This window comes from Nostoc sp. JL31 (assembly GCF_017114965.1).
Classification (GTDB): Bacteria; Cyanobacteriota; Cyanobacteriia; order Cyanobacteriales; family Nostocaceae; genus Nostoc; species Nostoc punctiforme_A.
Window position 1 is genome coordinate 1 of sequence record NZ_JABXKO010000068.1, and the last position, 230,686, is coordinate 230,686.

A 230,686-nucleotide genomic window follows, 5' to 3' on the forward strand; every position below is an offset into this window, starting at 1 on the left:
CCCAGCCATACACAGATACACCCCTCTCATACGAGAAGTAGATTACCATATTTCGGTATTAGTGGGATAGGTTCGGGTATGTCTGGTGTGTACGGTGCAGCAGACGAAAACGAAAGCATTGCAACTATCCAAGCAGCTCTCGACCACGGGATTACATTACTGGATACTGGCGATTTCTATGGCAGCGGACACAATGAGATGCTAATTGGTCGGGCAATCAAGGATCGTCGAGACAAAGCACTAGTTTCGGTGAAATTCGGCGCTTTACGTACTCCCGATGGCGGATGGATTGGTATAGATACCCGCCCCGCTGCGGTGAAAAACTTTGTCGCTTATAGTCTTACCCGATTGGGAGTAGACCACATTGACATCTACCGCCCGGCTCGATTAGACCCGCAAGTTCCCATCGAAGACACCATCGGCGCGATCGCTGAACTAGTCACAGCTGGCTACATCCGACATATCGGGCTATCGGAAGTGGGAGCGGACACTATCCGCCGCGCCCACGCCATCCACCCCATCAGTGACCTACAAATCGAGTACTCCTTGATTAGCCGTAGCCCTGAGAGCGAGATTTTTCCTGTACTTAAAGAACTTGGTATTGGCGTAACTGCTTATGGTGTGCTTTCACGAGGGCTACTGAGTGGCTCTATTCCAGCCACACAGGGAGACTTCCGTGCCTACTTACCACGCTTCAGCAAAGAAAACCTTGCTCAGAATCAACGCCTAATCGATGAACTAAAGCAAATTGCCGCCGAGAAAGGAGTTCTTCCTTCGCAGTTGGCTATTGCCTGGGTACTTGCGAAAGGCAGAAATATTGTGCCGGTCATCGGCGCACGTAAGCGCACCCAACTTTCCGAATCGTTGGCGGCTCTGGATGTGAATCTATCCCCAGAAGAATTAACCCGTATTGAAGCAGCAATTCCCGCATCTGCGATCGTAGGCACTCGTTATGATGAACATCAGATGCAAATGCTGGACAGCGAACGCTAATGCTATCAACAGCGTAAGCAAAGTAGTAGAGGGTTTGTAGTGAGCAATTTGGTGCTTAGAAAATAAGGACTAAAGTCCTTACTACGAGCCTCTACTTATTTTTCAGCCAGAATCGCGTAAATTTCCCGTTTAACTTGCTCTAAAAGCTCCCGCACCCGATTTATCCGCTCCATATTGCCACTACGAGCAACCTGCACCACCGCAGCAGCTAACTCTGTGGCGGCAGTCCGCAACTCAATGAACTCTTGGGGCTTACCTGTAACAAAACTTTTGAAGGTATCCCAAGGAGTATCTGAAGGTTCTTGTTGGGCACGTTCTGCCAATAATTGTTTACCCTCATCCGTAATCGTATAAATCCGCTTGCCCCCTTCCTGTGCGCTCTTGAGATAACCTCCTTCTTCCAGCAATTGGAGTGTTGGATACACTGAGCCAGGACTGAGGCGACGGAAACCACCATAGCGAGTTTCCATCTCTTTAATCAGGTCGTAACCATGACTAGGATGCTCGGATAACAATTCCAGCAGAATGAACTTGATGTCACCCCGACGAGTCCGGTATTCATCTCCCCAACCACGACCAAACATTTCATTATCAAAGCGTTTGTCATGATGTCTACCATGATGCTTGTCATGATGGTTGCCATGTCCAAACCAAGACCTGACAAGCAATGAATCCTCTTCGCTGACTCCCGCCCATGCAGGTGCGCCAAAACGTGACCGAAAATGTCTAAACATAAGTGAATCTCAAATCAACTTTCTCTAATATACGATATATCGGAATATATCACGATATATCGGGATAGGATTTTGATGAAGATTTGTAACAAAAGCAGCTTCGACTAGCCAAGAGTCTGCGCTTGTTCGACAGAAGACTCCAACTATTGTAAAAATGCTTAATCTACGATTAAACGCCGTAGATTAAGCATTTTTGCTTAACTCTGAAGTAATAGGTGTAACAAAGAGGTCACTCCACAGACAAAACCTTGTATTTTTACATAATTAGATTTTTTCCGTGCCAACTTACTTAATACATCTGTCTTTATAGATAAAAATATGTATAAATACGAGATATTTTAGTTAATATTTGCTTGAGATCGGTACTAATTACAGATGTGAATATAAGAATTTATTGCTAATTAAAATTATTAGAACTAATTTTGTAAATTTATAAAATACTTTATTTTTTCTATAGATTGTGAACTTAATTTGGGAATAATAAGTGTGAGAAAAGTTAAAATTATACATAATTTTATAATCGCTTAACTTTTTCTACTAGCATTCGCTGCTAAATAATCTAGATTCCTTTTTTGAACCACAGTAGGGAACTAATCGGGTTCAATCGAAGCTGACTAAGTTCTCTCAAAACTCTCATTGACCCCAACAACAGTTTATTTACACTTGTTTGATTCATATATCCTGTTTAGTTAAGAATCACTTTAGGTTCAATACTATTCGGATAAGATAACCCCGCCTGGATTTAAGGGAGTGAAGAAAAAATAGTCTCCCTTTTAAAGAAAGCCAGTGTGTTGCGAACTTTCCTCAATTTATAGAAGCAGTTGTCAGCAAAGCTGACTACCAGTTTTCTATTGAAGAAAAGCTGATTAAAGATTTTTGTTTTGGTTGAAATAACAATGTTAGTAATTGACAGTGGTGAACGTGGTAGTGGCAGATAGGACGAGTGTAAAGTTCTCTCTGGATGATTTGCAGGAATTTTTGAGTGTTGCGATCAAAAAAGTGAAATCCCTCATACTTTAGTCGGCCGATGAGCTTAAATCGCGGCAATGACTTTGCTAATGGCACAATTGAATGGTGTAAGTTCGACTTGACGAGTGCCTTCATGTCCATAAGTTAAACTCACGCTCAGATAACTATCTGGCTTGTAGGGCAATCGTTCCGCCCATTCAACTGCCACAATTCCTGGTATGACTTCAACACCTTCCCAGTAACTTTCTAAATTTAGGGTTGCAACTTCTTGCGGTTCTAAGCGATATAAATCTAGATGGTAAAGAGGAAAGCGCCCTTCCGTGTACTCATTAATCAGCGTGAAAGTGGGACTGACAATGGGTTCAGCAATTCCTAAACCTTTACCAATGCCTTGAACTAAAGTAGTTTTACCAGCGCCTAAATCACCTTCTAGTAAAATTACGCTCCCCGGTGTCAGGGATTCGCCAAGAGTAATACCCAAGCGTAGCGTCGCTTCTGTATCTGCAAGAAAAATTTTCATAATTTAGGTATTGGGCATTAGTCATTACTAATTAGTCTAAACAAATGACAAATAACAAACTTTCATCTTCCTTAATTTTGAATTTTGAATTTTGAATTTTGAATTCCCCGAAGGGACTGACTTCTACCGTACCACCGCAATAACACTTGTGCTAGTTTCTGCGGATTGTGACGTACAAAACCTGTTTCATCTTCATATAAAACATTAGCTGGAACAATCCGTCGCCCTAGTTGAGTTACGGCTTCTCTATCGAGGAAAACGGGATGGGAGTTTTGTTGGGCGTAGCGGATAAGTGATTGCTCCGAAGGGGATTTTTTGTGTATTAATACAGCATCGAATAGTCGTCTTTCTCCACAAGCATCATCAATTGCTCTGATGTGATCAGCAACAGTGTAGCCTTCAGTTTCTCCGGGTTGAGTCATGATATTGCAGATATAAATACGGGGGGCATCTGATTGAGCGATCGCATCGGCAATTTCTGGTACTAATAAATTAGGAATTAGGCTTGTATAAAGGCTACCCGGGCCAATAATGATGTAATCAGCTTCTTTAATTGCCTTAATCGCTGCTGGCACTGCTGGAGGATTAGCCGGAATGCAGCCAATTTTGACAATTTTACCGCCAGCTTTGGGAATACTAGACTCCCCCTCAATACGACGACCATCGGCTAATTCTGCCCAGAGGCGAACATCACTGAGAGTTGCTGGTAGTACTTGTCCTCGCACCGCTAGGACTTTAGAACTGGCTGCAACTGCTTGTTCTAAATCTCCAGTAATATCACTCATTGCCGTTAAAAACAAATTACCAAAACTGTGACCAGTTAACCCATCTCCAGCCCGAAAACGGTATTGAAACAATTCTGTTAATAACTTTTCTTCATCAGCTAGTGCAGCCAAACAATTGCGAATATCTCCTGGTGGTAGCACTCCAAACTCTTGACGCAAACGCCCAGAAGATCCACCATCATCGGCGACAGTAACAATTGCAGTAATATTCGCGCTGTAGGTTTTCAGTCCTCTCAACAACGTAGAAAGTCCCGTACCACCACCAATTACCACGATTTTTGGGCCTCGGTACAATCGACGATGGGCCAGTAAGACATCAATGAGTTCCTCTCCGCCTTCTGCTCTTAGTACCTTGGTAATTGAACCTACGGTGCGAGTTTGTCCCCAAAGCACCAACAGCAAGCCGCCAAGCAGCACCAAAGGCCCACTAATATAGTTCGGTAAGAGGTTGGTGATGACTCCCAAGAAACCTCTAACCAACTCAATCATCCAAAAAATTGGGGTTAGCTTAATCCAAATAGCTAACCCCAAACTCGCCAGCAGTACACCCCCAACACTAATTAACAACCAACGTTTTACCGATAGTCCAGGGGATAACCATTTGAACCACTGGTTAACCCGATAGGAAGTACGAGAGCGCGACTGCTTTTGCAGGGCGTTGAGGGCTTGTCTGAGAAAACCAATTGACATACCTGATTTGGAGCAGTGCTACAAACAATAATTAACAGAAAATTTACACCGCTTGGTTTAAAAGACCAGGCGTGAAACTATTATATTTATCAATCCTATTAGACTAAGAGCAAGTCGTGAACATTGCCAGTATTTCTAGTTAAACAATACCCTGGCTTGGTAAAAGTGAATTTAATGGAAAAACGAATTTTAGGATTAGATCCAGGACTGGCAATTTTAGGATTTGGGGTAATTAGCTGCACACAAAATCTCAACAAAGTACCAGAGACTACAGTAAATATGCTGGATTTTGGAGTAATTAAAACGTCAGCAGATGTAGAAATGGGACAGCGCTTATGTACCTTGTTTGATGATTTACACACTGTGATGGAGGAATTTCAACCAGATTTAGTGGCGATCGAGAAACTATTCTTCTATCGTATGTCAAGTACTATCCTGGTTGCACAGGCGCGGGGTATAGTCATTTTAGTGTTAGGCCAGCGTCGTCTTCCTTATGTAGAGTTTACTCCGGCTCAAATTAAACAAGCTTTAACAGGCTATGGCAATGCCGATAAGTCAGAAGTGCAAGAAGCGGTGGCGCGGGAGTTGGATTTAGATGAAATTCCTAAGCCAGATGATGCTGCGGATGCTTTGGCAGTGGCTTTGACGGCTTCTTATCAACTGTAGTTACCAAACTACAAATTAGTCCATCACACAACACCTTGAAAGGGCTAGTCTTGATGATGTTGCTGAATGCGATCGCCTACGGTGGGCGGTTATGCGATCGCAAAAAGTCTTGCTAAATAATTGTAATAATATTTAATATGAGTCTAGGTTGTGTAATTTAGATTAACTATTGCAGAGAAATTCTCTCAGACTGAGTAAAATGACAAATACAACGAGGCAACTATTTTATAGATTAGTTACCCTAGAACTGGAAACTATGTTTTCAGTCCTGAGTTACTTCTGTATTTTGCCTCTGAGGCATACCAATTTAGACCACACCAAATCCTTCATTTAAGAGCTCCCACTAATCATAATGGCTGTGATTGAGAAGAAAAGAACTCGCGATCTGCCCCAAATTAACGAACGAATTCGCTTCCCGAAAATTCGGGTCATTGACACTGACGGTGCCCAACTGGGAATTATGCCCCCACTGGAAGCACTACAACTAGCAGAAGAAAAAGAGCTAGATTTGGTGCTAATCAGCGATAAAGCTGACCCGCCGGTTTGTCGGATTATGGACTACGGGAAATACAAGTTTGAGCAGGAAAAAAAGGCGCGGGAAGCCCGGAAAAAACAGCACACGGCTGATGTCAAAGAAGTTAAGATGCGCTACAAAATAGAAGAACACGACTACAACGTGCGTGTTAAGCAAGCAGAGCGCTTTTTGAAAGATGGCGATAAAGTTAAAGCGACTGTGATGTTCCGGGGTCGAGAAATTCAACACAGCGACCTAGCAGAAGATTTGCTCAAGCGAATGGCAACGGATTTGGAGCCTTTTGGTGAGCTTCAACAAGCGCCTAAAAAAGAAGGACGAAACATGATGATGCTCATCTCGCCTAAAAAATAATTCTCTAACTGTTTAATAGACCAAGTTTGAAAATCCCCTGACTTCTAGCCAGGGGATTTTTTCATCTTTTATTTGGATGCAATATGCGCTTTGGGCGCACAGTTAGCTGTGTACTCCTACGAAAGCGTTTAAATTTATCTAAAATCGATAGTCCTGAACGCTGAGTGGGAAACATAATACTCAGTTGCTCAGGACTTTTGCTATTTCCAGGGAATGGGGGACAAGGAGACAAGGAGGTATATATATTTCTTCCCCTGCCCCTTGCTCCCCTGCCTCCCCATTGCGCGGTGATACTACCAGAAAATAAAACTGCATGGAACTGAAAAATCACTGGTTGGCTGCAAATAAAGTTGCTTTACCACGACTACTACAGTGGGTGAATCTCCGGCCAGAGGAGAGCGAACGAACCCAGATAATGTTTCTTTTTTACACAATTGTATGTGTAGGATTGCGGTGGGCAGAAGACAGTACGGTGGCGCTGTTTTTGGATGAATATGGGACTCACCTGCTGCCGTGGATGTATATTGCTAGTGCGGCAATGAGTGCCGGTCTGGTTTTTTTATACTCTTGGCTGCAAAAGATTTTTCCCCTGCGTCGGGTAATTGTGGCGATCGCACCTTGCATGTTGATGCCATTAGTTTTATTAGTTATATTACGTTGGGGATATCATTTTTCCTACCTGGCAGTGATTTCGGCATTTCTGCTGCGGCTGTGGGTAGATGCACTTTATGTGGTCAATGACCTCAACACTTCCATTGTCGCCAACCAAATATTTAATATTCGGGAGATTAAACGGACTTACCCACTGGTGAGTAGTGGTCTTTTGGTAGCAGATGTAATCAGTGGCTTTAGTTTGCCTTGGCTAGTGCAATACACCACGCTGAATAAGATCATCCTCATCGCCTGTATAGTGATTTTATTAGGATCGGGGATTCTATTCTATTTAACTCATCACTATCGAGCAGCTTTTCCTGAAACCCCACAAAGACTAGTTCCTGAACAACAAGCTTCACGAGAGCGTTTCATTAAAAGTCCCCTGAAGCGGTACGTTTGGCAGTTGTTTGCTTTTGTGGGACTGTTGCAAGTTATTGGGTTGTTAATAGATTTTCAATATCTGCGCGAACTCCAATCCAATTTGAGCGACCGAGAACTTGCGAGCTTTTTGGGTCTTTTTGGTGGGATGTTGGGACTGTGTGAGTTGTTGTTGCAGTGGTTTTTTTCCAGCCGACTCATCGAACGCATGGGGGTATTTTTCACTGCGACGCTTTTACCAATTACCGTCGGCTTTTCACTCCCAGGAGTACTGGTATTACTGCATTTAATTCCAGCCATGCAATCGCAAAGCTTTTTCTGGGGTTTGATAATTGTCAAATTCTGCGATGAACTTCTGCGCTACACCTTTGTTATGAGTAGCGGCCCCATCCTGTACCAACCAATTCCAGAGGCAATTCGCAGTCGGATGCAGACTTTATCTGGTGGAACCGCCGAAGCGATCGCTACAGGTTTGACAGGAGCGCTAATTTTTGTGACTATCTTGTTTTGTGGGCGATTTGTACCCGAACCATTACAAAAATGGGTGTTGGTAGCAGAGACAATGCTGATAACTGGCACATGTTTAACAGTAGTTTGGGAATTGCGATCGCGCTATGTGGAACTGTTAGTCTTGAGTGTGGCGCGGGGTAACTTGAGTGCAACTAATGTAGGTTTACGATTTTTCAAACAGGGTGTAGTCAAAGCTTTAGCAGAAAAAGGCAGTGAGGCTGATAAACGCTCTTGTATTGAACTTTTAGCCCAAATTGACTCTCAAGGCGCGGCGGAAGTTTTAGCCCCGCTACTAATGAAGTTAACCCCAGATTTGCAGCGCCAAAGTTTGGAAGTGATGCTGATGGGAGGTGTAAATCCGGTTTATTTAGCCGCCATCCGTCCTTTATTAGAAGAATCCCAAGAAAGTAACCCTGAAGTTTTTGCCTTAGCGCTGCGCTACGTTTGGCTGGCTGAACCAAATCCTAATTTAAGCCTTTTAGAAGGATATTTACACCCCCGCCAAAACTCCCTCATCCGTGCTACCGCCGCCGCTTTAGTCTTACGCCAGGGAACGCCCATGCAAAAGGTAGCAGCTACCCAAACCATGCGCCGGATGCTGACTCATAAGCAAGAACGGGAACGGGTGAATGGAGTTAGAGCGCTGAGAGAAGCAGTTTATTTGCAGGCATTGCGAATTCATATCCCGAATTTATTACAAGATGAGTCATTACGGGTGCGCTGTGCCGTATTAGAAATGATTTCAGCAACCCATTTAGAAGAGTACTATTCAGCACTGATTGCAGCACTTTATTACAAATCAACCCGCAGTACAGCCATGTCAGCCCTAGTGCGGCTAGAAAATGAAGCTTTAGAAATGCTGTTGCGGTTGGCTACCAATATTTATAAACCAGAAGTAGTGCGGATGTATGCTTGGCGTACCATTGCTCAAGTCGGTACCCAGCAAGCATTGGAGACTTTATGGGAAAACTTGGAAATATCCTGGGGTACTACTAGAGATCATATTCTTCGCAGCTTACTAAAAATCCACAAACAACCAGGAATTAAAGGTTTAGTAGATCGATTTTATGAAAGTCGGGTGGAAAATTTAATTAAGCAGGAATTAAAATTTTTAGGTGAAATTTACGCTGCATACATTGACTTCCAAACACTAGAGCAAAAAGAAAATCATCAATCCAATCAAAGGATTGTGATTGTCTCTGAATTACTGCAACGCGCCCTTATAGAATTGGAATTGGATGTCAAAGAGCGGCTGCTACTATTACTGAAACTGCTTTACTCGCCAGAAAAGATGCAGGCAGCATCCTTTAATCTGCGATCGCTCTCAGTGGTAAACTTAGCGCGGGGGTTAGAAATCTTAGAGCATACCGTAACTTTGTCTTCAAAGTCTTTATTGCTGAATATTTTAGATAACCGACCACAGGCAGAAAAATTACAATATCTTGTCGAAGCTAAGATCGTAGAATATGAGAACATGATAGTTAGCGATCGCCTCCACAGATTGCTGATGTTGGGTAATTTCCTTTCTGACTGGTGTCTAGCTTGCTGTTTCCATTATGCTCAAGTGACACGCATCCGACTGACCAGTTCTGAGATATTAGTGAGCTTGCGTCATCCCACCGGCTTTGTCAGAGAAGCTGCGATCGCATATTTAAATATGGTTTCATATCGCGTTCTTCTGCAAATCCTCCCCCAGTTACAAAAAGATCCACATCCTTTGGTAGCTGCTCAAGTTAAGGAGTTACTCGAAAAATACCAATTCAAAAATTACAATTGATATTACCTGTAATGGAATAATGCTGTTAGGCATAAATCAAAATAATCACAAAGTTAATTTATTTGATCCTAATAAACCTAATTGCTCACAATTGCTAACACTTTCTGGTCACATTTGTTTGTAATACTCTAAACAAATCAATTACCAGCAAAAGCTTTGGGAGGCAAAATGGCTTCTGGTCAACTTCAACACGCTATTGGCATATTTCGTAATCGCAAAATTGCACTACAGGCGCTCGACGAACTGAGAAGTAGTGGCTTTTCGATGAATAAGATTTCTGTAATCACTAAAAAACCCAAGCTCAATGAGCAACTTGACAGTTCCGACACGAGTGAAAGTAGTATTGCTCCTGCTGAAGGTGCTAGGGCGGGTGGATTAGCAGGTGCTAGGGCGGGTGGATTAGCAGGTGCTAGGGCGGGAGGTTTACTTACCTTAGTTGCGGGTTTGGGTATTTTGCTTATTCCTGGTTTTGGTCCTGCGCTAGCAGCAGAGTCTGTTTTAGCCACCCTGTTAGGAAGTGGAGCTAGCGCAGCTGCTGGCGGTCTGATTGGCGCACTACGAGGTTGGTTTCTTCCTGAAGAAGCTGCCCAACTCTACAATGACCGAGTATTCCAAGGCGATTATTTAGTGACGATAGAAAGTACAGAAGACGATATCCATCAAACCGAATCTATTCTTAGACGTTGGGGTATTCAGGAATGGCGAGTTATTGACATTCCTAACAGTTGAAATCATTCCTCTGCTAACTTGTAAAGTAAGTGGAAGAGAGCATAAAGAGAATAAATGTACGTACTAATTGGTGGAGCAGGCTTAGTAGGCTTGAGTTTGGCGCAAAAACTAGTAGAACTAGGGCATACTGTTGCCGTAATTGACATTGACCCTATTGCTTGCCGCTATGCCCGCGAACAAGTGGGAGCGATGGCTTTTGAAGGCAGTGCTGTGAGTACAGAAGTCTTGTTAGAAGCAGGGATTCGCAAAGCCGGCTCCTTGGCAGCAGTTCTCAGAAGTGATGCCTTAAACTTGGCAATGGTAACTCTTGCTAAACACTACGGCGTTACCCATATTTTGAGTCGGATGCGCCACCCCGATTTTGCCGAACCGTTGCGGATAGCTGGAGCTAACCATATTATCAGTACTGTTGAACTATCAGTTTCAACAATGGTGAACGCCATTGAGTATCCGCAAGTGGAATCAATGATGCATTTCGAGCAGGGACAGATTGAGGTTCTGAAACTTTCCATCCCCAACAATTGCTATGTTGCTGGTCGTAGCGTCGCCGAAATTGCTCAAGATCCCCAATTCCCTACAGGTTCGCTAATTATTGGCTATCAATCTCATCCCCACGAAGATTTGATGATTCCTAACGGCAGTACAATACTGGAACCTCATTCAACTGTGCTGATTGTGACTAAACCAAGATGTTTACATCAAGTGATTGATTTTATTGAACAAAGATGTTGAGCGTAGTTCCTACCTAAACTGTTTATTAGGTAGGGTTAGCTACACATATAAAAATTGGTGAGTTTTGATGAAGCTGTATAGATATATTTATTTAGCGATCGCTGTTATTATTCTTGCATCTTGTGAATCAACACCCAAGTCACAACCCAATGCCATTCCAGCAACCCCATTGCAAAAAACAGTGACGCTGGATAAGAATTTTAAGATAGCCAGAGGTGAAACTTTTTATGTTCCGGTCTACTCTCATATCTATCATCACAATCGCCAAGAGATTTTTGAGTTAGCAGTTACGCTTAGTATTCGGAATACAGATTTGACCAATGCGATTATTGTTACTTCTGTGCGCTACTACAACTCAGAAGGGAAACTAGTGAAACAGTATTTAGAGCGCCCTATTCAACTTGATGCGCTAGCTTCGACAGATTTTTTTATCAATAGAAATGACACCAGTGGAGGTTTAGGCGCAAACTTCATTGTCGAGTGGGTAGCGCAAACAGAAATATCCGAACCGATAGTGGAAGCAGTCATGATTGGCACTGACTTTCAACAAGGAATTTCTTTTATCAGTCCTGGTAGGGTAATTAAAAGTCAAAATAACTATAAGCGATCGCCTTTAAAATAGAAATCTTAAAAAGCTAATTTATCATTTCCTCGTTCCCACGCTCCGCACGGGAATGCATTCATTGAGTCTCTGACTACATCTATAGCTGGAGGAGCTGGAGGCAACAAATCCTAATCAGCCAAAACTCAAAGGTTCATTCACAAAGCTCAAAGGTTCATTCACGAAGCTCAAAGGTTCATTCACGAAGCTCAAAGGTTCATCAACGAAGCTCAGAGGTTCATCAACGAAGCTCAGAGGTTCATCAACGAAGCTCAGAGGTTCATCAACAAAGCTCAAAGGTTCATTCACGAAGCTCAAAGGTTCATCAACGAAGCTCAAAGGTTCATCAACGAAGCTCAGAGGTTCATCAACGAAGCTCAGAGGTTCATCAACGAAGCTCAGAGGTTCATCAACAAAGCTCAGACTATCCCCCATGCCCAATGCCCCATGCCCAATGCCCCATATTTAATCATCTTCTAATTTCAGTAATTGTTCATCAAGAATTTGTATCCGCCCGCGCACAATTTCTTCTGAGAGAATTCGCTTCCGCATTGCCTCATTGAGCGCTCCTTTTTCTGCCAGCAGTAAACGTCGGCGAATAGCTTCAAGTTTACTACTCTTGCCACTTCTACCTTCCACCTCATCAGGGCGACGATTATATAGTTCCCGCAGTGTTTTTTCTGCACCGGCAATTCGTACCTGATAAGCTGAACGCATCTCTTCATAAACGGCTTTTGGTAATACCCCTGATTTCAACAGGCTATCTAATTCATCTTGTGCCGCCTTTCCCGTCATCAACTGAGCTTGCAACTCTTCAACCTGTTGTTGAACTTCGGAAAATTTAGATAACTTTAAGCGTTTTACCACCCAAGGCAAACTTAAACCCTGTCCCACTAACGACACCAGCACACAGCCGAAGACTATAGCTATCAGGACTTCTCGCCCTGGCATTGTTGTAGGTAAGCTCAATGCCAGAGCCATTGAGAGTGAGCCTTTGATGTTGCCTAAAAACAGTAAATGTTGCCAGCGTAGCGGAATTGGGCGGTCAATCCAACGAACCACTGCTAGCAGTGGATACACCGTAAGAACTCGCCCGATTTGATAAGCCAAAACTGCAAGTAGAATTGCAGGTAAAGTTTTCCAGAGCGTTACCAAATTTATTTCTACACCAATCAACAGAAAAATAAAGGTGTTGACGGTAAAACTGGCATATTCCCAGAAACTCAACAAGGTGATGCGACTAGAAGCAGAAGTATTCTGAGAAAGCCCTAAATTCCCGAAAATTAATCCAGCAACAACTACTGCCACAGGGCCTGATACACCGAGAAATTGCCCAACCTGAAAAGTTCCTAATGCAACTGCGACTGTTAGCAAAAGACTACTCAGAGCATCATCTAAACGGGCGAACACCGGTATACTCAAGTAGCCCAAAACTAACCCGACAACGCAGCCTCCTACAGAGATAAATAGCAGTTGTTGGATTCCCTCTACAAATGTGAGTGAGCCTGTTGAATATACTTGCACGATCAAGTTGAAGGAAACTAGGGCAGCAGCGTCATTGAATAGGGTTTCTCCTTCAACAATGGTGGAAAGCCGCGAGGGTACTGGTATATCCTTAAATACAGCAATCATGGAAACAGTATCAGTGTTGGCCAGAATTACTCCGACAAATAACGCAGGTATCCAATCCAGTCCCAGGACAAATTTCAACAGGACGGCAATAATCGCACTGGAAATCACAGCCCCGGGCCCAGCTAGTAGGGCAATTGGTTTAAAGGTGCTGCGTAGGCGGCTGACATCTGTATTAATACCAGCTTCAAAGATGAGAATTGGCAAGAAAAGATTCAAAACAAGGGTTGGATTTAAACCAATCCGACGAGACAATAACTCAGTGATGGGCAAACCTGCTAATACTAAACCCGTAACATAAGGGATTCCCAACCGCCGGGATAGCAAAGCGACTCCTGTAGCCACAACCAAGAGAATAATTGAAACTTTGACTAATTCGGTAATATCCACTATTGCGTTTTGGAGAGTTAGTTTGACTTAACTGATAGATTCTCTCTTCATTGATGCCAAATTAGCAAGTTCAGGGTGTGGGTTCAGAACGCCGAATTTCCTCCACTTGACCAACTTCAAAAATTAGCGTAAATGCTTGCCCCATCTCTTGTTTGATAAATTCTTCTAATAATTCTACTTGCCGAGGTGTGACAGGTTCTCTTGCCCGGACGCTCAAACGGACTTCTGGGGGATTTGTCAACCAATTGGTATTACTATTAAGCAATTGCAAGCGGCCAAAGGTGACAGTACGGTTCAATAATGCCCGTCTGAGACTGCTTTCTAGTTGTGCTTGTCGTACAAGTCGAGCAAAGCTGACTCCCAAGGGAATTAGTAGGATAGCTGTCAATGCCATAGTCCAAATTAGGGGTTGACGCGCCCGCGCCATTGAAGTGTAACCCGCTACTAAGAATGTCACCATACAGGAGAGGGCAATACCTAGCAAGTTGGTGAGATAAAGTAGAGTAGCCCCGAAACTGAGTGACTAATTTCCTTGTGCCAAGCCTAAGCCAATTACACAAATGGGAGGCATCAGGGCGACAGCGATCGCAGTTCCTGCTAAACTACCAGAGATTTTCGTTTCAATTTTCGCGTAGCCACTAATACCACCAGCCGCTACTGTAATTCCCAAATCTAACAACGTTGGTCTAGATCGAGCCAGTACTTCGCTACCATAACTCGGCAATCCTACCAGCAAACCCAAAGTAAAGGCGATCGCTACCGCTAATCCTGTACCCACCGCTACGGCAATAATTCCCTTGCGAAACAAAGTAATATCTGCTTGCAAAGCACCAAAAGCTAACCCACGAATCGGCAACATTAGAGGGGCAATAATCATCGCGCCAATAATCACAGCCGCACTATTAGACAATAAACCCAAAGTAGCGATCGCGCAGGAGCTAATAATTAAAATTATGTAAGCTGAGTCTAGAGTTGATTCTGCCAGCAAGTCTGTTTGTAACTGTTGGAGTTGTTCCGGCTGCGAACCCCGGCGGCGGAAATTTTTAAAGCGGTCTCGAATGTTATTACCCAAGACCTTCCTCCTAAATACTCGGTTAACTCTAATTCAAGTTTCCCATTGAACTGGTGTCATCTGAAAATAATCAGATGATGATAAATGCAAAGCTATACCAGGAATTTTCTTATGGTACTTGAATTAGCGATCGCCGAGGAAGTCATTACAAATAATCTCAAGCAGTTTTTGTTGGTACTTTCGGTGTCTTTAGATGCGGCGACACTACCGCATATATTTAACTGGTTTAGCAAAAAAATCTAAGTATAGATACAAAAAAAGCTGGGTTTTTTCGCTATCAAGCCTAAAAAACCCAGCTTTCTTTTATATCCTTACTCGAACCCGGTAACTCCCGGAATTTCAAGGACAAAATCTGCCCCATATACGGATGCAGGAGTCTGGAATCCTACCTTAACTTCGCCTTGAATCACCCGTTTGATAATTGCTACAGCCGCTAATGCCGTAAAATCGTATGCTTCTGGCCCTAAGAGCTTTGCAGTTACTTGTTGACCAGTTTCATCCTCAGCAATACCAATTACTCTAACTTGCCCTTTGGCTCGTTCTGCTGCCGTTGGCCCAGTGGGTAGAGTTTTAATTAGACTTGCTAAAGCACTTTGGAATAAAGACGAGTTAAATAACCATCCCAAATACTGGCTCAACTCCATCAGGAAGCGCACAGGATTAGGAAATACGGTATAAACCTCAATATTGGGAATACCCGTAGTTTGAAACGCAGTGATAATATCAGCACGCCAAGGGTTTGTTACTGCTGTCACCAGGCCATAACCAAAATCAACTTTACGCCTTTTCGATGCTGGGCGAGATGGGATGAGCTTACCTGCTTCTCGGACTACCCCGATATGATGTAAAGTTGGCAGTACTGTATTTGCAGTTCCCTGAGATACACCGCCCACTGTTTCATAGATTAAAATCAGTCGCGTTGCGCTCGCCAACTTCTGTTTGAGATAAGCAGCTATACAATCTGTAGGGACAACTCCAAATCCCACACCAGGGAGAAGCATTATCCCTGCACTTTTAGCCTCAGCATCTCGTGCCTGTAGCGCCTGAAATTCAGGTACTTCGCCAGCTATGTCTAAATAATGAGTTTTAGTTTGGAGGCAAGCATCAACAAGTGGCTTTGAGGTTTTGGAGAAAGGCCCAGAGCAGTTGATGACAGCAATTATATCCTCAAGAGAGCGAGCGATCGCTTGCGGAGCGTCTAAGCCAAAAACCCGAAAGTCCAAACTTAATTCATTGGCTACAGCTGCTAGTGAACTTTGATTGCGTCCAGCTAAAATTAATTCCAGTCCGTTATTTTTAGCAGATTCAGCAATGAGTTTTCCAGCATAGCCAGTTGCACCATACAATAACACCCTTGATGTCATTATTATCACCAGCTAGGAATTAATTGTTTGCAATCTGCTGCCATAACCTGACTTCCGGTGGTTCAACTAAAAATTGTCTTGATTTTTCCCCTAAAGCTTTAATATACGGCTGCTCTAGGTGTTGAGCTAAAATTTCCTGGCTGACCCAGTTTTCATGTAACAGAAACAAAGATGGGTCGTCAACAGATTGGTGCAAATCGTAATTAATACAACCTTCTTCCGTAAGAGTTAGAGCTATTACAGGTTGGAATTCCTGCTTGAAATTGTCTTCCAAACCTGGCTTCACTTTTAGTCGAGCGGTGACGGTTACTTGCTGATTTGACATTGTGATTCCTCTTTTTTACTAAAACTAATTCAAGTATTAATGCTGTTAATAATTTGCGAAGGCTTGAAGTAGTTGTAAGGTATGGGACGAGTTTGATTTCTAATGTCTATTTGCCGTTCTATTTCATGCAAATTCTGCTGGAATTGCACCACAATTTCCTGCGCCAACGGATCAGCAAACTCCTCATCATAAAAACCCAATTTATCATAGTGGTACGATGTTAAAATCTCAGTCCACATCACCTGGTCGGCAGCTTGTTTAAAGGGAGGAAGTATCTTCATGATAGTTTCCAAGTCCACACCTTTAGTTTCTGGAATTGGGTGGTAGGCTGCATAGGGCATATTGGGGACAAAAGCCATATATTCGTACTGAGAAAAATTCAAAGCAGAGTGTAGAGGAGCGCAAGTGAATACTACCACACTGATGATTTCAATCAGTTGTTCTAGAGTCTCAATCTTGGCTGGCATTCCCTTGACTTTACCACCATCTTGGGCCACTAATTCCCTGGCCCAATTTTGCAACTCATAGTCATCAATTAGATCCTGTGACGTTTTGTAATAGAGTTGCAAATATTCATACACAAACTTTTCGACGGCATTCCAGATTAATATGCCATCATCCCGGAAAGGAAAGTGCGGTAAAATTTCTGGGTCATCCGTTCGACGACTTTTTATTAACCGAGGAAAGGTAAATTTTTCAACACTCCATTCTTCATAAACTTTTGCCACAAATCCAAGAGACTCCGCCAATGAACCTGCCATAAACTCATCAACCGGGCCTCCAGGCTGTAAAAACTGAGTGCGTCCCAAATCGTTATCAAATAGCATAAAACGGAAGTGGGGTTTTAACAGTAAGGCGATGGGATGATTTTCTGCTAGTTGCCGCGCAGTTACAATTGCAAACGGAGCCATAACTGCATGAGTATAGGCGAAATGACTACCCAATTCTTGATGGTTGCCATCAGCAATTTGAACGCAGGTTTTTGCCAAAAACCAATCTAAATGGGGGTCATCTGGTGTATAAATTACACTTTTTGCACCAGAGTCATGATTAATCTGGATAGCAACAGGTACTAGAGAACCACCATTAGGACTATCATTACTTTGCCAATAAAATAGAGCTTGTGGCTTGGGAAGGTACTTTTTAACATTATCGTAGACACCACCTTGAATATCAGATAACAAAGGGTAATCTAAGAAATATAGCTTGCCTTCCTTGAGTGCTTTTTCCAAAGTAAATTCTGTACCTGCAACCTTCTGAAAATGTGCATCTGTAACAGCAAAATTATCAGGTAATACATCAATTTTTTGGATAGCTAATGGGTTCGCTCCAGAGAGTCGTTGTTCCGCAAAACAAGAGTCTGTTTTGTAATTTTTTATGACATCGGGTTTTGGTAGTAGTGACAAAAGTTCTTCATATTCTTCCAATTCATCTAATGGGTCTAAAAAGTTTCTGGCTTTGGCAGCTAGCATATTTGGTGCAAGAGTTGCCATACTTGCCAAACGTTTAGCAGTATATTCCGCCGAGAATATTTCTTTATGAGGAACTTTATCAATGACTGGTAGAGGAGCTAGATAATCGTAATTAAATCTGTACTCTTCTCGATTTTTATCTAGCCAATTTATTCGGACATTAACATCAGGATCTTTTTGTGGTAAATATGGTTTCACGATTATCTCCAATTCGGTTTTTTAGCGTTTGGTAGTAAACGAGCGGCATCAGAAAGTTGCTAAATGCTAATATGATTTAGCAAACAACTTTCATTACAGAGTTTTTAGATACTCAATTAAGGCTTTTTTATTCTCATCAGATAAATCAGTGCCATAAATATGTCCCTGATTTGAATTAGCAGTTACCTTGGTATCGTATTTAAAACCTATAGCTTTGGCTTCATCTCCCTCAGTAATAAAGCCAACTTTTTTCGGGTCGTAGACATCATATCCCCGATAGAAAACTTGAGGACGATTCTCTGGTTTTTCTAACAAATCTTGTAGAGATGGGACTGAACCATTATGTAAATATGGCGCTCTTAACCATAATCCATCTAGAGAAACAGATACATACCCATTGGTTTTGCGTAAGTTTTTAAAGTCCCAAGGGTAGCCATCACCAAAATGATTGTAAGTATCCGCTCCTTCTTGCGTCCACATATCTAATCGATGGCGGTCAGTTCCCACTTCATTCACCGGGATAACAGTACCAGTTCTTTCCCCACCAAAAGCGTGACAAGATGCACAAGTATTAGCAAAAATTTGACTTCCTTTTGCAGCCACTTGCTCATCAATAGCAAATGGATATTTAGGAGGTGGTAGTTCTTGAATAAAATCTTCTACTCGTTGTAAATCGGCTACAGGAAGTGATTTTTTGGTAGCACCGTCACCAATCGCTCCAGTTTGAACAGTTTCTGTTAGTGAAGTTTCTAACCCATCCCAATGGAGTGCAAACCCTTTGTGCATCTTTTGATTCCAAAGAGGCATCATATCAGAGTTGCCAATAGTGTTATCTTTGGGCAACTTTAAAGTATTGAATTTTACAGGATTAAAAGGATCAATTCGACCAGGCCCCCAGTTAGGACGAGAATCTGTCCAACTATAGTCTTCTTTTTGTTGCAGCAGTGCTTTCTTAGTTTGAGGAATTAGCACATAGCGATAAAGTAAATTTTCTAACCAAGAAAGGTTGTAATTATATTTGATTTCGTCAAGGATATAATCTGCTGTAAATCTGGCATCACCAGCAGTTGCACTCAAAAATCGTAAATAGCCTTGTGAATCAAACTTATTAGCAGGAGCGGCGGCTACAATTGTGGGTTTATCTTTCTCTGTTTTTCTATAGGTGGCAGTATGGCAAACAGCGCAAGTTATACCGACACGAGGGAAGCCAATGGTTTTTTTCGTAAACCCAACTGGCATTTCTTTACCCTCTTCCCATGTGATTCCCAAGGAAGTATAACCACCTGGCCCTGGTAATTTATCAGGGAATATTCGTGGTAGTACCAGCCAAATCCAATAGGGAACACCTTGCGCTTCTTCTGTGCCAATAGAACCATATTTAAAGTGTTCTTCAGGCGATTCATAATATGTGGGAACCTCTCGAAAAAGGTTGTACCATCCCACATACCCAACTACACCAGCTAAAAGGATCACAATTAAAACAATGCTTGTGATTACCCTACTTATTTTGTCTTTGAGTATTGTCATGGCACTCTTTTGCTCCTTTGCAGAAGAATCTGTTTGTAGTGCAGGAAATATACCTACACTAGACTAGGGATAAAATTAGAATAATTGCTTCATTGGAATTGCAGCGATTGCATTTTGCTACGCATTGCTAGGGTCAGAAGAATTACTTCCGCTAATCCAAAAAACAGGTCTACAAAGGCAATGGATAAAAATCCTTGATCTTGCCCAAAGAAAAGCACTGCACAAATGAAAAATGTTGAGCCAAAAGCTCTTGAAGGAAATATTGATATCCAGGCAGTTGCCTGATATCGGTACGGGTCAAGTGCCCCAGGAACATAAAATGCACTAATAATAAATAACAGCATTCCCGCAGCGCGAACCCAGATAATTGGCACTGGTATATGCATTTGAAGGAACGTCAGCATTAGTTCTGGAAAGAAGCAAGAGGGAATGACAAAAAGCATATTAACAATAATGCCAAGCCAAGTAACCCGACTAAACCATTTAGCGTAATTATTCATTTTTTCTCCTTTTAAAGCTTTTTCATGTACTCAACTAGTGCATTTTTATCTTCTGTAGGAAGATCGGTACCATATAAATGACCACTGTTACTATTTCCAGGTTTTGTGGTATCGAACTTAAAGTATTGCTTACCGTTTTCTACAGCGACATCAGATACAAAACCAACTTTTGCTCTGTCAATTACATCGTAGCCACGATAGAATTCTTTAGGTCTATTTTCTGGTGTTTCTAGTAAATCCCGTAAGGTGGGAACTGAGCCATTGTGCAAATAAGGGCCACGTAACCAAACACCATCAAGGGGCATATTTGCATAGCCATTAGTCTTACGGAAATTCTTAAAGCGCCACGGATACCCTGTATACAGAGTATTTTGGTTAGACATCGTTTTGTAGGTATATGAGTCGAGACGATGAGGGTCTGTACCAATTTCTTGAATTGGGACAACTTTGCCTGTATATGCACCACCAAAAGCGTGACAACTAGCACAATTGCTTTGAAAAAGCTGTTCTCCCTTCGCTGCGATAGTTTCGTTAACTTCGTAGGGATATTTTGGTGGTGGTAGTTCCCACAACCAATCAGCAACTCTCTGAATTCTAGGTAAATCAATTGTTGTGGGTGTGACTCCAGCGCCTAAAGCCGCACTCTTATTTCGTTCATCAACAGAAGTGTTATTACCATCCCAATGTAACTGCAATCCCTCACGGGGCTTTTGATTCCAAACTGAGGGGAAATCAGAAGTACCAATCAATTCATCCTCACGCAATTTATCCATTGGGAAATGGAATTGAATTGCTTTATAAGGATTAAAAGTATCTACTCTTCCTGGGCCCCAATCTGGTTGTTTTTCAACGAAATTAAGTCGAGATGCCTGATTAATTAGTGCATCTCTAGTTTGAGGAATTGCAATGAAGCGATAAAGTAATTTTTCAATGGGATTAAGACCACCACTGATTTTTTCAATTTCTGGCAACATTCGGTTAGCAGTAAAGCGCTCATCTACACCAACTGCTGATAAGAATTTGATATATCCCTGCAAATTAACCACATTAGCAGGCATTGTTGTGATGACTTGATGTTCGCTATTGGGGGTATTTCGCAGCGTTCCTGTATGACATACAGCACAATTCAACCCAACTCGATCGATAAAGACTCGCCGTTGCGAAAAACCTATAGGCAAATCTTTGTCAGCTTCTTTGATAAATCCCAGAGAAGTGTAACCTTTTCCAGGTAATTTATCTGGGAATAATTCTGGTAAAACTTTCCAAATCCAGTAAGGAATGCCATTGACCGGTTCGCTGCCGATTGAACCATATTTAAAATGGTTTTCAATATTAGCATAATCCACTGGGGAGTTGGACAAAATAGGCCAAAGGAAAAATACTGCTATTGCTACAATACCTACAATTACAACCCAAATCCGCTGGAAGATTCCCTTGATTGAGGTTGGGAGTAGGGTAGGGTTTGTTTGTTCAGTCATGAAACACTCCCCATATTGTCGAGATTATTTGTAAGCGAAATTGTCGATGTGATCCGCATCGCTTTTTTATCTAGATGATAAATTTGCAAACTGAGTTTCATGAAAGACTGACATTACTTCTTCCATCATCTCTTCATAACTATTGAAGCGATCCTGCTCGTAACAACCCAAGGGATTTTCAATTACATTCAGCAGACATTTATTGCAATAGGTACAGGGTTTATCTGCTAGGTCTTTACCTGCTTGAAAAGATTTAACTAGGTCATTATTAGCAATTAGGGTACGAGCCATTGTCACCCCATCACAATAGCGATCGCTAATAGCCTGACGAATATAAGAAGCTTGCTGTAAACCACCTGTACATAATACGGGAATATTAACGTGCTTTTTAATTTCTCTGGAATCTAGTAAGTTTCTGCCTTGGTTCTCTATTAGTAGCTGTTTGATTTTCGGGTCTTTTACATCATCACCACTAAATGCTTGAGGAGGCAATTGCTTTTTCACACGATTCCATAAAAAATTGAAAATTGGATGCAAAAATGCTTTACGAAATAAAATGTAGTTACGTGTGGTTTCGACGCCACTCGATAACATGGCATCATAAGTTCTAGTAATTACATCAAAATTAAAATCACCAATGGGATTGAGTGGGTGAGGAAATAAGCTACCAGTTGACACATGGACGGCATCAGCCCCAGCTTCTTCTGCCCATTTACAAACTTGGATGGAATCTTCTATGGTATTACCTGGTTTTTCCCAAAAGGTAACGGCGTTGTTATAGTCAACGGCACTAATTTTGAATTGCAGATGAAAGTCGTTGCCTACTTCTTTACGAATTGCTCTAATTACATCTAGCAAAAACCGCGCTCGATTCTCTAATGAACCACCATATTCATCTCGACGGTCGTTAATTCCAGAACTGAGAAATTGATTAAAAAGATATCCATTAGCACTGTGCAATTCCACTCCGTCCAAACCTGCTTCACGGGCACGTCTAGCACCATCGGCAAAATATTGGATTGTTTCTTTAATCTCTGTTAGTGTCATCGCTTGGCACAAAAAGCCGTGGAATGGCTCTGTTTGGCTAGTGGAACTTAAGGCTTTTTTTCCTAAGTTTTCTACACCACCAATATCTTGCTGTCGCCCCGAATGACTTAATTGCAAAATAAATTTACAGTCATATTCGTGGACTCTTTCTCCTACTTTTCGCCAAAAAGGAATACGCTCATCACAGTTAATGGTGGCGTAATTGGGCATAATTCTTCCCCGGATGGCGACTGGGACAAAGGAACTAATAATCGCTCCTACACCACCACGAGCAAACTTTTCTTCCCAGTTGATTCGGGCTTGAGTACCTGAACCATCATAGTTATCCCATCTGCCAGAAATACTAGAGCGAAATATCCGATTTTTTACTGTGAGATTACGGAATCTCAATGGCTCAAATATAATATCGTTTTCCATGTGTTTCTCTGTCTTTATCTATTGTTTCGGCAATAAAATTAGGTGTCAAAATTATTCGTAGCACTAACAGTCTCGCCAGAGAACTATTATTTCTAGCGTCTCTGGGAGGGCAATTTTTTATGTCTACAAATCTACAGTGGAGGTTTTCGGATGCGAGTGCTAAGTATTAAGTTTTTGTTACTTAGATTTACTTACCAAGTTTCAGCATGGATATTTATCCTTATTGGTTTTTACAGTTATATAAAGACTTTTGCAGTTTGTAAACCTACGGTATTTACAGAGCAATTCTTAAAAAAAAGTGACAATTCTCGTCTTTTGTGTGTTTTAAAAGGTTAAGCCAACCTTGAAAGTGGCTGCTAACAATTTGTTACAAACTTAACCAGGCACGTAGGGAACGGATATAACCATAGCAAATTGATTATTGAACACCATTGGAATTTTACAATTTTTTAAATTTTTGATTTATAAATGTATAAAAGTTTATTGATGACGTTTTACAAATTTGTGTAGTAACTTCATATATAACGAACCTCAGTTGGGTACATTCATCATCAAAATATCCCAAGACTAAATCTGGAAAATGGGAAATTGGTGATGAAGCATTAGTGTACCTCTGCAAACGTGAGGTGCAGTGGGAAAGGTTTAGGTGTTATGACCAGAGAGTTTTATGAAAAAGACAAGTCTAATTTTTAAGGGCTGTCTGCTCCTCCTATTCGCGACTATGTTTATAGTCTGCGGCTTTTATGGAACGCCTACAGCTCTAGCCGATGAGTATAGTGAAACACCTGCGCCCATAAGTAGTAAGTATTCGGATACTGGTGCATCTGAATACCCTGAGAACTGCGAGGGTATCGGTTATCTCCCAGAGTACACAAAGGAGAATTTGACAGATGCCGAGAAACGGGGTCGTTGCACTTGGTACTTATGGACTGGCGGTAATTCTAAGTACTATCGCGATTTAGCGAAGCGAACACATGGCGGTGTTGATCTGCTAAAGCTGATTGACTCGCGTATGCATGACGAGCGATTGCAACGTTATGGTGCAATTAACGATCCTGGATGTGAAAAAGCGACAGCACCAGATGAATACGGATTGCTCCTAGATAAATGTAAAGATCCGCTCTCAACTGGCGTTATTGGGTTGCGTAAGTTCCCCAACCCCAACTTCGACTCGACAAAATGGAATCCTGTTGAATATGCCAAAAACTCACAAATTGAGCCTCCATACGTAATTGGCCAGTCCTGCGCCATCTGTCACGTAGCGTTAGATCCCCTCAATCCACCCAAAGACAAGGAACATCCAAAATGGGAAAACCTGGTGGCAGCATTGGGTAATCAGTACATTAAGGAAAATAAATTATTTGCATCCAGCGTTGGAGAAAATAGTTTTGTTAAACAAGTACTCGATTCTCAAAAACCTGGAACTTCTGATACTTCTCGGATTGCCACCGATCACATCAATAATCCGAATGCGATTAATGCAATTTTTAATTTAGGCGATCGCCCCACATATCCAGAGGTAATGAACGATGGTTCAACCAAGGATGTTAATCATATTCTCAAGGATGGTGCGGACTCTACAGGAGTGGCAAATGCCTCACTACGCGTCTACGTCAACATTGGGATGTGCGGCGATTACTGGACAAGTCTTCATGAGCCTTTATTAGGCAGAACTCCCCAAAAACCTTTTGACATCGAAAAGGCGCGGAAGGAGTGTGAAGGTTGGAGACAGACAGAAGCACGTATGGCTGATGCCGAAGCATTCTTGAAAACCATCCAGCCGATGCACCTGAAAGATGCACCAGGTGGCGAACAGTTCTTGACTAAAGATGAAGAAGTTCTCAAACGTGGGAAGCTGGTTTTTGCCAGCACTTGTGCTAGTTGCCATTCCAGCAAAAAGCCACCGGCTGCGATCGCTGCTGACCCCGAACAGGCTCAAAAATGGTACGAAGAATCTGTACTCAGTAGTAATTTTCTCGACCACAACTTCTTGTCTGATGACCAACGTTATCCAGTGACACTAATTGGTACGAATGCGGCGCGATCGCTAGGGACAAATGCCGCTAAGGGGCATATTTGGGATCAGTTCTCGTCGAAGACGTTCAAAGAACTGCCATCACCAGGTACTTTGACGCTGTACAACCCCTTCGATGAGAAAAAACCCATCGAATTTAAGATACCTGATGGCGGTTTGGGTTATTACCGTACACCTTCACTAGTGAGCATTTGGGCAACAGCACCACTTCTTCACAACAATACACTAGGACTTTACAACGAAGATCCTTCAGTAAAAGGACGTATAGAAGCCTATACGGATGCGATGGAAAAGCTTCTGTGGCCTGAAAAGCGGGAGGGAATTATCAGCAGGACAGATCGAGATACTAAATTAGAGCTTCCCCCAGGAGATCCGAATCCAAGATTTAAACTTCCTGTTCCTAAAGGTACACCTGTGAATTTGCTGGCAAGCATCAATATGAGAGAGGCGATTACATCTCTCAATCTCGGCAGCCTTTTTCAAGACTTGAAACCGGAGGGTGGAATTAAGGGTAAGTTGGCACGTGTACTTTTAAGAGCCAACAAATCTCCTGACTTTGTAGAAGATGAGGGTCATTATTTTGGCTCAAATCTCCCAGATGAAGATAAGAAAGCCCTAATTGAGTTCGTGAAAACTTTCTAAGTACAGCTCCCGTGTAAAATCGTAGTGTTTTAAACGCAGAGAATTCGCTACGAATTAATAAAATGTTGTACTAAGACAACTTGTTTTGATATTCTGCACTCGTTCCCAGATTTAACCTGGGAGCGAGAAAAAATATTGATTAAATAGCAAGGATATATATGCAGTATTTACCAATCGTCTTCGTTCGTGGATATGCAGGTACACAAAAAGACGTTGAGCAAACAGTCAACGATCCCTTTTATGGATTCAATAGTGGTTCAACCCATATTCGAGTGGATGAGAAGGAAAATCCCCAGAAGTTTTTTTTCGAGAGTCCATTGCTGCGGCTAATGACCGATCATGGTTATCAACCGATTGTTGACAATCAGAATGTGAGCAATCAGATTAAAAGATTGTCCGATCAACTTCATCAAACTATTTGGATCTATCGATTTTATGATATATCTACACCTAGCTTTGGCTCCTCAAGTGTAGTTCGACAGGAAATGGAGGAAATAGCTAAGGGTTTAAGAGACTTGATCCAGAATGTCAAAGAAACGACGGGTGCTGACAAAATTTATCTGGTTGCTCACTCAATGGGTGGCCTTGTTTGTCGCAGCTTGATTCAAAAGATTTATCCAGAACAAGGCGAGCAAGCTGCCGATCACATTGACAAATTCTTTACCTACGCTACACCTCATGGCGGCATTTATTTTGAAGTAGGGAGTGGCTTGCTAGAAAATCTGAGGGACAAGTTTCAATTGAATAATTCTGATGACTTTGGCCCTCAACGGATGTATCAGTATTTAACACCTGGTATAAAGCCAACAACTGAATTACCCGATGACTTTCAGCTAGAAAAACTACAAAGCATAGAGGATGCATTTCCACCAAACCGCGTCTTTTCTTTGATCGGCACTAATGCACATGATTATGAAGAAGGTTTTGGTTTTTCACGCAAGTTTGTAGGAGTCAAAAGCGATGGTCTAGTTCAGATCGATAAAGCTTATATCGTGGGATCTCATCGTGCTTATGTTCATCGCTCTCATGGTGGACGTTATGGCATATTAAACTCCGAAGAAGGCTATCAAAACCTGCAACGATTTTTGTTTGGTGATATTCAGGTGAAACTCTCTCTGAGCAATATTGAGTTAAAAGACCTGGACAAGAATTTTTATCAACTGGAAACTAGGGTAGCTTTGCGTAGTCTTCCTATTCCTATATATGAGCAGGCGATCGCTCATTATTGCCCAATTACACAAGAGTTAACCCGAACAGATAAACCTGTTCCGCTATTTACAGCTTTCTTAATCCCAAGAAACTCAGCTAGTGATGATAATATATGTAGATATGCTCTGCGTTTAGCACTACATTCATTCACAAAACAAGAGACAAATTGGTTACGTGACAGTCATCTCGACCAAGTACCTTTGTGGTCTGACTATCTAATTACTGATGTTGCCGAATCAAATAGCAGTTATGAGGCTAAATACAGTTGGAATTCTGAAGAAAAAGAGCCAGCAATAAAGTTAAATCCGACTTCCGAATCCAGTCCAGGTATATATGTTGCGTATGTTTATTTACCTGAACGTGGGCAAAAATTCTTAGGAACAAATGCGGCAGTTCGCTTGGAAATTTCCCAATGGAAATAAATAATTGCTTGTTGTGTAGTCAGTGATTAGTTATGTTTACTTAGCAATTTTTAATTATTCTGGAGAGAGAATAATCAAGCTTAAAGAACGTTAGGTTAATAATGACTAATAACTAATGATTTATAAGAGACATGAGCGAAAAGGAATGGGAGATGCAGCCTATGTCTATATAAGGTTTCTGGATTAACACATAGTTATTTTTACGAGATGTCTATTTATTTCAAGCTGTTAATAGAGGAAAATTATGCAGAATAATCGCAAACAAACGGCTCTTATTACTGGTGCATCTGGCGGCATCGGTTATGAATTCGTGAAATTATTTGCTCAAGATGGTTACAATCTTGTGTTGGTGGCTAGAAGTCTGGAAAAGCTGAATAAAATCGCCGATGAATTTAAAAAGAAATTTGGCATTGATGTCAAAGTTATTTCCAAGGATTTATCTAACCCATCAGCCCCAGAAGAAATTTTCACGGAGCTAGAACAAGCATCGATCAATATTGATGTGTTGGTGAACAATGCCGGGTTTGCTACTTACGGATTATTTAACGAAATTGACCTGAATGCTGAAATGCAATTGCTACAGGTTAATGTTTTATGTTTGACACATTTAACCAAGTTATTTCTCAAAGGTATGGTTAAACGGGGATCTGGAAAAATATTAAACTTGGCCTCCACTGCTGCTTTTCAAGCAGGGCCACTGATGGCAGTATACTACGCTAGTAAAGCCTATGTCTTATCATTCTCAGAAGCGATCGCTAATGAGTTAGAAGGTACAGGTGTCTCGGTGACAGCGCTTTGTCCAGGGCCTACCGAATCTGGTTTTCAACAAAGAGCGGCAATGGAAGACTCAAAGTTGGTAAGCGGTCGAAAAATTATGACTGCGGAAACAGTAGCCGAAATCGGTTATCGCGGTCTATTTGAAAACAAAACTGTTGTTGTTCCTGGAATTAAAAATAAGCTACTCGCTGAATCTGTAAGATTTACTCCCAGAAAGCTAGTAACTAAACTAGTCAGAAATATGCAGGAAAGTAAGTAATAAGTAAGGTCGGCGTAAATAATTAAGGCAGGGGGAAGACGACTTGGGGACAAGGAGAATTGGGGACAAGGGGAAAGACTTGTTGCAAGTTCTCACCTCTTGCCTCCCCTGCTCCCCTGCTAATCCCCTTGTGGATGCTCATCCCACAAGGTTGTCAGTTCTCGTAAACTCTGATGATTGCCATTACCCAAAATCAGATGATCTAGTACCGGAATGCCCAAAAGCTGCGCCCCTAATAATAACTGACGTGTCAATTCTATATCTTCCTGGCTGGGTTCAAGGTTCCCAGAAGGATGGTTGTGGGCAACTATTACCCGCGTTGCGCCTTGACGAATAACTTCTCGAAAAATATCACGGGGAGAGGCTAGGGTTTCGGTTGCAGTGCCAATGGTAATTACTTGCGTACCCAATAAGCGATTCTTGACATCTAACAGCACTACTGCAAAACGTTCTTGTACCTGCCACATCAAATCTTGACTGAGGGTAGCAGCAGCAGCAAGTGGGCTATCAATCAATGTGCCATCGTTGGGCCGAGATTGAAAGGCGCGTTTACCCAATTCAATTGCTGCTAAGATACTTGTCGCCTTCGCCGGGCCAACACCAGAAATTTGCATCAACTCAGCAGGGCTAACTTCTCGCAGAACTACCAAAGGATCGCGTTGGTGTTTGGCTAATTCGCTCAAGATATATTGCCCCAAACCCACAGCAGATAGTTTTCCTGGACCTTGACCAGTGCCTAGAAGAATTGCGATTAACTCGGCTGTGGCTAAAATTTTTGCACCATGCGTCATTAATCGCTCACGCGGACGCTCATTTGTAGGTAGGTCGGCAATTCTGAGGCAATAGGTCATATTAAACTAAGAAAATAGCACCACACATAGAACTATCCTTAGTTATCCCTCGTTTGCTCTCAAAATCATCTTTATTTGAGAAAATCTTTAATTTTAGGAAATTTTCTCTATTTATGTATGTCTTACTCTCAATGGAATAAAGGCTATTAGTGGCAAGGGGTTGGATCAAACTATGATCATCGCCTTTGCTAAAGCTAGGAAAGTCTCATTCATCATAAGTGTCAATTTAACGTGAAACCCTTGTAAGGTTATCTAAAGTAAACTATGGTTACAACTGCTTATATGCTTGATTAATACAATGACTCAAAAGATTGTAATTCTGGCTGCAAATCCTAAGACCACACCTGCTCTAAGATTGGATCAGGAGATGAGAGAAATTGCTGAAGGATTACGACGCTCCAAAAACCGTGATCAGTTTGTGTTGGAAAAGCGATTAGCAGTGCGAACTGAAGATTTGCGACGTGCTTTATTGGATGAAAGACCACGTTTATTACATTTCTGTGGGCATGGAGCAGGTGAAGATGGAATCTTGCTCGAAGATGTAGTTGGTTGTCCCCATCTAGTAAAGGCAGAGCCGTTAGCCAAGTTGTTCAAGCTTTTCTCTACTCAAATAGAATGTGTAATCTTAAATGCTTGCTACTCAGAGTTTCAAGCTGAAGCAATAAGCCAGCATATCAACTATGTCATTGGTATGAAGCAGGCTATTGGTGATAAAGCTGCAATTAGCTTTGCAACTGGATTTTATGATGCTATCGGGGCGGGAAGAGTAATTGAAGATGCCTTTGAATTTGGTCAAAATGCAATTGAGTTAGATGGAATACCAGAAGAACTAACACCAGTTCTAAAAAAAAAGAGTAATATGAATCTTTTCCCTCCAAGCATTTATCAAAAATCATCAGTTGAGATAAGTCAAACAAAGTTACCAGGAAAAGAGCTAGATCAAGAATTATTCCAACGTTTTCTTGAGGAACTTCCTTCAAACGGTAGTATTCGTTTTATCAAAGAAGCTAATATGGCTGGATTCTCCTTTCAAGTTAACCGTCTTGATCAACTCCATAACTTCTCATTTAAGTGGGCAGATGCAGAACATGAGTTCATAGACCCAGTTTTAGAGTCGAAGCGAAAAGAATTGTTTAACTTGATTGAACAGTACACAATTTATGTTGCTTACAATACTTATCCAACACATAGAGTTGGGTTTAATACTGTTCCTCCTGAATGGGAGAAAGAACAACCTGAGCAGTTCTGGCGTGTGGTAGATGAATTGCATGAACTCGCTGGAAAGGTTGTTGAGGCACATCAAGAGCTTGTCCGGCTTGGAAGAACACAGCTAAGTTAAATCCTCAGCATAACAAAACAATTGTATTACTTAGTCCAAGCTTAACTGCCAGTAAGCGATCGCAAACCATTTAAACCCCTTCATTTTTGCTAATTACTGATAAATTTGCGTTGCTTTCAGCATGTGGTAGGTAATAATCAACTGAGTCAGAGCCAGAGGATAACTTTGCAGTGTTTCTCCAGTTGTACCAGCAATTTTACCCAGTTCTGGATTACTTTCGCGATCGCAAATACTTCGTAAATGGGGCATATCAGAACAAATAATATGCTCTAGCTTATTCACCTGGTCTAAGGTTGCATGACCATCAACTTCTAAGACATCTACAGGCTTACTCATATCCCTGTCTAACCCCAGGCGGATCGCTGAGTCAGAATTACCATAGCCAGGGTTAATAATCTGGGTAAAATCTGGGTGGGGAATTGTCGGACGTAGTACCAAACGTACATTTAAATGTCCATTGGTTTCATCATCTTCCCCGGTGGGTGGATAAAAACTAATGACTATATCAGACCATTGCCGCTGCGGACGAATAAATTGTGCTGAGTCTGGTTCGCGCTTTTCTAGTTCCGCTATTACCTGTTCAGCAGTGTAGCCGCGCTTTTGCGTATCCCGCTTGACTTTCCACTTAGTGCGTAGTTCTTCCGGGGGTGCTAGGTAAACTTTAACATCGTAGGAATCACGAGCAGCACGGGTAGAATAACCGAGTAATCCCTCAATAATCACGAATTTATTCGGCTTGATATACTGGGGTGCCTCGAATGTGCCGGTTTTATGGCTGTAAACTGGTTTGAGAATTGGTTGTCCTGTGCGTAGCAGCGACAGATGTTGCTGCATAATATCTAAGTGATTGCAGTCGGGATGAAGGGCAGTGATGCCAATCTCTGCACGTTGTTGGCGATCGTAACGGTGATAATCATCTGTACAAATTAGCGTGACATTTTCTGGGCCGAGTACCTGAGCGATTCCTCGCGTTAGTGTTGTTTTACCAGCCGCGCTATCGCCGACAATACCAAGAATTATTGGACGGCTCATCATAACCTCCCACAATAAAAACAAATTTAGTAATAAAATTACCTACAATAGTTTTTATTCTAGAAGGGTTTAAGCAAGTAACTCAAACAAAGACTTGGTATGCAATATCTCTACACATAAAATGTTTGTGCGATCGCTTTTTGCATAATAATTACAATCTACATGATTGTTATAGTTATCTGTAAGCATAAAATTATGGATGCAAAACTAAATATCCCCGTTGAACCTACCTCAGCCGCAGATATTCAATTTTAATACAAGCATCCATAACCACATTGAGTCCTGCATCTATAGCTTTTTGTACTGATGGTTGATGCCAGATACCCAGTTGTGTCCATACAGTTTTTGCATTGATAGAAATTGCTTCATTTACAATTTCTGGCAAGTACTCAGAACGACGAAATACGTTAACAATATCGACGGGTTCGGGTAATTCCTGGAGTGCAGGATAAGTGGGTTGACCGTCAATGTCTTTAATTAGCGGGTTGACGGCATAGACTGTATAGCCTGTCTGCCGCAAGAATTGGGCGATTTGATAACTAGTGCGATGGCGTTTATTAGAGTGACCCACAACAGCGATGGTTTTTGCTTGAATCAACACCTCACGCACGGCGTTATCATCTTCTTTAAGGTTTGGCATGATTTAAAATATCCTCAGCGATCGCTTTGCTCATCATGCTGAGTTGCATTGAAATATAATTTTGGCTTTAAAAAAATCATCCACGAGTATCAAAGACTCGTCCGCGAGTATCAAAGACTCGTCCACGAGTATAAAAGACTCATTCGCTATTCTCCATGCCCAATGCCCATGACAACTAAAACACTAGGACTCGAACAAAACCTCTATGAATATTTACTGTCAGTCTCTCTCCGAGAACCAGAAATTTTAACCCAACTGAGACAGGAAACAGCCCAGTATCCAATCGGGAGAATGCAAATTGCTCCCGAACAAGGGCAGTTTTTGGCTTTACTAGTGCAATTGTTGGGAGCTAAAAAAACTTTGGAAATTGGGGTATTTACAGGTTATAGTTCCCTGGTGGTGGCATTGGCGTTACCGAGGGACGGTAAGGTAATAGCCTGTGATATTAGTGAAGAATTTACAATGATCGCTCGGCGTTATTGGCAACAAGCAGGAGTGGCAGATAAAATTCAACTGCATATTGCCCCAGCTTTGCAGACTTTGGATTGGCTACTGGCAACAAAGGAAGCAGAAACTTTTGATTTTGCCTTCATCGATGCAGATAAGAGCAACTATGATGGCTATTATGAGCGATCGCTGCAATTAGTGCGTCCGGGGGGATTGATTGCGATCGATAATGTTCTCTGGTCAGGCAGGGTTGCCGACCCCGAAGTGCAAGATAATAGAACAAAAAGAATTCGTGCCTTTAATCAAAAACTGCATCAAGACCAGCGAGTTAGTCTTAGTGTAGTAGCGATCGCAGATGGCTTAACTCTGGCACTTAAAAAGTAATGTCTTTTAACAGCTGGCGATTAATATACAGCAGTTTTCTTTTACATAAAGTACAAAGCTACGGGTTTTGAGGCAGGAGGCAGAAATTTTTGATGTCTGCTACATGAGTCTTGCACTTTGTACTTCATCTACTTGAAAACTGCTGTATTTGCCGTTTTAACTAAATTATTGTCCTTTAGCGAAAATAGCTGTTATTGTTCGAGCATTTGGAAGAATCGGGTAAAGTAATCTGGAAAAGTCTTTGCTGTACAACCAGGATCTTTAATTACAATCCCTGGAACCTTCAAGCCAGTGACAGCAAAAGCCATCGCCATTCGATGATCGTGATAGGTTTCAATTGCCGCCGGGGTAATGGGGCCAGGTTGAATTTTCAGTCTATCTGCAAATTCTTCAACTTCAACTCCTAGCCGACGTAACTCTGTGACAACAGCTTTAATTCGGTCAGTTTCCTTATAGCGAATATGTTCCACGTTCCGAATGGTAATGGGTGAACTGGCAAAGGGCGCGATCGCTCCTAATGTTTGCACTAGATCCGATATATCATTCATATCAATGTCGATGCCTTGCAATTGCTTCGGCCCCGTCACTTCGGTGTAATCATCCGAATCCTTAATTTGGCAACCCATCTGTTCTAAAACATCCAGCCACAGAATATCACCCTGACAGGATTGTTTGGTCAAATGTTTTACCCGCACCCGTCCACCCGTGACAGCGGCGGCGGCAAAAAAGTAAGAAGCATTTGACGCATCGGGTTCTACTGTGTAATGCCGAGCTTGGTAACGTTGACCTGCTTTAATCTGAAATTGATTATCGCCGATTTGAATCACCTCCACCCCAAAATCTGCCATCAGACGACAGGTCATTTTGATGTAAGACTGAGAAACCAACGTACCCTCAACCTCAAAAATCGTATCCTGTTGAGCGTAAGGCGCAATCATCAGCAATGCCGAAAGTTGCTGACTTGTTTGGTTGGCTTTCAAGCTAAAATTTCCGCCAGCAAATTGCCGACTATAGAGGGTGTAGGGCATAAACCCGGAGTTTCCCTCAAAGTTAACAGTTGCTCCACCTGTTTGTAGCACCGTCAGCATGTCACCCATTGGTCGTTCTCGCATCCGGGAAACGCCATCTAGCCGATATTCGCCATTACCCAGTGCCACCAGCGCCGAGATAAACCGTGCTGTAGTACCTGATAAACCTACAAATAAATCTGCCTGTTTAGCTGGAATCTCGCCTCCCCTTCCTGCAATCTGAATCTGAGCTAGATTAGGGTTCAGGGTTATGGGAATACTCAGTTGCTCTAAACATTTGGCAAAATACTCGCTGTCTTCACTAAATAAGGCATTTTCTAAAATGGAGTCACCTTGCGCCAAAGCAGCGACAAGCAATGCCCGATTGGTAAGACTTTTAGAACCGGGAATTTCTACTGTGGCATCCACTGGCCGATTTAGAGCAGGAATTGCAATGGTATCCACTTTAAACCTCTACGTAGGCGGTTAGCTACAACTTTATAATATTCCCATATCTTGAGCAAAAGGGGCAGGAGAGTAGGAAGTGTGAGTTACAAGTAAAGTAGTGAGAAATGAGATTTTAAAACTTATAATTTATAACTCCCATATAACTCGCAACTCATAATTCAGCACAGATTAAACCTTAGCTATCCGCTAACAGGACTTTAGAAAGATGCAATTTATCGATCAAGCAAAAATTGAAGTTGAAGCTGGTAAGGGCGGCGATGGTATTGTCGCCTTCCGGCGAGAGAAGTACGTGCCGACTGGTGGCCCCTCCGGTGGTAATGGGGGAAGAGGTGGTTCGGTATTTTTCGTTGCCGATGAAAACTTACAAACTTTGTTGGACTTCAGATACAACCATCGCTTTCAGGCCGAAAAAGGTACTCGTGGTGGCCCAAGTAACTGCACCGGAGCAGGAGGAAAGGATTTGATCATCGAAGTTCCCTGCGGTACAACCATTTATGATGCTGAAACCGGCGAACTGCTAGGAGATTTAACTGAGCCTAAGCAGACTTTGCTGATTGCCCAAGGTGGTAAAGGCGGACTGGGAAATCAGCATTTCTTGAGTAACCGTAACCGCGCCCCAGAATATGCTCTCCCAGGATTACCAGGGGAAATAAAGCAGCTGCGCCTAGAGTTAAAACTTTTGGCAGAAGTCGGGATTATTGGCTTACCAAATGCTGGTAAATCCACTTTAATTTCATCTTTATCAGCGGCACGTCCAAAAATCGCAGACTACCCTTTTACTACCCTGATCCCAAATTTGGGTGTAGTGCGGAAACCTACTGGCGATGGTACTGTTTTCGCCGACATTCCCGGACTAATTGAGGGAGCAGCTCATGGGGCTGGGTTGGGACATGATTTCTTGCGCCACATCGAGCGCACGCGGGTGCTACTTCACTTGATTGATGCCACTAGTGATGATGTGGTTAGAGACTACAACACAATTAAGGAAGAATTACAAGCTTATGGACGGGGTTTAGCAGAACGTCCGCAAATTTTGGCGCTGAATAAAATTGATGCAGTCGATCGGGAAACTGTCGATTTGGAGGCGTTAGCCACCCAACTTAATCATCTCTCCTACGCCCCGGTTTTTGTGATTTCGGCGGTTACTCGCACCGGGTTAGACCCGATGTTACAGGAAATTTGGGGAATTCTCGACCAAATGAAGGTTCCTGAAGAAGTGGAGGTATTTAGCTAATTCGTAATTCGTAATTCGTAATTCGTAATTACTACTTATCAATTACGAATTATGCTGGCTTATCCAGGATCAGGGGAATCTTAATCACAAACTCAGTGCCTTGTCCTACCCTGAGCATCAGTAAAAAGATGCTGGTTCAGTCTAGTAAGTTAAAGCGGACTTTTCCAAACCCCCAAAAGTTTTTGAGAGATTAGTCATTAATTAAATCCCTCCTTATATAACTATTGTCACGGTTATATAAGTGGAGATTCGCTATATTTAACAGTTAACGGCTAAAAGGAGTTAAAGAGATGGAAATTAAGCCAACTGACCCATCGCTAGCACTCATGGAAATTCCCCCAGGCTATCTCAATATAATGGGTTACGTCGATCAGTCAGAAGTTAATGGTCCTGGTTGTCGTGCGGTCGTCTGGGTACAAGGTTGTCTGCGTGAGTGTCCTGGCTGCTTTAATACTAGCTCCTGGTCTTTTGAGGCTAACCAATTGATTGCTGTTGATCAGCTTGCCGAAAATATTCTCAGCAATCCCCACAACACGGGTGTAACATTCTCTGGTGGAGAACCCTTTTGGCAAGCAACGGCACTAGCGTCTTTAGCTCGGAAGGTAAAAGCTGCTGGTTTAAATGTAATGTCTTTTAGTGGGTTCACTCTTAAGCAGCTACAGTCCCAATCTGCACCGCCAGGTTCCCAAGCATTGTTAGAACAACTCGATATTTTGATTGACGGGCCTTTTGTACAATCTCTGGCAATTAATTCTCCCAATTCTCCAGTCTCTTCTAGCAATCAACGGGTTCGGGTGTTAAACCCAGCTTTCCAAGACCAGATTACTTGGGCTAGCGACCAGATAGAAATCCACATCCTCAAGGATGGTGGTCGCATTGTCACTGGCTATCAAGGTGGACTAGAACTAACGTAGGGGCACAGGGCAAATTCGCAATTCGCAATTCGCAATGACGCTCGTTCCTCTCTACGAGACGCTGCGCGAACGCAATTACGTTTTGTGTCGGGGATTTAGATTTAGGCTTCAATTCGGGCTGCTTGATAGAAGCAGGGGATTTAAACCCCAAACTTTGTTAAAACTTAAAAATTGAGCTTCTGAGGGTCAACGTTCACCTTCTGAAGGTCAACTTCCACCTTCTGAGGCTCATATTTCCACCTTCTGAAGGTCAACTTCCACCTTCTGAAGGTCAACTTCCACCTTCTGAGGCTCAATTTCCACCTTCTGAGGCTCAACTTCCACCTTCTGAGGCTCAACTTCCATCTTCTGAGCGGTAAATTTTTACTCCTCCGCTCCCTCATCGAAGAGAAGCTATCTTTAAATGCAGCTTTGTTTGGGACGGATTATATTTAAAAAAAATACATATCTAAATTTGACTAGACCATTTCAGAAAATTTTTACTGAACACCGCGTATTTTGGGCTGTTTTACTCCTTGGTACAGCACTGGTAGTAACGCTAGCGCTGTCGCTTTCTCAAGGAGCAGTACCTTTAAATATGTCGGAATTTTGGCAAGCTATTCTCCACAAAGGCGATCCGGTTAAACAGACAATTCTCTGGGATTTACGTCTCCCGCGGATTACGGCTGCGATCGTTGTCGGCGCAGCTTTGGGAATGTCAGGAGCGTTGCTGCAAGGAATGTTACGTAATAGTCTTGCCGATCCATTTATTTTGGGCATTTCAGCAGGTGCAGGACTGCTTGTAATTCTGATGATTGTGTGCCAAATATTCCCGATCGCAATTCCTTTAGCAGCATGGATGGGAGCAATGTTAACTGCTGCGATCGTTATTTTACTCGGTCGTTCGGGGTCGGGAATTTCTGTTGAGCGCTTGATTTTAGGCGGAGTAGCGGTGAGTTCTTTATTTGGTGCTGTACAAAGTACATTGCTGCTTTTAGCTGAAGATGGGCAAATTCAAATTGCGCTCAGTTTCCTGGTTGGTAGTCTTAATGGGCGGGGTTGGCAAGAAATTGCTACAACTGGCCCTTATATCATCGTTGCATTGATCGGCGGATGCTTGCTGGCGCGATCGCTAAACATACTGGCTTTGGGAGATGATTTGGCTGTGAGTTTAGGGCTTTCGTTGACGCGATCGCGCCTATTAATTGGTGGTGTCGCCACTCTATTAGCCGCAGGTGCAGTCAGCATCAGTGGCTTGGTTGGATTTGTCGGTCTTGTTGTCCCTCACGGTGTCCGCCTCATTGTTGGTACAGATCATCGGTTTGTTTTACCACTTTCCGCCCTTGCAGGTGCATGGTTACTCACTTTTGCAGATTTACTCTCAAGACTAGGAGCAGTAGAACTACCAGTAGGTTCCGTCACTGCCTTGCTGGGTTCACCCCTGTTTATCTGGTTACTTTATCGTCGTTCTGCTGGGTTTAATAAATTTTGACCGATCAGACCGCTATCCATCCCCACCGTATATACAGATCGGGTTTTTTGCGCATTCTGATAAACTGAGACTAAAGCCTTCTTCAACTATTTAAACCAAAATTCTCCATAGACAAACACAGCGGTATAACCCTACTTTCTTATCCCCTGCCCCCCTGCCCCCTGCCCCCTCAAGGAGGTTAATTGATGTTATGTGTTGAGGAATTAATCAACTTAGACCCATTTCAACAACTTCCCAAAGAGCGATTGCAGTGGGTTTGCGATCGCGCTCACACAGTTGAACTTTCTGCCGGAGAAGTGTTGTCTCATGAGGGAGACCCTGGATGTCGCTTATTTATCTTAGTCAAAGGTAAAATCAACATCACCCGCCGCAGTGAAGGAGTTGCAATTCCCATCGGGCAACACGAAGCCCCATCCTTTTTTGGTGAAATTCCAGTACTCACAGACGAACCTGCACCTGTGACAATGCGGGCATTTACAAATTGCCATATCTATGAAATGCAGGGAGAAGACTTTCGTAAACTGCTGCATGAATGTCGTGATTTTGAGCGGATGGTCTTCCGCATTATGCAACGTCGTGTCCGGGGGCTAGAGTCTTTCATTCGTGGGCGGGAAAAGATGGCAGCTTTAGGGACACTTGCTGCCGGTCTAGCTCATGAACTCAACAACCCAGCCGCAGCTCTCGTTCGGACTTTAAAAGAAATGCCAGCCGCCATCTTAGAGTTACAACGAATGAACTTAGTTTATGGGCAACGCAATGTTGAGGAAGCCCATACTCAACATTGGTTGAGAGTACGCGATCTAGGCTATGATGCGATTTTGAATAATCGCCTAGATCCGGTGACACTAAGCGATCGCGAAGACATATTGCTGGAATGGTTAGAAGACTATGGTGTAAACCAAGCATGGAAATTAGCAGAACCTTTAGCGGAAGGTGGTGTTGAGGTTGAAACCCTAGACCAACTTATGGAACGTTGGCGCAACGACGACACAGAATTGCGAGAAATGGGATTGCACTGGCTAGCGCTTTCCTTTGAAGTTATGTCAATGATTAAACATGGTTTGCGAGGATCTGAGAGGATTTCCGAACTTGTGCAAGCGATGAAGTCTTATTCTTACCTAGATCAAGGCACTCAGCAAGAAGTAGATATACATCAAGGCTTAGAAGATACCTTGCGATTGTTTGCTCATAAACTCAAATGCGGTGTCCAAGTGCAACGCAATTACGATCGAAGTCTTCCAAAAATCCTTGCCTATGGCAGCGAACTGAATCAGGTGTGGACGAACTTAATTGACAACGCCATTGATGCAATGGATGGTAAAGGACTGCTAGAAATTACAACACATCATTGCGATCGCTATGCCCATATTGACATCATCGATTCTGGCAGTGGAATTTCACCTGAAATTAAAACCCGCATTTTTGAACCTTTCTTCACCACCAAATCAGTGGGGCATGGTTCAGGACTTGGTTTAGAAACCGTTCGCCGAATTGTAGAAAATCGCCATCACGGTACGCTTTCATTTGAGTCGCAGTCAGGCAGAACTTGTTTCACCATTTGCTTACCCTTATCAAATCAATGAATTAATAAGCGATGGGATTAAAAATGAAATGGGAACCAATGGTTCCCAAAATTTAGCAGCAAGTGAATATTTCCGTTAGAGTTCTAGTTTCTTATTCTCTCCGACACTAGAATTCTTTTTATAGTTATAACTCAATACAGTTCAGATCACCCCAAAACCCTCATGTAGAGACGCGATAAATCGCGTCTAAAAACACCAATTATCTACACTAATAGCCCTTCAACCAAGGTATTGAGTTATAAATAAAGTGTTGTGGTCAAAGGAATTATTTATCTGATAATTCTGGTCTTGTGGGCTGTTGATCGGAGTTAATAAACTCAGTCTTAGGTGGTTTTCCTATTGTATTAGGAGGTTGTTTTTTGGTTTTGGTTTGTGGGTTATTATTCTCGCTCATGTTAATTTATCTCCTTAATAACGTCTTTGAATTATTTGGGTATTTTAAGATTTCTTGCTTGGAGTTGGTAAAGCAAAAAGTTCCGTGAACGCAGTCAGTTTGTGTTCCGATGATTATGACTTCAAGGGATGTTATCGCAATTCCGTAATCCTGTTAAAAACTTTTGATATTGTGCCCTTTTGCTGGCTGGTGATGTTGTAAATGAGTATCTGGAGTGAAGCAACTGAGTAATTTACTTAACTCAGATTATTAGCCGATACCAAGAAATACTGTTATATTCCCTAATGCTAGACGGGAATAGTTCGTGTTGTATAAGTTACAGTTACCAAAACTGAAACGGTTATCAAATCCCAAGCTGCTTAAGACTATTCTGAGTAAATACTCAAATGTGACAGAAAAAATTTAGTGTGAGGATTTAGCCATGTCTTACCCGATTCCATCCAAAATGTGGCAGCGAGTCAGTATTGGAATATTGTTTTTATTGATACCGTCAGTCGGAATTGCCGTTTTACGTCAGTCTGTGACGGTTGCAGTTCCAGCCAATCAGACTCCTGCCAGTTCTACTCCAAAAACTTCCATTCTACCCAATCACCCTGACTACCAAGCACTCCAGGCATTGGTGCAACAGTATAGTTGTGTCGTCCCCGTCCAAAATTTTGGCACTCTTCCTGTAACCCGGACTGAGTTTGCTACAGTCTTGAATGCCTGTGTGAATCGGAGCAATGAGCTAATAGCGACTGATCCCAAGATAGTTACCCCAGCAGATATGAAAATTCTGCAACGCTTGCAGTCAGAATTTGCACCGGAGTTAGCAACCCTAAAAAGTCCGATAGATGAATTGGAAGCTCGTAGTCCCATCACTCCGGCTCAGACTACCAGAGAACGGACTCAAACTGAATCTACCCGAAAGACTCAACCTTTACCTACAGCCCTACCCCTTAGTATTCCGTCTGGCTCATCTGTGCAGGATCAAGTTGCTAACCGTGCGAATATGCCTAAACTCCAAACTCGTGCCAGTATTGGAAGGGTTGCCCCGGAACCACAAATAGGTAGCAGATTCAATACAGAAAACTACAACCGGATTGAAGATAATCCCTTTCATCGCGTCGGTAACGATCCTCTTTCCACCTTTTCCATTGATGTAGATACAGCATCTTACAGCAACGTGCGACGGTTTATTACTCAAGGGGAATTACCACCCAAGGATGCAGTGCGAATTGAGGAATTAATCAACTATTTTACCTACAATTATCCCCAACCAAAAGGCGATCGCCCTTTTTCCGTCACCACTGAAGTTGCTGCTGCTCCCTGGAATTCTCAACACAAGCTCGTACAGGTGGGTTTGCAAGGTAAACGCCTAGAAAGCAAAACCTTACCACCCAGCAACTTAGTATTTCTGATTGATGTCTCCGGTTCTATGGATGACCCGAATAAATTACCTTTGGTGCAACAGTCGCTCAAATTGTTGGTGAATCAACTGCGTCCTGAAGACCGGGTAAGTTTGGTAGTCTATGCTGGGAATGCTGGATTGGTGTTACCTGCCACTGCTGGTAGTCAGAAATCAACAATTTTGGCGGCGATTGACCGCTTAAAGGCTGGAGGCTCCACTGCTGGCGGTCAGGGTATTGAATTAGCTTACAAGATAGCCAAAGAAAGCTTCCTCAAGTCTGGTAATAACAGAGTAATTTTAGCTACCGATGGAGATTTTAATGTCGGGGTTTCCAGTGATGGCGAACTGACACGATTAATTGAACAAAAGCGAGAGCAGGGAATTTTTCTGACGGTGTTGGGATTTGGCACCGGCAATTATAAGGACGGAAAAATGGAACAACTGGCTGATAAGGGTAACGGCAACTACGCTTACATCGATACCCTATTGGAAGCCAAAAAAGTTTTAGTTAACGATCTCAGGGGAACTCTGTTTACTATTGCCAAGGATGTGAAAATTCAGGTGGAATTTAATCCGGCGAAAGTTCAGGCATATCGCTTGATTGGTTACGAAAACCGCCTGCTGCAAAACCAGGATTTTAATGACGACAAGAAAGATGCAGGGGATATTGGGGCTGGTCATTCTGTGACAGCGCTTTATGAAATAATTCCCACTGGCACAAAAAGCGATGTGAAACTCCCAGAGATAGACCCTTTGCGGTATCAGCGTTCTGGTGAAACTGTCTCGAATGCTGCTGGTAATGAGTTGATGCAGGTGAAACTGCGCTATAAGTTGCCCCAGGACAGCACCAGTCAACTAATTACTCAAACCATCCAAGATAATGATTTGAGAGCCGACCAGATACCCTCCACAAACCTGAGATTTGCCGCTGCGGTAGCTACCTTTGGGATGGTGCTGCGTGACTCTGAGTATAAGGGAGATGCTAGTTATGACTTGGTGATGAAATTGGCAACTCAAGGCAAGGGAGAAGACCAGGAGGGCTATCGGGGTGAGTTTATTCGCCTAGTGGAGCAATCTAGGGGGTTGATTACAAGAAAATGATTTTAGACCATAACTGAGACGGGAACTAGGGAGTGGTGTAGTTCAATTACTGGAAAACCGCTGTAATATCTTAGAGATATTCACAATCCATATCAAAATAGCGATCGCTCTCCACTGTATTAGATATCTGCAATAAATATAGCAATTTAATTTCAGAAGAGAGCATTGCATATCTGCGAGATGTTTTTTAATCGCTGCTAGTCAGAAAAATTATTTCCTACTCTGCAAGACGATAAGGAAGAAATGCTTAACTGAACTGTATTGTGCCATGTAAGGTTTTTATTTGTTTCTATTTTCTCCCCTTTCTTCCTACTGGTATACACATCGGTGTACCTGAAACTGGGTCTGGGATAACCTGACATTCCAATCCAAACACCTCCCTTACCATCTTCTCAGTGATCACCAAATTAGGTTCGCCCACAGCAAAAATTTGACCTTCTTTCACCGCTACCAAATAATCAGCATAACGACAGGCGTGATTCAAATCATGTAACACCATGACAATCGTTCGTCCCTGGTTTTGGTTCAAATCATACAATAAATCTAAAACTTCTATTTGGTGCGCCAAATCTAAAAAAGTAGTTGGTTCATCTAACAATAAAATATCCGTATCTTGAGCTAATGCCATTGCAATCCAAGCACGTTGTCGCTGTCCACCAGAAAGAGTATCTAACTCGCGTTCTGCCAAGTATTTAATCCCAGTAATTTCTAATGCTAATTCTACTAATCTTTCATCTTCTTTTGTCCACTGCTGCAACCAACTTTGATAAGGAAACCTTCCACAAGCTACCAAATCTCGAACGGTTAATCCTTCTGGCGCAACGGGGCCTTGGGTAAGAATTCCTAACTTTTTAGCAACATCTTTTGTTGACAGCTTAAATACATCTATTGTATCTAAATAAATTGTGCCAATACGAGGTTTTAATAATCTTGCTAAACCCCTTAATAAACTAGATTTTCCAGAGCCATTTGCACCAACTAAAGCAGTTATTTTTCCTGGTGGTATATCTAAATCTAAATGCTTAATAATAGTTATATTATCATAACCCAAAGTCAAATTCTTCGCTGACATTTGGTAATGTTGATTGTCGCTCAATAATGACATTGACATAATTAAATTTTAGAGAATATTTTGATAATTTTGTAAGTATGTAATATCATGTCCGCTTGATTACTGAATTAAACCCAAAGAACCCAACCCCGCTAAGGCAGCGCTTTGTTTCCCTTCCCGTAGGTAGGGGATTAAGGGGAGCCAGCGCAGCGCGGTTATGGCATGAGCAACTGGCGTGTAGAGTGCAAGGACTATGGGAATCATAACTAATTACCTGGACATGACATATCACACTATTCGCTTTTATTAATGCTACACCTAAATTAGAATTTTTAATTACTTAGTATTAAGTATACTAAACTAGCTTTTGTTTCACAGATTTTGAATTAGTAAATAAACACAATATGGGGCACCAATCATGGTAAAAATTACGCAAGTAATTTCGATATGAGCAAAAATAATTCTGCCGATAAAATCAGATAAAACCACAATCATTGCTCCTGTGATTACCGCTACTGGAATCAAACCTTGATGATTTCCACCTACTAATTGACGGGCAATATGGGGAGCAATTAATCCCACAATTAAACCCGCAATGGCAAATGTTAGGGATGACAACAATCCTCTGGCTGGTGAGGGAACTGATCTACTCATTGTTCAAATTACTGGCTTCAAGCAGTTTAATTGTTGCTTGTGAAGATAAGCCAACACAAGCTGCTAGTTCTTCTAATGCCAAGCGATCACGTACGTTTGTATTTAGCATCTGCGTTGCCGCTGCAACATATTCAGGATTTGCCATTAGACTAACTCGATCGGGTAAAGTTACTTGGGAATTCACGCTAGCAATCCGCTCAGTTTTTGCTCCCGCAAGGGCAAGCTGTTGCATTTGATAAGCGGCTATTTTCGTAGCTTGACGGGCTTGTAAGTAAGCAAGGTAGTATTGTACAACTGCTACCCGTTTTTGCTGTTTAACTTCATGCCACCGAGTTTTTCTTATCGGTAATTGCTGAATTATATTCAAAAGTTTAATCGGGTCAATTGTCATTGCGATCGCAAAACTACGTTGATTTTCGGATGTTACATCGGGCAAGTTGTAGTTGGTCTTGGTTTGAGATGGTGAAAATTCAACACTCAAAACATCGGTGAAAGCACTCCATCCCATAGCGGCTTTTGCCTCCTGTACCTGCGAAGACTGACGCTGGGCGATCGCAACTAACTGCTCAATAATTTTCAGATCGCGATCGCTAATCTCAGTCTGAAGAATTTGTGGTTCATCATTATTCAGTTCTTTGTTTTCTGACAACGCTGGCAAAGAAATACCAACAAGCGTTATCAAAAGAACAATCTTCCAACTGTACAGGTAGAGTTTTGATGGATAACTCATAGTTAATAACTGGGCGTAGCTCTCAAAAAGTTTTGCGTTCCTCCAAATTTGCCAATACCTCTGGGCGAGTTCGCCAAACAGGACGCAGTTGCTTGCGAGTAAAAAGTTGTAGTTGGTCGGTAATGTGGGGCGAACCGGCTTGAGTAGCGTTACCGTAGCTGAGTAAGGCCATTGCCCTGACTGGCTGAGAAAACTCAATGGCCGCCACATAACTATCACCAGCGACTGCTTGAAAGCGTTCATCAGTAGAGGGAGCAAAATTGAGGACGCGGAATATTCCTAGATCCCCATCGCCACCATTAGCAGGTAAATCTAAGTTTCCGCTACGCACTCGGAAGACTTCACCCCAAGCAACATCTAGCTTTCCATAAGCTTTTTCGACTTTCGCCGCGGCTATTTGTAGCGCTTTCGCTGCACTTTCTGGGTCTTTCAAACCATCGGGTGTGGTACACCACGAGTTCTCATTCCAAGGAATACTAAAGGTTTGGTCTTGATCCATTTCTTGCCACCAAAAAGAAAACAATACTGCGCCTCTACTATCAGCATCAGCATTACGATTCCAAGCAGCCAAAATATCAGCAGCACGATGAGTTAATTGATCGCCATATTTTTGAGCCGCGGGAATTAAATCATCGAGGATGCGTTCTGCAAGTTCCATTTTGGTGGAATGTTTGTACTTAATCATTTCCACAAAAGAAATTTTTGGATCTTCAGCCAGCATTTTTGCAGAACTTTGGGCGCGGAAAGGCATTTTTCCTCGTGGAGCCATATAAGCAGGATAATCATCTGCTTTGATGGCAGATGGAAAAGTCGTTGTCCAAGGCGCATCATTGGCATTTTGCAACCAACCACTAGGCGGATCAATCACACGCGGTAAATCTTGGTATGGGTGCATTTTTTTCCACAAAGTCTTAGATGTGTCGCCAGGAATTAAACCTTCCCAATATTGAAAGTCTCCCTGTTGACGAATCGGCACCAGACCGTTGAATAAGTGCATGATATGTCCTGCTCGGTCTGCATACATGACGGTAAACATCGGTAGTTGCAAGCGTTTCAATACCTTTTGAAATTGGGTTAAGTTTCGGGAACGCGCCATATCCCACCACTGTTCCAACACACCAGGACGGTCTGCACCGACAACCCGCAGCGCCACAGCAAACCCATCTTTTTCTTGAACGACTGCACCGTGGACGGAACTTTTGACTAATAATGATTGTTCGACTAAGGAGCCATTTTTTTGCTTGACTTTTAACAAAAACTTTGATGTTGTAAAAGGACGGACTTTGCCATCAAAAAGATAACCATCATCAGTCAATTTCAACTTGTATACATCCCAACCATCATGAGTATTGACAGTATGAGTCCAACCCAAATAATCGTTAAAGGCGATCGCTAAAACCGGAATTCCCACCAGCGCTGCTCCAGAAGCATTCATCTCTGGGGCGGTAATTTGTGCTTCGTACCAGACAAATAAATCCGACCATAACAAGTGGGGATTTGCCAGCAACATCGCCTTACCACTGGCAGAATGTTTAGGTGCGATCGCCCAACCGTTAGAACCAGCTTTCGATTGAGTATGAGTAATATCTGTTACCTGTTCTTGATTGACGATAAAAGTAAAATACAGTACTCTTTGCAAATGTGCCAATACATCCTCTGGCTTGACAGGTAATACTATTTTTAATTGCTCGTCAATCAAATCAGGATGGGCTTTGGCATAAGTATTTATCCCACTGGTAAAGGCATTTATATAACTACGAAAAGCTGGACTTTGTGCCCGATACCAAGAATTAGCACGATTGGGTACTCCCATCGTCAGGACCCATTTATCAGATTCTAAATACTCTTCTCCCCAGTATTCGGCTGCTTTTCCCCTAGCTTGACCATAGAGGCGTAACAGCAAGTTAGCATGACTCTGCATTTGTGCCCAACCAAATGCCTGGAAAGTGCTTGGAGCATCTTTACCATATATATGCGGTATGCCGTAAGTATCCCATAATATCTCTGTAGTTTTGGGTGCAGTCGCAAAACTGTTATTTGCCAAAACTACAACTAAAATAGCACTGAGGATAAAAGCTAAAAATCTAGAGAATTTTCTTTTCAGTATTGGCTGATCAAATTGCCACAAATACATCCCAATATTCAACATGATGGTTCGATTAAATTAATTTGACTGGAAAAATTTAGTGACTTTCGTCTATATTCCGTAAACTTTTCTAAGTGGTGGTTGCGGGATGTGTATTAAAAGCATGGTAGTAATTGCACTAGTAAAAGTCAGGATATCAATCAGCAAAATTCTCACCAAGCGGATTACATGGTATGAGTAGCCAGCAAAAGCTGGCGCCATAATTTTTGCACCATAAGTTGATAAAAATTCCTACTAGGGCAGGAATAATGCTTTTGAGGTAGCATCAATCCCACAGATGCCGAATAGGCCAGCGATTGTATATTATCGATAATGCTTGACACTAGTTCTAGAAATCCTCAAAAGCTATCTGCGACTAATTTGCATCTAACTCTAGCGCTATTAGGAGACATTATCATAAAGCCTCCACCTGAGCAAGCATTTATCAAAACTTCTGAATTTTATAAATCTGACTAAGGTTGTGCGATAAATCCTTATATATAAGTCTTTTTAAGGTATTGGTATAGCAAAACTTAAGTAAAATAAACCTAATCTAAGTTTTGTCATCTATCTTTTGATAGGTTTTTTAGAGATTATTTTTTGAGTAAAAGATAATAATAATTTTTAATTAGAAATTACTTGGTATTGCACCATATCCAATGCGTTTAGGCAAACAACTAAGTCTGATGAAGTCAGGATTGAGCCGAAATGCATAAAACGTGCAATATAGTCCGAAAGTACTTTAGAGATGCAAATGCTCCAGCTCTCTGTCCTTACCAAAAACCACTCTATTTTCAGTAGAGTCTACGTACTATTACTCTTATCTAGTCTACTTTGTAGTCTCTTTCTCATTCCTTGAGATCCGCTTGTTCTCGCGAAAAGTTAAGGAATGTAAGTTTTTGTATAGTTATATTTATTCAATTTATCCAAGTATAAAAATGCGTGTCTATCCACATTTCCAAATTTTAACTCTTTGGCATCAACAAGAGAAAGTGAAAAATAGAGAGTAGCAAATAAAAATAGGGGTGCAACACTTGTAGAGACGCGATGAATCGCGTCTTGTACTATTGACGGGTATAACGATGCTTCACCCCAATGGGGAAATATTCAAAATCACCCATTGGGGCTAATGTAACTTGCGGTGTTTGATATTCTGCGGGAACATAATTCGCAAATTCGCTATTTAGGCGTAGCAGTTGTGAAAGAATAGAAGATGCGATCGCAAGTCTTTGAGCTTCACTACCCTCTACCCCTACCGCTAATTCCACAACTACAGATAAAAATCGGTTTTTATCAGCATCTTCCTTCACCTGCAACACGAATTTACCTGTCACCCATTCTTGAATTACTGGTTGTTCTAATCCCACCGTTACATTTTCGGGATAGATATTTGCGCCAAAGTAAGAAACTGTAAAATTAGAACGGCCGAAGACATAAACAAAAGGTAGCTGATGAATACCTCTAGCTGATTCTTGAGTATCAGAACGGAGATTTTCAAGCGGGTTAAATCCCCATTCTGCTAAAAATTGCAGCATGGCATCATAACTAATTATCCCGCCAGTATCCAAGATGTCATAACGCACTAAGGGAATACCGTTATCTCCCGAAAACAGCAATCCGCCATCTTGAACTTCAAAAAAGCGAGTGAAAGGATCGTATTGTACTAGTGTGGGTAAACGCGATTCACCAAATAAAGCTCTAGCTGCATCGGGATTTTCTGCCAAAAAACGGCGAATACAGATACTTAACGGTGTTTCATTACCCAAAACTCCTGCATCCGCAGTACCGTAAAGTGATGCAAAATCATAACAAGGATTTTGTGAACCAACTCTTTGGGCAACTAAACTTCGCCATTCTTCACTAAAAACTTCTCCCGCCATCACTAATTTAATCTGATATTGCTGCCACTCCACACCACGAGCGATACCAGTATCAATCACATCTTTCAAAAATGGCGGGTATCCCAATAACACCACTTGCTCAAATTCTGAACCTAGTTCTTGGACAACTCGCAAGATTTCTTCTTTGTTGTTACCAGGAGTAATTACAGTGATGAGATAACCTTTACTAGCAAGATAACGACAGCAATTAGTAGTAAACATTCCACCTACCCAAGTGCCTAAAGTGAAACAAATCACTGCTAAGGTACGTCTGCTATCTGTATAGAAACTATCGTGAAAAATCTGTTCAAAGCGTGTGGCGATTTGGAGTTCATCTGTGAAAAAACGAGGCCAAAATGTCGGTTTACCACTAGAACCTGATGAAGCAGCTATCATGTCGCACGCTTCTAGTTGTCCGTTACGGCACAAGTCAGGTAAGGGATAACGCAGTATATAATTTTGTTTAGCGATCGCTGGTAGTTTTTGAAACTCCTCTAAGGTTTGAATAGTCGCGGGATTAATTTCCCTTTCTGCTAAAAATGCCTTGTAGGCTGGTACATTCGCCGCCACATCGTGAAATAAACTCAAAGCTGCCGAAGCTTGAGTGTTGAGATGCCTTTGCAGTACAGTTTCTAGGGGGGTAGACAAAAAATCTTCAAATGCTTTAATTACTTGCTGCTGTCTTGATTTGCCGTTCATGACGCTTGCTTATTTATTCTGAAGTAGAACCAACACCGTTAAAATAATTCGTAATTCGTAATTCGTAGAATATCCGAAAATGAGGGTATGCGCGTTGTAGTCATTCAATAAAACCTTAATTTATCCTTCAGCACCATGCAGCTCTATTGCAGTAAACAACACACAAATAATGGTAGTAACCGCTTTTGCACCCATTGTGGTGAACCATTACCTCTTGCTGTGGGACAGGTTGTGGATAATCGCTATCAAATTATCCGTCATTTAGGACAAGGCGGCTTTGGACGCACCTATTTGGCGGAAGATATCAATAAATCACATCAAACCTGTGTGCTGAAGGAATTTGCACCCCAAGTACAAGAAAATCAAGATTTACAAAAAGCTAAAGAGTTATTTGAGAGAGAAGCAAATGTCCTAAAAAAACTCCAGCATCCACAGATTCCGCGTTTTCACGCCTCGCTACAAGTGAAGATAGGCAGTAAAGATTTTTTCTTTTTAGTGCAAGATTATGTGGATGGTGACAATTACTACCAGTTATTAGAACAGCGTGAAAGTCAAGGAAAAACCTTTAGTGAAGAGGAAGTAATCACCCTCCTGCAAGAGATTTTACCTGTGTTATCCTACATCCACTCACGAGATGTAATTCACCGTGATATCTCTCCCGATAATCTAATCTGGCGGCGTTCTGATAATTTGCCAGTGCTGATTGATTTTGGGGGCGTCAAGCAATTGCCAGCTTCTCAAGGTTTTTGGCGTACCAAGTTGGTTGGAAATAACACTCTGCTGGGTAAAAAGGGCTACGCTCCAGAAGAACAGCTACGGCAGGGAAAGGCATTTTTTAGTAGTGATTTATACTCTTTGGCGGTGACAACATTAGTGTTGCTTACAGGTAAAGAACCGCAGAAATTATACGATAGCTATCAGGGAATTTGGGGATGGGGCAAGGAAATCCAAGTTAGTCCCAAACTAGAAGCGGTGTTAAAAAAGATGCTGGCTTATAGACCGAGCGATCGCTATCAACGAGCCGAACAAATTCTCAGAGATTTACCATCACCAACTGCGACTAAATCTCCAGGCAATTATATTACCACCAAGATCAAGACGATGGTCGTTGCTCCGGGAAGACAACGCGCCAGTGCTATTGTGAGCAGATTTCAAAGGCAAACGCAAGCGATTGCTAAACCGAGAACTTTCCCTGCTTGGATTCGCCCTTTTGTGATGAGTTTAGGGGGAACGGCTTTAGTTGGATTAACTTTAGCGGCGGGAAATGCAGCCATTCGCGCCGTAACTTCAATCACGATCCCATCAATTTCATTACCTTCATTACCGCAAATCCCACAGTTTCCAACTGGAAAACCAGCCGGCGACAAAGGAAAAAATAGCGACCTCCAGAAAATTATCAGTCGTCGTCAAGAGTTAGAAATTACTGAAGGATTTTTTATTCGCACAGTAGATGATTTATTTTATACAAAAAAACCAGAATTAAAGGGACGTAGCCTGACATCTAAATCTGAAGACACTGGTTTACGAGATGAATGGTCTGGTATCGCTGACGATTTATTGGATAAACTAGAACAGGCTAACCTCAGTACAGCATCTCGTCGGAAATTGGGGAACTATAGTCAAAAAGATTACGATACATGGAGACAACAAGCGCGATCGGGACAGTTTGGCAACTATACAATCGATCAGTTGACCAAAGACACAAATGAAAAATTCGATCGCTTGTTTCCCCATCAGCAGCGTAGGAAACTCAATCAACAGACTTTTGGTCAAATTTGGTATGCGATCGCAGCCGATCAAGTCAGTAAAGTACCATCTGGCAAATAAGACGACTGGAGATTGGGGACTGGGGAAGAGTAACAAATGACAAATGACAAATGACTAATAACAAATGACAAAAATATATTGTTCTAAAGGACATGAAAATTCCCCAGGTAGTCGCTTTTGTCTCCAGTGTGGCGAAAATTTGTTGGATACGCCCATGAGTTATGGTATACAACCGGGACTGACTTTAGGCGATCGCTATGTGATTGTGCGTCAAATTGGCCAAGGTGGCTTCGGACGTACTTATTTAGCTGAAGATGTCAACCGTTTCCGCGAACTTTGTGTTTTAAAAGAATTTTCCCCCCAAGTTCAAACCGCTTACGTTGTCCAAAAAGCTGAAGAACTCTTTGAGAGAGAAGCAAGTGTTCTTTATAAACTGCAACATCCCCAAATTCCCCGTTTCCGAGAACTGCTGCGGCTGAATTTAGGGGGCAAAGAATATCTGTTTTTGGTGCAGGATTATGTAGAAGGGGAAACTTACAATTCTTTATTAAATGCCCGGATACAACAGGGTTTGCGCTTTACAGAAGTGGAAATACGCCAATTGTTCCAGCAAATTTTGCCAGTGTTGGAATACATCCACTCACTAGGAGTAATTCATCGAGATATTTCTCCAGATAATTTAATGCTTCGCACTGTTGACAAACTGCCAGTTTTAATTGATTTTGGTGGTGTCAAACAAGTAGTAGCAACCGTAGCTTCCGAATATTACCAACCCGGTATGGTTGCACCTCCGCCAGCACCAACCTTATTAGGTAAAATAGGATTTGCGCCCCCAGAACAAATGCAAACTGGGTTAGTATCTCCCCACAGCGACTTGTATGCTTTGGCCGCAACAATGTTGGTTTTACTGACAGGGAAACAACCCCAAGAATTAATTGATACCTATACTCTTAGCTGGAAATGGCGACGGGAAGTTAATCTGAGTCAAGATTTGGCACAGGTATTAGATAAAATGCTATCGGCTAGACCAAGCGATCGCTATCAATCAGCCCGTCAAGTACTCCAAGCCCTCAACTCACCCCAAGCGAACTATCCGCCAACTCAATATCCCACTCCACCACAACCCACATCCGCCACCGTCGCCGTCTCTCCACCTCCCCCACCTTCCCCAACCCCTGCATATCCCTCATATCCCTCATCTTCCCCCTCTTCTTCCTGGTGGACACCAACAAAAACCTTCCTTGTGGCGGCGCTAGTTGCTGGTAGTGTGGGATTAATTTGGTGGGGATTGAATGGCAGACGAGATGTCGGGCAAGTTGACCCTAATTCCACAGCCAGCCCCATTCCAACTAGCGAACAACCAACCGATCCTTTAGCCCAATATTCGCCAGCAGAACGAGAACGCAAAGAAAGATTAAGCGATCGCCGTCAACAGTTGGGTATTGACTCTAACTTCTACGTGAACTTGGTGAATCAAGTTTTTTGGGACAGAAATCCCAGTTTACGGGGACGTACTCTCAGCAATGGCCCTGAAGATGAGAGTTTGCGGGCAGAATGGGATACAACAGCTTCGGAATTGTTGGAAAAGCTTGCACCACTGAGTAATAATGCCCGCCAAAAACTGGGAACTTACACAACTGCTGAACGCGATCGCTGGAAAGTAGAAGTCAACAAAATCAACGTTGGTAGTCGTTCTTTGTATGATTTGGGAGATACTGCATTCTTACGTGTATTTCCTGAGCAACGGGGTAAAACTTTCCAGAGTCAGCCCATTGGACAAGTTTGGTACGGATTTGTTAGCGATCAACTTAGTGCAATCCTTGGCGGTAGCGCTTTCCAGAAACTTGTCTTCGATCCTGGGGCTACTGGCAAAACAGTCAGCAGTACTCTCCAACCTGGTGGTGGTAAGGTATTCATTGCTGGACTTGCCAAAGACCAATCTCTAGACTTGAAGCTAGAAGCAAATTCCCAAGTCTTGTTATCAGTCTATTCACCCTCTGGCAAAATTCGATTTTTAGAAGATTCTACCAAGCGTAGTTTGTCAACTAAGTTACCAGAAAATGGATTTTATGAGTTTGTTGTAGTTTCCACAGCAACGAAACCAGTAGATTATCAACTCAGCATTACAGCGGAAAATCCCACCCCTCCCCCATCGCCAACACCAACGCCCACGGAAACATCCACGCCGACACCAATTCCCACGCCTACACCTACGCCCACACCAACACCTACGCCTACTGAAACCTCCACACCGGAACCTGAACCTACACCAATACCAACTCCTGAGACAACGCCCTAGTAGTCTGTCAAGTTTAAATTGATAGTAAGCAAGTTCGTAGTAAGGACTTTAGTCCTTGATTTTCTAATCCTCTTTTGTCACTTTTGGAGAATGCAATAACCCAAAGGTTTATGGGACTTTGGCTTTCACTTTTTATCTATAAATTTTAGTTTCTGTTAAAAAATAAAGCCTCAAACCTTGATGCAATCTAAGTCTCAGAATCTAGATTCGATTATTGTTTTCCGAGAGTGACAAACCAGGGCTAAGCACTAAAAGTCCTTACTACAAACTGTTCATTACTACCTAGCTTAGACATTGTAGTAGTGTCTTTCAATCTGTCTGCACTACATCTAAATGTAAGGCAATTAGCTGGTGCTTCGTTGGATCGTAAGGTCTACCTCTGTGCATCACCTGCGAGTATTTATAAAAACTTATTACAACAAAGGTTTATAATTTTTATCTCGTGAGAGTTATAAAACAGCGCTAATCAAAGTCTGTCGGTAAATCTGGTTGGCGATAATGTTGAAAAAGCCGATTGATTTGTGCTGGTGTCACACGTCCTAGAGAAAGTTCTGGTAACGCACCTTCAGGGAAAAAACCTACTTCTTCAGTTTCAATACTTGATGATGGAGAACCACCAATAAGTTCGCAGTGAAAAAACAGCTTGTAGACATAAAATGGTAATGGTGGATGTCCTTGTTTATTTCTGTCATAGACTGCTAGAAGTTTGATAGCGCGTGCTTGATATCCCGATTCTTCATATACTTCTTTCACAACTGCCTCACTGGGCGACTCACCAACATCAGCCCATCCACCAGGTAAAGTCCAGCAGCCGTCTACTCGTTCCTTGACTAACAAGATAGTATCGTCACGAAAAATTGCTCCTCGCACATCAACTTTGGGAGTTGCATATCCTAATTCACGGCTAAATAAATCGAGGATATAGCTGTGTTCTACATTTGAGTAACTCGCCATAATTTCTGTGGCGATCGCTCGTAATTGTTTGTAACGTTCTATATCATAAACACCGTCACAATAAGTCAACCCATTTTGAGCGATCGCTTGTAAATTTTGCGCCCATTCCAGCCATTTAGGTTGCATATATTTTTCTTATGTCGGGGATTGGATCTTAGGTATTGGGGAAAGGTGACAGGTGATAGGTGATAGGGAATAATCTGTACCCTGTAACCTTTACCCTATTCCCTTCTTCAGTCCCTAGTCCCCAGTCCCCAGTCCCTACTTATGCATCATCTAAAGCTGCAATTCCAGGCAATACCTTGCCTTCAAGTAACTCCAAGCTAGCGCCGCCGCCGGTGGAGATGTGGCTCATTTGGTCGGCTAAACCAACTTTTTCCACAGCCGCTACTGAGTCGCCACCGCCAATGATGGTAGTTGTGCCAGTTTTACCGATTTCGGCGAGGGTATGAGCGATCGCTTCCGTACCTACTGCAAACTTATCAAACTCAAACACACCCATCGGCCCGTTCCAAATTACCGTTTTGGTATCTGCAAGGGCTTCTTGGAAAAATTTCACCGAGTCTGGCCCAATATCCAAACCCATCCAACCATCGGGGATATTCTCAATGCTAACGGTTTGAGAATTGGCATCAGGGGCAAAGTTATCTGCCAATACCACATCTGTGGGCAGCAATAAAGCAACGCCACGTTCTTTAGCTTTAGCTTCCAAAGACTTCGCTAGTTCTAGCTTGTCTTCTTCCACCAAAGATTTACCAACATTCAAACCACGGGCTTTGTAGAAGGTGAAAATCATCCCACCGCCAATGATCAGCTTGTCGCACTTCTCTAGCAGTGTTTCAATTACACCAATTTTGCTGGAAACTTTGGAACCGCCAATAATTGCTGCTAAAGGACGTTGGGGATTTTCAATGGCGTTTTGCAGATATTGCAATTCCTTCTCAACCAAATATCCAGCCACAGAAGGGCTGAGGAATTTAGTCACACCTTCAGTAGAAGCATGGGCGCGGTGTGCAGTACCAAAAGCATCATTTACATAAAAATCAGCATTAGCTGCCAATTTTTTCGCAAATTCTGGGTCGTTTTTCTCTTCTTCTTTGTAAAAACGGACATTTTCGAGTAACAGCACTTGGCCATTTTGCAATGCGCCAACTTTAGCTGCAACTTCATCACCAATGGAATCATCAGTTTTAATGACTTCTTGCCCCAGTAACTCAGACAGACGCTTGGCAACGGGAGTTAGGCGTAATTTGTCATCCACACCCTTGGGACGGCCAAAATGGCTGGCGAGAATGACCTTAGCTCCCTTCTGCGTCAAATCTTGGATGGTTGGTAGAGCGGCGCGAATGCGAGTATCGTCGGTAATGTTGCCTTGATCGTCCACAGGCACATTAAAGTCAACCCGCACTAAGGCACGTTTCCCAGAGATATCAGCCGAAGATAAACTTGCTAAACTTTTTTTGGACACACCAAACTCTCCTGATTGCCTTTTTGTTATTGTTTTGAAAGTAGAACCATCAAGATTTTACCGGAGTCAGGGGTACCCAAGTGACAGATATATTTAAGACGGTATTATTTCCTATCGATCAAAGCCGGGAAACGCGGGAAGCTGCTGATGTTGTTACCAACGTAGTCAAAAAGTACAGCAGTCGCTTGATACTGCTGTCTGTGGTAGAAGAACCACCTCCAGACGCGCCTAGTGCCGACGATCCGATGGTGTCGCCAGAGGTAGTTGCAAAACTGCTGGAAAATGCCCAATCTTTATTTTCTGGGCAAGGAATTCAATCTGAAACCCTAGAAAGACGAGGCAAACCAGCTTTTACGATCTGCGATGTTGCTGATGAAATCGGGGCAGATTTAATTATCATGGGCTGTCGGGGGCTAGGCTTGACTGAAGAGGGAGCGGATGATAGCGTTACCACTCGCGTGATTAACCTTTCCCCTTGCCCAGTGTTGATTGTGCCTTAGCAGTGTGTTGTGGAATGCTGGTAAATTTTTAGTGCGATCGCTAATTAAAAAAGAGGGGAAAAGGACGAATGTCACTAAGAAAAGGTGAAACCCTTGCTTCTTCTGGGTGTGGGAGTGTAGAGGAAGTAGTTGATTTGTAAGTATTATTTGGTTTTTAATTCTTCACTGTGCAACCCTTACACCCAAAAGTCAGGCAGATTAAGGATTTGCACTTTTCTTAGTGCCATTCGTCTGTATACCTAATTAAAAGTTTTTTGTTTTAGATGCGTCTTTTTGATCCAATCGGCAACCCAAAGCACAGTCTACCGATCGGGAATTCCAAACACAATTTACAGTGGAGCAGTGCCAAAAAAGAGGATTTCCTCAACATTCAAGACATTAAGGGTGAACTCATCACGTTTAATGGTGTAATTATTGGAGTTGCCTAGAATCGTGTAATCAGTTTTTAAATCAGACAGAATTAGTTTGTCCCATCCCGATCCACCATTGATTGTGGCATTACCGTAACCAACATCAAATGTGTCGGCTCCAAATCCACCCTTAATCAAGACATTGGCAATAGCGCCCCCTTGGTCTGAAACCGCTTTACCGCTATCATCAATTCGACGGGCTTTGAAGTAATCGTTACCGTTTCCGCCATCAATAGTGCCACCTTGGATGCCAATGCTGGCGCCATACCCAGTAAGGGTATCATCTCCTGCCCCTCCACAGATGATGCCATTAGTATTAACAATACCTATGCCTTTACTAATGCCAGTGCCGATGATGGTATCCTTGCCATCGCCTAAACTGATGATCCCACTGTTAACAATGCCTATACCGACACCAGGACCAAGCTCCCCAAAAGGGGTATCGTAGCTCCCTTGACCGCCGATGCCTGTGCCAGAGATGAAGTCGTTTCCCTGCCCTACATTGATGGCGCTACCCTTACTGTTGGAGATGCCTATACCCTTACCCGCATCGTATGATCTAACAGGTTCTAAATCTGCATTACTGCCCTTACCGAGACCAGTAATAGAATCGTTTCCTTTCCCTCCATTAATATCGCTACCACCACTGTTGAAGATGCCTGTACCATCTCCTCCATAGTTAGTAGTACCACCAGTTCCAGTTCCCTTGATGGAATCCTTCCCTTCTCCTCCATTAATATCGCTGCCACCACTGTTGAAGATTCCTATACCAGCAATTCCAGATTGCCCATTTCCAGTTCCAAAGATAGAGTCGTCCCCAAATCCTCCATCAATGCGGCTATCCTGAGTATTATTGATGCCTGTAGCAAAGCCTCTTACAAAATCGTCGCCTCTGTTTCCGGTTCCGGAGATCAAATCTTTTCCGTCTCCTCCATTAATGTAGCCGCCTTGAGTGTTAGAGATACCTATACCAGGTACAGAGTATCGATACTGGAAACCGCCAGTGCCTGTGCCAGAGATAGTATCATCTCCTTTGCCTGCATCGATGATGCCACTGTTAGCAATGCCTGTGCCAGTGCCTGCGCCCTCACTGCTGGAGAAATCTTCGTCGCCACCAGTGGCACTACCCTTGATAGTGTCATTACCTCCTCTAGTATCGATGACTCCGTTTTTTAGAACCTCAATTCCAATTGCTGGGAATGCATTATCCTCTTGACCCACCACTAGATCCAAAGCAGAGGTGCCTATGATCGGGGGAAAAGAAACAATTAGTCTGGGCATAATATAACTTTCCTCAATTGAGTATGATAGAGTTTTAACCCCTGACAGTCTTGCTCTTTCAATAAAAATTCTTTAAGTCAGAATTCACAGAGAACTCTGAGATCAAGCTTTCTTCGATCAGAAGTTCATAGAGTCAGAACTAGAAAGTTTCAGACTTGACAAGTATTGATTAACGAATTCTTTGTCGTGATTCCAACAACCTCTATGGATGTTAATGACCGAAGAGGCTTCGGGGCAGGGAGCAGGGAGAGCAATCCCTGCCCCGAAGCCGTGAAGCAAAGCGGAACATGGGTACAAGCCCCTCCTTCGGTGGTCGCTTGACTGGGGCAGAGTACAAGCTCCGTCTCAGTCCCTTCCCCTTGCTCCCTGCTAAGAGCTTCCCTGCTTCTTTTGACAAAAAATAATGTGTTATTCGACGCTTGAAAAGAGTAAGCAGCTTATAAGCTGATAGTACTTACATAGCGGAAATTTACTTAGATTTATATAATCTCATACCAATCTTTGCATAATCTTCATGTTTTTTGCTGAAAAATGTATATAAGAGTACTATTTTTTATCTATCCTTTATATTTTCATCTCACCGTTCGCGTAATCTAGGAATCTGCACCTTAGTACAATTACCTTAACCTCTCACAAATGGTGCTAGATAATGGCATCAACATTCACTAGTCTGTTTGTCATTTATAAATAAAAATGACAAACAGAAAATTCTGAGCGCCGGAAGTCAGCGCTCAGAACTTTAGAGACAAAGCTTGCATATTTACACGCTTTACCTAACAGCTTAAAAGCGATAGTTGCGATCGCGCACCCACATACTAAGTGGCACTGCCTTTCCTTGTGGATCTACTTTCGCCTTGACCACAATGGGTGGTACTTGTCCTCTCCGGGCACGTTGGGCTTGTAAGTCGTTCCGAATCTGCTGCCGTTGGTTTTCTGGGATGTAATATGTTTCCAAACCGTAGTTAACGGAACCATCCTGATAAACACCTTTTAAGGCTACTTGGTTAGCTCTTAGAGTTGTGGGGCGATCGCTACTTACTCGTAACGGTCTCCAAGCTCTAGGAACACCGCGACCAGAAGATAATTGCTCTTGCAAAGTCACATAAATATTAGTTCCTTCAGGCAATCTTCTGCCACTTCCACGACCTCTGCTGACTAATGTTTGCCAGCCAGGTAGTCTGCTCAAATTTGAGGTACGGGATATATTGTAATCTAAGGCTAAGGTGTTACCTTCGATCGCATTGTTAGGGTCTACAGGTACGGTTTGCAAAATCACCGTCTTACCTGTTACGTCTGTATAAACTGCTTGGGCTGGTACTGCCATAATTAGCCCTGTTTGCAGCGCCAGGGGAGCAAGTAACCGCCAGAAAGGTAAGGACTTATTCGATTTTTGTTCAGTAGCAATCAAGTAATCCCGAAAAGTCACCTTACTGGAAAATTCGGCTTCAGGAGACAAGGGTTTATTCTTAGATTCAGAAGAAGTATTAGTCATGAGCGTAGTCCTAAAAAGCAGAGGTCTTGAGGAGGTTAAAAGTAACGAGATTAGGACTAACGCAGAGAAACTTTAAAAATTTTGACGCACAGGGATTTTTAGTTAGGAGTTAAGAGTTAGGAATCATTCAATTTTAGATTTAGTGAACTTTTCCTGAATTCTGACCGGAGGCGGAGCGTCTCCGGCTCTGCTCCTGAATTCTTTCATCTTTTGCACTACTTCTTACTTGTAGAGCTACCACCAGGTAGGCGGCGTTCAAACCAGAGTCCAGCGCTAATTAAAGCAGAACCACACAGGACATAGACTAGCGACTTAAAAAGTAAATCGGTGTCGTACTCCTGCACGCGACTGATAATTTGCAGTGTTACTAACAGCATACCGCCCCAAAAGGAACTTCTGTTGCTTAATTTCAATCCTTCTTGAATTAGTCCCCAGGCTAATGTTGCAAGAAGTACATTGAAAATAAAAATGCCAAGTTCATCAATCCGGCTGATAGTTTGATGCCAAAAAGGTACTATTGCAATAAAGATAAGAAATGTACTAATGACAGCAGTTGTGAAAATCACTTCGCGGCGCGGAGGATTATTTCTTTGGCGCAGTAGAAACAACCATTGTAAAACTGCCAAGCCACTGAGAATCCCCAAATCAATGATCGGCAGAGACTCAAATAAGTTTGTCAAATTCGTTGGCTGATTATAACTATAATCTGGAGATTCCCAGACCCAACGAAAAGACAAAACGTAAAAGACGATGCCAAAGCTTAACAACGCTAAATTACGGGCTAGAGATTGAAACAATCTGTAATTTATGGTTGGAAAGAGTAAATCATCATAACTCCAGAATAATGCAGGTGGCAGTGTAAAAGCAAAAGATGCCACCCAAGGGGCTATATCAGCATAATTTAGCAGTGGCAGAGGATTAAGGTTAGCTTGTAAGGAACTAGCAAAAACAAAGGCTGCTAGACCAAAAATCCAACGGGAACGACAGAAGTAGGCTAAGGGTACAAATACCAGCCATGCCAACAAAGGCATATGCTGCACTACTAGCCGCGACCAAGTTAACTCACCTGAAGCGTACCATAAGTCTTCTAGTCCAGTCCAGTAGCCGATTTCCACGAGGACAATTGACAGAATTCCTAAAGAATTTAAGGACAAACTGAAGGCCATGACTACAACACCGAATCCCCAAGCGAGAAACAGTTGAGAAGCTGAACCGATGATATTGAACATCTGGGCCATCAGCAGTAAATTTGCACCGAAGATGAAGGCGCTTAAAATTAGCAACCCCTCTCCTAGTTGGCGTTTGCTTCGTTCTGGCTTCTTTCCTTCAGGTGGTCTCCAGGTGTAAAATCCAGTGATGGCGATCGCAAAAAACAAACTCATCATCAGAATAATTTTGATTTCTCGCGATCCTCCCTGCCAGTTTCCTGATACAAAGGTAATTATGCCTAAGCATAAAAGTATGCTACCGATAGCGATCGCGATCGCTTTATTGCGATCGCGTGCAGCAGCTTCCAGGTTTTTAAATTGATAACGTTCTGCTATCTGCTCATACTGCGAAGAACTAATTAATCCTTCATCCCTCCATAATTGTGCTTGTTTGCGTAATTTGTCCTGAAAACTATCTAAAAACATGACCTTCTCCGGTGCAGTGGGGTAGCTTGGCCATTGCGTTCCCAATGGCGGTCATTATATTTTGAGTATGAAGCCAAAAGCCTTAATTACATTGTTCTTGTGTAACAGTTTGATTTTGATTTAGATACAACGTACTAATTCGTAATTCGTAATTCGTAATTGATAACTCATCATCTACATGGAAAAACCTTCTAATTTATTACTTAAAGTCTCGCGGCGTTTGTTCGCTAATCTAGATGAGCAAGAAAAATTTATTGAGGCTTTAATCAATCCTCAGCCTTTTTCACCTAGTATTCTTTGGTGTCAAGAAAAGCCAGATATTTCACCTTTGGCAGTGGAAATACCAACCTCTTGGCAACCACAATTTATAGACCGCTTATCTCTGGGAGAAAAACCTGGTAAGCATCCCTTGCATGAAAAAGGATATTTCTATTGTTTAGATTTTTCTTCGGTGTTTGCAGCTACTACTTTGTTAGCTATTCCTGAGTCAGTGCGTTTAGTTTTTGATATGTGTGCCGCACCGGGAGGTAAAAGTATCTTCGCTTGGAGAGCTTTAAAACCTGAATTACTCATCAGTAATGAAGTAATTGGCAAACGTCTGGGAATGCTAATTTCTAATTTGAAGCGTTGCCAGGTTAGCCCTAGCGCAGTGGTTAATCGAGATTCGACCATATTTGCCGAAATCTTTCCTGGCTCTAGCAATCTAGTCATAGTAGATGCTCCGTGTACTGGACAATCTTTACTTGCCAAAGGTGAAAAAGCACCCGGATGTTTTCACCCAACTGCTATTAACAAGAGCGCAAATCGGCAAAAGCGTATTATCGCTAACTCTGCTAAAATTGTTTCACCGCAAGGCTATCTTGCTTATATGACTTGCACATATTCGCCCGAAGAAAATGAGCAAGTTTGTGAATGGTTTTTGGAACGTTTTCCCCAGTTTAAAGCGATAGAAATTAGTAATTTAACCAAATATCAATCTCATTTAACTACGATAACTTGTTATCGGATATTTCCTCAAGACAGGTTAGGTGCTGGTGCATTTACAGCCTTATTTAAACATACTAATGAGGACGAATATGAGCCTAAAGAAGTAGATTTAAATACAATTTCTTCACTGTATATTTACCAAAATATCTGATTAAGGAAATATACAATAATAATGGAGTTTTGAGCTATTCATAGTAGACATTAAGCCGCATTTAAGTCGGTTGTGTTGCCAAAATTTAGGTGAGGTAGATAAACTACCTCACCTAAATTTTAAACTTAATTTACAGACTAATAGTCCATCAATTTGGAGAACAGTTGGCGCAAAAATCAGGACTGAATTTACAAAATTGGCTACCTGTTAATGGGTAAGCTGTACAATAAGGGAAACTTGTAAGTTCAATTTTGGCTACTTGTAATTTGGAACCATTTGCCAATGTTTCAGTAAGTTTGGTTTTATCAGCCAAAAGGATAGCTAAAATCTTCGGTAACGCTATGCAAGCAGCAATATTGAGCAGCGTTAGCATGATGGCGTCTATAAAATTCATAGGTAATCATCTCCTGTGAAACATAGGCGTAGCCCGTCGTAGACATTGCTGTTCTTAGATGCAAACACAATCATTGCTTGCACTCTATGTAAATTAACTTTAACATAAATTTTTGTAAATATAAACGTGGAATTCCTGGAATTATCATACACAGAAGGGTATGTGGATAATAAGGATGGTTATTGTAGCGGAATAACAAAATAAGCTGGAAAATAATCAGTTTAAAATCTTTAAGTAAGGTGTTATGTCAACAACCCAAACCGCATCTTCTTTTTTATCTAACATCAGCGAGCGAGAACGGCAAGCATTAAAGCGGTTGGTAGATTACACAAACGTGGAATCGCTACCAGAAATTTGGCCTTTGGCAGCTCAACGATTTGGTGATGTTGTCGCTCTCCGCAATCCTCACGCCAAACCAGAAGTGGCAATTACTTATACCCAGTTGGCAGAGCAAATGCAACTATTTGCTGCTGGGTTACAGGCGTTGGGAGTAAAAGTAGGCGATCGCATTTCCCTAATTGCTGACAATAGTCCTCGGTGGTTTATTGCCGATCAAGGCATCATGACTGCTGGAGGCGTTGATGCGGTGCGTAGTTCCCAAGCCGAAAAAGAAGAACTGCTGTTTATTATCACTAATAGCGGCAGTACAGCGATCGTCGTTGAAGATTTAAAAACACTTAAAAAACTCCAAGACCGCCTCAAAGATTTACCAATTCAAGTGGTAATCTTACTTTCCGATGAAGCACCACCAACAGACGAAACCCTAAAGGTACTGAACTTTTCGCAGTTGCTCGAAATCGGGAAAAGTCATAATTTTGTGCCAGTCAAGCAAAATCGTGACGCTCTAGCAACTCTAATTTATACCTCTGGTACTACGGGTAAACCCAAGGGTGTAATGCTGTCTTATAGCAATTTGATGCACCAAGTAATCAGTTTTGGCACAGTATTGCAACCAAACGCGGGTGATATAGTTCTCAGTATTTTGCCTTCGTGGCACAGCTATGAACGAACTGTTGAATATTACCTACTATCTCAAGGTTGTACGCAAGTTTATACCAACTTGCGCTCTGTAAAAGGGGATTTGAGACAATTTAAACCCAATTACATGGTCGGTGTACCCCGCCTGTGGGAATCAATTTATGAAGGAGTGCAAAAGCAGTTCCGCGAACAACCAGCCAACAAGCAACGCCTAATTAAATTTTTATTGGGCATTAGCGACAAATATATCAAAGCGCAGCGAACTGCTCAGGGATTGGATTTAAATAATCTTCATGCTTCGGCCGCCGAACGATTAGCAGCTAAGATCCAAGCATCAGCTTTATTACCCCTCCATGCCTTGGGAGAACGACTGGTTTACGCCAAAGTTCGGGAAGCCACAGGGGGACAAGTTAAGCAGATGATTAGCGGCGGCGGTGCGCTTCCCAGACACATAGATAATTTCTTTGAAATTATTGGCGTACAGATTTTACAAGGCTACGGTTTGACAGAAACTTCTCCTGTCACCCATGTACGGCGTCCTTGGCGGAATTTGATTGGCGCATCAGGGCTACCACTCCCGGCTACAGAAGCTAAAATCGTCGATCCTGAGACAAAAGCGCCTTTACCAATAGAGAAGCGAGGCTTAGTATTGTTGAGAGGCCCGCAGATTATGCAAGGCTATTACCAAAATCCCGAAGCGACAGCGAAAGCAATTGACGCTGAGGGTTGGTTTGATAGCGGCGATTTGGGTTGGCTGACACCACAAGACGACTTAGTGCTGACTGGCAGAGCTAAGGATACGATTGTATTGACTAACGGGGAAAACATCGAGCCACAGCCGATTGAAGATGCGTGTTTGCGATCGCCATACATCGATCAAATTATGCTCATCGGCCAAGATCGGCGCAGCCTGGGAGCCTTAATTGTCCCCAATGTCGAAGCCTTAGAAAAATGGGCAGCAAGTCAGAATCTAACGCTGTATACGCTGGGCGATGGAGTGACTTCCTCAGATAGTCAAAAAATTGACTTCGAGAGTAGAATGATCCAGGATTTATTTCGCCAAGAATTGAATCGGGAAGTCCAAAATCGTCCAGGCTATCGACCGGATGACCGCATCGGAATGTTTAAACTCATCCTGGAACCGTTTTCCATCGAAAATGGCTTGATGACACAAACACTAAAAGTTCGCCGACATGTCGTCACGGAACGCTATCGCGATATTATTGACGGCATGTTTGCCTGATCATTCCACCTGCTAACTGTAAAGAGTGAACGTGAAATATTTATGGATGTCTCCAAATCTAATTTGCTTCTGAAACGCGTCGTTAACGTCAAAGTTATTGTGACTCCCCTCTGGAAAGAGGAAGTACAACAGCAGCTGCAAACCCAAATCAATCAACTCGATCAGCAACTGCAACAGCTAGACGTTGAAGGACAAAGAGCGATCGCGGCAATTCAAAAGCAGAGTCTGCAACCACCTGGTCCTCAGACTCTCCAACAAATTGACAATATCCAACTCCAAGTCAATCAAAAGAAAAGTGAATTTTTGGAGCAAAAAAATCAGTTGCTGCAAAACCTCCAGCAAGTGCAGTTTCTCCAGCAAGATCAGGAAGTCAACCAATTCCAAATGGAAGGCTTTTTCCGGGTAGAAATCGGTGATAACCTGATTAGCAAAATGCAAGTCGAAATCGTTCTGCGCGATGGCGTTGTAGAAGAAATTCGCGGCGACATTTAAATTTGTCATTTGTCATTTGTCATTTGTCCGTTGTCATTTGTTTTGTGACCAGTGACTAATGACCAATGACTAATGACAGATGTGATTTAACTTAGTGTGAGAGCGGCTCCCAGCCCAACATTCTACCTGGGAGCCAGCCCAAACAATTTGCCACACTGGAGGTGAGCTAATAAAAAGCGATCGCCCAAAGGTTGTCATCTCCGCTCGATATTTAACCGTCCCAACTGAATTATTACCCCGCTTGATTTGCGTAATCGTCACTAATGCCTGATTTGGTTGCGGATAAACTACCTCGATCTTTCGCGATTCTCCCACTGCTATCTCCTCAAAGGCATTCAGGGCAAGGGTAGTAGGATTACTGCCTTGGAGAGATGAGTTAAGTTTTTCTAAAGGTATAGTTTGATAATCGGAACGCTCTGAGAATGCTGCAACTTCCTGAGACTGATGTATTGCTCCCATCTGCTGGGTTTGCTCATCACTAGTCTCAACAATCGGTGCAGATTGCTGGTGCTGAATAATATAAACTCCAGTACCAGCCGTAGCAGAGATACTTAATATCACAATCAAAAAGAATTTCAGCTTTGCCGACATAAAAGTAAACAGGAATTTCAAATAGGTTTTTTACCAATTTTGAATTCTAGATTGAACTACATCCCATATCCTCTATCCGTAAGAAGCTCTTGTATCTTAAGTAGTGGTTATGAGGAATATTAAATAGCAATCCCATTTAATCTGTGAGAAACTCGTGGTGGTTTTTGCAAGTCAATGACTAAAACTAGATTGAGATATTGGCTAACCCATAGAGGATAGCTCTGTATTATAGACCTCTAAGCTATATTTAGGTTCCTAGAGCCATTAGTCATTAGTGAATAACTAATGCCAATTCCCAATTCCCAATACTTCGACTTCTCTTCGAGACGCTACGCGTTAGCGGAGCTTTCGCTTTAGCGATACGCTCAGTACAAGTGCCCCATGCTCAATTCTCAATTCCCAATGCCCAACCTAAAATATAAACAGTCTAAAACTCTCCCATCAAGATACAATTCGATCTGATAAAAACTGTTAAAGTCCATAAACCATTGATTTCCAAACCACCCTATGAGCATTCACGAAGTATTTATGCCGGCGCTGAGTTCCACCATGACGGAAGGCAAAATCGTCTCCTGGGTGAAATCGCCTGGGGACAAAGTGGAAAAAGGCGAAACAGTGGTGGTTGTAGAGTCAGATAAGGCAGATATGGATGTAGAAACCTTTTATGAGGGATTTCTTGCCCATATCATAGTTGAAGCTGGTGAAACTGCCCCGGTAGGATCTGCGATCGCCTTCATCGCTGAAACGGAAGCTGAAATTGAACAGGCGAAATCTCTTGCCAATTCTGGCGGCGCGGCTGCTACTCCTACCTCTTCCACGGAACCAGTTGCTGCCACAGCCTCAGCCGCAACACCTGCCTTAGCGTCTCAAAACGGGTCTAACCACAAAGAAGGAAGGCTTGTAGCTTCACCCCGTGCCCGCAAGTTAGCCAAAGAACTCAAAGTTGATTTAACTACACTCCAAGGCAGTGGCCCCCACGGACGCATTGTCGCCGAAGATGTAGAAGCATTGTCTAACAAGGGCAAGCAACCCGCAGCTGCCCCAGTTGCGCCAGCAGCACCCGTACCAACCAGCGTCCCAGTTGCACCCCCAGCACCTCGGATACCAGCACCCGCACCCGTGACAGCGGCTGTTCCTGGTCAAACCGTGCCTTTAACTACCTTCCAGAATGCCGTAGTGCGGAACATGGTAGCTACCATATCCGTGCCCGTCTTCCGTGTTGGTTATACAATTACCACCGACGGATTAGACAAACTTTATAAACAAATTAAATCCAAAGGCGTGACAATGACAGCGCTACTGGCGAAAGCTGTAGCAGTGACATTGCAAAAACACCCATTGTTAAATGCTAGTTACTCAGACCAGGGTATTGTTTATCATTCTGATATCAACATTTCTGTAGCAGTGGCGATGGATGATGGCGGATTAATTACACCTGTGCTGCAAAATGCAGACGCAGTGGATATTTATTCTCTATCGCGTACTTGGAAATCTTTGGTAGAACGTGCGAGAGCAAAACAACTACAGCCCCAAGAATACAACAGTGGTACTTTTACCCTGTCCAATTTGGGGATGTTTGGCGTGGATAAATTTGATGCGATTTTACCGCCTGGACAAGGCTCAATTTTAGCGATCGGGGCATCCCGCCCGCAAGTGGTAGCAACACCCGACGGTTTATTTGGCGTGCGGCAACAAATGCAAGTAAATATTACTTCTGACCACCGGATTATTTACGGTGCCCATGCTGCGGCGTTCTTGCAAGATTTAGCAAAATTGATTGAGACAAATCCTCAATCTTTGACACTGTAGTTTTGAAAAAACACCAAATTTAAATGTTAGCGCTATCAGCGAACATTACTTTTTCGTAGAGTAGCGCTAACAACAAATAATACTTAAACTTAAATTTTTGATAGACAAACTATGTAGCGATATCACGTCTCTACATGAGTTTATGTGCAAACTGATATCAAAGTGACATACGACAACACCCTGAAATATCTGGTTGAGCTTCGATAATAGGTAATTGAGTATAAGCAAGTAAAAATTTAGCTCGCTCAATCCGACATTGAATAACGTATTGATGTGGAGAAAGACCCATTAAACGTTTAAACCAACGACAGAATGAATAAGAACTCATTTCACTAGACTAGCCAGTTCTACCACCGTTAATTCTAGTGCTAAGTTGTCATAAATATAATCAATTACCTGCCGTAATTGACGCTTAGAAAGATGAACCTCAAACTCTGAGTTTAGTTGCCGTGTTCCAGAATAAGTTTTGAGGAGATGGGCTGCTAGAGCGATCGCTACTGATTCACCATATAGTTTACCAGATGGACATCCGGCTTCAAGCTCTGCTTTGAGTGCGATTCCCAGATGAAGAATTTGGCGATCGCAGACTCCGCGCTGTGGGATAATTTCAATAGTGCCATTGCTTCCAACGTTCAGCTCATCTGCTACTCTCTTAAATAGGCTGGAATCAAAAGAGACTAGGAGAAATTTTATTTCCTGGTGCCAACGCGCTTGAGTCGGAATCCCCTTTGGAGTGACATTAACCAAACCTCTCCTCATCTGCGTACTGTGTAACCTTCCACCTGCTAGCCGCCAGTCTATTTGACATGAATTACCAAGCCAAATATTAATACTGTGCTGCTGTAAACAAAGCTCTGGACATTCAAAGGCGGGTAAATAATGCTGTTCAAGCACAATCCCGTTCCAGTGATTAGTGCTGGATAAAATAGGAGGTTTGCTGCTCATCGGCACAAGATTTCCGCTTGCCACATGAATGGCTGAGAGTTGTTCAGATTTCACGTTGCTACTCATTTATGAGCTACTACAAAAAAGATAGTAAGCTAATGCGTGACAAAGTTACACTATTAACTTCTTTTCGCTAGCCCTAGCAGATGGCTGTATTTGTTCAGTCGATTCACTTAAAACAATCATTTCTTCCTCAGCGTACCTCTGCGCTTACCTCAGCGTGCCTCTGCGTTTAAAAAAATAAAAAAGGTGGGCATTACCCACCCTACAAACTTATCCCTTAACACAAAGAACTTGCTTAAGCGTCGCTACAACTTCAACCAAATCCGCTTGATTTGCCATAACTTGTTCTATCGGCTTATAAGCACCAGGAATTTCATCTAATACACCCTCATCTTTGCGGCATTCTACGCCATTTGTTTGCTCTATCAAATCATCAAGCGTATAGACATTTTTTGCCTTATTTCTAGACATCAAACGTCCTGCACCGTGAGAGCAAGAACAAAAGCTATGAGCATTACCTTTACCCTTAACAATGAAAGACTTTGCCCCCATCGAACCAGGAATAATCCCATAATCTTCAGTCTGGGCGCGGACTGCACCCTTACGAGTAACGTACACATCCTCATCAAAATGCACTTCTTTTTCGGCGTAATTGTGATGACAATTAACCTGCAATAAAGGTTTAGTTGCCTTCCCACCTGCCAGATGCTTCTCAACTATGTGCTTAAAACGCGCCATCATCACATCGCGGTTGACACGCGCATAGTTTTGTGACCATTGCAAATCGTGCCAATATGCCTGGAATTCTGGCGTACCAGCGACAAAGTGAGCTAAATCGGGGTCAGGCAATTTATTACCTGTCATTTTTGCTAATTCTCTGGCTGTGTGAATATGACACTGGGCGAGTTTATTGCCAATGTTACGCGAACCAGAATGCAGCATTAGCCAAACTTGATTCTCTGTATCAAGGCACACTTCAATAAAGTGATTTCCTCCACCGAGAGAACCCATCTGTTTCATTGCTTTACTTTGTAGGTCTTGCACACCGCGATGCAAGTCTTTAAAATCATCCCAGTGTTGCCAATTGCTGACGGATTTTTCAACGTCTTTATTTTCGTTGAATCCAGTCGGAATTGCTGCTTCAATATCCAAGCGGATTTTCTTGAGTTTACCTTCTAGTTGTTCGGCGGTAAATGCTGTTTTGATAGCGCTCATACCGCAACCAATATCCACACCGACAGCAGCTGGGATAATTGCCTCTTTGGTTGCAATTACGGAACCCACTAAAGCACCTTTTCCTAAGTGAACATCTGGCATTAATGCCACGTGCTTAAATACAAATGGTAATGATGCCACATTCTTGGCCATTTTGGTTTCTTCTGGCCCCAAAGAATGATTTGCCCAAGATAAGACGGGTGCTGGTGTGGTAATTTCTAACTTTTCGTAGGGCATAATTTTTTCTATTTTGGATTTTAAATTTTAGATTTTGGATTTGGTATAGGGCAGTGACACTTATCGGTATGACATATAACCCATTACCTAGTTAGTTGTAGCAATTTATATGTTGTACTGTCTTTCATTTGACTCCCTGAATTTTCGTGAAGCTGAAGAACTACTTTTAGGAATTACATTTTTGTATTATAAATGTAACAGAATTGATTACAAGCGTCAATCTATCACCACAGGGAGAAAGCAAATGTTTTCCCAATGTATTAAAATTTGTAAAGAAAATCACTGTGTTTAAATAGCTCCTTAAAGTTCCGACACAATATGGCAGTGCGTCAAGATACAATCTGGGAACGTTTTTTATCCCCTGTAGTGCGTCTTTTGATTGATGAAGATGGGTTACGGCGTTACGCTGATAGTATTGACTGGGAGAAAGAGAGCGATCGCTATCGGCGAGATGATGTCATAATTCCGTCGTACTACAGTAATCAAAACTTTCACGGTATTGCTGGCGGATATCTCAATTCCGATGCAGCAGTTACTTACGATCCGGTTACTCAATACGTTCTACCGCCTAATGAAAGTATTGTACGTCAAGTTTTAGTTGATGCTGTCCAGGTGAAACCACGACGCATACTCGATTTAGGCTGCGGCACTGGTTCCACTACCTTAATGTTAAAACAAGCTTTCCCGGATGCGGAAGTTATTGGTTTGGACTTATCACCCTATATGTTGGTAAGGGCGGAAGATAAAGCTAGAAATGCTGGCTTGGAGATAGTCTGGCGACACGGAAATGCTGAAAAAACTGGTTTGAGTGACGCAACATTTGACTTAGTAACAGCTTCTTTACTATTCCACGAAACACCAGATGCAGTGTCTCTAGCAATTCTGCGAGAAAGCTTCCGCTTGCTGGTAACTGGAGGACAAGTATTAATTCTCGATGGGAATCAGAAGACTCTGCGTCAGTTAGAATGGCTCAATGATGTTTTTGAGGAGCCATATATTCGTGAGTATGCTGCTAGTAGTACAGAAGCGAATATGGGTGCGGCCGGATTTGAAGCAGTGCGATCGCAGGATGTATGGTGGATAAATCAGGTAACTAGCGGCATAAAACCAATAGCAACCGAAAATGTCCGTCAGTATACTCCCACATCAGTAGATAATAATGATTTGGAGGGACTTGGTTCTCCAGCGTTTGGCATAATGGCATGAGTTTAAAGGCAGTTCTCTTTGATTTTAATGGTGTCATCATTAACGATGAGCCAATCCACCTGCAACTGATCGATGAGATTCTCGTTGAAGAAAATCTCCAACCCCAAAAGGTGAGCGAGCGTCAAGCTTCTTTAGGACGCAGCGATCGCGCTTGTTTTCAGCAACTACTCGCTAACCGTGGTAGAGTAGGCAATGAAAGCTATTTAACTCAGTTGCTGTACCGCAAAGCCGAAGCTTATACGGTGGAACTAGAAAAAATAAAGAAACTGCCTTTATATCCAGGTGTAGAAGACTTAATATTTCAAGTGCGATCGCGCAGTCTGAAACTAGGATTAGTTAGTGGCGCGATTCGCACAGAAATAGAACTGGTACTCAATCGCGCTAAACTAGCTGAACATTTTAAAATCATTGTTGCAGGTGATGACATCACTACCAGTAAACCAGAACCCGATGGTTATCTACTGGCAGTAAAACGCTTGAATAAAGAATATCCCGAATTGAATCTCCAACCACAAGAGTGTCTGGCAATTGAAGATACTCCAGCAGGTATCGAAGCGGCGAAGCGATCGCAGATGCAAGTAGTTGGTGTAGCGAATACTTACCCATTCCACATGCTCCAGCGCTGCTGTAACTGGACTGTTGATTATCTCAGTGATTTGGAACTCGAACGGGTGCAAAAAGTTTATTCCCAAAAACAGCTTCAACCATCGGTAACTGAATGTTAGAATAATCTATGGTGATAATGTCTTGAGTTAATGAGTAATATTACTCTTGACTTAACAATAGATTAAGGGGAATTAGCTCAGTTGGTAGAGTGCTGCGATCGCACCGCAGAGGCCATCGGTTCGAATCCGTTATTCTCCATGTACATTCGCAGATTAAATGTCGCAATTCGCAAATTAATGTCGCTTTTTGCCAATTAAGGTCGATTTCGTAAGTTTGTCTCACTAATTTTAGTATATTAGGTTTTCGCAAATTAACGTCGTTTTGTTTCGGCATTAACTGTAAAATTTACCACAAGCAAATTATTTTTCCTTAACATTTGTTCGATCGCAGCACTCCTTTCAACCCTCCTAATAACTTAGTTGTACTTTTTAACCATTTTCAAATCTGGTTAGTACGAGTACATATTTTCTATTGCTTATTTTTTCAATCTACCCCTAGCCGGGATGGTTGTTGAAACTCACGAACTGCTGATAAAAGTTTATGAAGGAATCCTTTCAACCCACCCCTAGCCGGGATGGTTGTTGAAACCTTGGCTAGTACAATCCCTTCGTTCAATTGCCGACTTTCAACCCACCCCTAGCCGGGATGGTTGTTGAAACTAGTGCTTCAAAAGCATCAACGCTATAAAGTCGCACCGCTTTTAACCCACCCCTAGCCGGGATGGTTGTTGAAACCTTGGTTACGCTTCCGGGCAAAGTTCTGGACTATCCCTTTCAACCCACCCCTAGCCGGGATGGTTGTTGAAACTCTACCCGTCTAGAACCCTTGCTATAAAAGCTTTCCATACACATAATTTGGCAGGTCTGCTTAAAAAGTCTCGAATTGCAAATTAAAAAACTAAATGCATTGACACACTAGTTTCTTAAGTCAAGACTGGATAAGGGTTTTAAAGTTTTGGCGGGACTCCAGGGATTTTGCCCCCGCTTTGACACGCCAAAAAAATATTTGGAGGGTTCCCCCGACGAAGGGGGTGATTCAGTAGCCACCACTGTGGTAATCCACACCGTTATGAATAACGACTATGGCTAAAAGCCTTACTTCTTATTGCTGGGAGCGCACCTATCCTGTCTTGCGACAGCAGCATCAGAAGCGGGCAGCTACCAGGGTCAGAAAGCATGACGGTCTGACAACCGCCAAACTAACCCAGATTTTTCACAGTACATTGGCTCAAAAGAGCATGAACTGCGGCGCTGTTATAAAAATATTATATTTTCTAGGTTCGGATTAGTAAATTAAATTTAAGCGGCTTGACGTTCTTGGTAAGCAAAGACGGCTAAATTTTCTGCTTTTTCTTGTGAACTACCTTTAATTGGCTGTGTACCAATTTCAGTAGAAATTCCGACTTTTGCAGCTTGGGATTTAATACTCTCAATTAATCGACTGTAACTCCAGCGATGAATGCTCATACGATATTCTTTGGCATATTTTTGTTGAGCTTCCTTGTAACCAGGACATTTCTTCTCTGCTCTGGATTGGATTTCGCTACTGATTTGCTCACGCATATAGCGGAGTTTTGGGATAACTATGCTGTCTGCTTGATAGGTTTTGGCGATCGCAATAATTGCATCTGCTAATAATCTATCTATATATTGCCCTAACTCTGATTCACCAAAAGAGTTTGGCGCATTCTGTTTCTGAGCTTTGTGCCGTTCGTGAGATAGGCGTTGCTGTTGTTGTCGCTGGCGATTGAGAAGATTGTAGTTTTCACCAAGTAGTTGTTTGACACTGCGATAAGCTAGAACTTCATTTTTAACAACATCTACCACCGCTACTGTTACTGGCTTTTCTAGACCAAAACTAACGCCAACTAAGATTGAGGGTTGACCTTGATAATTAGGCTTGCTGGGACGAGGGAAAGGGTTATTAATTCGATCTAGCGTTGATTGCTGACGAGTGATAAAAGCTTGCTGTTGATCTTTGAGGTCATTTTTCTGTTTTACCTTCGTTAAAGTTTTGGTAATTGTGGTGACTTTCTCTTCAACTACCTGTTGAGTTCCTTCGGTAGTCCACATCCGAGTATCTAAAGAGCAGTAAAGATGCAGCTGATTTACTTTCCAGACTTTACCTTTTCCCTCACCTGGGAACCAAGCAAGCCTCCCTGAACGCAGAGTGAACAAACTGCTTGAATGTTGATTTTTACTATTGCGTTTAATTTCTTGATCGTCTAAAAAGCGTTGAAAGTACTGCACATGACGCTTATCACAGTAAATCTCAAAGGTCAGTTTTCCCAAGCCATTGAACCGAACAAAGAGACGACCTTTGTCATTTTTTAACCATGTCATATCTTCGTTAGATTCGTAAGCCACAGGAAAGGGAACATCAGCAGTTTTTCTTAAAAGTGCTGCTTGCCAAGCTTTTGCCTCTTTTTCATTTTGAGCTACATTAGCTGTAGCAATTTCTAAAGTTTCTAACCACTCTTCTCCTGTCAAATCTCTACCTTTAGGTATGCGACTTTCAAGTTGGTCTTTTAATCGCTCAATTTCTATTTCCTTTTTGCGTCTATTTCTAGTAAATTCTTCTGAGTCTTCGTCGAGTTCACTGATTTTACACTTATTTTTGAGCAGATATGCGAGAGCGCAACGAGTAAGAGGGTCTTCTGTTTTTCTGTAAGTGTTTAAGAGAATTTGAAAAAGTGAAGATTTTTTGGACTTTGTAGATTTTTTAGTCTTTTTGCCCTTTTTCTGGTTGCTATTCTGCTCGGACTGGGGGGTAAATTTGGTAAGAATTTCGGTGGCTTTAGTACGAATTACGTTTAAGCTACATTGACTTTCTTGTTCGAGTTCTAGATCGCTTTTGAGCATTTTCAGCCAACGCTCTTTCCCTTCTATTTGGTACTTTCTGCGTTTTTGTAACGCAAACCAGGATTTATATACATAATCCACTAAAGCGATCGCTGAGGTGTAAAAGCGCCCAGGTTGACCAGCAAAACACTCTTGGTTTTGAGGGAGTTAACAAGTGTTTTGAGTAATTCAGTAGGTATTTTGCCTTCTTCTAGCCAAGTTTCAAATCCTGGGTGCTTTCCTACCTGTAGCAACAATTCATTGATAAGTGGTGTATTTTTTTCAGCCATAAGTTCCCACAGTTGACGGAGAATGTCTTCTTCCGCAACCAAGCGACATTGAATTGTAATAACGCTCATGGTGTCCTCAGCTTTGTGGATTGGGCAACACTGACAGGATTGTTAATTGTTTTTTTACTTCTAATATTATAGCGCAATGCCGTAATAGCGCAATGACGCAAATGTTTTTTTGCTGAGAGGCTGTGCAAAAATGAAAGCCGCAAGCTTTGGCTTCAAATTAGGATGGCAGAAGAAACTAGAGAAGTTCGGGGTAGACTCCCTAAAGACTTAAAAATCGCTTTTGAAATTGCCTGTGCGCGTCTGGAATTGACCCAGACTGCGGCTTTGGAGGAGGCGATTAGAGATTGGTTAAAAAAGAAAGAGTCCGCTACTGATGAAAAGTAGCAGGATTGTGGAAAGCGATCGCCTTTTACTTGTGTAAACTCTAGCTAAGAACTTGGCTGTAATTGTTGAACAGCAGAGGCGATGTCTACGATGGCTACGCCTACGCATTCTTTTTTCTTAGTGCGATCGCTTTTTAAAATGCTGTGTGTTGCTTCAGCACAAGCGTAAATTGAATTTGCTCGCAAGAAACCCAGCAATTAAAATTTAGTCTTTGGAAAACTACCTTGGGTACAACACCTCTTACTTTACCGTAATGTTGCTGAGGTGTTTTGTCTTAAATTGTACTATTAAAGAGATGTACCGAACTTTATATATTAATCGTAATTTTACGAGGTAACTTAGTTACCGATTAAACATTACAAATAATATCTATTGGCACTTTAGAGAGGGCAGGTAGTAAGAAATCAATCCTTACTGCCTGTCCTCTGTTGCCTACTTTTAAATACAGAGAAATGATGACGGAAACGTTAAACCCCATACCAGGCTCTATAGTCACTTGTCGCAATCGGCAGTGGGTTGTATTACCTGCCGAAAATGAAGATGTTATTCGTTTGCGTCCTCTCTCAGGGAACGAAGAGGAAATCGCGGGAATTTATCAGAAGCTTCAGGAGTTGGGGATAGAAACTCTGCAACCAGCAAACTTTCCCTTACCAAACGCTATCAGTATCAAAGACCATACAGCAGCAATGCTACTGATGGATGCAGCACGTCACTTGCTGCGAAGTGGAGCAGGCCCATTTCGATGTTTGGGACGTTTATCATTGCGTCCTCGTCCTTATCAGTTAGTGCCTTTATTGATGGCGTTGCGATTAGAGACTGTGCGGCTGCTAATTGCCGACGATGTGGGAATTGGGAAAACCATTGAAGGTGGATTAATTGCTCGTGAACTTTTAGATCGAGGTGAAGTAAAGCGGATAGCTGTCCTTTGCCCTCCTCATTTATGCGACCAGTGGCAGCAGGAATTACGCGAAAAGTTTCATATTGATGCTGTGGTAGTCCGTTCTGGAACAGCTTCTAAATTGGAGAGAGCAATCCCAAATGGTTCTCATATATTTAGTTACTATCGACACCTGATTGTTAGCTTGGACTATGCCAAGGGAGAACGCCGTCGTGCAAGTTTTATTACACACTGCCCTGATTTTGTAATTGTGGATGAGGCGCATACTTGTACCCGTTCCAGCAGCAAGAGTACATTTCAGCAGCAACGCCATCAATTAATTCAGCAGATTGCCGAGAAAAGCGATCGCCATTTATTATTACTTTCTGCTACTCCTCACAGTGGCATTGAAGAGTCGTTTTTATCACTGCTAGGATTGCTCCAGCCGGAGTTTGAGCAATTAACCCTAGACCGCCTAACAGAGAAACAGCGAGATAAACTGGCGAGTCATTTTATTCAGCGTCGGCGGGCAGATGTTAAACAGTGGTTGGGGAATGAAACGCCTTTTCCTGAAAGAGATTCAGAAGAAAAGCCTTACAAGTTATCAAAGGAATATAAGCAATTATTTGATGATGTCTACAACTTCGCTCGTGGGCTAGTAAAAACTACGACACAGGATATGAGCTATGCCCAGCGTCGGGGACGTTATTGGTCAGCGTTAGCGTTGATTCGTTGTGTGATGTCTTCTCCTGCCGCCGCAGTAGCAACGTTAAACCGTCAGGTGAGTAAATCTGGTGACGATAGTTTACTTCCTGATTTAGACGAAGATTTAATGATTTCTTACGTTTACGACTCCACAGACCAGGAACAAGCTGTTGATGCAACTCCTACTGTGGTCGTAGAACAGGGACAGCAAAGCTATGGCGATACAGATAGATAAACGCAAACTCAGAGCTTTTGTGCAAGCAGCTCAAAAGTTACAGGGTGAGAAAGACCAAAAATTACAATCATGTATCGCTTCCATACAAACCCTGCTTTCAGAAGGGTTTAACCCGATTATCTGGTGTCGCTATATTGCCACAGCCAATTATGTTGCTGATACTCTCAAGCAAAAACTAGAAAAAAAGGGGAGTCAAATTCGAGTCATTGCCATTACTGGGGAACTTTCGGAAGACGAACGGGAAATTCGCTTGCAAGAGTTAAAGTCATATCCTCAAAGAGTTTTGGTAGCTACCGATTGTTTAAGCGAAGGGGTAAACCTGCAATCTCACTTCAGTGCAGTGATTCACTACGATTTACCCTGGAATCCCAATCGCTTGGAGCAACGGGAAGGACGTATTGACCGCTATGGTCAAATTGCAAGTCAAGTCAAAACCTTGTTGCTTTACGGTTCAGATAATCCGGTAGATGGTGCAGTTTTAGATGTGCTAATTCGCAAGGCTGTACAAATTCACAAGACCTTGGGAATTACTGTCCCCGTACCAATGGACAGCACCACAGTGTCGGAAGCTGTTTTTAAATCTTTATTTGACCGCGCTCAAGATGCGGTGCAATTGTCTCTATTGGATTTGTTAGATGAACAGGAATCTGCTGTTGAGCAAGTTCATAAAAATTGGGACAAAGCAGTAGAGCGAGAAAAAACTAGCCGTACTCGCTTTGCTCAACGGTCAATCAAACCTGTGGAGGTAGAGCGAGAACTGATTGAATCTGACCGAATTTTGGGTAATGAACAGGATGTGGAACGGTTCGTGTTGTCAGCAGCAAATCGCCTATCTTGTTCGTTAAGCAAGAAAAAACAGGGTTGGTTACTATCCACAATTCCTGATTTTCTCCAGCCTGCACTGGGGGATAAGCCGCGCTTGCTCACCTTTACAACCCCTGCACCAGAAGGGGTGGAATATGTAGGGCGGAATCACCCATTGGTAGAAGGTTTAGCGCGTCACATTATTGAAGATGCACTCTCCAATAGTCAAGACCCGATCGCAGCACGGTGTGGTTTTACTACGACGGATACTGTCACCAAGCGCACGACTTTGCTGTTATTGCGGCTGCGGCATTTGTTAAACAGTCCAAAACACCAAAGTTTGCTGGCGGAGGAGTGTGCAGTAGTTGGATTTACAGGCCCTCCATCTAATCCCATCTGGCTGACACCAGAGGAAGCAAAATCTTTGCTGGAACAAGCTAACCCTGTGGGTGATGCACCTCCAGGCATCAAACAGGCGGAAATTGAAGAGTTACTCAGCAAAATTACAGAGATTGAGCCTGATTTAGAACTATTTGCTAGAGAGCGATCGCATTCTCTTTCCCAATCCCATCGGCGAGTCAGATCCATCACCCAAGAAGGACAGATTCAGGTTAAACCACAGCTACCGATGGACATTCTAGGCGTTTATATTCTCCAGCCTGGGAAAATTCGTAATTCGTAATTCGTAATTCGTAATTTTTTAGACAATTTTTAATATTAGGTGCGTCAGAGATGAGTGTAGCAATAATTACATTAACAGGCGTTCAGATTGAAGGTAATTTATTAGCAGCAGATATGACTGCTGAATTGTTGGCAGGTAATTTTAAAGGGCAAGCACCAGAGGATTTTGGTTTTAGCAAAACTGATAAGCTAGCAGATGAAATTGCGATCGCATGGGGTGATGCTAAAGCTTATTGGGCAACATTTCAACGGCAATTAGACAGGTTAGATGCAGATGATACCGCTACCAGCGTTACCCGCGAACTGTGGGTAGTTCCCTTACTACGAAGTCTCGGATATAACCCTGTTTACACTGCTAAAGCCGAAGTGGTAGAGGGACAAACTTATGCGATTTCTCATCGTGCGGAATTAGGCGAAAACAAGCCACCTATCCACATTATTGGTTGTCGCATCAAGATAGATCATCGTCCTCCCAATGGCATACCCAGGTTATCAGCACACGCACTGGTGCAGGAGTATCTTAACAAGACGGAACATCTGTGGGCGATCGCAACTAACGGTTTTCGCTGGCGCTTACTGCGCGACTCTTCCTTGATGACTCGTCTTACCTACGTTGAATTTGACTTAGAACAGATTCTCAACGGTGAGAACTTTGCCGAGTTTGGGCTATTTTATCGGTTGTTTCACCGTTCCCGCTTGCCTGAAGGTATGGATGATGCCGATAAGTGCTTGCTGGAATATTACCACCAAGAAGCACTGCAACAGGGCGGACGGGTACGCGACAGACTCCGGGATGGGGTAGAAAAAGCACTAATACAGTTAGGCACTGGTTTTCTACAACATCCCAGTAATGAAAACTTGCGGCAGAAGCTTGCTGCTGGTACAGAATTAACAGATATCGGATATTATCGCCAACTGTTGCGGCTGATTTATCGCCTGCTGTTTTTGATGGTGGCAGAGTGCCGTAATTTATTAATTGGTGAAGATGTAGAGAAAGCAAGAATCTACCGAGAATATTACAGCATTGAGCGACTGCGAGAGTTAGCCGAGCGTCCCCATTGGCGGCGGGAAGGCTTTCAAGATTTATGGCAGGGTTTGCGGGTTACATTCTTGCTGTTTGATGAAAATTGGCGGGGAAAATATTTAGGATTATCACCATTAAATGGCGATTTATTTGGTTCGTACACTCTACCAGCTTTAGATGATTGTGCTATTGATAATCACGATTTGCTAGTAGCGATTCGGGAGTTATCATTATATCAAGATAAGGGGCAATTACGACGGGTAAATTATGCTGCCTTGGATGTGGAAGAATTGGGTAGTGTATATGAAAGTCTCCTTGATTTTCACCCAGAAATTTCTCCTAAAGATTATGAATTCAAACTAGTATTTGGTAGTGAAAGAAAAACTACTGGTTCTTACTATACGCCACCGCAGTTAGTAGGACAACTGATAAAAACAGCTTTAGAACCTGTAATTGAAGAAAAACTTCGCACTACGAAAGAAAAGCTTCGGAATGCAGAAAGCAATTACGAATTAGAAAAAGCACTTCTCGACCTCAAAATTGTAGACCCCGCCTGTGGTTCGGGTCATTTTCTCTTAGCCGCAGCACGTCGGGTAGGAAAGGAATTAGCTAAAATTCGCACTGGGGAAGCTGAACCAGGTAGTGAACCTTTAAAGTTAGCGATTCGAGATGTTATTCAAAATTGTATTTATGGGGTGGATTTAAACTCCTTGGCTGTTGATTTGTGCAAAGTAGCCTTATGGATTGAAGGTTTTTCTCGCGGCTTGCCTCTTAACTTTTTAGACCACAGGATTAAGTGTGGAAATTCCCTTGTGGGAGTGATGGATTTGAGTTGTTTGGATGAAGGAATCCCTGATGAAGCGTTTAAGCCATTAACAGGTGATGATAAAAAACTATCTACACAGCTTAAGAAACGGAATAAAAACGAACGAGAGAAAGCAGGACAACTATCAATTGATGAGAAGTTAGAAACTGATAGCGTAGATTATGCAGAAATGTGGCGACAGTTGGGGGTAATTCCTGAAACCACACCACAACAAGTTAAAGATAAGCAAAAGCAATATAAAGAGAATCTAACTGAATCTAGTTGGTGGTTGAAATATTCTGCTTGCAACTTATGGACAGCAGCATTTTTTATGTCACTAACTGAGCATCATTTACAGTTACTACCTACAACTGAAGCATTAAACCGTTTAAAGCGTGAACAAGTAGAAAAAGTTCGTAAATCAGAGGATAACTACGAATTAAGGATTACGAACTACGAATTAAATAAGATTGTAGATGCAGCGAATAAGTTAGCTGAAGAAAACCACTTTTTTCACTGGTGTTTAGAATTTCCTGAAGTATTTAATGTAGGTGGATTTGATTGTGTTTTAGGAAATCCACCTTGGGAAATGATTCAACTTGATCCAAGAGAGTTTTTTGCTGTTCGTTGCCCAGAAATTGCTGAAGCTAAAAATATGTCTGTTCGTGATCGGATGATTACACAGCTAAAAAATAACAAATCAATTTTATACGCTGAATTTGAAATAGCCAAGCATAAAATTGATGCTCAAAACAAGTTTTTACAAACTTCAGGAAAATTTCAGTTAACAGCAAAAGGCAGAATAAATACTTATGCAGTCTTTACAGAACTTTTTAGTAAAATAATAAAGCACGAAGGGAAGGCTGGGTTAATTACCCCAACAAGTATTGCGACCAAGAACTCAACTAAAGACTTCTTTGAATCAATCGCAGTAGGAGGAAAGATTGAGGCACTTTTTGACTTCTTTGAAATCCGCAACTTTTTCTCTGGTTCACAGAGCAGAGAGCCTTTTTGCATTCTCGTAATACGCGGTAGCAGGAGTGACGCATCTACAAAGTTTGTGTTTAAGATAACCAACCTATCTGATATTTATGATTTGAACAGAATAGTAGAAATAAACCCAAATGATTTTGAATTACTGAACCCAAACACAAAAACTTGCCCTATTTTTAGAACTAAAATAGATGCTAAATTAACAAAAAGAATATATCAAAGTTTACCTATTTTAGAAAATGAGCATATAGGATTTAATTGTTGGAATGCTTCACTTATGATAATGTTTATGATGAACACAGACAGTATCCTATTTAAGGATAAATCAGAAAGTGGCTTAGTTCCACTTTTTGAAGCTAAAATGTTTCATCAGTTCGATCATCGCTTTGCAACCTATGAAGGAGCATCACAATTAAATTTAAATTCTGGCATCCTACCTCAAGCAACAGATGAAATGAAGCAAAATAAGGATTTTGCTGTTCAAAGTTTTTACTGGATCGAGCAAAAAGAAGTCGAAAACCGATTACACGGTAAGTGGAACAAAAAATGGATTTTGGCTTTTAGAGCGATTACTAATGCAACTAGTGAAAGAACTTGTATCTTTAGCATTACTCCGCTTTGTGGTTTTGGCAATAGCGCATTTCTAGTAACTACAAAAATAGATAATGTGTCTTTAATCTCATGCCTATTAGGCAATTTTAATTGTTTAGTATTTGATTATTTTTCTCGGCAAAAAATAGGCGGTAATAACCTTAATTTCTTCATACTTAAACAACTCCCTGTCATTCCCCCAGAAGCTTACACACTTAAAAATATCGAATTTATCAGCACTCGCATACTTGAATTAGTCTACACCGCCTGGGATTTACAACCCTTCGCCATAGATATGGGATACGACGGTGAACCCTTCATTTGGAACCCCAACAGACGCGTATTATTAAGAGCAGAATTAGATGCATATTATGCCAAACTCTACGGACTCACCCGTGATGAACTGCGATATATCCTAGACCCTGCTGATGTCTACGGCGCAGACTTCCCCAGCGAAACATTCCGCGTTTTGAAGAATAACGAAATTAAGCAATTTGGTGAATACCGCACACAAAGATTGGTATTAGAAGCTTGGGACAGAATGTTTAGTTCTTAAACAATAAAGCTAAACCTTAAGACTTATCAATTTTAACAATTAAAAATATGGCTTTTACTGTAAAACTAGAAGAATTATTACAGCAACCTGAAAATGCAATTTTACCTATTAGCAATTTATTAGGTCAGAAATTAGCATTGCTAGATTGTACAGGAGTGATAGCTGTTACACCCGAACAATTAGCCCTTCTATTTACGGGTATTCCTCAAAGCTGGGATGTACAAGAAATCGAAGAAATCTTCAACTTTTCTACTATTACTCAAACTTTTAACTACCAACTTCGAGAATGGATTGACCAACGCTTAGGTCGAACAACTCCTCAAGTACCAGTAAAGAGTAATTCATCCTCTCTCACCAATTCTCAATTTCTTGATATATTTAATTTCCGTAACGAAGTAATTGGCGACTATCGCCGCTATATTGAAAGCTTCCTCAAAATCCGCGACGAAAAAGTAAAAGCATTTGTCGATAACGAGTTAGAAAAAGGTCAACTTTGGACTGACCCTTTAGTGCAACTTAACCCTAAATATCGTCCAGGCGCATCTGTCACTACATTAGTACAGCAAGGTGTTCTCCATCCCGACTGTACACGCTACTTCTCACAAGATGGTAAACCTTTTACCTTCCACTATCACCAAAAAGAAGCCTTTGAAACAGCACAACGTCAAGAACCCTACGTTGTCACCACAGGAACGGGTTCGGGTAAAAGCCTAACTTATGTTGTACCCATCATTGATGATTTGCTACACCATCCTGAAATCAAAGGAGTTAGGGCTATTTTGGTTTATCCCATGAATGCCCTAATTAATTCTCAGGAAGAAGAATTAAGAAAATTTCTCAAACAAGTACCTAACACCCATATTCGCGTTGAAAAGTACACCGGGCAAGAAAAACTAGATAAGAAAACCGAAATTCAAAACAACCCGCCCCAAATCTTGCTCACAAATTACGTGATGCTAGAGTTAATGCTCTCTCGCACTCACGAAGATAAATTAGTAGCATCCCCCAATTTAAAATTTCTGATACTAGATGAACTGCATACTTACAGAGGACGGCAAGGTGCAGATGTCGCCATCTTAATTCGCAAACTTCGGCAACGCTGCGGCCAGAAACTTCTGTGTATTGGCACTAGCGCCACCATGTCTTCCGAAGGTTCCCGCCAGCAACGCCGTCAGGTAGTGGCAGATGTTGCTAGTAAATTATTCGGCGTAGAAATTCAACCCAGCAACGTCATTGATGAAACTTTAGAACGTTCTATCAAAAGTGCTGCACCCACCACCGAAAAATTGCGGGAAAGCATTATCCAAGGTTTACCCCCAAAGCCCGAACAAACCTTAGACGCTTTTAAACAGCATTCCCTAAGCCACTGGGTAGAGATGAACTTTGGTTTAGAAGACAAACAAGGACATCTCGTCCGCCTCACACCCATCACCCTAGAAACAGGTGCAAATCAACTCGCAAATGAAACCCAACTCAACGAGGAAACTTGCTTAAATATCCTCAAACAGATATTTCTTTGGGGAAGCAAAACTAAGGGATTGGCATTCCGCCTGCATCAGTTTATTTCCCAAGGGGGTAGCGTTTACGCCACCATTGAAAATCGAGACAAACGACTTCTCACCCTGGAAGGCCAGTACACAACCACCGAAAACCGCCTGCTTTATCCCCTCGTCTTTTGTCGGGAATGCGGACAAGACTATTATGTGGTACGCTACGATTCGGAAAAAGATATTGTACTGCCCCAATTACCCACAGCCTTAGATAGTCTTGACAATGAAGATATCAAGGAAGGCTACCTAACCCTTGATGAACCCGGACTTTGGGATAAAGAAGACGAAGAGAGACTTCCTGACTCATGGTTTAAAGAAACTAAGAGACAAGGGCGTATTCCCGAAAAAAAATATGCACCTTTTATTCCCCACAAACTGCAAGTTCTACCCAACGGTAAAGTCATAAACTCTGTATTACAGGGAACTACCTGTTGGTTTATTCCCAAACCCTTTCTTACCTGTCTCCACTGCGGTGTATTGTACGATCAAAAGAAAAACGAATTTACCAAACTCTCTCGTCTAAGTAGTGAAGGACGTAGTACCGCAACAACTCTACTTTGTCTTTCTACCGTCAGTCGCCTCAAGCAAGTTTTCACTGGCGAGAAAGCCAAAGCCGCAAAAATCCTCAGCTTTACTGATAACCGTCAGGATGCTTCATTACAGGCAGGACATTTCAATGATTTTGTCCAAACCAGTTTCTTACGGGCAGCTTTGAATAGTGCTATTCAAGAAAATGAAAAGTTAACTCACAAAGCACTTGCGGCGGAAGTTGTCAAACAGATGGGTTTATCTCAAGCAGATTATGCAATCGAAGCCGCAGAATTTGGCTTTGGTAAACGCAAGAATGAAGAAGCTTTTAGCAATTTAATTGAATATCGGCTATACGAAGATTTGCGTCGCGGTTGGCGAATTGTCCAACCTAATCTAGAACAATGCGGTTTATTAAGCATAGAATACGCCGAACTCTTAGCAACTTGTGAAAATACTCAACTCTGGCAAAAATACCGCCATCCAATTCTACTACAAGCCTCACCATCACAAAGATATTTTGTTGTTAAAACCTTCCTCGACCACCTCAGAAAAAAATTGGTAATTGATGCGAAAATTTTACAACGAGAGGGTACAGAACAACTGAAAAAGGAAGTATCCCAAGCACTAAAAGACCCTTGGACAATTGATACTTTTGAATATTTACACGAAGCTAGTTGGGCAAGCCTCAGCCCCACGGAGAAAAAAGGTAAATCACGGCGGAATACAATTAGACTGACTTTTCGTGGTGAAATCGGGCGCTTTCTGCGTTCTAATCGGGCATGGAATTGGTTGCAAAAACCTTTGCCAGAGTCAGATTATAACCAATTAATTAATGCTCTGGTAAATGCTTTGGCAGACGCAGGTTACTTATACAAGAAAGAAGAAGAAGTCCAACTAAAAATTAATTCAATGGTCTGGGTAGCCTCAAAATTAAGTGAAATTCCCCCCGACCCTTTAACCTCCCGTCGCTTGCAGGGTAGCGACAGAAATACTTCTGTCAACCAATTTTTTCAAGACTTCTACCAAACTAACGCTCATCAAATTAAAGCACTAGAAGGGCGAGAACATACCGGACAGGTAAAAAACGAAAACCGCCAGAAACGAGAAGACGCATTCCGTCATGGCAAATTAGCAACTTTATTTTGCTCCCCGACAATGGAATTGGGGATAGACATTTCCGACCTCAGCGTTGTCCATCTGCGGAATGTTCCCCCCAGTCCAGCCAACTATGCCCAACGCAGTGGTCGCGCCGGCAGAAGTGGACAGGAAGCTTTAGTAATTACTTATGCCTCCATTGGTAGCGGTCACGACCAATATTTCTTTAAACGTCAAAGTCAAATGGTTGCTGGTGTCGTCGCCCCACCCAAATTAGAACTAGCAAACCAGGATTTAATTAAATCTCACGTATATTCAATTTGGCTGGCACACACTGGCTTATACCTGGAAAATTCCATGAACCAAATTCTGGAGTTAGATTCGCCGGACTGTCCGCTAAAAGAAGATGTAAGTCAGCGAATCACTATGAGTCAGGAAAAATTAGCCAAATGTCTGGCAGCTACAAAACTGATTTTATCTGATACTTTCTGCCAAAACGATCTGAACAAAACCTCTTGGTATTCTGAAAATTGGTTACATTTTACCCTAGAAAATGCAGATAATGCCTTTGATCGAGCTTGCGATCGCTGGCGTAGACTATACAAAGATGCAGTTGAACAATTAGAAAAAGCCCGCGACAGCACAAGTCGTTACACCAGAGGCTATGCGACCCAAGAAGAACGGGATATCGCTAAAGCCCAAGAAAAAGAAGCACTGCGACAAATTGACCTGTTAGTAGGACAAGTCCAAGGCAAAAGCAATAATCAGTTTGAATTTTACCCCTATCGTTACTTTGCTGCCGAGGGATTTTTACCTGGGTTTAACTTCCCCCGCTTACCAGTCCGGGCATTTATTCCCACAGAGGAAAGTGGCGAATTTATTTCCCGCCTCCGCAGCGTGGCTTTGAGAGAATTTGCCCCTGGTAATGTTATTTACTATGAGGGTAGTAAATTTATGGTGGCTAAAACCAAAATCCCTGTTAGTGGTGCTGACTATCAACGGGTAAATGTCTGCTTTAAATGCGGTTATTTTCATGAAGGGGCAACCAGTAACCGCGATACCTGTGAGAACTGTGGGGCAAAACTTGCCGATAGTAACAATAATAAGGCTTTACTTACACGCTTATTATCAATGGAAACTGCGCTCGCTTGGAGACGAGAACGCATTACCTGCGACGAAGAAGAACGCCTGAAATACGGTTACAACATCACCACCCATTTCCGTTACGACCAGCAAAAACGCCAATCAGCAACGGTACAGACTGCCGATGGTACAGAATTATTACGTTTAACTTACGGCGCTACGGCAGACATCTGGCATATTAATCGCGGACTGAACAAGAAAAAAAGTGAGGAACGAGGATTTAAACTTGATATCAAAACTGGTATTTGGGGCGATGCCAAAAACGACTCAGCAAAAGATAGCATTCACGCCGACGTTAACTTAATGGTGAAAAACACCTGCAATATTCTGGTTGTTGAACCATTAGGTGTACCCACAGACGAAAGAGAAGCTTTTATTGCCACCCTGCAATATGTATTGGAAACTGCCATCCAAGCAGTGTACAAATTAGAAGCCGATGAACTCGACTCCGAACGCCTGGGAGACGGAAAATATTTGCTGTTCTGGGAGGCTACGGAAGGCGGCGCTGGTGTCCTTTCTCAACTATTAGAAAAACCGAATGCTTTTCAAAAAATAGCCGATGCAGCTTTAGATATCTGCCATTTCAAAGAACCTAAAGATACCTGTGTCCAAGCTTGCTATGAATGCTTACTTTCTTACCGCAACCAGTTCGACCATGCTTTGATAAATCGTCATCTTATCAAACCCTTACTTGATGAACTGCAAAACAGTACAGTGCAGGTAGAAGGAATATGCCGTGATGAACAGTATCAACAACTCCTGCAACAAACAGACCCCAATTCCGAATTTGAACGCATAGTTCTAGATGAAATTTATCACGGTGGGTATAAATTACCCGATACTGCACAAGAATTGATTCCAGAGTCAAACTGTAAGCCAGATTTTCTTTATAAAGAAAATTGCATTGCTGTTTTCTGCGACGGTTCAGTTCATGACAGCTCTGAAAAACGCAAGCAAGACCAAATTGAACGGGATAATCTCAAGCACAATACCAGTTACCATATCCTTACTCTACGGCATGATGAAGATTGGCGAAGAGAGTTGACAAAACTAGCAAGTTTGTGAATGGCTTTAGAGTGCGATCGCTTTTATTTGACCCAAAATATACTGAGCAGATAGTATAATTAATTTGTAAAATTACGATATTGAATTTAAATAGGAAACAGGAGAATTAGATGAAAATCAATTAAAAAGTTCATTTTTGTATTTATTATATACTTTTCCTAATTTGATATAGCGTTCTTACCAGTCTGAAGCAGCAATATGGATACAGTTCATTTAAAATCAATATTACTCGCACTAACATCATTACCTCATGAAACAGAGTGGGTTGAATTTAAAGTAAATAATAGTAGCCCAGAAGATATAGGGGAATACTTATCAGCTTTATCTAACTCTGCAACTTTACATGGAAAAAATACCGCTTATATTGTGTGGGGTGTGGATGATATTAGTCACGATATATTAGGTACTAAATTTAAACCTCGGTTAGAAAAAATTGGAAATCAAGAACTAGAAAATTGGCTAGCAACCCAATTATCTCCTCGAATAAACTTTAAAATCTATGAGTTCACTTTTGAAGAAAAAAATATAGTTTTTTTTGAAATACCTAAAGCAAACCATGTTCCTGTTCGCTTCAAAGGAGTTGAGTATATCCGTGTAGGTAGTTACAAACAGTTGCTTAAAGATTTTCTTGAGAAAGAGCGGGAATTATGGGCTTTATTTTCGCTTGAGCCATTTGAAAAAAGTATAGCTTTAGAAAGTTTAGCGGCGGATGAGGTCATAACAAATCTAAATTATCCAGCTTATTTCGATTTGACAAAACAAAGTCTACCAGATAATCGGGATGGCATAATACAACGATTAATCTCCGAAAGACTTATTGTACAAAGAACAGGTAATATCTTTGATGTAACAAATCTAGGAGGTATTCTTTTTGCAAAAGATTTACGAAACTTTGAACGCTTGTCTCGAAAGGCTATTAGAGTAGTAATCTACAAGGGTAAGAATAGGGTTGAGAGCCAGCGAGAGCAAACTGGCATCAAAGGTTATGCTACTGATTTTGAAGGAATGCTAGGGTTTATTAATGACCAACTACCTAAAAATGAGCAGATTGGTCAAGCATTTCGCAGAGAACAACGGATGTACCCAGAACTAGCTATTAGAGAATTAGTTGCGAATGCAATTATTCACCAAGATTTTAATATAAGTGGTACGGGGCCGCTCATTGAAATTTTCACTGATAGAATTGAGATTACTAATCCAGGTGTACCGCTTATTGATACAATGCGGTTTATTGATCAACCACCTCGTTCTCGTAACGAGGATTTAGCTGCTTTTATGCGCCGTATTAACATCTGTGAGGAGCGGGGAAGCGGTATTGATAAAGTTATCCTAATGGTAGAGCTTTTCCAGTTACCTGCCCCCGAATTTCAAGTTACAACTAATCACACAAAAGTCACACTTTTTGCTTATAAGAAGTTGGCCGATATGGACAAAGCTGATCGAGTCCGAGCTTGCTACCAACATGCCTGTTTGCGCTATGTATCCAATGATCGCATGACGAACTCATCACTACGAGAGCGGTTCTCTATCAAAGATGAGAACTACTCAATGGCATCCCGAATCATATCAGACACAATCGATACGGGCTTGATAAAACCTTACGATCCAGAAAATATGTCTCGCAAACATGCTAAGTATGTACCATTCTGGGCATGATTCGTCTTCTACAATTCTTATGTGACTGTCATGTGACTGAATGAGAGGTTATCTGTAAAATTGCAAAATCTTAAATTGCTGAAACTATTAACCAGCTTGGTTTTCACCTATTTTTTAATTCCTTATGCTTATGTGACTGGCATATCCACGCTTGGCTTAGATGAAAGTTAAAAGTAGGAATTGTCTACACTTCTTCTGACGCTTTGCCATTCCTGCACAAAGTATAAAAAATGTGAGCATTCCTCATACCTCCATTGATTAGGGGGAACACTATCCGCAGTTAGCACATTTTACAATAGGCGTAATTAGTGATGGTATTCAGAAAAAATGTACTTACGTAAAGTGAATACCTTGCTAATGCAATCAATGTTATTTTTACTACATTCCAGTATTTGCAGGAATAAAAATAGCAAGCCGCCCTTAGGCTTCAACACCACCATCTCCTCCAAGACATTTAGAGGTCAATAAATCTTTTGACGCTTCACCATTTTTGCAAAAGGCAGGGAACAATGAGTGCATTCGCCTAGCTCCCAATCAGCAGGGATTGGGAATGGTGTCTCACAGTTAGTACATTTTGTTAATAAACCCAACTGGTGGCGATCGCACTCACGCCACATCAACAATAGAAACAACCTTATCATCACCACCATCCGGGGCATATTCTAAAAGCTCACCAGGCTGACAATTCAACGCCCTGCAAATCCCGTTTAAGCGTTCTGGTGTTAATCGCGGCATCTCGTCAACCTTGCGAAGTCTATAAACCGAATTTTCTGTTATCCCTAACACCTCTGCCAAGTCCTTGTTTCTAACTCGCTTTCGCGCCATCACTTCATTTAATTTCCAACGAATCACTTTATCCAAAGGCATATCACTACATCCTCAGTTTAGTAGCTACTAGACGTAGATTTCTCTACTTATCAGTATCTATACTTACAAGTAGATTTATAACATTCTAAGTTTTATTAATCTACACTTGACGCAATTCTACGTGTCACGTAGATTAAGTGATAGAAAAAACAAAAGCGATCGCTCTCCGGGAAGAGTCTGCGATCGCCTTTTGTGCAACCCCATTGATGAGGTCATTCACATGATTACACAAGAAGTATTTGATAACCAAAGTTTGGCACAATCCGAGTTCGAGGAATACGTTGAGGAGTTAGCTGATGCAGTAGCACCAGAAATTGAAATCGACTCAGTGCCAGATGATCTTGGAGAAATGTACCGAGTTTGGTATGGTTCTCAGCTTCTCGGAACTTTTTATCAGAATTTTGAGGGCAAATGGGTAGCACAACCCTGTAATAGAGATGAAAGACCTTGTTGTAACACTCCTGAGTTAGCACAGATTTTCATCGTCGCTGTCAATGGTTTGCTAGTAGCGGATGTAGCCTAATAACTTTCATGCATTAATTTTCCATTACCTGGAGACGTGAACTTAATCACGTCTTTTTCTTATTTAGAGTTTTTTTCAATAGCGCTTCTGACGCTTCACCATTTTTACAAAAGGCAGGGAACAATGGGTGCATTCCCCTAGCTCCCAATCAGCAGGGATTGGAAATGGTGTCTCACAGTTAGTACATTTTGTTAACAAACCCAACTGGTGGCGATCGCACTTCATTTTCTTCTTGAACTGCCATTCAATGCGGTGACAAGGAGCTTCTGCATAGCAAGTACCACATAACCGAATTGGCCTGGGTTTCATAGTCATACCCTTTGGTGGCAGCATCTCATATAATCTTTCGACCTGCACACCAATTAGCTTACTCAAAGCTTTTAATTCCTCAAAACTCGGAAAGGGATTGAAATAAAGCTTCTCCCATCGCGTTGTGATAGCACCAAGACCAGTAATTTTTCCTAAAGAATATCCTGAAGGAAGACTGTTAGCCTTAAATCGGCGCAAGCGTCCCAGATAATGACTGATGCTTTCATTTGGATATGGCTCAACATAGCCCAACCTTGGCAGAATGTCATAATCTTCATTTATTGCTATTTCTGTTTTCTGGGGGAATGTATTTTCTGCCATACCGACTGGCGATTTTTTCTAAAATGCTTTGATCAACTTTGCCAAATCCATGCTTGAGTGAATGTAAAACTGCCTTCGTCAGTATTTTGACTAGCAGTCCTATTCGCGCACCCGTACTTTCAGCTAGAATCTCGAATATAGGACTGCAAGATAAATTAGAAGCTTCAGGCAGAGCCAGAATATCGAATTCAATTGTACTTAGTGTTTTCTTAAAATCATCGTATTCTAGGCGGTCAAACTCATACAGTGTTGGAAAGCTAGTCAACAAATCAAAATCGGCCAAGATTTTATCTAGCTCCTGTCCTCCAACTAAGACGACAGGAACATGACATTCGTCAAAAAGTTGTTTAAGGTCTAGGAGTGCTTCTCTTTGGAGATTTTCAGCATTGTCAATAATGACCTGTTCTATCCCAAATAATTCAAGACTACCAGCCAATCTTGGACGTAAATCTACCCGCTTACCTGTTGGTGCTGCGTGGTTAATATCCTTAAGAATTTGCGAAAATAGACGCTTGGAACTTGATGCTGACCAAGCTCTTACATACGAAAGTTTTTTCCTATCCTCTTGGCGATAGTGAAGAGACGCTCGGCTTTTCCCCACATCTCTAGGGCCAATTACTCGACCGCATTGTTTCAGTATCCGCAACTCATCTAACCATCTGAAATATTCTGAAGCACGATCGGTTGGTATGAAGCAATTATTGAATATCTCTTCAACTTCAACGACTTTAGCAAGTTGAGCATTTAAATCTAGCTCAGGAGCTAAGGCTTCAACGGAGGACTGAATAGCAAGTTGCGATCGCGCCATAAATTACCAAATCTTCTTCAAATGTTGTTTACGGTTAGGGACAAGCAGCTTGTGTCTCTCCTGCTCTTGAATGTCAGCTTGACCCGATAGTTCTGGTTGCATCTCTGTTTTCGGAAGCTGTATTTCTTCCCTTGAAACTCTCTCTGGCAAGAGTTCCAGTTTGTCATCTTTGTTTGAAGAAACATTAGCTCTACTTTTCCTCAGTTCAACAACATTTGAGGTTTTCTTGGAAGCTGAACGTAGACGCTTTTGCTCTGAGCGTCTTTTTTCCTTTTTGTCTTCTTTACGTTCCTCTACAAGTTCCTTCCGTTTACCTAATGCTAATAAGGCATCATAGTTAAAATGCTCCTTACGAGCTTGACTTCGCTCTTTATTCAAGGCTTTCAATTCTTCTATACTCAAATCATGGGTATGCATGTTGACGGCATGAGCATAGCCCAAGAAATCTTCTAAATTATCATTAGTTTCGCAACTGTAGATATATAAAGTAAGGATATGGTCTGGATCATATCTCAGCGTTACAAATTCACCTCTATATGCCTTGAGTGATTCTCCTCGATAAATCAGGTTCTCAAACTGTATAGATCCATGCGCTTGAACAACTCTTTGAGCTTCCTTCATCAAGCAAATATCTAATTCTCGCTCATCCAAAGGTTCAGGTAGTTTTCTTCCCATTCCTGTAAACCAGCGCTCAAATCTTGTTTCGCGGGGATCTTTGGGATATGGTTCGTGGTTATAAATATCACAAAAGAAACTAGCTAGGATCTTGTCTATATCTTGTATTTTCAAACACGCTTCTTTCTCTGCATTTTTGGGTCGTTCCTGAACATTTGCCCCTGTATAACCAGGTAAATCTTTGAGAACTTGAGTATTAATAGTTTTAAAAATGCGTTCTACAATACCGCCTTCGGGAGGGCGATCGCGTAGTTCACATTTAAATCCTAGTTTCTTACCAATGGCTTTTAGATGTTTTGATCCCAAATCTTTTCCACCATCAGTAAAAAAATATTGCAAAGGAGGGCCACATATTTCCCAAACTTTATTTAGCTGATAATCTTCAGGATAGTTCTTGGGCAAAATAGCATGTCTTAAGGCTAAAGCCACCTCTGTAGAACCTGGTTGTTTGATCCATAAGTGGAAACCAACAACACAGCTTGAAAAAGTATCCACAACAGTAGTTAGCCAAGGACGGTCAGACAATAAATTACCATTCCTATCAACTATGCGAATATCCAGTTTGGTATGGTCGCATTGAATAATTTGGTTACTAAAGTCAGCCTTCAGTAGCTGTCCATCTTTTGTTACAACTGTCATCCAAGATCCCGAACCCGGATTTCTGACTTTTGTCTTCTGTTTATGTTGTGCAATTAAAGGATCTAAAATCCTATAAACAGTAGCTTGATGAGGATAATCTCCTGGTTTGAGCTTCAGGTCAACGATCGCGTGTCGCTTTACTTCGCGAACTACAGATGCTGGGGAAATTGGATGTTTGTCTTTAATACTCTTTTCATAAATTGTTTTGAGAAATTCTTGCCAGTATTCGCTGACTCGATATTGTCCTTTATCTGAGCGTTGTACTCCTGCTGATTCTGATAACCTGTCATCATGGTATTGCTTGAGGAGACGTTCTACCTGGCGAGTAGAAACACCAAGAGTATTTGCAACAGCCTGCTTTCTCTGAGACTTAATCGTGCGATTCGGTGATTCAGCAAGCCACTGGATCAGATTAAATGTCAGTTTATGCCTATCTGATGTTTCCAGAATAATTTGAGATGGATCTACAACAAAATTACTCTTGTCAAGAAAAATAGCATCTGGAGCTTGCGTTAATTCTTCCGTGAATTCAAATTGTTTGTCTGCCATTGGAGTGATAAACACTCATGAATAATTAAGGTACTAATGTACCATTCATTGACTAAGAAGACGACATACAATTTGATAAATACCTAAATCTTAACAAACGACATTTAATTTGAGAATATAGGATTTACGACATATAAAATGCGAATTAGGCAAATTTATTTTCTGTGTAAGTAAATAGTTTATAATCCTTACAGGATAGAGGTTTCAGCTATTTAGATGCTGTTGCGACATATCTGAGAATTGCGACATTTAATTTGCGAATGTACATGTACATTAAATAATTATTGTCAGTTTTAAAGAATTAATGTCCATTTTTTCCAAGTTAAGGGGCGTAAGTTACGTATTTTCGAGGCTTTCAGCAATCAAATCAATTTTAAAGAATTATTGTCCAGAGTTGGAACCAGTTTTAAATAATTATTGTCCAAAATCAGCCTGTAAAACTCGGCTAAATATATGTTTTCTAATTTAATTGATTACATTAAGCCCAAGGATCTTTAATTACAAGAATAGCTTTAAAGCACTTTATTTGCAGTCTAATTACAAAAATATATAACCTCTTCTTTTGCTGTTTTCACCCAAGCAGAGGCTCCATTACTATAAAATAGCTGCGTTTTACGTGCGATCGCAGCACTCCTTTCAAACCACCCTAATACAAAATTATATTGCTAAAGTGGTGTCTTCAATCATAAGAATTTTCAACCCACCACCTAACAGGAGGGCTGTGGAAACTGGTCTAGAATAGGCACTAATTGTTGGTGCGCGCTTTCAACCCACCATCGAACGGGAGGGCTGTGGAAACTGGCGTACTTTCACCGCGAGTATGTTCTGTCTACCACTTTCAACCCACCACCGAACGGGAGGGCTGTGGAAACTCCGGTGTAGATTTATCTTTTTCCATGTCGTAATAGCTTTCAACCCACCACCTAACGGGAGGGCTGTGGAAACCTCTTTGAAAATCATCATCAAACTGGTTATTATTCTTTCAACCCACCACCTAACGGGAGGGCTGTGGAAACACTGAATCCTTGCACCCTCAATATTGACTGGCCCTTTCAACCCACCACCTAACGGGAGGGCTGTGGAAACAACTGCTTTTAGATACGGTGGGACAAGTCCGGGCAAACTTTCAACCCACCACCTAACGGGAGGGCTGTGGAAACTTTGAATTTTCCACCAAATTCCACCTACCATCTCTCGACTTTCAACCCACCACCTAACGGGAGGGCTGTGGAAACCCGACCCGTGAAAACTTTTGCCAACAATGGCTTTTGAAGGCAAATTTGACAAGCCTTCTTTAATTTCTATTTTCTACAGCCAATGAATAAAATTTTATTCATGACTAAAACAGTAATACCCAGTGCTGACAAGAGTTTTTGACATTTGGCAGCGCTTCAGGGATTTTGCCCCCGCTTTGGCTTGCCAAAAGTAAAAATTAGGGGGTGGTAGTTTGGTAGCCACCGTGACGGTATACCCGTACCCTTACTTTGTTGTAAAGTAAGAGGTAATGATCCTCCTCGTAAAACCAAAATCTAAGATTTCAGTAGTACAGGCCGCTCTGGCACCTAACACCAAGCTAAAAGAGTTTGATGTCAAGAGCAAGGTTCTGGGTTGTTTGGAACCCTAACACCTTATACTTCCTATGCGTCTCGGTGCGAGTACTTTCTCATCTAACAGCAGTATTAGCTTACCCAAGCAATTACTGCTTACAAACACTTAGATGATCGCACAGGTAGAGTTGGCAGCTACCAGGGCCAGAAAGAATACGCTTTTTAAGCGTTAAACTAACCCATTCCACAGTATCTACATAAAGGGGTTAATACTGTAGCATCATACAGTTAAGGCTCAAAAGAGCATGTATGATGGCACCGATTTAATTTCTATAAGATTACATTCTTCGGGTAGAAATTTTATCTACCAAAAGTATTAATCCGGCATTGGTAAGCGTAAAATGCTAAATCTCTCGCTTGTTCTTCCAGAGTGCCATAATGGGGTTGGATACCAAATTCAATACTAATTTTCAATTCAGCAGCTTTCGACTTTATAGATTCTTGGAGTCTGTTATAACTCCAATTGTGTATCTGACGGTTATATTCTTTTACGTATAATTTTTGAGCATTTACATCACCTGGAATTTTAGTCTCAGCTTTGGCTTGAATTGCACTGGTGCGAATTTCCCTTATATTTTTTAATCTAGGTAATACGATACAACCTGCCTGATAGTCATGAGCGGTTTCTACTATTCTCTTGGCTAGTAATTTATCAACGTATTCCCCTAGTTCAGATTCACCCATATTGCACAGCGAATCTTTTTTCTGAGATTTTTCTCTCTCTTTACTTAAATGCACTTGTTGTCGTCGTCTGCGGCTTAAGAGGTGAAAAGCATCACCTAGTAACTGTTTTACTGTTTTACAGGTGAGTACTTTTTTAGTATTTATATTAACTATAGTAACCGTTGCTAACTCAACCGGATGAAAACTCACGCCGACAATTATGTTAGATTGGTCTCGATAAGCTATTTTACTAGGACGATTGAATGAATTATTAAGTCGAGATAATGAAGATTTATCTTTATTCAGTTGTATCTGTTGATTTTTCTCTAACTTTTTATTTTCTTCTGCTTTACTTACTCGTTTTTGCGCCTTGTCAGTCTTTTTATTTTCTTCTGCTTTACTTACTCGTTTTTGCGCCTTGTCAGTCTTTTCTTTTCTCACTTCTTCAGTACCCTCTGCTGTCCATAAACGAGCGTCATAGGTACAATGCAGAGCTAATTTATGAACTTTCCACGCTTCACCCTTGCCTTCACCTTGTTGCCATAGCAACTGAGCAGAACGTAGTGTAATTAAACTTCCTGAAAGTTTTTCTTCACCTTTCTCGCTTCCTTTAAAAGCTTTGTCGTCTTCTAGAAAGCGTTTAAAAAAATGACGTTGGCGTTTATTACAACAAATTTTAAAGTGATATTCACTCCAACCATTGAAGTAAACAACAATATTGTCTTCATCATTTTTATACCAAGCTAAATCTCCGTATAAACAATCTATAGGGTATGGTAAATGTGATATTTTCCTCGATAAATTAGCTATCCAATCTTCCCACTATTTATTATCTTTAGGTACTTGATTCATTAAGTTGTTAAATGCTTCACTATATCTTTCTCCTGTTATATCTCTACCACTAGGTAATCGATTATCTTGAATTTGATTATCTAGACGTTTTATCTCGACTTTTTTATCATTACGACGCTTTTTTAGTTTTTGAACATCTTCCTCTACTTCACTAATTTTATTATGATTTTTTATCAGGTAAGCTACTGTACACCGGGTTAGAATATCCTGTGTTTGTTTATGTATTTTATATAAAACATTAGTTAATGTTTCTAATTTATTTTCATCTACATTGTTTGGATAACTAGAATCTTCCCTGTGTTCTACATCGGTACTTTTAGTATAAATATTTTTGTTAACTCTTTTTCGGGCTGATTTGGTTGGCTTTACATCCCCATTATTAATGGTAACTTGTTTTAGAAATTCTTCTGGTTGAGTAAGTAATTCTTGCGCTTTAGAACGTATTGTCTGTAAATCACATTTACTTTCACTTTCTTCCCATACTTGGCGAAGTATATCTTCTAAGCTTGCCGCACTATTACACAGTTTAAGATTTTTGGCACTAACCAAGCGTATTGGTATAAAGCCTGCCATTCAAGATTTAATAAACATTAGGGGCGCACAGCTAGCCGTGCGCCCCTACGAATCACCTATATTCCAACCTACGAAAGTTTCGGGTTATGAAATCCAGATTACTTAGTAATGATTTAGGTTAATCCCAGCTTCTTTTGCCATTGCTTCTAACCCATTAATTTGTAGGGTTTTAATTGCTTTGGTAGACAACTTTAATCTCACCCACCGATTTCCGGCTTCCCACCAAACACGCTTGTTTTGCAGATTAGCGTGCTGAAGGCGTTTAGTACGGCGGTGGGAGTGCGAAACAGCAAAAGCGTTATTTGCCTTCTTACCAGTTAGTTCACAGCGACGGGACATAGCAAGTATCTCCAGATTGTTATTTTAATACAGCCTTTCCATTTTAGGTCTTAGGCAGCAGAAGTGGGGAGATGAAGGAGCAGGGTAGAAATAACTCCTAACTCCTAACTCCTAACTCCTAACTTCCCACTCAGCACTATTTACTCGCTTGTTCCGTCAGCTTGGTGAGTACCTCATTTGATCGCTCGACGAAAGATTTCATTCCCTCAGCATCAAATCCTTTCTGAGACATCAGCGCTAAATCGTAAACGTGTTGGCAAATCAAGTTGACTAACTGATCTGTAGACGATTGTCCGTCACCTTGAATGATAGTACCTTGGTTTAGATTTGCCAGATTTTGAATCAGGGGGTGAGCAGTATTCACCAGCAAAATGTGGTCTTCGGGAAACTCTGCTGTTCCCTGCTGCATCATGGCGTTCATTTCCCGCAGGCGGCGGAGAATCTCTGGTAAAAGCACGATCGCAGGTGGTGTACCTTGAGGATCGTCTGATTTCAAGGCTTCGGTACGGATGTTGAGTTTGGGTTTGTTGAGGGATTTCTCAAATAACTCTTTGATCGTCTCACTCCGAGTTTTGTTCGTCTTGGGATCGACAATTTCCTTATCTTTATCTTGTTCTAGCAGGGTATTGTCTAAATCTGAGTCTACCCGTGTAAACTTGACATCCTGATATTCCCGCTCTAGGAAGTTGATAAAGTGAGTGTCGATGAAGGAGTCCATAAACAGGACTTCCAAACCTTGATTTTTGTGCAGTTCTATGTATGTAGATTGGGTTGCTTCATCGGTGCTGTAGAAAACCCGGTTTTCGTTGCGTTCTTTGTTGCGTTCTAGATACTCTTTCAGCGTAGTATAAGGAGCGCTGGGTGCTGAGTCAGAACTGGGTGAAGGAGTGACATCTTGCCAAGCATCGCTGTCCGAAGATTGGACTTCAACCACTGGAGTTTCAGCAGCAACTTTTTCCGTCAGCTTGGCGGTGGTGCGGAAGACGATGATATCTTCAATTTGTTTTTTGAATTTCTCGTCGTTGAGAACGCCGAATTTTACGAAAGTACCGAGGTCTTTCCAGGCGCTAATGTATTGTTCGCGGTTATCGCGGAAAAGTTCTTTGAGGCGATCGCCTACTTTTTTGGCAATGTAATCACCAATTCTCCGCACGGTGCGATCGCCTTGTAAGGCACTCCGGGATACGTTCAGGGGAATATCGGTACTATCAATCACACCCCGCATCGGCATCAGAAATTGCGGGATAATTTCTTCGCAGTTATCGCTAACAAAAACTTGATTGCAAAATAGCTTGATCTGCCCTTTCGTAACATCTACATCCGGTCGCATTTTCGGGAAATACAGAATCCCGTTGATGATAAAGGGATAGTCTGTATTTAGATGTACCCATAACAAAGGTTCTTCCTGAAAAGGATACAGGTAGCGGTAAAACTCTAAATAATCTTCTTGAGTCAGATTACTCGGAGACTCTCGCCACGGTGCTTTTTGCTTATTTATTACTTCGCCATCTAGTTTAATTGGGACTGGCAAGAAGTCGCAGTATGTCTTGACAAGATTCTTAATTCGTGCTGATTCGAGAAATTCCTCTTCTTCCCCTTGCAGGCTGAGAATAATAGTAGTACCGCGAGTTGTCCGAGAAGATTCTTTGAGAGTGAAAGCTGGGGAACCATCGCAAGACCAGTGAACCGCTTGCGCCCCTTCTTGGTAGGATAGGGTATCAATTTCTACCTTTTGCGCCACCATAAAGGAAGAGTAGAAACCAAGACCGAAGTGGCCGATTATCGGTTGATCTGATTTGCCTTCATACTTATGAATAAATTCTTCAGCACTAGAGAAGGCAACCTGATTGATATATTTCTTAACTTCATCTGCGGTCATCCCAATACCGTTATCGGAGATGGATAGAGTTTTCTTATCTTTGTCAATGGCAATTTCAATTTCTGGTTCGCCGATATCTCCAGCATAATCGCCGGCGCGGGATACCATTTTTAGCTTTTGGATGGCGTCTACAGCGTTGGATACCAGTTCCCGCAAGAAGATTTGGTGATCTGAATAGAGCGACTTCTTAATGATCGGGAAAATATTCTCAGTATGAATACTGATAGTGCCTTGTTCTAGCATAATTGGTAGTTTTCGATGTTAGTATCTGAAACGATGATAGTAGGTAATACAACCTAGCCATCTGTTTTCCAGGATAAACCCGGAGAACACAGAAGGGCATGATACCAATTAGGATTTTAAAAGCATAGCTTAGGCGATCGCACCTTTTTTAAGCATTGTTTGCCGCCATTTTCTGATTCGGATTCCCCTACTTCCAAGTCGCCACTCCCCACAGATTGCTGTTTAAGTATTACTAGAATTCTTCTCCAACACCAAAAAATAATGGTATGGATAAGTGGGATCGATAAATTCTTGCTTAACAGTTAACCCAGCTTTGGCAACAGAGTTTAAAATCCGCGTTTTCGGATAACCTTTTAAACCCATTTCCCAGCAGTGTTCGTCACAGACTGGCGTTGTACTCCAGAATTTTGGGACATTGAATAGTAAATGCCTTGGTCTGCCTGAGAAAGAGGTTTTCACCTGAAACGAGAGGTATTGAGTGCAATAGGGAATCGAAATCACCAAAAATTTCTTGGTTGCAATAGCAAGTTTTCTCAATGCTTCTTCTGACTGTTCGTAGGGGAAGTGTTCCAGAACTTGAAACAGGACAATCGCATCAAATTTATCTTTTGGTAAGGAAAAATCTGTAGTCAAATCCAAAATTATTTCTGGTTTGAGGCTGGGGTCAACATCAGCAGTGGAGACGTAGTATCCATTATTCTTCAAGATGTCTGTTAACAGAGAATTAAAAATCCCAATTTCCAGAACGTTTTTTACCTGATTACCCAGCGAAAAAATTAGACGCAACTGGTGATGGTAACTGATGAGGCGATTTTTTGATAAATATTCTGAATTTCTAATATCTAACGAGCTGATGAGTTGCATAAATAAGCCTACCTAAGCTGAGAGATTAATAAATTTGGTGGGTATACAACTACAGGATTCCCGGAAAAATGATCAAAGTAACAGTACCTTGTTTCGTTTGTATACCATACACTCTGTCTCCTAGAAGGCTAAGGTATACAAATGAAAGCCCAAACCCTGGATTTACCCCCCTTAATCCCCCCTTGCAAAGGGGGGAAATATCCGGTTCTCCCCCTTTGCAAGGGGGAGTTAGAGGGGGTGAGAAGGACTTGTATACACACCGTAGCCTAGAAGGAGAGAGGCTTTGAAGGGGGATTTTCCAGGGCAAAATATCACTAACACCAAGCGTATTGGTTTAACGAGTAGGATTCTACGCGCTAAAGTATTTGGCTAACGGGTGATAGGTAATAATCGCAGTGGTAGACTGTTCTGGATAAAGTTGTTCACTTTCATCCATATACAAGTTAATCCTGTCAGTCTGCAATAACTCCAGTTGCTTGTACTGATCCTGAATATTTGGACAAGCTGGATACCCAAAACTATACCGCGAGCCACGATAGCGTTGTGCTAATATATCCCGGATATTGTTGGGTTCCTCAGCAGAAAAACCTAACTCTCGGCGAATTCTGGCGTGTGTCCATTCAGCTACAGCTTCCGCTACCTGCACCGCCATACCGTGGAAATACAGGTAATCGGTGTATTGATTAGCAGAGAATAACTTTTGGGCGAACTCTGTGGCAATCTCGCCTACAGTCACCGCTTGCATTGGGAAGACATCAATAATTCCCGACTCCTTCGGTGCAAAGAAATCTGCTATGCACAGCCGCCTTAAAGACTTCTGTCTGGGAAACTCGAAAGTTGCAATCTGTTGTGATTGGTTCTCTGAGTCATATATATGTAGAGAATTCCCCTCAGACTGACAAGGGAAATACCCGTAAATCACTTGGGGATGCAACAGATTCTCTTCAATAATTCGCTGTTTCCAAGTTTCTAAAACTGGGTAAACTTTCTCCGCTAAGAAAGCCTGATATTCTTCCTTAGATTGTTCCTTTGGTTTGCGGAATTGCCATTGTCCAGCAATCAAAGCTTGTAAATCTAAATGCCAGAATATTTCCTCGATGGGAATATCGCTAGGCTGCAACAATTTCGTTCCCCAAAAAGGCGGCGTTGGACGTTCAATATCTACAGCCACAGCATCGGAACGTCTGGTATCTACTACTTTTGGTTCAGCAGATGTTTCTTCAGGAGTTGTAGCTTTTGGTTCTTTGTTACCATTCGTCGAAACTTCAGCCGTTTCGACTTCATTCAAAAATCCTTGCAAATCTTGCCAGTTATCAGCAGCTTTTGCTGGCATTAATTTATCCATGAAGTGCAAGTCAGAAAAGGCATCTTTGCCATAAACGACTTTACCTTTGTAGGTATTTTGGCAATCTTCATAGACAAATTTGGGAGTCAGCGCTGCACCACCTAAAATCACGGGGACACTAATTCCCTTTTCGTTGAATACCTCCAAATTCTCTTTCATGAAGGCGGTGGATTTCACCAGCAAACCACTCATGGCAATACAATCAGCTTTGTGCTGTTCGTAAGCGTTGATGATGTTTTCCACTGGCTGCTTAATTCCCAGGTTAATTACCTTGTAGCCGTTGTTGGACAAGATGATATCTACCAAGTTTTTACCAATGTCGTGGACATCGCCTTTAACTGTGGCAATGATAAAGGTTCCCTTGGCGTTGTTACCTGATTCTGATTTTTCCATGAACGGTTCTAAAAACGCCACCGCCGCCTTCATGGTTTCCGCAGATTGCAGAACGAAGGGTAGCTGCATTTGTCCAGAACCGAATAATTCCCCGACAACTTTCATGCCATCTAGCAAGAAGGTGTTGATAATTTCTAAGGGGGGATGTTCTTCTAAGGCTTTTTTCAGATGTTCTTCTAAGCCAATGCGTTCGCCATCAATGATATGGCGTTTGAGACGTTCTGGGATGGGGAGACTTTCATCTAAGGAGCGATCGCGTTTAGTTGTCACCCCAGCAAAGGCTGTGGTAAGCTCTCCCAAGGGATCGTATACGCAAACATTACCCTCAAATTTCCGCTCATCATAAATCAACTGGCGACAAATTTCTTGATGCCGTGCGTCAATCTTCGAGAGCGGTAAAATTTTGTTAGCGCTGACAATGGCTGCATCCATTCCCGCCGTCGTCGCTTCGTGCAAAAACACCGAGTTCAACACCATCCGCGAGGCTGGATTCAAACCAAAGGAAATATTGGAAACACCCAAAATCACATGACATCCAGGCAATCCTTCACGAATCCGCCGGATAGATTCAATGGTGGCTTTACCGTTTTCTCGGTCTTCTTCAATCCCGGTGGAAATTGGTAACGCTAGGGTATCAAAGAATATTTCTGTGGGTGGTATGCCATATTCTACAGCTTGACGGTATGCGCGTTGGGCGATCGCAAACTTTTTGTCTGCTGTCCGCGCCATCCCATCTTCATCGATAGTACCAATGACTACACCAGCCCCGTATTTCTTCGCTAACTCCAGCACCTTCAAAAAGCGCGATTCTCCATCTTCGTAGTTGGTGGAATTCAGTAAACACTTACCACCGGCAACCTTTAAACCCGCCTCCATCTTTTCCCATTCGGTGGAGTCAAGCATTAAAGGCAATGTCACATTATTAACAATGCGCGAAACTAATTCGTGCATATCGCGCACACCGTCGCGCCCCACATAATCGACATTGACATCAAGGATGTGTGCGCCTTCTTTTACTTGCGCCCTCGCCATTGAAACGAGTCCATCCCAATCTTCCGCGTTTAGCAAATCGCGGCACTTCTTGGAACCACTGGCGTTCAGACGTTCACCAACAATCAAGAAAGAATTATCTTGGTCGTAAGGCTGAGTGGTGTAAATTGATGCTGCTGCTGGTTCTAAGCTAGGTTGTCTAACTTTTGGCTTCAGGTCTTTAGCAAGTTCTGCCAATTGTTGAATGTGTTCTGGACGCGTCCCACAGCAACCCCCGATCACTTGGACACCCAAATCTTCAACAAAATGCATCAATGACATCCGTAATTCCAACGGTGTCAGGCGGTAGTGTGCTTGACCGCCGACGTTCTCCGGTAAACCCGCATTGGGAATACAGGAAACGATGAAAGGTGAATGTTCTGCCAAATACTTGATATGTGGTTTCATCAAGTCTGGGCCAGTGGCACAATTTAAACCGAGAATATCAATTGGGTAAGGTGCCAGAATTGTCAGCACAGCACTGATTTCGGAACCAACCAACATTGTGCCCATGCTTTCCATTGTCACAGAAACCATCAACGGTCTGCGATCGCCCTTCTTAGCAAATACCTCTTCAATAGCATTCAGCGCCGCCTTAATTTGCAGCACATCTTGGCAAGTTTCCACCAGAAATAAATCGACACCACCATCCCACAGGGCCTCTGCTTGTTCAGCAAAAGTCGCTTTCATGGTGTCAAAGTCAATATGTCCCAAGGTAGGAAGTTTAGTTGTGGGGCCGATGGAACCTGCCACAAACCGGGGTTTTTCTGGCGTGGAAAATTCCGCAGCGACACGCTTCGCCAATTCTGCGGCTGTCTTGCTGAGGTAATAGGCTTGGTCTGCCAAATCATATTCTGCCAGCACCAGGGACGTACTACCAAAGGTATCGGTTTCAATTACGTCTGCACCAGCAGCGAGAAAGTCACGGTGAACCTTAGCGACAGCTTCGGGTTTCGTGTGGACTAAGTATTCGTTACAACCTTCATACTGTGGGCCGCCGAAGTCTTCAGCAGTCAGGTTTTGGGTTTGTAAGTTGGTTCCCATTGCCCCGTCGAATACGAGGACTGGGCTATCTGGACTACGCAGGCGTTCAAGGAAAGAATGAGTCATATTTTCCTAGAATAAATGAGGATATCAAGTGAGTCATGCGATACTCGACTTACTTTATTATTTTCCAAGATTGTGATATTTTCGGCATCTTTTCATAAAGTCTGTTTTGCTGAAACTCACTATTCGCTCATTTTGACCTGATTTCTCAAGGTTGGCGACGATAGAATTATGCAAAAGCTGTCAAGGAATAATTGACGAGTCCATTCTTTGTAGAGACGGCGATTTATCGCGTCTGTCTTACGTGTCAGTTTTTTAGACGCGATAAATCGCGTCTCTACATGAGGGGTTTCTGGCTTATCCCAAGCGTATTGGGATAAAACTGGTGACTTGTGTGTACACCGTAGCCAAAGCATCGGGGGGTGGGGTGTAATGACTGTGGTTAGATATGATATCACTCTAGAAGTCGCTGGCTCACAAACAAAGCCCTGAAAATGTTGGCTTGAGGAACTAAACGCAACCTACATTGGAGTTATTTTTTAGGCAAAACCTACACAGTATTGACACAGGTGGGATTTCACTGATTCTACACATAGTCAGATGAAATATTTCCGCCAAGTTTCTTATCTTGGGATTACAGCTTAGAGTTGTTACTCCGTTCAGCTCAAAGATGGAAAAAACACCAGGAGTATAACTTGAGTCTTACTATGGATTTAAATTCTTTGTTCAATCTAAATACATTTATTGAATTATTACTGGGGATTAGTTTGAGTGCGGCGGCTGGCTTTCGAGTATTTGTACCACTGCTAGCATTGAGTGTGGCTTCAGTTTTTGGACATTTAGATTTGCCGACTAACTTTGATTGGGTGGAAACACCTCAAGCTGTAATTGTATTTGCAGTCGCTTGTTTGCTGGAAATTATCGGTTATTACATTCCTTGGTTGGATCATCTGCTGGATATTGTAGCCACACCTGCGGCATTTATCGCCGGGACAATTGTCACAGCATCTGTTGCTCCAGATATGAATCCACTAGTGCAATGGACGTTAGCTTTAGTTGCTGGTGGTGGAACCGCAGGATTAACTCAGGGATTAACGAATATATTGCGGATAAGTTCTACAGGCGTTTCTGGTGGATTAACCAATCCTGTTGTGTCAACCATTGAGTTGCTCATTGCAATCGGACTGTCTTTGCTGGCGCTAGCTTTACCAGTGGTAGCAGGCGTGATTGTGATTGGTTTTCTAATAATAGCTATTCAAAGAATTTGGAATTTCTTCTTGAATAAACCATCTTCTCAAATTAACGAAACCATCTCTCCATCAAGAGAATTGGGATAAGTACTTATGGATTGGTTTCATAACTGCGTAGGCGTAGCCCGTCGTAGATATCGCAATTATATCAATCCTAAATGAGTTGTGAAAATGCACGATGTCCAGATCCCCGACTTCTTCGAGAAGTCGGGGATCTAATTTTTCACGAATGATTTAGGATCGCAATTATAAAGCGATCGTAGTTGTAGGATGTGTTACGCTTTCGCGCTAGCACACCTTTTGAACTTCGTGAATGAGTCTTTGAACTCCGTTAACGAGTCTTTTATACTCGTGAATGAGTCTTTGAACTCCGTTAACGAGTCTTTTAGCTCCGTGAATGAGTCTTTGAACTCCGTTAACGAGTCTTTGAACTCCGTTAACGAGTCTTTGAACTCCGTTAATGAGTAAATGTTATTGCCAAGTGATCGCTACGACAAGTATTGTATCCTAAGCACCCTTCTAATTTAAACATTACAGCCCTTTCTACGCAGGTAGAACACATGAATCTAGACCCATTCCCCATAACCTGCAATACACTAATCTGGTAAATATCGCTACAAATTTGGTGAGGTTTGCAGGTGACAAACGAAGAACTGTTGCAAATTATTGAACGAACTGCCAGGGAAAAGGCAACGGTGCTATCCCTCTATAACAAAAAACTCAGCAGCCTGCCGCCAGAAATCAGCCAACTCTCAAACTTGACAAAGCTAGTCCTCTCTGGCAATCAACTCAGCAGTCTGCCGCCAGAAATCGGCCAACTCTCAAATTTGACTAAGCTATTCCTCAATAACAATCCACAATTAAGCTCGCCGCCGCCTGAAATTGTTGAACAGGGAACGGAGGCAATTTTGACCTATCTTCGAGCCAGGTTAGAAGCTAAAGGATAATATCTTTCTAAACTGCTAGTAGTTGGTAAAGAGGATGTGGGTAAAACATCATAAAGAGCGCTACACGATGAAGACTTTCACACCCACGAATCCACTACCCACGGCATTGAAATTAAATAGCTTTTAACAGCACCATTACAGGGATTATGAAGGTATATTTGACTAGAATTAAGGTATTATAGCGATGATTATTTGGATACCATAAGCGGTAGGGGTTTACAGAAGTGCGCCTCTACGACTGACATGCCAGTTTAGCTATAAATTAATATCTACCGTTTTACGGGTATTAGAAAAATGAAGTTTACGGACTGGGTGACTAGGGTGCTACTAATCTGGCTGATGTTCGCCACTTTAATTGTAGTGCTGCTAATTGGACGAGCAACAAAATTACACAACAATCCAACTATATCCCGTGCAGCCAATCCACCGGTTACAGCTTTCAGTAAATATCCCCAGGCGCAATTTCAATCAGCGAAAGAGCCAGAGAAGAAATTTCAAAATGTTATCAAGTCCCCAGTCAAGACTAACCAGCCTCTAGCTAGGTACATAACCACTCAAGCTTTTGCACGCTACAGACCTAATTATCAAGTTGTCTCAGTCGATCCAAGTAACTATGGTGAACGTTACACCCAAGATGTTAATGGCATTCCTCTCAGCAACCAACCAATTATCGTCATCCATGAAACTGGTTATTCAGCTTCTAGCGCCATCAATTTCTTTCAAGTAGCCCATAACGATGAAAGTGTGCAAGCAAGTTACCACGCTTTAATCAAGTTAGACGGAACGGTAGTTTATCTAGTACCCCCAGAAAAACGGGCTTTTGGTGCAGCTAACTCTGTGTTTGATGGTTCGCTGGGAGTGGAAACTGTGCAGACTAATCCGACTTTACCCGCGTCTGTGAATAATTTTGCTTATCACGTCTCTTTGGAAACACCGCCAGATAGTTATGACAGTGGCAGTCAACAAACCCATAGCGGCTATACGGAAGCTCAATATAATTCTCTTGCTTGGTTAATTGCTCAAAGTCAAGTCCCAGACGATCGCATCACTACGCACCATTTAGTAGACCGTTCTGGTAAAAAAGTTGACCCGATTAATTTTGATGGGAATAAATTTCTCAGCTTACTTAATACTTATCGTCAGGTTAGACCAATTTATCGAGTCAGCAAATAATTTAGGATTGATGCAAAATTAGCAAGAAACGAACCGCCAAGGACGCCTTCGCGCAGCGTCTCGAAGAGAAGGACACAAAGGAAGAGAAGGAAGAAATGCTTAGTTTAGCTTTTAAGGTTGCTCAAGAAGGCGCGATCGCGTCAAAATAAGAGTTAAGACGCTGTAATCTAACTTAACAATGACCATAACGCAGCTTGAGCAAATTTCCCCTCAACTAACACCGCCAAATGAGCGGGGATATGAATATGATTTGGTAATTGTCGGCGGTGGGATTATTGGATTAACTCTAGCTTCTGCTTTAAAGGATTCTGGTTTGAGTGTCTTACTAATTGAGGCAAAAGTGGCATCAGCTGCGGTAGCGAAGGGACAAGCTTATGCAGTTCACAAGCTTTCGTCACTAATTTATGAAGGAATTGGCGTTTGGGACAAAATGTTGCCGCAAATCGCCAAGTATTGCCGAGTCCGTCTTTCTGATGCTGATTATCCGAATGTGGTGGAATTTACCGCAGATGATATAAATACAGCAGAGTTGGGTTATGTGGCGGAACACCAAGCCCTGTTGCAGCCGTTGCAAGATTTCGTCCAAGATTGTCCAAATGTGACTTATCTGTGTCCGGCGGAAGTGGTAAATACGCAATACCAGCAAAATATAGTCGCCATAGATATTAAAGTTGCCGATCAACTAAGAACAGTTCGCAGCAAATTAGTTGTAGCAGCAGATGGATCGCGATCGCCAATTCGGCAAGCTGCTGGAATCAAAACTTCGGGCTGGAAATATTGGCAATCTTGCATTGTGGCATTTGTTAAACCAGAAAAACCCCACAATAACACCGCTTACGAAAGATTTTGGTCTAGCGGCCCCTTTGCGATTTTACCTTTACCGGGGAACCGTTGCCGCATTGTCTGGACAGCTCCCCACGAAGAAGCAAAAGCTTTGTGTGCTTTAAATGACGAGCAATTTTTGGCAGAACTAACCCGCCGCTATGGCGATCAGATGGGGAAATTGGAATTACTAGGCGATCGCTTTGTTTTTCAGGTACAACTCATGCAAAGCGATCGCTACGTTCTCCCGCGACTGGCATTAATTGGTGATGCGGCGCACAATTGCCATCCCGTCGGCGGACAAGGTTTAAATTTGGGTATTCGGGATGCAGCAGCTTTGGCGCAAGTAATTCAAGCAGCGCACAAAGCGGGTAAAGATATTGGTGACATTCAGATTCTCAAAGGTTATGAACGCTGGCGCAAGCTAGAGAATCTGACAATTTTAGGTTTCACCGATTTGTTAGATCGGATGTTCTCTAATAACTTCTTCCCTGTAGTGGTGGTTCGTCGCCTGGGTTTATGGTTCTTGCAGCGAGTACCTGTATTAAAAGTATTTATGCTGAAATTGATGATTGGCTTAAAAGGGCGGACTCCAGAATTAGCAAAACGATAAGGCTTGAGAACGCGATTGCTGATATCTTTACTTTTTAAATTTGCAAAAAGTTAGCGATCGCCTGCGGTAATGGCAGAATAATTACAATCAGCAAAGCCATTGCCAGTAACCCCCAAACATCACGTTTGTTATCCAATTCAGTGACATCATTCAGTGCAGGTTCATCAATCAACGGCATAAATAATAAGATAATCGCCCACACCAAAAATTCTTCTCTAACTAAAGAAAGTAACAGCAACAACACGCGAGCAATTTGACCAATTACGATCGCAGTTCGTTGTCCAAACATCGCATGGACAATGTGACCTCCATCTAATTGTCCCACAGGCATTAAATTTAAGGCTGTGACAATTAGTCCTAAAAAACCTGCTACTGCAACTGGATGTAAATCAAGAGCTGATTTTGCTGTTAACTGACTTCCTAAAGCTAACTTCGAGAGTATCGCTAGTAAAATTGAATACTTGGGATTGAGAGCATCAGGATTTAAAAGTCGGGTTTTTTCACTCAGCGAAACCACGTCAGAATGAGCCAAACCCCATATTAGTAATGGCAAGGTAATAATAAAACCTGCAATTGGCCCAGCGATACTAATATCAAATAAAGCTTTGCGGTTAGGAATGGGACTACGCATCTGAATAAATGCGCCAAATGTTCCCAAGAAGAAAGGCACGGGAATAAAGTAAGGCAACGTCGAGCGAATCTTGTAGAATTTAGCTGTCAAATAATGCCCAAGTTCGTGAGTGCCCAAAATAGCCATCAGTCCTAAAGCATAAGGCAATCCCTTAAATAGGACATCTGGGTTAGATAGAAGCTTGAACAAAGATCCAATTTCCCAGATAGGCGGCAGAGTAACACCAGCATTTTCCACTCCCACCAAGGTAGTAGTGATCAAAGTAGCTACTAGCAGCATCAGCGCTAATCCTGGACGAGTTAATCGTTCCTGGTTGCGTCGTGGTGTATCTGTCTGTTTAGCAGCAGCTTGAGTATTGGGAACCAGGACAAAGAAAGGTTTGCCATTGAAGCCTTCTTGAAAAATCAGCAAGAAGCGATCGCCAAATTGTGCTTCAATATTAGTTTTAATCTGCTGGTAAGCGTTGCTGGCTTTAGTTCGCAACTGCCCCCGGCAAATCACAGATTGTGGTCGATACTCAATATTTTGAACGTAGTATACAGACCAAGGAAAACAATTTCGCAGTTGGGTTTCTTCGGCTGGTTCAATGGGACGCACTATTGGTTCTGGGGTAGGCTGGATAGTCGGTTGTGATTCTGAGGCTGGGGTTTGGGCTTCGTCGGTCTGTGTTGTATCTCTTGGTACTTGACGCCCCCATTGAAACAACACCCAGTACAAGACTGTGCAGACAAATACCGACCACAGGATCAGCCCTGGTGGTGGAGGTTGTTTCGCCCCGTAGATTAGCGTCCATCCACTCAACAGGAATGCTGGTGTCATTAAAACCAGCCACAACAACCATACTGGTGTGCGGGTGATGTGAGCAACGCTGCGCTGCACCATTAGATAAGTAGCAAGCCCCAGCAGGAGGATAAACAGAAACCAAAATGCCATGTTCTCTTCACTTCTTTTGACAAAACGCCCCACCAGTAGCTTCAGCACCATAGCATTAACTACAAGGCAGACCTCAAATCCCAATTTTTTTTCACAACGGTTAACAGTGCTGGTTAACGCTCAAGTTGCAATCCTTGAGAATTTCCACACTGTAATCAAATTGTCCACAACTCCTCAGTTTCGGTTCTTTGATTATGTGCCCTTTACCTCAACAGCCAAGTCATACAACTAAGCCACCACGGGCTGTCTTCCCTGACGAAGTTCTGAGCGGAGGTTCTGTGCAATCGGACTTCGCACAAGAGAGCATTTTTGCCTTTCCACCCAATCGGGACACATTAGGGGGAACCTCTTATTTTATTGTAAGAAATGAAGGCAATATCCTCATAGATTGCCCTGCACTAGAAAAAACAAATCAAGATTTTTTGCGATCGCATGGAGGCGTGCGTTGGCTATTTATCACCCATCGCGGCGCTATTGGCAAGACTGCTGAATTTCAGCAAGCCTTTGGCTGTGAGGTGCTGATTCAAGAGCAAGAAGCTTATTTATTACCAGGCTTAACAGTAACTACCTTTAAACAAGAATTTACTCTTGATGCTGCAACACAAGTAATTTGGACACCAGGACATTCTCCCGGCTCATCTTGTCTATACTACAGCGAACTTGGAGGTATATTATTTTCTGGTCGCCATTTACTCCCTAACCAGCATGGTCAAGCTGTACCATTACGGATAGCTAAAACCTTTCACTGGCCAAGGCAAATTCAGAGCATTCGATTATTGTTAGAACGTTTTACACTAGAAACTCTCCAGTATATTTGTCCTGGAGCTAATACAGGCTTTCTTAGAGGTAAGCGGATCATAGATCGAGCTTATCAACACCTTGCCTCTCTGGATTTACCAACTTTGCTAGGGATACAACCACTTTAGAAATCGTATGGCTGTTGAAAACCGCAAGGATGAAATTTTGCCCAGACAGCAGTTTTCATGTATTTGAACCATACCTGTCGTAGGGGCGCAAGGCCTTGCGCCCCTACGAATCAAGATTTAGGTTGAGCGTGAGTGCAAGGCTACAATAACTCGGTGATGGAAAATAACCGTTGTCGGTCTATTTGTTGAAGCTTGATTTTTTCAGCGTAGAAAGCCTGATAATAATATTGATACCGCTCTGGTTCCGCTTCTGGATCGGTTTGTTGCCATAGTTCCAAAAAGTGACGATAGCGTTTTTCAAGCATCACTAAATCCATACAAGCGATCGCAGCTTGAACTACTTGCGGAGTCCGCAGTATTTCTTTTTGGTTTTTTTCATCCACATGAAATAAATGGGAAATTAACCCGATCTCGCTGTCAAATTCTAAGAACCGATCTTGGAGACGGGAAATTAAATTTGGTAGAGATGCAAAGTTTTGTGTCTCTCCATCACCGGATGAAATTTCTAAAATCTGTTGCCATAAAAATCGATGGTGGGAAAGGCTAAATTGCAAATCTCGCTCTTCTAGTTCGTCAACAATCATTTGACGCTGTTCGGGACAATGCAAGTAAATTCGTAGTAATAATGCCTCTGCGTGTTCTAAAAGGCTGCGTTCTGTCGGGAGTGGGGAGTTGGAAATGGAGAGTGAGGATTTGCCACCTCCCCATGCTTTCTTCGCTGATACGGGCTTAGAATATGTAACCGCAGCCGGAGCAATTTGAGTTAGCAGATTTTCGACTCTTAGAGGTATAAGCCTGGTATCTCCTAAACTGAGTATTTCTGCACAGTAAGAAACGTAATAGTTGCGTGTATCGCTGTTAGCTATATTTTTAAGTAATTTGACTATTTGCTGAGTTACTTGTTGAAAATCAGTAGCCTGTTTCAAATCTCGGTCTTGAATAATTTGCTGAATCTGCCAGTCTAGCCAAAGTGGCGCATTTTTTAGCAGTTCTCCATAATCTTCTGGAGTGTGACTATGCAAATATTCATCAGCATCTTTGCCATCGGGTAAATTGAGAATTTTTAGCTGAACTTCGCCCTTGTATGCTAATTCGGCAATTTCACCAATCGCCCGTTCGGTTGCATTGGTTCCAGCTTTATCAGCATCAAAGTTGAGTACTAATTGTTTCGATTCGGTGTAGCGTAATATTAACCGGACTTGTTCTAAGCTTAAAGCTGTACCAAGTGAGGCGATGGCATTATTAATACCAGCAGCGTGAAGAGCGATCGCATCAAAATATCCCTCTACCACCACGGCTCGATCGAGTTTAGAAATTCCATCTTTGGCTCGATCGAGGGCGAATAAAGTTTTACCTTTACTAAAAAGTTCGGTTTCTGGTGAATTCAGATATTTAGGTTGTTCATCAGTCAGAGTTCTACCACCAAAGGCGATGACGCGCCCTTGAACATCGCGGATGGGAATCATCAAGCGATCGCGAAATACATCATAATACCCGCCCCCTTCCCGGCGTGGCTTAATCAATCCCGCTTTTTCCAGTATTTGCACTGGGTAATGTTTATCATCCACTAAATAACGATAGAGAGTTTCCCAACCTGCGGGGGCATAACCTAAACCAAATTGCTGTATAGTTTCTTCTTTGAATTGGCGGTTAGATTGCAAATATTGAAGTGCCTTTTGTCCTTGGGATTGTCTCAAGGCGTGTTGATAAAACTGTGCTGAAGAAGCCAGAACTTCATATAACTGCTCGCGCAAAGATAGCTGACGCTGTAATTCTTGGCGTTGTTCGGGTTCGAGAGTTTGCACAGGTACTTGGTAACGCCGTGCTAAATCCAGTACCACATCAGCAAAAGAACGCTTTCCCAACTCCATGACAAACTTAATGGCATTTCCTCCGGCTTGACAGCCAAAGCAATAGTACATTTGCTTGGTTTGACTAACAGTGAAACTGGGAGATTTCTCATCATGGAAGGGGCACAAACCGACAAAATCCTTTCCTCGTTTGCGTAAAACTACGTATTCCGAGACGACATCTACAATATCAGCCCGTAGTTTAACTTCCTCAATTGTGTCTGGGTGCAAGCGGGGGATTTGCATGGCTTTGTTAATTAGTCATTGGTCATTGGTCATTGGTCATTGGTCATGAACTTTGGAGAAATACCAAAGGACAAATGACTTTAGACTTCTGATAGCTATTATATTCTTGTTGCCAAACCAAGAATGATGTATACAATTGCTTAGACTTAATTTTATCAGAGGAAATACTGAAAATGGGGCGTATTTTTATATCAGCAGCTCATGGAGGCAAAGAAGCGGGAGGAATAGATCAAGGTGCGATCGCAGGTGGTACAAGTGAAGCAAAAGAAATGATTCTGCTGCGGGATTTGATTGTTACGGAACTAAGGGCGCGGAGTTTGGAAATTTTAGCGGTTCCTGATGACTTGAGCGCTGCTCAAACTATCTCCTGGATCAATTCTCGCGGTCGCCGGGGTGATGTCGCCCTAGAAATTGCAGCTAATGCGGCTAACAGCCCTTCTGTACGTGGGGCTAGCGTTTTCTACATTGCTAATAATAGCGATCGCAAGAGCAATGCTGAACAGCTACTAGTGGGATTGTTGCGCCGCGTACCCCAATTACCAAATCGCGGAGTCAAACCAGATACAGATAGTGGATTGGGTAGTTTAGCATTCTGTCGCCAAACAACGCTGCCAGCTTTGGTAATGCAAGTGGGGTTTCTCAGCAATCCAGAAGATCGGGCTTTGCTGCAAACTCGTCGCCGCGATTTTGCTTTGGGAATTGTTGATGGATTGGTAACTTGGAGTCGTGTAATTGACCCCACTCCTGGAACTCCGGTAGAAGCAAATTATCCACCTATTAATATTAATATTAATGGACAAAGTTACACAGAACAAGGAGTTTTAGTTAATGGTAATGCTTACATCCCCATTGATTTAGTAGACCTTCTACGAATTGACCTTTCAAAAGCAGCTAATGTCAATAAAATTACCTATCACAAAATAGTTTATGTCAAAGCGATCGAACTACGAGATTTTAATATTGCAGTCACTTGGGATGCTGCAACGCGTACTGTTAGCTTACGCTCGAATTTGGTGGTTTGCCCTGGTCAATTTTCGCGGGTAATGTCAAACGGTAATACTTCCGAAGTACAGTTACAATTATTCCTCAGAAACAATAATGAAAATGCCTTAACAAAGTTTCCTGACATCCCCAAACTTTATCGGGAAGAAGCAGGTATAGAAGGAGTGAACTATGATATTGCCTTTTGCCAAATGTGTGTAGAAACTGGATTTTTACGGTTTGGTGGCGATATTAGACCTGAGCAAAATAACTTTGCAGGCTTAGGTGCGATCGGTGGCGGTTCGGAGGCTGCGTCTTTTGCAAGTGCCAGAATTGGAGTCAGGGCGCACATCCAACATTTGAAAGCTTACGCCAGCTTAGAACCTTTGGTACAAGAAGTAGTAGATCCCAGGTTTCGCTTTGTCACACGTGGGATTGCGCCATTAATCGATCAGCTATCAGGGCGGTGGTCAGCAGATTTGGATTATGGTACGAAGATTTCAGCAATGCTCAAACGATTATATGAATCAGCAGGACTTCTTTGAGTAAGGAAAGGAAAATTACTCAGGTTCTGCAATGTGCGATCGCCTACGGTAAGCAGAACGCGATCGCGTAATTTAACCGAATCATCCTACTATACATTTATTTTACTGAGTATTTCTGCTTTGATTCCAGCAGTCTAAAAATATAGTCATTACATACTACTGTAAATCTATCGACTTAGTGTATTATGTTGAAAACTACCATCGCTTCCTTACCAACTACAAAGTACAAGGAGAAATTTTTATGACATTTACTGCAACACGAATTGAGATTACGCCTACTGGAGCAGCTTTAGGAGCAGTTGTTACTGGTGTTGACGCCAGTATTGCAGCAGAACCAGAAGTAATCTTGCAACTCAAGCAGGCGTGGCGCGATCATCACATCCTCATCTTCAAAAATCAACAATTGACTGACGACCAATTATTAGCGTTTGCGAATTACTTTGGCGACATTCTCCAACAGCCTGCCTATATCCGCAAAGGAGAAACCGAGCCGTACCTGCCGCCTCTTGTTCTTACCCTTGCAAATGCTGCCTCCCAAGAAAGTTCCGTCAATATTGCACCCAACTATCGTAAACTTTTACCCCATATCGATCATGACTGGTTGCCTACACCATCTAGCGGTTCATTTTTATATGGGGTAGAACTGCCTGAAAATGGCCCTGATACCTATTGGGTGAATTTGATTCAGGCTTACGAGGAACTAGATGATGCTACTAAAAAGCAGATTGCTGGTTTGCAGTTGCGCCATTTTAATTTCTATGGCAAGTATCGGGATGAGTATCCTGAGCCTAGCTATGCAGCCGGTCGTTCCGTTGAACCCGGTGAACGAGTTGCAACCCATCCTTTGGTTCGCACTCACCCAGATACTGGCAAGAAAGTTCTCTTCCTAAATGCCGCTAGCGAGGTAGATATTGTTGATTACGACCCAGTGGAAGGGGCAAAGCTAATTGAGCGGTTGCGGGAACACATTAAGCAACCCCACTTTGTTTATCAACACCACTGGAGCAAGGGCGACCTGCTTTATTGGGACAACCAGGCTACGGCTCACTATCGCCCCGAATTTAATTCCAACGCAACCCGTGTTTTGAAGCGGGTTAGCATTCGAGGCAGCCGTCCTTTCTAAAGTTCAGCTAGCTAAAAGTTGTGAATTCTTTCAGATACAAAAATTTAATCCCCCTTTCCTTCTCCACTTTAGAGAGCAGAGGGGGAGTAAAGTTTTGACACCACTAGATGCGATTGGATCTAGCCTTCTTAGCAGGGATAGAAGCTCTAATCGATTCGGTCAGCTTGCAGAGATTTTGCTCCCACGGTATCAGCGTCAAGATGAGATAGAAAGCTATGGTCAGACTGCAAATTGGAAAGCACTCAATATCCAGGCGTGATTTACTTTACACTTTTTATGGATTAATGTCTTTTACTGCCTTAGTCAGTTGTGGAACAAACAACGGCAGCACAGGCAATAACAACAACACAACCTTGAGTGCTAATGCCACTAGTAACAATAAAGGGAGTACCAAGTTGGTTCGACTTGGCTACCAAGTTTCCGGGGATTTAACACACGAAAAAGGCGCGATCGAAAAACGCTTGGCTCCTCAAGGAATAGGTGTTACTTGGTCGCAATTTGTGTCTGGGCCTCCGCTATTGGAAGCCTTGAATGTGGGTAGCATTGACCTTGGGCCTGCTGGCGAAACGCCACCTATTTTTGCTCAGGCAGCTGGTACCAATCTGATTTATGTAGTTAATATGCCGCCAGGTACTGGAGAAGGTTCCGCAATTGTTGTGCTAAAGGATTCTCCAATCCAAACATTGGCAGGTCTTAAAGGTAAAAAAGTTGCTTATTCTAGAGGGACGGCTCAGACCTTTTTTGTGGTGAAAGCGTTTGAAGAGGTAGGGCTAAAAATCAGTGATATTGAATCAGTGAATCTACCCATTGCAGATGGAAGAGCAGCATTTTTGAACAAGACGGTTGATGCCTTTGTAGAAGGCGATCCTAGTCTGATAAAGCTGCAACGGGAAGGCACTATCCGAGTCTTACGAGACGCGCAAGGAATTAAGACGCCAGGAAGTTATTACCTAGCCTCACGAGATTTTGCAATTAATAATGCTGAACTCTTGAAAGCAATTTTGTCAGAGTACTACCAAGTTGGGCAGTGGGCAAACAAAAACAGGCGGGCTGCTGCCGAAATCCTCGCACCGAAGGTCAAAACTGATGTCGATACTATGGAGTTGACGCTGACGAGAAGAAAATATGACATGAGATCAATTACTGAGGAAGTAATTAGCGCTCAACAAAAGGTTGCGGATCTTCTGTATGAACTGAAAGTTGTGCCAAAACAAGTTGATGTTAAAGGAGCAACCTTAACTGCCCAGCAGTATGCAGCGATTACACCAGATGCCGTTAGGAACAAGGCTTAACCTTTGAATCAGCAAGCTTGCTACAAAACCAGACGCGATGCCTGCGGCGGTAAACTACGCAATTATCCTATATATTACTAGATAAGCTAAGTATTAGTTGATCTAATACTTAGTAAAACACAATAAAACTTTCCTGATGAAAATTTGGAATAGACAACTAGGCGATCGCGTAAGTAATATCATTTACCAGCATTTACCCGCCTTTCGCTGGCGTAACTTTCGGCTGTTTTTTGGGGGACAGTTACTATCAATGTCTGGGACATTTATGACCCAGCAGTTAACTATTCCTTGGCTGGTATACGAATTAACTCAATCGGCTTGGTTGTTGGGAATTGCAGGGTTTGTGCAATTTTTGCCGACGTTATTAGTGATTCCCTTTTCGGGCGTATTGTCCGATCGCTGGAGTCGTCGTGACTTGTTAATGCTGGTGCAGATATTGGGAATTAGCGTTTCCCTGACTTTAACGATTCTTACCTTTACAAATTGGATTACGTTTCCCATCCTATTGGTACTGAGCGTTCTCAATGGTTTCCTCAAGGGATTAGATATGCCTGTGCGTCATACAATCGTCACCGAAACCGTAGACGATCGCGCCGATTGGAGTAATGCGATCGCTTTGAATTCAGTGATGTTAAGTTCCTCGCTGGTATTGGGGCCGGCTATGGGTGGGATTTTGATTGCGACGCTAGGGGTAAAATATTGTTTTCTCTACGATACCCTCAGCTATATCCCTGCCATCTTTACCCTGCTTGCAATGCGGCTGAAAGTCCGACCCATGCAGACCCTGACGAGCCTTAGTGATACTTTGCATAAATTGCGGGAGGGATTTGAATATGTCTCCAAGTTCCAGCCGATTAGAGCAATTTTATTAATACTGGCGCTACAAGGTTTAGTCGGGATGTCTCATATCGCGCTCATGCCCGTCTTTGCCGCGAAGATTTTAAATGGGGATGCAACTACGATGGCTCAACTCAGCACCTCAGCGCCCATTGGCTCGTTGTTTGCTTGTTTGTATCTGAGTGTTAGGCGAGGAATTGCGGGCTTAGAGCGTTTGATTGTAGTCGCTCAAGTCTTGATTGGGATAAGTCTGATCTCCTTCTCACTATCGCGTCAAGTTGGATTATCCATAATCATACTGGTGTTTACAGGCTGCTTTTCCATCCTCCTGATTACCAGTAGTAATATGATTATCCAAACCCTAGTTGCCGAAGATAAGCGCGGACGGGTGATGAGTTTTTATGCTCTATCAATGGTGGGTATGATGCCCTTTGGGAATCTGTTGGCTGGAACTTTGGCACATAATTTTGGTGCGACTAATGCCTTGATTGTCTGTGGCAGTCTGAGTACCTTAGGTGCGCTATGGTTCTCTACACAACTGCCAGCAGTGAGCCGTTGGATCGATCGCTAAACCCCGACTCCAACTGTTTGCCGTTCTCGTCGCGCAACTTCCGCACGTACTAAAGGAATGACATCACGCCCATAAGCGATCGCATCCTCTAAAGGATCAAAACCCCGGATCAACAAGGTAGTCACACCTGCATCGTAATAATCAACCAAAGCCTCTGCTACTTGTTCTGGTGTACCCACTAGAGCAGTAGTGTTACCTGCCGCACCAGTAGCTGCGGCGATCGGTGTCCATAGACGCTTGTCATAAATCTCATTTTTGGCGGCAAAATCCAGCAGACGTTGCGATCCTACAGCTTGGGGTCTAGCTGGGGCAGCTAATTTTGCGCCTCCTCGCAACTCTTGAATTCGCGCTAAAATGTTATGTGCTTTCTCCCAAGCCTCTTGTTCTGTAGCACCAAGAATCGGTCGCAGAGAGACGCTGAAGCGAATGGAACGACCGGGTGGTAAAGCAGCACGTACCTCTGCAATTCGTTCTTTAACTGCGGTAATTGGCTCACCCCACAAAGCATAGACATCACTGTGTTTGGCTCCTACCTGTACGGCTGTCCCAGATGCACCACCAAAGTAAAGCGGGATGTGGGGCTTTTGCAGCGGCTTGATCGCAGAGAAAGCAGCTTTGATGCGGTAAAATTCACCTTCGTAATCAAAGGGAGTGTCGCTTGTCCAGACGCGACGAACAATTTCTAAATATTCATCGGTGCGACGGTAACGGCTGTCATGATCTAGCCAGTCGCCATCTCTTTGTTGATCGGTATCACTGCCACCAGTAATGATATGTATTGCGATCCGACCGTTGGTAAAATGGTCAAGGGTAGCTGCCTTGCGAGCTGCCAGAGTCGGTGCGACAAAACCCGGACGATGAGCAATTAAAAAGCCCAATCGCTCGGTTGCAGAAGCAGCGAAACTAGCAACAGTCAAACCATCAGGGCTACTAGAACTATAGCCAATCAATACTTTGTCAAAGCCTCCTTCTTCATGGGCTTTGGCAAATTCACGAACATAAGCTGTATCAATGATGTCATCGCCCAGACCACCTGATGCACTATTTAATTCCGAAGTTGGTTTTGTCCGAATCAATCCAATAAATTCAATTGGCATAATTAATTCTCCTGAAAATGTTGGGGAGTGGGAGTAGAGAGCAGGGGAGGCAAGGGAAGAAGAACTATGATTATTGACCAATGCCCCATGCCCAATGCCCAATGCCCCATTCCCTAATCAATCAAACAAGTCTGGTTGATCGTGGGTAATTTCATCCCATAAATATTGGAATCCACCCCAGCCTGCTTGGTGAGTACCACCGCGTTGTTGGATCTTTAAGGCGATGTCGTGGTCAATCAAGATGGGTTTTCCTACGGCTTCTGCTAGCAATTGCGCCTTAGCCGTATCCTCTAACCTGATGTACCACCAAGCTGCTTCGTCCACACTGTGTCCCACAGTCAATATTCCGTGGTTGCGTAAAATCGCAGCTTTGCGATCGCCTAGTGCGTGAGCAATGCGTTTTCCTTCGCTTGTCTCTAAGACAATGCCTGTGAAATCATCAAATAGAGCATGATCTTGGTAAAAAGCACAGGAATCTTGGGTAATCGGATCGAGCAATCGACCTAAAGATGACCAAGTTTTGCCATAGAAGGAATGGGCATGAGCCGCTGCAATGACATCAGGGCGGGCTTCGTGGATTTGAGAGTGAATGGCAAATGCTGCTTGACTAACTTTGCCTTCACCTTGGACTACCTGACCTTCACTATTCACTAGTATCAGGTCTGATACCCGAATGCGACTGAAATGTATCCCAAAAGGATTTACCCAAAAATGATCGGTAAGTTCGGGATCGCGGGCAGTGATATGTCCTGCCAATCCTTGAGCAAAACCCAAACGCGCAAATACCCGAAAGGCTGCTGCCAAGCGTTCTTGACGATGGCGACGCTCTGATTCAATGGAAACGAAGGTTGGTGGCTGAAAGGGATTACTGGGGCGGACGAGAGAAGTTTGCACCATAATTTTCAACTCCTACGTATGGATTGGGTAGACCTACAGTGCTGCCTCACTGCTGCTAAAAGCCTCAAGGTTTATCGATAGACATCGCTTCACCATTAAACTAGCGAGACAACAAAGGATTTATGGTTATGGCTGAGTGGGCGATGTCTACGACGGGCTGCGCCTACGCAGTTTTTATCGTTGCAAATACGTATTTTTCAATCATGTCCAGTGGACAATGCTACAAATAACTTTTGGCTAATAACCGTAAATACGTTACTAATTCACTGATATCAGCTTTTCAACTACCTATTGACAACAAATTTATTAACTAGAGTAGTGATACTATCAAAAAAAATACTGTAAGTCAATCGGATTACAGTATTTTAAGCTACAACTAAATTACCACAGTTAATTTAAATAAGCAAGCTAAATATGGAGTTCTGCTAGAAAATATACTTGAGGAGACTGTTGCGATTTGTTAAGCTGTGGAGCGATCGCCTGGTTTTTTCGGTTCTTACATATCTCCCTTATATTCTTCTAACAATTGCGGAATGTGATCGTACCCATCTACACCGATAACAGCAATAATTTTCGGGCGATGTTGCTGTAAGAACTTTTGGAAAGCTTCTGCCCCGATTTGTCCCTGCAAAATTGTCAGTAACCCTGCTGCTTGACGCCACTCATTAGAAGCAATTTGCTCTAAAAGATACATTCCCAAGCAGCCTGTATAAACAGTTTTTTCGGAATTTTGCAGATGATAATAGGCTTCTGCTAAATAAGCTAAGTTCCGCCCTTGGAGATACAAATCACCGGAAACTTGCGCTGTTTTAAAGCCATCTTCAAGATATTTAATTGCCGTTTGGTGTTCTCCAATTACTAGATAGGCAATTCCTAAGCTGCTGACACATAAGGCTTTACTTTGAAGATCGCCTAATTTTTCTGATAATTTTAAACCTTGTTCCAAATAATTAATTGCAGCTTCATAGGTTTCGGGTTCTAAGTTTTCCAATTCCTGAGCTTGCATGACTTCGCTGTAACCTAAATTTACTAGCGCATTTGCTTCTCCTGTCCTATCGCCTGCTTGCCGACTTAGTATCAATGCTCGTTGACTATAGTTAATTGCCTCAGCATAATTTTGCTGTTGCACGTAGGTACGGCTGAGGTGGTTGAGATTGGCAATTTCACAGGTGCGATCGCCTGCATTTCTGGCTATCTCTAGCGCCTGTTGATGAAAATCAATTGAGCGCTGGTATTGTCCTAAAGCACGCTGAGAATAGCCTAAAAGAGTCAAAATCCGCGCCTTTTCTTGGGTTCCCTCGCCTCGTCGCAGCGGTTCATCTAAATAATCTAGGGCATCTCGTAAATAAGTGCCAGTAAAAGAGGCAAAAATCCCGCCATAAAAGGGAAAATACGGACGCTGGGCAAAGGTTCGCAAAATCTGAAGCATGATTTGAGAACAGGCATCGCTGTATACTGTCCCAATGCTCCTAAAACCACTTGCTAACTGACTCCAAATCACTGCAAAGGTCAAAAAAGTGGAAATGGACAACTTTGGCCCCGCTTTCACATCGTAAGCTTGTTGGTCAAACCAGTTAATTAATCCCCGTTGCAAGAACTGTAAAATCAATGCCATTTCCACCCAATCTCTGAGTGTGATACCCCGTTGTCGCTCGGCAAACTCAATTGCGGATTCTTCCCTAGCTAAGGTGCGAAGTAGTGTTTTGGGTAACTCACTATTGAGTTGTTTAGCCCAACTTGCCCAAGGGCCACTTTCTCCCGGTACGCCGCCAAATCCCAAAGATTCTTTTTGCTCGTACATCCAACTGAGCAAGTTGTCTTGCAATCGCTGCCAAGAAGCTAAACCACGGGTAATCCCTTCGGAAAATTGTTGTAAATCAGAATCTGCCTGAGCAAATTGCTGCAATGCCTTTGATAACTGCTGTAACTGTTGTAAATTTAGCGGATACTTCTGATTCGGGTCAGTAACCCGGATAAATGTCGCTAGACGCTCGGCAGCAGGGGCTGTGGTGATTTCTGTAGCTGCGGAGGCGATCGCTTCTGTGGCTTTATTTTGCTCTTGCCAGCGTTGCCATTGACTTTGAATCGTCTTAATGGCTCTCAAACTGCGAGTCGCCTTGGCTTTCTTGAGTTCGTCTTTTTCGCTATCTACTTGGCTTTGGAGGGAATTCAGGCGATCGCTCAAAGCTAACTCAAATACTTCCCCTGTACCGGAAGTAATTCCTTTAAGAAGCATTTGATACACTTGTTCTACAGAGCTAATTTTGCCCTTGAGGGTGGTTTCGACAATTTCATCGATTAAGGCAAGATAGCGATCGCTTAATGGCAGAGAGTCTGGCACTTTGGCTACTAGGAGAATGTCACATCAATTCTAATTCTAGTCTTGACAGCAGAGGTAGGGGAAACAATTGGCCACTTTTTGACAGTCATGGTCATAACAAATGCGAAATTTAGAAAAAATTTATTTAGCGATTTGTTATCATTCCTTGAGTGATTCGCTGTTTAACTACACGATAAAAAAATAATGGAATGCCTACAATATAACGGTCTGCTAGACGAGTAGGTTCAGTAATTAAGCGTGTTAACCACTCCAGACCATTATCAGTCAGCCAACGCGGCCCGCGATATATAGAGTCAGTATAAAAATCTAGACAAGCACCTAAAGGTAAAAATACAGTAGTTTCAATTTTATTGAAGTTATCTAAAATCCAGCGTTCCTGCAATGGCATACCAAAACCAATATATAAAATATCTGGTTGAAATTTATTAATTTTTTTTATTACCAAATCATTCTCTTTTCCTGATTTATCAAAATAACCATGATGTCCCTGTACGCGTAAATTAGGCGCAATTGATCCTAACTTAGTAATTGCCTTATCTACTACGCCAGGTTTTCCAGCTAACAAAAATAAAGAAAGGTTTTCTTTCTCACACTTTAATGCTAAATCTTCGATGTAATCTGGTGCCGTCATTCGATGTGCAGATTGCATTGAATAACCGTTGAATCTAGCTCCTACCACTACACCAAATCCGTCACAAAATACTAAATCCGCCTTATTCAAAAAATCTCGATACCAAGACTTTTCATAAGCGAAATTCATTGCTCTGATGTTCACATGCCCTACAACTGTCTTTCTTTGGCTTTTTGCTGCTTCTACTAAATAATCAACTAATTCTTGTACTTTAACTTTATGGAATCTTGTATCAAACAATTTCACTTCCGGAAAAGTTTTCATTTCTGCACCTCCCTCACTTATTAGACAGTATACCAACTTTAGAATAATCTGAACAAGAAAAGAATAATACCTTTACCGTTTCCTTGATTTTTCCTAATATTAAATCAATACTTTTTAAACTCATATTATCCTTATACAGAATGAATTGTGTCGTTTTGAAGCTTGGTATTTAATACATAGTGTAAGCTACTTAAACCTATTTTAAGATGGCTCTCAATTGATAACTGCTGTATAAATGCATCTTAAAGATGTAAGATAATTGTTTATGTCCAAGTGTTGAACTCTGACTCGTGCATTATTTCCCAAAGATATTCTCAGATTTTCGTCTGCAATTAAGGATTGCATTGCCTCTGACAATTGTTGAATATTCCCCGGATTAACTAATAAACCATTTTGGTTTTGAGTAACTATTTCGGGTATTCCTCCCACTGCGGTAGTGATAACTGCTAAACCCCAACTCATTGCCTCTAGTAGTGCCATAGGTAGACCTTCGTTGTAGGAAGGTAACACAAAGACATCAGCTTTAGTTAAAAGGTCGTCGCGTTTTTCTTGATCTACCCAATCAAGAATAGTGATGTAGTCAATAAGATTTAGAGTTGGGAGCAAACTACGAGCTTGTTCTACATCTCCATCCCCCGCTATAACTAACTTGGCTTGACTTTGTTGAGCAACAGGCATAGAAGCAAATGCTTTAATTAAATCAAAAGCACCTTTGCGCTCACCAATGCGCCCTAAAAATAAGAAAAATATCTGTTTGGAATTTATTCGCTGTGGAATTTGTGCAGGAATTTTGACTGGGTTAGGGAGAACAATAACTTGCTCTGGCTTCAAACCAAGATTCTCAATGTAAAAATTTTTCCAGCTATCTGATAAAACAATAAAACGGGTACATTTACAAAACGACCAACTTAGCCACTGCTGAAGAAATTGAGGTAGTTTAAAGTAAAACGAATGAAAATCAGCACTATGAGTATGAATAATTACTGGTTTTTGAAATAGCCAACCAATCAGAGTAGTGATTGAATGACGGAAAGCGCTACCTCTATCTGAAACATGGATGTGTATTAGGTCAGCTCTTTGGTTTAATAAATTCCAAAACAACTCACCTATTGCCTGCAAAAACACTAACACTTTATGGATAGTAGAACCATTCGGTAAAGTCGTAATGTGTTTAATTTGAATATCAGAGGTAGTTTCTTCAAGAATGAGCTTTTCCACAGAAACTATTCCACCTTGGCGCTCCAAGCTTTCGCCCAACATAGTAATTTTTATGGGACTCATAATTGCTATTAATATGTTTTGGGAATTTAGTACAAGGCTATTTTATATAAACTATTGAACTAATTTCTTCTAGTTTATATCCAAATGCCTACTCCAAGAGCATTTTAACAATTAATTCTAATAACTCTATTTATTTGAGCGCAGATCCACAAATTTATTCAATGTACACTTTTATGATTTTACAGGATGATCTCCATAACAAAATTCTGCCATAGGGATTGTTATGAGAATATTTAAAACATTGTTGTTAATAACAGCATTCTAGCATTCTCTCATAACTCAAAGCTAAGTAACAATTTTTTGTTTAAGCTAAATCATGTATTTACAGGTAAGAAAAACTAATGAATTTATTTGAGCTTTTAGTAGGGGAAGACAATCATCCAGCCTTAGTTACACCTGAAGGGCGATCGCTAACGTATAAGCAATTACGCGAGAATGTTATTGGACTGGTATCTCAACTCAACAGCTTTGGATTGAAACGGGGAGAACGCATTGCCATTGCCATGACTAATGGTTCACCAATGGCGATTACCTTTTTGGCTGCTGCCTTATGTGGCACTGCTGCACCCTTAAATCCCAAATACAAACAAGAAGAATTTGCCTTTTACTACCAAGATACCCAAGCAAAAGCACTGATTACGTTATCTGAGGAACCAGAAGCAGCCATTGCTAGTGTCACACCCGATATGATGCTGATTAATGCCAAGATAAATACTGATGGTACATTAAGCTTTGAATTAGTCAAAACAGGCTCAGAACCAGCAGAATCCGCGAATCCCACAGCTCCCAACGCTGATGATATAGCGATGATTCTCCACACTAGCGGCACTACCAGTCGTCCCAAGCGGGTGCCGATTCGTCATCGCAACTTAATCGCTTCATCTGGCAACCTGATTAATGCTTACTCACTCACAGCAGCTGATACTACACTTTGCCTAATGCCCCTATTCCATGTTCACGGATTAGTAGGCTGTTTGCTGGCAACTCTGGCTTCGGGTGGTACATTAGTTTGTCCCAATGGTTTTAATGCCTTGGAGTTTTGGAAACTGGTAGATACCTACAAACCCACCTGGTACTCCGCAGCGCCAACCATGCACCAGACAATTTTGGCACGCGCTAGCCGCAACCCAGAAATTGTCAAAGCTAACCGCTTTCGTTTTATTCGCTCTAGTAGTGCTTCTTTGCCGCCAATTATCATTGAACAGTTAGAGGCAACTCTGAATGCTCCTGTGGTGGAATCTTACAGCATGACTGAAGCATCTCACTTAATGACCACCAATCCCATACCGCCAAAAGTCAGGAAACCAGGTACTGTAGGTTATGGCTTCGGTGTGGAAGTGGGCATTATGGACTCTGAAGGCAACCTATTATCTCAGGGAAGCTTGGGCGAGGTGGTGATAAAAGCACCCAATGTTATAGATGGCTACGAAAACAATCCAGAAGCTAACGCCACTGCTTTTGTGAACGGTTGGTTCCGCACGGGAGATCAGGGTGCAGTGGATGCAGAGGGCTACCTCCGCTTGACTGGACGAATTAAAGAATTGATTAACCGGGGTGGGGAAAAAATTTCTCCTTTAGAAGTGGATGATGTCTTGCTGCGCCATCCTGCCGTCGCCGAAGCCTTAGCCTTTGCCGTTCCCCACAAATCTTTAGGAGAAGATATCCACGCGGCTGTGGTTCTGAAAGCAGAAGCTGGCGAAAAAGAACTTTTAGCACACTGTGGAACTATGCTGGCAGACTTCAAAGTTCCCAAGCAAATTCACATTTTAGAACAACTACCTCGTGGTGCTACCGGGAAACTGCAACGGTTGGCGATGGCGAAATTGCTGAATATAGGAGAGTAGGGAGTGGGGAGATAACGACACAATCTACAAAAACAGAGATTGAACAGTCAGATCCTTCTGGGTGATGCTGAAGTTACGCTGTTCTGCTGTGGCAATAAATGAAATGATCGCTTCACACGCCACAGCAACGGTTAACATCACCAGGTTTCGTGCCAGCGGATAATCACAGACATCATCATTAACCTCCGAAGGAACGCGATAAACGTCATTCCAAATCACTTCTGCATAATCAGCCGATAGTCCAGCATGAAGGCAGGGTACGCTTAATTGTTCAGCATAATCTTTCACTGCTTGACGTGCCACGCTATTGTCAAAAACATCGACAATTAGCTGGCTGTCTTTGAGTAGTTGAGTTGTATTTGCTGGTGTCAACTCCTTTGTTTTAGCATCAACTTTAGTATTAATTGCTCGATATAAATTGTTCGCCAAAATCTTCGCTTTGAAGGCTCCAACATCAGAACGGTAATAAGGCTGAGTTGAAAGGTTACGCTCCTCAATGCGATCGCGATCTATCACTGTAAGTTTATCAAAACCAGACCGAGCTAAGTTTTCCGCAATGTTAGCTCCTAATGCTCCAGCGCCACAAATAGTTACACGATAGTTCTTCAACTTTGTCATCACAGCATTGCTGCGGTAAAGCTGTTCGTGAAAAAAGATACTCATAATAATTCGAATTAATTAGTCCGATTGTTCTCACTAGTCTTGTTGTTCCATGACACCCACTAAGGATTGCAAGTCAAAATCGCGATCGCGTCCACTTAGGCAAATGCCAGAACTGACAACAGTCAAATCAGTTTTAGCGATCGCACTACTATGGCGAACACCATCAGATGTTGTCCAATCGACTGTCCAGTAGTCGTTGCGATCGTGGAATTGATTTAATTCACCACCGCCTATTTGCAAAGCCTTTCTCAATCTCTTTTCATCCTGTTGAGATTGAGTAAATCCCTCAATGCACCGAGTTGCTAATTCATACACTGTGCGGATTTCTGGAGTCATCCCCTTAAACTGTAATTCCTCAGCAGGAATGAGTTGCTTGACGGCAGATTGCAGAGTTTCAGAAATTGCCGGATCGGTACGGCGATCTACTTCCTCGAACCAGGATGAATGCCCATTCCAACGGGCAATGATTTGCTCAAAGGCGATATCCTCAGTTACTAGATGCACTGCGATCGGTTTAACTACCTTCAACCGTTGACGCATATCTACTTCATTCACAGGGTATGCTAACCAAGTTTGTTTTTGCAGTTGGTGTGCTAACCGCAGCCGTATTTGGGGAAAGTGTTGCAGATATTCCACAATTTGGGGTAAGTCTGCTTCTTCTACAACCGCGGCTGTTTTTTCATCCACAGCCTGAAAGATGCCCCAACCTTCAAATTTACTTGGCTTTGGACTGAAGGTGTAGATCATCCCGGCTACCCGTGTGCGAACTCGTCCACCTTTGACGCAGGGCGCAAGGAATTGGGTGGTATATAACTGCGCTTCTGCGATCGCAATTTGGTTGATTAGCTTAAATATGTTAGTCATAACTAATATCAATTTTAAAAAATAAGGCTGCCAATGCAACCCTAAAAACCGTTATGAAATCTCACTTTCTTAATTACGAATTAATATAATTCTGCGTGCAAGTTGGTGGAGCATTGCGTGTTCTCAGTTACTAGAGGGACTCCGCTGGTGAGTTGTTACACACTCTTTAAAAGATGGCTACTTTTAAGCCTACCTCCCAGGTTCTTCGCACTCCCCGTTCACACACGCCCACTGTATTTGACAGTGTTACTTTTCCTCTCGTACTAGTATGTAGGCTCCAAGAGTTGGGGCACGCAGGATATTAATATAATACAATATACTACATAAAATTAGAAGAGATGAAATGAGAGATTTTGGAGTAGAGCGATCGCTCGAATTGTGGCAATACAATCTACGCTACAAAAACTACAAATATCAATCCGTATTGTCTATTACTGTGCCCACTCTCGCTCCTTGCATAAAAGATTGCTCAATCTTCCGGTTCTAGTGATTGCCTATCCTGATCCAAAACTGTTTCTTCAAAATCTTGGTGTAATTCTGATGAATCTGTAGATAGCTGAGTGTTTGCACTAGTTGCGCTGGAAAATTGAGTTTGTGTGACGGAGGAAATATTCTGAAAAGCATCAGTATTGATGCTGGCTAGGCGAGCTAAACTGCTTGTATCTATAGAACGTGCTAGTAGTTGCTTAAAAGTATCGGTATTGATGCTAGCTAGGCGAGCTAAACTACTTGTATCTATAGAACGTGCTAGTAGTTGAAAAGTATCAGTATTGATGCTAGCTAGGCGAGCTAAACTACTTGTATCTATAGAACGTGCTAGTAGTTGAAAAGTATCAGTATTGATGCTAGCTAGGCGAGCTAAACTACTTGTATCTATAGAACGTGCTAGTAGTTGAAAAGTATCAGTATTGATGCTAGCTAGGCGAGCTAAACTACTTGTATCTATAGAACGTGCTAGTTGCTGAAAAGCATCAGCATTAATACTAGCTATGTGTTGAACATCTTCATTTAACCCTTGAGAAACTTCATCTTCAAGTCCTACATCTCTTGCCTCTTCAATAACTTCTGGTTCACTAGAAAGTTTGAGAAAATTCCCAGCTTCATCTAAAAATTTTTCTCCTGTGTACAAATAAAATGAGACACCTGCTTTGGCGAACATCTCCTGAATCAACTCAGGTCTGGGACCCAGAATTTTTCCTCGGCGCTCTAGCCACCAATCATTCTTCTGATCATCTGTGACAAAGATTAAAGGCTTCTTCTGAGATTTTGCATACTCAATTAATTGAAACCAAATAACTACATCGCCGTAACACTCTGGATGCTCCTTCTTATTGTTACCTTGAGCATCCATATAGCCTGGAGGTTGGCTAATTTTGAAACGCTTTTCCGCTTCTTTGTAAACTTTGCCTAAATCCTCCTCTGAGTAAGGCTGTCCTACCCTACCATCAAATAAATTGGTGATTTCTTCTCTAAAATCATCTATATCTAGTAGATTAGGATAATTTAAGTTTGAGTCAGCTAAGACTTTTTTAACTCCTTTATAGGTTTTCTCAATTGTCTCTAAGATTTGTTTAGTATCAACGAAACTACTAAAAGAATGACGCTTACTATACTGCGCCACTATCTTTTTAAATTTGTCAAGGTTGTCATCCAATAACTTCTGTAGCTCACCATACGGTTTCAACTGCTGTTCGATTACGTTCAAACGTTCCTTTTGATATTCATATGCAACCTGATAAGGTATCCAAATCCGATCTTTCAGATCGCTGAGGATTGTAAATAATCTTTCTCGTGTTTTGGGAGTATAGCGATAAACATTTAGAAGAATATTAGTATCGAAACAGAAAATACAGTCTCTCCAAAGAGCCTCAAATTCCTTATTAGTAGGTCTATAGTAACCACGGAATAAATCACGCATACGCTTTGCTCACTTTCACATCTCTGTAAAAATCCAGCGTAACAAATTAAATACCTAGATGCTTGAGAAATGACTGTACAACTAGTTTCAGGCTATAAGATTAGCACTGCTCATCATTTGATTGAACAGTGCTTTATTTGAGTCTCACTTATCCGATCGCACAGGTAACGGTATGTCCAGAATCTCCATCAGCAAATCCAGACGAGAGGGGCGCGTTAGGAGTGGGACGATGTTCGGCAAACTGTAGTAGTCACCCGCGAAAGTGAACGTATCTACAGGTGCTTGCTGCTGCTTCAGTTGAGTCTCCACCCAGTTGTAATGAGTACCCACACGGACAATCACCACATTGGGCATTATCGCCAACTCCCGGCAGTAGTTCTTGTAGACTTCACCGAAGTAAGGAGCCGCATTTTCGCCCTCATCCGTCACTATGATAATCTGGTCAACTACCTGCTTCTTCTTCCGCATTGCTTCCAATGCACAGCCGATGCTAGTACCACCACCTGCATTGATGTGCTGGAAGGCACGCTCCCAGTCGGTCAACTCCTTGCCTTTTGCCGTAACAGCGTAAGGAATGGTGTCAAAGGCGTAGACAAACAGTTCTGCCTTAGTGATACCAGAGATTAGGGCAGCGAGTTGCTTACCGATCGCGATCGCATTTTCCATTGAACCAGACTTGTCCACCAATAAAGCAGTTGGACGAGCGATCGCACCACGCCGTTTCACCTGCTCATTTGTCACCTTTTCCAGTTGGGCAATGGTGTCTGCGTCAAAATCTCCTGCGTCTGTGGCAATCTGTGCTTTGAATGCTGAGACACGCGTACTCTTAGACGCTGCTTCCAGCTTGGAATCAATCAGCTTCTTCACTTGTGGGTGATCCATTGCACCTCTAGTCTGGAGAGACTTGAGGTTGTTGATCGCTTCTTGTGGAGTCATGCTGTTGATTAACGCCACCAATACAACTGGTGTAAGTTGCTTGATTGCACCAATTGCGATCGTGTAGGGAATTTTGAACTCCACAATCAACCGTGCCTGTTCTGCGGCACTTTCAGCCTTAGCAAGCTGCTTCAGCACATTTGCTAAGGAACCCTCTGGAGGAGTATCGCAAAACAGAATCGCATTTGCCCGTTCATTTGGTTTGATGTGCAGGGAAGCATATAAGTGCTTCATAGCCTTACGACCTCGCAAAGCGGCGCGATCGAATCGAATAGAGCCGGATTGCTCTCCCGTGTCTTCAAGTAACGTCGTACCGCAGTCCGAGCCGAACGAGGTAGTTTATTCTGCTGCTGCTTCATAAAGTCCACCACACGAGCCACCTGATAGGGAGGAAACTCTTGCAGCATCATAAATCCAGCATCCCGGTGTTCAGTTAAATTGCTGGTTAACAAATGAGCAACAAACACTTCCTTGTGGTCGCGGACATCACCATAACGCTGATACCAAACTGCCAGGTGTCCGTAGAAGATGGGATCGAGTTCAATAATTAACTGATGAATTTCTGCGACTTGCTCAAGCTTGCGGTGAGGAGTTGTGAGCAAACTGTTGAGCATTTCCAAACGCAGGTCACGTTCTGCGGTTTTCATAAGAACCTCCTTTAATTGTAATGAATGAGGAGGCAGATGTTGCACGCGGGGCGATAAAGTCACCGCGCAAGTTGTGGAAGCATTGTGTATAACGTGTGCAGAGTTATGTAAGCTTCCGCGATCGGGGCGTGGCAACAACTGCCGATAAATTTGAATTTCTATGTAGCAGTCCTGATTAGTATGTGAAATTCTCTGTCTTTTTCTTTAACTTCGCGTCCTTCTCTAACGAGACGCTGCGCGAATGCGTCCTTGGCGGTTCGTTTAAAAAAAGTAGTTTTTGCAACTCAACAAAGACGCGAAAAAAAGAGCGACAGAGAAGTTGCCATCAATCATTAATAAAATAAAATCACCTCGTGCAAGTCGAAAAAGCTGTTGATTCACACACGGGATTTGAACCCGTAGTTGCTTGATCTTCAGTCAAGTGCCTTACCATTCGGCTAGTATGTAAGCTTTTTCAGTTAGGGCACGAAGTGAAAATTTTAGATTTTAGAAAGTTGATTTAAAATAAATCGAATTTCTTTCTTATTACACTGCTGTTTCTTAACAGCGTAAATCATTCGACCTCTATATGCCACAGAACGATGAATTATACCTTTGACAGCATCCGTCACATAATGAGTGGATGGTGATGGCAAATCTTCAAAGGTAATTAAATACCAAATTTCGTTTAGCTTCTGGTATTGATGATAATTTTCAATGATGACAATATCAGTTTGTTCCTGCTTTTGCTTCTGCTTTCGAGGTATTTTCTCAGATGCACAAAGAATTCCAGTTTCAGGATGGATATAGAAGCGATCGCGATGGCTTGTATCTAGCTGAATTCGATATCCTCGATAAGGCTTGCTATAAAAACCACCATCAATTATTTCTACATACCGTTCAACATAGTCCCACACATGATCAATAACATGCCGTCCTGCCATTGTACTGGGATCTAGTCGTTGACACAGTTGACTGTAAATGTCATTCCAAGGCTGTCCGACTTGCGATGCCTGCGGCGGGCTACGCCTACGCAAAAACCGACGCAGAGGGCCGAGATGATCTGAAAGATACTTGGATTTATTTATTGGTTTAATCAGGTAGGGATTCAACAATCCATCCTGAATTGCATCCTGGGTGATTTTGTATAATTGCTTCTTAAAGCCAGTCACCTTTTTGAGGCTAATTCTTCTCCCACCGCGAGGACGCTCAATCACAATCTCGCTCAAACGATGTTCGCTCATATCTCACGTTGTTCAAATGCAGTTGTACTAATTGAGTTGTCATTAAACATGAGTTAGCTAACATCATTGAACTCACCTCCGTATTGAGTAAAGGTTATAGATAAATCCGATTTAAATAATTGAAATTCCGCACAAGTTAGCAAAGCAGTTTTCACAATTGCCTATACCAATTTGGCTACGCTCCCATCAAAGGGAGCGACAGGAATCGAACCTGCGATCCGTTACCAGATAGTGTGTGTAGACTTCACAAGTTAGGGCGCGGAATAAAATTTAACCATAGACCGCTTCAGGGCGGACGATCAAATCGCCACTAGGACGGCGATCGATTACGTAAGCAGAAAGGCGATCGCTATTCACATCTAAATGCCGAGCAACGCGCTCCTTCACCGCCACATCATTCATCCCTGCTGCAATTCCCAATTGGGTTTTTGGGACATCAACAGAACGTCCTCAAATCCCAAAACGAGTTTGGAAAACTAAGAAAAACAGAGGAAGACCAATCAAAATTTCTGTTCCTAGATTTCAGCAAGAGCGGTGTTTTGCTTGGTATCAGCGCAAATATCGCCGTCTCGTCGTTAGATGGGAACGTAAAAAAGTTTACTTTGACGCATTCATTGACCTTGCTACAATTCATATCTGGATTAACAAAATATTATTAGTGGGATAGGTTCCTACTTAAGTCGCTCTGTAACCTCCTGCCTCCTGCCTCCTTCACGACTTTGTTTTTAATTAAAAAGTATTGAATGCAGTTGACAAATTCTTCTAATTCTAAAATTAAATTAGTAGTACCTTTAAGGTCTCGATCGCTAGCTAGTTGTTCTAGTTTGTCAGTTGCTAAGTACATAGCTGTGGCTCCAATGTTGGCACTAGCACCTTTAAGGTGATGAGTTTCTCGCACTATTTGCCCAAAGTCATCAGTTGCGATCGCTGCTTTAATTATCTCTAAACGGGGTTTAATATCTTCAACGCATATTTGCAATAAATTTAATTCAAATTCTTTATCATTGCCCGACATCTGATGCAAGTGTTCCCAATCAATTGCTAAGTCAGTGAAAACTGTCTGTTCATATACACCTGCCTCTTGTTGGGAAGCGATCACACCTGTCCAATGCTCTAAAGTTTCAGCCAATTTTTCTTTAAATACTGGCTTACTCAAATAGTCGTCCATTCCGGCATTTAGACACGTTTGTTCGTCTTCTCTCATCACATTAGCTGTCATCGCAATCACCACAGGACGATGACCCAATGCAAAAGCATCCTCTTGCCAACGATGAATTTCTTTTGTGGTTTCCAAACCGTCGAGAATTGGCATTTGACAATCCATTAAAATCAAATCGTAAGGAATTTTTTCTAATAGCTGCAAAACTTCCTTTCCATTGGCAACGACATCGGCTTTATAGCCCAAATTCTGGAGTTGCTTTAGTGCTACTTTCTGATTCACCAAATTATCTTCGGCTAACAGAATTCTTAACTTGGATTTAGTAGAGAGGTTAGAAGAAGTAAGAATACTTGAAGTTTCTGTACTCGAAATTTCTTCTGTAGCTTCTAGCTTCCTGCCTCTAAATTCTTGTTCTGATTCCGGCTGAGTTTCTAAAATATTTATGATGGCATCAAGGAGTCGTGATGGCTTAATGGGTTTGAATAAATAAGTAGCAAATCCAATTTTGAGCGCCTGTTGCACTTCATCCCGTTGATTAGTAGATGCGAGCATAATCAAAGGGATCTTAGCAATTGCAGAATTGGCTTGAATTTGTTCTTTTATTGTCATGCCATTTGTCTGGGGTATTTGCATATCAACCAAGGCAATATGATATGATTTACCCTGCTCGCTAGCTTGCTGAATAACTTTAAAGGCCGCAGCAAGATTATCAGCTCGATCTACCTCCATTCCCCAATGAGTAGCTTGATGAGAGATGATTTTATAATTAGTAGCGTTGTTATCCACCACCAATAAGCGACGATTTTGCAAAAGTCCGCGTTCGCATTTTGGCTCAACAGGCTCAACTTGTTTGGTAAAAAGCACCTCAAACCAAAACTTAGATCCTTTGTCCATCTGACTTTCTACCCCAATCACTCCTCCCATCAAAGTTACAAGTTGTTTACAGATGGCTAATCCCAAACCGGTACCACCATACTTGCGAGTGGTCGAAGCATCCACTTGGGTAAATGGCGTAAAGAGTTTGCGTTGGTCTTCAGGGCTAATGCCAAGACCTGTATCTGTAATGGCAAAATGAATGGTGGCTGTAGTCGGAGAAAGCGAACGCAATTCGGCTTGCACTAATACCTCGCCAGTGCTGGTAAACTTGATGGCGTTGCTGATTAAGTTCATCAAAATTTGCCGCAGCCTACCAGTATCTCCTTTGAGTTGGGTGGGAACGTTGCGATCGATCAGTGCGGCAATTTCTAATCCTTTGTTATGGGCTGAGGGAGCCAATAATTCCACCACTTCTTCCACACAAGTGGATAGGTCAAAATCTAAAGTTTCGAGAGCCATCTCTCCAGCCTCAAGTTTGGAAAGATCCAAAATTTCGTTGATTAAACTTAAAAGAGCGTCTCCACTACTGCGAATTATTTCAATAAAATCTCGCTGTTCTGCGTCTAAGGGAGTATCTAAGACCAAACTGGTCATCCCCAATACAGCATTCATCGGAGTGCGAATCTCATGACTGATATTTGCCAAAAAGGCACTTTTCGTCTGAGAAGCTAATTCGGCTTGGCGACGGGCAATTTCAAGTTCTCGTCGCTGACGAGTTTCGGCTGCTAATAGTTGGGCTTGGGTTAAAGCAATACCTACTTGGTCGGCTATTTGCCGCAAAAGATCGGTTTCAAAGCTAGACCAGTGGTGGGAATCGTCACACTGATGAACTATGAGCAAACCGCGAAGTTCTTCTTTAACAAGAATGGGTACAACCAAATTGACTTTGACCCCAAACTGTTGCATTAATTCCAGATGGCTTTGTTCAACTTCCAGGAGATCCAAGTTATCCAGTCCGAAAATCTTGCCTTGACGGTACTGCTGTAGATAGTACTGTTGGAGATACTCTGCTTCAAAGTAGGGGGCGGCGTTGTTTTGCTCTTTGATTGCTGGTAAGCCAGAAACTACTGCTTCAACAACGGTATTTGCAGACTCTGGCATCAGCTGATAGATTAAAACCCGGTCAGTCTGGAGAATTTTTTGTACCTCTTCGACAGTAATTTGGAGAATTTCTTCGATGTCCAAAGACTGACGAATCTTCAGGGTGATTTCGGTAAATAGTTGCGATCGCAAATTTTGGCGTTGTATTTCTTCTTCAGCCTGTTTACGCTGGATAAATTGCCCCACTTGCTCACCGATAGAATTCATCGTTTTTACTAAATCTTGGTCAGGCGGATGGATTTCACGGCTAAAGCAGGTAATAACACCAAGGATTTTGTTACCGCTGCGGATCGGAAAACCAAAAGCTGCATGTAGTCCTACTTGAGCAGCTATTTTGAAGTTAGGATAATTAATATCTTTAGCAATATCAGCGATCCAAACAGATTCAGAACTAGCCCAAACCCTTCCAGGTAGTCCAATTCCGGGTGCAAAGGTGGTTTGTCGCTTCAGTATTTCAAACTCTTGCATTTCAAGGGCTGCTTTATGCCAGATATCAAGAAAATGCAGCACATTTGCTTGCTCATCTACCATCCAGATTTCACCCAAATCCCATGCCAAACTCTCACAGATTCCTTGCAATATTTGGCGAGTAGCTTCGCTAATTGTGGCGGACTCTGCTAAGACGCGGGTTGCAGCATATTGTGCAGTTAGATGCTGTTGTGTTCGTTTGTTATCGGTAATGTCAATGCCGGTGCCGACAATGTATTCAACACAGCCCTCATAGTCTTTTAAAATGGTATTTGACCAAGCAATCAGCCGCCGACTACCATCTTTCATTACCCAATAATTTTCATAATCATGGGAAAGTTTGCCAGTTAATATCTGGTCAAAAACTGCTTTGACTGGCTCCACTTCTTCAGGAGGTAGAAACAAATTCCAGCTATACCGACCCCTCACCTCATCAAAGGAGTAACCAGTTATTTGCTCACAGGCTTGGTTGAAACGAACGATTTGCCCTTGAGAATCGAAAACTATTACCAATGCACCGACTGTATCAAGAACTGCTGAGATAAAGTTGCGTTCTTGATTTAAGCTTTCTTCTGTCCTATTCCGCTCAATAACCTCACGATAGATTAAGTAGTAGACTACAGCAAGAACGATAAAACTTAGGCAAATAGCGATCACAAGTGTCAGAATTCTGTAACCAGTCTGAGTCTTTGCTGCTTGTGACTGCTGTTGGATTCTTCCCCTATCCTCGTTTTCCATCTCATTGATCGCCTTGCGGATATCATCCATGAGATTTTGTCGATCGTTTCTCAGCAGTACTCGCAACGCCGCCTCTAATCCCTTGTTCTGGCGCAAGTCGATAGTCTGTTTTAGTTCAGTAAGTTTAGCCGTTATCAGAAATTCAAGCGTTGCAATCTGCTTTTGTTGATTCGGTTGAACTGCTGTTAAATTCTTCAGCTCGGCAATTTCTCGATCGACATTACTAAGTGCTGTTTGATACGATTTTAGATAAAGTTTTTCTCCAGTGAAGATGTAACTACGTTGTCCAATCTCAGCATCCTTTACCTGGGATAGTATTTTCTCTAGGCTGTTAAGTTTTTTATAAGTATGTTTTACTATACTGCGATTAGAATTAGTAAATACTCTTGTATTTTGATAAGAAACCACCCCAATTAGAACTAAAATTACCGACGACAAACCAAAACTTGCTGCAATCTTTTTAAAAAATTGCTTGCGTACCCTCTGTGCCTGGTTGCTTTTCTTGGTAACAAGTACCAAACTTGCTAAATTTCGGCGCAATTCCAGTTGCTTGATGACTTGACGACCTAAAGTTCGTAATGCCTCTATTTGTTCTGGATTAAGTTGTCGTGGTACGTAGTCAATTACACATAGAGTGCCGATTGCGTATCCTTCAGGGTTAGTCAGAGGTACACCAGCATAAAACCGAATATTTGGGTCAGATGTCACCAGTGGATTTGTCGCGAACCGTTCGTCATCTCTTGTATCAGGCACGACAAAAATATCAGGCTGGAGAATGGCATGGGCACAGAATGCGAAATCTCGGTGTGTTTCTGGGGTATCCAAACCGACTTTTGACTTGAACCACTGGCGATTTGTATCAATTAGGCTAATTAAGGCAATAGGAGTCTGACAAATATACGAGGCTAAACGAGTCAGATCGTCAAAGGTGGCTTCCGATGGCGTATCAAGAATCTTATACTGCAAAATTGCCTCGATTCTCTGGGCTTCGTTATCAGGTAATGGTGCTTTCATCCGTAAGCCTTATCTACATTCTGGGGAATGGTGAGTGGTGAGTGGAGGGATAAGGGAGCAGGGGAGAATACTTTGACTGTGCTCAGTAACAGGGGGGTAGAGAAGTAAAAGGAGAAGTCGTAGTTTTCCCCTCTGCCCCTTTGCACCTCTGCCTCTTGTGCTCCATGCCCAATTTGGTCAACAAACTTACTTTAATTAATGACAACAGTTTACTTAAAAGCGTTAGCGTAATTTTACTGACTTATATGTTATTAAATAATCGTTTAAATGATTAAGTCCCTGCTGTATTTTTTGTGGGCTGGTTTATTGGAAATTGGGGGCGGCTACTTGATCTGGTTGTGGTTGCGCGAGGGTAAGCCGTCCTGGTTGGGCATATTGGGGGGAATTGCTTTAGCTTTCTATGGCGTTATTGCAACTCTACAACCAACAAATTTTGGCAGAGTGTATGCTGCTTATGGCGGCGTGTTTATCGCAATGGCTATGCTTTGGGGTTGGAAGGTAGACGGGGTAACTCCAGACCGCTACGACTTAATCGGAGTATGTTTAGCTTTAATGAGTGTTTTAATTATCATGTTTGCTCCCAGAACTTAAGTAAAAGTTCTATATTATTTTGCACCAATAACTTTTATGGTGTTCCCTTTTAAACAGATAATAATCCCACCCAAAATTGCAAAAGTTTTTTCGCAACCAACCTGTCAGAGGCAGGCATCTGGATATCTACGTATTTATACTGGATAAAAATAGAACTCATGATCCAGCATTTTGCAATTAGATAAAGTGTACTCCTCCCCAAGTTTCACGCTACTTGGTTCTCCCTTTTCTATCAGATGTTCCGCGATCGCAAGCACGGGTGCGAGGTATTTTTATCTTACATTGTTGTAGCCTTTATCTCCGACACCTATTCACGTTCGGAGAGAAGTTTAAATCTGCTGCATAGTTATGTAAATTATCGGAAAATGCTAACGATAATTTACACTATTTGTCAAGTATGACAATTATTTTGGTTTGTAACAGTAGGTAACTAAAAGTTTGGAATTTTGTCAGGCTTGAATAAAATACTATTCTTCTCTTGAAAAAAAAAGATGCAATGTAATGATTGCGTGTTTATACGCTGATTTAAATCTTGGTAACTACAATCAGGATTATATTATTGTTAACATTTCAAGAAAATTCAGGTTAAGTAACTTTCAAGACAAAAATGTGTCCAAAAAAGTAATCAAATGTAGTTAAGTATACAAATCGTTGGTGCTTAGGAAGAAAAAGAAGTGTTGAAGAAAGTTGTGATGATTGGAGCTATCACCCTACTATTTTTAGGAGGGCCGTTGATGGGCAATGCTTTTGCCCAAACCCCAGCTGCTACTGTGCCTGCTGCTGATACTGGAGATACAGCATTTATGTTGATTTCAGCAGCACTTGTGCTACTAATGACACCAGGATTGGCATTTTTCTATGGTGGATTTGTGCGATCGCGCAACGTTCTAAACACATTGATGATGAGCTTTGTGTTAATGGCGATCGTCGGAGTTACCTGGATTCTCTGGGGCTATAGTCTTTCATTTGCGCCAGGTTTACCGTTTATCGGTGGATTGCAATGGCTGGGTTTGAATGGTGTTGGATTAGAGATAACCGATTATCTCAAAGGGTCAAACCCGCCGGAAGTCGTCTCTTATGCCGGAACAATACCCCATCAGGCATTCACGATCTACCAAGCCATGTTTGCCATTATCACCCCAGCCTTAATTTCTGGAGCGATCGTTGAGCGGATGAGTTTCCGTGCCTATTCGCTGTTTGTCCTACTGTGGTCAACCTTTGTTTACGCTCCTCTAGCCCACATGGTCTGGGCGAAAGGTGGATTTTTAGGTTTGTATGGTGGATTGGGTGCCCTAGACTTTGCAGGTGGCACAGTAGTTCATATTAGTTCTGGTGTTTCAGCCCTAGTAGCAGCGATCGTTCTTGGCCCTCGCAAAACCCATCCTGATCGCCTTAGCCCGCCGCACAACGTTCCGTTTATTTTGCTGGGTGCTGGCTTGCTGTGGTTTGGTTGGTTCGGTTTTAACGCTGGGAGTGCCCTATCTGTTGCTAGTGGAACCTCTGGTAACTTAGTTACGAATGTGGCAACAACAGCCTTTGTCGCTACCAATACAGCGGCAGCAGCAGCAGCTTTAATGTGGCTAATTTTAGAAGCAGCTTTACGAGGTAAACCAACCGCCGTGGGAGCAGCTACAGGAGCTGTTGCTGGTTTGGTGGGCATTACTCCCGCCGCCGGATTTGTCACACCGCTATCAGCAATTTTAATTGGTTTCATCACCGCCTTTGTTTGCTTCTATGCTGTGAGTTTCAAGCACAAGCTAGAAGTTGACGATGCTTTAGATACTTATCCCGTGCATGGGGTTGGTGGTACAGTAGGGGCGATTTTAACGGCTATCTTTGCCACTACTCAAGTCAACGGAGGAGGTAAAGATGGAGTACTGCGTGGTAATTTTGGTGAATTGGGAGTTGAACTAGTAGCAATTGCCGTTGCCTATATAATCGCAGGTGTTGGTACGTGGATTATTCTCAAAGTTATCGATGCTACAGTCGGACTGCGAGTCAAAGAGGAAGCTGAATTGCAAGGTATGGATATCAACGAACACGGCGAAGAAGGTTACAACTCCGAGTTTGGCGATCGTCCCACTCAGTAATGAGTGCTAAGTTAGGAGTTAGGAGTTTGCTTCGCCTTCTCCCCATTTTCCACTTGAAGATTAGGTAATTTGCGATCGCTAGCGTTAAAATTTGATTCAAATAATTGGTAAATTTCGCTAGTCGTGTCTACATCTGCAAAAACCTTTCCTATCTGGGCATTTTTATCGCTGTTAACCAACGGCATCCTAATGTTGGCGGTCATCCTGCTAATTTGGCAACAGCAGAGATTGGCCGCTTTTTTTGGGATAACCACATCCCCAGAGCCAATCAAACTAAATAACTCACCGCAAATTGCTACACCTGATTTAGGTCGCCGTCACCAACTCAGTTATCAAGAGTGGGTAGATATCCTTAACCAAGAAGCCAAGGTCGCCGCTGACCAACGTCCTCCGCATTTAACCATCCTGGCGGGAGATTCTCTGAGTTTGTGGTTTCCCCCTGAGTTATTACCCGAAGGGAACAATTGGCTCAATCAAGGAATTTCTGGCGAAACCAGCAATGGACTTTTAAAAAGATTAAAAATATTTGACCGCACCCAGCCAGAGGTGATTTTTGTAATGATTGGCATTAATGACCTAATTCGGGGCATGAGCAATGGAGAAATTTTAGATAATCAGCGGCAAATTATCAATTATTTACGAAAGACTCATCCCACAGCACAAATTGTTTTCCAATCGATTTTGCCACATGGCGCAGAAGAAGCAACTTGGAAAGGACGAGATAAACTTCTGGCTGTTGCCAATAGTCGCATTCGCGAGTTGAATCAGCAACTACAAAGCATATCTACCAAAAAAGGTGTCAAATACCTCGATTTACATCCCCTGTTTACCAACAAGCAAGGAAATCTCCGCCGCGAATTTACTACTGATGGCTTGCACTTAAGTCATGAAGGCTATATGGTTTGGCGTTCTGCATTGCAGATTTATAGCGAGATTGAATTAAAACCCCAGCAAGAAAAAGAGGGGAAAAGGTTAAAGGGTAAAGGGTAAAGGCATTAAATCCTTTTCCCTTTGCCCCTCTCTGATAATATCTTTGAATACAACTCTGTATAAATCTCGTCTAGGCGCGAGAAAATAAGAAATAGTGAGTTTAAGTAGACAAATCTAATGGATACAAAAGCTTTTAAGCGCAGCCTCCAACATTCAGAAAATTACAATCGCAAGGGCTTTGGTCATCAAGCAGAAGTTGCCACCCAGTTGCAATCTGAGTATCAGAGTAACTTGATTCAGGAAATTCGCGATCGCAATTACACTCTGCAACGGGGTGATGTGACAATCCGACTAGCACAAGCCTTTGGCTTTTGCTGGGGTGTAGAACGGGCTGTAGCAATGGCTTACGAAACTCGTCAGCACTTCCCCACAGAACACATCTGGATTACTAACGAGATTATCCACAACCCTTCTGTAAATCAGCGGATGCAGGAGATGGAAGTAGAATTCATCCCCATTGAAGGAAAGAATAAAGACTTTTCTGTTGTTGGAATTGGTGATGTGGTCATATTACCCGCTTTTGGGGCTAGCGTTCAAGAAATGCAGATACTTCACGATAAAGGCTGCAAAATTGTTGATACAACTTGTCCTTGGGTATCTAAAGTTTGGAATACAGTAGAAAAGCACAAAAAAATCGATTATACATCAATAATTCACGGTAAATATAAGCACGAAGAAACAGTTGCAACTAGTTCCTTCGCTGGCAAGTATTTAATTGTGTTGAATTTGCAAGAAGCAGAATATGTTGCTGACTATATTATCAATGGTGGCAACCGTGAAGAATTTCTGACAAAATTTGCGAAAGCTTGTTCAGCAGGATTTGACCCCGATGGAGATTTAGCAAGAGTTGGTATTGCTAACCAAACTACAATGCTTAAAGGCGAAACTGAGCAAATCGGCAAGCTTTTTGAGCGGACTATGTTACAGAAGTATGGCCCCACTGAGTTAAATCAGCATTTCCAAAGCTTCAACACCATTTGTGATGCCACTCAAGAACGGCAAGATGCCATGCTGGAATTAGTGGAACATAATTTAGATTTGATGGTAGTAATTGGTGGGTTTAATTCCTCGAATACTACTCAGTTGCAACAAATTGCCTTTGAGCGAGGAATTCCTTCTTACCATATTGATACTGTTGAACGCCTGAAATCAACATATTCTATTGAACATCGGCAATTAAATGGGCAGTTAATAACTACAGAAAACTGGTTGCCTGATGGAGAAATTGTTGTAGGCATTACTTCTGGTGCTTCTACGCCCGATAAGGTGGTAGAAGATGTAATTGAGAAGATTTTTACATTAAAAGTAACAGGTGCGTTGGTTTAACTGTTCTCAGAGGGACTTCCAAATAAAAAACATCCAATTACTTCTTGTGGGGTAGGCAGGTTTCGACTGAGGGTAGCCGAAGTCTTGTCTGCCTTACAAGATTGGATAATTTATTTGTTATAAATTCCTCAGTTATCGATTTCATTTTTGGCGAAACACCACACCAATATCAGTTATCGGTAACGAGTGTTCACTGTTTGAATAATTTGTAAAAAACTAAAACAAATGGCTATCTATGAAGCAAATTGGCAAAGGGTATGATTTGACTTGTCGCGCTAACCCTGACATTGCTGCTCGATTAGCTGCTCACCTGCGACTTCATTTCTCTTGGCAAGCAAAGAAGGGACTATGATGTACCGTTACCACGATCGCGAAAAGCTATATTTATTTACACATCCCGCGCTTTGAAAAAATTATAGATAGCAAGACCAATGGCTAAAAGCAACACTGCATGAATAAGATTTCCGGCAATATGAAGTGCCAGTCCTAATGCCCAAAAAGCAACCAGTATAACAACAATACCCCAAAGTATACTCAACATATATTTGCTCTGAATCAAATCAGTTTTAATTTGTTCAAATATTTTACTCCCTAGCTTCACTTTTATTCTATTTGCCCTAAGAAAGATTATTTTGCACCATTACTCAAAGTGACTTGGTATGCTTAATATTTCGTTACTATTTAATTTAGATAAAGATAACGGCTGTGGGCTGTCAGTTAACTGCCCCCATGATTACCGCAAATGACAGGATTGCCCTATACTCGGATTCTCTTCGAGTCAACCGCAACCGTATAATTGCGTTGTTCCCATTTACTGCTTTCAATCCAGAAAAAGGTAAAGCTAATTGGCTGGTACTGGTTATCAGAAACAGAAATATCTACAAAATTCACTCCTAACTTTGTGGAAGTAGAAGGCGTATCTTGTGTAGTTTGCCAATCATCATCTGACCAGTGCAATTGAAAAGATGCTAAAGCGTGAATTCGCAATATTTGACCTTTTTTTACTTGGCTGATTTGTCGGTTAAACTTCCAAATTTCCAATGATTTACACTGCTTTCTTTCACCTAGATAGCGATTTGCCACCTCTGGAATAAAATCAAACACCTGTCCGTCATCAGTTGACCGTAGCAGCTTGATATACTCTGCGTGCGCCCACATTAAAGGCATGGCTGAACCTGTTGGTTTTCCTAAATACATATAGATATCAGGTATATCTCCCTCATCCCAAACCTGTTCTGGTAGCAAACAAGTGTCTGAAGCAAATCCTTCCATCGCCTTGATATATGTTTTGACATCGCCGCCAGCAGCTAGTTCATAATGTCCTCTTTCTCCTGTCAAGAGAGGCCAAGCGCGTCCCTTACCCCAACCAATATAAGGACTTCCGTCTTTTTGCTGCCCGTAACCGTCGTGGTTGTAACGATGCCAACAAGGCCCAACGGGTGTATCTACTTTTAAAACTGCATCTATTACTTTGACAGAATCAACAATAATCGGGTCATTTGGTTTCCGAATTCCATAGCGTACTAATTGCAGAAATCCACCATCGACAATTTCCTTTGCTGGAAATTCTGCTGGTTCACCAGCTGGCTGACTGCTGATTAAAAGAGTTCCTTGGTTAGGATTTTCGTTGGGGTGAGGATTATTAATATCTGAAGGAGTAATTCGGATATAGTGCCGTTCGATCCCAGAAACTAAAGTTCCTTCAGTAGTTACTGTCCAAGATTCAATGTGAGATTCTAAAAAATCAGCGTATTCTTCTATAAACTTTGCTGTTGCTTCATCCCCACGTTCGCGAACAAATTGAGCAGCACAGATTAAGGCGGCAATATTGGATGCTAGTGTTGATGGTGAATAACCACTGTTTTCTTCCCAGCGTTCTTGTTGGGTAGCTGGACCGTGACGAATTAAATAACCCGCCGCCCGCAGAACCATCGGATAGATATCGAAGTTTAAGCAAGTCTTCTGCTGGTGCAGTAGCCATGCTAGAAGAATCGGAAACGCCACCTCATCTAGTTGAATCCCTTTCCAATAAGGTTTACCATCAACCCAGAAATTTTGGGCAAAACCGCCATCTTCTTGCTGACTGGTTGCAAGATAAATTAGCGATCGCACTGCTGTTTCTGTTTCCCCAGCAGCCACTAAACCTGCTACACTACTGACCAGATCCCGCGTCCAGACAAGGTGATATCCTCCTTGTTCTTGGTCGTTTTTGGCTTCACCCCAAGGAATCGCCAGGGATGCAATCAATGCACCGGGATAAGTTTTGTCTTCATGTGCTAACAACAAACTAATGCTGTTGTGATATAATTTTCCATCGTTATATGAAACATATTCTAGCGGTCTAATATTGCGGCGCGATCGCTTCCACTGTTCGTTGTATTGCTGCTTCTGCTGTTCAAAAGGAATATTAAGCGACTGAAATAACGTGGAAATTGCATTATGCAAGTTTGTACCAAACGCCAGTCCTAAAGTAAACTCTTTAGTACTATCTAAATTTAGTTTTCCAGTCAAAGCAAGATTGCCATCTACAGCACTATCAAACTCCCAATCCATTTGGAAATTCTCAGCTAAATCTGTCCAGCCATCACTTTTACCGACATAACCACACGAAAGGCGGGTAAAGGGAACTGTTGCACCCAGTGCTAGCCATGTTCCTTGTTTCTCGGCTATCAAAATACGATGCCCAGCAACCTCTACAGCGTAACCATTATTACCCATACCTTCAACTTCCAGATGCGGCGCACACAAAGCATATAAATGGAGTTGGGAGATAAAATCGCTCTCTCCGGTTAATTTTGTGTGCTGTAAGATACAGGGGAAATGTGGGTCGGCAATCACTTCTTTGATTACGGCATAACGTCCTTGTGGATCGGAATTAGTGATGCGGTATCCTAAACCATGAGTCCACATCGGTTCCACTTTGGATTCGAGATGGCGTTTCTCTTCGTGGAAAAAGCTTTTCCCATCAGAAACTAGATACTGCAAATCCCGAACTTGAGGTCTGTCTACTGTGGGATGGTAGATTTCAGTGACAATACCGCTCCAAAGAGTAAACCAAATGTTACTAGAGGTAGAGTAAGCTGTTCCGACTCCATCTTTATTAGCATGAGTCCATCGAGGCTCAATACCTGGTGAGCCAAAAGCTTCTGCTTGACCAATAATCTTTACCATACTGCATTGTTGTGCCGATAAGCTTTGAGTGCATTTTGAAAATGCTGTGTTTGATATTTATGCGATTAAAAATTTATTGAGAAGTTGGCGAAAATTTACGAGCGGCAGTTAAGGATTTTGCTTCAATAAAAATTTGTTTGATTTCAGGATGCTTTTGGCGAATTTTTACTTCTAAACTTTCTACAGTTAAGGCTATTTCCTCACCTGTAAGATTTTTAGAAAATTGAATTTCTAAGTTAAGCAATACTTCCTGTGGAGCAAGCTGCATTGTTAGTACACGTACAACTTCTTGCACTCCTGGTTCTGTTTTGCACAAAGACCGGATATTGATTATAGTTTGAGGATTAGCACTTTCACCAAGTAACAATCCTTTAGTTTCTCTTGCTAGTACCACTGCTACTATAGCCAAGATAATGCCAATAATAATCGAGGCAATACCATCAAAATAAACATTATTAAATAAATGTCCTAAGAAGATTCCGATTAAGGCAACGAATAAACCTAAAATTGCAGCAGTATCCTCAAATAATATTGTAAATACTGTGGGATCTTTACTGTTTTTGATTGCTTGCCAGAAATTTTGTTTACCCTTGGTCGGCAAAAACTCTTTTAAAGCTACAGTCCAAGAAAAACCCTCCAATAATATTGCCATACCTAACACAATATAATTCCACATTGGGTTTTCTAAAGGGCTAGGTTTAATTAAATGAGTGATTCCTTCATAAATTGACATCCCGCCGCCAAGGGCAAAGATGAGGATAGCAACGATGAAAGTCCAGAAATAAAGTTCTTGACCATAACCAAAGGGATGGCTATCGTCTGCTGGCTTTTGGCTTCTCCGAATTCCCAGCAAAAGTACTAGTTGATCGCCAGTATCTACCACCGAATGAATCCCTTCAGATATCATGGCGGAACTGCCAGTAATGGAGGCGGCGATAAATTTAGTAATAGCGATCGCTAAGTTAGCGCCCATCGCTGCAAATATAGTTTTATGAGATGAATCAGACGCCATGAGAGTAAATCACAATTATGCAGAAACTTCTAATTCACCATCCAGATGGGTAACTTCCCATTGGGTTGGTTCGACATTGTACCAAAACGTCTCCTACGACAAATTTAATCGGTGATTGTTATCAAAACCAGGATTAACACTAACTTTTGTAGGTATTATCAATTAACCATTCTCTGTAAAATCTGGATACAAGGTCATACCACCGTCTACAAACAGAGTTGTACCATAGACATAATCAAAGTCATCACAAGCCAACCAAACCGCTGCTTTCGCAATATCTTCCACATCACCTACACGTTTTGCTAGAATCAGTTTTAATAACTTTGCTTCTGCCTTTGGAGTATCCCAATGGGAATATCTAAAGATTTGCAAGACCTTCATGATGTTTTTGCTTTTTGGGCGTAGTATTACCCTGACGATTTAAATTGCCAAATCAGTAAATTATTGATTAAAAAGATTTTGCATTCTTATCATTTTAATAATTTTTATTATTTTTATAATCTATCCAGAGAAAGATAAATAGCATATTTTTAACTTTAAAATATTTAAATCATTTGTCATTTATGTGACAATAGTATGTTTTTCTTTTTAAGATTTGTAAAAATATAATTTTAAAGCTTATATCAATCTCAAAAAAGATTTATGGTATATTCAAAGCAAGTTGGGTTATTGATTAAAGTAAAATTTTTAGTTAATCAATCTCAAATCTAAGATGACCTAAAAAAGAGAACTATATTAAGATGTTAAAAAGTTTTTAGCCAAATCTAAACTGTCTTATTAGCTTGGCTATTATTAATTTTATCTAATTAAAAATGAGCATTTTTTAGCTATTGTAAATGCCAATCAAGATTTGATATTAAGCAAAAATGTAGTTATTTTAGTGAGTTTTGACATTTAAAAAAAATAATTAATGAAAAATAGTAAGTATGTATTTTTGTTTCCGAATTTACTTGAAATATTTCAGTACATCATATTTTTAATTGGTAGTTCTGTGGCATTAAAACAGTATTCTTGAAAATATGAATGGTACGTTAAACGGATGGCAATTCCATACAACGCATCTACATATTTAGATCCATAAAGGAGAAAGCGATGCCTGCTCTGTCTCTAAATAACCAAAATTTACCATACCCTGACCCTCTACACCCCATCATTGTCCACTTCGTAATCGCGATGGTGCTTTTTTCTTTCGTGTGCGATGTGCTGGGCTATTTCACCCGCAATGTGCGGTTATTTGAGGTGAGTTTCTGGAATATGTTTGTGGCCTCAGCAGCTATCTTTTTAGCGGTGATTCTTGGTCAGTTTGAAGCAGGTCTAGCAAACATCTATCCAGCAGTCCAACCAACATTGAATTTTCATACGGTTATGGGTTGGTCGCTGGCGGCTATTGTCGTTGGCATTACAGCTTGGCGTTTTGTGATTCGCAAACGCACTCCACGGAAAGTACCACCTGCTTACCTTGGTGCAGCAACCTTTTTAGTCTGCTTAGTGTGCTTGCAAGTCTATCTAGGAAGCAAGCTAGTTTGGGTGTATGGGTTACACATTGAGCCAGTTGTGCAAGCAATGAAGCAGGGAGTTTTGCCATGAACTGGCCACTCATTGACCAGTTGAGATTGAGGTTGAATGCTAACGGATTACCTTATGAGATTCCCATACATCCGCAACTGGTGCATCTAACATTGGGTTTGTTCATTCTTGCGATTATTTTTGATATTGCCGGAGCGCTTTTTGCTTTAGAAAAACCAATCTTCAAATTTTTGGGTTTGCCTACCCTCCGTTCTGGTTTTTTTGATGTCGGCTGGTATAACCTCATAGGAGCAGCTTTTATCACATTTTTCACCGTTGCAGCAGGTTTTTTTGAGCTACTGCTAGCAAATCCACCAATCGATCAAAAGAGCGTTTGGGGGTTAACTGCTGGTTGGACAATGCTTTTGCATGGTTTGGGTGGTATTTCGTTGTTGGGAGCGATCGCAGCCATGACTGTATGGAGAGGATTACAACGTTATCGCTGGCGCAAGGATGCTTCCAGGCAGGTGCAGTGGAGTTACTTATTAGCAGGTATTGCAATATTGGGCATCTTGTTTGTCCACGGAACTTTGGGGGCGCAATTGGGAGAAGAGTTCGGCATTCACGTTACTGCTGCGAAGCTACTCCAAGAAGGTAAAAACCCAAATTTACTACTCAAATAATCAAGCGGGAAGCACTCTCTTCAATTTTGAATTTTGAATTGTTAATATGTTTAGTTTTTGGGAATATGTACTAATAGCGTTTTATGTCGCAGGGCTGCTAATTGTCAGTCGGTGGATTGGACAACAGGCGTTTTCTTGGATGCCTCCGCAGGCGACAGCAGAAGCACAACGGGTAGATGATTTATTTAGCTTTTTAGTCTCAATTGGAGCATTTATCTTGCTGGGACTGGTTGGTGTTATCGTGTATGCCATAGTCTTCCATCGCGCCCGCCCAGAAGACTACAGCGAGGGACACCCTTCTAGAGGTAATGGGAAGTTAGAAATATTATGGACAGCGACCCCAACTTTGTTAGTAATATGGATTGCCTTTCAAAGCTTCAATATTTATCAGCAATTAAATATTCTCGGTCTAAACCAAATTGTGCATTTGCACACACCCCTAGAATCTGCACCCGCTTACGCCGCAACGGTTAGCGATGTCCCCAAACCTGCATCTGAAACAATTGATGTTTTCGTTAGGCAATGGGATTGGTCTTTCCGCTATCCAAATAATCTTACCAGTAAGGAATTACACTTGCCGATCAATCGCAGCACTCGCTTAAAGATGCAAGCAGAGAAAGTAATCCACGGTTTCTACGTTCCTGAGTTTCGCTTAAAGCAGGATATTGTTCCAGGGCGCAACATTGACATTGTGCTAACACCCATTCGCCCAGGTAAATATCGACTGAAAGATTCTCAATTCAGTGGTGCTTATTTTGCCTTGATGGAGGCAGATGTATACGTTGAATCCCTTGAGAAGTATAATCAGTGGCTCGTGCAAACAGTGTCTAGCGAAACTACAAACACTAAAAATCAGGCAATTGCCGAAAATATCCAACCACCAAAGACATTATTTAATAGCGGCTGGTACACCGTCGCACCTGCTCAACCTGCTATAGCCAATCAAAGGAAGATAAATAATGACACATGATTTGAGTGAAGCTATAGCCAACAATAGAGAACCTGAGAATAACTGGTGGGAATATTTCAGCTTCAGCACCGACCATAAGGTAATCGGTGTTCAGTACATGGTGATGACCTTTATTTTCTTTCTTCTCGGCGGTCTGTTGGCGATGATTATCCGGGCTGAATTGCTCACCCCGGAAGCAAATTTAGTTGACCGCCCCCTCTACAATGGTTTGTTCACCATGCACGGGACAATCATGATTTTCCTGTGGATTATTCCCTTCAATGCAGGTCTTTCTAACTACCTAGTACCGCTGATGATTGGAGCGCGGGATATGGCTTTTCCCCTGCTCAACGCCATCTCTTTTTGGATTTTGCCACCAGCCGGTCTTCTACTACTGTCTAGTTTCTTACTACCAAGCGGGACTGCACAAGCTGGTTGGTGGTCTTATCCACCAGTTAGTCTGCAAGTTCCAGCCGGTCAGTTGATTAACGGTCAATTTATTTGGATAGTTAGCCTAGTACTAATCGGCATCTCTTCAATTATGGGGGCTGTTAACTTTGTTACCACTATCTTTTGGATGCGATCGCCAGGGATGACATTTTTTAGAATGCCGGTCTTTGTGTGGTCAGTTTTTAGCGCCCAGTTGTTACAGCTGATTAATTTGCCTTCCTTGACGGCTGCATTAATACTCCTATTACTTGACCTTTCCTTTGGTACACAATTTTTTAAACCGGAAGGAAGTGGCGATCCCATCATTTACCAACATTTATTTTGGTTCTACTCTCACCCCGCAGTGTATATCATGGCGCTACCAGCCTTCGGTATTATTGCGGAAGTTCTGCCAGCCTTTTCTCGCAATCCCCTATTTGGCTATCGGTCAGTTGCTCTTGCATCTTTAGGTATTGCTGTAGTCAGCATCTTTGTTTGGGTGCATCACATGTTTACCAGTGCAACCCCCGGCTGGATGCGGATGACCTTCATGGCCACCTCAATGTTAGTTGCCATACCCACAGGTGTTAAGGCATTCGCTTGGACTGCCACAATCTGGAGAAGCAAGTTGCACCTAGAGACACCAATGTTGTTTGCGATGGGAGGTGCAGCGATGTTTATTTTTGGCGGTGTCACTGGTGTAATGCTTGCCGCCACTCCATTTGATATTCACGTCAATAATACTTACTTTGTCGTGGGTCACTTCCACTACATCGTTTTTAATACTATTACAATGGCAATCTTTGCCGGAATTTACTTCTGGTTTCCCAAAATAACTGGCAGGATGTACGCCGAGGGTTGGGGTAAACTGCATTTCTGGTTGACCTTTATTCCTGCCAATATCACCTTTTTCTCTATGCATCCGTTAGGTTTGCAGGGAATGCTACGCCGAATATCCTCCTACGATCCCCAGTATCAAGGATGGAATGTTATCGCTAGCCTGGGATCGTTCTTACTGGGAGCATCTACGCTGCCCTTTATTGCTAACATTGTCGGTTCTTGGCTATATGGAGCGAAGGCAGTTGATAATCCTTGGCACGCTACGGGATTGGAATGGACAACTTCTTCACCACCTCCGCGAGATAACTTTGAAGAGATTCCTATTGTTAAAAGACCTCCTTACGATTATGGCGATCCAAAATATTCATTCGTGGAAAATTCTGATGATGGTGAGTAATTTCGTTTCTTTATAAAGCTGCGCTAAATCCTAGCTTTTTTTTTAACGCATAGGCGCTTCGCCTTCCCGCAGGGTAGGTACGCGGAGGTTTTTTAAAGATAATTCGCTATGTCCGAAAAATTAGATGGAACCTGAATTTATTAATTACGAATTACGAATTACGAATTACAAATTACAAATCATGCAACATCGCAGCATCCATATAGATGAAAGTCCGATCCGTTTCGATCGGTGGCGGCGACGCTTACCGAATTGGTTACAGCGCTTTCTGCCAAGTGGTGGCGGAAGTCATGAAGATCATCATGGCAAAGGAATGTTTGGGTTTACTGTATTCCTATTGTCCGAAAGTATCATTTTTTTGAGTTTTATCTTTACTTATGTTGCTCTGCGACTAAATACTACTAACTGGCTACCACCCGGTATTTCTGGGCCAGAATTGTCTAAGCTCGTGATTATTAATACGGTAGTTTTACTTTCTAGTAGCTTTGTTATTCAACCAGCAGAAAATGCCCTCAAACGTAATCAATTGGGTAAATTTCGCGGGCTATGGTTAATAACGATCGCAATGGGAATCTACTTTTTAATTGGTCTATTAATTGAGTGGAAAAATCTCGATTTCAAGCTCACTACGGGATTAGTTGGTTCCACATTCTATTTACTAACAGGTTTCCACGGTTTACACGTTCTGGCGGGTGTTGTGCTTCAGATAATTATGCTGATTCGCTCATTCATTCCAGGCAATTATAATAAAACTCACTTCGGTACAAGTGCGACAACTCTATTTTGGCACTTTGTTGATGTAGTTTGGGTCTTCCTTTTCTCGCTTCTCTACCTTTGGCGGGCATAAAGATTTTCAGTTCACTAAGTATTTTCAGGAGTAACTTTATGAATTTATTCATCCAAGAATTACCAGCATCAGAACTCGCCCCAAAAGCAGTTCAAGAAACTCCCGCACCAGGAAAAGATCCGCTAATTGCACAAGGTTTACAAAAAGAGCAATATATTGGCATTATTGGGTTAGCGATCGCTCTAATTGCTGCTGTAGGATTTTTTAGTCGCAGAGTCGAATACGCTATTGCGTTTGCTGTTATCCTTAGCGTCGGTTTAATAGCTTTGTTTTTATTCTTATAGCAAATTCGTCATTTGTCATTTGTATTTTCGCAAAAATCTTAATTTTGACTCTTTATTTGCACCTCTGCGTGAGACAAAAAATCTGATTTAAATGCGTAAAATCCTGGCAAATTCATTTATTTTACAATACTTGGGAGATATTTTATGAACAGCCCAGTTTACCAAACTGTGATTGTCGGTGGTGGCTTCACCGGCTTATTTACAGCCTTACACTTAGCTCACGAACATTATCCTCGCTCTGTAATTTTGATCGATCAAAATGAAAGTTTTTGCTTTAAGCCATTACTCTACGAATATTTCAGTGGCGAGATGGATGCTTTTCAAGTAGTACCCCGTTTTGTAGAATTGCTTAAAGGCAGTGGTGTAATTTTTGTTCAAGATGCAGTGGAATCGATAGACTTGCATCAACAACAAGTCAAATTAGCTTCGGGAAACTCCTACAACTACAGTAACCTAGTCTTAGCTTTGGGTAGTGTTACTAGTTATCATCATCTTGAAGGTGCTAAAGAATATGCTTTCCCTTTTTGGACAGAAGCAGATGCGATCGCTCTCGATCGGCATTTAGGCGATTGTTTGCAAAAAGCAATCAAAACTGAAGATCCAGAACAACGTCGCCAACTGCTAACAGTAGTTGTAGTTGGTGGTGGTGCAAGTGGTGTAGAAATGGCAGCCACTTTAGCTGATTTACTCCCACATTGGTATACCGCTATGGGAGGAAATTCTAGTGAAATCCGTGTGGTATTGCTCAATCACGGTCAAGAAATCCTCAATGGTGATATTAACGATCCTCTGCGCCCAATTGCTGAGAAAGAATTACAAAAACGCACGATTCCAATTGAAATACTTACGGGAGCAGAAGCCACTACTATTCATGCCAACGCCATTGAATATAAGCGCAATGAGCAAATTGAGACATTGCCAACATCTACTGCAATCTGGACAGCTGGCACTTCTATTCACCCACTAATTAAAGATTTACCAATTTCTCAAGAACATCGCGATCGCCATAACCGCCTCTTAGTTACTCCGACAATGCAATTACTCGACTTTCCAGAGGTATTTGCAGGCGGGGATTGTGTAGCAGTTCAAGATAATTCACTACCACCAACAGCTCAAGTTGCTTATCAGCAAGGAGCCAATATTGCCCAAAATTTGAAAGCATTAGCTTTAGGTGAAAACCTCAAACCAGTAAAGGTAAATTTACGCGGAACTCTCTTAAAATTAGGGTTAAATGATGCTGCTGCTAACCTTTTCAATGTTTTTGAAGTTGCAGGAGAATCCGGGCATTTAATTCGTCAAGGAACTTATTTAACACTATTACCAACACCAATTCATGACTTTAAAGCAACAACTGAATGGGTGGATGAAGAGATTTTTCATCACCACCTTGACCCTCATGATGTGGGTAAAAAAGTTGTTCAAGCAGTGGAAGTGGTTGGTGCAGGAGTTATGGGTATTTTAGCTGCCAGAAAATTATTGAAAATGTTGAGTTCTGAGGATAAAAGAGACTAGTAGTGTATCGCATTAAATTTGAGAGATAAGAGAACGAACCGCAAAGGGCGCAAAGGAAGAAGGGAAGAAGGAAAGAAGAGAAATTGAAATTTGATTCACCTATCAGAATTAATGCGATAGACCACTAGTACAGTACGGCGTAAAGAAACCACCCATTCAAAACCAATGAAATTCTTACGCTGTATTAATTTTGAATTTTGTTAGCGCCGACGGCAAGCGAGGGTGCGTTCGTTTTTAGCGTCTCGTAAAGAGCGTCATTTTGAATTCCGCCTTGCGGTACTAGCGCAATTTTGTGCGACATAAATTTTAATACATTTAGTCATGGTTTTGTCACAATTTCGCAATAGCTTTGTCAATACAACGTGTGATGCTATAGCTCTGGCTTTGGAAATAGTCTCAGACTAAACCCACACACCAGAATCTACAGAGGAGAATCACTTAAGGCACAGTACCTTATGAAGATGACTCTTCAAATAGAAATTGCAAAATCTCATACAGTTGTAAGGAACAAGAAAATGAATTGGAAAGTACTTGCTTTGCTCCCTGCTTTGACTCTAGCTACTGCTGTGCCTGCTTACTCTTTAACTAATAATAAAAGCCAAAATTCGGCTACTGCTACCCACATTGCCCAAAGTACTCAGCAAGGCAACACTATGAAAAAAGCTAATGCTGTACCAAAGCTTAGTGCCAAGCACAAGTCTAATCATTTGGCAAAGCGTAGTACTGGTACTGTACTGACAGTAGGCAGCAAAGGAGAGACAGTGAAAACTGTTCAGAATTCTTTAAAGCAACAAGGATTCTATACAGGAAGTGTGAATGGTGTATTTGATAACAAGACTCGTGCCGCTGCGATCAAATTTCAGAAGTCTAAGGGATTAAGAGCAGATGGAATAATTGGACATCGGACTTTAGCCGCTCTTAAATAAAATTGTTTACTAATATCCTCATTGCTAAAATGCTTTAAAGACAAAAGGCTAGGAAATAAATTCTAGCCTTCAAATACTAACCCAACTTTTTCTATTTTTCTATCTGTGTAGGTCAAGGAGCCAGCGCGGTCTTCTCTACTTGTTCGCTTTTAGCGATCTTGTTCAAGATACTTCAAAAATCCCTTTAGTAATTGATAGCAATTGTTCGTAATCCTTTGGTGTATCAATATCTATATCCCCTAGTGGAAACGGAATAGAAAACACTTCATTGAGGTTATTATTAATAACTTTTTTTGCTCCTGAAGTTTCTTTTAAAGTGGCAAGTTCTGAAAAAAATGTCTGACTAAATAGAGCAGGTACACCTAATGTATTTCCATATTCACAAGCAATAATCGGTTTTTTTGTCGAATAATATGTATCAACAAGTTGATTGATAATTTGGGGAGAAACAAATGGCTGGTCGCAAAGTGTAATAACTACTGCTTCTATTTTTTGCGGAAGATTATTTAATAATTCAATACCACTCTTGATTGAAGTACTCATTCCACAAGCCCAATCCGAGTTCTTAACTACTCTAACGGGAAGTTGTTTAATTTGGGGATGAATCTGTTCTGCGTTGGCTCCAAGTACTACTACCACAGGTTGACAAACTGAAGCGATCGCAATTTCTGTAATACATTTTAAAAAACTACGCCCTTGGTAAAGCAATAGTTGTTTCGGTGTACCCATCCGTGTGGATGCACCAGCAGCAAGAATCATAATGGCTATGGTTGATTTCTCGTTGTCTATAGCAGTCATAAAAACTATGTGGTAGGTAGCAAGTTTGAATTGCTTTCATAACATTGGTGAATCGGTTGATTGCGATTTTTTAAAAAATTACCATTGCGGTTTGTTAGCACTGCTTGAATTTCTGCAATAATAGCGATCGCTATTTCTTCAGGTGTATCTGCTCCGATATCAATCCCAATCGGGCCATACAATCTGGTTAATTGTTCGGTAGTATAAACTATTCCTTGCGAACCTAAATCTTCAAGCAATCTTTCAGTACGCGCTTTTGGGCCTAAAACCCCTATGTAGCGTGCAGGAGATGGCAGCAATGTTTTCAAAATTTCCAGGTCATCAAGATAATTATGCGTCATCACTACAGCAACTGTGTTGACATCTATAAATACCTGTTTTACAATTTCTCGCCGAGTCAGAATCACATCACAAGCTATCGGAAATCGCGCTTTAGTTGCCTCATTAGCTCGACAATCGACTACAGTAACGTCCCAACCTAATGCTTGAGCAAACTGGGCTACGGGTATAGCGTCATAACCTGCACCAAATATTACTAAAGGCGTGGGTGGTTGGATGACTTCAATAAAAACTTCTACACTGCCTAAAGGTAACTGATAGTTGTTTACCCTTGACTTTTGATTAGCAAAGGCTGCTTGACTATCTGCAAGCAGAGACTGAATTAAATTTGCATCTTTGATGTCAGTGATAATTTTACCATCAGGATACAGCAGGAGGCGCGACCCAAGTTTGACTTTGACCGCGCCTTCAAAGGCAAAGACTGTAGCAATAATACCCAAATGTTTTTTATGAAAACATTCCTGTATAAAAGCGATCGCATTTGGTGTGCTTTTTCTCTCAAGACGTTCGATGAGAACTTGCACTATCCCATTGCACCCCAAACCAAAGCCCCAAAGAATATCTTCAGAGGCGGTGCTATCGTAAGTAACAACAATTGGTTCACCGTCTGGCATTCGTTGTTGAGTATGTTCAAATACATCTTTCTCCAAGCAACCAGCACTGATTGTTCCGATTGTCCGACCTGTATTTGTCATCAGCATTTTAGCACCCGATCGGCGATAGGTTGAACCTTGAGTCTTAACTACAGTCGCAATAAAAGTCATTTCACCACTTTTTTGACTTGACTCGAAGCCTTCTAAAATTGCTTGTAATTCGTTCATTTGATTGCTTATTTTTCTGTTTTTAGCAGTTTGTCAGCTTGAGCAAGCAGTGCGAATAAAAACAATGTGATAACTGTGCTACCCTGTGCGATTGTGCATCGCTGCTAGTGTTAAACACAAGTCTTTTTGCGACCCATTAACGATAACGATTGCAGTATATGCATTAGACTAAGGGGTGTTGTACTACTTAAGATAAGCGAAAATACCGCTGAAATCATGCCCCACAAGATAGTTGTCAACTTGAGTCATTTATCTATTATTAGAATTAGCACGGAATACTGATTTTTCGTAACTACAGTAAATACTCTCAACCACCCGCAAGATTAGATAATTTTACGTTGTGTGGTAGATGAAAAACTATGTGTTTTTTTAGATAAAGAATGTAATCACCATTTAGATGAATACTGAGACGCAGCTGCTTAGGCAAGTTAACTCAAGTTCATGATCCCCTAACTGGTTCTTTGTTCTTCCAAGAATCTAGATTTGCCATTGTTGAAAATAAGCCTATTGGTTTTCAAGCCAATCTAGACATTCAAATTGTTTAAAATCCGGTAACAATAATCTAAAACCGATTATTTGTTTGATCGACGAGGCTTTTGACTGGTAGATTGACGGAAAGTTAGCGATCGCTGCATCGATATCTTGGGCATCGATCAAGAAGAAACCGCCCAATTGTTCGTGCGTTTCTGCAAACGGGCCTTCGGTAACAAGCGGTTTGACATTGCGACGAAGACCTGATGCAGCGTTGTATGCTCGATTTACTTGTTGGACTGACGCAAGTAGGTAAATTCGCCAGTTATTAAGAGGCAGAGAGGCAGAAGGGAAAAATTTACTGCAACTGCTCCCCTGCTTCTTCCCTAACCCCCAATCCGTATCTGGTTGCTACAGTCGCGGTGAAAAATACTAAGCTGGTAGATAGCACGTTAAAACTTTAGCGGAAATTCGCGATGCCTGCGGCGGGCTATGCCAACGCATTCATCAGCAGTTTAGAATTCCCCATCGGCGAACTACCTGTAATTACATTATGTTTGATGCATTATCTGACCGTTTAGAATCCGCCTGGAAAAAACTACGGGGACAGGACAAAATTTCTCAATCCAACATTCAAGATGCATTGCGCGAAGTGCGCCGCGCCCTGTTGGAAGCAGATGTCAATCTCCAGGTAGTCAAAGATTTTATTAGCGAAGTCGAAGCCAAGGCACAGGGAGCCGAGGTGATTGCCGGCGTGCGACCTGACCAACAGTTCATCAAAATTGTTCACGATGAACTGGTGCAGGTGATGGGGGAAGAAAATGTTCCCATCGCAGAAGCCCAGGAACAGCCTACTATTATTCTGATGGCTGGGTTGCAAGGTACTGGTAAAACCACAGCTACGGCTAAGTTAGCCTTACATTTGAGAAAATTAGAGCGTAGCTGCTTGTTGGTGGCGACAGACGTATATCGCCCAGCAGCGATCGATCAGTTGCTAACGTTGGGTAAGCAAATTGACGTACCAGTATTTGAACTAGGAAGCGACGCCGATCCCGTAGAAATTGCCCGACAAGGTGTAGAACGCGCTAGGGCAGAAGGTGTCAACACAGTAATTATTGATACTGCCGGACGCCTGCAAATTGACGAAGATATGATGGCGGAATTAGCCCGCATCAAAGCAACCGTCCAACCCCATGAAACTCTGTTGGTGGTGGACGCGATGACTGGTCAAGAGGCCGCAAATCTTACCCGCACCTTTCATGAACAGATCGGAATTACTGGGGCAATTCTCACCAAAATGGATGGTGATAGCCGTGGTGGTGCAGCGCTTTCGGTGCGAAAGATTTCGGGAGCGCCAATTAAATTTGTGGGCGTCGGCGAGAAAGTCGAGGCACTGCAACCGTTTTATCCCGATCGCATGGCATCGCGGATTTTGGGAATGGGCGATGTGCTAACTCTGGTAGAAAAAGCCCAAGAAGAGTTTGACTTAGCAGACGCTGAGAAAATGCAGGAGAAAATTCTGTCAGCAAAGTTTGACTTTACTGACTTTCTTAAGCAGTTGCGGATGCTGAAGAACATGGGTTCTCTGGGAGGCTTGATCAAGATGATTCCAGGGATGAACAAGCTTTCAGACGATCAACTCAAGCAAGGAGAAACCCAGTTAAAGCGCTGTGAGGCGATGATTAACTCCATGACTCGCCAAGAACGCCACGACCCGGATTTATTAGCCAGTTCTCCTAGTCGGCGGCGGCGGATTGCTGCTGGCTCCGGCTATAGAGAGTCCGATGTCACGAAACTGGTGGGTGATTTCCAAAAAATGCGATCGCTCATGCAGCAAATGGGTCAAGGCGGCTTCCCTGGAATGCCAGGAATGTTCGGCGGTGGCGGCGGCATGGGCAACGCCTTCGCAGGTGCTGGTAATCGTCCCGCAGCCCCAGGATGGCGAGGTTATGATGGTGCCCCAGCCACGAAAAAGAAAAAACCCAAAGATAAAAAGAAAAAAGGCTTTGGTAATCTTTAGTTATTGGGCATTGGGCATTGGGCATTGGGCATTGGTAATTTGCAAATGACTAATAACAAAGGACTAATGACTAATGACTAATAGCAGCAAATGCTAGGCAGTGCTAAAATTAGCATTTCGACCTCAGAATTTATTAGCAGAGGAAACTAACCCTTAATTTATCGGCAGCAGCCAGATTTAGGTTACTTCCTCACCAATTAATTGCTAATTAATATCTAACTACAGGAGAATGATTCTTCAACCATGATCAAACTGCGCTTGAAACGATTCGGTAAAAAGCGGGAAGCAAGTTACCGCATTGTCGCCATTAACAACCTCGCTCGCCGCGATGGCCGTCCCTTAGAAGAATTGGGTTTTTATAACCCCAGAACTGATGAAGTGCGACTAGACGTTCCCGGTATCGTCAAGCGACTACAACAAGGCGCTCAACCCACTGACACCGTTCGTCGCATTCTAGTAAAAGCTAATGTTTTTGAGCAGGTCAGTGCAACAGCCGCATCATAATTTCGGAACAAAACTCCCAACAGCTAGCCCCAACTATGTTGAGCTGGTTCGGTTTTTGGTGCAGCCGTTTTTGGAATCTCCAGAGACCTTAAGTGTCGATTGTGAAATTTCTCAGGCTCTTAACCGGGTTTGGGTTCGCATCGCCTTTGAAAGCACAGATAAAGGAAAAGTCTTTGGTCGAGGGGGACGCAATATTCAGGCGATTCGTACAGTAATTGCCGCAGCCGCAGCCGCAGCTGGGCAATCAACATACCTGGATATCTACGGCAGCACCACTCCGGGCCGCGAGGGTATGTCTTTTGATGAAGAGACAGAAGAGCGATCGCCACCACCGACTAAGAGAGAACCGCGTGCAAATGATGGGCCTAAACCCATTGTTAAACCACGCCTCCGCTAGGTTGAAACTAGAGAGCAAATCTGAGCGGTTGTTGTTACCTCCGCTCAGAATTTTTATAACGATGGAAAGTAGCAAAAAGATTTAAAAATCTTTTTTTGGACTCTTCACCAGTAGGAGCGTACAGCTTTGCATTGGTGTCAACTTCAGATGAAATCTTCTGAGTGCATGAGTTTTGCCCTCACCCCCAGCCCCTCTCCCATGTTGGGAGAGGGGAGAAAATTCTCCAGTTCCCCTTCTCCCAACATGGAAGAAGGGGTTAGGGGATGAGGGCAAGCTGTACGCCCCTACGGACGATTAATTTGTTGCAAAAATTTTTCAAAATGTAGGTAATAAAAGCATAATTTCGCCGTTAGCGAGAAAAAATTAACCTTTGTCAAATACAGATCCTCACCAATTAAGAAATACTATGGCAGGTGCCTTAACAATTCAGCTGCCGAATATTCCCAGTGCGATCGCACTAGCCGGAGATGGAGAAGAAAATCTCAAAATCCTATCTCGGCAAACAGGAGCCGCTTTAGTGCTACGCGGACAGGAATTAGTGATTTCTGGTACCGAAAAGCAAATTGATCTGGCTTCTCGATTAGTGCGATCGCTTGAAGACCTCTGGATTAAAGGCAATACTATTTCTAGTGCCGATATTTTAACAGCCCGTCAAGCCATAGATAGCGATCGCCAAGGGGAACTGCAAGATTTACAACGAGATATTCTCGCCAAAAGTCGCCGGGGTGAAGAAGTCCGTGCCAAAACCTTCCGCCAGCGCCAATATATCGACGCACTCCGTAAACGCGATCTCACCTTTGGAATTGGCCCTGCTGGTACTGGCAAGACTTATCTCGCTGTTGTTGTCGCGGTGCAAGCACTCCTTGCGAACCAAGTTGAAAAGCTAATTTTAACTCGCCCTGCCGTCGAAGCTGGTGAAAAACTCGGTTTTTTGCCTGGAGACTTACAGCAGAAAGTTAATCCCTATCTTCGCCCACTTTACGATGCTATTTATGAATTCATCGACCCAGAAAAAGTACCTAGTTTAATGGAACGCGGTGTAATTGAAGTCGCACCACTCGCCTATATGCGGGGACGCACTCTCAATAACGCCTTTATAATTGTCGATGAAGCTCAAAATACTACACCCGCTCAGATGAAAATGGTTTTGACTCGTTTGGGTTTCCGTTCACGGATGGTGATTACAGGCGACATGACACAAACTGATTTACCACTTCATCAACAATCGGGTTTAGGAGTGGCTTTACAAATTTTAAAACACGTTGAAGGAATTGCCTTTTGCGAATTTTCCCAAAAAGATGTTGTGCGCCATCCTCTAGTTCAGCGTATTGTCGCTGCTTATGAACAATATGAAAAATAGTCATTAGTCATTAGTCATTGGTCATTGGTCATTGGTCATTGGTCATTAGTAAAAAACTAATAAATGATGTAGATGCGCCAGCGGCTACCCGCAAGGAAGGAGAAATGACAAATGACAAAGGACAAATAACAAAGGACAAATGACAAATGACCACAACATTGAAAGAATTTTTAGAAGCTTGTGAGACTCTTGGAACGTTGCGTTTAATTGTTACTAGTAGCGCTGCTGTTTTAGAAGCACGGGGTAAGATAGAAAAATTATTTTATGCAGAATTGCCTAAAGGTAAATATGCGAATATGCATACTGAAGACTTTGAGTTTCACTTGAATATGGATAAAATCACTCAGGTGAAATTTGAAACAGGTGAAGCGAAGAGGGGTAACTTTACAACCTATGCCATCCGGTTTTTAGATGATAAGCAGGAGTCTGCTTTAAGCCTCTTTTTGCAATGGGGTAAACCGGGAGAATATGAACCAGGACAAGTGGAAGCTTGGCAAACTTTAAAAGATAAGTATGGGGAAGTTTGGCAACCTTTACCAGCAGAAATTTAATACAGCTAAACTGATAGGGGTGGAGGAAATCGGATATCTGCACTGAATTGCTCGATATTAACGCTGCGATGAATCGGTAAAACATATTCTAAATTTTCGTGGGGACGGGGAACAATGTGATTAGAAAGTACCTCGCCACCGTCAACTCGCAGCACCGCCTTTAATCCTGCTGTCACTGCTACATTCACCTCGCCTATAGCTCCTCGAATTAAGACAGTAATTCGTCCCAAATCAGTGTTTTCATAACCAATAAGGGTTACACGGGCAGCTTTACACATGGCATCTCCCACTTCCACTGCTGTGGGAACGCCATAAACTTCAATCATGCCTAATGCCAATGTCATGCTATCACTATAAATTCTGGATAGGGCTAATTATCTCACTACAAAGTTTTAATTTATTACAGAAAATTACTTAATTTTTAATCGATAAACAATAACCATTAAATACAAAACTGCTAATGCTTGTAATGAAGGTAATTTTGAGTTTTTGCTTGCTGTTTTTTTTCCTATTGTGGGGTGGTAAAGCTTTTGCAGGAGAGTTGTCTGAAAGGTTAGCAAATTTTCCCCAATGGGAAAAACTAACTTCAGTGCAACCAGCTTCGGGTGATTTAGTTTACCCTGAATGGATGGCTGGTTCTTGGAAAGTTACAAGTACCTTAGTAGATTTAGCTGCACCTTTGGCGCCAGAAATTGTAACTCCAGGATTTGAAGGTAATCGCCGACAATTAAATCAGCCTGTGAGTTTTGTAGTAAGATTTGTGAGGGAAGAAGCACATACTTCTTGGTTAAAAATATTACCTGAGATAGATGATAAATCCCCCAATTTAGTAGCAGATAGAGCGTTTAATAGCTTGAACTTGGCAAGGGCTTATTTAGGGGATGAAGCAGTGTTATCAGTCAAAGTAGATCCAGATTCACCTAATCGTCAAATTACGTTCTTGCGTAGCAGTCGCCAACTAGTTTCTATTGTGACTGCACGTGCTACAGAAACTACCCCTAATGGCAAGTTCATCACCACAGAAGTGTTTCAACAACTATTTAAAGGTGACTCACGCCCCTATTTAAACTCTGTAGAATCGACTACGGCTTATCATAAAGTTTCAACATCTAATCCGACGATTGAAGCAGATCAAGTTACTGCTGTTTATCTTTCACCCCAAGATCCAGATTACTTTAAAGCGGTTTCTCAACCAGTTGCTCTCTACCGCTATCGCCTCGAATTTTTTCCTCAAGAACTACCAACTACTCCCAAAGAGTGATTTGTCATCTAGCTCTTGACTATCTTGTAGTACGTTTGTAGTATATAAATTCCAAGTTTACGATCGCGCTCTTGGACGGTGTGCATCATGGCCAAATTTCAGGATATTGTCAATTACTTTCGCTCTTACTGGAAGCTGAGTGTTTTCAGTATTACAGCATCTAGCGTTTACGAAATTATTGATTTGGTTGTTCCTTATGCGATCGGGCAGATTTTAAACGTTTTGTCTGCTCAACCTTTGGACAAACCACTTCAAAGTGCGATCGCAAGTTTTTCGGATATCACCAATTACCCGGTTAATAAAACTCTATCTTTGGGTGTATTACTGGGTTTAATTTTCGTTGTCACCGTAGTGAGAGCGCCAACACAACCCTGGTTAACCAATTGGTTTCATTGGGATATAGCCTTCAGGTCGCGTCGAGAAAAAAACGAAACAGCGATCGCTAAAGTTCTTACTCTTCCACTAGAATTTTATGATGAAAATAATCCTGGACGCATTGCTGGAAGAGTAGCTAGAGGTATTTCTAATCACACTTTTAGTTACCCTGAAGTTGCCGGACAGTTGATTCCTAAACTGGCTCGTGTGCTGGGGATTTTTGTGTTTATCTTGTTCATTGAGTGGCGGATTGCAATTTTATATCTAATTTCCTTTGTAATTATTCTCAGCTTCAGCTTGAGGAGTTTACAACAGCTAATTAGATACGAAAGTCGTCTGGATAAGTATGGAGAGGACACCGAAAGTCATACTTCCGAATTAATCACCAATATCAAAACGGTAAAAGCATTTGCTACAGAAGCTAGAGAACTGAAACGGCAAAAGCAACGTTTGGATCGTGAACTATTGGTGCTTGATTATCGCATCCACAAAGGTTATACGATATTGGGTACTTGGCAAAGAACTATAATTCAGTTTTGTGTGTTTACAATTCTGGGTTTGACTTTAGCAGCAACAGTAAATGGGAGAATTTCTCTCGGTCACTTTGTCATGACCTTAACTCTTTCTAGCATGGCTTATGCCGAATTAGAACCTATTAGTAGTTTGGCAGAAGTTTTTGCCCGTCGTTATTCTCCTATGCTGCGGTTTCACGAATTTTTGCAAGAACCAACTGCATCTGATTCAGCTAGTCTTTTAGAAGAAAGCAACCAGACAGAATCACCTTATAAATTTACTGGAAAAGTTGAGTTATCGCACCTCAGTTTTGGATATGATGCCAACCGTCAAGTTTTGCAAGATATCAACTTGTTGATTGAGCCATACCAAACGGTGGCATTAGTAGGGCGCTCCGGTTCTGGTAAGTCTACTTTAGTAAAATTGCTGTTGCGATATTTTGAACCTCAATCAGGTCAGATTCTGATTGATGGTCAAGATATCCGCACTCTGGATGTGGGTAAGTATAGACGGAGGCTAGCGATCGTGCATCAAGAAGTAGACGTTTTCAACGGTACTATATTGGATAACCTGACTTATGGCAGAACAAATGCCAGTTTGGAGCAGGTTAAGGAAGCCTGTAGAATTGCCAGAGTCGATGAAGTAGTGCAGCACTTACCCCAAGGTTATTACACCGTCGTGGGAGAACGAGGTGTCAGGTTATCTGGAGGACAAAGACAACGCTTGGGAATTGCTAGGGCGTTGTTAGTGGAACCAGACGTGCTGGTTTTTGACGAAGCTACCTCTAGTTTAGATTATGAGTCTGAGCGTTCAATTCAGCTAGCGATGCGATCGATTCAGGGCACTTGCACCACCATCGTTATTGCCCACCGCTTAAGCACAGTACGGGAAGCCGATAAAATTGTCGTTCTAGAGCAAGGAAAGATTGTAGAAGTGGGTAGCCACGATGAACTCTTGCGTCACGAGGGTATTTACCGCCGCTTGCACTCCCTGCAAGAAACAGGAGAACTCCTGAGTTAGGAGACATACACATTTTGGGTTTTGGATTGACCCCACAAATGAATCCGCTTGATTAAATCGACTTTATTCACAATAAAGTCGATTTTTTTATAGATATCTTCAGAAATTAAATACAGCAGTTTTCTTTTGCATAAAGTACAAAGTTATGAGTTTTAAGGCAGGAGGTAGAAACTCTTTATATCTGATGCGTAAGTCCTGCATTTGTACCTCAGTTACTTACAAGCTGCTGTATGTGTTATCCAGAATCCTTTTGCGACTATTCGGCGGCACAACTAATATTATCAAGTGGGGAATTTACTCCCATTCCCCAAGAAAAGCGTTAGCCATTGAAATTAGTTTTACGCGCTTGGATGAAGCGTGATAAGTAAAGTAAATAATCCATTTTCTACTGCTGGAATACTAATCATTAATCGCAGTCTTCCAATCAGAAAAAACTAAGATTTGCTCTTATCTGCTTCTTTCTGTGCCGCCTCAGTGTATTTTTTATAAAGTTGAGTACGAATCTTGGCTTCTTGATAACGGCTGTGGGTTTGTGGTACCGTACTCATTAAATCTGAAGCCCGTTGCCACTTAGCAGCGATCTCTAACCACTGAGTTGAGGTTGTAGCTGTTTTACCAGATGCAGAAGCTTGGTTGGCAATTCGCACAGATATTTGAAATGGATCGTCAGATGGCTCAGAAAAGTTATTGTTAGGAGAGCGAGATGGTGTTTGGGCTTTCCTATCGTTAGTATTTTCTGTAGTTAAAGATTTGGAACTTTCTGGTTGTATTAGGTTTTTCAGTTTATTACCTAGTTGGGCATAAACAATCCAACTAAGCAACAACAGCGAGCATAAACCAGCTGCTGCTAATATCTTTGTTTTAGGTTTATTTTTGTATTTTTCTTTGTTAATGAGTACTAAAGGACGAGAGACTTGAGTTTTAGGATAATTTGGTTTTCCTAGTTCAGCTTGAGCTTCTGTAAAATCTTTAATTAATTGCTTTACAATATTTGGCTGAATTAATGTAATTTCCTGTGACCAAAGCAATTGATTTTCGCGATCGCTATCTATTTCTTTTAACCACAGCAATTGTTGTTCTCGAACAATCCGACTGTTGATCTTGACGCGGCGAATGTGACGCGGGGCGATAGACTCAAGAATTTGCTGGATTTGTTCTACCAGGGGAGATTGCTCAAGTTGCTCTACTTTAGCTGCCTCGCAGAGAATTTGTAAGACACCATCAGAAAAAATGGCTCTAGTTCTGACACACGACTGGGCTAGCTTTTCGTTCAATAGCTGAATAATCGCTGCAACGCTGCCTTGGTGAGCTTGCCAAGCTATATCGTTTATCCGGTCTACCACCTGAAATTTAGTGATAGCTCTTCCACCCTGACTGATTAACGTATTCATTAATTTAGGGACTCTTTTCTACTGACCTTGATCTTGTCTTCGATTTTATGAGTAAAAAGATGAGTTGCCAAATAATATCATAAATATGGAAACCTGGAGCCTTCCTTTGCGGTTTGGTAAGGACGCTCGCTGATGCTCAGTTAATTTTTACGCTTCCACGCCTTGAAAATGTGGAATTATTCGGCTAAAACTGCGCTTTCAAGGTAACGCTCATCCTGACAGACGAGTTACCTGTTTGACATAATACACGATCGCGTCTTTTTGCAATCGCCTTTAGTCAGAGTGAGGTAAGTGAATACACTCTGTTCCCGATGCGATCGCAAGGTTCATAAACTAAACAAAATATTCCTATCGGGATACTTTTGTGAGGAATTATAGTTTTTTTACCTTTTTGCCACAATGGCAATACTAAATAGCACAGCGATCGTTACATTAGAAGATATATAAGTAAAAATCAACAATGATTTTTTTTCGTTCGCAGTTCACACAAAATCATGAGTGCAAGTACCATTATTTCCGATAATCCCTTACTCCAAGGCACTGGTTTACCTCCCTTTGCAGAGATTAAACCAGAACGAGTAGTACCAGCCTTTAATCAGTTGCTAGCAGAACTTGATCGGCAGCTTGCCACCTTAGAGGCTAGTGTACAGCCTACTTGGAGTGGTTTAGTAGAACCCTTAGACAATCTGACAGAGCGGCTTACCTGGAGTTGGGGGGTGGTAAATCATTTAATGGGTGTTAAAAATAGCCCAGAACTGCGCGAAGCTCATGAAATCGTACAGCCACTAGTTGTACAATTTATCAACAAACTCGGTCAAAGCCAACCCATCTATAATGCATTTAAGGCACTCCGTAGCAGTGATAGTTGGACAACTTTAGAATTAGCCCAACAGCGCATTGTAGAAGCCGCCATTCGAGATGCAGAACTTTCTGGTGTTGGCTTAAAAGGAGAGGCAAGAGACCGTTTCAACGCCATTCAGATGGAGTTGGCAGAACTTTCTACTAAATTCTCTAACCATGTACTTGATGCCACAAAAGCCTTTAGCTTAACCCTAACAACAAAAGCAGAAATTGACGGTTTACCACCAAGTTTGGTGAGTTTAGCCGCTCAAGCTGCACGTGCAGCAAAAGAAGAGAACGCCACACCAGAAAATGGCCCTTGGCGCATTACTTTAGACTTTCCCAGCTACGGCCCTTTCATGCAGCACAGCACCCGTCGAGATTTGCGTGAAAAGCTCTACAAAGCTCACATAACTCGCGCTTCTAGTGGCGATTTAGATAATAACCCGTTAATTGTGCGTATGTTGGAGTTACGGCAAGAACTCGCAGATATACTTGGGTTTAAGAGTTTTGCCGAGTTGAGCCTTGCAAGTAAAATGGCTCCTAATGTTGAGGCAGTCGAAGCACTATTAGAAGAACTACGCCAGGCCAGTTATGATGCTGCTGTCAAAGACTTAAAAGAACTCCAAGCTTTTGCTGCATCACATGGAGAAGAATATCAGGATTTAAAACATTGGGATATCAGCTTTTGGGCAGAACGCCAACGAGAAGCAAAATTTGCCTTTACCGCTGAAGAATTACGTCCCTATTTTCCCCTTCCCCAAGTGCTAGATGGCTTGTTTGGACTTGTTAAGCGGCTGTTTGGTGTTACAGTAACCCCTACCGATGGTAAAGCCCCAGTATGGCATGAGGATGTCCGTTATTTCCAAATAGCCGATGAAACTGGTTCTCCCATCGCTTACTTCTACTTAGACCCCTATAGCCGTCCAGCAGAAAAACGCGGTGGTGCTTGGATGGATGTATGCATTAATCGTGCCAAAACTGAAAATGGTGCAACTGCCATCCGCTTGCCTGTGGCTTATTTGATATGTAACCAAACTCCCCCAGTAGATGGCAAGCCGAGTTTGATGACTTTCTATGAAGTAGAGACTTTGTTCCACGAATTTGGTCATGGATTGCATCACATGCTCACCAGGGTTGACTATGCTGGAGCCGCAGGCATCAATAATGTGGAATGGGATGCAGTGGAACTACCCAGCCAGTTTATGGAAAACTGGTGTTATGAGCGACCCACTTTTTTTGGCATGGCTAAACATTACGAAACTGGAGAAGCCCTACCAGAGCATTATTATCAAAAGCTGCTAGCGGCACGTAATTATAGGAGTGGTACTGCTATGTTACGGCAAATTCACCTTAGCAGTATTGATTTAGAATTACACTACCGCTATCGTTCTGGTAGCAATGAAACTCCAGCAGATGTGGGTCATCGCATAGCCAAAACTACTACTATTTTACCACCACTTCCAGAAGATTCATTTTTGTGTTCTTTCGGACACATTTTTGAGGGTGGTTATGCAGCAGGTTACTACAGTTACAAATGGGCTGAAGTACTTAGTGCTGATGCTTTTGCCGCTTTTGAAGAAGCTGGGTTAGAAAATGAAGAAGCTATAAAAGCTACAGGTCGGCGTTATCGGGATACGGTGCTAGCACTCGGTGGTGGCAAGCATCCAATGGAGGTGTTTAAAACTTTCCGGGGTCGTGAACCAAGTACGATCGCTTTGCTCAGGCACAATGGTTTAGTAAGTGCTGCTGCAAACTAAACAACACATCTGTAGAGATGTTGTATTGCAACCTCTCTACATTAAATATTGGCTTAACTAAAGATTATTTTTTTAGTTTAAGGTGTTCCTGGAAGAATCGGTTCTCCAGCAACATCATCTAAGCGGATGCTGCCTAATAAATTTCGCCACTCTGCTTTCAGTGCTGCATCTTGAGGATTTTTTTGACGCAGTTCAGCCAACGTCGTCAGTGCCTCGTACCATATCCCATTTTGGGCATAGATAGAATAGCGCTTTAGAGGTTCTGCCGTTTCTATTTCTTTGACTGTTGGTTGACTCAGATTAACTCGTTGTATTACCCCTTCAACAAAAGTTGGGGGAGCATTCTTTTCCTTGTCACAGTTAATGGTGAAAAACCAACGGTATTGTGTGTCTACTGCTAAAGCGGGTGCAGTGCTAGGCAAAGAAACGCGGATGACTCCTGGTTTATCCGATAAGGCGATCGCTTTTTTGTATACCTCGTTAGCATCTGGATCTTGCAACACAAATTCAACTGTATATGGCGAATCTTTGGTATATGGCACATAGAAAAACCAACTTGGATGTTCTACTGTTGTTTGTCCCCAGACATTAATTACAGAGTTAGCTTCCTGAGTAAAGGGTACTAAAGCAGTCAAGTCAATTTTAGGTGTAGGACATCCAGGTTCCCCGCGCTTCGCTCCACCACGAACGCGACCTCCAGGAGGGGAGCCAGCTGGAATTGGAGGTTGACTAAAGGTTTTGGCTTGAGCAAGGATCGTTTTAGCATCAGAGCGATTAGGGGTTGGTTTCGCCAGTACTGGACTGAGACTAGCTAATAAACTTGTACAGCTAAAAGCTACTACTAAAAACAGTTTTATCGGTTGTAAGTTTGAATTCATAGAAATCTGACCTCATAGGATTTTAGATTTTAGATTGGGCATTGAAAAGACGCAGAGGGGCAGGGTGCGGGGTGCTGAGGGGAAAACTTTTCTCCCCTGCCCCTCTGCCCCTATTCCCCATTCTCCGCCCGCACTTTTGTTTTTGAATTATTATAAATTGACATCAAACTCCCCATAGCTACCAACGATAAAGCCGAGGGTACGAAAGGCACCCAAGCACCTGAAATTAACAGACCAAAGCAAAGTACATACAAAACGCTAGAAGTAACACCGATTGCCAATGCCAACCAGGGTAACGAAAGTCTGCGCCAAGCTAGGACTCCCCCAATCAAAGACCAGCCCCAAATCCAGGCGACCTCAGCCCACCATGACCAAGCCCCCAGCAAAGGCCGCCCATCCTGGACTGCACCAAGGATCTGGCTGACCATGTGAGCTTGTACCAGTACTCCTGGCATTTGCTCATCTAAAGGAATGCCATAAGGTGTAGGCCAGGTGTCTGGAGAATCCCCCTTTGCAGTCACACCAATGAGAACAATCCGGTTTTTGATGGCGTTGGGGTTAATTGGACTAGATAAAAATTGCGTTAGCTTTACCTGTTCAGCTATTTCTTTTGAAGAACGATAGTTGAGTAAGATTTGACCGCCATTAGCATCAATATTTTGATAGCCACCAGTACGAGACTTCAGATTCGGAAAAATAGTCTTACCCAACTGCAAATTTCCTTCAGGGGTGAACTTTGTTTGAATTCCTAAAGGGTGCAGATAAAGGGATGCTAGTTGTAAACTGAAGGAATATGGAGCAGAACACAATGATGTCGTCTCCTGATTCATGAACAGAAGATGCCGGCGAATAACTCCATCGCGATCGTGAATAAAGTCACTGAATCCCAGATTTGCTGGAGGGATTTCTGGTGGTGCCTTAATGCCTTTGATATTTCCTGAGCGATCGCTCCCCTTGCATACGCCAACTAAGTTCTGAGTTTGCTGGAGACGAGTAATTAAATCTGGCTCTTTGGCCTGAAAATCACGGTAGACATCCAATCCGATCGCACGGGGTTGGTATTGATTTAGTTTTGTTAAGAGTTTATTGAGAGATTTTTCGGAAATAGAAGCTCCGATCAAGTACTCGCCATTTTGTCTTTGAGTCGCTAAATCCTCATCGTCAATTGTGATGATCAACAGTCGGGGATCGAGACCTTCGGCAGGGCGCGATCGCATCATCAGGTCAAAGGCTTGAATCTCTGGATTTTCTAGCAATCCCACCAATCTCACGCCAAAAACCAAGACTGTAACTGCCAAGCTGAATAACACAGTTCTCTTCAATTTACGTCTGTTAGACAAAGGTAAACTTGCTTGCTCTTCACCTTCAGATTTTGTAGACCTTAATTCATCCCAAGTCGGTGGTATCTGCGCCGGATTTTGGCAAATTACTGGTAGCCAAGTCGCACAAGGAAATCTATCCTCAAGTCCTTGCAAGCGTTCCCGCGCTTGGCGTACCGCTTGATATAAAGACTCGCCACCGGCAAAGCCTTGGAGAAAATACTTTAAAAACTCCTTAGCAACTTGGTCTGGGACGGGTTCGCGCATGACAATTATTTGAGGAATTTGCAAATCAGCTAATTCTCGCGCCAAACCCAATCCATCACAGGAGTTGAATATAGCTAATTGCAAGCCATTTTCAATAGCTTTTTTGAGAGCGTACTTCAACTCGCCAATGGTAAGACTATCAGTTCTATTCAGGTAAATTCGTCCGCTTTCTCCATTTTTGTTACTGGAAGTGTGACCGGCAAAGAAGAGAATATCCCAGTTTTTTCCCCAGAGATGCTCAGTCAATTCCTTACGTTGTGGTTCTACCAAAAAGCTCACCTCTGCGTTACTACACTGTTGCAGTAAAGCTCGATCGGCTTGGGTGTCAATCCCCTTACTATTGCCCACGATTGCCAAAATATTGACTAATTGATTGAGAGTGCGTGGCTTGTGAATGTGATCGTAGGATGGTGAAGAAAGGGCAATTTCAGCTTTGGGATAGCGTTCTAATAAGTCCCACAGATGCCAGGGTAATAGCTGCAATTGGGTATTTTCTGTTTGCAAAATCACCCGTACTTCGTCGCTGGACGATAATCTTTCTAACCATTTTTCCCTCAACGGGCGAAACTCCTCTGCTCGCAGCCAGGTATTAAAACGTGCCCGCAAAATATGAGAAGCGTTTTCGCAGTCTTGCACCATCGATACATTCGTCACCTGCATTTTGTCAGCATGGAGGCGATAACGATTGCCTATTTGCCGATAACTAGACTGCCAATGACTATAATAGAGCGGCATTTCCGGGAATGATGGGAGCCTCCCGGTGATTTCGGTTGTAGCACGCTCGTGTTCTTCACCAATTTGGAGGGTGACAGCAAACCCCTGCTCAAAACTACCCTCTCCGAATTTGATCGCCACTAACTTACTCATAACCGTCGCTATCTCCCTGTGCCATATCGTCCCCTGTTCTAATGTCCGATCGCAAGCTTCATAAGCGTCTACAGATTTTTTTCAAAATCCCTAAAAGCTGGCTTGGATTTTTAATTTTTAATTTTTAATTAATGAATTATCTCTTAATAAAGTACCGACAAAAAGGGAAGATAGCTATATCTTTCAAATTCGGAAATATTCGGTAATGCTGGTATTATCCAAGGCTACTCTAACGCTAAATTCTTCTGTGGGTTCACCACGAAACTGCAACTGAATGTAGTTGTCTGATTTTCTAGATTGAGCATCTAGAAATACTGCTCCTGAACTATCTAGAACAGTGAGATGAACTCCTGGTGGTAAGTATATTTGATTTCCAGTGGCATGCAATTGGAGATGAATACTAGTTTGTTGATCTTTTTCGGGGCTGATTTCCACAATTAACATCACAGGTTGGTTGTGGATTTGGATACCTAAATCAATTACTTTTGCCCGTTTAGTAATTGATTCTGGTTGTTTGAGGGCATCTAATTCCAAAGTTTCAATACTGCGAAAGGCATAAGTTGGTCTGAATTCCGGCACGTTCCACAGCGATTCAATAGTCTCCCAGCCCGTCTCAAATATACCAGCAAACCACTGACTCAAATTCACTAATGAATTAACTGGGGATTGACGCAGTTCCCAGATGTGGTCAATAAAAGCTTCCAATGGTTGCAGTTGCGCTAAAGGAACTGTTTCAGTGGCCACGCTAGGGATAAAACCAAGCAGCCTTGCTTCTTCGAGCGATTCATCAAATTGAACTACTAAATAACCCACCCGTTCTTGCCAAGTTTCTGGAGGAATAGAACATATCTGCTGATGCAGATGCACGGGACGACACTCCAGCCGGCCAATTGAGGGCACTTCTAAATCAGCGACATCCCCACAAAGGCGCATGATGGAGTTCCAACTGTCACTAGCTTGAAGATTGGTAGGAATATCCATCATCTGCAAATAGTCATTCACCACCCATACAGCTAAAGTATTCAGCCGGACTTGCTCTGCTTTTTCAGGATTTGGCTGCTGGTTAGCAAATTCCTGGGCAGTTATGCGAGCTGCTTGGGAAATTGGCAATGTTAAAGCGAAATCATCTAGCTGATAGGTGGAGTTATTCATAAGTCAATTTCTAGGGATCAATGCTGCTATATATCTATCACCCGCATTCAATAAATTTATGCCACAAAATTGAATACTGGAAAAAAAACTGAATACTGGAAAAAGACAATTGGGGACTAGGGATTAGGTAAAAATATCCCATAAAATTGAAAAATTGTATATTGAAATGATCTGGGAGATAGAGGTTTTGAGTATTTATACTTCTATGAAGATATCTTCAAGCTGCTAAAAGCGGTTTATCAACTAGCACATAGGTTGCCAATTTTTGAGCGGACAATTTGAGCGATGAATTACGAAAATTTGCTCCTCAAATCACAACCAATTGCCAATCAATACATAGGCAGACCAAAAGCTTGGCGCTCTGTAGTTGGGGTGTTTCAGCAGTTGTAGCTGGGCACGATGGACTGCTTCGGCTTTGGTGATTTTGCCACTCTTGAGTTCTCTATAGAAGGCACTAACAAACATTGCTGTTGATTCATCATCAATTTGCCACAGGGAAGCTATTGTACTACGTGCCCCAGCTCGGACAGCTGCTCCTGCTAGACCGAGTGCTGCACGGCTGTCTCCTGTTGCTGTTTGACAAGCACTCAAAACTAATAACTCTACTACGGTTTTACCCTGACTGCGGAAGAGGGTATCAAAATCTTTGACATTGATCTGACCATCGAAATCTAAAATAAAAGTGTCTTCAAGGCGGGAACTAAACTGACCGTGGGTTGCCAAATGCACTATGTTAAATGAAGTAGCATCAATTTCACTTTCCAAATTCTTTTTCTTAAAATCTCCATCCAATAGGCTGGTTGTCGAAACTCCTGCTTTAGCAATACCGTCAAATTCAGATTTGATCGCCAGCAATGGTGCAAACTTGGGAAATCCTGGCGGCGGCTGAGTTAGTCCTGCGGTTAGCGCTCTCAGCTGCTGTTTGATTAGCGGTTTCGGATCGAGGAGTTGTAGACCGACGCTCAGGGCGATCGCATATTTCTCTACTAAATATTGTTTACCATCGTAGAGAGCTGCCATTGGTAAATTGCGTAATGGGCCATCTAGGACGAACACTAACGTATCGACGCCACTTTGCTGCAATTGCAACTCAATGGGTTTAAGCAGCCAGCTGTAAACTTTTTGCGATTGGGTTTGGACGATCTTAGTAGCAGTTGGATCGACAAGATTTCTTCGCAGTTCTATTAAGAGTTTCTCTACTTCTGCTTGGGGAATCTTGGTACTGTAGCTTTGCAGAGGTTGTTTAGGAATTTTGACAATTACCTGGAGTTCGTCACGAAGAATAATTGGATAAAGGATGCCAGCCTTGGAATTACCTTTGTCTACTACTCGATCTAGAGCCACTTTCTGACCTTGCAGACAAGCTTCCTGAAAGAAGTCGTCTAATTCTGCTAGTTGCAGTGCTTCAATCCGTTCGCGTGCTTTCTCCAATATTTTTTCATTTGGTTTTCCTTTTTGAGATTGCAGCAGTAACTCTACTGACTGGCGGTAGACGGGTTCTACGCTGTCCCGGAAGTCAAATTGCACATCTTGGTTCACTAAATCTTTATTGACTACTAAATCTCTGCGGAGAGACTCAAGAGTATCTACAGCAGCATCATAAGCGGCGATCGCACCATTAATATCTTTTTGTGCCCAAAGCAATCTACCTAATTGCCACTCCAAGCTATAGGTAATTTCTGGTGCATTGCTACTCTGTGCCAACGCTAATCCTTGTTTGGTCAAGTCTTGCGCTTCTGACCACTGTTTGGTTTCTTCGTACAAGCCGCCTAAACTCTTCAGAGCATAAGCCTCTGCCCGCTTGTCTCCTAAACTGCGGGATTGCTGGATGGCACTAGCGAGTAATTTTGCTGAGTCTTTTGTACTTAATCCTGAGTAAAAACCCTGACTTGATGCTTGCAATACACCACTCTTGACTTTTGCCAAACTTTGTGAAAAGTTGACATGAGCGTAAATACTCGCACGGCTGAGGGGAAGTTGGTCGAGGTGGGACTCAATGGACGGCAAAAGAGTTTGCACCTTTGCCCATTCTTTATCTTTAATCAGTAGTCCCAGGTGATTGAGTTGCGCTTGAACTTTTGTGAGGGGTGAAGGAGATACTGCGACTGTTTGTTGATAATAGGCGATCGCCTGTTCCTTTTGGTTTCGTTTACGGGCATTATTCCCCAAACTGAACAGACTAGCCCCAATATCAGCGTTTGAGTGGAGATTTTGAGCAATCCTCAGACTTTCTTCTAGGGCTTGGCGTGACTTTTTCAAATCGCCCAATACCAAAAGGGCATCACCGAGCGATCGCAAACTCACTGTCTTTTCTAGAGAATCTGGTTGAGATTTTAACGTCTGACTTATTAGATCGAGTGTTTTGATCGCTCGCGGGTAAAATCCTTGGGTGCGCCACGCTTGTGCTTGATTGATTAGCGATCGCACCACGCCATTTTTATCATCTGCTTGTTTGTAAATTTCTTCTGCCTGCTGCCAAGTTGCCAAAGCCGCCTCGGACTTTCCCATTGCCAATTGCAGACGACCTTGAATATCGAGTGATTGGGCAAATATTTGCAGATTTTGGTTTTTATCCTGTCCTTGGAGTAAATTTAAGCTCTCTGTAATTGCTTGCTGCGCCTGACTCCATGCACCGAGTTGCTGGTAAGCTAGGGAAAGATTACCCAATGTGGCTGCTAGTGCAAGGCTCTCCCCTTGCTGCTTATATATTTGGACAGCTTGTTGTAACACTTCTACAGCTTTGGCAAATTTGCCATTACTGTATAAAACTTTGCCCTGCTGTAAGAGTGAGGCGGCATCAGTGGGCACAGTCAGCGATGTTGGACTATTTATTGGCAGTTGGGATGAAGAATTGATTGAGCCAGGAACTTTTGCTAGCACTGGTGAACCGACAATGCATAGCAAAGCGACTAGGAAGTACAAAGGTAAACGTAAAAAGTGAGCTAGGGAGGTAAGCCAGCGAACCCTGCTTTTAAACTTTAGAGAATTCGTGCCAAAAATCCTAGTTGTTTTAGCCATAAGTATGACGAGAGATAGGTGATAACCAGAAACACATAGGATGAACTATTAGGCTAACAGGGTAATGTTACCATTCCCATTCCTCAGCAATCTTTGAGCTTCCACAATTTTCTTATTTATGGCGATCGCTAACCTTAACCAACAACCCATCGAAACAGTGCCGAGTAAAAAGTAAACTTAACTAGGTCTAGACATTAAATCAATTTCGAGGAATGAATACCTCGGCTGAAAATGAGAATGATTCATCAGTACTACCTCTGACTCAGCACTGGCTCAACCCTAGCTATCTGCTAACAGCACCAATCATAATAATCCCTCCAATTCTGCAAATTTACGCAAACGTGGTAAACATTGGCGTTGATAAAAACTGCTTAATGTCGGAATTGACAACCCAAATTCCTCAGATAAATCTTTCCAGCTAACTTCTGGGGGTAAACGTTTGAGAATTAACACCTGACAATTCACATCTGGACGCCCTTTAATGTAAGTACCGCGCAGTTCCCCATCCGAATCTGTTTTCGCCCATATCTCCAAGTCTTCCAAAATCGGAGGTGCTTGGGGGCTAGCCGGTAGATTATCTACAGGATCAATAGTTTCACTTGTTCCACCGGATGTAGACTGACGAATTCTCAGAGGGACTGTTGTGGCTTGTTCTCGGTTCTGGTTAAGGTAAAAATCTTGTAGTCTCCTTTTTAAGTAAGCATTCAGCCAGGTGATCACACTGCCATAATTGGGATCGTAGATTTGACCTGTCAAACCTTCACAAACATTGCGACAGAAATACAACCAAGTTTGTTGTAGTGCGTCTTGATAGTAGGGAGTAGTTTCCCTCCAGAGTCTACTTGCTGTCAAGCGAATAATTTGCGTAAGCAGCTTCTGACGCTGAGGACTTCCAGGTTTGTGTCCACAGGCTTCTGTAACTAAGCGGCGTAGCTGTTCATCGAATTGAACCATGACAATCTTGGCGAAGAAAGCAAGAATATCTTAGTATTGCGTATAACAACACCCGAAAAAATTACCTTTAGTCAAGATACTGGATCTTTTTTAAAAGGCAGTAGGGAACGGGCATAGACTATTGGGAGATTTGAGGTTCTGAAGTAAATAGAACTTAGATTTGACACTCTCCGGGCTGAAGTGATCGAAGATTCCTAAGACATCGAGCGCCTTAATATCCTGGTTGCTTGGGTTCTCAAACTCACCACGTTTGCTCATAGAGCTTGGTTATACACTCAATTTGCCGCTCTTTTCCCTACCCTATGAGTAAATTCAAGAGTAGGCAGAAAGATGGTGCATTCAAGTTATTTTGGATGCATATTTAGTTAAGTTTTTGAAACAGCAGTAATAGTTTTTTCTAATGACTGCAATGCTGTCAATAATTTGTCTTTTTGCGGTTTAGAAGCTTTAAGTTCTTCTGTAACCTGATCCATATTTGTCTCTATAGTTTCATAATTATTACGAGATTTAACTTTGATACCGTCTTCAACTTCTTTCCAAGAATCCTCAAATTTGTCAAATTCTTTTTTAGCTTGAACAAAGTTGCCGGATGTAACTGCGGCTTTAGTTTTGGATACTATAGTTAGTAAACTACTATTACCTGTAGTGGATGTTGTCGGCGGGGCTGATGTTGCGCTACTAGCATTAGGAGTAACCGCTGGGGTAGTTTGGGTAGTAGCTTGTTCGGGACTGTTACAGCCTACCAAAGCTAGCAAGCTTATACCTACAACGCTCGATATTAGTTGAAAAAACTTCATTGTAAAACTCCTTGATTAATTATTAAGCTGTCGTTGACAAAAAAAAGAGTTTGATGTTTGCCAGAATTAACAGCAACATTTATAGGGATGGTCTCTACTAGTTAAATATATCATTTAATCCTATACTTATTTCCATAGTAAGTTTGCAACGGCGAAAAAACGTCAAAAACTCAAAGCCGCTGGAGCAAAAGATGATTTTATCAAAACTCTTTGCCGGTTTGGTATCGGCTTAACCAAAACTTCTATAAATAAAACCAAACTTGCAGTTAAGCGGTCAGGATGCTCACCCCACAAGATGGATAATTTATTTCTTGTCAGTCCCTAATTCAGCAACGCCTAATTTTAATAACCACTAGTATAAAATAATAATCTTTCTGGAGAATGACTATGAAACGAGCATTTCGCAAGTATCACCGCACGATTGGTATGATAATTTGTCTACCTTTAATGTTAACTGTGTTGACTGGAATGCTGACAACTATTGTTAAGGAATGGCCGATTAGTACTGGGCTTTCTTCTAGTTTTCTGTTAAGAATTCATACAGGAAAAATTTTCCATTTAGAAGCGATTTACCCAATTTTCAATGGATTAGGGCTGATTGGGTTGCTGGTGACAGGAATAAGTATGTCTGGATTATTCAATCGTAAAAAACGGAGCGACATCAATAATTAAGATTAGCTTATTCGAGATTTTAGAGATCCGGTGAGGAGTACTTACAACAATACCTTAATTTTTATCAGTTGATAAAAATTAAGGTAAGAAAATTACGGCAGATTTAAAGTTAGGGAGTTACACTAGCTAACTCTGTTACCAAGATATAAAACAGGTTTTACTCCTGAATTCTGAATTCTGCTATATCCGATTTTATTTTTATCTTACTCCCCACTCTCCTTAATATAATCCCAGCCAGGATAAGACATTTTCCCACCAAGAATATCGCAGATTACCTACACTCAAGTTCATTTTGTTGCGAATTTCTTGGATTTTCCAGTTGGTTAGTTTAGCTAGAGTTTGCGCCTCTTGTTCAAAACGCTTGGGCAAAGACCGCTTATATTCTCTACCAGCTTGACATTTGAGTTCCCCTTGGAACGGATGTTGTAAAACATAACGTCCTTGGAAAGATTCACTGTTGGCAGTTTGCTGAAATATCAAGTCTTCAGGGAATTTATCGCGCGTATAGCGAACATGCAACCGGGAGATAAAAACGTTACTTCTAGGAAAGGGACGACGAAAGCTGGGTGATACTGGTACATTACTTGTAGAATTATCATCTAGCCAAAATACACCTGCTTGCTTGAGTTCTTCTGGAGTCAGAGGTTCGGCAGAACAAGGATCGCAACTACCCATATCCCAAGCGTATTCTAAAAAACCAACTTTCCTGTCTTCTTTGGTGTAGACAGTTTGAAACATGGATTTATAGAATTCACCAAATTCATCTTTGACAAATAAGGGAATGTTCGCGTCAGAGGGAATTTTTACCGTCCGATAGTTGGTGATTTCTGCTTGTCCTTGGGGCGAGAGGATGTAGACAATTAAATCCTGCTCTGTCGTAGCATTGATCATGCCCAAACGAATTGGCAGCATAAATTTGGGCGATTGGTAGGAAATTTGTAGCGGACGGAGGAACTGATAGCCAGATTGCTCGAATTTATCTAAGTTGACTTTAGCAACAAAGAATTTCATCGAGGAGCGAATATAAGGCTGAAGTAACTGTTTCGCACCTCTGGGAATTTTGTAGCCATTGCGTTTAAGCCAAGTTTCCAGTCCACCAGATTCTTTCGCACTGAGGATCAAAATGTCGTATTCGCCAACGTTAAAACGTGCTTCAACCGTTACACCCAAACTAGCATCGCCCCTTGCACCCCCCGCTTCACTTCTCGCTGCTGCTGGCGCTGGTGCTGCTGATAACTCTCTTTCGTAAACTGGGGCACAAGGATCTGGGTCAAAATATTCTACCAATCGCGGCGCACTAAAAGCATCTAGCCGCTCGATAATCTTCGGTTCAGTGACACGAACTTGTTCTTTTTGCAGCACCGTTGGCACTGGTACTACCATTGCAAAATCTTTGACTTCGCCCTGAAAATCGTTTGCCATTGTTAGGACGGTGCGATCGCCATCCCGTGCTATCACAACCTGAGAAGCTTTGTTATACAATTTTGTATCAGCTTTGGCTACATAAAATCCACAAAATGCCCAAGCTGCGGGTGCAAAGCATAAAACAGCTACAATTGCTAACAATAATGGTGTTAAAAGTCGAAAAAATTTCATTATTTTATACCTCTATCTTTTTTAGTGCTGAGTTAGGAGTTAGGAGTTTTACCCCTGCTTCCTCATCTTTCTCTTGCCAAGCAAACCTTGGCGCTAACCAGAAAACATCTAGCAGGATGCTCAACGGTGCAAGGACAAACAGCGCCCAGAAAACTGCTGTGGAAACAAAAAAATAATTTCGCAGGATAAAAGTTAATCCAGCGATGCAAACTGCCCAAACTACACGCCCAATTCGGGAATTAGGAATCGATCGCGGATCTGTAATCATAAATAGGGCAAACAGCAGCAAAGATCCGCTCATCAATCGATGCCAGTAAACATCCCAAGTCCAACCCAGCCAGAAATTGCGAATGGCTTCCAGCAAAGAGTAGGAACCCAAAAAAGCTGCTGTGGTGTCCCAACGACCAATGCGCTGCAAAATCATGCCGCCAGTACCGAGAAATAATAGCCCATACCACCACTCTTCACCCCATTGTCCCGGCGAAACCCAAGCATCGGGGGTGAGAATCAAGGCAGATATGATGCCAAAGTTGGCGGGATTGAAGAAATGCTTATCGCCAACTTGGAAGATAAATTTGCTAACGATCGCAAGTGCTGCGGCTATTGCCATTGTCGTCCAGTGGTCAGCCCGCAACAATAAACTCAGTCCCAGTGAGGTAATTAAGGCACTGCGAAAATTTGGGCTTTGTCCTACCCTGCGGGAAGCCGCTAGGGCGTCTATGTCATTTGCTAATGACCAATGACCAATAACTAATGACAATATCCATTGAGTTGCAAGACAAGTGGCGATCGCTACCCCAATTAACTCTGGTCGCAGCGTCCAATCTCGTGTACCGATTCCCAAGACTAGGAATAAGCCGAGAAATAGAATTTGATAATCTCGTATATCTTTGAGCAACATTACCCTTTGATTCAGGGATTCCCCGTAGATTTCTCATCAATTTAGACGAGTACTAGGTAAAATAGCATTGCTGTTACAGATTTTGTTACAAAAGAAAGCATTGACAGGCCAAAGCGATCGCTCTGATGTTTGAACTTAAAAGATAACCAAAAAAGGTAAGGATGCGATCGCATCCTTACCTTTTTCAAGTTAATTGACCGAAGTATAAATGATATGGAATAAAAGGAAAATATTTATACCAGCACAACGTCCAGATTAACTGAGAAGCCAGAAGGCTTGTTCTCAATGGTGGCGAATTGATACCCTGCGAAGAATAAGTTACCATTAGTGCTGTTGTAGCTGAACTGGTTGTTAGAGCTAGCACCAAATGCAGACTTGGAAATCTGGATTTTGTCACCCTCTCTCCACTGGAAGTCTTTGATGATATCGATACCTTCAAATTTGCTATTGAAGACAAACTTATCTGCGCCAGCACCACCTGTAAGTACGTCAGCGCCATAACCACCAACGAGAGTGTCACTACCTGCTCCACCGTTAAGAACATTATTGGCGCTACTACCAACAATCGTATCGTTGCCAGCTGTACCGATTAAATTCTCAATGCTGACTAATTTATCCGTGAGAGTAGAATTTCCTGGAAACTTGACTACACCAGTAAAGAGATTGGCATCAATTGGACCGGAAAAGAAAGCATAGGATGTGGTGTCAGTTCCAGCACCACCATCAATGGTGTCAAAACCAAAGCCACCATCTAGAAAGTCATCGCCATTACCACCGCTGAGAACATTATTGGCGCTACTACCAACAATCGTATCGTTGCCAGCTGTACCGATTAAATTCTCAATGCTGACTAATTTATCCGTGAGAGTAGAATTTCCTGGAAACTTGACTACACCAGTAAAGAGATTGGCATCAATTGGACCGGAAAAGAAAGCATAGGATGTGGTGTCAGTTCCAGCACCACCATCAATGGTGTCAAAACCAAAGCCACCATCTAGAAAGTCATCGCCATTACCACCGCTGAGAACATTATTGGCATCATTACCAACAATCGTATCGTTACCAGCTGTACCGATTAAATTCTCAATGCTGACTAAGGTATCGGTGAGAGTAGAATTTCCCGGAAACTTAACTACGCCAGTGGAAAGGTTGGCATCAATTGGGCCAGAGAAGAAAGCGTAAGATGTAGTATCAGTTCAAGCACCGCCATCAATGGTGTCAAAGCCAAAGCCACCATCTAGGAAGTCATCGCCATTACCACCAAACAGTTTGTCATCACCATCCAAGCCTCTGAGGGTATCGTTGTCACTACTGCCGAAGATAACATCATTACCATTAGTTCCGGAAAAATTAATTGCCATGAGAGTTTATCCTTAATTAAAGAGTAATTGTTAATATTAGGAATTACAATTTTACAAAAAGACAATTATGTGAATAAAGCTGTAATTTTCTTTTCCACCTACTTTTATGACTGCGATATTTACTGTTGATCTGATAACTAAAAAAATAAGTTGAGTCAGCTAGGCAGGAATAGATCGTGAGTGGAAACTATATTTCCAACTTTAAAATATAAACAAGGTAAAACTTACCTAAAATTACAAGGAGTGCTAATTCATATAACTGTGCATTTGTACAGCGTGTAAGTTCTAAATATTAAGACTGTTAAGCGTGTGAATCATGCTTGACACCCTCTATTAAGTAATCAATGTAGTTACGCAAGATTACGGAAAAAGAAAAAATTTTATGCACCTAGCTCCCTTCTTCCCAATTTTCTACCGCATTCTCCAGCCAAGTTTTCCCAACTGCCTTTGGGCTGGAAATCCCGGTTCTAAAACGATCGCACTTACATTCGATGATGGGCCCCATCCGCAATACACACCCGAAGTCTTGGCAGTGTTAGATCGTTACAAGATTACAGCGAGTTTTTTTTGGTTGGGTGTTTGCGTCAACCGTTCACCAGCCATTGCTAAAGCCGTTAGCGATCGCGGACACTGGATCGGATTGCATGGCTATGATCATCGCTCTTTTCCTATGCTTTCCCCAAACGACCTAAAGGACAGTTTAGAAAAAACCCAAGCTGCCATTTACAATGCCTGCAACCTGCAACCTCAACAAGCGCGAGATGTCCGCCCGCCTAATGGTTTCTTTACACCTGCTACTTTAAAATTGTTCTCTCAGTGGAATTACCGCCCAGTGATGTGGAGCGTTGTGCCAGAAGACTGGGTGCGACCAGGCGTAACCACAGTGGTACAGCGAATTATGCAGCAGGTCAAAAATGGTTCAATAATTGTTTTGCACGATGGTGCTTGCGGTGGACAAGATGTTGCTGCCACAATTCAAATTCTCATTCCACAACTGCTACAACAGGGTTATAAGTTTGTAACTGTTGATACTCTATGGCAGCCAACTAAGACAACCTATTGATTGTTGCACATTTCAAAAATAGGTGAAGTTAATAATTTGTTTTAAATCAGGCTTTCCCATAAATTATGCCAGAGCAGTTTTCGATTATTGACATTCCCCTAGATGCCCCAGAGGCCGATGAAGATTTAGGAACCAAAGAAAAGTTCTGGTTTCGCCATCAGTATTTAGGTCGTTGTCTATTCAAGAAAGCTAGACCAAACACAGGAGAAGATTGGGCAGAAAAGATTGCAGCCGAGTTGTGCGAGTTACTAGGTTTACCCCATGCTGATTATGAACTGGCAATATTCAATGGGGAAAACGGTATTGTTTCACCCTCATTTTTGCCGCCTCAAGAAGGTGCAATTCTCACCCTGGGTAATGAAATTCTGGCTCGGCTAGTATCTAATTATCCACAAGATTCTAAAGACCTGTCTCAACACACAATTGATAATGTATTCAATGCTATCGCAGATGCTTCAGTTAATTTACCTATCGACTGGACACCACCAGAGAGAATTAGTTATGCGACAGAAACTTTTGTTGGGTATTTACTTTTAGATACTTGGATCGGGAATAGCGATCGACACCATGAAAATTGGGCATTCATCAGTTTACAAGAAAAGATTTATCTAGCACCAACCTATGACCATGCCTCCTGTCTCGGTAGAAACGAGCCTGATTCTAAAAGAAAAAACAGACTAACCACAAAAGACGCTGGCTTTTCTGTCCAAGCGTATGTAGAAAAATGTAATTCTGCGTTGTATGCTAGAGTTGGCGATCAAAAAACTCTCAAGACTTTTAATGCATTTTGTGAAGCGCAAAAACGGTATCCAGATGCAGCGAGAGTATGGTTGAATAATTTAGCAAGGGTGTCAAGCAATGATACGTTAAAGCTTTTTGAGCGTATTCCATCTAATCGCATATCGCAAACAGCAATTGAATTTGCACAGAAGATATTGGAATTAAATCAAAGTAAGCTGCTGAACACCCTACTATGAAAACACTTTTTTTAGCTTGGCAAGATCCTAATAGTCGTGTTTGGCTTCCCATTGGTCGCTTAACATTTGACGGGAAAAAATATCAATTTGTATATACGCAAGGTGCTGTAAAAGCTCAAACTGAACATAATTTTCAGCTATTGTATTCCTTCCCAGACTTAAACAAAGAATACACATCAGTTGAACTGTTCCCCTTGTTTTCTAATCGATTAATGCGACGCTCTCGCCCTGACTACAAAAATTATATTGAATCGCTAAATATTCCCGAAGGTGAAGACGATCCAGTTAGCATTCTTTCTCGGAGTGGTGGACGCAAGGTAACAGATTATTTTGAAGTTTTCCCATGCCCAGAACCAGATGAAAATGGTTTATACCACATCCATTTTTTTGCACATGGATTACGACACCTTCCTGCTTGTGCAACTGAACGGATTAATCAATTACAAACGGGTGAACTCTTATATTTAGCTAACGAATTTCAAAATCCCCATGACCCGCGTGCATTGCTCTTATGCACTAAGGATCATTACATTGTAGGTTATTGCCCTCGGTATATTGTGGATGATGTTTTTAAACTCAAGAACAAAAATCCCGAACTTGTAAAAGTACATGTTGAGCGCGTTAACCCAGTACCGACCCCTCTGCAACTGCGTTTATTGTGCAATATGACCGCAGAATGGTATGAAGATTTTCGCCCATTTTCTAGCCAGGAGTATCAGCCTTTGGTGGCTGATATCCCAGTGGCTTATGCTAGTTCCTAGAGTTGATGTGCAGCTAAAAAAGCTTCGACTTCAGCAGCAGTAGGTTGAGAAGCGATCGCACCTGGTTTAATAGTAGTCAGTGCCCCAACAGCACTGGCATAAGTAACAATGCGTTTTGCTGTTTCTGCATCCCGCAAGCTGTGGATACCATACTGACTCAGTTGGTAGATGAATCCTGCCAAAAAGCTATCTCCTGCACCAGTTGTATCAACTACAGGGATGGAAAACGAGGGTAATTTGCCTTCGTTCTCACCCAGACAATAAGTGCAGCCGTTTTCCCCATCTGTCACCAGTACCCCCTCAATCGAAGCTAGGCGATAAGTGATGGCTCCGGGATCTGCGGTTTCAAATAGCCATTCAGCCTCTTCTTTGGAGAGTTTGAGGAAATCGACTCGCTTAACTAATTCTGGAATTTTTTGATGGGCAATGTTTGGCTCTTTCCAAAATACAGGACGCCAGTTGACATCCAGTACAATTTTTAAGTCGTAATGTTCTGCTAACTCTAGAGCGCGGTTTATTGCCGCTTCACTTTCAGGATAGGCTAATTCCAAAGTACCCAAAACCAGAAAATCTGCTTCTTGAAACAGCGAATCTGACAATTGTTTAGCTTGCAGGCGAGTATCGGCAAATTCTGCGGTATCGTACTGACCAAATCCGGCAAAGGTGCGATCGCCAGCCAGATCCCGTGTAACATAAACTTGCCGCGTTGGTGCTGTGGGATGGCGTTGTACTCCCGTAATATCTACACCTACATCTTGTAATAGCTTTACCAGTGAATTTCCTGGCTCATCTTCGCCAACAGCTCCAACAAATCCTGCTGACATTCCCAGCTTGACTAAAGCACAGGCTACATTAGCTGGTGCCCCTCCTGGATAAGGAGTCCAAGATTTCACTTCTTCCAGCTTTAGCCCTAATTGATCGGCTAAACAATCAAACAAAATTTCACCAAGGCACAAAACACGGGGATTGCTCATCTCATTTTCAATTTTAGATTTCGATTTGGGATTAGGAATTTACAGTATAAAATCTACAATAGTTTCTACCAATCTGTCGCCAGTCCTTCATAGAATTAAATAGCAATTTTTACTACTCCTATAGCATGTAGGTGCTTCTAATCTCCGCTTATTTTGCCTCAGTGCTGAGATTAAAAGAACCTAAAAATCAGTTATATTTATTACATAAAATATATCGTAGGTTATATTTTTGCCAACTTGAAATCCAAAGAAAATATTGACAATCGTATTACTGTTAACACTTGAAACCCCTACCAAGAAAAGAATCTTCTAGAATTAGAAAGAGCGATTAAGTACATATACCAAGGGAGGATAGAAATAGTCATGGCTGGTGGCAAGTCTGAGACCCCCGTTAGTCTGTCAGACAGAGAACTGCAAATTATCGACCTAGTGGCCGCTGGCTTAACTAACCAAGAGATTGCAGGAAAACTGGAGATTAGCAAGCGTACAGTTGATAACCATATCAGTAATATTCTGACGAAGACTGAGACAGATAATCGAGTAGCTCTTGTCCGCTGGGCTTTACAGTGGGGCAAAGTCTGTTTGAATGATGTCAATTGCTGTACTCTGCCTAACCAGATTGAATAAACAATTTACTAGTAGAAGCGTAATTGCTTTGGTCTAGTAAATTACAAACCAATTTTGAGTTTTACTGATTGTTCCCCTCTTTACGCCTAAGTTTTTAGTGTGAACACTCTACCAAAAGTTCCGAGTCCATCACTCAGCCGGAGTTTATGTTAGTGGAGCCAGCTGATCCTCGGACTCGGAAACTATCAAAGATCAGAATTCCTTTCCAAATTCAGCAGAACAGATATAGGACTGGGGATTGGGGATTAGGGACTGGGGACTGGGGAGAAGCATCTACAATGCCCAATGCCCCATGCCCCATGCCCTAACTAAACAATCATCTACAAAAATTAGCAACAATTCAGTGGTGCAAGCGTTACATTTGAAAGAAATCTATGTTGCCCCATCGGCTTTGGGAGTAGTGTTCCAATGAATACTTCCGCTTCTTTTCAGGGTAGCTCGTCTCCCTTTGAATTTTTTAACTTTGATTTTACGATACCTGTATCTGAGAAGGTTTCCAGTCTTGAAGACCAATCTTCAGGCTTTCCGCAAACCACGCAAGATGCCGACTTACTCAGACAGCTATCGTTTATTCCAGGGTTGAAAGAAATTTTGATGCTGCGGCAGGTTCATGCCTTAGAACATGCTACTGTTTGGGTTCTTAGCGAATCAAAAAGCGCTTATTCTGCTCCAACAGAATCCACTAACGTTCAACTAGATAATGAACTATTAGGCGGTTTATCTACTGAGCAGGGATTCTACCTCTATGGTGAGGTAAATATTAGTGATTTGCGGCGTGCAGTCACACTTGCTCGACATCGCATCACCAGTGGAGAATGGGATTTGGCTGTACATCCCCGTTGTGGCACAAATTTATCAGTAGCAATGCTCTTAACAGCTGGACTAGCTGTCGGTGTGCATCTATTACTACCATTTCGGCCAATCGAGCAACTTATAGGTTTGGGGTTAGCAGCAACGACAGCCGCTGAACTCGCACCTGATTTAGGTTCTATGGCACAGCGTTACCTAACAACTGCCATTCCTTTTAACCTAGCAATTGAAAATATTACCCGTACACGCGACCTTTGGGGGCGTGAGGCACATTTTGTTAAAGTGGGCTGGCAAGAATAAAGAGAGCAAGAAGAGATAAGGGGACAAGATAAAATTTTCTCTATTGTCTCTCCACACTCCCTACTTCCTACTCCCCTAAAAAAATTATGAGAAAACTTTACTTCTTACTTCCCGGTACAGATAGCAAATTTGCCTGTGGTGGTCTTTGGGCTGAGTTAAAAGCACTTAATCTAGCTCAGAATTTCTGTAGTGCTGAGGTTGTAACTTACCGTCAACGGGAAAAAGATAAGCTTTTTATTGATGATTTGTTAAAAGAGAAAAATTTAAATGATGTAATTTTTGTGATCAGTTGGGGATTTGATATAGCTCAACTTGTGGCTAAACTTCAGCAATATAATGTCGTTTACCATGCACATAGTCCAGGTTATTCATTTAGGCTACCTGCAAGTATTCCAATCATTACTGTTAGCCGCTATACAATGGGATATTGGGGAGAAAAATCGCCCAATTCTCTGATTTATTATCTGCCCAATCAAATTCCTGATGAGTTTCAAAATTTAGGGTTGGAACGGGATATTGATGTTTTAGTTCAAGCTCGGAAGTCTTCGGAATATTTAATTAAAGAATTAATTCCAGCGTTGCAAAAACGTTGTAAAGTATTGGTTGTTGACTCTTATGTAGAGGATTTACCCAGACTCTTCAACCGAGCTAAAGTTTACCTCTATGATTCGGCTGAGTACTGGGCACAACAGCGTGTTAGTGAAGGATTTGGTCTACAACCAATGGAAGCACTTGCTTGTGGTTGTCAAGTATTTTCTAGTGTCAATGGTGGACTAGCTGATTACTTAGATCCTGGATTTAATTGTTATAAAATTGCTGGATATTCTCAAGAGTATGATGTGCAACGTATTATAAAGGTGATTGAATCTTCATTAGTCTTTAGCTTGTCTGAAGATTTTTTTATTGAGCATCGGACTGAAAATATTATTAAGCGTTTCCAAGTTATTATGAACGAGTTAAATGAGTTTTTTGATCACAAAATTCAGCAGCCATCTAATATTAAGAGTTTGACGAAAATACGGATGGCGAAATTACTCACTCAGAAGATATATGGGAAGCTGAGGAAGAAATATTTTAAATAATACAAACGTAGACGCGTAGAGGCTTGCCGCAGGCTACCGCAGAGGCACTGAGAACACAGAGAGAAGAGAGGAAATTGAATGAATCGGCGGTTATTAGTTACTGGAGGTGCAGGGTTTATTGGGGCGAATTTTGTCCATCATTGGTGTCAGGTTTATCCAGACGATCGCGTGGTGGTGTTGGATGCTCTTACATACGCGGGGAATCGTCTGAACTTGGCGCTGGTTGAGGGAAGAGAGAATTTTCGGTTTGTGCAGGGGGATATTTGCGATCGCACCATCATAGACAACCTATTATCAACGGAAAATATTGATACTATCGCCCATTTTGCGGCTGAATCTCATGTCGATCGTTCGATTCTTGGACCAGCTGCTTTTGTGCAAACTAATGTGGTAGGAACTTTCACACTGCTTGAAGCTTTTCGCCAACATTGGGAAGCAAAAGCACAGCCATCTGATTATCGTTTCCTGCACGTTTCTACTGATGAAGTCTATGGTAGCCTGGGTGCAGATGACGCAGCTTTTTGTGAAACGACACCCTACGCTCCCAATAGTCCCTATTCAGCTTCAAAAGCGGGTAGCGATCATTTAGTCCGTGCTTATTATCATACTTATCAACTTCCAACCATTATCACAAATTGCTCTAATAATTACGGGCCTTATCAGTTTCCCGAAAAGCTAATTCCCTTGATGTGTATTAACACTTTGATAGGGAAACCATTACCTGTTTATGGTGATGGGAAAAATGTACGGGATTGGCTTTATGTGGGCGATCATTGCCGTGCTTTAGATGTGGTAATCAATAATGGTCAACCAGGAGAAACATACAATATTGGTGGCAATAATGAGGTGGAAAATATTAACCTCGTCCAACTTTTATGTCAGATGATGGATGAATTAGCACCTGATTTACCAGTATATCCAGCAAAGCAGTTGATTACTTTTGTTAAGGATAGACAGGGACACGACAGGAGATATGCAATTAATGCAAACAAAATTAAAACTCAGCTTGGTTGGACGCCTTCAGTAACAATTGCTGAGGGTTTACGTTTAACAGTTGAATGGTATCTCAATCATCGTGATTGGTGGGAGCCTCTGCTGTCTGCGGAATATCAAGCTTACTATCGCAAAAATTATCTGTAACCCACATTCTGCACCCAATAGTGTCACTAATTTCCCGCACAGTAGCAATGACGCGCAAGGATGCCAACAACGCATCAGAATCGTTGTCTTGTGAATATTCCTGAAATATCTCGGTCAAATAATCGTCAATTTCTTCCGGGTGCTTACGGAAGTACTCTTGTTCAAATTCATCAAGTGTTCTAAATTTTCTCACGGCTGAGATACTCCTTTTTTAATAAAATTATCTGGCTCCGACAGTTTTTGTAGATAATGACTATCCTTGAATATAAGGGAATCAGATCAACGTAAATTGCCAGCAGGTGTAAGATGCTGCAACCAGAACAGATATTACAAGATCGTTATCAAATCCAGCGTCAACTCGGCAACAATGGAATTCGCCAAACTTGGCAAGCATTGGATTTACAAGCCTCTGATGGCGAAAATTCTATCGTTGTGGTCAAACTTTTGGCCTTTGGCGGTACTGTACAGTGGGATGACCTGAAACTTTTTGAGAGGGAAGCACAAATTCTTAAACAGTTAAATCATCCCCGCATCCCTCGATATATAGATTATTTTTGTATCGACGATCGCACACTATGGTTTGCCTTAATACAAGAATATATTCCTGGTGAGTCGCTTAAGGAAAAACTTGCTGTTGGCAAAAGGTTTAGTGAAAAGCGAGCAAGAAAAATTGCTGTTGAGGTTTTAAATATTCTCACCTATTTACATGAATTGAATCCTGGGGTGTTGCATAGAGATATTAAACCAAGTAATTTAATCTGGGGCGACGATAATCGGATTTATTTAGTTGATTTTGGCGCAGTTCAAGATAAAGCGGCAAGAGAAGGCGTTACTTTTACCGTTGTCGGTACTTATGGTTATGCCCCAATGGAACAATTTGGTGGTCGAGCGGTTGCGGCTTCAGACTTATATGCATTGGGAGCGACTTTGATTCATTTGCTCACTGGAACTTCCCCCTCTGATTTACCCCAGCAGGATTTGCGACTGCAATTTACAGATCGAGTTAACTTGAGTCCCACTTTTGTCAGTTGGCTACAAAAGTTGATACAACCTGCTCCCGAACAAAGATTTACTAGTGCAAGCGTTGCACTGAATGCCCTCAAATCGGGACTGACGGTCAAATCTCCAAATAAGAATCAGCTTTTGCCGCTAAAAGAAATAATCAACAATTCTGGATGCGGCATAAGTAATCAGAATGAAACAGTCCCAGAGGAAATTCTCGGTTGGAATTGGGGTGCTTTTCTGATGCCTTGGTTGTGGATGTGGCCGAATCAAGTGTGGTATGGTTTATTCTGTTTTGTACCTAATGCCTGGTGGTTAATGGCGATCGCACTTGGTGCAAAAGGCAATGAATGGGCTTGGAAAAGTAGGCAGTGGCGCAGTATTGAACAATTCAAAGCGCATCAGAGAGGCTGGGCGATCGCTGGTATTCTACTTGGAGCGCCTATTAGTATTATGTTGTGGGTTCGAGCGATCGCTTTACTCAAAGCTGCATTTTAGTGGGGCATTGGGCATTGGGCATTGGGCATGGAGAAGAGACGAGGTAGACAAGGAAGAGACTTGTTCAAGAATTCCCCCTTGTCCCCTTGTCCCCTTGTCCCCTTGTCTCCCCTGCTCCTCTGCTCCCCTGCTTCCTTCTAACTACTAACTTGGGATTCAACTACACCCACGGGACAAGATACATTTGTCCCTCCCAAACCACAATACCCATTGGGATTTTTAGCCAGGTATTGCTGATGGTAAGCTTCAGCGTAGTAAAATTCCGGCGCATCCAAGATTTCTGTAGTAATCTTGCCATAACCTGCGCTGTTGAGGGCTTGCTGATAAGCTTCCCGCGATCCTTCTGCTAGCTGCTTTTGGTTTTCGGAATATACATAAATTCCCGAACGGTATTGAGTGCCAGTATCATTTCCTTGGCGCATACCTTGGGTGGGATTGTGACTTTCCCAAAAGACTTTGAGCAGTTCGGCATAACTAATCACTTTGGGATCAAACACAACCAACACCACTTCATTGTGACCGGTTCGCCCACTACATACCTCTTCATAAGTGGGGTTGGGTGTTAACCCAGCAGCATAACCGACTGCGGTGGTGTAAACTCCTTTAAGTTGCCAGAATTTGCGTTCTGCACCCCAAAAACAGCCCAAGCCAAAGATTGCCTTCTCTAATCCATCGGGAAAAGGAGGTTTTAAAGGATTCTTGTTGACATAATGAGCTGCGGGTACTGACATAGATTGTGCCCTTCCTGACAAAGCTTCTTCAGGTGTGGGCATAACTGACTTTTTGCCAAATCCGAATAGTGCCATTGATTTTGACTCTGATATATATCTTTACCTTATTTACTATTTTAACGCTGTAAAGATTCTGGCATCGCTTGGGCTGTAAGTATTAATACCTTGTTGATCTTGAAGGTGCGCTTTCGCCGCATCAAAGGCGATTGTGCCAGTTGCGTAAGTCCTGTTAGCTTCAGAAGATAATTATGGATAAAATACCGAAAATTGACCGTCAAAGGGAGCATCAAGCGAATGAACGTACCTTTCTGGCTTGGCTACGCACTTCTATTGCATTGATTGGCTTTGGTTTTGCGATCGCGCGATTTGGTATATTTCTGCGTCAGTTGAATACTGCTATTACTCAACAAGAACCTCCGGTAAGTCCATTATCTAACTCGGAAAATTTGGGTGTTGCTTTGGTAATTTTTGGAATTTCGACTATTGCCTTAGCTGCATGGCGATACAACCAAGTTTTCTGGCAAATTGAAACAGGGAACTATAGACCAAATAGGTTAATGGTTTGGATCATGACTGGAGTTGTAATTATTTTGGGATTTTTCTGTATTCCTTTGCTCCTATGGCGCGATAAAGTACCTTCTCGTTCTCCGGTTCCCATGCAACCACAGTCCCGAAATTTGCATTAAATACACTTTTTAGACGAGTGCATTTTTTTGTAACTTTTTTGCCGATTCTTAATCAATCTTAGCGTAGGCGTAGCCTAACCCAGGCATCGCTCTATGTCTGCCCAATTTATCGCACTTCATATCTAGCAAGCTTTTAGGCTTTTTGTAATCATCACTTTCACCTTGGACTGAATCGTCATACACTGATTTTTAACTAACGAAAGCGGTTGCCCTCACAGAAACGATGAGTGAAAGTAAGATATCAGAGATATTAGAAAGCTTCGAGGCAGACTTGCTGTCGGAGTGGACTCAGGAACTTGCCATTGTCAATATTCGCAGAGGCTTGATTAAAGAAGCCCAGCTAAAAGAGGAGTGCCGAGAATTCCTGAGTTTGTTTCGGATTGCCGTTGGACGGGGCAACTTTACCAATATTCAGGCAGCAGCGTGGCAAGATATGCGAGAGATGCTCAACAGCATTTCTCGATCGCGATCGCAAAATGGTTTCACACCCTCAGAAACGGCTACATTCGTCTTTTCGTTCAAGCAACCCCTCTTCAAGCGAATGCGTCAGCAATTGCAAGACCCGATTGAGTTGGGTGAAAATATCTGGTTAGCCACAAACTTACTAGATCAGCTAGGATTGCTGACCATTGAAATCTATCAAAAGGCGCGGGAAGAGGTGATTTTGCGGCAGCAGGAAGAGTTGATGGAACTGTCTACCCCCGTGGTTAAACTCTGGGAGGGAATTTTGGCATTGCCAATAATCGGCACTCTGGATAGTGCCCGGACTCAAATGATGATGGAATCGTTATTGCAGAAGATTGTCGAAACCAGTTCCGAAGTTGCCATCATTGACATTACCGGGGTTCCCACTGTCGATACCCTGACTGCTCAACATCTGCTCAAGACTGTTACTGCCGCCCGTCTCATGGGAGCTGATTGTATGATCAGTGGCATTCGTCCTCAAATTGCCCAAACAATCGTCTATCTCGGTATTGATTTGGCTAATGTCACAACAAAGGCAACGTTAGCCGATGCCTTTCTGACGGCGCTAAAACGGTTAGGAACGACCATTACCCGCTCTCAATCCAAATAGCTGGAAGAAAGCAATGGAACGCATTCCTATACTCAAAATGGGCAATTTTCTACTTGTGACAATCCAAGTAGATATGCACGATCGCCTCGCCATCACGCTACAAGAAGACCTGACAAACCGCATCACTCAAACTCACGCTCACGGTGTCCTGATTGATATTTCGGGATTAGATATTGTTGATTCCTTCATTGGGAGGATTTTAGCGAACATTGCCAGAATGTCACGGGTGCTGGATGCTGAGACAGTTGTCGTCGGGATGCAGCCTGCTGTGGCAATCACCCTAGTGGAATTGGGGCTTTCGCTGACGGGGATTCGCACTGCCCTAAACGTCGAAAAGGGTATGGCATTGTTGCAATCGTCATTCAATGAAACCACAAATCAAATCACTGCCAATAAATGGCGTGCAGATGATGATGCAGAAGACTGAAACGATCGACATTCAATCTTCTACAGATGTAGTTTTAGTTCGGCAGGCCGTGCGCCAGCTGTCCGTGGAAATTGGCTTTGGCTTAGTAGACCAAACTAAAATTATCACCGCCGCTAGTGAGTTAGCCCGCAATACCCTAGACTACGGAGGGGGCGGCACAGTCAAGCTAGAAACGCTTCAGGAAGGGCGACGACGAGGACTCCGGCTGACCTTTGAAGATCAAGGGCCGGGAATTTCCGATATCGAACTGGCACTAAAGGATGGGTTCACTACGGGCAGCGGGTTAGGTATGGGGCTGGGTGGTGCTAAACGACTTGCTAACGAGTTTGAGATTCAGTCTGCGGTGGGAGAAGGGACACGGATAATAATTGTACGATGGAAATAAAATGAGAGAATCTGTCGCCGTCACAATTACTGAATCTAGCCAAACTGGGGAGGCCAGACGGGCAGCGATGGGTTTAGCAACTCGGCTCGGTTTTCAGGAAACAGAACGGGGCAAGGTTGGGATTGTGGTGACAGAAATTGCGAACAATCTGGTACAGCACGCTCACGGCGGAGTCGTGTTGCTGCGATCGCTCAAGGAAGATTCCAGAATTGGCATTGAAATCTTATCGCTAGATAAAGGACGGGGAATGGTCGATGTGGATGAGTGTTTGCAAGATGGCTTTTCCACAGCCGGAACTTTGGGCAATGGTATGGGTGCAATTCGTCGCCTTTCTGGTTTATTTGAAATTTACTCCATTCCCAACCAAGGCACAGCGCTCTTGGCTCACCTCTGGCCAGACCCAGCACCCCATCAACCTGAAAAGTTTTTAGAAATTGGAGCGATCTGTTTGCCCAAACGAGGAGAAGAGGTTTCAGGAGATGCCTGGGCATCGGAAGTCGATTGTTGTCGTAGCCTGTTGTTAGTAGCTGATGGTTTAGGGCATGGGCCTGCGGCGGCTTCTGCGGCTTCCGCAGCCGTGAGAATGTTTCAAGAACATCTTCATCGTTCTCCTGGTGCGATCGTCGAAGCTGCCCACGCCGCCTTGCGAAGTACCCGAGGAGCAGCACTCGCCATTGCTGAAATCGACTTTGACCAACAATCTATCCGCTTTGCTGGAATTGGCAATATTGCTGCTAGCATTTTCTCCTTTACTGAGCATCGCCATCTGCTATCTCACAATGGGACGGTCGGACATGAAATCCGCAAAATTCAAGAGTTTAGCTATCCCTGGTATGCCAACGGAGTTTTAATTATGCATTCTGACGGATTAGGCGCTAAGTGGCAGATGGATCGCTATCCCGGCTTAATTCAAAAACATCCCAGCCTAATTGCAGGTGTGCTATACCGAGACTTTAACCGAGAGCGGGATGATGTGACGGTGTTAGTTGCGAAAGGAATGGTCAGATGACAAGCGTTTTCACGATCGCCATCCAGTACGAACAGGATGTTGTGCAAGCTCGGCAACGAACTCGTGAGATCGCCGAGCAGTTGGGCTTTGATGCTCAAGATCGGGCGCGATTGGCAACGGCAGTTTCCGAAATTGCCCGCAACGCCTTTCAATATGCCCAAGGTGGAACAGTTGAATTTTCTGTGGCAGGAGAGCCGCAAGCGTTTCTGATTCGGATTCAGGATCGGGGTGGGGGCATTCCTGATTTAGCAGATGTTTTGGCCGGACGCTACACCTCTGATACGGGAGCGGGGCTAGGCATCGTGGGTACTCGTAGATTGATGGATTTCTTCGAGATTGAATCGCTGCCGGAGCAGGGAACAACGGTAACAATCGGCAAAAGATTGTCGAAGCGCACACCTACTTTCACCGATTCGCAATTGCAGCAGATTCGAGAAACCGTAATTGGGCGATCGCCTGAAAATCCCTATCAAGAAGTCCAGCAGCAAAACCAGGAATTACTCCGGGCTATGGCAGAGCTACGGAAGCGTGAGGAAGAACTGAGCCAACTCAATCAGGAATTGGAAGATACCAATCGCGGTGTGGTTGCCCTCTATGCAGAACTGGATGAGAAAGCCAGCTCCCTGCAACAGGTAAACGAGCTAAAAACCCGCTTTCTCTCGAACATGAGCCACGAGTTTCGTACACCCCTCAACTCGATTTTGTCCCTCTCTCGGATGCTGTTGGCACGGATGGATGGCGATTTGACCATCGAGCAAGAGAAGCAGGTGACATTCATCCAAAAGGCGGCAAGCGGATTATCAGAACTGGTCAACGACTTGCTGGATTTGGCAAAGGTGGAAGCTGGGAAAATTGAAGTGCATCCCAGTTCCTTTGAAGTTAGTGAATTGTTTGGCACGCTGCGGGGGATGCTGCGCCCATTATTGGTTCAAGGCTCCTCTGTGACGCTGATTGTTGAGGAACCTGAAAACATTCCGCCCCTTTATAACGATGAGGGGAAAGTCGCTCAAATTCTGAGAAACTTTGTCTCGAATGCCCTCAAATTTACCGAGCAGGGAGAGGTGCGTGTCAGCGCTGTGCAAACGGGTCATACCGTCATTTTCTCTGTATCTGATACGGGCATCGGCATTGCTCCCGCCGATCGAGAACGGATTTTTGAAGATTTTATGCAAATTGAGTCCCCTCTGCAAAAGCAGGTGAAGGGAACCGGGTTAGGATTGCCGTTATCGCGCAAGCTAGCGGAGCTAATCGGCGGCAGCATTTCGGTAAAAAGTCAGCCAGGTGTAGGCTCTACGTTTACAGCCTTGATTCCCATCGTCTACCCAGATGCCACCGAATTGACCACCGTACTGCAACCAATCGCATCAGTTGAGCCAACTCGCCTGCCGATTCTGGTGGTTGAAGATCATCCAGAAACCCTATTTATTTACGAAAAGCACCTTCAGCAATCAATCTATCAATTGATTGCTACCCGCACCTTAGCTCAGGCAAGGCTTGCCTTACAAAAACTTCGACCGGCGGCGATTATGCTAGATATTCTGCTGGAGGGGCAAAACGGCTGGACGTTCTTGCGAGAAATCAAAGGGGATGAAATGACCCGTAATATCCCTGTACTTGTTATTACCATCATTGATAACGAGAAGCAAGCACTGGCGCTAGGAGCAGACGGTTTTCTAATTAAGCCGGTAGACAGATTGCCGCTGTTGAACAAACTCAATAGGCTAATTAGTAAGAACAAGCCTCAAAAAATCTTGTTAATTGACGATGACTCCGCCTATCGGTATCTGGTGAAACAGTTGTTAATAAATACACCGTTGAGTATTTTAGAAGCTGCGAATGGAAAAGAAGGATTAAATTTGGCACAACAAGAGCAGCCAAACGCGATCGTGCTGGACTTGGAGATGCCAGAGATCGGTGGGTTTGATGTACTCAAGCAGCTTAAAAACAATTCCGTCACTCAGTCGATTCCTGTGATTATTCACTCATCTGCCCAACTGGATGCAGAAGCACATAGCCGATTAGCGGAACAAAGCATAGGCATTGTTTCCAAAGAAACAGGCTCTCAAACCACGGCGATTGCTCAACTTCAAGATGCGCTCGTCAAAGCCGGACTTGTTCTAGAGGTTTAAGGGAAAAGCCATGTCTGAGCCACGGGTTAAGATCCTGCATGTTGACGATAACGAAGCCAATCGTTACGTTGTTACTCGGATTTTGCAAAATGCAGGCTTTAGTGTCGTGGAAGCGGCAACTGGAACGACAGGCTTAGAAGCTGTTGCTAACTTTCAGCCTGACTTAGTAATTTTAGATGTCCAATTACCAGATATCAGCGGTTTTGAAGTCTGTCGCCAAATTAAGGCAAACCCGGAAACGGCTTTTATTCCTGTGCTACACCTTTCCGCAAGTTTTGTCCAAAGCCAAGATAAAGCAGAAGGCTTGGATAGCGGTGCTGATGCTTATCTGGTGCAACCCGTTGAACCAATTGAACTGCTTGCCACTTTGCGATCGCTGCTGCGAATTCGTCGGGCGGAAGAAGCTGCTTTGTCCTCAGCGCGGGAGTGGCAAACCACCTTTGACTCGATGAACGACGGCGTTTCTCTGGTAGACCGAGAAGGGATAATTATGCGCTGTAATCGAGCGATGATGCAGCTTTTTTGCAAGCCCTCCCACGAAATCTTAGGTTATGCCCACCACGAACTGATGGGCGCAAAATTGGGAATCGGCGATGGCACTTGTTTTCGCCGTGCGAAAGCAACTCACCAACGGCAAATTCTCGAATTTCAGTCCCAAGAACGCTGGTTTGCCAAAACCATTGATCCGGTAATTGATGGGCATGGGACTCTTACAGGCGCCGTTTTCATCTTGTCTGATATCACCGAACGTAAGCAAGCAGAAGCCTTGCTGCAAGAGCAAAACGATCGCCTCAATCAACTAATGATTTCTTTGCAACAAAAGACTGAACAAGCGCAGCAAGCCAACCGCATCAAAGATGAGTTTTTGGCAGTGCTGTCTCATGAATTGCGATCGCCCTTGAATCCGATTCTGGGTTGGGCAAGAATTCTGCAAAAGAGTCACCAGGATGCAGCCAAAACTCAGTACGCCCTCGAAACGATTGAGCGTAACGCGAAACTGCAAGCACAACTAATCGAAGATTTGCTCGATGTGTCGCGTATTCTCCAAGGTAAGTTGAGTTTAAACACAGTTCCAGTCGGTCTAAATTTTACTATCAAAGCTGCCCTTGAAACCGTGCGGCTGGCTGCTGAAGCTAAATCCATTCAGATTCAAACAATATTTGAACCGAATGTTGGGCCAGTGTTGGGTGATTCTGGTCGCCTGCAACAAGTTGTTTGGAATCTACTTTCTAATGCGATTAAATTTACCTCACAGGGTGGTCGAGTAGAGGTGCGGTTAGAAACAATCAAGGATGAAGTAGATACCCATTCTGCGGAATACACTCAAATCACTGTCAGCGATACTGGTAGAGGGATCTCTGGTGACTTTCTGCCCTACGTCTTTGACTACTTCCGCCAAGCCGATGGGACAACGACGCGAAAATTTGGCGGGTTGGGGTTAGGGTTAGCCATCGTGCGTCATTTGGTTGAATTGCACGGCGGAACTATTCAGGCAGCCAGTCCTGGAGAAGGGCAAGGAGCAGTATTTACAGTCAAACTTCCACTGATCACTGCTTCAAAATTAAATCAAGTTAATACTGCCGATCGCGATCGCTCAGATTTAAATCTCAATGGATTGCAAACGCTGCTTGTAGACGATGACAAAGATTCGCGGGAGTTCATTGCCTTCGTGCTAGAACAGTACGGGGCACAAGTGACTGAAGTGGACTCAGCACATGATGCTCTAAACATCTTGATGCAAACAAAATTTGATTTGTTAATTAGTGATATTGGTATGCCCGATATGGATGGCTACACACTAATTCGTCAAATTAGAAAGCAGTCACCCGATCGAGGCAGAGAAATTCCAGCGATCGCTCTAACTGCTTATGCAGGAGAAACCGATCGACAACAGGCGCTAGCTGCTGGATTTCAACAGCATATTTCTAAACCAATTGAGCTAGAAGTTTTAATACAGGCTATTTTGACGATAGTAACGGTTTAGCAACCTGAATTTTTGAGAGGATGTGTAGACGCAAAGCGTCTTGTCATCAGAAATCGCTCTATTTTAACTACACCTTGTGATATCTTGCGATATAAAGTTGTACTCAATTAACATTAGCCTCAGAAATAACCGTCACACAGGCATTCACTAAGGGTAACAGCGGCCCTAATTGCTCTTGTCCATTCACTGCTAAATCGCTGTGACACAAATAAACTCTCTCGGATACACGAGAGAGTAAATCTGTCAAAATTCTTCGTAGTCGTTGTTCTTCTGCCAATTTCTCATCTTCTGCTGTCCAAGGTTCGCCTAACCTGTCTCGCAGAAAAAATGGCGCACCGAACAAAGTCGCTGCACCACCTTTCGCCCATAGAGGTGAACCAGCATCCAGCCAAAAATGCCACTGATGCGATCGCCTACTAGATCGATATTGAAATATAGTTGCTAAGGTGACAGCCTTTCTCGCTCCACCAATGGGACGCACAGGGTAAGGGTTGGCGGTAATCGTCCCACGTCGCAGTAGTTGAATGAATTCAATAATAGTTGTGTGAGGCGTTGTCTCAACTGGGGCAATTTGTCGTAACCTAGTGTCAATTTCCCAGTAGTGTTGGGCGGTTTCTAATAATTCCCGCAATGCTGCTAGTTGTTCGTAGGGGAGATTGCTACCATTCCATAAAAAGCGCTGAATTGCTCTGTCTAAAAGGGAAATGGGACTAGGAATTAACCGCAGTTCTTGTTGCGATCGCTGCTGTTCTAACCACTCTAATATTTCACTATAGGCTGTAGTCGCTGCATAACCGATTCGATCCCAGCGCTCGAAGACTGACACTGGTAGCAAGTTGGGGCGATCGGGATGGGGTACAAAGCAGTAATCTGCAATTAAACCAGCACGTACCGGATCAATATTTGTAGAGACGCGATTCATCGCGTCTGTAGAGTTTTCTGGTGGTTGTTGTTTCCTGCTCAATACAACCAGCATTTCTGCGACGGCATCCCGATCTACGAGGCGTCCTAAGCCGGGATAAACTAGTGCCAGCATGGTGAGTAAGGCGCGAATGATGGGCGAACTAATTAGGGGACGTTGGTCATTCAGCGATTCTACTGGGATATTTTGCTTGACGAGGATTTCTACTAGAGTATAACGAGCGATCGCATCTAAACCTGGTGCAATAATCGCCACTTCTTCCGGTTGCACTTGCTGCGATTGAATGGCATTAGCAATTTCCTCTGCTGTTTGCCGCAATAATTGGGCGCGGGAGGTGGTTTGAATTGAATGCACTGTTTTCGGTAAACTCAACATTACCATCGGTTCTGTGACTAATTCCACCATCTGTTTAGTCAGTTGCTCGCTCAGAGACTCTGGAGGCGGCCCATTCAAGATTTCTACCCGACAACGCTCTGCTAACCCTTCTAAATAGTTAGGATCTGCTCCCAATCCCAATCGCACCGCACCATCAGGATTGTAACTAAATGCGCCAACGGCACCTCGATCTAATAGCAACTCAAACAAAAGACGCGCTACGCTAGGATAGTCATCGACATCATCCGCCAGTACTGCCTGATAGCGTTTAGTTAGGTGCTGTTGGTAGTTGCGATCGCTTAATAAGTGCTGACTATAAAGTTCGGTAATAATCCCATAAGTCAGTAAACCCCTCTCTAAACACCAATTACGCCAATCTAGCAGCAAAGATGCCAAAAATTCCGGCTCTAAAGTTGTGGCATTTTCCCCCAAACCTTTGGCCAAAATCTGGGCAATATCTTCGCAAGGTATACCACTGTTAGCTGCTAGTTGTAATAAGTCCAAAATACGACGCACCAAGCGAGATTCATTCACTCCCGCAATACGTAAAATTTCTTCGTCTAATTGGGGACGCCAAAGTTTGGTTGCTAACTCTTGCTCCGTTTCTGGTCGCAATCTTACCGGAAACTGTGCCTTCAGGTTCAACGAGTTAATCAGCAACGGCCAAAATAAAATGACTTCATCCTGAAAAAAACCTAGTGGCGTCTTGGCACGAACCGGATATTTACCCAAGGTGGAGGTAACAACTATATCTCCTAGTTCTCGACGATTATCATCATTGGCAGCTAAAACTAAAACTCCTGGCTCTGTTTGTTTAAGATATAAAAATTCGGGTACATGACCAGTTTTTTTACGTCCTGTTTTTTTCGTATAAAATGATTCAGTATATTCTTTTTCCGATGTTACCCAATTACAAAATTGCTCTACTAAGCGAGCTGTCTTACCACTGCGGCTAGTGCCAACAATCCAAACCGAATGAGAAACCACAAACTTTCTCCTTGTAGATTTGTTAGTATACCTCGTGCGTTAACTTAAGGTTAATAGTCACCAAACAATGCTGAATGATTGTCTGCAATGAAAAACTCTGTTTTTAGTCAAAAAATCTATTCTTTCTTACTTGCTGCTTATCGATGGTACTTACAGACTCCTGAACGTTCTTTAGATCAAGCTTACAATGCAGCATTAAAAATTCAGGAAATAGAAAATAAGCATTTCAATGGTAATAAAATAGACATTGACTCGGCCATGTACAGTAACAGTGTGATGGATTATTTTGAGTCAGACCTCAACAAGCTATTAAAAATTGCCAGGATGCGGTTGACGGAGTTTAGAGGAAGCCGTTGGTTTTTAAATGAAGAGAATCAAAAAGCTGCCGAGAAAGCAGGTATAGAGTATCTAAGTCCTTCTTTAGTTTTAGAAAAGCTAAACTATATCGACCAAGTTATATCTAAATACACAACAAGTTCCGATCAAACAACTTCCAAAGCTTTAGTAGTACAACCTCCAAATCTCCCAGTTACCTCTGTCACATCTGACGAAAAATCGCTGCTCGTCAAAACTCCAACATTACCACCCAAAATACCAAATCAAGACTTAAATAATAAACCAAAAGGCAAGAGTAAAACCGATACAATGGGTGTTTTACCTCGTTCTATTTTAAGTACTATCAGTCGTCTGCAAGTTGAATTAGACCCTAATTCGGAACAAGAAGTAATTCAGAGTTTTCGTCAAACTCAGAAAAGAACAATAATATCTCTCAGGTTTATCTTACTATTAATTATCATACCACTTTTAACACATCAGATAGCAAAAGCTTTCGTAGTCGGGCCAATTATTGAGAAGTTTAGAAGCACTCAGGAAATACAAATATTTCTCAATTCCGAAATGGAAGAGGAAGCCCTTTTAGAATTACAAAGATTTGAAGAAAAACTCAAGTTTGAAAATCTTATTATCAAAGCCCCTCCAATGTTACCTGAGCAGATGGAGACTGAAATGAAAAATAAGGCAAAAGAGCTGGCTGAAGAATTTCGTCACGAAAGTTCTGGTGCTATCAAAAATGTTTTTGCAGATATGTTCTCGGTAGTTGCTTTTATCTGGCTTTTGCTAGTTAGTAAGTCTTCTATTGCTGTACTCAAAGATTTCTTTGATAATATTGTCTATGGACTTAGTGATAGTGCGAAGGCATTTATCATTATTTTGTTTACTGATATCTTTGTAGGATTCCACTCTCCTCATGGCTGGGAAGTACTGCTAGAAGGAGTATCACGCCATTGGGGATTACCGGCAAATAGAGATTTTATCTTCTTATTTATTGCTACATTTCCGGTGATTTTAGATACTATCTTTAAGTATTGGATCTTCCGATATTTGAACCGGATATCGCCTTCGGCTGTGGCGACTTACCGTAATATGAATGAATAGGGCATTGGGCATTGGGCATTGGGTACAATTTTTGGTGTTGTGAAACAATTAAAATTTTTTTCGTTTTTAATTTTGGAATTTGAACGAGGTGGGAAAATCTTAAAAATTTTGAATTTTAATGAAAAAGATAGCTGCTGGGTTAGGAAAATTTAACAAAATTATCGCTATCAGCTTACCTGTAGTTTTGTCGATTTTACTGGTGCGGATGCAATCTTTGACGCATCAAGAACTCATTTCGCCAGAATGTCAGGTGAAAAAGTGGCATATCCCAGTGTCCTTGACTGCTGAAAATCAAAATGTATTTCCACAAAAGCAAAAATTACCATTAATCCAAAGACTACCAATTACTTGTTGTCAAAGTGATACCTCTTGTTTGGATGAAGTAATTTATGGCAAAATAGCAGAGAAAAAAGCACTGATAAGTGCGATCGCTCGCAGTCTCCAATATCTGCAAACAGCTAATGCTGCGGTTGCTTATCAAAACTATCCGGTGGCTGGGATTACGCGCGATCGCGTCATCAAAAGCTTACAAAGATTCCGCGAACTCCTATTAAAAACCAATTCTGCAACAGAATTACATCAAGCTATCGAGCGAGAATTCGTTCTTTATCAGTCAGTCGGTAAAGATAACCAAGGTTCCGTTTTATTCACCGCTTATTATGAGCCACTTTACGCAGCCAGTCGCGTCTCCACAACAGAATATCGCTATCCTGTTTATCGCTTACCTCCTGATTTTAACTCCTGGACTAAGCCTCATCCGACACGCGAGGAGTTAGAAGGAGCAGATGGTTTGCAAAGTGCAAAAGGTAAGTTGCGAGGATTAGAGTTGTTTTGGTTTCGCTCTCGCCTTGAACCATATCTAGCTCAAATTCAAGGTTCAGCGAAACTTCAGCTTCCCGATGGTACTCAAACTACAATTGGCTATGCGGGTAACACTGCTTATAACTACAAAAGTATTGGACGAGAATTAGTTAATGATGGCAAATTACCGCAAGAAGGCGTAACTATGCCGATTATTCTCGATTATTTCCAAAAACATCCCCAAGAATTAAATATTTATATTCCGCGCGATCGCAGCTTTGTTTTTTTTCAAGAAAATCACGGTGAGCCAGCCCAAGGTTCGATCAACGTACCATTAACAGCAGAGCGTTCTATTGCTACAGATAAATCTCTCATGCCTCCTGGTGCTTTAGCGTTGATTCGCGCTTCCATTCCCTTCGTTAATCCTACCGGAAAAATGCAGGAGCGCATTATTAGCCGCTATGTTCTTGACCAAGATACCGGAGGTGCAATTAAAGGTGCAGGTAGAGTGGATTATTTTTTAGGTACTGGGAAAATAGCAGGCGATCGCGCTGGTGTTACAGTCAGCAATGGACAATTATTTTATCTCTTACTCAAGTCCAAAAATTAAACACACTGCCATTTTAATACTAAAATTCCCGACTTCTCTAAAAAGTCAGGAATTTTAGCCTTTTGGTGAAAATGAAGCACCCATTCCAAATCAATGAAACGCTTACGCATATAGTAATTACGAATTACGAATTACAAATTACGCTACTAGGCTTCTAAATCCATTTCAGCATCATCATCATCATGATCGTAAGGGATATCGTCAAGGTCTATCATTTCGGAAATTTCTTCTACTTCAGTTAAATACTCAGATTCTTGATGTTCGCGTTCGATTAGACGACCAGTTGACTTCAGCCATTCCAAGAGAATAAATTCATTACTTGTACGAATTACAGGCGCTCGCTGGTTACGAGGTTCTTCACGCAAAGGACTAATAGGCATAAAAAAAGCTCACTTTAAACTACAGGTTAGCGTACAAAAACGTCAAAATTGTACATTAAGGTTAAAAGTCTTGTATGACAAGTCTTTTCTCAACAGACAAAATATGACCCATTGAAGTTTTGTCTCAAGTCCATTTAGCTACATACCATTAAAATGTCCTGGTGTCAGTTTTAATAATAAATATTTCAGCAGATGCAATATATAATATTACAAAGCATTTGGGACCTTGACGAGAGTTTCATACATATCAGAGGGTAATGCAGACAGTCTATTAGCTACAGCGACTGCATCAGCTAAGTTACTAAATTGACACCGGACTATTTCTTGTCCATTTCCTGAAGGGAATCGTTTCCTAGCTTTATTAGATACAGCACAAATAATCGCTAAAGCTTTGGCGAACCCGTCTTTTGTCAATATTGTTTCTTGAGCAAACCCTTCGACAGGGATAAGACAAACCTCAAACCGATAGCCAGGTCTGGGAGAAACAGCTATGTCGATATATGGTTTATCTTCTTTTCTGATTCGCCGTAAATATTTGGCTGTTAAATTAGTATCGTGCAAATCAGTCCCAAGGGCGTAAGTAAAAAAGCAATCTTCAGTGAGGGACTCAGGACGAGTAATTATATCCGTGGGCATAAGTTCCAGTAGTATCCGTATGTTGTCTGCGTGTTTGACACACTAGACTTGTCCGTTCTTCTTAGCACATTTTTTTGACAGCTAGGTGTATCAGTGTCACACGAGACATTGCAATACATCTCGGCTAACTCAAATTCCAATTTTTGAAATACTTATGACATCAAACACCTTCAGAATCAAAGGGTGTAGAGATTTAGATTCGGAAAGGGGTCTATATAGTCAATTACATGACCGAAAATATTTCTCAACATAATAAAATCATAACATAGTTGCCGCCAAATCCTGCGATCGCTTCACCTGACAGCATCGGTGAATACCTAAAAGCGATCGCGATCGCAAACTATCTGAATATTTATTTATACCCATCAACTTATAAACTTCAAGGGTACTCAATTTCCTATCTCTAGTTGAATGAAATAAACTTCTAAAACGCTTGACTATTAATGCTAATAATGACTTAAATTTGTTAAATCAGAGCATTATTAGCAGTTATTGAGATCAAATCATCGCCTCAATAAATCCCCAAGATTATAAATATAATCCTGGGGTATAACTTTCATATCTTTGTCAAGACATGTAAAAATCTAAAGGATACAAGCGAGGATAATATCAAAAACAGTATTCACCCAATTATGGTTTGACGTAAGTATTCACAACATTTTGAGACAGAGTTTTAATGGCAGAGGGAAGAGGAGCATATCCCCGATTTTTAGCGATAGTGTCCCCGGCTGCTCCGAAAGCCCAACCGATCAATCCTTTAATACCAGCTGCTACTTTAGCGTCTGCGTATTTATCATAAAATAGCACGTAAGTTGCGGTAACAATGGGATAAGCATTTGCAGCTGTTGGATCGGTAACTACGAGTTTAATCCGTTGAGCATTTGCATCTTGGTCACTCGCACCGACAAAAGCATTTGAAATTGTAGTTGGTGAAATGGCATTGTAAGTACCTGCCTTGTTCTGCAAGAGAGCAGCTTTCAGATTCTTAGCTAACTGCGTAGCACTATCCACATAACCAATTGCACCAGGAGTGGTAGCGATCGTGGTGGCTACACCTCCACCTCCTGTAGCACCTTTGGAACCGACTGGCCAAATAACTGTATCGGCTGGTATTGTTGAGGGTACAGAGCCAACAATACTTTTTTTACCAGTTCCTCTGTTCCATGTAGGAAATGCCGCCTTGAGATGACTGCTTAAAGCAAAAGTAGTACCGCTGTCGTCACTACGATATACTAGAACGATGGGCTTATTTGCTATTGTTGCGCCGCCGTTATCTGCTTTGATTTTGGCATCATTCCAATTTATGATGTTGCCTTTAAGAATACCAAGGTAAGTAGCTCGTGAAAGCTTAATTCCACCTGCTGGCACGTTTAGACCAGTGGGGTTATAAGCTAAGGCGATTCCAACGGTGATTGCAGGTACTTGGACGTATGCATTTGCGGCCGTGCCAGCGTTATTGGGACTGCCACTAACTTTTTCTGTTCCGACTACGGGGTCGTCACTAGCTGCAAAAGAGACAGGGCGATTGATAGTAGGACTACCAACTGGTACGGTTTGAGTGAAAAAAGCTGTTAAGCCCTTACCACTACCAACCGAAGCATATCTGAATGTGACAGCCGCATTTACTGGGCCAGGAGGATTGAGGCTTGAAGGATTTCCAACACCGTAAGTGTTAAACCATGAGCCTTTCGGATCAAAAGGAGAGGTAGTTCCTGTACCTATAAACAAAGTAGTTATACTGCTTGCACCTGCACCATTTATAGAAGTTACTCCAGTTGGGGGAGGAGTGGTAGAGGTCTGAGCTAGAGATTTATGAGTAGCAGATTGACCTACTACTAAACCAGTTGCTATAGCAAGTACAGAAATTGAACTTGCTAAATAGGTCAATTGACGATTAGGATAAAAAGTCATGTCAAGCTCCTTCAAATTAATTTCTGGTTCAACGCCTATCAAATCAAAATCAAGTGTCAAATTGACGATTGTAAATAACCTTTTATATGCATAAATAATGAACATTGCAAAGGTTATTAACAAACTATAAATTGATACAAAATTATGAAAAATATAGAGCAAAATCAAGGTAAGCTTTTCAAGTATTAGAGGGCATTAAGCTATTGCTGATCCACCCTAATACATGATTTTTTGCTAATTAAAAACTCTACATTCATAAAGTAAGTTTGTATAAATATTCAATGGCTTCACTATAAGAAAGCAGTTATTAGGTAATATGAATCATCGTTCAATTACTATTATCTATCAGTCTCTTATTACCTTTTAAAAAGCCATGTTTAATTTTACCCACTTACTTATTGAGGATGGCAATTTTATCTGAGGTATGGAAATCAATTTCTTTAATGTAGATATACAGCAGTTTATTACAAACTACCGCTAAGTCCGAAGTAAAGAAATTCAGACTTCCACGATTTTTTTTATAACTGCTATAGGTAATAGCTGTTAAATTTTGCCAACGAAATCAACAGTATAATGTGAAGGTAAAGCTGAAGTCATGATTACATTATGAAATGATTAAAAAGCTTAAATATATTTTGGGAATTTAGAGGTTTTTTAAAAGCGGTTTTTATAGCATTTTTATTACTTTCTTCAGAGGAAAATCAAAAGCTTTCACTTAATATGTAATTTTGCTTATTAAGATTTTTTAGAGGTCTTAATCAGTATTTAATAGAGTTTACTAATTGCTTGACAAAAAAACCACTATATGAATGTTTTAATTCGAGTTTTATGACTATATTCTGTCAAAATCGTGGATTTTTCACTGTTTTTTGTGTTTTTCACGACATCAAAAACATAAATAATGGTTTATGCTACCGAACGAAATCATTAATCGTGCCATTCACGTTATTGACTCAGTGCTAGTACGGTTTTTGTGGTGTAGGTAAAACAGGCTTTCTGAGTCCTTTTCAAATAGGGCTATACCAACATTTCAGGCATTTTCTCATTAATGCCTAAGCTGACAAATTATACCAATTTTAGATAAAAATGCGCTCAATACGTAGATTGAGTCGTAGCAATATCTCTTAGATTACGGGATAAAACTCAACATATACAAGATGTTGGGGCTTTGGGTTTCGTCCTTTTGACGCCAATTGCTTCTCCTTTCACCCAAAGGTAGAGGTTAGGCGTAGCTTGCTTAAACGCAGAAAAGCTGGGAAACCCTTCGACAGCAGTGGCTTCCTAACCTACTTTGTAGCAATCATTTTTCAAATTGGTATTAGTCATGAGTAGCAGCCATCACAAAATCCGTAATAACTAGCTACCATTCCGTCTCTACTAAACTTTTTTGAGGTATTCAATGAACAAGATTAATCTGTACAAACAACACCAGACCAAAAATCAGGTATTGATTTTTACTTCTTTGACTGTTTTGGCTTCTTCATTAATACTACCCTTCCAGCAAGCCTTTGCTGCAACATTGACTACTGTTGTAAATTTCAACGGCACCAACGGAGCTACACCAAGAGCTGGTGTACTTAAAGGCAACGGTACTGATGGCAATCTTTATGGAACTACTTCTGCTGGTGGCACTTCTGGCAAAGGAACTGCATTCAAGTTAACTCCTACTGCTTTCACTACTCTGACTACACTGATAAACTTCACCGGAACCTCTGGAATCAACAAAGGGACTAATCCAGTCGCTAGATTATTTCAAGCAGCCGATGGCAATTTATATGGGGCGACCTTTACAGGTGGTACAAGTAACCTCGGCAGTGTGTTTAAGTTGGCGAAAACAGCTTTTACAACCCTGACAACTCTTGCGAATTTCACAGGCGCTAATGGGGCCAGCCCAGCAGGCCGACTGATTACAGGTACTGATGGCAATTTGTGGGGCACAAGCTCTACAGGTGGGGGCAATAATAAAGGAACTATATTCAAGGTTTCGCCCACTACCGGGGCACTCACCACCATCAGAAGCTTCAGCGGTACTGATGGGGCAACTCCATTAGCAAGATTACAACTGGCTACCGATGGAAACTACTACGGCAGCGCCTCTGCCGGTGGAGCAAGTGCTAAAGGAGTTGTATTCAAGTTAACTCCCGCAGGAATACTTACTTCATATAGCTTTAGTGGCACCAATGGAGCCAATCCGCAGTCTGCATTAATTGAATCTAGTGGATTCCTCTATGGCACCGCTAAACTGGGTGGAGTCAACAATAAAGGAGCTGTATTCAAGGTTCCACTCGGTGGCGGTACACCCGTTTTAGTTGCCAGTTTTAATGGCACCAATGGGGCCAACCCAACGGCTGCACTCATAAAAGCAAGCAATGGTAACTTCTATGGCACAGCTTCTGCTGGTGGGGCAAATAACAAAGGAGTTATCTATCAGCTGACTGGGGCAACCATTACCGGCTTAATTAGTTTTAATGGCACTAATGGGGCAACGCCAGAGTCCACGCTAATTCAGCTCTCGAATGGTGCCTTTTACGGTACTGCCTCTTTTGGCGGTACTTCTAATCTAGGAACTGTGTTTAAGTTTGTAATTTAGTTGCAAATCTAATTGGGGTGTAGAAAATGGTAAAAAGTACATTTGAACCTTTACCATTTTTCTACAATCGATCTAAACTTTTCAAGGCAGGTATTTGAATTTCGGTGACTCAATACTGTTTCATATCATGTTCCCTTGATTACTTGCTTAAACCCGAAGTACTCCAAAGAGCCAAAGCTACACTTGGTCTTCCCGAAGAATAAGCCTACGGTGTACATAAGCTGTTAAGCATATAAGAAAGCACATTGAGATCGCAGGGGGGCAGGGGGCAGGGAGCAAGGGAGAGGGTTTGCAGCTTTTCTTACCATGAAAATGATGCAATTTAAATGACGATTAGCTTACAAGTCTGAAATGTTTATAGCAGTTCGCTAAAATACCTGTATAGGTAGAGAAAGTCAAGGCTTTGAAGTCGGTTTATCGAGGCTATCTGTATGAGAAGATTGAGAAAATTATCAAAATCGAGAGGACTATAACAGTTCAATCTCGATATTTGCAATCCAGCTTTTCAAATCAGAGAAATTTAGTTTTAGACAAATCTTAATATCATGTTAACTTAACTTCAGAATACTGATGTAGAATATATAACTTTACTACAGGTTTATAATTTGATTAATAATGAATGATGTTAAAGTATGTTGAATTGTAGTAATCGTAAAATTAGATACAAGGATTGATTATAGTACACATAGGAAAATTAGCAAATGTTTAGACAAAGTTCTCACGAGAGAAACTTTTTCAAAGCTTTAACAGGTAGTGCGGCGAAAGAATCTCACAAGGTAAGACTGGCATTTAAATCCTGTCTGACTATTCTGCTTGAATCTGTACCTTTTTTGATTGCTTGTGCTGTATTGGTTAGCGTTATCAGCCTCAAAAGTCCTATTCTGGTCTTTTGTTTACTTGTTGGTAGTTTAATTGCAGTCATCATCCAGCAAATTGGGCAGCAAGTGAATTTACCAAGGCGATCGCTAATATTATTACAAATTTTAGCAGCAGCGATTGTTCTGAGTTTATATTGGTTAGACTGGTTTGCAGCCCCCGCACAAGCACAGTTTTTTGGGGAAGCTGAAAAGTTTTTCAAAAAAACCTTAACATCAAACAATGCTGGTGCTAGCGACACACCAGTAAGCCTGATATTTAATGTGTTACGGGCAATTTACTTACTTTATATTGCAATCTCCCTAGTTGGTGTGATTAATGCAGTGCGTAAAGATGAAGATTGGCAAAGCATCGCCAGAACTCCCCTATTAGTGGTTGTTGCTGTTACCATTGCTGATGTACTCACACGCTTTGTAATCGGCGATAGCAGTAGATAATTCAAATATTTCAAATGTCTCAAGAGCGGGAACAAGAATTTCGTCCAGTCAATCAGGTTCTGGGAAGTCAACCTTCATTAGGGCCAATCCCTGCCGATCAAATTCTTCCTTGGACGGTAATAGCCTTAGCCTCCTACTTTATTATCAATGGAATTTTTGGGGGTCTTTTTGAAGAAGAGTTTCAAAAATGGTTGTGGACAGTACTAATGACTGGTTGGGGAATAGGAACTTGGTGGATTTTAACTGGTGGTAGGAGTTGGAGTTTTTTAAGTAAATTTATTGGCGTTCCCGCTTGGACACGAGGCTTTGCTCGTTATCAAAGCTTACTGGAAGTTAACCATGAAGCAAAAAATCGGAAAACAAAGCGTCGGCATCGCCGGAAATGAAAGTAGATTAACGCCATTTGAAGACGCCTTGCACTTGGCGACAATGCTGCGTGTTGCAATGAATGGACGTGATATTGGCGCTTACCTGTTGACAAAAGGTACTCAAAAAGATCGGTTCTGCTTTGTTTTTGGTTTTGATTGTAAGGGAATTCATACTACCTTAAGACCTGAACAAATTGATACACTTTTTAATAACATTGAAGCTGGATTAAAAGACATTCCTAGTGGTGAAAGGATGACGCTACACTTGGGTTCTTTTAGTTCAGACAAAGAGCGCCAAAAAGAGTTAGCAACATTAATCAAAAATGCATCATCGCGAGACATCAAATATTTGTTGATGGCAGAGAGAGCCAGAGTTAAAGAACTGACTATTTCTGGAATTCGTAAGCCTAAATCTTTGCGGATTTATGTAACTTACACCATTGAATCTAACTCGCAACACGCAGATGATTGGATAGAAAAGCTTTTAGTCAAAGCTGAATCCTGGTGGTTGAAATTTAAAGGCGATCTTTTAGAAGTAGAAAACCAACGTATCGAAACCCTGATTACAAATGCTTATAACCAGGGTTTTCTCCGCTGGGAACAAATCTTATCTAACAAAATGGGATTGGATGTCAAACCTTTGACTGCTGATGAACTCTGGGGGGAAATCTGGAAAAGGTTTAATGATACGCAGCCAATAGCTATTCCCCAGTTAATGACTTTAGATGAAGAAGGATTACACGAACAAGTTAATTCCGATTTAGCTAGTACTAAATTACTTCTAGAGAATATCCACGGCACAACTTTGCTGATGGAATCTAGTGTACCTTGTGCCGATCGCCGCTGGGTAAATGTTAATAATCGTTACATTGGCGCACTGTCATTTCTGGAAAAACCCGGTGGTTGGCCGAATAAATCGACTCAACTGCGCTATTTATGGGAACTGTTGGCCAGAGAAACAGTAGTAGATACAGAAATTTTTTGTGAGCTGACTGCTGCCAATCCAGCATTGGTAAAAACGACTCTGCAACGAGTGCTGAAGCAGTCAAACATGACAACGATTATGGCTCAAGAAAAAAGTAAAACTATTGATGTCAACGCTCAATTAAAGTTAAAAAAGTCGGTAGCGGCGCAAGAACAGTTATTTGAAGGTGCAGTCCCGATTTATACGAGTGTCGCTATTTTAGTACATCGTCCAACTTTAGAAAAATTAGATGAGGCGACAAGATATATTGAAAACTGTTTTCAACGTCCAGCCAGAGTAATTAGGGAAACTGAATATGCCTGGAAAATTTGGCTGCAAACTCTACCAATAGTTTGGGAGGGTTTATTAGCAACACCTTTCAACCGCCGCCAGCTATATTTAACCAGTGAAGTTCCGGGATTAATGCCTCTAGTTTTAACCAAAAAAGGTGACAAAAAAGGCTTTGAGTTGATTGCTGAAGAAGGTGGAACACCCATACATTTAGATTTATTTAATCAGCACAAAAATTTAGCTTTGTTTGCGACAACTCGTGCTGGTAAATCGGTGTTGGTGTCAGGGATTTTAACTCAGGCTTTGGCGCATGGGATTCCGGTTGTGGCGTTAGATTTCCCGAAACCTGATGGGACATCTACTTTCACTGACTATACAGAGTTTATGGAGGGGAATGGAGCCTATTTTGATATTTCCAAACAATCGAATAACTTATTTGAACAGCCAGATTTACGATCGCTAGAAGTAGAACAACAGCGCGATCGCTTTAACGATTATACCGCCTTCCTGGAATCAGCGTTAATGACAATGGTTTTAGGATCGTCGACTGAAAGTCAAATTTTATCGCAAACCGTGCGATCGCTGCTCAACCTCGCTTTAGAAGCCTTCTTTAGAGATGAGGGTATCAAAGAGCGATATCGACAGGCGATGGAGGGAGGATTTGGCACTCTTGCTTGGCAGAAAACCCCCACTTTAAAAGATTTTCTCTTTTTCTGCTCACCAGAACACTTGCAGCTAAGTTCTTTAACTGGCAGAGTCGAAGATGCTCTCAGTCAAATTCAGTTGCGCTTACGATTTTGGCTTTCTAGCCGCGTGGGACAAGCCATTTCTGCACCATCCAGCTTTCCTACCGATGCACAACTTTTAGTCTTTGCTCTCAGAAACCTATCAGATAGTGAAGATGCAGCCGTACTATCCTTGAGTGCTTATTCAGCCGCACTGCGACGCGCATTAGGCAGTCCAGCTTCCATATTCTTTATCGACGAAGCACCAATTTTGTTTGAGTTCGAGCAAATTTCTGATTTAGTTGGTAGAATTTGTGCGAACGGCGCTAAAGCCGGTATCAGAGTCATCTTATCAGGACAAGACCCTGACACCATTGCTAAATCTAAAGCTGCATCGAAAATATTGCAAAACCTGACAACACGATTGATTGGACGCATTCAGCCAGTTGCAGTAGATAGTTTTGCAGACATCTTGAAATATCCCCGCCAAGTTATTTCTCGTAATGCCTCAGAAAGCTTTTTTCCGCGCAAAGAAGGTGTTTATAGCCAATGGTTATTAGATGATAACGGTATTTATACATTCTGCCGTTACTATCCAGGTTACGAACAATTGGCAGCAGTTGCTAATAACCCTTATGAACAAACTGCACGTAGCCAAATGATGCAACTTCATAGCGATAAATATGAAGCAATTTCTGCGTTTGCGCGTCAATTAGTGGCTACTCTACGTAGTAGTTAATTGAGTTATGTAAGTAGTTAATACTGAATCAAAGAAGTTTGGATTTTAGATTTCCGATAGAGTAGCATTAGCGAGTTACGAGCGTATTTTAGATTTACTGCACCCATTTTTGGTTATAGCTTAGAGGATGTTTGAAAAGTCATGATTGATGTATCAAATATTTTTTACCCCACCCTAACCCTCCCCTTGGAAAGGGGAGGGAACTAGATTTCCGGTCTCCCCCCAATGCATCGGGGGGATTAAGGGGGGTGATTAAAATCACAGCCAACCATTTTTCAAACAACCTCTTAGGAATTTTAGATTTTAGAATAGCGTCGGGGATTGAACCGAAAAACTAATTCTATTATCCAAAACATAAAATTAGCACGGTTCAAAAGCTAAATTTTTACCTCACTATATAATGTAGTTTACCTTCTTAGGCACAGATGTATGCGAAAAACTACCATTTTAACTTTTACCTTGCTATCATCCCTGGCAATACTACCAGCAGTAGCACAAGTTCAGACGAGCGGATTAGGTCAGGTTTGGACTGACTTTCAATCATATTCCAAAGATATGCAAGATTACTTTCAACATAATAATGTTAAGGATACCTTAAACACTTTAGAAGAAGGTCAGAGTCGAATTGCGATTGAGAATGCTAAGGGAGATTTGAGGATACCTAACCCCGTCGCTGCGGGACAAAAAATTCGTGATGATGTAATTAACTATTCTTATAATTCAGATGCGAAATCAAGTCGTTTTGAGAATAATTCAGCAGTGCGCGGAAATTTAGTTAGCAATGAACTTAATCGTATAATGACCCGTGGAGTAGCGGTAGGTGTTCTTGGTAAAAATGGACAAATTCGGACAAAAACGAAGTTAGAAAATACAGAGAAAAGTCTGGAAGATATTGAGACATTAGCCCAGGCAACAGAGGGGACCAATGATACACTTCTTACTCAAATTAAGACCAGTATTAATGCAGTTAAAACACCTGATCTAGCTGCAAATGCTATTTCTGTATTGGCAGAATTGCTAGGTGCTAGTCAAGTGCAAATGATGAAAATTCAACAGGAACAAATAAAAATTTTAGCTGAAACATTTGGTCAGACTTTACAAAATAATCAGGCTTTGCAATACTCTAACTTAAATTTGGCAAACATTTCTCAGCAGACAGAAGAGGCGAATCGCGCTCGCCGAGTAGAAACATCTACAGAAGCGTCGCGACTTTTACGAGCGACTTCTCAACTAGATTTGTTTGGCAGAAAAGTTAATAAGTAGGATTTTCATAAAACAACTCTAAACATCTAGCCTAGTTTTAAAATCCTTTAACTTCTGATCAACCAACAGGAAATCTAAAAAAATAGCCCAGAAACTCAAAATGCAAGTTGCTATCAAACTAATTTTTGCCCAAGTAGGCATCGATCAGATTCTCGATACTGGTGCCGCAACTTCCCAAAGTATTGCCGAAGGTTGGGACAAACAATGGCTGGATTTATTACAAAATAACACCAGTAATAACTTGTATGGAGCGCTGACAAATCTGGGTATTTTTTTTGCTGTAGGAACCCTGTTATTTTTTATGATACAATTCCTCAAAGACTTAATATCCTACGAATACACGCGTCCCATATCAGCTTTAATTTGGCCTTTTATTGTGGTAGTACTCTTAAGTAATTCAGGCAATGGAAGTATACTGTCTAATCTGACACTGGGAGTGCGGAATTTTTTAAACACTGTGAATCAGCAAGTAGTGGTATCAGCAGATGCAGATAAAATATATCAGCAAGCACTGAATATGAGTGTTGCTGAAGAAGTAGCTGGTTCTTTTCTACGTCCTTGCCAATCGCTTACTGGCGAACAACAAAGTCAATGTTTTGTGAAAGCTGCCGAAAAAGTTAATGTTCTCTGGCAGAAATATAGAAATACTTATGGAAATAAAGGCTGGATAAATAGACTACAAACTAAGGTAGATAATATCAGATATGGCACTGGCATTGTATCAGAAACTTCTTTTAATTCTCTATTAGGTTCTACAGTGCAAACGAGCATCAAGAACTTTTTAGTTTCCTTACAATATGCCTTCCAGAATTTGATAGAAGCTACGATGTTGTTGATAGCAGCTTTAGGGCCAATTGCTGTAGGTGGATCTTTACTACCTGTAGCTGGTAAACCAATTTTTGCGTGGCTGACTGGATTTCTATCTATTGGAATCGCCAAAATTTCATTCAATATTATTGCTGTGCTGACTGCGGCAGTGATTGTCAATGGCCCAGGTCAAAATGCTAATGTCGATCCAGATTTAATGTGGTTCATAATTTTTCTAGGAATTTTAGCACCAATTTTATCTTTACTTGTCGCTGCGGCTGGTGGTTTTGCAGTCTTCAGCGCCATCAGCAGTACAGCTTCTTTAGTAAAAGAGAGGATATAGAAAATATAAAATTTTTGCAAGTATTGTAACTAGTAAGTATATGCAAAACATCATATATAATAGCTGAAGTTTTTGCAGGAGGAGGTGAAGAAATGGTGCGTTTACTAGAAAAAAGACAAAGAACGGGAAGTGTTTTGACGTTTTTTGCGATCGCAACCTTCAGTTTACATATATTAGTTTTATTTTTATTTTTATTACAAGGGCTAAATATTCGCCAACTCAGCTTGAGAAAACCTCCCAACTTTGTACAATTAATCAATGGCAAACCAGTAGCTAATATTGATGATTTAGCAAGAGAACCAGAAGCAATTCGCCAATTTATCAGCAAAACGATGATATCAATGTTTAGCTGGTCTGGAACCTTACCACCACAAACTATTGAAGAAGTCGCAAACCCCAAATCCGATTTAGGAATACTGATTAACACACCTCAAGGTGGTAGCCAAAAAATTAGTACTAGCAGTTGGGTAGCTAGTTTTGCCTTATCAGAAGACTTTCGTAAAGGTTTCTTAAGCACAGTTGCAGAAATGACACCGCCAGAAGTTTTCTCTGAAAATCCCAACCAAGCGATGACTTCACAACTAGTAATTAAAAGAGTTTATCCACCAAAACAAATTGCACCAGGTAAGTGGCAAGTGGGTATGGTAGCTGACTTAATTCAAAAAAACCGAGTTGGTGGTGCAAAACTCATAACTCCTTTTAATAAAGATTTCCTGGTACGTGCAGCAGATTATTTCGCTAATCCCCAAGCCGACAATAGCACCGACCTGCAAAAAGCAATTTATAGTGTCCGCGCTGATAGACTAGAAATTTATGAAATTCGTAACTTATGTTTGCTAGATGACTACAACCCGAACGAAAATAAATCAATACAATGCGGCACTGGACAAACATCTGATAGTTTTATCAGATAATCGCTTTTTTAGGTGAAGATAGTTCAATTTATGCGATCAATTATTAATGCAATTACTCAAACCAGAAAATAAGAAAAATAGTCCCTTACCGTTATTGGCAGTAGGAACGTTTGGTTTACATCTATTTACCTTGCTGTTACTAATATTTCACGGGTCTATGTTACAACAGTTAGGTCGACAACTCACACCTCAAAGTTTAGTGCAACTTGTTGATGGTCATGCTATAACGGTAGACCCCCAACCCAATTTAGAGCGGCAACCAGAGACGATTCGGCGCTTTGTGGGTGAAACTATGAGTTTAATGCTTACTTGGTCACAACAACAGCCACCAACACAAGTCTGGGAAATTACCTCCCAACTGGTAGCTGATGATTTTAAAGAAAAACTTAAGTCAGAAATTACTAATTTAAATCCAGACAGCCAATTTGAAAATGTTAATAGGGGAGTGGAGAATGTCTTAGTAATCCAAAGAGTTTCTCAACCGAAAGCAATAAGTAATGGGAAGTGGAAAGTAGAGATACTTGCCAATCAATTAATTTTTAACAGTTATGATAAATTAGGGAAATCAGTTTCCTTTAATAAACAAATTTTAGTTAGAGCAATAGATCAACCTGTAACTTCACTATCAAATGCAGCACTACCGTCGCAGTTTGCAGCTTACCGCCTTGGAGAAGCCAGATTAGAAATTTATAATATATGTGAAATTAAAGATAATAATTGTTCTGGAAATCCAAACAAGGCTCTACCATGACCCGATACTCAACTCCTGCCCAAACGCCTCCCCAAAATGGATTTACTCTAACTACCGATGATCGCCAACCAGAAGTAGAATCTGTAGATTGGGAATCGCGGATGTCAAGGTTGGTCGGTTTTGAAGAAGAATCTTCTTCTAGTGACACCGAAGAATCGGAAGACTCTGCAACGCCGCCAGAGCCACTTTCTCAACCACAAGAAGTTCAGACTAAGCAAGCACTCTCATCTAATCCCTTTGCCAAGTTAGGCTTGGTAGGGGCTGCTACCTTAGCGATCGTTTTGGTAGGTGGTGTGTTTTTGTCTCAGTTGATGAGTGGCAGCAATCAAAAGCCAAAAACTATTGTTTCTCCACCAGTGCAAGAGCAGCCCACTGATGAATCCATATCTCAACAGATGGAAGGCCAAATAGATACTCTCAAAACGAAATTAGCTCTGACTGAACAAGCACAGATGGTGAAAGCTGCCCAGCAACAGCTGAGAATTGCCAAATCAACGCCGACAGTAGCCTTACAACAACCGTCAGTGAGACAGAAAGTGATCCCAACGCCCCCACCAACAGCTTACGTACCTCGGACAGTGACAGTTGAGCGCGTCATTAGAGTACCTGCTTCTCAACCTTCGCTATCACCCCAACCACCAGTTGTGAACCCCACTCAACCAGTAGTTAATATAACTCCACCAACTCCACCAAGCCCATTTGAAGAGTGGGCAAGGTTAGCAAAGTTAGGTAGCTATGGTCAAGTCAATCCTAGCAATCAACCTACTAGTAATATAGCTACTTTGGAACCTGCAAATAATGCGCAGCCGCAGCAAGAGACGCCAAACCCAGATCCTGAGCAAACCCCACAAACCTCACAAACCCCACAACAGGACAATCCTGCGGTCAGTCAAGCCCAACCGCAGGGGCAGAAATCTGTAGCAGTTGGGAGTAGTGCCAAAGCTGTGTTGGCGACAGCAATATTTGGAGAAACTAGTAATAAGTCAGGTGGTGGTGGTGATGCAGATGAAGCGAAAAACGTATTTGTAATCCGATTGAAAGAACCACTAAAATCTACCGATGGTGCGATCGCTCTACCAGCAAACACCGAATTCCTAGCTGAAATTGGTTCGCTTTCTGAACAAGGTCTTTTGCAGATGAACGTAGTCAAGGTTATCTCGCAAAATAATGGCAACCCCACAGAACGAAGCTTACCCAACAATGCAATTATTCTTCGCGGTACTCAAGGTAAACCTTTAATCGCAAATAAATTTCCCAGTCAAAGTTCGTCTATAGCCTCGATGGATGCAGGACTATTTGTTTTGGGAGGTATTGCTAAAGCAGCAGAGCTAGTAAATCGTCCTGATACCAAACTCCTGCCTTTATATGGTGGATATGGCAACAACGTCGTCCCTAGCGGCGACAATAGCGATAATGGCGACAACAGCGCCAATAACCCCAACAATGGTGTCGTCACTGGTTATACTACTGTCACTGAGAATAGACGCAACCTTGCAGCCGGGGTTCTAGAAGGTGGTATGAACTCTGTAGTACCCCAAATTGCCCAACGTAATCAACAGGCGATCGCCCAAATGTCTCAACAAGGTGGTGTTTGGTTTTTGCCAGCAGGCACAAATATTGAAATATACGTTAATCAACCAACTCAGTTTTAAGGCGTAGAAGAATTTATACCAATTTTAGATATTTGCAACCATGAAAAAGAATATTAATTTGTCAGGAAATAACCCAAAACGTTCTTATTTCCTACCTATAGCTTCCTTAATTTTCTCGGTTGCTATGTTCTTGTTGGTAGGTCGTGCTGTAGCTAATAATGCCGTTCTGCGTTCTATCTTTTCCTGCCAAGCACAAGGTTTAGGGGGACTAGTACCTACGGTCGATGTTTGGTATCAACAAGGAACAAACTTAAGCTTTATTCCAGCTGGAGAAGTAATTAAAAAAGTTTGGTTAAATGACCCATCACAGGTAACTATGGATTTTGATGGGCCAGTATGTATGCAGTTTGGTCAAGAAGCTAATAGTAATTCAGGAGATTGTAAAAACTCCGCAGCAAATGTAATTCAACTCAGACGAATTCAAAAACTGGACATTCCTGGACTTCCTTCCACTAGCAATACACTTTTAACAGTTGTTACCGAAGCGCAAGGTAAAAACAAGTTGTATACTTTTCGAGTGATATATAAAACAGATGCTCCTGAATACCACACCTTAGCAGTTTTTCCCGATCCTTCTGGTCAGGAAGGAGCTTGTTCAAGAGTTTTACAATAAAGTTCTACCAAAATTACCCGATATCCACAGAAGTTTCGCCTCGACAAAAAGCGTTGATGCCTATGTATGTCTGCATTGTGGCCGATCAAAAGCCCTGCCATAATTCCCTGCTTATAAAAAAGGGTTAGGGAAGATTTAAGTCTTTAGGCAGTTTTTTTCTTTAAATAGCACGGTTAAGATAAGGTGTGGGCTACTACTGTAGTGCAATCAATTGAAAAACGCTATAACTTAACAGATTTAACTGACTCAGGCATTTTTTAGCCTACATCTTTATAAATATTCAGACAAAAACTAACCACAAATTCCAAAATCGTGTAAATATAAAGAAAAGCTTAAGAGGTTACAGGCTCATGGTGACAGCGAAAATGATGCAACAGCTTTGGGCTGTAATCGAGTCTACCCAGGTCAACACCCTACTCCAGTTTGACGATGCTGCTTTAGTACAATTGCTTCTCCAGCAGTTAAAAGCCAAGCAGGGACTTGATGCTCAGTCAGATAGTACTCTCAATACTTATATAAAATCTAAACTGCCCCTAATTCGTGATACGGCTGAAGGTCGATTATCTTTAGGGCAAGGCGGCAATCATTAGTCCGAAAAATCAAATTATTGCTCGCTGCCAAGCATACGCTCAGAGTTCAAACAGTGGAATATTATGAATAACTGGCTAGTAATTGCCCTAGTAGCTTATCTAATTGGAGCAGCGATTGAAGGGGTGAGTACAGCCAGTCAGCTATCTCATTCAATGCCAGAATTAGCTAAACAGACACAAGCTCATCCTTCAGAGTCTGATACTCGGTCTAGTTCAAGTTGGCGAGTTGTGGCCGCCATCGCCTCAGTCAGTATTTGTGGAGCTTTTTTGTGGCCTTGCCGCCTTTTCCACCGTTTAATTAAAGGCAACGTTCGTTCGTAATTCTAAAACATAAATACAGTAATTCTGGAAGAAGCTCTCCCCTTCTGAGAGAAGAGTTTTGAGTTTGACTCTCGCTTACCTATCATGCAGTTTGTTCGGGTTCTGTCGCTACAGGCTGCCCAATTTTCGGCTCCGTTCCCGCAAACAGTCGTTCAATATTAGTGCGATGGCGCAAAATCACATACAATCCACCGGCAATCCCAAACAGAATATAGGGTAAGGGTTGATGCAAAATTACCATGAAAATGGAAACTGCGATCGCACCTGCAATTGAACTTAAAGAGACAATCCGCGATATCGCCACAACGATGGCAAACACACCCGCTGTTGCTAAACCTACCTGCCAACTCATTGCCAACAAAATCCCCAAACTGATAGCAACGGATTTACCACCGGTAAAGCCCAAAAAAATTGATTTACTATGTCCCAGGATGGCAGCTAACCCAGATATTGTTACTAACCACGGTTGCCACAGTTGTGCATCTACTGTTGGAGGGATATAATTTTTAATTGGTTCAAAGTTAAACAACCAATAAACTAGAGCGATCGCTAATACTCCCTTTAAAGAATCAAGTACTAAAACCAATGCTCCTGGCCCTTTGCCCAAGGTTCTTAGTACATTAGTTGCGCCAGTAGAACCTGAACCAACTTCCCGAATATCAATACCTTTTAACTGCTTCACAGCAATGTAGCCAGTGGGAAAAGAACCCAGCAGGTAAGCTATGACCACAATTGCTCCGCACAGAGTTAACCAAATAGCCATAATACAATTCAAAATGACGCTCGAAGACTCGCTAACGCTACGCTAACAAAATTCAAAAAAGTCAAGAGTAATACCTCTTGACCAATGACCAATGACAAATGACTCATTTAAAAATCATCATCATAGTTTCTCACTATTTTGGGGTCAGGAGCAAAGGCTAACCACAGGGGAAATTGCAGCAGTGACAGACTAATTTGTTCTTCTGAATCGTCAATAATAATCAAAGGCAATTGATTGGCTTTCGTCAATCGGTCTGCTTTTTGAGCGAGAGCGTCAGATGCCTCAAATAATACCACACCCCTGTCTGGGCCGAAATCTGGGCGACCGATTCCCAGACAATCTTGCAAGCCACGCCGCCATTCACCTAATCGCTCCGGTGTATTAGCTAAGACTAAAGTACGGACGCGATCGCCATACAGCTTGTGTAATATCGAAATTGCAGCTGAGGCAATCAGAATATTCTGTAAGCGGCTACCCATTGTCCGCAAACCGCCCCTTCCTCCTTGGGTAAAAAACCAGTTGGAAATTCGTTCAGCGTGGATTGGTTCAAAGGTACGGCGTAGTTGCCACGGTGGGCCGTAGTAATCTGGTTTATTGCGGTATTGATCGATTAGGCGGCGAATTTGTTTTGTAGTATCTTGAAACTGCTGTTGGGCAAATTGGGGTATTCCAGGCTGGGATTCGGCTGGTTTAGCCTCTTTGACAGGCGGTTTTTCTCGTTCTACCACAGTTGGGGTCAGTTGCAACTGTTCAGCGGCAACAGCCAAATCTTGTAAACTACCCGTGAGATAGTCTTTAAAACCCTGCACCCGAATTGCCAAGTCTTGGGATGCACCGGCAAAAGTGGTTCGCATCTCATTGCGGATACGTTCTTGACGGCGTTCTAGTTGTTCTACAGAAATTTGCAGGGTTTGTTTGCGTTGTTCTAACTGTACTAACGACTCTTGCACGAGTCGCCCCAGTGAGGTTTGAGTTTCACTTACCTGTGCCTGAAGCTTTTCGTAAGAAGCTTGCAGCTTGGCTATTTCTGACTTGAGAGCTACTTCAGCACTCTGCAACTCTGCTATCCGCTGTTCTGCTTCTACATATAATGAATGATTTCCTGATTCTATTTCAGACCCCAAGGCGGCATTTTCCACTTCTAATTGCGCTACAAACTCGCCATTTGAATTTTCTGTTAGTTCTACTGTCGAATCTACCACTTCTGCATTGGAAATGAGTGGCTCAAAATTTGTGTACTCCTCTGATGAGCTAATGGCTTTTGTGTCTACCACTGACTCAACTGATGGATTTACTGGATGTTCACCTGCATTGTTCTCTTCTGCTTTTTCTGTCAACTGCTCATCAATTGGTTCTGGGGTTTGAGATGCCTCTGGGTTCATAAACAATAGTGTAATTCCTATGACGCGAATAAATAGCTTTCAGAAATATTACAATTGACCTGCCATAAAAGTCCTGAGCATGAGTGCTGAGTTCTGAGTCTATATCAAAACGACTCAGCACAGATGGCACTCAGCACTAAATACGCGGACAACGTTGTTCTAAGCAAGTTTTCAAGGTGTTGGGGTCAAATAAAATCGGCAAAAAGTGAATACTTTTAATTTCTTTAAAGTAAAACAAAATGGGGACTTTATTCCAAAATATCCGCCAGTTTTGCCATTCCTGGTAGGGAAAGCGCCGAATCAATTTTTCGCCTCTGTAAATATCTAAATCGGTAACGGAAAATTGCAAACGCAACGTTAACGCCTGAAACATGAGAAACAAACCAAACAGCGTAAAAACGGAGCCTACCCACGGTTGTACCAACAGTAGTGGAATCGCGGCAATCACCAACACTATGGGTATATTGTAACTAGGCTTGAGTTCCACAGTTGATGTGGAGTTAGAAGCAAATGAGCTGGTCACAGTTTTAAATCCTGCTTTGTTTAGTAGGCATCTCTCCTATTTTAGGAGTCAGGAGTTAGAAGTTAGAGTTAAGAGTTAAGAGTGAGGAATTTTAACTCATAACTCCTCACTTCTCACTTCTAACTTTTATAGCCCTATGAATGCACTGCCAGTCCCCTGAAACATTAACCAAGAAAGAAAGAAGTTGCTCACAAATATAATCAGCAAGGCAGTCACAACAGCAGTTGTAGTTGACTGTCCTACACCTTTAGCACCTCCTGTTGTCGTCAACCCCCAACTGCAACCAATTACAGCGATTAAAATGCCAAAACAACACGCCTTAATCATGGCGCTTAAAATATCCCAGATACCAAGAAAGTTACGGGCTGAGTCTAGAAATACTGTATCAGATAGGTTGTAGATATTTGTCGCAATGATGAATCCTCCGAACATCCCCGTTATCAAAGATAGGAGGGTTAAAATTGGTAACATTAAACAGCAAGCAATAACGCGGGGAATAACTAGATAATCGATTGGGTCGGTTTTTAACATCAACATGGCATCGATTTGCTCTGAGACTCGCATGGTACCGATTTCTGCTGCAAAGGCAGAACCGACTCGTCCCGCCAAAACTACTGCTGTCAACACAGGAGAGAGTTCTCGTGTCAACGCTATAGAAAGCACTCCGCCGATAATGTTTCCGGCGCCAAAGTTGATAAATTCCCGCGCCACCTGAATGGTAAACACCGCACCAACGAAAATAGCCGTCAATAGGGCAATAAATAAGGAATCTGGCCCAACTGCTGCCATTTGTTCTAAGGTGTTACGCCGATGGATTTTGCCTCTCAATAGGTGAACTAGTACTTGCCCACCCAGAAAAATCGCCGCCAGCAAACGCTGACTCCATTCCCCTAAACTGGATTTGGATGTAGTCTGGTTCAATGTTCTGCTGTAGCTAACTCGGTAACTGCCTTAAGAATAGCGGAAGTCATGGGAATGGGGAATGGGGAATGATGAAGAGGACAAGGGGACAAGGGGACAAGGGGACAAGGGGACAAGGGGACAAGGGGACAAGGGGAAAGACTTGTTGCAATTTCTCTCCCCTGCCCCTCTGCCCTCATCTCCCTACTCCCTCAAGACGGCTAAATATTAACTTAGATTAAAGATGTTCTCAGAAAATGAAGCTGTTCTTAAACGTGCTGTAAGGCAATAAATAAGTAGTACACTTGGCTATAACCTCCATTTTGCAAGGTTTTTGTAGATTTGAATTGCCTTTTATATCCCCAGCATAGGCTGTAACTGCTACCCGTTTATTTTAATGAAAACTTAAGATTTTTGACAGATTCGCTGCTCTGGAGCGATCGCTCGTATTGTAGAAAATGACAAACCGCTATCTTGCTTTTGTCATCTCTACTCACGGAGTTTGTCTTAAATGACTATTTTTACTAACTTTCTCCGCTCCCTACTACTTACAATCATTTTTAGTTTTGTCCTTCCCATGTTCCTCGTTGGCGGTGGATTTCTTTTTCTATCCCTCATCGGTAACATCCCAGGCTTACAAGATTTAACCGAGGCGATCGCTACTGAGATTATGGATTTTCTCGCCACCTTCGGCAGTGGAACTCCCCTACGCGGATTATTTGTAATTAGCTTGACCTTTAGTTTCGTTGGCGCACTATTTGATATGTTTGTCTATTATCGGTATCAAATTTTACGTATAGATCCTTGAGTAGTGAAATTGCTTCATCAGGAGATTATT

Annotated in this window: 186 protein-coding genes, 2 tRNA genes, 4 pseudogenes and 2 CRISPR repeat arrays; of the genes and pseudogenes, 97 read left to right on the plus strand and 95 right to left on the minus strand. The window is 42.1% G+C overall.

Annotated elements, in window-relative coordinates; translation table 11 throughout:
* Positions 1-66: 66 nt before the first annotated feature.
* Positions 67-993, plus strand: coding sequence for an aldo/keto reductase (locus tag HWQ43_RS15720; RefSeq protein WP_292735941.1), 927 nt, complete (start codon positions 67-69; stop codon positions 991-993).
* A gap of 95 nt (positions 994-1,088) precedes the next feature.
* Here HWQ43_RS15720 and HWQ43_RS15725 read toward each other — a convergent pair whose 3' ends face one another.
* The 3 genes from HWQ43_RS15725 to HWQ43_RS15735 form a co-directional block, all read right to left on the minus strand.
* Complete coding sequence (locus HWQ43_RS15725; protein ID WP_292735390.1) at positions 1,089-1,727, minus strand: PadR family transcriptional regulator; 639 nt, start codon at positions 1,725-1,727, stop codon at positions 1,089-1,091.
* A gap of 1,033 nt (positions 1,728-2,760) precedes the next feature.
* The gene (gene tsaE / locus HWQ43_RS15730) at positions 2,761-3,216 is read right to left on the minus strand and encodes a tRNA (adenosine(37)-N6)-threonylcarbamoyltransferase complex ATPase subunit type 1 TsaE (protein WP_292735393.1); all 456 of its coding nucleotides are present in this window, start codon (positions 3,214-3,216) and stop codon (positions 2,761-2,763) included.
* A gap of 71 nt (positions 3,217-3,287) precedes the next feature.
* Positions 3,288-4,691, minus strand: coding sequence for a gluconeogenesis factor YvcK family protein (locus HWQ43_RS15735; protein ID WP_292735396.1), 1,404 nt, complete (start codon positions 4,689-4,691; stop codon positions 3,288-3,290).
* A gap of 174 nt (positions 4,692-4,865) precedes the next feature.
* Here HWQ43_RS15735 and ruvC point away from each other — a divergent pair, with 174 nt between their 5' ends.
* The 6 genes from ruvC to HWQ43_RS15765 all read left to right on the plus strand — a co-directional run bounded on the left by ruvC (position 4,866) and on the right by HWQ43_RS15765 (position 11,645).
* Complete coding sequence (gene ruvC / locus HWQ43_RS15740; protein ID WP_292735399.1) at positions 4,866-5,357, plus strand: crossover junction endodeoxyribonuclease RuvC; 492 nt, start codon at positions 4,866-4,868, stop codon at positions 5,355-5,357.
* A gap of 352 nt (positions 5,358-5,709) precedes the next feature.
* A complete protein-coding gene (gene infC / locus HWQ43_RS15745; protein WP_099103961.1) occupies positions 5,710-6,243 on the plus strand; it encodes a translation initiation factor IF-3 in 534 nt (177 codons plus the stop codon).
* A 313-nt stretch (positions 6,244-6,556) separates the two neighbouring features.
* Positions 6,557-9,562, plus strand: a complete 3,006-nt coding sequence (locus HWQ43_RS15750; protein WP_292735405.1) for an MFS transporter — start codon at positions 6,557-6,559, stop codon at positions 9,560-9,562.
* A gap of 168 nt (positions 9,563-9,730) precedes the next feature.
* Entirely contained in the window at positions 9,731-10,291 is a 561-nt protein-coding gene (locus HWQ43_RS15755; RefSeq protein WP_292735408.1) for a general stress protein, read from the plus strand.
* Between the two features lie 54 nt (positions 10,292-10,345).
* Positions 10,346-11,023: a TrkA family potassium uptake protein gene (locus tag HWQ43_RS15760; RefSeq protein ID WP_094352965.1), complete on the plus strand. Its 678-nt coding sequence runs from the start codon at positions 10,346-10,348 to the stop codon at positions 11,021-11,023.
* Between the two features lie 67 nt (positions 11,024-11,090).
* Positions 11,091-11,645 carry a DUF3124 domain-containing protein gene (locus tag HWQ43_RS15765; protein WP_292735410.1) on the plus strand — a complete coding sequence of 185 codons (555 nt, stop codon included), beginning with the start codon at positions 11,091-11,093 and terminating at the stop codon, positions 11,643-11,645.
* 114 nt (positions 11,646-11,759) lie between these two features.
* Here HWQ43_RS15765 and HWQ43_RS15770 read toward each other — a convergent pair whose 3' ends face one another.
* The 3 genes and pseudogenes from HWQ43_RS15770 to HWQ43_RS15780 all read right to left on the minus strand — a co-directional run bounded on the left by HWQ43_RS15770 (position 11,760) and on the right by HWQ43_RS15780 (position 14,715).
* Positions 11,760-12,059 (minus strand): hypothetical protein, encoded by a 300-nt coding sequence (locus tag HWQ43_RS15770; RefSeq protein ID WP_292735412.1) that lies wholly within the window; start codon positions 12,057-12,059, stop codon positions 11,760-11,762.
* Positions 12,060-12,089: 30 nt separating this feature from the next.
* A complete protein-coding gene (locus HWQ43_RS15775; RefSeq protein ID WP_292735415.1) occupies positions 12,090-13,643 on the minus strand; it encodes a cation:proton antiporter in 1,554 nt (517 codons plus the stop codon).
* Positions 13,644-13,713: 70 nt separating this feature from the next.
* Positions 13,714-14,715: pseudogene (locus HWQ43_RS15780) on the minus strand (DUF389 domain-containing protein).
* Positions 14,716-14,826: 111 nt separating this feature from the next.
* On the opposite strand from HWQ43_RS15780, the gene HWQ43_RS15785 reads away from it, so the two are divergent.
* Positions 14,827-14,958, plus strand: a complete 132-nt coding sequence (locus HWQ43_RS15785) for a hypothetical protein (protein WP_292735967.1) — start codon at positions 14,827-14,829, stop codon at positions 14,956-14,958.
* 68 nt (positions 14,959-15,026) lie between these two features.
* Here the strand turns inward: HWQ43_RS15785 and HWQ43_RS15790 are convergent, their stop codons facing one another.
* The 7 genes from HWQ43_RS15790 to HWQ43_RS15820 all read right to left on the minus strand — a co-directional run bounded on the left by HWQ43_RS15790 (position 15,027) and on the right by HWQ43_RS15820 (position 23,043).
* Positions 15,027-16,079: a saccharopine dehydrogenase NADP-binding domain-containing protein gene (locus tag HWQ43_RS15790; RefSeq protein ID WP_292735418.1), complete on the minus strand. Its 1,053-nt coding sequence runs from the start codon at positions 16,077-16,079 to the stop codon at positions 15,027-15,029.
* Positions 16,080-16,098: 19 nt separating this feature from the next.
* Positions 16,099-16,404 (minus strand): putative quinol monooxygenase, encoded by a 306-nt coding sequence (locus tag HWQ43_RS15795; protein WP_292735421.1) that lies wholly within the window; start codon positions 16,402-16,404, stop codon positions 16,099-16,101.
* A gap of 29 nt (positions 16,405-16,433) precedes the next feature.
* Entirely contained in the window at positions 16,434-18,074 is a 1,641-nt protein-coding gene (locus tag HWQ43_RS15800) for a lipoxygenase family protein (protein ID WP_292735424.1), read from the minus strand.
* Between the two features lie 93 nt (positions 18,075-18,167).
* On the minus strand, positions 18,168-19,601 hold the full coding sequence (locus tag HWQ43_RS15805; RefSeq protein ID WP_292735426.1) for a c-type cytochrome: 1,434 nt from the start codon (positions 19,599-19,601) through the stop codon (positions 18,168-18,170).
* Between the two features lie 89 nt (positions 19,602-19,690).
* Entirely contained in the window at positions 19,691-20,101 is a 411-nt protein-coding gene (locus HWQ43_RS15810; protein WP_292735428.1) for a hypothetical protein, read from the minus strand.
* An 11-nt stretch (positions 20,102-20,112) separates the two neighbouring features.
* A complete protein-coding gene (locus tag HWQ43_RS15815; RefSeq protein ID WP_292735430.1) occupies positions 20,113-21,579 on the minus strand; it encodes a cytochrome c in 1,467 nt (488 codons plus the stop codon).
* A 66-nt stretch (positions 21,580-21,645) separates the two neighbouring features.
* Positions 21,646-23,043: an NADH:flavin oxidoreductase gene (locus HWQ43_RS15820; RefSeq protein ID WP_292735433.1), complete on the minus strand. Its 1,398-nt coding sequence runs from the start codon at positions 23,041-23,043 to the stop codon at positions 21,646-21,648.
* Positions 23,044-23,764: 721 nt separating this feature from the next.
* On the opposite strand from HWQ43_RS15820, the gene HWQ43_RS15825 reads away from it, so the two are divergent.
* The 3 genes from HWQ43_RS15825 to HWQ43_RS15835 all read left to right on the plus strand — a co-directional run bounded on the left by HWQ43_RS15825 (position 23,765) and on the right by HWQ43_RS15835 (position 28,387).
* Positions 23,765-25,720, plus strand: a complete 1,956-nt coding sequence (locus tag HWQ43_RS15825; protein ID WP_292735436.1) for a hypothetical protein — start codon at positions 23,765-23,767, stop codon at positions 25,718-25,720.
* Between the two features lie 158 nt (positions 25,721-25,878).
* Positions 25,879-27,351, plus strand: coding sequence for an alpha/beta hydrolase (locus tag HWQ43_RS15830; protein ID WP_292735438.1), 1,473 nt, complete (start codon positions 25,879-25,881; stop codon positions 27,349-27,351).
* A 244-nt stretch (positions 27,352-27,595) separates the two neighbouring features.
* Positions 27,596-28,387 (plus strand): SDR family oxidoreductase, encoded by a 792-nt coding sequence (locus HWQ43_RS15835; protein ID WP_292735441.1) that lies wholly within the window; start codon positions 27,596-27,598, stop codon positions 28,385-28,387.
* Between the two features lie 119 nt (positions 28,388-28,506).
* On the opposite strand, the gene radC is transcribed toward HWQ43_RS15835, so the two are convergent.
* The gene (gene radC, locus HWQ43_RS15840) at positions 28,507-29,238 is read right to left on the minus strand and encodes a DNA repair protein RadC (RefSeq protein WP_292735444.1); all 732 of its coding nucleotides are present in this window, start codon (positions 29,236-29,238) and stop codon (positions 28,507-28,509) included.
* 298 nt (positions 29,239-29,536) lie between these two features.
* On the opposite strand from radC, the gene HWQ43_RS15845 reads away from it, so the two are divergent.
* On the plus strand, positions 29,537-30,577 hold the full coding sequence (locus HWQ43_RS15845) for a CHAT domain-containing protein (protein ID WP_292735447.1): 1,041 nt from the start codon (positions 29,537-29,539) through the stop codon (positions 30,575-30,577).
* Positions 30,578-30,670: 93 nt separating this feature from the next.
* On the opposite strand, the gene HWQ43_RS15850 is transcribed toward HWQ43_RS15845, so the two are convergent.
* Positions 30,671-31,609 (minus strand): phosphoribulokinase, encoded by a 939-nt coding sequence (locus HWQ43_RS15850; RefSeq protein WP_292735944.1) that lies wholly within the window; start codon positions 31,607-31,609, stop codon positions 30,671-30,673.
* 226 nt (positions 31,610-31,835) lie between these two features.
* Positions 31,836-32,249 carry a CoA-binding protein gene (locus tag HWQ43_RS15855; protein ID WP_292735450.1) on the minus strand — a complete coding sequence of 138 codons (414 nt, stop codon included), beginning with the start codon at positions 32,247-32,249 and terminating at the stop codon, positions 31,836-31,838.
* Positions 32,250-32,417: 168 nt separating this feature from the next.
* On the opposite strand from HWQ43_RS15855, the gene HWQ43_RS15860 reads away from it, so the two are divergent.
* Complete coding sequence (locus HWQ43_RS15860; protein WP_292735947.1) at positions 32,418-33,080, plus strand: class I SAM-dependent methyltransferase; 663 nt, start codon at positions 32,418-32,420, stop codon at positions 33,078-33,080.
* Positions 33,081-33,271: 191 nt separating this feature from the next.
* On the opposite strand, the gene aroA is transcribed toward HWQ43_RS15860, so the two are convergent.
* Positions 33,272-34,552, minus strand: coding sequence for a 3-phosphoshikimate 1-carboxyvinyltransferase (gene aroA / locus HWQ43_RS15865; RefSeq protein ID WP_292735453.1), 1,281 nt, complete (start codon positions 34,550-34,552; stop codon positions 33,272-33,274).
* A 208-nt stretch (positions 34,553-34,760) separates the two neighbouring features.
* Between aroA and obgE the strand changes: the two genes are divergently transcribed.
* From obgE to HWQ43_RS15885, 4 genes are all read left to right on the plus strand, one after another.
* Positions 34,761-35,789: a GTPase ObgE gene (gene obgE / locus HWQ43_RS15870; protein WP_292735456.1), complete on the plus strand. Its 1,029-nt coding sequence runs from the start codon at positions 34,761-34,763 to the stop codon at positions 35,787-35,789.
* Between the two features lie 290 nt (positions 35,790-36,079).
* A complete protein-coding gene (locus HWQ43_RS15875; protein ID WP_292735459.1) occupies positions 36,080-36,703 on the plus strand; it encodes a 4Fe-4S single cluster domain-containing protein in 624 nt (207 codons plus the stop codon).
* A 403-nt stretch (positions 36,704-37,106) separates the two neighbouring features.
* Positions 37,107-38,174 carry an iron ABC transporter permease gene (locus HWQ43_RS15880; RefSeq protein ID WP_292735462.1) on the plus strand — a complete coding sequence of 356 codons (1,068 nt, stop codon included), beginning with the start codon at positions 37,107-37,109 and terminating at the stop codon, positions 38,172-38,174.
* Positions 38,175-38,359: 185 nt separating this feature from the next.
* A complete protein-coding gene (locus HWQ43_RS15885) occupies positions 38,360-39,757 on the plus strand; it encodes an ATP-binding protein (RefSeq protein ID WP_292735465.1) in 1,398 nt (465 codons plus the stop codon).
* A gap of 265 nt (positions 39,758-40,022) precedes the next feature.
* On the opposite strand, the gene HWQ43_RS15890 is transcribed toward HWQ43_RS15885, so the two are convergent.
* The gene (locus HWQ43_RS15890) at positions 40,023-40,151 is read right to left on the minus strand and encodes a hypothetical protein (RefSeq protein ID WP_292735468.1); all 129 of its coding nucleotides are present in this window, start codon (positions 40,149-40,151) and stop codon (positions 40,023-40,025) included.
* Positions 40,152-40,572: 421 nt separating this feature from the next.
* On the opposite strand from HWQ43_RS15890, the gene HWQ43_RS15895 reads away from it, so the two are divergent.
* Positions 40,573-42,642, plus strand: coding sequence for a VWA domain-containing protein (locus tag HWQ43_RS15895; protein WP_292735470.1), 2,070 nt, complete (start codon positions 40,573-40,575; stop codon positions 42,640-42,642).
* 289 nt (positions 42,643-42,931) lie between these two features.
* Here the strand turns inward: HWQ43_RS15895 and HWQ43_RS15900 are convergent, their stop codons facing one another.
* The 7 genes from HWQ43_RS15900 to HWQ43_RS15930 form a co-directional block, all read right to left on the minus strand.
* A complete protein-coding gene (locus HWQ43_RS15900; protein ID WP_292735472.1) occupies positions 42,932-43,753 on the minus strand; it encodes an ABC transporter ATP-binding protein in 822 nt (273 codons plus the stop codon).
* A 60-nt stretch (positions 43,754-43,813) separates the two neighbouring features.
* Entirely contained in the window at positions 43,814-43,957 is a 144-nt protein-coding gene (locus tag HWQ43_RS15905; protein ID WP_292735475.1) for a hypothetical protein, read from the minus strand.
* 108 nt (positions 43,958-44,065) lie between these two features.
* Complete coding sequence (locus HWQ43_RS15910) at positions 44,066-44,314, minus strand: iron chelate uptake ABC transporter family permease subunit (RefSeq protein WP_366932838.1); 249 nt, start codon at positions 44,312-44,314, stop codon at positions 44,066-44,068.
* 25 nt (positions 44,315-44,339) lie between these two features.
* On the minus strand, positions 44,340-45,077 hold the full coding sequence (locus HWQ43_RS15915) for a hypothetical protein (protein ID WP_292735478.1): 738 nt from the start codon (positions 45,075-45,077) through the stop codon (positions 44,340-44,342).
* 22 nt (positions 45,078-45,099) lie between these two features.
* A complete protein-coding gene (locus HWQ43_RS15920) occupies positions 45,100-47,226 on the minus strand; it encodes an acylase (RefSeq protein WP_292735481.1) in 2,127 nt (708 codons plus the stop codon).
* A gap of 48 nt (positions 47,227-47,274) precedes the next feature.
* Entirely contained in the window at positions 47,275-47,424 is a 150-nt protein-coding gene (locus HWQ43_RS15925) for a hypothetical protein (protein ID WP_292735483.1), read from the minus strand.
* Between the two features lie 842 nt (positions 47,425-48,266).
* Complete coding sequence (locus HWQ43_RS15930; RefSeq protein ID WP_292735486.1) at positions 48,267-49,781, minus strand: phenylacetate--CoA ligase family protein; 1,515 nt, start codon at positions 49,779-49,781, stop codon at positions 48,267-48,269.
* Positions 49,782-49,916: 135 nt separating this feature from the next.
* On the opposite strand from HWQ43_RS15930, the gene HWQ43_RS15935 reads away from it, so the two are divergent.
* Together HWQ43_RS15935 and HWQ43_RS15940 are read left to right on the plus strand one after the other, a co-directional pair.
* Complete coding sequence (locus tag HWQ43_RS15935) at positions 49,917-51,608, plus strand: serine/threonine-protein kinase (protein ID WP_292735489.1); 1,692 nt, start codon at positions 49,917-49,919, stop codon at positions 51,606-51,608.
* A gap of 64 nt (positions 51,609-51,672) precedes the next feature.
* Entirely contained in the window at positions 51,673-53,847 is a 2,175-nt protein-coding gene (locus HWQ43_RS15940; protein WP_292735492.1) for a serine/threonine-protein kinase, read from the plus strand.
* A 462-nt stretch (positions 53,848-54,309) separates the two neighbouring features.
* Here HWQ43_RS15940 and HWQ43_RS15945 read toward each other — a convergent pair whose 3' ends face one another.
* Both HWQ43_RS15945 and HWQ43_RS15950 read right to left on the minus strand, forming a co-directional pair.
* Positions 54,310-54,927: an NUDIX hydrolase gene (locus HWQ43_RS15945; RefSeq protein ID WP_292735495.1), complete on the minus strand. Its 618-nt coding sequence runs from the start codon at positions 54,925-54,927 to the stop codon at positions 54,310-54,312.
* Between the two features lie 139 nt (positions 54,928-55,066).
* Positions 55,067-56,269, minus strand: a complete 1,203-nt coding sequence (locus HWQ43_RS15950; protein ID WP_292735498.1) for a phosphoglycerate kinase — start codon at positions 56,267-56,269, stop codon at positions 55,067-55,069.
* A gap of 89 nt (positions 56,270-56,358) precedes the next feature.
* Between HWQ43_RS15950 and HWQ43_RS15955 the strand changes: the two genes are divergently transcribed.
* Positions 56,359-56,769, plus strand: a complete 411-nt coding sequence (locus tag HWQ43_RS15955) for a universal stress protein (RefSeq protein WP_094348733.1) — start codon at positions 56,359-56,361, stop codon at positions 56,767-56,769.
* Between the two features lie 329 nt (positions 56,770-57,098).
* On the opposite strand, the gene HWQ43_RS15960 is transcribed toward HWQ43_RS15955, so the two are convergent.
* From HWQ43_RS15960 to HWQ43_RS15970, 3 genes are all read right to left on the minus strand, one after another.
* The gene (locus HWQ43_RS15960; RefSeq protein WP_292735500.1) at positions 57,099-58,460 is read right to left on the minus strand and encodes a hypothetical protein; all 1,362 of its coding nucleotides are present in this window, start codon (positions 58,458-58,460) and stop codon (positions 57,099-57,101) included.
* Positions 58,461-59,241: 781 nt separating this feature from the next.
* Positions 59,242-59,952: a GDYXXLXY domain-containing protein gene (locus HWQ43_RS15965; RefSeq protein ID WP_292735503.1), complete on the minus strand. Its 711-nt coding sequence runs from the start codon at positions 59,950-59,952 to the stop codon at positions 59,242-59,244.
* A gap of 215 nt (positions 59,953-60,167) precedes the next feature.
* On the minus strand, positions 60,168-61,586 hold the full coding sequence (locus HWQ43_RS15970) for a DUF2157 domain-containing protein (RefSeq protein WP_292735505.1): 1,419 nt from the start codon (positions 61,584-61,586) through the stop codon (positions 60,168-60,170).
* A 178-nt stretch (positions 61,587-61,764) separates the two neighbouring features.
* On the opposite strand from HWQ43_RS15970, the gene HWQ43_RS15975 reads away from it, so the two are divergent.
* Positions 61,765-62,724, plus strand: a complete 960-nt coding sequence (locus HWQ43_RS15975) for an RsmB/NOP family class I SAM-dependent RNA methyltransferase (protein WP_292735508.1) — start codon at positions 61,765-61,767, stop codon at positions 62,722-62,724.
* A 148-nt stretch (positions 62,725-62,872) separates the two neighbouring features.
* Here the strand turns inward: HWQ43_RS15975 and HWQ43_RS15980 are convergent, their stop codons facing one another.
* On the minus strand, positions 62,873-63,118 hold the full coding sequence (locus HWQ43_RS15980) for a hypothetical protein (protein WP_292735511.1): 246 nt from the start codon (positions 63,116-63,118) through the stop codon (positions 62,873-62,875).
* Positions 63,119-63,362: 244 nt separating this feature from the next.
* On the opposite strand from HWQ43_RS15980, the gene HWQ43_RS15985 reads away from it, so the two are divergent.
* Positions 63,363-65,339 (plus strand): AMP-binding protein, encoded by a 1,977-nt coding sequence (locus HWQ43_RS15985; protein WP_292735514.1) that lies wholly within the window; start codon positions 63,363-63,365, stop codon positions 65,337-65,339.
* A gap of 42 nt (positions 65,340-65,381) precedes the next feature.
* A complete protein-coding gene (locus HWQ43_RS15990; protein WP_012412623.1) occupies positions 65,382-65,831 on the plus strand; it encodes a YlqD family protein in 450 nt (149 codons plus the stop codon).
* A gap of 69 nt (positions 65,832-65,900) precedes the next feature.
* On the opposite strand, the gene HWQ43_RS15995 is transcribed toward HWQ43_RS15990, so the two are convergent.
* Positions 65,901-66,422, minus strand: coding sequence for a hypothetical protein (locus tag HWQ43_RS15995; protein ID WP_292735517.1), 522 nt, complete (start codon positions 66,420-66,422; stop codon positions 65,901-65,903).
* 507 nt (positions 66,423-66,929) lie between these two features.
* On the opposite strand from HWQ43_RS15995, the gene HWQ43_RS16000 reads away from it, so the two are divergent.
* Entirely contained in the window at positions 66,930-68,231 is a 1,302-nt protein-coding gene (locus tag HWQ43_RS16000; RefSeq protein ID WP_292735520.1) for a dihydrolipoamide acetyltransferase family protein, read from the plus strand.
* Positions 68,232-68,388: 157 nt separating this feature from the next.
* Here HWQ43_RS16000 and HWQ43_RS33785 read toward each other — a convergent pair whose 3' ends face one another.
* From HWQ43_RS33785 to HWQ43_RS16010, 3 genes are all read right to left on the minus strand, one after another.
* On the minus strand, positions 68,389-68,559 hold the full coding sequence (locus HWQ43_RS33785; protein WP_366932835.1) for a helix-turn-helix domain-containing protein: 171 nt from the start codon (positions 68,557-68,559) through the stop codon (positions 68,389-68,391).
* On the minus strand, positions 68,556-69,230 hold the full coding sequence (locus HWQ43_RS16005; RefSeq protein ID WP_292735523.1) for a hypothetical protein: 675 nt from the start codon (positions 69,228-69,230) through the stop codon (positions 68,556-68,558). The genes HWQ43_RS33785 and HWQ43_RS16005 overlap by 4 nt, the downstream gene beginning before the upstream one ends.
* Positions 69,231-69,449: 219 nt before the next feature.
* Positions 69,450-70,631, minus strand: a complete 1,182-nt coding sequence (locus HWQ43_RS16010; RefSeq protein ID WP_292735526.1) for an RtcB family protein — start codon at positions 70,629-70,631, stop codon at positions 69,450-69,452.
* A gap of 318 nt (positions 70,632-70,949) precedes the next feature.
* On the opposite strand from HWQ43_RS16010, the gene HWQ43_RS16015 reads away from it, so the two are divergent.
* From HWQ43_RS16015 to HWQ43_RS16025, 3 genes are all read left to right on the plus strand, one after another.
* Positions 70,950-71,837, plus strand: coding sequence for a class I SAM-dependent methyltransferase (locus tag HWQ43_RS16015; protein WP_292735529.1), 888 nt, complete (start codon positions 70,950-70,952; stop codon positions 71,835-71,837).
* Positions 71,834-72,562: an HAD family phosphatase gene (locus HWQ43_RS16020; protein ID WP_292735531.1), complete on the plus strand. Its 729-nt coding sequence runs from the start codon at positions 71,834-71,836 to the stop codon at positions 72,560-72,562. Before HWQ43_RS16015 ends, HWQ43_RS16020 begins: the two co-directional genes overlap by 4 nt.
* Before the next feature lie 66 nt (positions 72,563-72,628).
* A tRNA-Ala gene (locus HWQ43_RS16025) sits at positions 72,629-72,701 on the plus strand.
* 282 nt (positions 72,702-72,983) lie between these two features.
* Positions 72,984-73,310: direct repeats of the CRISPR family, unit length 37 nt; unit sequence CTTTCAACCCACCCCTAGCCGGGATGGTTGTTGAAAC.
* A 491-nt stretch (positions 73,311-73,801) separates the two neighbouring features.
* Here the strand turns inward: HWQ43_RS16025 and cas12k (HWQ43_RS16030) are convergent.
* Positions 73,802-75,702 (minus strand): annotated as a pseudogene (gene cas12k / locus HWQ43_RS16030) (type V CRISPR-associated protein Cas12k).
* 162 nt (positions 75,703-75,864) lie between these two features.
* Between cas12k (HWQ43_RS16030) and HWQ43_RS16035 the strand changes: the two are divergent.
* Positions 75,865-76,026, plus strand: coding sequence for a hypothetical protein (locus HWQ43_RS16035; RefSeq protein WP_190894696.1), 162 nt, complete (start codon positions 75,865-75,867; stop codon positions 76,024-76,026).
* Between the two features lie 44 nt (positions 76,027-76,070).
* On the opposite strand, the gene HWQ43_RS16040 is transcribed toward HWQ43_RS16035, so the two are convergent.
* Positions 76,071-76,211 (minus strand): hypothetical protein, encoded by a 141-nt coding sequence (locus tag HWQ43_RS16040; RefSeq protein WP_292735537.1) that lies wholly within the window; start codon positions 76,209-76,211, stop codon positions 76,071-76,073.
* Positions 76,212-76,478: 267 nt separating this feature from the next.
* Between HWQ43_RS16040 and HWQ43_RS16045 the strand changes: the two genes are divergently transcribed.
* From HWQ43_RS16045 to HWQ43_RS16065, 5 genes are all read left to right on the plus strand, one after another.
* Entirely contained in the window at positions 76,479-77,843 is a 1,365-nt protein-coding gene (locus tag HWQ43_RS16045) for a DEAD/DEAH box helicase (RefSeq protein WP_292735540.1), read from the plus strand.
* Entirely contained in the window at positions 77,824-79,329 is a 1,506-nt protein-coding gene (locus HWQ43_RS16050; RefSeq protein WP_292735543.1) for a helicase-related protein, read from the plus strand. The genes HWQ43_RS16045 and HWQ43_RS16050 overlap by 20 nt, the downstream gene beginning before the upstream one ends.
* 50 nt (positions 79,330-79,379) lie before the next feature.
* Positions 79,380-83,297, plus strand: coding sequence for a DNA methyltransferase (locus tag HWQ43_RS16055; RefSeq protein WP_292735546.1), 3,918 nt, complete (start codon positions 79,380-79,382; stop codon positions 83,295-83,297).
* Positions 83,298-83,344: 47 nt separating this feature from the next.
* Positions 83,345-88,681: a DEAD/DEAH box helicase gene (locus HWQ43_RS16060; protein WP_292735549.1), complete on the plus strand. Its 5,337-nt coding sequence runs from the start codon at positions 83,345-83,347 to the stop codon at positions 88,679-88,681.
* 198 nt (positions 88,682-88,879) lie between these two features.
* Positions 88,880-90,337 carry an RNA-binding domain-containing protein gene (locus tag HWQ43_RS16065; protein WP_190895669.1) on the plus strand — a complete coding sequence of 486 codons (1,458 nt, stop codon included), beginning with the start codon at positions 88,880-88,882 and terminating at the stop codon, positions 90,335-90,337.
* 606 nt (positions 90,338-90,943) lie between these two features.
* On the opposite strand, the gene HWQ43_RS16070 is transcribed toward HWQ43_RS16065, so the two are convergent.
* Positions 90,944-91,204, minus strand: a complete 261-nt coding sequence (locus HWQ43_RS16070; protein WP_190895668.1) for a helix-turn-helix transcriptional regulator — start codon at positions 91,202-91,204, stop codon at positions 90,944-90,946.
* Between the two features lie 121 nt (positions 91,205-91,325).
* On the opposite strand from HWQ43_RS16070, the gene HWQ43_RS16075 reads away from it, so the two are divergent.
* Entirely contained in the window at positions 91,326-91,727 is a 402-nt protein-coding gene (locus HWQ43_RS16075) for a hypothetical protein (RefSeq protein ID WP_292735561.1), read from the plus strand.
* A 75-nt stretch (positions 91,728-91,802) separates the two neighbouring features.
* On the opposite strand, the gene HWQ43_RS16080 is transcribed toward HWQ43_RS16075, so the two are convergent.
* From HWQ43_RS16080 to metH, 9 genes are all read right to left on the minus strand, one after another.
* Positions 91,803-92,357: a TniQ family protein gene (locus HWQ43_RS16080; protein WP_292735564.1), complete on the minus strand. Its 555-nt coding sequence runs from the start codon at positions 92,355-92,357 to the stop codon at positions 91,803-91,805.
* Complete coding sequence (locus HWQ43_RS16085; protein ID WP_292735567.1) at positions 92,311-93,165, minus strand: ATP-binding protein; 855 nt, start codon at positions 93,163-93,165, stop codon at positions 92,311-92,313. Before HWQ43_RS16085 ends, HWQ43_RS16080 begins: the two co-directional genes overlap by 47 nt.
* A 3-nt stretch (positions 93,166-93,168) precedes the next feature.
* Positions 93,169-95,028 (minus strand): transposase, encoded by a 1,860-nt coding sequence (locus HWQ43_RS16090; protein WP_292735569.1) that lies wholly within the window; start codon positions 95,026-95,028, stop codon positions 93,169-93,171.
* 692 nt (positions 95,029-95,720) lie between these two features.
* A CRISPR array of direct repeats spans positions 95,721-96,263; the repeat unit is 37 nt; unit sequence CTTTCAACCCACCACCTAACGGGAGGGCTGTGGAAAC.
* A 672-nt stretch (positions 96,264-96,935) separates the two neighbouring features.
* Positions 96,936-98,108: a type V CRISPR-associated protein Cas12k gene (gene cas12k, locus HWQ43_RS16095; protein ID WP_292735953.1), complete on the minus strand. Its 1,173-nt coding sequence runs from the start codon at positions 98,106-98,108 to the stop codon at positions 96,936-96,938.
* 12 nt (positions 98,109-98,120) lie between these two features.
* Entirely contained in the window at positions 98,121-98,723 is a 603-nt protein-coding gene (locus HWQ43_RS16100; protein ID WP_292735572.1) for a hypothetical protein, read from the minus strand.
* A 102-nt stretch (positions 98,724-98,825) separates the two neighbouring features.
* Positions 98,826-99,062: a 50S ribosomal protein L28 gene (gene rpmB / locus HWQ43_RS16105; protein WP_094350731.1), complete on the minus strand. Its 237-nt coding sequence runs from the start codon at positions 99,060-99,062 to the stop codon at positions 98,826-98,828.
* A gap of 136 nt (positions 99,063-99,198) precedes the next feature.
* A complete protein-coding gene (gene htpG, locus HWQ43_RS16110) occupies positions 99,199-101,184 on the minus strand; it encodes a molecular chaperone HtpG (protein ID WP_292735578.1) in 1,986 nt (661 codons plus the stop codon).
* A 222-nt stretch (positions 101,185-101,406) separates the two neighbouring features.
* Positions 101,407-102,048 (minus strand): methyltransferase domain-containing protein, encoded by a 642-nt coding sequence (locus HWQ43_RS16115; protein ID WP_292735581.1) that lies wholly within the window; start codon positions 102,046-102,048, stop codon positions 101,407-101,409.
* Positions 102,049-102,397: 349 nt separating this feature from the next.
* Complete coding sequence (gene metH / locus HWQ43_RS16120; RefSeq protein ID WP_292735584.1) at positions 102,398-105,925, minus strand: methionine synthase; 3,528 nt, start codon at positions 105,923-105,925, stop codon at positions 102,398-102,400.
* 644 nt (positions 105,926-106,569) lie between these two features.
* Between metH and HWQ43_RS16125 the strand changes: the two genes are divergently transcribed.
* The 4 genes from HWQ43_RS16125 to HWQ43_RS16140 all read left to right on the plus strand — a co-directional run bounded on the left by HWQ43_RS16125 (position 106,570) and on the right by HWQ43_RS16140 (position 110,667).
* On the plus strand, positions 106,570-107,199 hold the full coding sequence (locus HWQ43_RS16125; protein WP_292735587.1) for a DUF4126 domain-containing protein: 630 nt from the start codon (positions 106,570-106,572) through the stop codon (positions 107,197-107,199).
* Positions 107,200-107,750: 551 nt separating this feature from the next.
* A complete protein-coding gene (locus tag HWQ43_RS16130; protein ID WP_292735590.1) occupies positions 107,751-108,059 on the plus strand; it encodes a leucine-rich repeat domain-containing protein in 309 nt (102 codons plus the stop codon).
* A 294-nt stretch (positions 108,060-108,353) separates the two neighbouring features.
* The gene (locus HWQ43_RS16135) at positions 108,354-109,232 is read left to right on the plus strand and encodes a peptidoglycan recognition family protein (RefSeq protein ID WP_292735593.1); all 879 of its coding nucleotides are present in this window, start codon (positions 108,354-108,356) and stop codon (positions 109,230-109,232) included.
* A gap of 178 nt (positions 109,233-109,410) precedes the next feature.
* Positions 109,411-110,667, plus strand: coding sequence for an FAD-dependent hydroxylase (locus HWQ43_RS16140; protein ID WP_292735596.1), 1,257 nt, complete (start codon positions 109,411-109,413; stop codon positions 110,665-110,667).
* Between the two features lie 34 nt (positions 110,668-110,701).
* Here HWQ43_RS16140 and HWQ43_RS16145 read toward each other — a convergent pair whose 3' ends face one another.
* Positions 110,702-112,231, minus strand: coding sequence for a site-2 protease family protein (locus HWQ43_RS16145; RefSeq protein WP_292735956.1), 1,530 nt, complete (start codon positions 112,229-112,231; stop codon positions 110,702-110,704).
* Between the two features lie 194 nt (positions 112,232-112,425).
* Between HWQ43_RS16145 and HWQ43_RS16150 the strand changes: the two genes are divergently transcribed.
* Complete coding sequence (locus HWQ43_RS16150) at positions 112,426-113,157, plus strand: MBL fold metallo-hydrolase (protein ID WP_292735599.1); 732 nt, start codon at positions 112,426-112,428, stop codon at positions 113,155-113,157.
* 140 nt (positions 113,158-113,297) lie between these two features.
* On the opposite strand, the gene dnaG is transcribed toward HWQ43_RS16150, so the two are convergent.
* Entirely contained in the window at positions 113,298-115,253 is a 1,956-nt protein-coding gene (gene dnaG / locus HWQ43_RS16155) for a DNA primase (protein WP_292735602.1), read from the minus strand.
* Between the two features lie 173 nt (positions 115,254-115,426).
* Here dnaG and HWQ43_RS16160 point away from each other — a divergent pair, with 173 nt between their 5' ends.
* The 4 genes from HWQ43_RS16160 to HWQ43_RS16175 all read left to right on the plus strand — a co-directional run bounded on the left by HWQ43_RS16160 (position 115,427) and on the right by HWQ43_RS16175 (position 120,602).
* Entirely contained in the window at positions 115,427-116,779 is a 1,353-nt protein-coding gene (locus HWQ43_RS16160; protein ID WP_292735604.1) for an N-acetylmuramoyl-L-alanine amidase, read from the plus strand.
* Positions 116,780-117,020: 241 nt separating this feature from the next.
* Positions 117,021-117,902 (plus strand): TauD/TfdA family dioxygenase, encoded by an 882-nt coding sequence (locus HWQ43_RS16165; protein WP_292735606.1) that lies wholly within the window; start codon positions 117,021-117,023, stop codon positions 117,900-117,902.
* Between the two features lie 284 nt (positions 117,903-118,186).
* Positions 118,187-119,194, plus strand: coding sequence for an aliphatic sulfonate ABC transporter substrate-binding protein (locus HWQ43_RS16170; RefSeq protein ID WP_292735608.1), 1,008 nt, complete (start codon positions 118,187-118,189; stop codon positions 119,192-119,194).
* Positions 119,195-119,330: 136 nt separating this feature from the next.
* A complete protein-coding gene (locus HWQ43_RS16175) occupies positions 119,331-120,602 on the plus strand; it encodes an MFS transporter (RefSeq protein ID WP_292735610.1) in 1,272 nt (423 codons plus the stop codon).
* Here the strand turns inward: HWQ43_RS16175 and HWQ43_RS16180 are convergent.
* The 5 genes from HWQ43_RS16180 to HWQ43_RS16200 all read right to left on the minus strand — a co-directional run bounded on the left by HWQ43_RS16180 (position 120,599) and on the right by HWQ43_RS16200 (position 127,113).
* Positions 120,599-121,699: an LLM class flavin-dependent oxidoreductase gene (locus HWQ43_RS16180; protein ID WP_292735612.1), complete on the minus strand. Its 1,101-nt coding sequence runs from the start codon at positions 121,697-121,699 to the stop codon at positions 120,599-120,601. The two genes, HWQ43_RS16175 and HWQ43_RS16180, sit on opposite strands and share 4 nt — an antisense overlap.
* A 117-nt stretch (positions 121,700-121,816) precedes the next feature.
* The gene (locus tag HWQ43_RS16185) at positions 121,817-122,596 is read right to left on the minus strand and encodes a class II aldolase/adducin family protein (protein ID WP_292735614.1); all 780 of its coding nucleotides are present in this window, start codon (positions 122,594-122,596) and stop codon (positions 121,817-121,819) included.
* 496 nt (positions 122,597-123,092) lie between these two features.
* Positions 123,093-124,937, minus strand: coding sequence for a tetratricopeptide repeat protein (locus HWQ43_RS16190; RefSeq protein WP_292735616.1), 1,845 nt, complete (start codon positions 124,935-124,937; stop codon positions 123,093-123,095).
* A gap of 124 nt (positions 124,938-125,061) precedes the next feature.
* Entirely contained in the window at positions 125,062-125,832 is a 771-nt protein-coding gene (locus tag HWQ43_RS16195) for a WecB/TagA/CpsF family glycosyltransferase (RefSeq protein ID WP_292735618.1), read from the minus strand.
* 213 nt (positions 125,833-126,045) lie between these two features.
* Positions 126,046-127,113, minus strand: coding sequence for a glycosyltransferase family 4 protein (locus HWQ43_RS16200; protein ID WP_292735620.1), 1,068 nt, complete (start codon positions 127,111-127,113; stop codon positions 126,046-126,048).
* 341 nt (positions 127,114-127,454) lie between these two features.
* On the opposite strand from HWQ43_RS16200, the gene HWQ43_RS16205 reads away from it, so the two are divergent.
* The gene (locus HWQ43_RS16205) at positions 127,455-128,957 is read left to right on the plus strand and encodes an acyl--CoA ligase (RefSeq protein ID WP_292735622.1); all 1,503 of its coding nucleotides are present in this window, start codon (positions 127,455-127,457) and stop codon (positions 128,955-128,957) included.
* 24 nt (positions 128,958-128,981) lie between these two features.
* Here HWQ43_RS16205 and HWQ43_RS16210 read toward each other — a convergent pair whose 3' ends face one another.
* From HWQ43_RS16210 to HWQ43_RS16245, 8 genes and pseudogenes are all read right to left on the minus strand, one after another.
* On the minus strand, positions 128,982-129,620 hold the full coding sequence (locus tag HWQ43_RS16210; RefSeq protein ID WP_292735625.1) for a ThiF family adenylyltransferase: 639 nt from the start codon (positions 129,618-129,620) through the stop codon (positions 128,982-128,984).
* A 33-nt stretch (positions 129,621-129,653) separates the two neighbouring features.
* On the minus strand, positions 129,654-130,484 hold the full coding sequence (locus HWQ43_RS16215) for a hypothetical protein (RefSeq protein WP_292735628.1): 831 nt from the start codon (positions 130,482-130,484) through the stop codon (positions 129,654-129,656).
* 469 nt (positions 130,485-130,953) lie between these two features.
* The gene (locus tag HWQ43_RS16220; protein WP_292735631.1) at positions 130,954-132,402 is read right to left on the minus strand and encodes a PIN domain-containing protein; all 1,449 of its coding nucleotides are present in this window, start codon (positions 132,400-132,402) and stop codon (positions 130,954-130,956) included.
* Between the two features lie 144 nt (positions 132,403-132,546).
* Positions 132,547-133,985 (minus strand): annotated as a pseudogene (locus tag HWQ43_RS16225) (VWA domain-containing protein).
* 378 nt (positions 133,986-134,363) lie between these two features.
* A tRNA-Phe gene (locus tag HWQ43_RS16230) sits at positions 134,364-134,432 on the minus strand.
* A gap of 32 nt (positions 134,433-134,464) precedes the next feature.
* The gene (locus HWQ43_RS16235; protein ID WP_292735633.1) at positions 134,465-135,208 is read right to left on the minus strand and encodes a hypothetical protein; all 744 of its coding nucleotides are present in this window, start codon (positions 135,206-135,208) and stop codon (positions 134,465-134,467) included.
* A 270-nt stretch (positions 135,209-135,478) separates the two neighbouring features.
* A pseudogene (locus HWQ43_RS16240) lies at positions 135,479-135,658 on the minus strand (hypothetical protein); the annotation flags it as partial.
* A gap of 205 nt (positions 135,659-135,863) precedes the next feature.
* Complete coding sequence (locus HWQ43_RS16245; RefSeq protein WP_292735635.1) at positions 135,864-140,564, minus strand: GAF domain-containing protein; 4,701 nt, start codon at positions 140,562-140,564, stop codon at positions 135,864-135,866.
* A 267-nt stretch (positions 140,565-140,831) separates the two neighbouring features.
* On the opposite strand from HWQ43_RS16245, the gene HWQ43_RS16250 reads away from it, so the two are divergent.
* The gene (locus tag HWQ43_RS16250) at positions 140,832-141,155 is read left to right on the plus strand and encodes a YnfA family protein (protein WP_292735637.1); all 324 of its coding nucleotides are present in this window, start codon (positions 140,832-140,834) and stop codon (positions 141,153-141,155) included.
* Between the two features lie 674 nt (positions 141,156-141,829).
* Positions 141,830-143,245, plus strand: coding sequence for an ammonium transporter (locus HWQ43_RS16255; RefSeq protein WP_292735640.1), 1,416 nt, complete (start codon positions 141,830-141,832; stop codon positions 143,243-143,245).
* An 11-nt stretch (positions 143,246-143,256) separates the two neighbouring features.
* Here the strand turns inward: HWQ43_RS16255 and HWQ43_RS16260 are convergent, their stop codons facing one another.
* Positions 143,257-143,448, minus strand: coding sequence for a hypothetical protein (locus HWQ43_RS16260; protein ID WP_292735969.1), 192 nt, complete (start codon positions 143,446-143,448; stop codon positions 143,257-143,259).
* Here HWQ43_RS16260 and HWQ43_RS16265 point away from each other — a divergent pair.
* Both HWQ43_RS16265 and HWQ43_RS16270 read left to right on the plus strand, forming a co-directional pair.
* Positions 143,369-144,235: an SGNH/GDSL hydrolase family protein gene (locus tag HWQ43_RS16265; RefSeq protein ID WP_292735643.1), complete on the plus strand. Its 867-nt coding sequence runs from the start codon at positions 143,369-143,371 to the stop codon at positions 144,233-144,235. The genes HWQ43_RS16260 and HWQ43_RS16265 overlap by 80 nt on opposite strands.
* 117 nt (positions 144,236-144,352) lie before the next feature.
* Complete coding sequence (locus HWQ43_RS16270) at positions 144,353-145,561, plus strand: 4-hydroxy-3-methylbut-2-enyl diphosphate reductase (protein WP_292735702.1); 1,209 nt, start codon at positions 144,353-144,355, stop codon at positions 145,559-145,561.
* 388 nt (positions 145,562-145,949) lie between these two features.
* On the opposite strand, the gene HWQ43_RS16275 is transcribed toward HWQ43_RS16270, so the two are convergent.
* From HWQ43_RS16275 to HWQ43_RS16290, 4 genes are all read right to left on the minus strand, one after another.
* Positions 145,950-146,102, minus strand: coding sequence for a lmo0937 family membrane protein (locus tag HWQ43_RS16275; RefSeq protein WP_292735705.1), 153 nt, complete (start codon positions 146,100-146,102; stop codon positions 145,950-145,952).
* A 215-nt stretch (positions 146,103-146,317) separates the two neighbouring features.
* Positions 146,318-148,732 carry a glycoside hydrolase family 15 protein gene (locus HWQ43_RS16280; RefSeq protein ID WP_292735708.1) on the minus strand — a complete coding sequence of 805 codons (2,415 nt, stop codon included), beginning with the start codon at positions 148,730-148,732 and terminating at the stop codon, positions 146,318-146,320.
* Positions 148,733-148,805: 73 nt separating this feature from the next.
* The gene (locus HWQ43_RS16285; RefSeq protein WP_292735711.1) at positions 148,806-149,744 is read right to left on the minus strand and encodes a cation diffusion facilitator family transporter; all 939 of its coding nucleotides are present in this window, start codon (positions 149,742-149,744) and stop codon (positions 148,806-148,808) included.
* Positions 149,745-149,906: 162 nt separating this feature from the next.
* Positions 149,907-150,125 carry an SDR family oxidoreductase gene (locus tag HWQ43_RS16290; protein ID WP_292735714.1) on the minus strand — a complete coding sequence of 73 codons (219 nt, stop codon included), beginning with the start codon at positions 150,123-150,125 and terminating at the stop codon, positions 149,907-149,909.
* A gap of 711 nt (positions 150,126-150,836) precedes the next feature.
* Between HWQ43_RS16290 and HWQ43_RS16295 the strand changes: the two genes are divergently transcribed.
* From HWQ43_RS16295 to HWQ43_RS16330, 8 genes are all read left to right on the plus strand, one after another.
* Entirely contained in the window at positions 150,837-151,331 is a 495-nt protein-coding gene (locus tag HWQ43_RS16295) for a DUF2231 domain-containing protein (protein ID WP_292735717.1), read from the plus strand.
* A complete protein-coding gene (locus HWQ43_RS16300) occupies positions 151,328-151,933 on the plus strand; it encodes a DUF2231 domain-containing protein (protein WP_292735719.1) in 606 nt (201 codons plus the stop codon). Before HWQ43_RS16295 ends, HWQ43_RS16300 begins: the two co-directional genes overlap by 4 nt.
* Before the next feature lie 46 nt (positions 151,934-151,979).
* Positions 151,980-152,903 (plus strand): cytochrome c oxidase subunit II, encoded by a 924-nt coding sequence (locus HWQ43_RS16305; protein WP_292735722.1) that lies wholly within the window; start codon positions 151,980-151,982, stop codon positions 152,901-152,903.
* On the plus strand, positions 152,893-154,548 hold the full coding sequence (locus HWQ43_RS16310) for a cbb3-type cytochrome c oxidase subunit I (RefSeq protein ID WP_292735724.1): 1,656 nt from the start codon (positions 152,893-152,895) through the stop codon (positions 154,546-154,548). Before HWQ43_RS16305 ends, HWQ43_RS16310 begins: the two co-directional genes overlap by 11 nt.
* A 181-nt stretch (positions 154,549-154,729) precedes the next feature.
* Positions 154,730-155,395 carry a heme-copper oxidase subunit III gene (locus HWQ43_RS16315; protein ID WP_292735959.1) on the plus strand — a complete coding sequence of 222 codons (666 nt, stop codon included), beginning with the start codon at positions 154,730-154,732 and terminating at the stop codon, positions 155,393-155,395.
* Positions 155,396-155,433: 38 nt separating this feature from the next.
* Positions 155,434-155,679 (plus strand): hypothetical protein, encoded by a 246-nt coding sequence (locus HWQ43_RS16320; RefSeq protein ID WP_292735727.1) that lies wholly within the window; start codon positions 155,434-155,436, stop codon positions 155,677-155,679.
* A 144-nt stretch (positions 155,680-155,823) separates the two neighbouring features.
* Positions 155,824-157,191 (plus strand): NAD(P)/FAD-dependent oxidoreductase, encoded by a 1,368-nt coding sequence (locus tag HWQ43_RS16325; RefSeq protein WP_292735730.1) that lies wholly within the window; start codon positions 155,824-155,826, stop codon positions 157,189-157,191.
* Between the two features lie 515 nt (positions 157,192-157,706).
* Complete coding sequence (locus HWQ43_RS16330; RefSeq protein ID WP_292735732.1) at positions 157,707-158,117, plus strand: peptidoglycan-binding domain-containing protein; 411 nt, start codon at positions 157,707-157,709, stop codon at positions 158,115-158,117.
* Positions 158,118-158,279: 162 nt separating this feature from the next.
* On the opposite strand, the gene HWQ43_RS16335 is transcribed toward HWQ43_RS16330, so the two are convergent.
* The 3 genes from HWQ43_RS16335 to HWQ43_RS16345 all read right to left on the minus strand — a co-directional run bounded on the left by HWQ43_RS16335 (position 158,280) and on the right by HWQ43_RS16345 (position 160,885).
* Entirely contained in the window at positions 158,280-158,915 is a 636-nt protein-coding gene (locus HWQ43_RS16335) for a nucleotidyltransferase family protein (RefSeq protein ID WP_292735735.1), read from the minus strand.
* Between the two features lie 5 nt (positions 158,916-158,920).
* Positions 158,921-160,075, minus strand: a complete 1,155-nt coding sequence (locus tag HWQ43_RS16340; RefSeq protein ID WP_292735738.1) for an XdhC/CoxI family protein — start codon at positions 160,073-160,075, stop codon at positions 158,921-158,923.
* Positions 160,076-160,579: 504 nt separating this feature from the next.
* On the minus strand, positions 160,580-160,885 hold the full coding sequence (locus HWQ43_RS16345; RefSeq protein WP_366932839.1) for a YciI family protein: 306 nt from the start codon (positions 160,883-160,885) through the stop codon (positions 160,580-160,582).
* A 214-nt stretch (positions 160,886-161,099) separates the two neighbouring features.
* Here HWQ43_RS16345 and ffh point away from each other — a divergent pair, with 214 nt between their 5' ends.
* The 5 genes from ffh to HWQ43_RS16370 all read left to right on the plus strand — a co-directional run bounded on the left by ffh (position 161,100) and on the right by HWQ43_RS16370 (position 165,378).
* Entirely contained in the window at positions 161,100-162,566 is a 1,467-nt protein-coding gene (gene ffh, locus HWQ43_RS16350; protein WP_292735740.1) for a signal recognition particle protein, read from the plus strand.
* Positions 162,567-162,809: 243 nt separating this feature from the next.
* On the plus strand, positions 162,810-163,070 hold the full coding sequence (rpsP, locus tag HWQ43_RS16355; RefSeq protein ID WP_012409382.1) for a 30S ribosomal protein S16: 261 nt from the start codon (positions 162,810-162,812) through the stop codon (positions 163,068-163,070).
* A complete protein-coding gene (locus tag HWQ43_RS16360; RefSeq protein WP_292735743.1) occupies positions 163,033-163,467 on the plus strand; it encodes a KH domain-containing protein in 435 nt (144 codons plus the stop codon). The genes rpsP and HWQ43_RS16360 overlap by 38 nt, the downstream gene beginning before the upstream one ends.
* A gap of 406 nt (positions 163,468-163,873) precedes the next feature.
* Positions 163,874-164,827 carry a PhoH family protein gene (locus HWQ43_RS16365; protein WP_292735746.1) on the plus strand — a complete coding sequence of 318 codons (954 nt, stop codon included), beginning with the start codon at positions 163,874-163,876 and terminating at the stop codon, positions 164,825-164,827.
* A 146-nt stretch (positions 164,828-164,973) separates the two neighbouring features.
* Entirely contained in the window at positions 164,974-165,378 is a 405-nt protein-coding gene (locus HWQ43_RS16370; protein ID WP_292735749.1) for a ChuX/HutX family heme-like substrate-binding protein, read from the plus strand.
* Between the two features lie 5 nt (positions 165,379-165,383).
* Here HWQ43_RS16370 and HWQ43_RS16375 read toward each other — a convergent pair whose 3' ends face one another.
* Positions 165,384-165,722: a carbon dioxide-concentrating mechanism protein CcmK gene (locus HWQ43_RS16375; RefSeq protein WP_292735751.1), complete on the minus strand. Its 339-nt coding sequence runs from the start codon at positions 165,720-165,722 to the stop codon at positions 165,384-165,386.
* Positions 165,723-165,838: 116 nt separating this feature from the next.
* Here HWQ43_RS16375 and HWQ43_RS16380 point away from each other — a divergent pair, with 116 nt between their 5' ends.
* Both HWQ43_RS16380 and HWQ43_RS16385 read left to right on the plus strand, forming a co-directional pair.
* Positions 165,839-166,639 carry a DUF6816 family protein gene (locus HWQ43_RS16380; protein ID WP_292735754.1) on the plus strand — a complete coding sequence of 267 codons (801 nt, stop codon included), beginning with the start codon at positions 165,839-165,841 and terminating at the stop codon, positions 166,637-166,639.
* A gap of 87 nt (positions 166,640-166,726) precedes the next feature.
* Positions 166,727-168,547 (plus strand): ABC transporter ATP-binding protein, encoded by a 1,821-nt coding sequence (locus HWQ43_RS16385; protein WP_292735757.1) that lies wholly within the window; start codon positions 166,727-166,729, stop codon positions 168,545-168,547.
* 434 nt (positions 168,548-168,981) lie between these two features.
* Here HWQ43_RS16385 and HWQ43_RS16390 read toward each other — a convergent pair whose 3' ends face one another.
* Positions 168,982-169,938: a hypothetical protein gene (locus HWQ43_RS16390; protein WP_292735760.1), complete on the minus strand. Its 957-nt coding sequence runs from the start codon at positions 169,936-169,938 to the stop codon at positions 168,982-168,984.
* Between the two features lie 494 nt (positions 169,939-170,432).
* Between HWQ43_RS16390 and HWQ43_RS16395 the strand changes: the two genes are divergently transcribed.
* Complete coding sequence (locus HWQ43_RS16395) at positions 170,433-172,538, plus strand: M3 family metallopeptidase (RefSeq protein ID WP_292735763.1); 2,106 nt, start codon at positions 170,433-170,435, stop codon at positions 172,536-172,538.
* A 77-nt stretch (positions 172,539-172,615) separates the two neighbouring features.
* On the opposite strand, the gene HWQ43_RS16400 is transcribed toward HWQ43_RS16395, so the two are convergent.
* From HWQ43_RS16400 to HWQ43_RS16425, 6 genes are all read right to left on the minus strand, one after another.
* Complete coding sequence (locus tag HWQ43_RS16400) at positions 172,616-173,416, minus strand: DUF928 domain-containing protein (RefSeq protein WP_292735766.1); 801 nt, start codon at positions 173,414-173,416, stop codon at positions 172,616-172,618.
* A gap of 110 nt (positions 173,417-173,526) precedes the next feature.
* Positions 173,527-175,869 (minus strand): CHASE2 domain-containing protein, encoded by a 2,343-nt coding sequence (locus HWQ43_RS16405; protein WP_292735769.1) that lies wholly within the window; start codon positions 175,867-175,869, stop codon positions 173,527-173,529.
* Between the two features lie 183 nt (positions 175,870-176,052).
* Complete coding sequence (locus tag HWQ43_RS16410; protein ID WP_292735772.1) at positions 176,053-177,021, minus strand: DUF1822 family protein; 969 nt, start codon at positions 177,019-177,021, stop codon at positions 176,053-176,055.
* 312 nt (positions 177,022-177,333) lie between these two features.
* Positions 177,334-180,039 carry a CHAT domain-containing protein gene (locus tag HWQ43_RS16415; RefSeq protein WP_292735775.1) on the minus strand — a complete coding sequence of 902 codons (2,706 nt, stop codon included), beginning with the start codon at positions 180,037-180,039 and terminating at the stop codon, positions 177,334-177,336.
* 303 nt (positions 180,040-180,342) lie between these two features.
* Entirely contained in the window at positions 180,343-180,993 is a 651-nt protein-coding gene (locus HWQ43_RS16420) for a sigma-70 family RNA polymerase sigma factor (RefSeq protein WP_292735778.1), read from the minus strand.
* A gap of 365 nt (positions 180,994-181,358) precedes the next feature.
* Positions 181,359-181,790: a DUF4363 domain-containing protein gene (locus HWQ43_RS16425; protein WP_292735781.1), complete on the minus strand. Its 432-nt coding sequence runs from the start codon at positions 181,788-181,790 to the stop codon at positions 181,359-181,361.
* A 387-nt stretch (positions 181,791-182,177) separates the two neighbouring features.
* Here HWQ43_RS16425 and HWQ43_RS16430 point away from each other — a divergent pair, with 387 nt between their 5' ends.
* Positions 182,178-182,462: a peptidase gene (locus tag HWQ43_RS16430; protein ID WP_292735784.1), complete on the plus strand. Its 285-nt coding sequence runs from the start codon at positions 182,178-182,180 to the stop codon at positions 182,460-182,462.
* A gap of 219 nt (positions 182,463-182,681) precedes the next feature.
* Here the strand turns inward: HWQ43_RS16430 and HWQ43_RS16435 are convergent, their stop codons facing one another.
* The 3 genes from HWQ43_RS16435 to HWQ43_RS16445 form a co-directional block, all read right to left on the minus strand.
* Complete coding sequence (locus tag HWQ43_RS16435) at positions 182,682-184,058, minus strand: DUF2330 domain-containing protein (RefSeq protein ID WP_292735787.1); 1,377 nt, start codon at positions 184,056-184,058, stop codon at positions 182,682-182,684.
* Between the two features lie 4 nt (positions 184,059-184,062).
* The gene (locus HWQ43_RS16440; protein WP_292735790.1) at positions 184,063-184,959 is read right to left on the minus strand and encodes an RnfABCDGE type electron transport complex subunit D; all 897 of its coding nucleotides are present in this window, start codon (positions 184,957-184,959) and stop codon (positions 184,063-184,065) included.
* 233 nt (positions 184,960-185,192) lie between these two features.
* Positions 185,193-186,011, minus strand: a complete 819-nt coding sequence (locus HWQ43_RS16445; protein ID WP_292735964.1) for a calcium-binding protein — start codon at positions 186,009-186,011, stop codon at positions 185,193-185,195.
* Between HWQ43_RS16445 and HWQ43_RS16450 the strand changes: the two genes are divergently transcribed.
* On the plus strand, positions 185,902-186,141 hold the full coding sequence (locus HWQ43_RS16450) for a hypothetical protein (protein ID WP_292735793.1): 240 nt from the start codon (positions 185,902-185,904) through the stop codon (positions 186,139-186,141). The genes HWQ43_RS16445 and HWQ43_RS16450 overlap by 110 nt on opposite strands.
* A gap of 14 nt (positions 186,142-186,155) precedes the next feature.
* Here HWQ43_RS16450 and HWQ43_RS16455 read toward each other — a convergent pair whose 3' ends face one another.
* Positions 186,156-186,320 carry a hypothetical protein gene (locus HWQ43_RS16455; RefSeq protein ID WP_292735796.1) on the minus strand — a complete coding sequence of 55 codons (165 nt, stop codon included), beginning with the start codon at positions 186,318-186,320 and terminating at the stop codon, positions 186,156-186,158.
* Between the two features lie 382 nt (positions 186,321-186,702).
* On the opposite strand from HWQ43_RS16455, the gene HWQ43_RS16460 reads away from it, so the two are divergent.
* From HWQ43_RS16460 to HWQ43_RS16470, 3 genes are all read left to right on the plus strand, one after another.
* Positions 186,703-187,383 (plus strand): polysaccharide deacetylase family protein, encoded by a 681-nt coding sequence (locus HWQ43_RS16460; RefSeq protein ID WP_292735799.1) that lies wholly within the window; start codon positions 186,703-186,705, stop codon positions 187,381-187,383.
* A 65-nt stretch (positions 187,384-187,448) separates the two neighbouring features.
* Entirely contained in the window at positions 187,449-188,360 is a 912-nt protein-coding gene (locus HWQ43_RS16465) for a HipA-like protein (protein ID WP_292735802.1), read from the plus strand.
* Positions 188,357-189,121 carry an HIRAN domain-containing protein gene (locus tag HWQ43_RS16470; RefSeq protein WP_292735806.1) on the plus strand — a complete coding sequence of 255 codons (765 nt, stop codon included), beginning with the start codon at positions 188,357-188,359 and terminating at the stop codon, positions 189,119-189,121. The genes HWQ43_RS16465 and HWQ43_RS16470 overlap by 4 nt, the downstream gene beginning before the upstream one ends.
* On the opposite strand, the gene HWQ43_RS16475 is transcribed toward HWQ43_RS16470, so the two are convergent.
* Positions 189,118-190,095 carry a carbohydrate kinase gene (locus HWQ43_RS16475; RefSeq protein ID WP_292735811.1) on the minus strand — a complete coding sequence of 326 codons (978 nt, stop codon included), beginning with the start codon at positions 190,093-190,095 and terminating at the stop codon, positions 189,118-189,120. The genes HWQ43_RS16470 and HWQ43_RS16475 overlap by 4 nt on opposite strands.
* Positions 190,096-190,458: 363 nt before the next feature.
* Here HWQ43_RS16475 and HWQ43_RS16480 point away from each other — a divergent pair, with 363 nt between their 5' ends.
* From HWQ43_RS16480 to rfbB, 4 genes are all read left to right on the plus strand, one after another.
* Positions 190,459-190,722 carry a helix-turn-helix transcriptional regulator gene (locus tag HWQ43_RS16480; protein ID WP_099103136.1) on the plus strand — a complete coding sequence of 88 codons (264 nt, stop codon included), beginning with the start codon at positions 190,459-190,461 and terminating at the stop codon, positions 190,720-190,722.
* 408 nt (positions 190,723-191,130) lie between these two features.
* A complete protein-coding gene (locus HWQ43_RS16485; protein ID WP_292735814.1) occupies positions 191,131-191,832 on the plus strand; it encodes a DUF6391 domain-containing protein in 702 nt (233 codons plus the stop codon).
* Positions 191,833-191,918: 86 nt separating this feature from the next.
* Positions 191,919-192,914 (plus strand): glycosyltransferase, encoded by a 996-nt coding sequence (locus HWQ43_RS16490; RefSeq protein WP_292735817.1) that lies wholly within the window; start codon positions 191,919-191,921, stop codon positions 192,912-192,914.
* A gap of 78 nt (positions 192,915-192,992) precedes the next feature.
* Positions 192,993-194,054, plus strand: coding sequence for a dTDP-glucose 4,6-dehydratase (rfbB, locus tag HWQ43_RS16495; RefSeq protein ID WP_292735820.1), 1,062 nt, complete (start codon positions 192,993-192,995; stop codon positions 194,052-194,054).
* On the opposite strand, the gene HWQ43_RS16500 is transcribed toward rfbB, so the two are convergent.
* Complete coding sequence (locus HWQ43_RS16500) at positions 193,981-194,247, minus strand: hypothetical protein (protein ID WP_292735823.1); 267 nt, start codon at positions 194,245-194,247, stop codon at positions 193,981-193,983. The genes rfbB and HWQ43_RS16500 overlap by 74 nt on opposite strands.
* 113 nt (positions 194,248-194,360) lie before the next feature.
* Between HWQ43_RS16500 and HWQ43_RS16505 the strand changes: the two genes are divergently transcribed.
* Positions 194,361-195,554 (plus strand): serine/threonine-protein kinase, encoded by a 1,194-nt coding sequence (locus HWQ43_RS16505; protein WP_292735826.1) that lies wholly within the window; start codon positions 194,361-194,363, stop codon positions 195,552-195,554.
* 137 nt (positions 195,555-195,691) lie between these two features.
* On the opposite strand, the gene msrA is transcribed toward HWQ43_RS16505, so the two are convergent.
* Complete coding sequence (gene msrA / locus HWQ43_RS16510; RefSeq protein ID WP_292735828.1) at positions 195,692-196,360, minus strand: peptide-methionine (S)-S-oxide reductase MsrA; 669 nt, start codon at positions 196,358-196,360, stop codon at positions 195,692-195,694.
* A 173-nt stretch (positions 196,361-196,533) separates the two neighbouring features.
* On the opposite strand from msrA, the gene HWQ43_RS16515 reads away from it, so the two are divergent.
* On the plus strand, positions 196,534-196,971 hold the full coding sequence (locus HWQ43_RS16515) for a DUF202 domain-containing protein (RefSeq protein ID WP_292735831.1): 438 nt from the start codon (positions 196,534-196,536) through the stop codon (positions 196,969-196,971).
* 48 nt (positions 196,972-197,019) lie between these two features.
* Here HWQ43_RS16515 and HWQ43_RS16520 read toward each other — a convergent pair whose 3' ends face one another.
* Positions 197,020-197,154: a hypothetical protein gene (locus tag HWQ43_RS16520; protein ID WP_292735834.1), complete on the minus strand. Its 135-nt coding sequence runs from the start codon at positions 197,152-197,154 to the stop codon at positions 197,020-197,022.
* A gap of 40 nt (positions 197,155-197,194) precedes the next feature.
* Here HWQ43_RS16520 and HWQ43_RS16525 point away from each other — a divergent pair, with 40 nt between their 5' ends.
* Genes HWQ43_RS16525 through HWQ43_RS16550 form a run of 6 tightly spaced genes read left to right on the plus strand, consistent with a single transcriptional unit; the run spans position 197,195 to position 203,980 of the window.
* Positions 197,195-198,046: an STAS domain-containing protein gene (locus HWQ43_RS16525; RefSeq protein WP_292735838.1), complete on the plus strand. Its 852-nt coding sequence runs from the start codon at positions 197,195-197,197 to the stop codon at positions 198,044-198,046.
* A gap of 13 nt (positions 198,047-198,059) precedes the next feature.
* Positions 198,060-198,473 (plus strand): STAS domain-containing protein, encoded by a 414-nt coding sequence (locus HWQ43_RS16530; protein ID WP_292735840.1) that lies wholly within the window; start codon positions 198,060-198,062, stop codon positions 198,471-198,473.
* Complete coding sequence (locus tag HWQ43_RS16535; RefSeq protein WP_292735844.1) at positions 198,412-198,858, plus strand: anti-sigma regulatory factor; 447 nt, start codon at positions 198,412-198,414, stop codon at positions 198,856-198,858. The genes HWQ43_RS16530 and HWQ43_RS16535 overlap by 62 nt, the downstream gene beginning before the upstream one ends.
* Position 198,859: 1 nt before the next feature.
* Positions 198,860-199,867: an ATP-binding SpoIIE family protein phosphatase gene (locus HWQ43_RS16540; protein WP_292735847.1), complete on the plus strand. Its 1,008-nt coding sequence runs from the start codon at positions 198,860-198,862 to the stop codon at positions 199,865-199,867.
* Complete coding sequence (locus tag HWQ43_RS16545; protein WP_292735850.1) at positions 199,864-201,996, plus strand: ATP-binding protein; 2,133 nt, start codon at positions 199,864-199,866, stop codon at positions 201,994-201,996. Before HWQ43_RS16540 ends, HWQ43_RS16545 begins: the two co-directional genes overlap by 4 nt.
* Before the next feature lie 10 nt (positions 201,997-202,006).
* Positions 202,007-203,980: a response regulator gene (locus HWQ43_RS16550; RefSeq protein WP_292735852.1), complete on the plus strand. Its 1,974-nt coding sequence runs from the start codon at positions 202,007-202,009 to the stop codon at positions 203,978-203,980.
* A gap of 103 nt (positions 203,981-204,083) precedes the next feature.
* Here HWQ43_RS16550 and HWQ43_RS16555 read toward each other — a convergent pair whose 3' ends face one another.
* Positions 204,084-206,264, minus strand: a complete 2,181-nt coding sequence (locus tag HWQ43_RS16555) for a recombinase family protein (RefSeq protein ID WP_292735856.1) — start codon at positions 206,262-206,264, stop codon at positions 204,084-204,086.
* 78 nt (positions 206,265-206,342) lie between these two features.
* Between HWQ43_RS16555 and HWQ43_RS16560 the strand changes: the two genes are divergently transcribed.
* Positions 206,343-207,698 carry a proton extrusion protein PcxA gene (locus HWQ43_RS16560; RefSeq protein ID WP_292735859.1) on the plus strand — a complete coding sequence of 452 codons (1,356 nt, stop codon included), beginning with the start codon at positions 206,343-206,345 and terminating at the stop codon, positions 207,696-207,698.
* A 118-nt stretch (positions 207,699-207,816) separates the two neighbouring features.
* Positions 207,817-209,109, plus strand: a complete 1,293-nt coding sequence (locus HWQ43_RS16565) for a murein transglycosylase A (RefSeq protein WP_292735862.1) — start codon at positions 207,817-207,819, stop codon at positions 209,107-209,109.
* A gap of 146 nt (positions 209,110-209,255) precedes the next feature.
* Here HWQ43_RS16565 and HWQ43_RS16570 read toward each other — a convergent pair whose 3' ends face one another.
* The 4 genes from HWQ43_RS16570 to HWQ43_RS16585 all read right to left on the minus strand — a co-directional run bounded on the left by HWQ43_RS16570 (position 209,256) and on the right by HWQ43_RS16585 (position 212,036).
* Positions 209,256-209,489: a DUF3134 domain-containing protein gene (locus tag HWQ43_RS16570; RefSeq protein WP_094350689.1), complete on the minus strand. Its 234-nt coding sequence runs from the start codon at positions 209,487-209,489 to the stop codon at positions 209,256-209,258.
* A 207-nt stretch (positions 209,490-209,696) separates the two neighbouring features.
* Positions 209,697-210,125, minus strand: a complete 429-nt coding sequence (locus tag HWQ43_RS16575; protein WP_292735864.1) for a hypothetical protein — start codon at positions 210,123-210,125, stop codon at positions 209,697-209,699.
* Positions 210,126-210,383: 258 nt separating this feature from the next.
* On the minus strand, positions 210,384-210,518 hold the full coding sequence (locus HWQ43_RS16580) for a hypothetical protein (protein ID WP_292735866.1): 135 nt from the start codon (positions 210,516-210,518) through the stop codon (positions 210,384-210,386).
* A 237-nt stretch (positions 210,519-210,755) separates the two neighbouring features.
* A complete protein-coding gene (locus tag HWQ43_RS16585; RefSeq protein ID WP_292735869.1) occupies positions 210,756-212,036 on the minus strand; it encodes a substrate-binding domain-containing protein in 1,281 nt (426 codons plus the stop codon).
* A 1,399-nt stretch (positions 212,037-213,435) separates the two neighbouring features.
* Here HWQ43_RS16585 and HWQ43_RS16590 point away from each other — a divergent pair.
* From HWQ43_RS16590 to HWQ43_RS16645, 12 genes are all read left to right on the plus strand, one after another.
* A complete protein-coding gene (locus tag HWQ43_RS16590) occupies positions 213,436-214,626 on the plus strand; it encodes a choice-of-anchor tandem repeat GloVer-containing protein (RefSeq protein WP_292735872.1) in 1,191 nt (396 codons plus the stop codon).
* A gap of 701 nt (positions 214,627-215,327) precedes the next feature.
* Positions 215,328-215,939 (plus strand): hypothetical protein, encoded by a 612-nt coding sequence (locus HWQ43_RS16595; protein ID WP_292735875.1) that lies wholly within the window; start codon positions 215,328-215,330, stop codon positions 215,937-215,939.
* Between the two features lie 14 nt (positions 215,940-215,953).
* Positions 215,954-216,325: a hypothetical protein gene (locus tag HWQ43_RS16600; RefSeq protein ID WP_099101832.1), complete on the plus strand. Its 372-nt coding sequence runs from the start codon at positions 215,954-215,956 to the stop codon at positions 216,323-216,325.
* Positions 216,279-219,026, plus strand: a complete 2,748-nt coding sequence (locus HWQ43_RS16605; RefSeq protein WP_292735879.1) for a hypothetical protein — start codon at positions 216,279-216,281, stop codon at positions 219,024-219,026. Before HWQ43_RS16600 ends, HWQ43_RS16605 begins: the two co-directional genes overlap by 47 nt.
* Positions 219,027-219,455: 429 nt before the next feature.
* The gene (locus HWQ43_RS16610; RefSeq protein ID WP_292735882.1) at positions 219,456-220,289 is read left to right on the plus strand and encodes a hypothetical protein; all 834 of its coding nucleotides are present in this window, start codon (positions 219,456-219,458) and stop codon (positions 220,287-220,289) included.
* A 100-nt stretch (positions 220,290-220,389) separates the two neighbouring features.
* Positions 220,390-221,439: a hypothetical protein gene (locus tag HWQ43_RS16615; RefSeq protein WP_292735885.1), complete on the plus strand. Its 1,050-nt coding sequence runs from the start codon at positions 220,390-220,392 to the stop codon at positions 221,437-221,439.
* A 92-nt stretch (positions 221,440-221,531) separates the two neighbouring features.
* On the plus strand, positions 221,532-222,353 hold the full coding sequence (locus HWQ43_RS16620; RefSeq protein WP_292735888.1) for a hypothetical protein: 822 nt from the start codon (positions 221,532-221,534) through the stop codon (positions 222,351-222,353).
* A 46-nt stretch (positions 222,354-222,399) separates the two neighbouring features.
* Positions 222,400-223,104, plus strand: coding sequence for a hypothetical protein (locus tag HWQ43_RS16625; RefSeq protein WP_292735891.1), 705 nt, complete (start codon positions 222,400-222,402; stop codon positions 223,102-223,104).
* Positions 223,101-224,756: a TrbI/VirB10 family protein gene (locus HWQ43_RS16630; protein WP_292735894.1), complete on the plus strand. Its 1,656-nt coding sequence runs from the start codon at positions 223,101-223,103 to the stop codon at positions 224,754-224,756. The genes HWQ43_RS16625 and HWQ43_RS16630 overlap by 4 nt, the downstream gene beginning before the upstream one ends.
* Positions 224,757-224,796: 40 nt before the next feature.
* Complete coding sequence (locus HWQ43_RS16635; protein WP_292735897.1) at positions 224,797-225,369, plus strand: hypothetical protein; 573 nt, start codon at positions 224,797-224,799, stop codon at positions 225,367-225,369.
* A gap of 350 nt (positions 225,370-225,719) precedes the next feature.
* Positions 225,720-225,959, plus strand: coding sequence for a hypothetical protein (locus HWQ43_RS16640; RefSeq protein ID WP_292735900.1), 240 nt, complete (start codon positions 225,720-225,722; stop codon positions 225,957-225,959).
* Positions 225,960-226,022: 63 nt separating this feature from the next.
* Complete coding sequence (locus HWQ43_RS16645; protein WP_292735903.1) at positions 226,023-226,280, plus strand: hypothetical protein; 258 nt, start codon at positions 226,023-226,025, stop codon at positions 226,278-226,280.
* Between the two features lie 82 nt (positions 226,281-226,362).
* Here HWQ43_RS16645 and plsY read toward each other — a convergent pair whose 3' ends face one another.
* From plsY to HWQ43_RS16665, 4 genes are all read right to left on the minus strand, one after another.
* Entirely contained in the window at positions 226,363-227,043 is a 681-nt protein-coding gene (gene plsY / locus HWQ43_RS16650) for a glycerol-3-phosphate 1-O-acyltransferase PlsY (RefSeq protein WP_292735906.1), read from the minus strand.
* A gap of 107 nt (positions 227,044-227,150) precedes the next feature.
* Positions 227,151-228,425 (minus strand): DUF3086 domain-containing protein, encoded by a 1,275-nt coding sequence (locus tag HWQ43_RS16655; RefSeq protein ID WP_292735910.1) that lies wholly within the window; start codon positions 228,423-228,425, stop codon positions 227,151-227,153.
* 136 nt (positions 228,426-228,561) lie between these two features.
* On the minus strand, positions 228,562-228,948 hold the full coding sequence (locus HWQ43_RS16660; RefSeq protein WP_292735913.1) for a DUF3119 family protein: 387 nt from the start codon (positions 228,946-228,948) through the stop codon (positions 228,562-228,564).
* Positions 228,949-229,074: 126 nt separating this feature from the next.
* Positions 229,075-229,869 carry an MlaE family lipid ABC transporter permease subunit gene (locus tag HWQ43_RS16665; RefSeq protein WP_094350672.1) on the minus strand — a complete coding sequence of 265 codons (795 nt, stop codon included), beginning with the start codon at positions 229,867-229,869 and terminating at the stop codon, positions 229,075-229,077.
* Between the two features lie 490 nt (positions 229,870-230,359).
* Here HWQ43_RS16665 and HWQ43_RS16670 point away from each other — a divergent pair, with 490 nt between their 5' ends.
* Positions 230,360-230,656: a hypothetical protein gene (locus tag HWQ43_RS16670; protein WP_292735917.1), complete on the plus strand. Its 297-nt coding sequence runs from the start codon at positions 230,360-230,362 to the stop codon at positions 230,654-230,656.
* The last annotated feature ends 30 nt before the right edge of the window (positions 230,657-230,686 follow it).

Excerpts from the sequence above, each read along its gene's own strand:
- HWQ43_RS16315 (WP_292735959.1), top strand. The coding sequence starts at position 154,730 with ATGCAACATCGCAGCATCCATATAGATGAAAGTCCGATCCGTTTCGAT.
- HWQ43_RS16145 (WP_292735956.1), bottom strand. The coding sequence starts at position 112,231 with ATGGCATTTTGGTTTCTGTTTATCCTCCTGCTGGGGCTTGCTACTTAT.
- HWQ43_RS16475 (WP_292735811.1), bottom strand. The coding sequence starts at position 190,095 with ATGAGCAATCCCCGTGTTTTGTGCCTTGGTGAAATTTTGTTTGATTGT.
- HWQ43_RS15725 (WP_292735390.1), bottom strand. The coding sequence starts at position 1,727 with ATGTTTAGACATTTTCGGTCACGTTTTGGCGCACCTGCATGGGCGGGA.
- HWQ43_RS15795 (WP_292735421.1), bottom strand. The coding sequence starts at position 16,404 with ATGTCAAATCAGCAAGTAACCGTCACCGCTCGACTAAAAGTGAAGCCA.
- HWQ43_RS16370 (WP_292735749.1), top strand. The coding sequence starts at position 164,974 with ATGACCACAACATTGAAAGAATTTTTAGAAGCTTGTGAGACTCTTGGA.
- HWQ43_RS15805 (WP_292735426.1), bottom strand. The coding sequence starts at position 19,601 with ATGACAATACTCAAAGACAAAATAAGTAGGGTAATCACAAGCATTGTT.
- HWQ43_RS15925 (WP_292735483.1), bottom strand. The coding sequence starts at position 47,424 with ATGGCGCCAGCTTTTGCTGGCTACTCATACCATGTAATCCGCTTGGTG.
- ffh (WP_292735740.1), top strand. The coding sequence starts at position 161,100 with ATGTTTGATGCATTATCTGACCGTTTAGAATCCGCCTGGAAAAAACTA.
- HWQ43_RS15770 (WP_292735412.1), bottom strand. The coding sequence starts at position 12,059 with ATGGGGGATAGTCTGAGCTTTGTTGATGAACCTCTGAGCTTCGTTGAT.
- HWQ43_RS16000 (WP_292735520.1), top strand. The coding sequence starts at position 66,930 with ATGAGCATTCACGAAGTATTTATGCCGGCGCTGAGTTCCACCATGACG.
- HWQ43_RS16540 (WP_292735847.1), top strand. The coding sequence starts at position 198,860 with ATGAGAGAATCTGTCGCCGTCACAATTACTGAATCTAGCCAAACTGGG.
- HWQ43_RS16565 (WP_292735862.1), top strand. The coding sequence starts at position 207,817 with ATGAAAAAGATAGCTGCTGGGTTAGGAAAATTTAACAAAATTATCGCT.
- HWQ43_RS15895 (WP_292735470.1), top strand. The coding sequence starts at position 40,573 with ATGTCTTACCCGATTCCATCCAAAATGTGGCAGCGAGTCAGTATTGGA.
- HWQ43_RS16470 (WP_292735806.1), top strand. The coding sequence starts at position 188,357 with ATGAAAACACTTTTTTTAGCTTGGCAAGATCCTAATAGTCGTGTTTGG.
- HWQ43_RS15965 (WP_292735503.1), bottom strand. The coding sequence starts at position 59,952 with ATGACTAATACTTCTTCTGAATCTAAGAATAAACCCTTGTCTCCTGAA.
- HWQ43_RS16330 (WP_292735732.1), top strand. The coding sequence starts at position 157,707 with ATGAATTGGAAAGTACTTGCTTTGCTCCCTGCTTTGACTCTAGCTACT.
- HWQ43_RS16465 (WP_292735802.1), top strand. The coding sequence starts at position 187,449 with ATGCCAGAGCAGTTTTCGATTATTGACATTCCCCTAGATGCCCCAGAG.
- HWQ43_RS16415 (WP_292735775.1), bottom strand. The coding sequence starts at position 180,039 with ATGGCTAAAACAACTAGGATTTTTGGCACGAATTCTCTAAAGTTTAAA.
- HWQ43_RS15820 (WP_292735433.1), bottom strand. The coding sequence starts at position 23,043 with ATGGAAAACGATATTATATTTGAGCCATTGAGATTCCGTAATCTCACA.
- HWQ43_RS16480 (WP_099103136.1), top strand. The coding sequence starts at position 190,459 with ATGGCTGGTGGCAAGTCTGAGACCCCCGTTAGTCTGTCAGACAGAGAA.
- HWQ43_RS15815 (WP_292735430.1), bottom strand. The coding sequence starts at position 21,579 with ATGACTGAACAAACAAACCCTACCCTACTCCCAACCTCAATCAAGGGA.
- HWQ43_RS15890 (WP_292735468.1), bottom strand. The coding sequence starts at position 40,151 with ATGAGCGAGAATAATAACCCACAAACCAAAACCAAAAAACAACCTCCT.
- HWQ43_RS16140 (WP_292735596.1), top strand. The coding sequence starts at position 109,411 with ATGACCATAACGCAGCTTGAGCAAATTTCCCCTCAACTAACACCGCCA.
- HWQ43_RS16575 (WP_292735864.1), bottom strand. The coding sequence starts at position 210,125 with ATGCCCACGGATATAATTACTCGTCCTGAGTCCCTCACTGAAGATTGC.
- HWQ43_RS16070 (WP_190895668.1), bottom strand. The coding sequence starts at position 91,204 with ATGCCTTTGGATAAAGTGATTCGTTGGAAATTAAATGAAGTGATGGCG.
- HWQ43_RS16425 (WP_292735781.1), bottom strand. The coding sequence starts at position 181,790 with ATGAAGTTTTTTCAACTAATATCGAGCGTTGTAGGTATAAGCTTGCTA.
- rfbB (WP_292735820.1), top strand. The coding sequence starts at position 192,993 with ATGAATCGGCGGTTATTAGTTACTGGAGGTGCAGGGTTTATTGGGGCG.
- HWQ43_RS16235 (WP_292735633.1), bottom strand. The coding sequence starts at position 135,208 with ATGAGCGAACATCGTTTGAGCGAGATTGTGATTGAGCGTCCTCGCGGT.
- HWQ43_RS16645 (WP_292735903.1), top strand. The coding sequence starts at position 226,023 with ATGAATAACTGGCTAGTAATTGCCCTAGTAGCTTATCTAATTGGAGCA.
- HWQ43_RS16065 (WP_190895669.1), top strand. The coding sequence starts at position 88,880 with ATGGATACAGTTCATTTAAAATCAATATTACTCGCACTAACATCATTA.
- HWQ43_RS16015 (WP_292735529.1), top strand. The coding sequence starts at position 70,950 with ATGGCAGTGCGTCAAGATACAATCTGGGAACGTTTTTTATCCCCTGTA.
- HWQ43_RS15930 (WP_292735486.1), bottom strand. The coding sequence starts at position 49,781 with ATGAACGGCAAATCAAGACAGCAGCAAGTAATTAAAGCATTTGAAGAT.
- HWQ43_RS15995 (WP_292735517.1), bottom strand. The coding sequence starts at position 66,422 with ATGTCGGCAAAGCTGAAATTCTTTTTGATTGTGATATTAAGTATCTCT.
- HWQ43_RS16400 (WP_292735766.1), bottom strand. The coding sequence starts at position 173,416 with ATGAATTCAAACTTACAACCGATAAAACTGTTTTTAGTAGTAGCTTTT.
- HWQ43_RS16180 (WP_292735612.1), bottom strand. The coding sequence starts at position 121,699 with ATGCCAATTGAATTTATTGGATTGATTCGGACAAAACCAACTTCGGAA.
- HWQ43_RS16385 (WP_292735757.1), top strand. The coding sequence starts at position 166,727 with ATGGCCAAATTTCAGGATATTGTCAATTACTTTCGCTCTTACTGGAAG.
- HWQ43_RS16605 (WP_292735879.1), top strand. The coding sequence starts at position 216,279 with ATGAAGCAAAAAATCGGAAAACAAAGCGTCGGCATCGCCGGAAATGAA.
- HWQ43_RS15975 (WP_292735508.1), top strand. The coding sequence starts at position 61,765 with ATGGAAAAACCTTCTAATTTATTACTTAAAGTCTCGCGGCGTTTGTTC.
- HWQ43_RS16100 (WP_292735572.1), bottom strand. The coding sequence starts at position 98,723 with ATGGCAGGCTTTATACCAATACGCTTGGTTAGTGCCAAAAATCTTAAA.
- HWQ43_RS16380 (WP_292735754.1), top strand. The coding sequence starts at position 165,839 with ATGCTTGTAATGAAGGTAATTTTGAGTTTTTGCTTGCTGTTTTTTTTC.
- HWQ43_RS15825 (WP_292735436.1), top strand. The coding sequence starts at position 23,765 with ATGTTTATAGTCTGCGGCTTTTATGGAACGCCTACAGCTCTAGCCGAT.
- HWQ43_RS16335 (WP_292735735.1), bottom strand. The coding sequence starts at position 158,915 with ATGACTGCTATAGACAACGAGAAATCAACCATAGCCATTATGATTCTT.
- HWQ43_RS15945 (WP_292735495.1), bottom strand. The coding sequence starts at position 54,927 with ATGCAACCTAAATGGCTGGAATGGGCGCAAAATTTACAAGCGATCGCT.
- HWQ43_RS16590 (WP_292735872.1), top strand. The coding sequence starts at position 213,436 with ATGAACAAGATTAATCTGTACAAACAACACCAGACCAAAAATCAGGTA.
- HWQ43_RS16215 (WP_292735628.1), bottom strand. The coding sequence starts at position 130,484 with ATGACTAACATATTTAAGCTAATCAACCAAATTGCGATCGCAGAAGCG.
- HWQ43_RS16220 (WP_292735631.1), bottom strand. The coding sequence starts at position 132,402 with ATGCGTGATTTATTCCGTGGTTACTATAGACCTACTAATAAGGAATTT.
- HWQ43_RS15750 (WP_292735405.1), top strand. The coding sequence starts at position 6,557 with ATGGAACTGAAAAATCACTGGTTGGCTGCAAATAAAGTTGCTTTACCA.
- HWQ43_RS16525 (WP_292735838.1), top strand. The coding sequence starts at position 197,195 with ATGAGTGAAAGTAAGATATCAGAGATATTAGAAAGCTTCGAGGCAGAC.
- HWQ43_RS16550 (WP_292735852.1), top strand. The coding sequence starts at position 202,007 with ATGTCTGAGCCACGGGTTAAGATCCTGCATGTTGACGATAACGAAGCC.
- dnaG (WP_292735602.1), bottom strand. The coding sequence starts at position 115,253 with ATGCAAATCCCCCGCTTGCACCCAGACACAATTGAGGAAGTTAAACTA.
- HWQ43_RS16600 (WP_099101832.1), top strand. The coding sequence starts at position 215,954 with ATGTCTCAAGAGCGGGAACAAGAATTTCGTCCAGTCAATCAGGTTCTG.
- HWQ43_RS16205 (WP_292735622.1), top strand. The coding sequence starts at position 127,455 with ATGAATTTATTTGAGCTTTTAGTAGGGGAAGACAATCATCCAGCCTTA.
- HWQ43_RS16285 (WP_292735711.1), bottom strand. The coding sequence starts at position 149,744 with ATGGCGTCTGATTCATCTCATAAAACTATATTTGCAGCGATGGGCGCT.
- HWQ43_RS16195 (WP_292735618.1), bottom strand. The coding sequence starts at position 125,832 with ATGAAAACTTTTCCGGAAGTGAAATTGTTTGATACAAGATTCCATAAA.
- HWQ43_RS16620 (WP_292735888.1), top strand. The coding sequence starts at position 221,532 with ATGGTGCGTTTACTAGAAAAAAGACAAAGAACGGGAAGTGTTTTGACG.
- HWQ43_RS16310 (WP_292735724.1), top strand. The coding sequence starts at position 152,893 with ATGACACATGATTTGAGTGAAGCTATAGCCAACAATAGAGAACCTGAG.
- plsY (WP_292735906.1), bottom strand. The coding sequence starts at position 227,043 with ATGGCTATTTGGTTAACTCTGTGCGGAGCAATTGTGGTCATAGCTTAC.
- HWQ43_RS16245 (WP_292735635.1), bottom strand. The coding sequence starts at position 140,564 with ATGAAAGCACCATTACCTGATAACGAAGCCCAGAGAATCGAGGCAATT.
- HWQ43_RS16160 (WP_292735604.1), top strand. The coding sequence starts at position 115,427 with ATGGGGCGTATTTTTATATCAGCAGCTCATGGAGGCAAAGAAGCGGGA.
- HWQ43_RS16325 (WP_292735730.1), top strand. The coding sequence starts at position 155,824 with ATGAACAGCCCAGTTTACCAAACTGTGATTGTCGGTGGTGGCTTCACC.
- HWQ43_RS16630 (WP_292735894.1), top strand. The coding sequence starts at position 223,101 with ATGACCCGATACTCAACTCCTGCCCAAACGCCTCCCCAAAATGGATTT.
- HWQ43_RS16115 (WP_292735581.1), bottom strand. The coding sequence starts at position 102,048 with ATGCAACTCATCAGCTCGTTAGATATTAGAAATTCAGAATATTTATCA.
- HWQ43_RS16210 (WP_292735625.1), bottom strand. The coding sequence starts at position 129,620 with ATGAGTATCTTTTTTCACGAACAGCTTTACCGCAGCAATGCTGTGATG.
- htpG (WP_292735578.1), bottom strand. The coding sequence starts at position 101,184 with ATGCTAGAACAAGGCACTATCAGTATTCATACTGAGAATATTTTCCCG.
- HWQ43_RS15845 (WP_292735447.1), top strand. The coding sequence starts at position 29,537 with ATGACTCAAAAGATTGTAATTCTGGCTGCAAATCCTAAGACCACACCT.
- HWQ43_RS16135 (WP_292735593.1), top strand. The coding sequence starts at position 108,354 with ATGAAGTTTACGGACTGGGTGACTAGGGTGCTACTAATCTGGCTGATG.
- HWQ43_RS16290 (WP_292735714.1), bottom strand. The coding sequence starts at position 150,125 with ATGAAGGTCTTGCAAATCTTTAGATATTCCCATTGGGATACTCCAAAG.
- HWQ43_RS16175 (WP_292735610.1), top strand. The coding sequence starts at position 119,331 with ATGAAAATTTGGAATAGACAACTAGGCGATCGCGTAAGTAATATCATT.
- HWQ43_RS16440 (WP_292735790.1), bottom strand. The coding sequence starts at position 184,959 with ATGTTGCTCAAAGATATACGAGATTATCAAATTCTATTTCTCGGCTTA.
- HWQ43_RS16270 (WP_292735702.1), top strand. The coding sequence starts at position 144,353 with ATGGATACAAAAGCTTTTAAGCGCAGCCTCCAACATTCAGAAAATTAC.
- HWQ43_RS16165 (WP_292735606.1), top strand. The coding sequence starts at position 117,021 with ATGACATTTACTGCAACACGAATTGAGATTACGCCTACTGGAGCAGCT.
- HWQ43_RS15835 (WP_292735441.1), top strand. The coding sequence starts at position 27,596 with ATGCAGAATAATCGCAAACAAACGGCTCTTATTACTGGTGCATCTGGC.
- infC (WP_099103961.1), top strand. The coding sequence starts at position 5,710 with ATGGCTGTGATTGAGAAGAAAAGAACTCGCGATCTGCCCCAAATTAAC.
- HWQ43_RS16430 (WP_292735784.1), top strand. The coding sequence starts at position 182,178 with ATGAAACGAGCATTTCGCAAGTATCACCGCACGATTGGTATGATAATT.
- HWQ43_RS16455 (WP_292735796.1), bottom strand. The coding sequence starts at position 186,320 with ATGGCAATTAATTTTTCCGGAACTAATGGTAATGATGTTATCTTCGGC.
- HWQ43_RS16570 (WP_094350689.1), bottom strand. The coding sequence starts at position 209,489 with ATGCCTATTAGTCCTTTGCGTGAAGAACCTCGTAACCAGCGAGCGCCT.
- HWQ43_RS15765 (WP_292735410.1), top strand. The coding sequence starts at position 11,091 with ATGAAGCTGTATAGATATATTTATTTAGCGATCGCTGTTATTATTCTT.
- HWQ43_RS16020 (WP_292735531.1), top strand. The coding sequence starts at position 71,834 with ATGAGTTTAAAGGCAGTTCTCTTTGATTTTAATGGTGTCATCATTAAC.
- HWQ43_RS15905 (WP_292735475.1), bottom strand. The coding sequence starts at position 43,957 with ATGATTCCCATAGTCCTTGCACTCTACACGCCAGTTGCTCATGCCATA.
- HWQ43_RS16085 (WP_292735567.1), bottom strand. The coding sequence starts at position 93,165 with ATGGCGCGATCGCAACTTGCTATTCAGTCCTCCGTTGAAGCCTTAGCT.
- HWQ43_RS16090 (WP_292735569.1), bottom strand. The coding sequence starts at position 95,028 with ATGGCAGACAAACAATTTGAATTCACGGAAGAATTAACGCAAGCTCCA.
- HWQ43_RS16080 (WP_292735564.1), bottom strand. The coding sequence starts at position 92,357 with ATGGCAGAAAATACATTCCCCCAGAAAACAGAAATAGCAATAAATGAA.
- HWQ43_RS16060 (WP_292735549.1), top strand. The coding sequence starts at position 83,345 with ATGGCTTTTACTGTAAAACTAGAAGAATTATTACAGCAACCTGAAAAT.
- HWQ43_RS16300 (WP_292735719.1), top strand. The coding sequence starts at position 151,328 with ATGAACTGGCCACTCATTGACCAGTTGAGATTGAGGTTGAATGCTAAC.
- HWQ43_RS16545 (WP_292735850.1), top strand. The coding sequence starts at position 199,864 with ATGACAAGCGTTTTCACGATCGCCATCCAGTACGAACAGGATGTTGTG.
- HWQ43_RS16670 (WP_292735917.1), top strand. The coding sequence starts at position 230,360 with ATGACTATTTTTACTAACTTTCTCCGCTCCCTACTACTTACAATCATT.
- HWQ43_RS15810 (WP_292735428.1), bottom strand. The coding sequence starts at position 20,101 with ATGAATAATTACGCTAAATGGTTTAGTCGGGTTACTTGGCTTGGCATT.
- HWQ43_RS16530 (WP_292735840.1), top strand. The coding sequence starts at position 198,060 with ATGGAACGCATTCCTATACTCAAAATGGGCAATTTTCTACTTGTGACA.
- HWQ43_RS16490 (WP_292735817.1), top strand. The coding sequence starts at position 191,919 with ATGAGAAAACTTTACTTCTTACTTCCCGGTACAGATAGCAAATTTGCC.
- HWQ43_RS16460 (WP_292735799.1), top strand. The coding sequence starts at position 186,703 with ATGCACCTAGCTCCCTTCTTCCCAATTTTCTACCGCATTCTCCAGCCA.
- HWQ43_RS16360 (WP_292735743.1), top strand. The coding sequence starts at position 163,033 with ATGTTTTTGAGCAGGTCAGTGCAACAGCCGCATCATAATTTCGGAACA.
- HWQ43_RS16390 (WP_292735760.1), bottom strand. The coding sequence starts at position 169,938 with ATGAATACGTTAATCAGTCAGGGTGGAAGAGCTATCACTAAATTTCAG.
- HWQ43_RS16515 (WP_292735831.1), top strand. The coding sequence starts at position 196,534 with ATGGATAAAATACCGAAAATTGACCGTCAAAGGGAGCATCAAGCGAAT.
- HWQ43_RS15785 (WP_292735967.1), top strand. The coding sequence starts at position 14,827 with ATGGTACTTGAATTAGCGATCGCCGAGGAAGTCATTACAAATAATCTC.
- HWQ43_RS16295 (WP_292735717.1), top strand. The coding sequence starts at position 150,837 with ATGCCTGCTCTGTCTCTAAATAACCAAAATTTACCATACCCTGACCCT.
- HWQ43_RS15735 (WP_292735396.1), bottom strand. The coding sequence starts at position 4,691 with ATGTCAATTGGTTTTCTCAGACAAGCCCTCAACGCCCTGCAAAAGCAG.
- HWQ43_RS15940 (WP_292735492.1), top strand. The coding sequence starts at position 51,673 with ATGACAAAAATATATTGTTCTAAAGGACATGAAAATTCCCCAGGTAGT.
- HWQ43_RS16250 (WP_292735637.1), top strand. The coding sequence starts at position 140,832 with ATGATTAAGTCCCTGCTGTATTTTTTGTGGGCTGGTTTATTGGAAATT.
- HWQ43_RS15855 (WP_292735450.1), bottom strand. The coding sequence starts at position 32,249 with ATGCCAAACCTTAAAGAAGATGATAACGCCGTGCGTGAGGTGTTGATT.
- HWQ43_RS16275 (WP_292735705.1), bottom strand. The coding sequence starts at position 146,102 with ATGTTGAGTATACTTTGGGGTATTGTTGTTATACTGGTTGCTTTTTGG.
- HWQ43_RS16505 (WP_292735826.1), top strand. The coding sequence starts at position 194,361 with ATGCTGCAACCAGAACAGATATTACAAGATCGTTATCAAATCCAGCGT.
- HWQ43_RS16200 (WP_292735620.1), bottom strand. The coding sequence starts at position 127,113 with ATGAGTCCCATAAAAATTACTATGTTGGGCGAAAGCTTGGAGCGCCAA.
- HWQ43_RS16375 (WP_292735751.1), bottom strand. The coding sequence starts at position 165,722 with ATGACATTGGCATTAGGCATGATTGAAGTTTATGGCGTTCCCACAGCA.
- HWQ43_RS16125 (WP_292735587.1), top strand. The coding sequence starts at position 106,570 with ATGGATTTAAATTCTTTGTTCAATCTAAATACATTTATTGAATTATTA.
- HWQ43_RS15980 (WP_292735511.1), bottom strand. The coding sequence starts at position 63,118 with ATGAATTTTATAGACGCCATCATGCTAACGCTGCTCAATATTGCTGCT.
- HWQ43_RS16320 (WP_292735727.1), top strand. The coding sequence starts at position 155,434 with ATGAATTTATTCATCCAAGAATTACCAGCATCAGAACTCGCCCCAAAA.
- msrA (WP_292735828.1), bottom strand. The coding sequence starts at position 196,360 with ATGGCACTATTCGGATTTGGCAAAAAGTCAGTTATGCCCACACCTGAA.
- rpsP (WP_012409382.1), top strand. The coding sequence starts at position 162,810 with ATGATCAAACTGCGCTTGAAACGATTCGGTAAAAAGCGGGAAGCAAGT.
- HWQ43_RS16420 (WP_292735778.1), bottom strand. The coding sequence starts at position 180,993 with ATGGTTCAATTCGATGAACAGCTACGCCGCTTAGTTACAGAAGCCTGT.
- ruvC (WP_292735399.1), top strand. The coding sequence starts at position 4,866 with ATGGAAAAACGAATTTTAGGATTAGATCCAGGACTGGCAATTTTAGGA.
- HWQ43_RS16365 (WP_292735746.1), top strand. The coding sequence starts at position 163,874 with ATGGCAGGTGCCTTAACAATTCAGCTGCCGAATATTCCCAGTGCGATC.
- HWQ43_RS15960 (WP_292735500.1), bottom strand. The coding sequence starts at position 58,460 with ATGCCCAGACTAATTGTTTCTTTTCCCCCGATCATAGGCACCTCTGCT.
- HWQ43_RS15850 (WP_292735944.1), bottom strand. The coding sequence starts at position 31,609 with ATGAGCCGTCCAATAATTCTTGGTATTGTCGGCGATAGCGCGGCTGGT.
- HWQ43_RS16050 (WP_292735543.1), top strand. The coding sequence starts at position 77,824 with ATGGCGATACAGATAGATAAACGCAAACTCAGAGCTTTTGTGCAAGCA.
- HWQ43_RS15885 (WP_292735465.1), top strand. The coding sequence starts at position 38,360 with ATGTTATGTGTTGAGGAATTAATCAACTTAGACCCATTTCAACAACTT.
- HWQ43_RS16035 (WP_190894696.1), top strand. The coding sequence starts at position 75,865 with ATGGCAGAAGAAACTAGAGAAGTTCGGGGTAGACTCCCTAAAGACTTA.
- HWQ43_RS16395 (WP_292735763.1), top strand. The coding sequence starts at position 170,433 with ATGAGTGCAAGTACCATTATTTCCGATAATCCCTTACTCCAAGGCACT.
- rpmB (WP_094350731.1), bottom strand. The coding sequence starts at position 99,062 with ATGTCCCGTCGCTGTGAACTAACTGGTAAGAAGGCAAATAACGCTTTT.
- HWQ43_RS16185 (WP_292735614.1), bottom strand. The coding sequence starts at position 122,596 with ATGGTGCAAACTTCTCTCGTCCGCCCCAGTAATCCCTTTCAGCCACCA.
- HWQ43_RS15970 (WP_292735505.1), bottom strand. The coding sequence starts at position 61,586 with ATGTTTTTAGATAGTTTTCAGGACAAATTACGCAAACAAGCACAATTA.
- HWQ43_RS16625 (WP_292735891.1), top strand. The coding sequence starts at position 222,400 with ATGCAATTACTCAAACCAGAAAATAAGAAAAATAGTCCCTTACCGTTA.
- HWQ43_RS16055 (WP_292735546.1), top strand. The coding sequence starts at position 79,380 with ATGAGTGTAGCAATAATTACATTAACAGGCGTTCAGATTGAAGGTAAT.
- HWQ43_RS15790 (WP_292735418.1), bottom strand. The coding sequence starts at position 16,079 with ATGACATCAAGGGTGTTATTGTATGGTGCAACTGGCTATGCTGGAAAA.
- HWQ43_RS33785 (WP_366932835.1), bottom strand. The coding sequence starts at position 68,559 with ATGAGTTCTTATTCATTCTGTCGTTGGTTTAAACGTTTAATGGGTCTT.
- HWQ43_RS16260 (WP_292735969.1), bottom strand. The coding sequence starts at position 143,448 with ATGACCGCCAACATTAGGATGCCGTTGGTTAACAGCGATAAAAATGCC.
- HWQ43_RS16435 (WP_292735787.1), bottom strand. The coding sequence starts at position 184,058 with ATGAAATTTTTTCGACTTTTAACACCATTATTGTTAGCAATTGTAGCT.
- HWQ43_RS16610 (WP_292735882.1), top strand. The coding sequence starts at position 219,456 with ATGCGAAAAACTACCATTTTAACTTTTACCTTGCTATCATCCCTGGCA.
- HWQ43_RS15755 (WP_292735408.1), top strand. The coding sequence starts at position 9,731 with ATGGCTTCTGGTCAACTTCAACACGCTATTGGCATATTTCGTAATCGC.
- HWQ43_RS15935 (WP_292735489.1), top strand. The coding sequence starts at position 49,917 with ATGCAGCTCTATTGCAGTAAACAACACACAAATAATGGTAGTAACCGC.
- HWQ43_RS16280 (WP_292735708.1), bottom strand. The coding sequence starts at position 148,732 with ATGGTAAAGATTATTGGTCAAGCAGAAGCTTTTGGCTCACCAGGTATT.
- HWQ43_RS16410 (WP_292735772.1), bottom strand. The coding sequence starts at position 177,021 with ATGAATAACTCCACCTATCAGCTAGATGATTTCGCTTTAACATTGCCA.
- HWQ43_RS15990 (WP_012412623.1), top strand. The coding sequence starts at position 65,382 with ATGGATGTCTCCAAATCTAATTTGCTTCTGAAACGCGTCGTTAACGTC.
- HWQ43_RS16170 (WP_292735608.1), top strand. The coding sequence starts at position 118,187 with ATGTCTTTTACTGCCTTAGTCAGTTGTGGAACAAACAACGGCAGCACA.
- HWQ43_RS16535 (WP_292735844.1), top strand. The coding sequence starts at position 198,412 with ATGAAACCACAAATCAAATCACTGCCAATAAATGGCGTGCAGATGATG.
- metH (WP_292735584.1), bottom strand. The coding sequence starts at position 105,925 with ATGACTCATTCTTTCCTTGAACGCCTGCGTAGTCCAGATAGCCCAGTC.
- HWQ43_RS16585 (WP_292735869.1), bottom strand. The coding sequence starts at position 212,036 with ATGACTTTTTATCCTAATCGTCAATTGACCTATTTAGCAAGTTCAATT.
- HWQ43_RS15760 (WP_094352965.1), top strand. The coding sequence starts at position 10,346 with ATGTACGTACTAATTGGTGGAGCAGGCTTAGTAGGCTTGAGTTTGGCG.
- HWQ43_RS16640 (WP_292735900.1), top strand. The coding sequence starts at position 225,720 with ATGGTGACAGCGAAAATGATGCAACAGCTTTGGGCTGTAATCGAGTCT.
- HWQ43_RS16405 (WP_292735769.1), bottom strand. The coding sequence starts at position 175,869 with ATGAGTAAGTTAGTGGCGATCAAATTCGGAGAGGGTAGTTTTGAGCAG.
- HWQ43_RS16615 (WP_292735885.1), top strand. The coding sequence starts at position 220,390 with ATGCAAGTTGCTATCAAACTAATTTTTGCCCAAGTAGGCATCGATCAG.
- HWQ43_RS16595 (WP_292735875.1), top strand. The coding sequence starts at position 215,328 with ATGTTTAGACAAAGTTCTCACGAGAGAAACTTTTTCAAAGCTTTAACA.
- HWQ43_RS16485 (WP_292735814.1), top strand. The coding sequence starts at position 191,131 with ATGAATACTTCCGCTTCTTTTCAGGGTAGCTCGTCTCCCTTTGAATTT.
- HWQ43_RS15860 (WP_292735947.1), top strand. The coding sequence starts at position 32,418 with ATGACAACTAAAACACTAGGACTCGAACAAAACCTCTATGAATATTTA.
- HWQ43_RS16305 (WP_292735722.1), top strand. The coding sequence starts at position 151,980 with ATGTTTAGTTTTTGGGAATATGTACTAATAGCGTTTTATGTCGCAGGG.
- HWQ43_RS15875 (WP_292735459.1), top strand. The coding sequence starts at position 36,080 with ATGGAAATTAAGCCAACTGACCCATCGCTAGCACTCATGGAAATTCCC.
- HWQ43_RS16010 (WP_292735526.1), bottom strand. The coding sequence starts at position 70,631 with ATGCCCTACGAAAAGTTAGAAATTACCACACCAGCACCCGTCTTATCT.
- HWQ43_RS16045 (WP_292735540.1), top strand. The coding sequence starts at position 76,479 with ATGATGACGGAAACGTTAAACCCCATACCAGGCTCTATAGTCACTTGT.
- HWQ43_RS16635 (WP_292735897.1), top strand. The coding sequence starts at position 224,797 with ATGAAAAAGAATATTAATTTGTCAGGAAATAACCCAAAACGTTCTTAT.
- HWQ43_RS16655 (WP_292735910.1), bottom strand. The coding sequence starts at position 228,425 with ATGAACCCAGAGGCATCTCAAACCCCAGAACCAATTGATGAGCAGTTG.
- HWQ43_RS16340 (WP_292735738.1), bottom strand. The coding sequence starts at position 160,075 with ATGAACGAATTACAAGCAATTTTAGAAGGCTTCGAGTCAAGTCAAAAA.
- HWQ43_RS15915 (WP_292735478.1), bottom strand. The coding sequence starts at position 45,077 with ATGAGTTATCCATCAAAACTCTACCTGTACAGTTGGAAGATTGTTCTT.
- HWQ43_RS15920 (WP_292735481.1), bottom strand. The coding sequence starts at position 47,226 with ATGTTGAATATTGGGATGTATTTGTGGCAATTTGATCAGCCAATACTG.
- HWQ43_RS15900 (WP_292735472.1), bottom strand. The coding sequence starts at position 43,753 with ATGTCAATGTCATTATTGAGCGACAATCAACATTACCAAATGTCAGCG.
- radC (WP_292735444.1), bottom strand. The coding sequence starts at position 29,238 with ATGACCTATTGCCTCAGAATTGCCGACCTACCTACAAATGAGCGTCCG.
- HWQ43_RS15830 (WP_292735438.1), top strand. The coding sequence starts at position 25,879 with ATGCAGTATTTACCAATCGTCTTCGTTCGTGGATATGCAGGTACACAA.
- HWQ43_RS15880 (WP_292735462.1), top strand. The coding sequence starts at position 37,107 with ATGCAGCTTTGTTTGGGACGGATTATATTTAAAAAAAATACATATCTA.
- obgE (WP_292735456.1), top strand. The coding sequence starts at position 34,761 with ATGCAATTTATCGATCAAGCAAAAATTGAAGTTGAAGCTGGTAAGGGC.
- tsaE (WP_292735393.1), bottom strand. The coding sequence starts at position 3,216 with ATGAAAATTTTTCTTGCAGATACAGAAGCGACGCTACGCTTGGGTATT.
- HWQ43_RS15985 (WP_292735514.1), top strand. The coding sequence starts at position 63,363 with ATGTCAACAACCCAAACCGCATCTTCTTTTTTATCTAACATCAGCGAG.
- HWQ43_RS16150 (WP_292735599.1), top strand. The coding sequence starts at position 112,426 with ATGTGCCCTTTACCTCAACAGCCAAGTCATACAACTAAGCCACCACGG.